We start from the raw sequence: 223581 nt of genomic DNA, 5'->3' as shown, positions 1-223581 counted from the left end.
CGTGCTCTCGGTCGATGCTTGCATCAGACTCTCCGATGGTTCGAGTGTGGAAACCCAAACCTATCGGAAAGAGCCCGCTCACCGCCCCATGGAATCTACGATTCCGAACTCGCGGAGAGAGCTCCCGCCCTGACGCCCTTCAGCGGTCAGTGCCGTAGCGTCGTAGGGTGGGCAAAGCGGCCGCCGTAGCTCGAAGAGCGAAGGCGGGAGCGTGCCCACGCATTCTTTGCGACGGAGAGAGGTGGTGGGCACGGCGCAAGAGCGCCTTTGCCCACCCTACGATTCCGAACTCGCGGAGAGAGCCCCTCACGTTCCCTTCAAGAGCTCGCTCGCCACCACCCAATCGTTGCCGTCGAACTGCAGCATGTAGCCGTCCTTGATCGGACGAAAATCCTGCGGCGTGGTGTTGAGGGTGATGCCGGGCATCAGCAGCGACAGCGGGACGTTCTTCAAATTCGCGGCCTGCGCCATGATGCTCTCGCGGGTCAGATTGTCCTTGCACTGCCTCAGCAGCATCACCAGCGCCTCGGCGACGGTGTAGCCGTAGAGGCCGGCGACGTTGTTGATGTCGGCGTTGGGCAGGCGCTTCTTCATCAAGTCGATATAGGCCGTCATCGCCGGGTCGTTTTTCGGCGCCTCGACGAACGGCTTGAGCGCGCCGAGCGACAGCACGCCCTTGCCGGCCTCGAGGCCCGCCGGCACCATCACGGTTGCCTTGTTGGCGCAGCCGGAGGCGAGGAAGCGCGTGGGCTGCCAGCCGACCTCATGCGCTTTCCGGATCGCCTGCGCGCATGCGCGCGGCGTCACCGAATAGATCATGAAGACGTCGGCCTTGGTGTTCGCCAGCGTCAGCACCTGGGAATCGACGGTGGGGTCGGCGACCTCGAAGCTCGAGGCCATCGCGATCGCCTTGTCGGCGTCGGGGCCGAGCGCCTCCTTGACGCCGCGTAAGTATTCCTTGCCGGCGTCGTCGTTCTGATAGAGCAGCGCGAAACGCGCATTCGGGTTCTTGGCGCGGGCATAGGCGACGTCGATCGCGGCCTCGCTGGTGTAGTTCGGCGCCCAGGGCAGCGCCATCGACCAGGGCATGTTGGCGGGATCGTTCCACTTGGAGGCCGAACTGATCAGGAAAAGCTGCGGCACCTTGTTGCTGTTGAGATATTTCGCGATCGCCGAGCTCGGCGCCGTGCCCATGGTCGCGAAGATGAAGGCGACGCCGTCGCCCTCGACCAGACGGCGCGCCGCCTCCATGGTCTTGGGCGGCGAGAACGCATCATCCAGCGAGATCAGGTTGAGCTTGCGGCCATTGACCCCGCCCTTCTCGTTGACCTCGTCGAAATAGGCCGCAATCACCCTGCCGGTGATGCTGAGCGGCGAGGCCGGGCCGCTATAGGGCATGGTGTTGCCGATCTTGATCTCGGTGTCGCTGACGCCAGGGCCGTAGGATTTTTGCGCGGCAGCTGATGTCGACAGACAGGCGGCAGCCAGTGCTGCGGCCAGGGCCAAAGCGGCTTTCATGGTTTCTCCCCAGGGATCATGACCGCGCGAGGTGGTCACGCGGCGTGCTGCTTTTTGTCAGCGCGTCAGATCAGCCGAGTTCCGCAAGATGGTCTTGCGTCGAGTTGCTGATGGCATGGCGTGCCCCACACCGCCGCTCCGACCGGAGCGCAGCGTCAGGCGTGCGACCGCTCCATCTCCAATTCGGCCTTGAGATTGTCGAGATCGCGATAAATTGAAGCGACCGCCAGCACGCGACCGCCCTTGCGGTACTTCAGCAGGCAGTCCTTTCCGGAGATACTGCCCTCGATCGCGATGTCATCGAAGGTCTCGGCGTGGCCGACATAGTTGATCGGCACGTCGTAGTGCTGGCTCCAGAAGAACGGCACCGCGTCGAAGCGCTCGCGCCTGCCGAGCATGTTGCGCGCCGCGGTTTGACCCTGCCGCTCCGCCACCACCCAATGCTCGACGCGGATGGTTTGCCGGGAATGCGGATCGGGCCAGCGCGCGATGTCGCCGGCCGCGAAGATGCCCGCGACGCTGGTCTCCAGATATTCGCTCACGCTGACGCCACGATCGGCGGCCAATCCAGCCTGCTCGGCGAGCGCGAGGCGCGGCCTGACGCCGATGCCGACGACGACCAGGTCAGCTTCGATGACCGCGCCGCTCTTCAGCGTCGCGCGCATGCCATCGAGCTTCTCCACCGTATCCTTCAAGTGGAAGATCACGCCGTTCTCTTCGTGCAATGACCGGACGAAGTCGCCCATCTCGGCGCCGAGCACCTTCTGCATCGGCCGCTCTTCCGGCGCGACCACGTGCACCTCGATCTTGCGCGCCCGCAAGGAGGCCGCGACCTCGAGGCCGATGAAGCTGGCGCCGATCACCAGCGAGCGCCTGGCACTCCCTGCGGCCTTGATGATGGCGCGGCTGTCGGCGACGGAGCGCAGGGTGTGAACATGCGGCTGGTCCGCGCCCGGGATCTGCAGCTTGACCGGCTCGGCGCCGGTCGCGAGCAGCAGCCGGTCGAATGGCAGCTTGTCGCCATTGCCCAGCGTCACACTGCGCGTCTTCGCATCGATGGCGGCGACGTCGGTGTTGAGCCTGAGATCGATGCCTGCATCCCGGTAGTAATCCTCACCGCGCAGCGGCAACCAGTCCTCCGGCGCGTTGCCTGCGAGGTAGTCCTTGGAGAGATTTGGCCGGTCGACCGGCATTGCGCCGTCATTGCTGAGCATGGTGATGGCGCCGGCAAAGCCCTCGCGCCGGAGCGTCTCGGCCGCGGAAAAGCCGGCGGCGCCGCCGCCGACGATGACGAATCTATCCGGCGTCGGCGCGCTGCGATGTGCGGCCGGCGGCGTCAGTGCCTCGCGCTTGCGCCGGACGATGATGTTGTCCCGATCGCGCGTGACCTCCCAGACCGCCAGCGCGTTCAACGCAGGCGGCCGCGTGGCTTCGCCCGTACGCAAGGAGAAGCAGGCATGATGCCAGGGGCAGCGGATGGTATCGCTCACCACCAGGCCCTCGGCGAGCGGGCCGTGATAATGGCTGCAGGCCGGCTCGATCGCAAAGACCTCGCTGCCGGCCTGCACCAGCAGGACGTCTTCCTCCCCGACGTGACCGAGCAATTTGCCGTCCTTGAACGCAGTCAGCGGCGCGCCTTTGCTCAGATCGGGTCCGCTCGGCTTTTTGTCCTCGGCCATGGCAACGCCTCCTTCATGCCTGTGCGGGTTAATCGCCCGAATTGGCGAGCCCCAGCAGTTCCTGGCGCGTCAGCGCGTTGTCGCGGAACACGCCTAGCATGCGGCTGGTGACGAGATCGGTGCCGGGCTTGTGCGCACCGCGCGTGGTCATGCAATGGTGCGTCGCCTTGATGATGACGCCGACGCCTTCGGGCTTGAGCACGTCGTTGATGGTGTTGGCGATCTGCGCGGTCATCTTTTCCTGGATCTGGAGCCGCTTCGCGTAGACGTCCACCACGCGCGCGAGCTTGGAGATGCCGACGACGCGCCCTTGCGGAATATAGGCGACCCAGGCGCGGCCGACGATCGGTGCCATGTGGTGCTCGCAATGGCTCTCGAAGCGAACGCCGCGCAGCACGATCATCTCGTCATAGCCTTCGATCTCCTCAAAGGTCTTTTGCAGGATTTCGGTCGGATCCTGCACGTATCCGGAAAAATACTCCTCGAAAGCGCGTGCAACGCGATCAGGTGTCTCGCGCAGACCGTCGCGCGCGGGATCATCGCCGGCCCAGCGGATGATGGTCCGGATCGCCTGCTCGACCTCCGCCCTGTCGGGCCGTTCGACCGGCGCCTGCGCCACCGCGACACGTTCGAGCTTACGCACCTGCGACTTCATCGAGATCCTCCCCTGCAACGAGCCGCATCCAGAAGCGGCCCCACAGCTTGGACGGCTGCAATCGGAAAAGGTTCCCGCAGATCAGGGAAATTTGGAGGGGGCGGAGCTTAGGCGGGCTGTGACGCAGCCGCCTTCCGGACGTCGATCACGGCTCGCGCCCATTCGGCCGGCCGCTCCTGCGGCAGATTATGACCGGCACCGGTGAAGACGCGGCGCTCGAACGCGCCCTCGAACTTGCGGGCATGATGGCCGGTGCCGGGATTGACGCCGTCGCTGTCGCCGTCGATCGCGATGGTCGGGACGCGGACCTGTGGCTGCGCGGCGAGCCTTGCCTCGATCGCGGCGTAGGCGGGGTCACCGTCAACCAGCGCATAGCGGTGGCGGTAGGAATGGATCACGACATCGACGAAATCGGGATTGTCGAACGCAATTGCACTGCGCTCGAACGTTGCATCGTCGAACGCCCATGTCGGCGACCACATCGACCAGAGCTGCCGCGCGAAGCCGCGGCGGTTGCGCTCCAGCGCCCGGCGGCCACGCTCGTTGTGGAACAGATATTGATACCAGAGCGCGGCCTCCTCCGGTGGCGAGGCCGGCTCCATGGCGCGGGCGATGTTCTGGATGTTGTAGGAATTGCCGGAGACGAGCCCGATCACGCGCTCCGGATAGAGCGCCGATACCACGCAGGCCGCGCGCCCGCCCCAATCATAGCCGCCGACGACCGCGCGCTCGATACGAAGCGCGTCCATGAAGGCCAAGAGATCGGCGCCGAGCGCCGCCTGCTCGCCGGAGCGCAAGGTCGACGCGAGGCGGAAACGCGTCGGCCCATAGCCGCGCAGCCAGGGCACCAGCACGCGTGCGCCCGCCTCTGCAATGATCGGCGCGGCCTCGGCGTAGGCGTTCACGTCATAGGGAAAGCCGTGCCCCAGGATGCAGGGCCAGCCATCCGGCGCGCCATATTCGCGATAGGCGATGTCGAGTGTGTCCGTGGCGACGGTGTTTTGTTGCATGGTTACTCACGGAATTGAGGTCGTAGCCCGGATGAGCGCAGCGACATCCGGGATTCCTACGACGCCTGCCCCGGATATCGCTGCGCTCATCCGGGCTACAAGAGCGCGGCCTATTTCTGCGGGCCGGACAGCGAGATGTCGCGCTCGGCGCGGAACACGTTGCTGTAGAGATTGGCAATCCATTGCCGGCCGATCTCGGTCTTGTTGAGATAGCCGATCTCGGTCTGGATGTGAGGAGCGACGCTGTTCCAGTAGAATTGTGGATAGCGGTTCACGATGTCGGCGGGCGAATCGTAGCCGAGCTGGCGATTCATGCCGACCTCTTCGAACTCGTAATAGAGCGCGTTGGCCTTGCGCAGATAGTTGGGATCGCCGAGCTGGCCGATGAAGTCGGCGGCGCGCAGGATCGAGCCTTCGGCGTCGTAGTCCTGGCCCTGCTGAGCGGGAAACCGCGTGCCCTCGATGGCGCGGGCGATGCGCTCCGGATCAAGTCCCGGAATATGCCGCAGCCGCCGCATCACGTATAATTTCGAGCGATCGACGTGATACATCATCAGGCTGGCATCCGACGCGCCCCGCGGCAGGGAGACCTTGGTGCCGGCCGCGTCGATCAGAAAGCCGTCCTCGTCATCCTCCTCGAACAGGCCTCTCACATAGCCGATATCGTGAGCGAGGCAGGCGATCAGGACGTGGACGTAATCCTCGGCCTCCAGATGCGTGTGGAGATATCGGCCGCTGAGAATGGAATGGCCCGCCAGGGTCACCAGCATCGTGTGCTCGATATTGTGATAGAGCGCATCGCTGTTGCCGATGCATTCCATCGTGGTGCGGGTCGCGCTCTCGATGATGTTCGCCGAAGCCTCGCCAAACCTGCGACGCATGAACGAGCCCAGCACCTTCTCCAGGGATTCAGCCGCCAGTCTCGGTAACGTCATCATGGATGCAGCCCCGCTTGTCGGTGGTGTCCCATGCCATCTCCCGACGTCTCATTCTTGTCCTCGACGCAAGGACCAGCATAGCCCATCTTGGGCCGGCTGACCAAATCCTTGGGAACGCGATGACGGAAATATGTTACCGTTGTGCTATGCGAGATCGCGGTTGCGGCAGCGGTCCGATACACCCTCGCGGCCGGCGACGGCGCGGCAGCCTGCTTCTACTCCACCAGCAGCACGTCGACGGCGACGCCGAGCTTCTGCTTGGGTGAGCCGACGATGATGCCGTCGACCGGCGAAACGTCGGAGAAATCGCGCCCGACCGCGAGCACGATATGGTCGTTGCCGATCAGCAGATCGTTGGTCGGATCGAAATCGACCCAGCCAAGCTCGGCCCCGCACCACAGCGACACCCAGGCATGGGTGGCATCGGCGCCTTGCAGGCGTGGCTGGCCCGGCGGCGGAATGGTGCGCAGATATCCGCTGACATAGGCCGCTGGCAGACCCAGCCCGCGCAGCCCCGCGATCATCACATGGGCAAAATCCTGGCAGACGCCGTGACGCTTGTCGAACACCTCGCCGAGCGGCGTCGAGATCACCGTCGCCTTGGGGTCGTAGCGAAACTCGGTGCGAATGCGACGCATGAGATCGACGGCGCAGGCGAGGATGCCCGCGCCGGGCGCAAAGCTCAAAGCCGCATAGGCGCTGACCGGACGCAGCACCGGCACCAGCGGACTCGCAAAGACGTAACCGACCGGCGAGGATGGCCCGAGGCTGGTCGCCTCGAAGGCGATATCGCGAACGCTTTCCCAGGGCGGACTGAGCGCATCGCGCGCCGGCGGCCGGCGCGACACCGACACACGCGAACGCGAGTTGATGCGCAGATTGCGATGCGCGGCTTCGATCACGACGCTCTCGGTCAGCGTGCCGAAGAAATCGCGCCGGACATTGCGCTCGGAAGGACGCGGCCGGATCTCGACATGATGCGAGATCAGCTCCTGGCCGGCGCCGCCTCGCGGCTCCAGCCGCAACGTGCAGCGGGCGAAGCTGACCGGGCTTTCATATTCGTAGGTGGTGACGTGACGGATGTCGTAGATCACGCCAGCCCCGTCAGCTTTTCCGGCCGGCTGGCATTGGGACCATGCGGGAAGTAGTGCTGCCCGATCGCCTCGGCGAGGCTGAGCAGATCCTGCTCCAGCGCGAACAGCGTCTTGACCTCGAGCTTCTCGGCCTCGGCGGTCGCGAGCATTGCCTGCGTCGCCACCGCGAGCCGCTGCGGCTTCTCGATCAGACCGTGCTCCTTCAGGCTCGGCAGCGCGGCGATGTGCTCGTTCAGCGTTGTCACCTGGAATGCCACCGAACGCGGATTGTAGGGATCGAGCACGGCAAGGTCGCGCACCGGCGCCAGGATCGGCGCCAGCAGATAACGTGAGCGGTAGGTGATCTGACAGTCCACCAGCGTCAGCAGGATGTCGAGATCCTCATCGCCGGCCTCGTCATAGGCGAATTGGCGCGTGAAGCGCGTGGTGTTGATGGCGCGCTCGGTGCGGCGGCCGATGTCGAGGAAACGCCAGCCGGCGGCGCGGTTCATGTTCTCCTGTGCGAGGCCGGCGAAGCTCGCAAGCTCCTGCAAGGTCAGCTCGGCCGCGCTCAGCACGCTGTCGTCGTCCTCGACTTCGTAAGCCAGCCGCTCGGCCATCTCGGTGATGACCTGCCAGGCATCGGGCGACAGCCGCTCGCGCAAGGAGGTCGCCGTGCGCTGCGCCGCGCGCACCAGCGACAGCGCCGAGCCGAAACGCGCTTCGCTCTGCAAGGCTTCGGCCACGATGCGACCCGCGGCCGCGCGCGAGGTTTGCGAGATCGCGCCCCAGGCCACCAGCAGGCGCTGGATCCGTTCGGCCGATTGCAGCGAGGCCGCGGTGCCCTTGTTGGGCCCGCTCGGCGACCCCAAAGCGCGCACCAGCCGCAGCGTCGCCTCGGCGCGTTCGAGATAGCGGCCGAGCCAGAACAGATTGTCGGCGGCGCGGCTCGGCAGCACGCCGGCGATACGGCGGATGCGCACCTTGTCGGTCGCCGGCAGCAGCGTCGCGGCGGTCGCAACCTGCTTGTCGGAGACCACCCAGACGTCGGCGGCACGGGCGCCGTCGCCCATCGACACCGCGCGGGCATCCGGCTGATCGGCGATGCGGCAGAAGCCGCCGGGCATGATGGCCCAGCCGTCGGGCGTCGCGGCGGCGAACACACGCAGCACGAAGGGGCGCGGTGTGATCTGGCCCTGCTCCCACACCGGCATGGTCGAAAGCCGCACCACCTCCTGGCCGACATAGTCCATGCCGCGCGTGGTGATGGCATCGACCAGGCGCTGGCGGTCGCTCGCATCGAGCTCGCTCGCGAGCACCGGGCCGTTCGAGTCGAAGCCGGGCACGCCGCGCCGGTAGGCGCCTTCGATCGCGACCTCATCGAGCCGCGACAGCACCTCCTCGCGCGCGACGCGCTGGCCGCACCACCAGGTCGCGATGTGCGGCATTTTCAGCTCTTCGCCGAGCAGGCGGCGGCTCAGCGCCGGCAGGAAGCCGAGCAGCGCCCGCGCCTCCAGGACGCCAGAACCCGGCATGTTGGCGACGACGACGCCGTCCTTGCGCAGCACGTCGATCAGGCCGGGGACACCGAGATGCGAGGAGGCATCGAGCTCGAGCGGATCGAGCGAGTTGGAATCGACACGGCGCAGCAGCACATCTAGCCGCTTCAGGCCGGCGACGGTGCGGATGTGGACGCGGTTGTCGCTGACGGCGAGATCGTCGCCCTCGACCAGGAGGAAGCCGAGATAGCGCGCCAGCGTCGCGTGCTCGAAATAGGTCTCGCTGAAGCTGCCGGGGGTCAGCACGCCGATGCGCGGCTCGTCGCGGTCGGCGCGCGCGCGAAGTGAGTCGCGGAAGGCCTCGAAGAACGGCGCGACGCGCGGCACGTTCATCGACTTGTAGAGATCGGAGAAGGCGCGCGAGAGCACCAGACGGTTCTCCAGCGCATAGCCCGCGCCTGACGGCGCCTGGGTGCGGTCGCCGAGCACCCACCAGCGGCCGTCGGGACCGCGGCCGACGTCGGCGGCATAGAGCGAGAGATAGCGCCCGCCCGGCGGCGGCACGCCGCAGACCGGGCGGAGATATTCGGGACTGCCGGCGATCGCGGCCGCCGGCAGCGCGCCTTCCGCAACCAGCCGACCCTCGCCATAGATGTCGGCCAGCACGCGCTCGAGCAGCTCGGCGCGCTGGGTGATGCCGGCGCACAACTGCTGCCAGTTGGCCTCGTCGATCAAGAGCGGCAGATGGCTGATCGACCAGGGCCGGTCGGCGCTGTCGCCGGGCGCGCGGTAGGTGACGCCGGCCTCGCGGAGATGGCGGTCGGCCATGCCGAATCGCCGCTCGATCTCGTCGGGCGCGAGCGCGCCGAAGGCATCGAAGAAGCGGCTCCAGACCGGGCGCGGGGCGCCGTCTGGCCCCAGGAACTCGTCGGGAATGCCGGGCAGGCGGCTATAGTCGCGGACCCACTGCGCGAGGCGGCGCTGGCCTTCACGCTGGCCTTGCGTTCTACCCGCCTTGTCGTCCTGTTCGGCCGCGCCCTCGCCCATGCGCCTCTCCCTGCCCCACCATCATACTCATTGCAGGAGCGGGGTCCGCAAGTCGAGGGTCAGCGGAAACTCATTTGTGCGTTCCTCGGGCGGCGGCTGGACCGGTCCCGGCGTATGGCCGTGGTCCTGGAAGCGCGCCAGCCGCCGCGCCTCGGCCTCATAGGTGTTGACCGGCTTGGTGTCGTAGCTGCGGCCGCCCGGATGGGCGACGTGATAGACGCAGCCGCCGAGCGAGCGGCCGTTCCAGCTGTCGATCAGGTCGAAGGTCAGCGGCGCGTGGACGGGAATGGTCGGGTGCAGGCCGGAGGCCGGCTGCCAGGCCTTGAAGCGGACGCCGGCCACGGCTTCAGTCGAGCGGCCGGTCGAGGTCATCGGCAGGCGGCGGCCATTGCAGGTGACGATATGGCGGCCCTCGACGAAGCCTTCGGCCTTGACCTGGAGCCGCTCGACCGATGAATCGACATAGCGAACGGTGCCGCCGGCCGAGCCCTCTTCGCCGAGCACATGCCAGGGCTCCAGCGCCTGGCGCAATTCCAGCGTCACGCCGCCATGATGGACCCGGCCGAACGCAGGGAAGCGGAATTCAAGCTGGGCCAGATACCATTCCGGCTCGAACGGGTAGCCGAACTGCTTCAGCTCGGTGAGCACCTCCAGAAAGTCTTCCCAGATGAAATGCGGCAGCATGTAGCGGTCGTGCAGCGCGGTGCCCCAGCGCACGAACTTGCCTTGTTGCGGCTCGCGCCACATCTTCGCGATCAGCGCGCGGATCAACAGCTGCTGGGCCAGCGACATGCGCGGATCCGGCGGCATTTCGAGCGCGCGGAACTCGACGAGGCCGAGCCGGCCGGTCGATCCCTCCGGCGAATACAGCTTGTCGATGCAGATCTCGGCGCGGTGGGTGTTGCCGGTGATGTCGACGAGCAGATGCCGGAACAGCCGGTCCACCAGCCACAGCGGGGTCTGGGTGCCCGGTGGCGGCACGTGCGAGAGCGCGATCTCGAGCTCGTAGATGCTGTCGTGGCGGGCTTCGTCGATGCGCGGCGCCTGGCTGGTCGGGCCGATGAACAACCCGGAGAAGAAATAGGACAGCGAGGGATGCCGCTGCCAGTATAGCACCAGGCTCCTGAGCAGATCGGGCCGGCGCAGGAACGGCGAGTCCTGCGGCGAGGAACCGCCGACCACGACGTGGTTGCCGCCGCCGGTGCCGGTGTGGCGGCCGTCGACCAGGAAGCGGTTGGCGCCGAGACGCACCTTGCCGGCATCCTCATAGAGGCCGGAGGTGATCTCGACCGCCTCGCGCCAGCTCCTGGCCGGCTGGATGTTGATCTCGATGACACCGGGGTCCGGCGTCACCTTGATGACTTCGATGCGCGGATCGAACGGCGGCGGATAGCCCTCGACATGGACGGGGAGCTGCATCTCCTCGGCGGTGGCTTCGAGCACGGCGACCAGTTCGAGATAATCCTCGATGCGCTCGACCGGCGGCATGAAGGCGCAGATGACGCCATCGCGGATCTCGATCGACATCGCGGTGCGCACCGGGACGGAGGTGTTGAGGTTTTCAGGCGCGGCCCGCGGCGGCGCTTCCGGACGCGCGGCGAGCGTGAACACCGGCAGCTTGTCCCGAGCCTCCATCGGGTCCTGTTCGACGATGTAGGGATATTGGTTGGGCGGGACGTAGCCGAGCGAGCCGATCGGCAAGCGCAAACCGAGCGGCGAATCGCCCGGCATCAGGAACAGATGATTGCGCCGGAGCTGCCAGCGCTCGCTGCGCCAGCGCGGCGGCGCGTTCCAGCGCTGCACCGGCAGCACGAAGCCGCGCGGCGTATTGAGGCCCTCGTCGAACACGCGCGCCATCCGCGCGCGGGCTTCCGGATCGGACAATTTGGAGTCGGAGGGATCGACGTTGACGGGAAGCTCGGCCTCCTTCTGGAGCCAGTACGCGGTGTCCTCATAGGCCGGCATGATGTAACCGGGATCGAGCCCGAGCCGGGCCGCCGTGCCTTCCATGAAGCTCTCGGCGTCCTTCACCCCGGCGCGGCGCGGATTTTCGATCTTCGCGATGAGGCCGGCGTTCTTCCAGATTGGCACGCCGTCCTTGCGCCAGTACAGGCCGAAGGCCCAGCGCGGCAGGCTCTCGCCCGGATACCATTTGCCCTGGCCGTAATGCAGCAGACCGCCGGGCGCGAAACGCGTGCGCAGGCGGCGGATCAGATCGTCGCCAAGCGCGCGCTTGGTCGGCCCGACGGCTTCCGTATTCCACTCCGCCGCTTCGAGATCGTCGACCGAGACGAAGGTGGGCTCGCCGCCCATGGTGAGCCGGACGTCCTGCGCGGCGAGATCGCCGTCGACCTGCTCGCCGAGATCGTTGAGGCGCGCCCAGGATTCATCTGAGAACGGTTTTGTGATGCGCGGCGCCTCGCGGATGCGGCGGACGCTCATGTCGAAGGCGAACTCGACCTCGGCAAAGCCGGCGCCGCCGGAGATCGGCGCGGCCGAGCGATAATGCGGCGTGGCGGCGACCGGGATATGCCCCTCGCCCGCGAGCATGCCGGAGGTCGCATCGAACCCGATCCACCCCGCGCCAGGCAGATAGACCTCGGCCCAGGCGTGCAAATCGGTGAAATCGTTCTCGACCTCAGGCGGCCCCTCGATCGGATCGATGTCGGGACGGATCTGGACCAGGTAGCCCGAGACGAAGCGCGCGGCGAGCCCAAGATGACGCAGCGTCTGGATCAGGAGCCAGGCGGAGTCGCGGCACGATCCGGCGCCGGAGGTGAGCGTCTCCTCCGGCGTCTGCACGCCGGGCTCCATGCGGATGATATAACGGACGTGCTTCTGGAGCTCGCGATTGAGATCGACCAGGAAATTGACGGTGTTCGGGGCTTCATGCGGGATCGTGTCGAGAAATTTCGCGAACAGGCGATCGGGCTTGATGGTCTCGAGATAAGGCGCGAGCTCCGTCTTCAGGTCTTTCGGGTATTCGAACGGAAAGCTGTCGGCGTAGGGCTCGACGAAGAAGTCGAACGGGTTGACCACCGTCATCTGCGCCGTGAAGTCGACCTCGATCTTCAATTCGGTCGTCTTCTCCGGGAAGACGTAGCGCGCCAGCCAGTTCCCTTGCGGATCCTGCTGCCAGTTCACGAAATGGTTGGATGGCGTGACCTTGAGCGAATAGCTCAGGACCGGCGTGCGCGTATGCGGCGCCGGCCGCAGCCGGATGGTCTGCGGTCCCAGGTCGATCGGACGGTCGTATTTGTAGTGCGTGACGTGATGCAATGCGACGTAGATCGACACGGTGTGCGGTGCTCCAGCAGCTTTTTTGAGCAGAACACCTGATGTGGGTGCGATCAAGCACTAACAACGGGCAGAGGTGCCTACGGCACGGGCGAGTGGTGAGTAACGAATGGCGAATGGCGTGACGGCGCCCTGTTCGCCACTCCCTACTCGCCATTCGCCTCTCTCACATCGTCGCGCCGAGCACCCAGGGCGCGAACTCGGCGCCGCCGAAATCGAAGCTCTCGCTCTTGGTCGGCTGCCCCGAGGCGGTCTTGAGGATGAGATCGAAGATGCGCTGGCCGCATTGCTCGACGCTCTCCTCGCCTTCGAGAATGGTGCCGCAATTGACGTCCATGTCCTCTTCCATACGCTTGTACATCGGCGTGTTGGTGGCGAGCTTGATCGAGGGCGCCGGCTTGCAGCCGAACACGCTGCCGCGGCCCGTGGTGAAGCAAACGAGATTGGCGCCGCCCGCCACCTGGCCAGTCGCAGCCACAGGGTCGTAGCCGGGCGTGTCCATGAAGACAAAACCCTTCTTGGTGATGGGCTCGGCGTAGCGCAGCACCTCGACGAGATTGGTGGTGCCGGCCTTCGCCATCGCGCCGAGCGACTTCTCCAGAATCGTGGTGAGACCGCCGGCTTTGTTGCCGGGGCTCGGATTGGCGTTCATCTCGGCGCCTTCACGCGTCGTGTATTCGTCCCACCAGCGCATCAGGTCGACCAGCTTCTCGCCGACCTCGCGGCTGACGGCACGGCGCGTCAACAGATGCTCGGCGCCGTAGGTCTCCGGCGTCTCCGACAGGATCACGGTGCCGCCGTGGCGCACGATGAGATCGCTGGCGGCGCCCAGCGCGGGATTGGCGGATACGCCGGAATAGCCGTCCGAACCGCCGCATTGCAGCGCCACGGTGAGCTCGCTCGCCGGCACCGTCTCGCGCTTGACCTTGTTGGCATCAGTCAGCGCCTCGCGCACGAAGGCGATGCCGGCTTCCACCGTCTTGCGGGTGCCGCCGACCTCCTGGATGTCCATCGCGCGCAGGCGGCCGGCGAGCTTCTGCTCTTCCATCAGGCCGCCGATCTGGTTCACCTCGCAGCCGAGGCCAAGCACGATGACGTGCGAGAAATTGACGTGCCGCGCATAGCCGCCGAGCGTGCGGCGGAGCAGCGCCAGCGGCTCGTTCTGCGTCATGCCGCAGCCGGTCTTGTGGGTCAGCGCGACGACGCCGTCGACATTGGGAAAGTCGGCCAGCGGATTGTCGCCGGTGAACGGATTCTTCTTGAAGACGTCGGCGACGAGGCTTGCGACATGCGCGCTGCAATTCACTGAGGTCAGGATGCCGATATAGTTGCGCGTGGCGACGCGGCCGTCCGGCCGGCGGATGCCTTCGAAGGTCGCCGGCAGGTCGAAATTCGGCGTCGGCTTGACGTCGGCGCAATAGGCGTAGTCCTTGGCGAAATCGCCCATGCCGCAATTCTGTACGTGCACGTGCTGGCCTGGCGCGATTGGCTGCGTGGCAAAGCCGATGATCTGGCCGTAGCGCTTGACCGGCTCGCCCAATGCGATCGGCTTGATCGCGACCTTGTGGCCGGAGGGAATGCGCTCGACCGTCGTCACGCCCTCGGCGACCACCGTCCCCGGCGGCAGGCTGGCGCGCGCGATCAGCACGCCATCATCAGGATGCAGGCGGATGACGGGGCTGATGGTCATGGCGGGTCTCCTTGGGTCTTGAAAGTATCGTGCCCCGGACGCTGCGCAGCGCGATAGCGGTGCGCTGCAGATCCGGGGCCCAGCTTGTTAGGTCATGCGCTTCGCTAGCTTCTCGGTCCCGGCTTTGCGAAGCAGCGCTACGCGCTGCATCGCGTCCGGGACAGGACAGGTTAGCTTACGCCTTCCCGCCCGAATCCTTGCGGGTCGCATTGACCTGCATCTTGGCGTAGGTCGTCATCAGGCCGACCTCGTTCGACAGCGTCACCAGCTTGAAGCCCATGTTGATGGCGCGCGCTGCGCCTTCGGCGCCGCTGCAATGGATGCCCGGGTTGAGGCCGCGCTTGCCGCACTCCTTGATGATCTTCTCGTAGATCGCGAGGATCTCGGGCTCGCTGCGGTCGAGCTTGGGTTCGAGGCCGTAGGAGAAGCCGAGATCGGACGGGCCGATATAGACGCCGTCGATGCCCTCGACGTCGAGGATCGCTTCCATGTTCTCGACTGCGGTCTTGGTCTCCATCATCGGCAGCAGGATGGTGTCGGCATTCGCGGTCTTCTGATAGGAGCCCGCGGTGCCGTACATGCCGGCGCGGATCGGGCCGTTGGAGCGCACGCCCTGCGGCGGATATTTCGAATAGGAGACCAGGTTCCTGGCTTCCTGCGGCGTGTTGACCATCGGGCAGATCACGCCATAGGCGCCGCCGTCGAGCACCTTGCCGATGATGCCGGGCTCGTTCCAGGGCACGCGGACCATCGGGGTGACCGGATGCTTGTCCATCGCCTGGAAGCACTGGACCATCGACAGATAATCCTGCACGCCGTGCTGCATGTCGACGGTGACGCTGTCGAAGCCGCATTGCGCGATCATCTCGGCCGAGAAGCCGGAGGGAATAGCGAGCCACGCGTTGACCACGGCCTTGCCCGACTTCCAGATCTCTTTAACTTTGTTCGCCACGTTGCCTTTCCTTCCCTGTTGCTCTCATTCGCCGCGGATCGGGTTGGGCCGCACTTTGAGCGAAAAAAACCGTGAATGTCCATGGCTCTCGGCCGCGCACCCGCGCATATCTGGGTTCACTCCTCGGCACTTGCCTCCTCGCCTGTACCCAGCCCTGCGAGACTCTGTTCGAGCGCACCTAACATGTCCTGCAATTCGGCGAGCTTGCGCGCGCCAAAGCGCCGCGTGATCTCGGCATAGATCGCCTCCGAATTCGGCGCCACCGAGGCCATCAGCTTCACCCCCTCTTTCGAGATCGAGACCATGCTGCGGCGCTGGTCCGCTTTCGCGATCCTGCGCTCGATCAGATTGCGCGCCTCGAGGTCGCGCAGGATGCGCGACAGGCTCGGCCCGAGCAGGAACGCGGTGCGCGCGAGTTCCGTGACCTCGACCGCTTCGATCGCCGCCAGCGCGCGCAGGATGCGCCATTGCTGCTCGGTCAAGCCGTGCTCGCGCAGCGAGGGACGGAACTGCCGCATCACCGCTTCCCGTGCCCGCAGCAGCGACATCGGCAGCGAGCGCGAGAAATCGCGCATCGGCACCTGTCTTGCTGCAGATCCTGCGGCAGGCGCGCCTCCGTTGGCGGGATCAGCAGATTTCTTCGTCATGACGCCCTTTCAAGCCGCAAAACGTTTGCAGTGCAGCAAGCCGAAATTGTGTTTGACGCATTCACTTAACTTGTTAAGTATTTCTTGGCACCCCAATTTGTAAGATCGCAAATGGCGCTTTCCAACGACGATATCCAAGCTTGCGCGAGGCGTCTGCACCAGGCGGAGAAGACCCGCACCCAGATTCGCCAGCTCTCGCAGGATTTCCCTGACATCACCATCGCCGATGCCTACGCGATTCAGAAGGCCTGGGTCGACGTCAAGATCGCCGAGGGGCGCATCGTCAAAGGCCACAAGATCGGCCTGACTTCGAAGGCGATGCAGAGTGCGCTCAATATCGATGAGCCGGATTCCGGCGTGCTGCTCGACGACATGTTCTTCGCCGATGGCGGGATCGTGCCGACCGAGCGCTTCATCGCGACGCGCGTCGAAGCCGAGCTCGCCTTCGTCATGAGCAAGCGCCTGTCAGGACCCAACTGCACGCTGTTCGACGTGCTCAACGCCACCGACTTCGTCGTGCCGGCGCTGGAGATTTTGGACACACGGATCGAACGCGTCGATCCCAGCACCAAGGCGACCCGGAAGATCTTCGACACCATCGCCGACAATGCAGCGAACGCCGGCATCGTGCTCGGCGGGCGGCCGATCCGACCGCTGGACGCCGATCTGCGCTGGATCGGCGCGCTCTGCTTCAGGAACGGCCAGCTTGAGGAGACCGGCCTTGCCGCCGGCGTGCTCAATCATCCCGCCACTGCCGTCGCCTGGCTTGCCAACAAGATCGCGCCACTTGGGCTAGCGCTGGAGCCCGGTCAGGTCGTGCTCGCGGGCTCCTTCATCCGCCCGATCGAGACCCGCAAGGGCGACACAATTCAGGCCGATTATGGCGCCTACGGCTCGGTCAGCTGCTACTTCGCTTAGGCGAACAAGAAGACAGGGAGTGAAACCGCGATGCCGCATTTCACGATCGAATATTCGGCCAATCTGGACGGTCGTCTCGATATGAAGCTGGTGTGCGAAGTCGTGCGCAAGGCGGCGATCGAAACCGACATCTTCCCGCTCGGCGGCATTCGCGTTCGCGCCATCCGCTGCGAGCATTATGCGATCGCGGACGCGCGGCAGGACTACGGTTTCCTCGACATGGTGCTGCGCATCGGCGAGGGCCGCGATCTCACGACGCGCCAGAAGGCCGGCGAGCATGTCTTCCAGGCACTTTCAAAGCATCTCGATCCCGTCTTCGCTGCCGGCAAGTTCGCTTTGTCGTTCGACATGCAGATCAACGACAAGGACACGAGCTGGAAGCGGAACAACATCCACGACGCTCTGAAAGCGGAAGCCGCAAATGGATAAGCCCACCCCGAAAGCCGATGTGTTCCAGGCCAATCGCGACCGCGTCGCGCCGCTCTTAAAGAAGCTGCGCATCGATGGCATCGGTCACATGATCGACGGCAAGACCGTTGCCTCGATCTCGAGCGAGACGTTCGAGACCAAGTCGCCTGTCGATGGCGCTGTGCTCGCCAGCGTCGCGCGCGGCACCGCCGAAGACATCGACCGCGCCGCAACGGCCGCTGCGCTTGCCTTTAAATCCTGGCGCGACATGGCCCCGGCGATGCGGAAGAAGCTGCTGCATCGCGTGGCCGACGCCATCGAGGACAATGCCGAGGACATCGCGGTGCTCGAATGCATCGACACCGGGCAGGCCTATCGCTTCATGGCCAAGGCCGCGATCCGTGCCGCCGAGAATTTCCGCTTCTTTGCCGACAAATGCGCGGAGGCCCGCGACGGCCTCAATACGCCGAGCGACGAGCACTGGAATATCTCGACGCGGGTGCCGATCGGCCCCGTCGGCGTGATCACGCCGTGGAACACGCCGTTCATGCTCTCGACCTGGAAGATCGCTCCCGCCCTCGCCGCCGGCTGCACCGTCGTGCACAAGCCGGCCGAATGGTCGCCGGTGACCGCGGATATCCTGTCGAAGCTGGCCAAGCAGGCCGGCATTCCCGACGGCGTGCTCAACACTGTCCACGGCTTCGGCGAGGAGGCCGGCAAGGCACTGACCGAGCATCCCGCGATCAAGGCAATCGGATTCGTCGGCGAGAGCGCGACCGGCTCGGCCATCATGAAACAGGGCGCGCCGACCTTGAAGCGCGTGCATTTCGAGCTCGGCGGCAAGAACCCGGTGATCGTGTTCGACGACGCCGATCTCGACCGCGCGCTCGATGCCGTCGTGTTCATGATCTACTCGCTCAACGGCGAGCGCTGCACATCATCGAGCCGCCTTTTGGTTCAGGCCAGCATTGCCGACAAGTTCACGGAGAAGCTCACCGCGCGCGTGAAGGCGCTCAGGATCGGCCATCCCCTCGATCCCGCCACCGAGATCGGGCCGTTGATCCACGAGCGGCATCTGGCGAAGGTCTGCTCCTATTTCGACGTCGCGCGCCAGGACGGCGCGACGATCGCGGTCGGCGGCAAGGCGCATGACGGCCCGGGCGGCGGACATTATGTCGAGCCCACGCTGGTCACCGGCGCGCACGGCAAGATGCGCATTGCGCAGGAGGAGGTGTTCGGCCCCTTCCTCACCGTGCTGCCGTTCAAGGACGAGGCCGATGCGATCGAGATCGCCAACGACATCCGCTATGGCCTGACCGGCTATGTCTGGACCAACGATGTCGGCCGCGCGCTGCGCGTTGCGGACGCGCTGGAGGCCGGCATGATCTGGCTGAACTCGGAGAACGTCCGCCATCTGCCGACGCCGTTCGGCGGCATGAAGGCGAGCGGCATCGGCCGCGATGGCGGCGATTATTCGTTCGACTTCTACATGGAAACCAAGCACGTCTCGCTGGCGCGGGGCACGAACAAGATTCAGAAGCTGGGAATCTGATCGTTTTTCCGGGGAAAACGCCAATGCCCGTACCGCAGCATATCTTCGAGCCGCCGTTCAACATCATCCGTTCCAGCCACGTCGTGCTCGACGTGACCGATTTGAAGCTGAGCCGCGAGTTCTACGAGACCATCGTCGGCCTGCATGTCGAGGATGCCGACGACAAGATCGTGTACTTGCGCGCCGCCGAGGAGCACCAGCATCACTCGCTGGTGCTGCGGAAAGCGGCCGCGCCGGCCTGCGCGCGGCTGGGCTTCAAGGTCGGCAACGACGGGGATCTCGACAAGGCCGCCGCGTTCCTCTCCGAGAACGGTCTCGCTTACGCCTTCGTCGATCAGCCGTTCCAGGGCCGCACCCTGCAATTCACCGACCCCTTCGGCTTCCAGATCGAGCTGTACGCATCGATGGATCGCCGGCCGCACCTGCTCCGCCGTTACGACCTCTATCGGGGCTGCCATCCGCAGCGGCTCGATCATTTCAACGTCTTCGCCGCCGAGGTGCAGGACACCGTGGAGTTCTACGCCCGACTCGGTTTTCGCCTCACCGAATATGCCGAGGAGGACGGACCGAACGGGCGCATCGCTGCCGCCTGGATGCATCGCAAGGGCAATGTCCACGACTTCGCGATCACCAATGGCAAGGGCCCGCGGCTGCACCATTTCGCCTATTGGACGCCGACGGCGATGAACATCATCCATCTCTGCGACGTCATGGCTTCGCAAGGCTTCGTCAAGAACATCGAGCGCGGCCCCGGACGCCACGGCATCTCGAATGCGTTCTTTCTCTATGTCCGCGACCCCGACGGACACCGGCTCGAACTCTACACCAGCGACTACTTCACCGGGGATCACGACCACGAGCCGCTGCGCTGGTCGCTGCGCGATCCGCGCCGCCAGACGCTGTGGGGTGCCCCTGCCCCGCGCTCCTGGTTCGAGCAGGGCTCGCCGTTCACCGGCCAAGCCGTGCGTGAGCCGAAGTTCGTGGCCGACGTGCTGGTGGCGGATTGAGCGATGAAGCTCCCTCGCCTCGCCACCTATGCCGTCAAGGGTGATGTCAGCTACGGCGCCGTCCTAGAGAGGGGCATCGTCGATCTCTCCAAGCGCTATGCGAAGGATTATCCAACGCTGCGGGAAGTGATCACAGCCGGCAAGCTCGTGAGCCTCGCGGAAGAAGCCGCCAGCCGCACGCCGGATCACGCGCTCAGTGACATCACCTGGCTGCCGCCGGTGCCGGCCCCGGAGAAGATCATCTGCATCGGCGTCAACTATCCCGACCGTAATGCCGAGTACAGGGATGGCCAGGACGCGCCGAAATATCCGAGCATGTTCATGCGCTCACCCCGCTCCTTCGTCGGCCACGACACGCCGCTGGTGCGCCCGCGTGCGTCAAGCCAGCTCGACTATGAGGGCGAGATCGTGCTGGTGATCGGCAAGCAGGGCCGGCACATTCCGGAGGGCGCAGCGCTCGATCACATCGCCGCGCTCACGCTCTGCAACGAAGGCTCGGTGCGCGATTGGCTGCGCCACGCCAAGTTCAACGTGACGCAGGGCAAGAACTTCGATTCCAGCGGCAGCCTCGGTCCATGGCTGGTGCCCTACATGCGGGAATCGCAGATCGCGGACGTCAGGCTCACCACGCATGTCAACGGCGAGCTCAGGCAGGACGATCGCACCAGCCGGTTGATGTTTCCGTTCCGCTATCTCATCAACTATATCTCCACCTTCGCAACCCTCGTCCCCGGCGATATCATCGTCACGGGCACGCCGACCGGCGCCGGTGCCAGGTTCGATCCGCCGCGTTACCTGAAGCCCGGCGACGTCGTCGAGGTCGAGGCCGAGGGCATTGGGCTCTTGCGCAACGGTGTCGTCGACGAAGCCTGACCAACAAGCGAAGTGGAATAGCCAAATGACCACCCTCACCGGCGGCGAAGCGATCGTAAGCGGCCTGGTCGCCCACGGGGTCGACACCGTGTTCGGCCTGCCCGGCGCGCAAGTCTATGGCCTGTTCGATGCCTTCCACCAGGCCCAGCTCAAGGTGATCGGCGCGCGGCACGAGCAGGCCTGCGGCTACATGGCGTTCGGCTATGCGCGCTCCAGCGGCAGGCCCGGCGTGTTCAGCGTGGTGCCCGGACCGGGCGTGCTCAATGCCAGCGCCGCGCTGCTCACCGCGTTCGGCTGCAACGAGCCGGTGCTGTGCGTCACCGGCCAGGTGCCGACGCCGTTTCTCGGCAAGGGCCGCGGCCATCTGCACGAGATGCCGGACCAGCTCGCGACCTTGCGCACCTATGTGAAATGGGCCGACCGGATCGAATATCCCGGCAACGCGCCGACGGTCGTGGCGCGCGCGTTCCAGGAGATGATGTCGGGCCGGCGCGGCCCCGCCTCGGTCGAGATGCCCTGGGACGTCTTCACCCAGCGCGCCGACACCGCCGCGGCGCAGGTGCTGGAGCGCTTGCCCGCGCCGCAACCCGATCCCGATCTCGTGAAGCAGGCGGCGGCGCTGATCAAGACCAGCAAGGCGCCGATGATCTTCGTCGGCAGTGGCGCGATCGAGGCCGGCGAGAAGATCCTCGAACTCGCCGAGATGATCGATGCGCCCGTGGTCGCCTTCCGCAGCGGCCGCGGCATCGTCTCCAACGCGCACGAGCTCGGCCTGACCATGGCCGCCGCCTACAAGCTGTGGCCGAACACCGATTTGATGATCGCCATCGGCACGCGCGCCGAGCTGCCCGCATCCGGCTTCCGCTGGCCCTATCAACCGAGCGGCCTGAAATCCATTCGCATCGACATCGATCCGGCCGAGATGCGCAGGGTCGTCGTCGATGCAGGCATCGTTGCGGATGCCAAGGCCGGAACGGCCGATCTCGTCGCGGCCGTGAAGAAGGCCGGCTATGCGAAGAGCCATGGCCGGCGCGGAGATATCCGCGAGGCCGCCGCGACGGCGCAAGCGGAGATCCAACGCATCCAGCCGCAGATGGCCTATCTCAACATCCTGCGCGAGGTGCTGCCGGCGAACGCCATCGTCACCGATGAATTGTCGCAGTTCGGCTTCGCCTCCTGGTACGGCTTTCCGATTTACCAACCGCGCACCTTCATCACCTCGGGCTACCAGGGTACGCTCGGCTCGGGCTTTCCAACCGCGCTCGGGGCCAAGGTCGCCAACCCTGATAAGCCCGTGGTGGCGATCACCGGCGACGGCGGCTTCATGTTCGGCGTGCAGGAGCTTGCTACCGCCGTGCAGTTCAACATCGGCGTGGTGACGCTGGTGTTCAACAACAACGCCTACGGCAACGTCCGGCGCGACCAGCGCGAACGCTTTGACGGCCGTGTCGTGGCGTCCGATCTCGTCAATCCTGATTTCGTCAAGCTCGCGGAATCGTTCGGGGTGGCTGCGGCGCGCGTGACCGCTCCGGACCAGTTCAAGGCGGCGATGGAAAAGGCGCTCGCGCATGGCGGGCCGTATCTGATCTCGGTCGAGGTGACCAGGGACTCGGAAGTAAGCCCGTGGGCGTTCATCCACCCGCCGAAGCCCTGACGTGAGCATCGCCCTGTAGCCGCGCCGCCGCGATCACCAGCAGGCCCGCACCTGCCACCGACCAGCAAGCGACCGGGGCCCAATGCAGCAGCGGTGCGTATTCGGGCATCTTCTGCAGACCGCCGGCGACCGCCGCCATGCGCGCGAAGGTGCCGAGCGCGAGTGCCGAGAAAACGAGGCCGGTGACCTTGCCTTCCGCGCCGGTCGAACCGATCGCGAGCGCAGCCGAGATCGCGCTCATCAGCATGCAGCCCCACGCGGCGCCGGCAAGAAACTGCGCCACGATCAGCGTGTTGAGGCTGCCGGCAAGCTCCGCCGCCGCGATCGCGACCGCGCCGAGCAATCCGGCGGCGCCCATGACGATCAGGCCGCCGCGATGCTTCACGACGAGGCTCGCCGGAAACATCGCGATGTTGAAGCCGATCCAGAACACCGGCATCAGCCATGGCAATTCATCGGGGCCGGCGAACCGCAAGTAGGATGGCGTGCTATTCATGGCAAAGTGCAACTGGTAGCCGAGTGCGAGCGCGACCATCGCGACGATGAAGGCGATCGGAACGAGACCGAGCGGTTTTGCCGGCTCGGCTGGCGGCGGCGAGGTCTCGCGCGCCTCGGCATGCTCGATCCGCGACAGGCCGAGCGCCGTCAGCAGCAGCACGACGCTGGAGATCACGAACGGCAAGCGCGCATCGTGCTCGCGCAGCACGACGCCGAGATAGGGCGAGACCGCGCCCGCGACGCCGTAGCCGAGCATCGCCAGCGCCGCGAGGAATGGCACCTGCGGCTTGGCGCGATACTTGCCGAGCAAGGTCAGCGGCGGCGCGCGCAGCGCGGAGGACGTGACCGACCAGACCACGATCAGTGCGATGAACCAGCCCTGCGCGGCCGCACCGGCTCCGGCGACGAAGGGCAGCGCCACGAACGCGGCGCAGGAGATCGCGGTGACGAACCCGACGTACAGGCCGAGCCTGCCGACATAAGGCGTGAGCTTGTCGGCGGCGATGCCCATTGCGGTGTCGGCAATGGTGAAGATCGCCTGATCCAGCATCAGGATGAGGATGACGGCTGATGGCGCGATGCCGACCTCGGCGGCGAGTTTCGGCAGGTAGATGACGTAGGTGGTCCAGCCCAGCGTGAACACCAGTTGCAGCACAGCGAGATAAAGGCCCGTGCGGTTGGCCGTCCTATTGTCGGCCGAGAGCTGTGTGGTCGTCATGTCGTCGCCTCCCCCGCCACGAGCTTAGACGAGCGCGGGCTGCGAGGAAACGCGTCAGCGCGTCCTGCGGAAGGTCAAATTGATCCGCTTCCGACCGAGCAGCGCGTGCTCGGCGTCGGCGAGCGGCGCGACGCCGTGATAGGCGAGCCGCGACGGGCCGCCCCAGACCACGACGTCGCCATGCACGAGCCGGAAACGCCGCGGCTTGTCGCTGCGGGCGAGGCCGCCGAACAGGAAGATCGCGGGCAGCCCGAGCGAGACGGAGACGATCGGCGCCGAATAATCCAGCTCGTCCTTGTCCTGATGCAGCGACAGGCGCGTGCCGGGCTCGTAGCGGTTGACGAGGCACGCATCGGGCGCGAACTCTTTGAAGCCGCCCTGCTCCGCCGCGCGGCGGGCGAGATCGCGCAGCACCAGCGGCATTTCGGGCCAGGGCGCGCCGGTGCGCGGATCGATGGGATCGTAGCGATAGCCGGTGTGATCGGTGATCCAGCCGCGCTCGCCGCAATTGGTCATCGCCACCGACATCAAATGGCCACCCGGCGTGGTCATGCGACGGAACGGCGATTGCGCCACGATTGCGCGCACCGCGTCGATCAGCTCGCTCTCGATCGGCTTGACGAATCCGCGCAGCAGCAACGCGCCGTCAGCGATCTCCTCGCGCGACGGCTGCGCCTCGGCGACGCTATCGAACAGGTCTGCCGTCAATCGCAGCGCTCATTTGGCATCATGGAAGATCACACCCAACGTGTGGCGCTGGCCGGACCTGATCCGGCTGACGCCATGGCGCAGATTAACGCGGTAGGTGCCGCGTGTCCCCTGCACCGGGCGATGATGCACAGCGAAGGCGACCGCATCGCCTTGCGCCAGCGGCACCACTTCGGCGCGCGACTGCATGCGCGGGCGCTGCTCGGTCAGCACGAACTCGCCGCCGGTGAAGTCGCGGCCGGGCTCGGAGAGCAGGATCGCGACCTGGAGCGGGAAGACGTGCTCGCCATAGAGGTCCTGATGCAGGCAATTGTAGTCGCCGGCTTCGTACTGCAACAGCAGCGGCGTTGGCCGTTCCTGCCCCGCCTCGTGACAGCGCTTCAGGAAGGCGGCATGCGCAATGGGATAGCGGATGTCGATGCCCATCGCCTCGTTCCAGCGGTTGGCGACGGCTTGCAGATGCGCATAGAGCGCCGGGCGCAGCTGCGCGATCAAGTCGGGCAACGGATAGGCGAAATATTTGTATTCGCCGCGGCCGAAGCCGTGACGGCCCATGACGATACGGCTGCGGAAGTTGGCGTCATCGGGATAGAGCGCGGCGACGGCGCGGCATTGGTCGGGCGTCAGCAGGCTCTTGAGGACGGCGCAGCCCTGGGTGTCGAGCTCGGCCGTGATCTGCGGCCAGTCGAGGGCGTCGACATGGGTTGCGAGGTCGGGAACGGAAGGTTGGGCTGATTTTCGTGCGGTCAGTGTCATAGCAATCACCCTCGCAGTCCGAGGTTCACTCCGCCACCCGATTTCCGATGACGCCTCCCCGTCATTGCGAGCGCAGCGAAGCAATCCAGAGTGCCACCGCGGAAACACCCCGGATTGCTTCGTCGCAAGGGCTCCTCGCAATGACGCGGAGAGATCTCGTAGGGTGGGCAAAGGCGCTCTTGCGCCGTGCCCACGTCTTCGCAAGAAGTGGGCACGCTTCCGCCGTCGCTCGTCGAGCTATGGCGGACAAGTCGCTTTGCCCACCCTACGGAACCGTCGCTTATGAACCAACTATCCCCCGGGGGCGTGGAAACACCTAGCCCCGCACCGGCAGCGTCACCACGTCGTAGCCGTGCCTGATCGTGCGCTTCAGCACGGGATCTTCCAGCTCGAACTCGAATCGGTCGGCGGGGCGGATGCCGCCTTTGGCGGCGAAGGTGCCGCCGAACATGGCGCAGCCGTCGGGCAGCTTTCCGCCCGGAAAGCCGCGCGCGATGAGGTCAGCAACCGGCAGCATCGCGTCGAGCGTGCCCTCCTGATAGAGCACGCGCTCGCCCTTGATGGTGGCGTAGGAGCGCAGGGTCATCTTGTCCCAATGGCCGATGACGTCTTCCAGCTCCCACAGCGTCGAGGCGATCGGCTTGTCGCACATCTGCTTGGACACGGTGACGCTATAGGCCTCGACCTTGCGGTCGGTGTGGTCGGAGCCGCAGCCGACGAAGACGCGGCCCTGCCAGCCGATCAGCACGAACTCGACCTCGCCGGAGGAATCACCACCAGTGCATTCGATGCTGTCTTCCTCGGTCAGCCGCCGCACCGAGGCGCGGTAGTAGATCGGCGTCGAGGCCGGCGGGGCAATGCCCATCTCCTGCAGCTCTTTGATGTGTTTGTCGCGCGCGACGGGATCGCGGCCGGTCCAGCCGGCGATGACCAACTGGTCGATCGGCAGCGTCAGCGGCGTGGTGGTCCCCTGGGCGTCGACGGTGAAAGTGAGGTCAAACACGAATGACGGCCTCCATGCCGGCAGCAAGTTCGAAGATACGGCGGTCCGATCCGCCCGCGCCCGCCAACATCAGGCCGACGGGAACGTCGCCCTGGCGATGCGCGGGCAGCGAGATGGCGCAGCCGTCGATCATGTTGATCAGGCTGCAATTGCGCAGTGCGCGGATGTTCTCGCGCGTGAATGCCTTGTCGTCGGCAAGGTCGGCGATCTTCGGCGGCGTGTTGGGCGTGGTCGGCAGCACCAGCGCGTCATAGGGCGCGATGCGCGCATTGACGCGGGCGATCAGCGAGCGGCGCTCGTTGAGGAGATCGATGTAATCGGCCGCGCTCTGCGCCTCGCCGCGCATGATCCGCACGGCAACGCGGGGATCGTAGACATCGCCCTTCGCGCTGATGAGATAGCGATGCCAGGCATAGCTCTCGGACGCCGCAAAGCCGCCCTTGGCATTCATCGGGCCGATGTCGTGGAATTCAGCCATCTCGATGCGCTCGATGATGGCGCCGTGATCGGCGAGCGATTTCAGCGCGCGCTCGAAGGTCTCAGCTACCTCTGCGTCGAGATCGTCGAGCGCGATCGTGGTCGGCACCGCCAGCCGCATGCCCCTCACGGGCCGCGGCTTGAGCGCCGTGACCGGCTCATTCGCGAGCACGGCATCGAGAATGGCACAGCAGCTGACCGATCGCGCCAAGGGCCCGATACTGTCGAGCGAGAATGACAGCGGCACCGAGCCGTCGAGCGGCACGCGCCGCTGGGTCGGCTTGTAGCCGACGATGCCGTTGAAAGCCGCCGGAATCCGGCAGGAGCCGCCGGTGTCGGTGCCGAGCGCGCCATGCGCCATGCCGTCGAGCACGGAGACCGCTGCGCCGGAGGAGGAGCCGCCGGGCACGTGGCCCTCGGCCCGGTTCCAGGCGCCCTTCGGCGTGCCGTAATGCGGATTGATGCCAATGCCGGAATAGGCGAACTCGGTCATGTTGGTGCGCCCGATCACGACGAAACCGGCCATGCGCAGCCGCGCAACCGCCGCCGCATCGTGCTCCGCCGGATCGGAATCGTCGAGCGCACGGGAGCCGGCGCGCGTGGTCTGCCCCTTGATGTCGAACAGATCCTTGATCGAGATCGGGATGCCGGCATAGCGCGACGGCGCGGCCTTGACCTTGCGCAGGGCATCCATGGCGTCGGCGGTCGTCAGTGCCGCATCCTTGTCGACATGGATGAAGGCGCGCTGGCCTTCGCCTGAGGGATCGGCGATCCTGGCGATACAGGCCTCGACCAGCTTGCGGGCGGTGGTGCGGCCGCTTTCGAGGTCCTCGGCGAGCTTCGCCAGTGTCGGAAATTCGGGCATGTCTGTCTCACGGAATATTGTCGCGGGCAATCTATAGCGCTGACTCAGTTCGACACAAGCATTGTACGCATGATGGCATGCATGCGTATTGCTGGACCGTTGACGCACCATGGTCGATTGTCGCATCAAGATCGAAACGGGCAGGCGTGAAGCCTGTCTCTGGGAGGAGCCGCCGAGATGGCCGAACCGCAGCGTGCGCGACCGAAACCGACGCCGGAGACCCAGCATTTCTGGGACGGCACGAAGGCCGGCGAACTACGCCTGCAGCGCTGCGACGCCTGCGCGCATGTCTACTTCCCGCCGCGCCCGTTCTGCCCGTCCTGCGCCTCGCGCAAGGTCAGCATCTTCAAGGCGAGCGGCAAGGGTTTTCTCTACAGCTACGTGATCAACCACCGCCCCGCCGCGCCCGGCTTCACGCCGCCTTATGCGATCGCGGTGGTCGAGCTCGACGAGGGGCCGCGCATGATGAGCAACATCATCGACTGCCCGCAGACGCCCGAGGCGCTCGAGCTCGACATGAAGCTCGAGGTCGCCTTCCAGGCGCTCGACGACAACATCACCCTTCCCGTCTTCCGTCCGGCGAAGAGGTAAGCCATGCGCAGCAATCAAATTGCCGTCGTCGGCGCGGCCGAGACCACCGAGCTCGGCGTCATTCCCAACGCCTCGCAGCTCCAGCTTCACGCCGATGCCGCGCTCAACGCCATCGCCGATGCCGGGCTGAAGCTGTCCGACATCGACGGCTTCGCCACTGCCGTCGAAACGCCGCAGCAGGTCTGCCACTATCTCGGCATCAAGCCGACCTGGGTGGACGGCACCTCGGTCGGCGGCTGCTCCTTCATGCTGCACGTCCGCCATGCGGCAGCCGCGATCGAGGCCGGCCTGTGCAAGACTGTGCTGATCACCCATGCCGAGAGCGGCAAGTCGATGATCGGCAAGCAGCCGCGCTCGACGCCGGCGGATAGCCTCAACGGCCAGTTCGAGGCGCCCTATGGCGTCTACGGTCCGCCCAGCATGTTTCCGATCCCCGTGCTGCGCTTCATGAAGACCTACGGCATCACGCACGAGCAGCTCGCTTCGGTGGCCGTCGTGCAGCGCGAATGGGCGGCGAAGAATCCGCGCGCGATGATGAAGGACCCGATCACGGTCGCCGACGTGCTCAACTCGCGCATGATCGCCTATCCGTTCCGCCTCTTGCAGTGCTGCCTCGTCACCGACGGCGGCGGCGCGCTGATCCTGACCTCGGCCGACCGCGCCAGGGACTTTCCACGCAAGCCCGTCTACATCATGGGCACCGGCGAGAGCGTGGAGACGCCGATGGTCAGCCAGATGGAGACGTTCAACTCCTCGCGCGCGTTCAAGACCGCCGGGCCGCTGGCCTTCAAGGAGGCCGGCATTGCGCACGGGGACGTCGATCACCTCATGATCTACGATGCGTTCGCGCATCTGCCGCTGTTCGGTCTCGGCGACCTCGGCTTCATGCCGTATGAGGAGACCGGACAATTCATCGCGGACGGCAACACGCGGCCTGGGGCTAAGCTGCCGCTCAACACCAATGGCGGCGGACTCTCCTACATGCATTCGGGCATGTACGGCATGTACGCGCTGCAGGAGAGCGTGCGCCAGATGCGCGGCATCGCGCCGGCGCAGGTGCCGAACGCCAAGATTTCGGTGTGCCACGGCGTCGGCGGCATGTTCGCCGCGAGCGGCACGATCGTGTTTACGAACGAGAGGTAATTCACATGAGCAAATCACTGCAAGACAAGGTCATCATCGTCACCGGCGCAGGCCGCGGCATCGGGCGGGAGATCGCGCTGCTCTGTGCGGCGGAAGGCGCCAAGGTCGTGGTCAACGATCCCGGCGGCGCCTCCGACGGCGCAGGCGCGAACGCTGCGCCGGCCGAGGAAGTGGTCGAGGAGATCAAGAAGCGCGGCGGCACCGCGGTCGCCAATTTCGAGTCGGTCGCCGAAGCGATCCCCGCCAGCAAGATCGTGAAGACCGCGACCGATCATTTCGGCCGGCTCGACGGCGTCGTCAACAATGCCGGCATCCTGCGCGACATGATCTTCCACAAGATGAGCGTGGAGGCGTTCGAGGCCGTCATCAAGGTGCACCTGATGGGCTCGTTCTACGTCAGCCACGCCGCCGCGCGCATCTTCCGCGAGCAGGAGAGTGGCTCCTTCGTGCACTTCACCTCGACCTCCGGCCTGATCGGCAATTTCGGCCAGGCCAACTACGCTGCCGCCAAGCTCGGCATCGTCGGGCTCTCCAAATCGATCGCGCTCGACATGGGCCGGTTCAACGTCCGCTCCAACTGCGTCTCGCCGTTCGCCTGGACCCGCATGATCGGGACCATCCCGACCGAGACGGAAGCCGAGAAGGCGCGCGTCGAGAAGATCAAGCAGATGGGGCCGGAGAAGATCGCCCCGCTCTGCGGCTATCTGCTCGGCGATTCCGCCAAGGACGTCACCGGGCAGATTTTCGGCGTGCGCATGAACGAGATCTTCCTGTTCAGCCAGAACCGCCCGATCCGCTCGGTGCAGCGGAGCGAGGGCTGGACGCCGGAGTCGATCGCGGAACACGGCATGCCGGCGCTGAAGGGCTCGTTCTACAAGCTCGACCGCTCGGCCGACATCTTCACCTGGGATCCCGTCTAAGCCGCATTTCCGGCATCCCTGCCCTGCGAACTCTGGTTGTCTCCGCCAGAGATCGCCCCGCTTTACGCCCGAATGCGGGCGAATGGTGGCCTCCCAACGAAACTTTGGGAGGAAACCATGACAAGAATACTGACCAACTCCGACGCCACGACTGCAAGCGAGCGTGACGGTCTCGGCCGCCGCACGCTCCTCAAGGGTGCGGCGACCGTCGCGGCATCGGCCCTGCTCGCCTCGCGAGCCGACGCCCGCGACTTCGGCGCCAATGCCGAGCCGCAGCGCTATCCCGACCCCGACATCCTCGTCATCGACCCCAAGCGCTTCAAGGCCAGGGTCGGCAACACTGCGATCAAGCGGCTCTACACCGGCTGCCTGTGGGCGGAAGGGCCGGCGTGGAATGCGCAGGGACAATATCTCGTCTGGAGCGACATCCCGGCCAATCGACAGCTTCGCTACCTCGACGATGACGGCCACATCTCCGAGCAATTCCACAAGCCGTCGAATGAGGCCAACGGCAACTCGTTCGACACCGAGGGACGCCAGCTCAGCGCCGAGCGCACGCGCCTTGTCCGCTACGAGCATGACGGCTCGATCACGACGCTGGCCGAGCAGGCCAATGGCAAGCCGCTCAACGGCCCGAACGACATGGTGGTGCATCCCAACGACAAGGCGATCTGGTTCACCGATCCCGGCTATGGCGCGATCAGCATCTACGAGGGCAAGCTCGCCAATACCGGCTCGCTGCAGCCGCACCAGAAGGAAGCGGTCTATCGCCTGGACACCCAGACCGGGCAGGTCGCGAAGGTCGCGGACGAGCCGTTCAAGCCCAATGGCATCGCCTTCAGCCACGACTACAAGAAGCTCTATGTCTGCGACACCGGCATCACGCATTATCCGCAGGCCGAGAACGTGGTGTGGTCCTATGACATCGACGGAGCCAAGCTGTCGAACCCGAAGAAGCTGATCGACATGAAGCTCGAGGGCAAGTCGGGCTTCCCCGACGGATTGCGCGTCGACACCGAGGGCAACATCTGGGTCGGCGCCGGCTGGGTCGGGCCCGGCTATGACGGCGTGCAGGTGTTCGCGCCGACCGACGGCGCGCGGATCGGGCAGATCCTGTTGCCCGAGACCTGCGCCAATGTGTGCTTCGGCGGCAAGAAGCGCAACCGCCTGTTCATGACCGCGAGCCAGTCGCTCTATGCGGTCTACGTGGAGACGCAAGGCGCGCATTTCTGTTGAGTGCGGTGAGTGGCGAATGGCGAGTAGGGTTCATTCGCCACTCGCTACTCGCCATTCGCCCCTACCCCGTATTCCGCAACCCCGCCGAAATCCCGTTGATCGTCAGCTGAATCCCGCGCAGCACCTGCTCGTCCGGGTTCTGGGCGCGGTGCTCCTTCAACAGCTCGACCTGCACGTGGTTGAGCGGATCGAGATAGGGGAAGCGGTGACGCACCGAGCGCTCCAGCAGCGGGTTGCCCTGCAGCAGCCGGTCCTGGCCCATGATGTCGAGCAGCGTCTCGATGCAGGAATGCCATTCGCGGCGGATGCGCCCGAAGATCTTTTCGCGCAGCGCTTCGTCGGGCACCAGCTCGGCATAGCGCGAGGCGATCGCGATCGAGCTTTTCGCCAGCACCATGTCCATGTTCGACAAGAGCATGCGGAAGAACGGCCATTCCTGGTAGAGCTCTTTCAGGAACGGCATGCCCTGTTGCGGATGCTCCGCGATCCACTGCTCGACCGCGCTGCCGAAACCGTACCAACCCGGCAGCATCAGGCGGCATTGCGCCCAGGAGAACACCCAGGGAATCGCGCGCAGATCCTCGATCGCGCGGGTCTTCTTGCGCGAGGCCGGCCGGCTGCCGATGTTCAGCGTCGCGATCTCGTTGATGACGGTCGATGACCAGAAATAATCGACGAAGCCGTCGGTCTCGTAGACGAGGCCGCGATAAGCCTTGAATGCGAGATTCGAAAGCTCGTCCATCGCGGTGAGGTATTCGCGGCGCGGCGCGCTCTGGCGCGGCTGCAACAGGCTCGCCTCCAACGTCGCAGCCGCGAGGATCTCCAGATTGTTGCGGCCGACTTCCGCGTTGGAATATTTCGACGAGATGATCTCGCCCTGCTCGGTGATGCGGATCTGCCCGTTCACCGCGCCGCCGGGCTGGGCGATGATGGCGTCATAGCTCGGCCCGCCGCCGCGCCCCACAGAGCCGCCGCGGCCGTGGAACAGGCGTAAGCGCACGCCGTGGCGCTCGAACACCTCGACGAGACCGATCTCGGCCTTGTAGAGCTCCCAGCCCGAGGTGACGAAGCCGCCATCCTTGTTCGAGTCGGAATAGCCGAGCATGACCTCCTGCACGCTGCCGCGGCTGTCGACCAGGCGGCGGTAATCGTGCAGCGACAGCATGCGGTCCATGATGCCGCTTGAGGCCTGCAGATCCTCGATGGTCTCGAACAGCGGCACGATGTTGATGGCGCTGCGCCCGGAGGGATGGACGAGACCGACCTCTTTCAGCAGCACCGCGACCTCGAGCATGTCGGACATGCCCTTGCACATCGAGATGATGCATTGGGGAATGGCGTCCGAGCCGAACTTCGCATGCGCTTCAGCCGCGGCATGGAACACGTTGAGCTCGCCCATGGTCTCGTCGCTGTATTTGACGAAGGGCGAGACCAGCGCGCGCGTCGAGCGCAATTCGTTGGTGAGCAGCGAGATGCGGGCGTCCTCGCCGAGCGCGAGATAGGACATGCCGGGATTGGCGGCATCCATCAGCTCGGCGATGGTGCGCTCGTGCACCGCCGAATTCTGGCGGATGTCGAGCCGGGCGAGGTGAAAGCCGAAACAGTCCACCGCACGCCGCAAGAGCCGCAGCCGGCCGCGGGCGATGACGCGGGCGTTGTTGGAGATCAGCGAGCGGTGCAACACGTCGAGATCGGCCTGCAGCTCCCTGACGCTCTCGTAGGGCTTGCCCTTGCCGACCGGCCGGCGCGTGATCTCGACCTCGAGCTTTTCGGCCGTCGCGGTCAGGCGCGCATAGATGCCTGAGACCGCGAGGCGATAGGGCTCGCCGCTCCGGTGCGGCGAGGTGTCCGGCGAGCGCTCCGCCAGGTTACGCAGCTCCTCGGAAACGTCGGCCAGATGCGCCGCGATCGACAATTCCGAGCCGAGCACGTGCAGCTCGTTCAGATAGAACTGCATGACGCGGCTCGACTGCAGCCGCAGCGTGCCGCGCATGACGTCGGCGGTGACGAAGGGATTGCCGTCGCGGTCGCCGCCGATCCAGCTGCCCATGCGCAGGAACGAGGCGAGCTCGGAGGCCGCCTGTTCGCCGCCCTCCTCTAGCCGGTCCTCCAGCGCGTTGACCAGGCGCGGCACCTCGCGCAGGAAGGTGTAATCGTAGAACGACAGGCCGTTGGAGACCTCGTCCAACACCGTCAGCTTGGTCCGGCGCAACAGGTTGGTCTGCCATAGCGTCAGCACCTCGCGGCGAAGCTGCTCGTCGCTGACCTCAGCCTCCTCCGGCGTGAGCGCGACGCGCTCGCGGCGGTCGAGCAGCGCGGCGACCTCCATTTCGCGGTCCATCGTGCTCTTGCGGCGGACCTCGGTCGGGTGCGCGGTCAGCACGGGGCTGACGAGAGCTTCCTTGAAGAACTTCCGCAGTTCCGCTGCGCTCACGCCCGCGCCCTTGGCATTCGCCAGCGTGCCCGCGAGCACCCCTGCCCCGCCGCTCCGCGAGGCGCTGCGCGCGCGCATCTGGCGGATGTTGTTGTGGTCCTCGGCGATGTTGGCAAGGTGGGAGAAATAGCTGAAGGCGCGCACGATCCGCAGGGTGTCCGGGATCGACATGCCGTCCAGGATCTGCTCGAGTTCGCGGCGGGCGAGCCGGTCCTCGTCGCGGTGGAACCGGATCGAGGTCTGCCGGATGCGCTCGACCAGGTCGAACACATCGGCGCCCTCCTGGTCGCGCACGGTGTCGCCGAGAATGCGCCCGAGCAGGCGGATGTCGTCCCGCAGCCGCGCCTCCGCTTCCGTGGCCTGAACGTCCTCGGGACGGTTGGGGCGCTGCTCAGCGGCCTCGGATGGTACAGTCTGGAGGGACATGGCTCGCTCCTTGGTTCGAGCTCGCTTGGATGCCCGGCACAACCGAGTGTGCGATATTTTTCTACCGCAGCGCAAGGTGAACTTGGGGGCGGTGCACACTGCCGCCGCTGTGTCCCGGACGCGCTGCAACGCCTCAAGCACTGCGCTGCGTCCGGGGCACGAGAGCTGCAATCTCATCGACAAACATGCCTTCGCGATCTCGCGGCGTGTTGCGCCCGAGCTTTGCTGTCCGTTTCGCCCTCATCAGGAAAAAGGGCGCAGGGAAGGCCGGGCGCCGGCTGGCACCCAAGGTCCGCACGCGACAAGACGCACGCGGGGTGACCACAGGTGTTGCCGGGCTCCCGGCCTTCCCTGCGCAATGGTTTTACGGCTTATGGCGTGCTCTCCCCGGGGAGCGATGCACTATTGCCCCCGTCGCCTTGCGGCTGATCGATGCGCGCGCCCGGTCGGGCCGCTTCACCACCGCAAGCCTTGACGCACAGACCCCGGGCGTCAGGACCACACGCTTTTGCCGTCCGCGGACGTTTCCCCCCGGACAGTCGGAAGCTCGCGCGTGCTCGCCCCCAATGCCGAAAAGAAACGCTGTGACCGCGCCGTGTCGTACCGCGGATCGCGACGACTCACGAGCCTCGCCCGCCCTGCCATCCCGTCACGCGCCGGCGCTGCCGCGTCCATCGCATCCCGGCCTACGTATCGTGACGATCGCGAAACGTCCCTTTGACGGGCCGGGATGGAATGCGGTTTACCCGAAACCTCAAATTCGGTCAATCAGAATATTTTGTAGCTCCGTCCCTTGACCTGCATCTGGCGTGTTTTGCCCGTCGGGTGACGCGAGGGATGGTGTGCGCAGCATCACCTGGCCGCGTCCCGCAGCACCGGAGATATGTTCATTGACCGCAATGAACAGGCTCCAGCCAGCAAGTGGAGCTTAGATGAAACCGGCCTCATCGAGTTTGGGGTCCGCTCCGCTCTGCTGAGCTGCGGCCAGAAAGCAAGATGACAACTTGCGGCAATGGTGGCAGAATGGTGACAGACGTGGTTTGAAAATTTGGCGACCAAGAACAACGAAGAGAATAGTTCGCCGCGATCACGTTGTCCAAGGGAGGAGATGGCTCATGAAACGCTTGTTTCTGGGGTTGATCGCCGTTGCCCTGATCGCTTCGGCGTTTTTCGGATCCACCACAACAGTCATGGCGCAGACGAAGGTGTTGAAGATGCAGGCCACATGGCCGGCGTCGCTCACGCTCTACGACAACTTCACCTATTTCGCCGACCGGGTGAACAAGCTGTCGGCCGGCGCGCTGAAGATCGAGGCGATGCCCGCCGGCCAGGTCGTGCCGGCGTTCGAGGTGCTGGACGCAACCCACAAGAAGGTGCTCGACGGAGCGCATGCGTGGGCCGGCTACTGGACCGGCAAGAGCAAGACCGCGATCCTGTTCACCGGCGGTCCCGGCGGTACTTTCGGCATGGACTTCATCGACGTGTTGGGTTGGCTCTATCACGGCGGCGGCCTCGAGCTTTACAACGAATTTTATCAGAAGGAGCTCAAGCTCAATCTCGTCGTGTTTCCAATCCTGCCTGCAGGGCCGCAGGCGTTCGGCTGGTTCAAGAAGCCGATTCAGACGGTCGAGGACATGAAGGGCATGAAATGCCGCCAGACCGGAATGGCCGGCGAAGTGTGGCAGGCGCTCGGCTTCACGGTGGTCAACATGCCCGGCGGAGAGATCATTCCCTCTGCGCAACGCGGCGTGATCGATTGCGCTGAATGGGTCGGCGGCATCGAGGATCTGCAACTCGGCTTCCACAACGTCTGGAAGTATCACTATTCCCCCGGCTTGCATGAGAACGTGACGGTCGGCGAAATCGTCATCAACGGCGATGTGTGGAAGGAGCTCAGCCCGCAACATCAGGAGATAATCAAGTCGGCGGCCAACGAGACATTCCTCGTCTGGTGGACCAAGTGGCAGCGCCAGAACGCCGATGCGCTGATTGAGATGCAGCAGAAGCACGGCGTACAGATCCTGCGCACGCCGACGGAGATCCTGCTGGCCTTCATCAAGAAGTGGGACGAGATCGCGGCGGCCGAGGGCGCCAGGAACCCGTTCTTCAAGAAGGTGCACGACTCGCAGAAGGCTTATGCCAGCGCTGTGGTGCCGTACAAGAGGTCCTATTTCCCGCCATACTCCTTCATGGCGAACTACTACTTCCCGCTCGAGAAATAAGACTTCCTCCGAGGGCGGCCGATGTGGCCGCCCTCGATGCGCACGCGGGCGGCCTGCTTTGCGCCGCACGAACGATCGGCGAAAGGGGCGAGGCATGGCCGAGATAACAGGCAGGCAGCCGCCGGCGCTACTGGCCATCATTAGGATGATCGACGGCTTTACGGACCGGACCGGCACGATCATCTCGTGGCTCTCGGTGCCGCTGGTTCTCGCCGTCGCCTACGAGGTTGGAGCGCGTTACCTGTTCAACGCGCCGACCATATGGGCCTACGACGCAACCTACATGCTGTACGGCTCGCTCTTCATGCTTGGCGCCGCTTACGCCCTGCACAAGGGTGCTCATATCCGTACCGACTTCTTCTGGGAGAAGTTCTCGATCCGTAGGAAGGGCTGGATCGATACGATCTCCTATGTCGTCTTCTTCTTCCCGAGCCTGATCATGCTGTTCCTGATCAGCTGGAACGAATTTTACTACGCCTGGCTGATCAACGAGACTTCGGACCAGACACCGTGGCGGCCCGTGCTGTGGCCGTTCAAATTCGTCGTTCCGTTCGCCTGCCTCCTGCTGCTGGTCCAGGGCGTGTCCGAGTTGATCAAGAGCATCTACATGGCACGCACCGGTGTCGAACTCGAGCACAAGGAGAAAGTCGAGATATGACTGCAGAAGCGCTCATCGGCCTCATCATGCTGCTGGTGCTGCTTGGCGCGATCTTCATCGGTGTGCCGATCTCGTTCACGTTGCTGTTTCTCGCCTTCTCGTTCGGATACTGGGGCATGGGCGGGACGGTCTTCGAGCTTGGTTACTTCCAGACCATCGGCATGATGAAGGAAGAACTCCTCGCCGCCGTACCGCTGTTCATCTTCATGGGCTTCATCACCGAGCAGGCCGGACTCATGGAGCGTCTTTTTACGGCGTTCCGCATGCTGCTTGCGCCGGTGCGCGGCGCACTCTTCCTCGTCGTCATCCTGACCTCGACCGTGTTCGCGATGGCGACAGGTATCGTTGGCGCAGCCGTCACCGTTCTTGGCATCATGGCCTCGCCGATCATGACGAAGGCGGGCTATGATGCCAAGCTTTCAGCGGGCACCATCACGGCGGGCGGCACGCTTGGTATTCTCATCCCCCCGTCGGTCATGCTGATCGTGATGGGGCCGGTGCTCGGGGTTTCGGTCGCCGATCTGTATGCTGCAGCCTTCGGACCGGGCTTTCTGCTGGCCGGCGTCTACATCGCCTATCTGATGGGCCGCTCCTTCCTTAATCCCAAGCTCGGGCCGCCGGTGCCAAAGGACGAGCGGATCCACTCCGCTGGACACATTGCGCGCGAGGTGGTCATCGGCACGCTGCCGCTGCTCGGGCTCATCACGGCGACGCTCGGCTCGATCATCGGGGGGCTTGCGACGCCGACGGAGGCCGCCGGCATCGGCAGCGTCGGCGCGCTGCTCCTCGCCATCGCATATGGCAGGTTCTCGTTCAGCGGACTGCAGCGCGCTATGACCTCGACGATGGCGACGTCGAGCATGGTCCTGCTGCTGGCCGTCACGTCGAACATCTTCGGTGCAGTGTTCGCCCGCCTCGGCTCGGCGAACTGGATCACCGAGACCATGCTCGGCCTCCAGTTGCCGCCGAGCCTCATGCTGATTGTCGTGCTCTTTCTCATTTTCCTGCTGGGGTGGCCGTTTGAGTGGCCGGCCATCATCCTGGTGTTTCTGCCGATCTTCTATCCCGTCGTGAAAGGCATGGGCATCGACCTCATATGGTTCGGAGCGTTGGTTGCGGTGGTGCTGCAGACTGCCTTCCTATCGCCGCCGGTCGCCATGTCAGCGTACTATCTCAAGCAGGTGGTCAAGGGCTGGAGTCTGGCGACGATCTACGCTGGCATGTTCCAGTTCATGATGCTGCAGGTGATCTGCGTTGGCCTGATGATTGCCTTCCCGGGCATTGCGACCTGGTTCCCACACACGCTGCACGAAGCATCTCGCAGCCAGGTGATCCCCGAGGAGTACAGAAAAATCCTGGAGCAGCAGAAACAAGCACCGTCCCTGGAAGACGAGGACTGGTTGACACCAAAAAAGAAGTAGCCCGCGCGATTGCGTGCGCTGCTCGATGCGAGCAATTCGCGCCCGCTAGAGCCCGGGAAGCAGACCTCAAGGCAGGCGACCCACCGCTTCGCCGATGGACCAACTACCTCGCAACGATCAAAGCGGACCTTGCTAATGCTTCGTCATGAAGGAGAGCACTGCGTCATCGGCGGACGGTTTGATGGGTTTCGCTGGCGCTCCACCCATCCTACGAGCTAAGCGATAAACAGGAGTAGTCTCGGCTTTATGGGCAGGCGGAATAAGCACGAATGTTTGCGGCGGTCGCGATCTTTGTTCTGCTGGTTGTCTTGTTGGCACCATCATGGGTGGTGCTTTATCTTCGTCGGATGACCTTTGGGAAAGCGCTGGAAGCAGCGTGGCGAGTTTGGATCGCGCAAGTGATTACATCTATCGCCCTCACCGTTCTTGCCGACCGACATGGTTTCCTGAATCCAGCTGGCTACACGCTTGGAATATGTCTCTCGGTTGGATTTGCAGGCGCCCTCTTCCTCCGATTGAAAATCGAATAGGCGACTCTCGCTTCGGGTCATCAGTGCGTAGGATGGGCCGAGCCCTTGCGAAAGCCATCACTTTGTCAGCAACGGGCACATTGACGAGTTTCGCTGGCGCTCTACCGTCCTATGAGCTGGCCGCAACCGCTGGTTATTCGCCTTTCGACCGGCGCGCCGGCTTCATGTCCGTCTTGGCAAAGTCGGCGCCCTTGTAGAGCAGCGGCTCACGATGGGCCTTCGCGCTGGCGTATATCAGACAATCTCCCAGATTGAGCCGCGCCGGATGCCCCCGTCCCTTGCCATATCGCGCAAACGCCGCCACGGCCTCACGCCCAATGGCATCGGTGATATCCACGACGCCGATGCCGCGCTCTTCAAGCAGACGATCGAATGCCGCGTCGACCTCGACCGGTGCGATATCGAGCCTGGTCGAGACGGTCATCACGGTTTCGAGGCGGGCGATGCCGCATGTGTAACAATGTCTGGCCGCCTCGATCGCATTCGAGAAATCACGCGCCTCCGGCTCGTTCGTCAGAATGGCCACGAAGACCGACGAATCGACGAACATCCTAATGTCCCCACATCTCGTCGATGTCGTCCTTGGTCATCTCGCGCGGGTTAGGACCGGCCTTGGCGGCGAGGTCCCCAGCAATCGCAGCATAGCGATCGGCCAGGCGAGCAGTGTCGCGCTCACGCTTCACCTCGTTCTCGAGGGCCGTAATGACCGCCTCCGTCATCGTGCTCCCCCTCAGCTTTGCGAGCTTCCGGGCAAGCTGAGCTGCGCGAGGATCGCGAACACTGAATGTTGACATGACTGGCGCCCAGAATAGTTGTATGGACAATATAATGCATCTGTATGGACAAGCAAGAGGTGATGGCCGGGCGGAGGGCGTTAGCGCGTAGGATGGGTTGAGCTCTTGCGAAACCCATCAATTTCGTGATCGGCGGAGAGAATGATGGGTTCGCTGCGCTCTACCCATCCTACGCCCTGTCAGGCTCGAACAGGTTGCCCGATTCCAAGCAGGTTGCCTTCGCTGTCGCGGAACCATGCGCCTCTCTCGCCGACGCCCTTGCTTGCATAATTCCCGGCGATGTCGGCGATCCCGTTCACGGTCTTCAGGCCCGGCAGGTCGTATTCCTCGAACTTGACTCCGCGCGCGCGAAGCTCCCGCACCGTTGCCTCGATGTCCTCGACTTCCCAGCCATCTGCGTATGCGTGCCGGATTGCACGCCGGCCGAGATGAAAATTGCAAACTCGCCATTCGCGCAGACGTAGCGCAGTCCACCCTCGCGCTGCTCGACCGGGTCGAGCCCGAGTTTCTCGGAATAGAACGTCCGCGCCCGGTCCAGATCCTTGGCTGGAAGACGGGTGGCCACCTTCGCTTTCCCTAGCATCCTTCTCTCCTTTTGAGGTCGATAAGGGTGGAGGACGTCGTGCCCTTCAGCGCGCGTAGGATGGGTTGAGCCTTTGCAAAAACCATCTGCTTCGTCAGTGGGGCTTTGATGGGTTTCGCTTCGCTCTACCCATCCTACGAACTAAGCCAGCAATTGTCCGTTCTCGCCTTGAATGCAGTCCCTTGCTCCGCGCTCAGCTGGGGCAGCTTCGGGCCGGGACCGGAAATGCTCCGCGTCTACTCAATGATGCGATCGGCCCGCGCCAAGACACTGTCCGGAATCGTAACGCCAAGCGCTGCGGCCGTTTTCAGATTGACGCCAAGCTCGAAAACCACCGGCTGTTCGACTGGGTAATCGGCCGGGTTGGCCCCTTTGAAGATCCGGTCGACGTACTGCGCCACCTTCACGTAGATCTCCTCGATCTTGGGATGGTAACTCGCCAGCGCGCCCAGAGGCATGAATGGGCCCGATTGGTAGACTGCCGGCAGTTTTATCTTCGCAGCCAAGCCTGGAATGGTTGGTCGCGTGACATCCCCGAGCACCAAGAGGGCCTCGCAGCTTTCCTGCTTCATTGTCTCAAAAGCCGCCTCAAGATCGTCGGGCGTCGGAGCAGCCACCTGAACCGCCGATAGTCCCAGAGTATTGGCGGCAATTTTGGCCAATTGGTACTGTTCAGGATGCGTCGGATTGTTGGAAGTCAACACGGCAATGCGCTTAGCCGATGGAACGATCGTGTGGAGGAGTTCGACGGCCTTGCCGACTGAATCACCCATCATGTTAGCCATGCCGGTAATATTTGCGCCCGGATGGGAGAAGCTCTTGATGAAGCCCGATCCAATGGGGTCCGTCGCTGGGGCCATGATAATCGGTATGGTCGCCGTTGCGCGTTGAGCTGCGGCAATGGCCGGAGTCGTGATGGCAACGATGACGTCGGGATTTAGACCAATCAACTCGGTCAAGAACGCAGGCAAACGTTCAAGCTTTCCCTCTGCGCTCCGATCGTCGATGACGAGATTCTGACCTTCGAGATAGCCAAGTCGCTTCATCTCCGCGCGAAAAACATCGAATACCGCATGATCAGCCGGGTTCGCGAGAGAGCCTGGATAGAGATAAGCGACACGCCAAATTTTTTTCTTGGTCTGGCCCGTTGCCAGAGCGGGCCAGATCAAAACCGTACTGCCCAACATTCGAATGAAGTTGCGCCGCAGCATATACCGGCTCCCCGAAGACGACGAAACGATCACGCAAGCTGCGCCAATCTTTGTCGCAAGAAATGGCCTTGTACAGAGGGCTCTTACGGGTTCGGACGATGGGCAGTGGCACCTGCACCTCCAAAGTCACCGCTGGGCCCCAAGCGCCAATTAGGATCAAGCGCATAGGCTGGTTGAGCCCTTGCGAAACCCATCTGCTTCGTCAGTGGGGCTTGATGGGTTTCGCTTCGCTCTACCCATCCTACGAACTACGAACGACGACTTCGAGCCTCAAGCCGGCACGATCACCTTGCCGATCGGCCAGAGCGCGATGCCCGCGAGCTTGAGATGCGCCCAGGCGAAGGGAAGGCCGATGATGGTCACGGCAAGCACCACCGCCGTCACGAGGTGGCCAAGCGCCAGCCACCAGCCGGCCAGCACGAACCAGATGATGTTGCCGATCAGCCCGAGCGGACCGGTGCCGATATCACTCATCCCCGTGACGTCGTAGCGGTTCACCGCCCGCGAGCCGAACGGCAGCAGCGTGTAGACGGCGATGTTGAACGCCGCCCGCGCCCAGGGCAGGCCGATGATGGTGACGGCCATGATGACCGCAGCAATCAGCCAGCCGAACGCCATCCAGGCGCCGCCGATGAGGATCCAGAGGATGTTGAGAATGATGGATACGGGAGCCATGGGATGATCCGGAAGTCAGTGACCCCGTTCATATAGGCACGAAATCTGTCTCTGCGAAGGCGGCTTAGGGTGGGCAAAGGCGCTTTGCGCCGTACCCACGATCTGTCTTCGTAAGCGAAATTTGGTGGGCACGCTTCGCTTTGCCCACCCTACGGCACTGTCAGATTTTGCGCCCGGCCTGCTCCCAATAGGGGTCGCGCAGACGGCGCTTGAAGGTCTTGCCGGAATCTTCTCGCGGCAACCCGCCGCGGATTTCGATGTGCTTGGGCACCTTGTAGTCGGCCAGATGCGCCTTGAGCGCGGCGCGGACGTCGGCGGCCTCGAGCGCGACGCCTGCTTGCGGCTCGACCACCGCCATCAGCGCCTCGCCGAACTCGGCGTCGGGGATGCCGAACACCGCGCAATCATGCACGCCGGGCAGCGCGTGCAGCACCGCTTCGATCTCGGCCGGATAGATGTTGACGCCGCCCGAGATCACCATGTCGCGCTTGCGGTCGCAGATGAAGACGTAGCCCTCCTCGTCGATATAACCGACATCGCCGGAGGTGATGAAGCCGTCGCGGTCGATCTCGGCGCGCTTCTCCGGCTTGTTGTGGTAGGTGAAATCGGCAAGCTCCGCCATGCGGGAATAGATCTCGCCGATCTCACCGGCCGGCAGCACGCGGCCATCTTCACTGAGGAAGCGCAGCTCGGCGCCGGGCGAAATCTTGCCGACGGTGCCCGGCTTTCTCAGCGCATCCTCCGAGGTCGCGAAGGTGACGGCGCTGGATTCGGTCGAGCCGTAGAATTCATAGATCACCGGCCCCCACCATTCGATCATGGCGCGCTTGACATCCGCAGGGCATGGCGCGGCGGCGTGGATGACGTGGCGGAGCGAGGAAACGTCATACTTCCTGCGCACCTCTTCCGGCAGCTTCATCAGGCGTATGAACATGGTCGGCACCATGAAGATGGTGTCGATTTTGTAGCGCTCGATCGCTTGCAGGAATTCTTCGGTCTCGAAGCGCGGCATCAGCACCAGCGCGCCGCCGAGCTTGCCGGCGCGGATGCCGAACGAGTTCGGCGCGGAATGATAGAGCGGGCCCGGCAATAGCGCGCGGGCGCCGGGCTTGAGCCCATAGATCATCGCGCGCATGCGCTCGCCGGCCGCCTGCTGCTCCGGCGTCGGCGCGTTGCGGCGGACGCCCTTGGGATGGCCTGTCGTCCCCGAGGTGTAGATCATGTTCATCGGCTGCGGCACGACCGGACCGTCATAGGGCTGGTGCTGCGCGAGCCAGGATTCGAAATCGATCGCGAAGTCTGGCGCCTTCAGATGATCGGGATCAATCCTGTAGTTGGACAGGATCTCCGGCGGCGTCGGCACGCTCAGCACGGTGACGCCTTCCGGAATCGCATCGCGCAGGGCGTGCAGCATGTCGGCGTGTCCGATCAGCACGGACGTGCCGGTATCCTCAAGGATGTAGCTGGTCTCCTCCGGCTTGAAATGCCAGTTGATGGGCACACCATAGGCACCGAGGCGCATTGCGGCGTAGGCCGCCTCCAGAAAGGCGATGTCGTTGCGCATCAGCATGCAGACGCAATCGCCCGGCTTGACGCCGAGCCTGGCGAGGCCGGAGGCGATGCGGTCGGCGCGGGCTGCGACCTCAGTGTGGATGCGGCGGCGGTCGCCGGAGACGATGCCGAGGAAGTCAGACGTTTCGCTCATTGTTGTTTTTCTTTTTGGTGGGGTTGACCCTCATGGTGAGGAGGCGCGAAGCGTCGTCTCGAACCATGAGAGCCCGTGGCCTATCCCTCGAGACGCCGCTACGCGGCTCCTCGGGATGAGGACCGTGTTAATCCACAAATTTCGCCGCGCGCTTTTCCAGATTGGCGCGCACAGCTTCGGTCTGATTGGCGCTACCGATCAGCTTCTGCTGCTCGACCGATTCCGCGAGCAGCGCCGGACCCGGATCGACCGAGAGATTGTTGAGCAGGCGTTTCGCCGCGCGGATCGCATCGGGGCTCTTGCCGGCGATCTCGCGCGCGACTTCCAGCGCCGCGGCACGCGGGTCGTCGCAGATGCGCGTGGCGAGGCCGTAACTCATCGCCTCCTGCGCGGAGAAGATGCGGCCGGTGTAAGTGAGATCACGCAAGATATCGTCGCGCACGAGCGAAGCCAGGATCGGCGTGCCCGCCATGTCAGGGACGAGGCCCCATTTGATCTCCATCACCGACATCCGCGCATCGGGAGAGAGAAACCGCATGTCGGCGCCGAGCGAGAGCTGGAAACCGCCGCCGAAGGCAACGCCGTGCACCGCCGCGATGACAGGCACCGGCAGCTGACGCCAGCCCCACACCGCCTGTTGCGGAAAATTGGCCTGGCCGTGCGTCCGCTTGGTGAGGTCGCGATTTTCGCCACCCGGAATTCCGTTGCCACCCTTCTCCTTCATGGCGGCAAAACGCCCCATGTCGAGCCCGGCGCAGAAGGCGCGCCCCTCGCCGGACAGCACGACGACGCGCACGCCTTTTTCCTTCGAAAGCCGGTCGGTTGCGGCGACAAGAGCCTCGAACATGGCCTGATCGAGCGCATTCATCTTGTCCGCACGCACCAGGCGCACGTCGGCGACGCCTTCCGAGATCGAGATCGAGACGCGCTCTTCCATGGACGAATTCTCCCCTAAGTTCTTGCCTGTTCTTGTTCAGTGCCGCTTTACAGGACGCCGGCGGCCGGATTTAGTCAATCGACCAATTAACTGACAATCCGTACGGGAGAAACAGCGATGTTCAAGGAAAATCTTCTGGCCGGACGGCGCATCCTGGTGACCGGCGGCGGCACCGGCCTCGGCAAATCGATGGCGGCGCGCTTCCTCCAGCTCGGCGCCGAAGTGCACATCTGCGGCCGCCGCAAGATCGTGTGCGACGAAACCGCGACCGAGCTGATGGCCGAGTATGGCGGCCGCGTCACCAGCCACGGCGTCGACATCCGCAACGCGCTCGCGGTCGAGGAGATGGTGGAGACCATCTTCCGCGACGCGCCGCTGACCGATCTCATCAACAACGCCGCCGGCAATTTCATCTCGCGCAGCGAGGAGCTGTCGCCGCGCGGCTTCGATGCCGTCGCCAACATCGTCATGCACGGCACGTTCTACGTGACCCAGGCGATCGGCAAGCGCTGGATCGCGCTGAAGCAGCCCGGCAACGTGGTGTCGATCACCACGACCTGGGTGCGCAACGGCTCGCCTTACGTCGTGCCGTCCGCGATGAGCAAGTCGGCGATCCACGCCATGACCATGTCGCTCGCGGCCGAATGGGGCCGCTACGGCATCCGCCTCAACACCATCGCGCCCGGCGAAATCCCGACCGAAGGCATGAGCAAGCGCATCAAGCCCGGCGACGAGGCCGGCGCACGCACCAAGGCGATGAACCCGATGGGCCGCGTCGGCACCATGGAGGAATTGCAGAACCTTGCGGTGTTCCTGATCTCCGGCGGCTGCGACTGGATCAGCGGCGAGACCATCGCGATGGACGGTGCGCAGGCCCTCGCCATGGGCGGCAATTTCTACCAGCTCCGCGACTGGAGCGACAACGACTGGAAGACCGCGCGCGAGAGCATCATGGCGCAGAACGAGAAGGACCGGGCGAAGCGGGGATAGCACTCTCTCGTGCCCCGGACGCTGCGCAGCGCGTCCGGAACACGAAACTGCGGCTGCCCTCCCCATCTTGTCTTCACCCGCGGATGACGCCACACTCCCAGGCATAAAAACAAGACGCCACGGGAGAAACATGTCCACACAGCCATTGGCAACTCTCGCCGAGATGGTGCGCGAGCGCGCGAAGAGCCGCGGCGATGCCATCGCGTATGAGTTCGAGGGCCGCCTTACCAGCTTTGCCCAATTCGACATCGAAACCAACAAGGTCGCCAATGAGCTTCTCGCAATGGGCGTGAAGAAAGGCGACCGCATCGCCTACCTCGGCAAGAACAGCGATATCTATTTCGAGCTGCTGATGGGCGCCATGAAGGCCGGCGTGGTGATGGCGCCGGTGAACTGGCGGCTGGCCGGGCCCGAGGTTGCGTTCATCGTGGAAGATTGCAAGGCGCCGGTGCTGTTTGTGGGACCGGAGTTCATCGCACAAGTCCGACAGATCAAGGCCCAGCTGCCAAGCCTGCGCACGATCATCACCACCGAGGGCGGCGCGCCGGAATGGCAGGATTTTTCGGCCTGGCGCGACGCGCAGAGCGGCGACGATCCGAAGGTGCCGATCGCTAGCCGCGACATCGCGATCCAGCTCTACACATCCGGCACCACGGGCAAGCCGAAGGGTGCGATGCTGTCGCATGCCAACTTCCTCAATTTGGTGCAGTCAGGCAATGCCGAGGACAAGCCGGAGTGGAACCGGTGGTCGACCGACGATGTGTCGCTGGTGGCCATGCCGGTCTTCCATATCGGCGGCTCGGGCTGGGGCGTGATCGGGCTCTATCACGGCGCCCGCGGCGTGATCGCCCGCGAGTTCGATCCGACCAAGGTGCTGGATTTCTTCGAGCAGTCGGGGATCACAAAGCTGTTCATGGTGCCGGCGGCGATGCAATTCGTGGTGCGGCAGCCGCGCGCGAAGACGGTCGATTTCTCGCGGCTGAAATACATGCTGTACGGCGCCTCGCCGATTCCGGCCGCGCTGCTGAAGGAGTGCATCGAAGTCTTCAAATGCGGCTTCGTGCAGCTCTACGGGATGACCGAGACCACCGGCACCATCGTCGCGCTGCCGCCGGAGGACCACGTCGAGGGGCTGGAGCGGATGCGCTCGGCGGGCAAAGCGCTGCCGGGCATCGAACTCGCGATTCTGGACGCCAACGGCAAGAAGCTGCCGCCGCGGCAGGTCGGCGAGATCGCGACGCGCTCGGGCTCCAACATGGCGGGCTACTGGAATTTGCCGGAGGCGACCGCCGCGACGCTGCGCAGCGACGGCTGGCTGCGCACCGGTGATGCCGGCTACATGGACGAGGACGGCTACCTCTACATCCACGACCGCATCAAGGACATGATCATCTCCGGCGGCGAGAACATCTACCCCGCCGAGGTCGAGAGCGCGCTGTGCGATCACCCTGATGTCGCGGAAGCTGCCGTGATCGGCGTGCCCGATGACAAATGGGGCGAGGCGGTGAAGGCCGTCGTGGTGATGAAGCCGGGCAAGGAAGCGAGCGCCACCGACATCATCAACTTCACCCGGACGCGCATCGCCGGCTACAAGACGCCGAAGAGCGTGGAGTTTTTGCCGGCGCTGCCGAGGAATCCGAGCGGCAAGATTTTGCGGCGGCAGCTGCGGGAGCCGTATTGGGTCGGGAAGGACCGACGGGTGAATTGATCCGCGGTGCCGTAGGGTGGGCAAAGGCGCTCTTGCGCCGTGCCCACGATCTCGTTCCGTATTCCAAAAGATCGTGGGCACGCTCCGCTTTGCCCACCCTACGATAGCGGTGCGAGCCTCAATGCTTTCCCGGCCCCATATAGCCGAACAGAAACCCCGCCACCTTGCGCATCTGAATCTCCTCACTGCCTTCGGTGATGCGGTAGCGGCGGTGGTGGCGATAGATGTGCTCGAACGGCTTGTGGCGTGAGTAGCCCATGCCGCCATGGACCTGCATGGCGCGGTCGGCGGATTCGCAGCACAGGCGGTTTGCCCAGTAATTGCACATCGAGACGCGGTCGGAGAGCGTGCGCTCGATCTGCTCCTCGGTGAGCTGGTCCATCTCCCAGGCGGTCTTGCGGATCAAGAGGCGCAGCATTTCGGCCTGCGTGGCGAGCTCGACCAGCGGGAACTGGATCGCCTGGTTCTCGGCAAGCGCCCTGCCGAACGGTTTTCGCTCGCGCGCGTACTTCACGCTCTCGTTGATGCAGTAGACGGCCGCGCCGAGCGAGCTCGCCGCCTGCCGGATGCGGTTCTGGTGCACGAAGCATTGCGCCAGCGACAGGCCGCGGCCGACCTCGCCGAACAGCGCATCCTCGGGCACGAACACGTCCGTGAAGCTCACGCGCGGATGGTCGGTCGGCATGTTGAAGGTCCACATGTATTCTTCGACCTTGACGCCGTGGCTCTTGGCCGGGACCAGGAAGCAGGTGATGCCGCGGGCATCGCCGTCATTGCCGCTCGTGCGGGCGAACAGCGCGCAATGGGTGGCGACATGCATGCCGGTGGTCCACATCTTCTCGCCGTTGATGATCCAGCCCTTGACGTTGTCTCTGACAGCGGGCACCGCGCGCGTCTCCATATGGGTCGCATCGGAGCCGTGATGCGGCTCGGTGAGGCCAAAGGTGATGCGGTACTTGCCCCTGATCGAGCCGTCGATCATCGCCTTCTGGTCGTCGCGGCCGTAGCGATCGAGCATGGTGACGACGGGGAAGTTGCCGACGATGGAGTGCTCGTTCTGGAGATCGTTGTGCAGGCCGAGACCCTTTGCGGCAAAGTGCTCGCGGATCACGGCCATCCAGAGGTTGGAGCCGTCCTTGCCGCCATATTGCTTCGGCACCGGGAAGCGCAGATGCCCGGCGGCATCGGCAAGATCCTTCGCCTTGCGCAGCAGCGCCTCCCATTCGTGCCGCGGCAGCCCGCCGTTCTCGAAATCGGTGCGCGCCCATTCGCGGCGATGATCGAAGAAGCGGATGTTGTCGTCGGCCTCTTCCAGCGGCTTGATCTCGCGTTCGATGAAACGGTCGAGCTCTCCGAGATAGGCGACGAGATCGGCAGGCAGTGAGAAATCCAAGGGTTCTCTCCCGGAATGATTTTGTTGTTTTGCGTTAAGGCGCTACGCGCACTTTTTCTTCGCATGATTAAGCGGAGAAGAGCGCATCCAAGTCAAGCAAGGCGAGACGTGCCAGCTACGCAAGGCGCGCCGGCGCAATTCGATGGTGCTCGAGCACTGAGGCGCGCTACTATGCCGCCAATATTCCTTCACGAGAAAATGCGGGAGCGCGCGATGGAGCTGAAATTTTCCAAGGTGGAACGCAAGGGGCCGATCACGATCGTGACGCTGTCGCGCCCCGAGGTCTACAACGCGTTGCACACCGATGCGCATTTCGAGCTGCAGAAGGTGTTTGACGATTTCTCCGCCGATCCTGAGCAATGGATCGCGATCGTCACCGGCAGCGGCGACAAGGCGTTCTGCGCCGGCAACGATCTGAAGTGGCAGGCGGCAGGCGGCAAGCGCGGCTGGGACAAGGGCGGCTTTGCCGGCCTCACCTCGCGATTCGACTGCGACAAGCCGATCATCGCCGCGGTGAACGGCGTCGCGATGGGCGGCGGCTTCGAGATCGCGCTCGCCTGCGACCTGATCATCGCCGCGGAGAATGCGACCTTCGCCCTGCCCGAGCCGCGCGTCGGCCTCGCCGCGCTCGCCGGCGGCCTGCACCGCCTGCCGCGGCAGATCGGCCTCAAGCGCGCCATGGGCATGATCCTCACGGCACGCCATGTCAGCGCCAAGGAAGGTCAAGAGCTCGGCTTCGTCAACGAGGTGGTGCCGCAGGGCGAGGCACTGACGGCTGCGCTGCGTTGGGCGGAGATGATCGCCAAGAATTCGCCGATGTCGATCCGGGCCTCGAAGCAGGCGATTCAGAAGGGACTTGGCGTCTCGCTGGAACAGGCGATCGCGGAGCAGCGCGACTATCCGGCGGTGCAGGCCATGGTCGCCTCGCAGGACTATATCGAGGGCCCGAAGGCGTTTTCGGAGAAGCGGCCGCCGAAATGGGTGGGGAAGTAAGAGAGTCTCAATGCCGTCATTGCGAGCGTAGCGAAGCAATCCAGACTGTCTCCGCGGAAATAGTCTGGATTGCTTCGTCGCAAGGGCTCCTCGCAATGACGTGGAGAGGCCTACGCGTCCCTCGACAGCTCCCGCTTGTAGGACGCGTAATTGGGCTGATCCACCGCCAGCTTGTCCATCGTGGTCGCCCACAGATGCTCGGCGAGGCCGGGCGTTGCCAGATCAACCTCGCCCTTGGCGATGCGCTCGGCGAGCGCGCGGTTGAGTTCGCTGACCGAGCCGTCGATGCCGAGCAGCGCACGCAGCCGCTCCACCTCCTTCGCATCACTCCCCTCCTCCCCCGTCAGCTGCCGCGTCACGAGGTCGAGGATGTTGATGGCGACGCGCAGCTTGAAGGCCTGGTGACCGGAGATCAGCGGCGTGATGTCGTTGCGGAGGAAGTCGGCGACTGATTTGGTCAGCTCGACCGGGGTCGGCTCGTCCTGCATGTGTCAACTCCCGCGCGGCGCCAACAGCCGCAACAGATCGATTTCGGTCTCGCTGGCGCGACGGCCGATCATGGCGCGCTCCATGGAATGGTCCGGGCCTTCGCGAAACCGCTGCATCATGCCGCCGCACATGATGCCCCAGCGCAACGTGCCCATCACTTCCCAGAATTTGACGCGCGCAGGATCGACCGTTCGGCCTGCCGCTTCGTAGCCTGCGAACAGCTCCTCACGCGAGCCAAAACCGCCGACGGGCTTGTCGATCTCGCCGAAGCGCCAGGAGTTGACGCAGACCCAGCCGAGATCCTCCATGGGGTCGCCGAGATGGGCGAGCTCCCAGTCGAGCACGGCGCGCACGCCGTCGGCGCCGATGATGAGATTGCCGTTGCGGAAATCGCCGTGCACCAGCGTGATCTCGGCCGAGGGACCGGGATCGTGATCGCGCAGCCAGCGCAACGCCAGCTCGAACACGGGCTTGGGCCAGTTCAGGCTGCGGTAGTCGCGCTCGAACTCGGCGATCTCCTGAGTGGCGCCGCGGCTGCGCAGCTCGGGCAGCTTGTCCTGCGGCAGTCGATGCAGGCCAGCCAGAATGCCACCAATCTGCCGCGCCAACAGCGGCCGCGCGGCAGCGAACACGTCATCGCGAAGAATCTTGCGCGCGATCGTCTCGCCCTCGACCCGCTGCATGATGAAGCCGGTGCCGAGGTCGTCCTCGGGCACCAGCACATGCATCACGCGCGGCGACGGCACGCCGGCCTCGAAGGCGAGCTGCATCAGTTGCGCTTCAGCAGCAAGTCCGGCCGCGCGCGTTGGCGCCGCGCCATAGCCTTTCGGCGAGCGGCGCAGGATCGCGCCGATCGGCCCATCGGGATGCACGATGTCGAAGCGCCAGGTTTCCTGGCTGGCGCCGCCGGACAGCTTTGCTGCCCCGGTGACGCCGGTCGCGCCCTTGCACCAGCGCTGGACGCTGCGTGAAAGCTCCGCCTCGATCATTTGCCTTTGAACTGCGCGGGCCGCTTCTCCAGGAACGCGCCGACGCCCTCGCGAAAATCTTCGGTGTCGCCGGCGCGAAGCTGGCACTGGAATTCGAGGTTGAGCTGATCCTCGAAGGAGTTTTCCGGGCTGTCCCAGTAGAGCTTGCGGATCGACGACAGCGCGACCGTCGGGCCGCTGGCGAGGTCGCGCGCCAGCTTCATCGCCTCTTCCATCAGCACGCCGTCGTCGTAGACGCGGTTGACGAGGCCCCATTCCAGCGCCTTCTCGGCCGGCAGCCGCTCGCCCATCAGCGACAATTCGATCGAGCGCGCCCGGCCGATGAGGCGCGGCAAGAGCCAGGTCGAGCCGCAATCCGGCACGAGACCGATGCGGCGGAAGGCCTGCAGGAAATAAGAGGAACGCGCGCACAAAATCATGTCGCCGAGCAGCGCGAAGCTCATGCCCGCGCCGGCGGCCGGCCCGTTGACCGCGGTCACGATGGGGCAGTGCAGATTGCGGATGCGGCGCAGGAAGGGATGAAAGCCGGTCTCCAGCGTCAGGCCGGCCTTGGTCTTCTTCGACTGGTTGTTGCGGCCTTGCAGATTCGCGCCGGTGCAGAACGCTCGCCCCGCGCCGGTCAGCACCACGCAGCGCACCTCGTCCTTTTTCTCCTCGATCGCATCGAGCGCTTCGGATAGCCCGCCCAGCATGTCCACGGAGACCGCGTTCATCACCTCCTGATGGTCGAGCTTGAGGATCGCGACCGCGCCATCGAAATCGAGCGTGACGTGTTTGAACTGCATGGTTTCCTCGTCGGTTGGTCCTAGCGATGTTTCGCAGACCGGAATTAGTTTTTGCCGGGGCGCATATTTGATTTTTGGCGCGGTCTTGTCCATGGTGATCAGAGCATAGCAAGCAATCTTGCGCGCAGCGGCTGATGCGCCGCATGCCGGAAAGCTTGCCAAGAACTTGCCAAGAACGGAAACGCGCCATGAACCTTTTCGACCTCTCCGGCCGTGTGGCCGTGATCACCGGCGGCAATGGCGGCATCGGGCTCGGCATCGCGCAGGCGCTCGCCACCCAGGGCTGCAATGTCTCGATCTGGGGCCGCAATGCTGACAAGAACAAGGCTGCTGCCGCGAGCATGGCCAGCCTTGCCGGCAAAGTCGAGACCCGCGTCTGCGACGTCACCGATCCCGCCTCTGTCAATGCCGCGATGAAGGCGACGCTCGATGCGTTCGGCCGGGTCGACGGCTGCTTCGCCAATGCCGGCATCGGCGGCGGCGGCCGGCGCTCCTTCATCGAGCGCACAGAGGAGGAATGGCGCACGATGTTTTCGACCAATCTCGACGGCGTGTTCCACGCGTTCCAAGCCGCCGCGCGCCATATGACCGATCGCGCCAATGCCGGCGATCCCTTCGGCCGGCTGGTGGCGACCTCGAGTCTCGCCTCGATCTTCGGCACCGCGCGCAACGAGCACTATGCCGCGACCAAGGCCGCGATCAATGCGCTGGTGCGAGCGCTCGGCGTCGAGCTCGCCCGTCACGGCGTCACCGCCAACGCGATCCTACCCGGCTGGATCAAGAGCGACATGACATCAGGTCTCATGGCGAACGACAAGTTCGTCGCCAACGTGATGCCGCGCATTCCGCAGCGCCGCTTCGGCGAGCCAAGCGATTTCGGCGGCATTGCCGTCTATCTGATGAGCAAGGCGTCGTCGTATCACACCGCCGACACGTTCGTCATCGACGGCGGCTATACCGCGTTTTGAGACTTCGTAGGGTGGGCAAAGCCGCACTTGCGGCGTGCCCACCATCAACATGTCCGATGTCGTGGTGGGCACGCTGCGCTTTGCCCACCCTACGGCTCCTCGTATTGTAAGCGCAGAAGGGAATGGGCAAATGTTCTCGCACGTCATGATCGGCACCAACGACCTCGACAAGGCCAAATCGTTCTACGACAGTCTGCTGAGCACGCTCGAGGTGCGGCCTGCCAGGGTCGATGGCCACCGCATCTTTTACATCACCAAGACCGGCGTGTTCTCGGTGTCGAAACCGATCAACGGCGAGCCGGCAACGTGCGCTAACGGCGGCACGATCGGCTTTGCCTGCAATTCGCCCGAGCAGGTCGATGCCTGGCACGCGGCTGGTGTCGCAGCCGGCGCAAAATCGATCGAGGATCCGCCCGGCGTGCGCCAGGGTCCAGGCGGCAAGCTCTATCTCGCCTATTTGCGCGATCTCGATGGCAACAAGATCTGTGCGATGCATCGGATGCCGAACTAGCCACATCCACCGCTGTCATTCCCCGCGAAAGCGGGGAATCCAGTACGCCGCGGCTTCTCGGCTCAATCACGACGGTCTCTGGAATACTGGATCGCCCGGTCTTTGCCGGGCGATGACAGCGGAGAGTGAGGCGCGCGCCTGCCGCCTCCCTACACCCCATTCAAACAACATTTCAAACGCCTTCGCGAAATTCCATCGCATGGCACGGCTCAGCGTAAAAAATGCGCGCTCGCACTTTGGCTGCGCTGCGACTATTCTTGCCCCAGAACGATCTCAGCGTCCCGGGAGGAACAATGACAAAACACATCTACATTCCCCGCACCACCAACTACACCCTCAATCCCGGCGACGAGCTCAACGACCTGCGCATGTCGGACCAGGTCCGGCCGCTCTATGATCACGTCAAGAAATTCATCCGCGACACCGTCGAGCCGATGTCGATCGAGTTTGCCAAGGCCGGCGAGACCAAGGAAGATCGCTGGAGCTTCACGCCGAAGCAGCTCGAGGTGCTGGAGAAGGCCAAGAACAAGGCCAAGCAGGAAGGCCTCTGGAATTTCTTCCTGCCGGACGACGAGACCGGCCAGGGCCTGAAGAATCTCGACTACGCCTATATCGCATCCGAGCTCGGCAAGAGCCCGCTGGCGTCCGAGACCATGAACTGCTCGGCGCCGGACACCGGCAACATGGAGGTGCTGGAGCGGGTCGGCACCAAGGAGCAGAAGGAGAAGTGGCTGAAGCCGCTGCTCAACGGCGAGATCCGCTCGGCCTATGTCATGACCGAGCCGAACGTCGCCTCCTCCGACGCCAAGAACATCTCGACCACGGCAAAGCTCGTCGGCGACGAGTGGGTGATCAACGGCGAGAAGTATTACATCTCAGGTCTCGGCGATCCCCGCTGCAAGATCCTGATCGTGATGGTGAAGACCAATCCGGACGCGGCGCCGAGCAAGCAGCAGTCGCAGATTCTGGTGCCGCGCGACACGCCCGGCGTCGAGGTGCTCGGGCCCATGTATGTATTCGGCCAGGACCACGCCCCGCGCGGCCACATGCACATGCGCTTCAACAATGTGCGGGTCCCGAAGGAGAACATGCTGTTAGGTGAAGGCCGCGGCTTCGAGATCTCGCAGCTCCGCCTTGGCCCGGGCCGCATCCATCACTGCATGCGCACGATCGGCAAGGCCGAGAAGGCGCTCGATCTGATGGTGCAGCGGGGTCTCACCCGCGAGGCCTTCGGCAAGAAGATCGCGCATCTCGGCGGCAACATGCAGATCATCGCGCAGGCGCGCTGCGAGATCGAAGCGATGCGGCTGATGGTGCTGAAGGCGGCCAAGGCGATGGACGTGCTCGGCAACAAGGAGGCCCGCGTCTGGGTCTCCATGGTCAAGGCCATGGTGCCGGAGCGTGCCTGCAAGATCATCGATCAGGCGATCCAGATGCACGGCGCCACCGGCATCTCGCACTGGACCCCGCTCGCCGAGATGTACCAGGACGTCCGCCATTTGCGCTTTGCCGACGGTCCGGACGAGGTACACTGGATGGTGGTCGGCCGCCACGAGCTGAGCATGGCGTGATCCACGAGATGCCGTAGGGTGGGCAAAGGCGCGCTCTTCGCGCGCCGTGCCCACCATCGCGGCCTCGCAAGAAATGGTGGGCACGCTTTCGCTTTGCCCACCCTACGAAGATCGTAGGGCGGATTAGCGAAGCGTAATCCGCCGAACGCCTGCGGCACGGAGAATGGCGGATTACGCCTTCGGCTAATCCGCCCTACGCATTTACGTCGCGGGCGCGAGCTTGTCCTGGGTCTTGGTCTCGAAATCGGATGCGTCGTGCCGCTCGTGGAGCTGGCTGGCGGGATCGCCGGAGACGCGGTTGACCATGCGGCCGCGCTTCACCGCCGGACGCTTGGCGATCTGATCGGTCCAGCGCTGCACGTTCTTGTAGTCCTGCACCGAAAGGAATTCGCCGGCGCCATAGACCAGCCCCTTGGATAGCGCGCCGTACCAGGGCCACACCGCCATGTCGGCAATCGTATATTCATGACCCGCGAGATATTCGTTGTCGGCAAGGCGCCGGTCGAGCACGTCGAGCTGGCGCTTGGTCTCCATCGCGAAGCGATCGATGGCGTATTCGATCTTGGTCGGCGCGTAGGCGTAGAAGTGGCCGAAGCCGCCGCCGAGATAGGGCGCGCTGCCCATCTGCCAGAACAGCCAGGACATCGCCTCGGTGCGGGTCTTGATTTCCTTCGGCAGGAAGGCGCCGAACTTCTCGGCGAGGTAGAACAGGATCGAGCCCGACTCGAACACGCGGATTGGCTCCGGACCGGAACGATCCAGCAGCGCGGGAATCTTGGAGTTCGGATTGATGTCGACGAAGCCGCTGCCGAACTGATCGCCATTACCGATCCTGATCAGCCAGGCGTCGTATTCGGCGCCCTTGTGGCCGAGCGCCAGCAGCTCCTCCAGCATCACCGTGACCTTCACCCCGTTCGGCGTCGCCAGCGAATAGAGCTGGAGCGGGTGCTTGCCGACCGGCAGCTCCTTGTCGTGGGTGGGGCCGGCGATGGGGCGGTTGATGCTGGCGAACTGCCCGCCGTTCTCCTTGTTCCAGGTCCAGACTTTGGGCGGCACGTAGGCGGGGGTGTCAGTCATGCGGGGGCTCCGGCGGAAAGATGCGTCTGCATTAATTAACCCGGGAATGGCCAATAACAAGGGCACCGCAATGCATTGTCGGGCGAGGCAACCTCACGTTTTGTCATGGCAAGCCCCTCCCCGTCATTCTTGGCGCGGACGCCGCGGCCTGCGGATGCGCGTGACGCCTACACACAAGATGCCCCGCCGAATCCGGCATGTCATCGATCGGCTCGCGTCGCTATGCTTCGCCACGACAACAACAGCAACGCGAAAGCCGCCGGGAGAGAGCCATGAAATCGCCGATCTGCGACATGCTGGGCATCGAGTTCCCGCTGCTGGCCTTCAGCCATTGCCGCGACGTCGTCGCCGCCGTCAGCCGCGCCGGCGGCTTCGGTGTGTTGGGTGCGACCGTGCACACGCCCGATACCCTCGAACGCGAGCTGACATGGATCGACGAGCACGTCGACGGAAAACCCTACGGCATCGACGTGCTGATCCCCGAGAACATCTCCACCGCCGGCGAAAAGGACGTCACCTGGAAGAGCCTGGAAACGCGCGTGCCGCAGGAGCACCGCACCTACACACGTGATCTCCTGAGGAATTACGACATCGAGCTGACGAGCACGGAGGTCGCAGCCGATCAGCCGCAGCCGTTCGACGGAAAGACCGCGCTGGAGCTGCTCGAGGTCTCCTTCAACCATCCGATCCGGCTGATCGCCAATGCGCTGGGCGTGCCGCCGAAGGCGATGATCGAGATGGGCAAGACACACGGCGTGCCGGTCGCCGCCCTCGTCGGCGCCAAGGAGCACGCGCTGCGCCAAGTCGCGGCCGGGATCGACATCCTCGTGGTGCAAGGCACCGAAGCCGGCGGCCATTGCGGCGAGGTCTCGACCATGGTGCTGGTGCCCGAGGTGATCAAGGCGATCGAGAAAATCCGCGACGTGCCAGTGCTGGCGGCCGGCGGCATCATGACCGGACGGCAGATGGCGGCCTGCATGGTCATGGGCGCAGCCGGCGCCTGGACCGGATCGGTGTGGCTGGCCACCGTCGAGTCCGAGACCAGCGAGATCTTCCGCGAGAAGATGATCGCGGCCTCCTCGCGCGATGCAGTCCGCTCCAAGGGCCGCACCGGCAAGCCGGCGCGGCAGCTCCGCTCGGTCTGGACCGATGCCTGGGACCGTGCGCCGGACAGCCCGGGCGCGCTGCCGATGCCGCTGCAGAGCATCATCAGCCGCGATGCCTTCAACGCGATCGACCGTGCCGCCGCGAGCGGCAACGCCAAGGCGCGCGATCTCGTCAGCTATTTCGTCGGTCAGGGCGTCGGCCTGATCGACAGCGTGAAGTCGGCCGGCGCCGTGGTGCAGGAGTTCAAGGAAGATTTTGCGGAGGCCGTCGAGCACATGAATGCGCTGGTGGCGGAGTAGGTGGTGTGTTTCCGGCGTGGTGTTCGCGGCCCATCCTTCGAGGCTCGCCCGACGGCGCGTTGCGCCGCCGACCTCGCACCTCAGGATGACGCTTTCCCCGTAGCCGTCATCCTGAGGTGCCGTAGCGTAGCGAAGGCCTCGAAGGGCGACGGCGTGCCTAAGATCCAAAGTGTAAAGCAAGAAATGGCCAATACCCCAGAAGACCGCATCCCCGTCATCGTCGGCATCGGCGAGATCGTCGACCGTCCGAAGGAGATCACCGAAGGCCTCGAGCCGCTCGATCTGCTGGAGCAGGCGCTGCGGCGCGCGGAGGCTGATGCCGGCGCAAAGCTGCTCGGCTCGGTGCAGTCGCTCGACGTCGTCAACTTCCTGAGCTGGCGCTATCGCGATCCGGAGCAGTTGCTGGCAAAGCGCCTCGGCATCACGCCCGCACATTGCTATTACGGCCCGGTCGGCGGCGAGAGTCCGATCCGCTACATCCACGAAGCGGCAAAGCGCATCGCGCGTGGCGAATGCACCGTGGCGGCAGTCTGCGGCGCCGAGGCGCAGTCGACTGCGACCAAGGCCGAACGCACCGGGGCAAAACTGCCATGGACGCCGTTCGCGCACGACGTCGAGGAGCCCAAGCGCGGCGCGGCGTTCCAGAAGCCGCTGGCGGTCAAGCTCGGCGTATTCCGCCCCGTCACCGTTTATCCGTTCTACGAGGCGGCCTCCTCGGCGCATTGGGGCCAGACGCCGCGCGAGGCGATGGCGGAATCCGGCACGCTGTGGTCGCGCTATTCGGAAGCCGCCGCACAAAATCCCCATGCCTGGCTGAAGCGGCGCTATGCGCCCGAGGAGATCACGACGTCGACCGCGGACAACCGCCTGATCGCATGGCCCTACAACAAGCTGATGGTCGCCAATCCCAGCGTCAACATGGGCGGCGCGCTGCTGCTGACCAGCCTCACCAAGGCGCGCGCGGCCGGCATCGCGGAAGACAAATTGGTCTATCCGCTCGGCGGCGCCTCGGCGGAAGAACCGCGCGATTATCTCTTGCGCGACCAGTTTTACGAGAGCCATCCGCAGAATGCGGTGCTTAAGGCTGTGATGGATCTCGCCGGCGGCGACGGCAAGAGGTTCGACGCGATCGAGCTCTACAGCTGTTTTCCCTGCGTACCCAAGATGGCGCGGCGGACGCTCGGTCTTGGCGCTGACGTGCAGCCGACGGTGACCGGCGGCCTCACCTTCTTCGGCGCGCCGCTCAACACCTACATGACGCATGCGGCCTGCGCGATGGTGCGCCGTGTGCGCGACGGCGCAAAGCTCGGCCTGCTCTACGGCCAGGGCGGTTTCGTCACCAAGCACCACGCGCTGGTGGTGTCGAAGGCGGCGCCGCGCGAGGCGCTGGCGCAGGAGACCAGCGTGCAAAGCGCGGCCGACCGCAACAAGCGCGCGGTGCCGGAATTCGCTAGCGAGGCCTCGGGCAAGAGCAAAGTGGAGAGCTTCACGGTGCTCTATGGCCGCGGCGGCGATGTCGAGCACGGCGTGGTGATGTTGCGGACTGAAGATGACCGGCGCACGTTGGCGCGGATCCCGGCAAGCGATAGCGTGACGTTGGCGCATCTCTTGAATATGGATAAGACGCCAATCGGCTCAATTGGTGAGATCACCATGGCAGCCGATGGTACTCCGGAGTGGCGGGTGGCGTAGCTCTCTTAGGGTGGGCAAAGCGACTTGTCCGCCATAGCTCGAAGAGCGACGGCGGAAGCGTGCCCACGATATCCGTCTCATCCGGAAAGATTGGTGGGCACGGCGCAAGAGCGCCTTTGCCCACCCTACGAGACCGGCGTCCGGGGCACGTGTTCGTAGGGTGGGTTAGCGCAAGCGTAACCCACCTCTTTTGCCCCCGCGGCGACGGACGTGGTGGGTTACGCCTTCGGCCAACCCACCCTACGGACCTCAGGCCGCGCGCACATTGGTCAGGAATTTGCTGACCTCGTTCTTCAGCCGGCCCGAGTCGTTCGACAGCATTTGCGCCGCCGACAGCACCTGCGAAGAGGCCGTGCCGGTCTCGGTCGCGCCGCGTTGCACGTCGGTGATGTTGGAGGAGACCTGCTGCGTGCCGTGCGCGGCCTGCTGCACGTTGCGGGCGATCTCCTGCGTCGCCGCGCCCTGCTCTTCCACGGCCGCTGCGATCGCCGACGAGATCTCCGAGAGACGCTCGATGGTCGAGGAGATCTCCTTGATGGCGCCCACCGAATCGTTGGTCGCCGCCTGGATGCCGGAGATCTGCTGGCCGATCTCGCCGGTCGCCTTCGCGGTCTGCTCGGCGAGCGCCTTGACCTCGGAGGCGACCACGGCGAAGCCGCGGCCGGCTTCACCGGCACGAGCGGCTTCGATGGTCGCGTTCAACGCAAGCAGGTTGGTCTGGCCGGCGATGGTGTTGATCAGCTCGACGACGTCGCCGATGCGGGATGCGGCCTTGGACAGCTCGCTGACTCGTTCGGTAGTAGCGCGCGCCTGGCCGACGGCATCGCCCGCCATCCGCGCCGATTCCTGCACCTGACGGCTGATCTCGCCGACCGACGAGGCCATCTCCTCGGTCGCCGAGGCCACCGACTGCACGTTGGTCGAGGCTTCTTCCGAAGCCCCTGCAACGGTGGTCGCCAGCCGCTGGGAGCGGTCGGCCGTCGACGTCAGCGTCGAGGCGGAGGCCTCCAGCTGGGTCGAAGCCGACGACACGGTCTGGACGATCTCGCCGATCATGGTTTCGAATTCGCGGGTGATGTTGTCGACGCGGCGGCCGCGCTCGATTTTGGCTTCGGCATCGGCCGCGGCGGCTTCGTCGGCGGCCTTCTTGGCGATCAACGCCTCCTTGAAGATCTGGAGCACGTCGGCCATGGCGCCGATCTCCGTCTTCTCGCCGCGATGCGGGACTTCGGCGGAAAGGTCGCCCTTGCCCAGCGCCTGCATCGGCTCGGTGATGGAATTGATGCCGTTCGAGACGTCGCGGACGAGATAGAAGCTGAGACCAATGCCGACCACGACCGCGACGCCGAGAATGATCGACACCAGCATGAAGGCGTAGGCGTAGCTGTCGGCGGCATCCAGCGCGGCCTGCTCGCCGCCCTTGGTGTTGAGCTCGATGTCCTTGTTCAGCACCTCATCGGCCTGAAGCCCGATCTTGTTGACCGTCTTGCTGTTGAGCTCCTGCGCCTCCTGCGGCACCTTGCCGGCTTCCTTGCGCGACAGCGCCATGACCTCCTCGGTGCCCTTCTTGTAGTCCTCCCAGAGCTTGGACCATTGGCTGTAGAGCGCCCGCTCTTCCGCAGAGGTGATCATCGGTTCGTACTTGGTACGCACCTTGGCGAGTGCCTCGATCACGGTGGCGGCGGTCTTCTCCGACGCGAGCTTGTCCTCCAGCGTCGGGGCCAGCATGTGCTGGCGCACCACGTTACGGTAGGTGATGACGCTGGCGCGCAGATCCCCGATCACCCGCACGCTCGGCATCCAGTTGGTGGTGATGTCGACGGTGTTGGCATTCATCGACCGCATCTTCACGACGGCGAGCAGGCCCATGCCGGTCATCGCGACCAGCAGGAACGCCACGACACTGATGATCTTGGCGCGGATCGAAAGCTTGGCAAACATAATCGGGGTCTCTTTGCGTTGGCGCGGCGGCGCGCCCTGAAGTTTTACGAATCAACCAAAGGGAGCAGCATCGACATCCAACACCAGGGCACCTGCGCAGATGTTAACTACGACTCCGTACGAGTACGGAAGCCCGAAACAAATGAACAGGCGGCTAAGAATGCCCCGCGTTCAGCGCATGAGCCCAAGCGCATCCGTGAAAAACGCCGCTCCGCCGAAATTTCCCGACTTCAGCGCAAGCAACATCTCGCCCGCCTTCGCGCCGACCGCGCGCAACACCGGGACGCCCGCCGCGATTTCCACTCCTACGAGAAATCCGGGGATCTTCAACCGGTCGACCACGGCGCCCGACGTTTCACCGCCGGCAACGATCAGGCGCCGGACGCCGGCCTGCACCAGGCCTTCGGCGATGTCGGCCATGGCCTGCTCGATGGCGTGCCCGGCCGCATCGCGGCCGTGGCGTGCCTGAACGGCGGCAACGGCTTCCGGTGTCGCGCTCGAGGCGATCAGAACAGGACCATCCGCCAGACGCGGCCGGGCCCAGGCGAGCGCGCGCTGCGCTTCGCTTCCGCCTGAGACAATCTGCTCCGGATCGAGATGTAACACCGGCATGACACGTTCGGCATTGGCGATCTGCTGAAGCGTCGCCTGCGAACAGCTTCCGGCAAGGCAGGCCGCCGGTCCGCTGACCGCCGCACCTGCATCGCTACTCGCAGCAGCCGATTTGACCTTGCCGGTCGACACCAGCGCACGCGCAAGCCCGAGGCCGATGCCGGAGGCACCGACCGACAAGCGATGTTCGGCGGCGACGAGGCCGATGGTCTCGAGGTCCCGGTCGAACACGGCGTCGATGATGGCGGCGCCGATGCCCTTGCCCGCGAGCTCGGCCAGCCGCACCCGCACGGCATCCGCGCCGCGTGCGACGGTGGCGAGGTCGACGAGGCCGATCCGCGTCCTGCTCTGGCGCGCCAGCACGCGCACCAGATTGGAATCATGCATCGGGTTGAGCGGATGGTCCTTCAGCGGACTTTCGTTGAGCGGCACGGCACCGACGAAGAGGTTGCCCTGATAGACGGTGCGACCGGTCTCCGGGAACGCCGGCGTCACCAGAACGGCAGCTTCGCCGCAGTCGGCGCGCAGCGCGTCCATCACCGGGCCGATATTGCCAGCGTCGGTGGAATCGAATGTCGAGCAGATCTTGAACAGCACATGGCCCGCGCCGCGGCCGCGCAGCCATTTGTCCGCCGCGCGCGAGCGCGACACGGCAAGGCTGGCCTCGATCGAGCGGCTCTTCAGCGACACCACGACGGCATCGACCTCGGGCAGCGCCAGATCGTCCGAGGGCACGCCGATGGTCTGCACGGTGCGCAGGCCCGCACGCGTCAGCGTGTTGGCGAGATCGGAGGCGCCGGTGTAGTCGTCGGCGATGCAGCCAAGAGAAATTTTCGCTGCGAGGGTCACGGCTTCACTCCAGCGTAAGGCTTGAACCAGGCGAGGCCGTCCGTGGTCTTGCCGCGCGGATTGTATTCGCAGCCGACGAAGCCGGCATAGCCCAGGCGGTCGAGCTCTTCGAACAGGAACGGATAGTTCAGCTCCTCGCCGTCGGGCTCGTTGCGTGAGGGGATGCTGGCGATCTGGACGTGGCCGATGATCGGCATCATCTCGCGCAGGCGCATGGTGACGTCGCCGTGAATGATCCCGCAATGATAGATGTCGAACTGGAGCTTCAGGTTCGCAAGCCTCAACTCCTGGATCAGGTCGCGTGCGAAACCGAAATCGTTGAGGAAGTAGCCGGGCACGTTGCGCGCATTGATCGGCTCGATCACGATGTCGATGCCATGGGGGCCGAAGAATTCGGCGGCCCATGCCACCGATTTGTAGAACGCCTCGATCGCGACGCGCTCGCCGCGGTTGGCGATGCCGGCCATCAAGTGCAGGCGCTTGACGCCGGTCGCCTTGGCATAGGGCAGCGCCGTCTCCAGGCTTGCCTTCAGATCATTGAACCGCGCCGGCAGCGCCGCAAAACCCTTCTCGCCGGCATTCCAGTCGCCCGGCGGCAGGTTGAACAGCGCCTGGGTCAGGCCGTTGCGCTTGAGGCGCTCGCCGACCGCCTCGGCCGGATGATCGTAGGGAAAGAGAAACTCGACCGCGGTGAAGCCGGCTTGCGCAGCGGCATCGAAGCGATCGAGGAACGGCACCTCGGTGAACATCATCGTGAGATTGGCGGCAAAACGCGGCATCGAAAAATCCCCTTACTTACTTGTCGCCGGGCAGCTTGACGCCGGTGACCTGCGCATACATCCGCGCCACCGACGCATCGTCATCGCGGCTCATGCCGGCGGCTGATGTCATCAGGAACATCTGGAGCGCGGCGGCGGAGACCGGCACGGGGAATCGAGCACTGCGCGCCATGTCCTGGATGATGCCGAGATCCTTCACGAAAATCTCGACTGCGCTGCGCGGGGTATAATCGCCGTCGAGCACGTGCGGCATGCGGTTCTCGAACATCCAGGAATTGCCGGCGGAGGCCGTGATCACCTCATAGACCTTGCGGATGTCGAGACCCTGCTTGGCCGCGAACGCCATCGCTTCGCTGGCGGCGGCGATGTGCACGCCGGCGAGCAACTGATTGATCATCTTGAACGCAGCGCCCTGCCCTGCGGCATCGCCGAGCTCGTAGAGCTTGGCGGCCATGGCATCGAGCGCGGGCCGGGCCTTGGCAAACGCGGCGGGACTGCCGGAGGCCAGGATCGTCAGCTCGCCCTGCGCGGCGCGCTGCGCGCCGCCGGAGATCGGCGCATCCAGATAATGCCGGCCCGTTGCCTCGAGCTGCTTGGCAAGGCGCCGCGCCACGTCGGGATCCATGGTCGCCGAGGATATGAAGACGCTGTCCTTCGGCATGGTCTCGGCGGCGCCGTCCTTGCCGAACAGGATCGCCTCGGTCTGCGCCGCATTGACGACGACGCTGACGACGATGTCGGCCTCCTTGGCCGCCTCAGCCGGCGTCTTGGCGCCCGCGCCGCCATCCTTCACGAAACGCGAGACGGCATCGGCCGAAACGTCGCAGCCGGTCACGGCATGGCCGGCGCGCTTCAGCGAGGTCGCCATGCCGTATCCCATCGAGCCGAGGCCGACGACGGCGATGTGCTGATTTTGTGACGTGGAGGCGGACATATGCAACTGATCCTTGCGAACGTTTCCCGGACGGCCAGCCTTTGCGGCGGCTCGGCGAACCGATATCACGGCTTGGCCGCGCTGCCAAAGCGTGAGACAAGCGGGCATGACGGCCATAAAGACTGAGAACAGCAACGAGACAAGGCTGCGCGAGGATATCTGCCGCTTCGGACGCTCGCTGTTCGAGCGCGGGCTGACGCCGGGCTCCTCCGGCAATATCAGCGTCAAGCTGGACGGCGGCGGCTGGCTGGTGACGCCGACCAACGCCTCGCTCGGCTTCCTCGATCCGGCAAAGCTGTCGCGGCTGGACGATCAGGGTCGGCTGGTCTCGGGCGATGCGCCGACCAAGGAAGTTCCGCTGCACAATGCGCTCTACGACACGCGCGGCAGCGCGAAGGCGATCGTGCATCTGCATTCCACCCATTCGGTCGCGCTGTCGATGCTGCCCGAAATCGACCCGCGCGCCGCGCTGCCGGCGATGACGGCCTATTATTTGATGAAATGCGGCGCCACAGCACTCGTGCCCTATTACCGCCCCGGCGATCCCGCCGTCGCGGACGCGATCAAGGGACTGGCGGGGAAATATTCATCGGTGCTCCTCGCCAATCACGGCCCTGTCGTCGCCGGCGACACGCTGGAAGCGGCGGTGTTCGCGACGGAGGAGCTGGAGGAGACGGCGAAGCTGTACCTGCTGCTGCGGGGGATGAATCCGCGGTATCTGTCACCGGAGCAGGTGCAGGATCTGGTGAAGGTATTCGGGGTGACGTTGCCGGAACATGGGCACGAGTAGAAGCTCACGATGTCGCAGAAGGTAGAATATGTCCGAGTTACCAGCGAGTACGGCTTAGTCGTCCGTCTTGCCTCGTTGACCGAGCGAGGGCTCGCTTTGGAAAACTTGCTTGCAGCGATCGGGGTCTCTTCCCCATACGATAGCAACGACGAAATAGCGTCCTTCGGGCCCCATTTCGGCAGAGAGGCGCTCGACGCTATCGTCCGACGCTTGTCCGATCTCGGTCTGACGTATTTCGACGACTTCTTTGAGTTTGCAGGAGACTTCCCGGCGTGGTGCGCTTTTCGCGTTTCCGTGGCACGGACATAGCCAAATCGTCATTGCGAGCGGAGCAATGACGGAGGATGTGGCGACGACTGTAGCGACAATGCCGTAGGGTGGGCAAAGGCGCGCCAGCGCCGTGCCCACGTCTTTGGAAGGCGTGGGCACGCTTCGCTTTGCCCACCCTACGAAGCTTCTCTGCCGCTACAGCCCCAGATACGCCTTGCGCACGTCCGGATTGCCCTTGATCTCGCTCGCTGCGCCTTGCATCAGCACGCGGCCGGTTTGCAGGATGTAGGCGCGGTCGGCGATCTCCAGGCACTCGGCCATGCGCTGCTCGACGATCAGGACGGTCATGCCGGCGTCGCGGATGCGCTTCACCGCCTGGAAGATCTCATCGACCAGCTTTGGCATGATGCCCTGCGACGGCTCGTCCAACATCAGCAGCCGCGGGCGCGTCATCAGCGCGCGGCCGATCGCGAGCATCTGCTGCTCGCCGCCTGAGAGGGTTTCGGCGCGTTGCTCCAGACGTTCCGACAGGCGCGGAAACAGCTGGAAGACGAGATCGAGCGGCCCTTCGCGGTCCGCCTCGCCGCGATAGAGATAGCTGCCGAGGCGAAGATTGTCGCGCACCGACAGGCGCGGAAACAGCCGGCGGTTCTCCGGGACATAGGCGATGCCGGTGGCGGTGATGTGGTGCTGCGCCATGCCGTCGAGGCGCTTGCCGTCGAACGTCACGCTACCCGAACGCGGGCGCTCGGCACCGGCGATGGATTTGAGCAGCGTCGACTTGCCCGCGCCGTTGGCGCCGGCGACGCAGACGATCTCGCCCTTCTGGACCTCGATCGAGACCGCGGAGATCGCGACCAGCCCCTGATAGGCCGTCGTGACTTCACGCACGCTGAGCATGGCGATCTCCCAGATATGCGCTGATCACCTTGGGATCGCGGACGACGTCGGCGGGCTTGCCCTCGACCAGGACCTTGCCGAGGTCGAGCACGATGGCGCGGTCGACCAGCGGCATCACGATCTCCATGACATGCTCGACCATCAGCACCGTGATGCCGGCATCGCGCACCTTGCGCACCAGCGCGACACCGGTCTGTGCCTCGGTCGGCGTCAGGCCGGTGAGGACTTCGTCGAGCAGCAACAGCTTCGGCTCGGTCGCGAGCGCACGGGCGACTTCGAGGCGGCGCTTCTCGGCCGGCACGAGGTCACTCGCCAGCACGTCGGCGCGCGCGGCAAGGCCGGTGAACTCCAGCACCTCATGCGCCTTGCGGCGCGCCTCGCGCATCACGGTGTTGCGCACGAGGGCGCCGACGATGACGTTGTCGATCACAGTCATGGTCTCGAAACTCTTGACCACCTGGAAGGTGCGCCCGATCCCGCGCTGGCAGCGCTCGGCCGCCGGCATGCGGGTGACGTCCTCGCCGTCGAATAGGATCGAGCCTTGCGTCGGCGGCAGCACGCCGGCGATCAGATTGAACAGCGTCGACTTTCCGGCGCCATTGGGGCCGATCAGGCCGACGATCTCGCCGCGGCCGACCGAGATCGAGACGTCGCTGTTGGCGACGAGGCCGCCGAAGCGTTGCCAGACGCCACGGGTTTCGAGAAGCGCGGTCATCGGGCAGCCCCCGTCTTCTTCGGGCGTGAAAACAGGCTGAGCAGTCCTCGCGGCAAGGCCAGCGAGATCAGGACGATCAGCGTGCCGTAGACAATGAGGTCGACACCGCGGCCGGAGCCGCCCAACTTGAAGCGCGTCAGCTCGGTCAGCGGGATCAGAATGGCGGCCCCAAGCACCGGCCCCCACAGGGTGCCGATGCCGCCGAGCACGGCGGGCAGCGCCATCAGCAGCGAGAATTGGAAGCCCATGACGCTCTCAGGGTCGATGTAGGACACGAACTGCGCATAGAAGCTGCCGCCGACGGCAACCAGGAAGGCGGAGACGGCGGCCGCGCCCATCTTGGAATTGAACACATCCACGCCGAGGCTCTCCGCCGCGTCCGGATTGTCCTTCACCGCGCGCCACCAGAATCCCCATTTGGAATTTTCCAGCCACCAGGTGACGAACCAGGCGAGGCAGCACAGCGCCAGCGCGAAATAGAAATAGGGCAGCTTGGTGCGCAGGAACTGGAATTTCAGCCAACTGTCGCCGCGGATCGGAATGGTGATGCCCATCGCCGCGCCGGCCCATTCCCAGTTGTGGAACAGCAGCAACCCGATCTCGGCGATGACGATGGTGGCAATCACGAAGTAGTGGCCACGCAGGCGAAAGAAGGGATAACCGAGCCCCATCGCGATCAGCGCCGACACCACGCCGCCCGCTAGCATGCCGAACCAGGGCAGCACGCCGAACTTGGTGAACAGCAGCTCGGTGGTGTAGGCACCCAGGCCGAAATACAGCGCGTGCCCGAGCGAGATCTGCCCGCAATAGCCGGACAGGATGTTCCAGCTCTGCGACAGTCCCGCATACATCAGCGTCAGGATCAGGATGTTCTGGACGACGACATCCTTCACGAACAATGGCGTGAGCGCGGCGATCGCGGCAAGCACCGCGGCGATGATGAGATCGCGGCGGCGCCGCGCTGCAAAATCCTTGTCCATCAGATCGATCCGAACAGGCCGCGCGGCCGGATGAAGACGACCAGCAGATAGACCGCGTAGATGCCGACCGATTTCAGCGAGGGCGGCAACACCAGGGCGGTGGTGGCTTCGACGAGGCCGACGATGATGCCGCCGGCGAAGGCGCCGAACACGCTGCCGAAGCCGCCGAGCGCCACGGTGACGTAGGCGATCAGGGCAAAGGACGCGCCGACGTCGGGATAGATGTAGAAAAAGCTCGCCATGATCGCGCCGGCGAGGCCGACCAGCGCGGCGCCAAGGCCCCAGCCGAATGCGAACACGCGGTTCTTGTCGATGCCGACCAGCGCGACCGCGCCGGGATCTTCGCGCGTGGCTTCGATTGCGCGGCCGAAATCGGTGCGGTGGATGAAGACGTAGAGACCGGCAAAGGCCGCGATCGACACCAGCGCGCCAACCAGCTGCGGCTCCGGTAGGAAGATGCCGGCGATCGAGATGGTTTTACCGCCGAGCCAGGATTGCGGAATGCTGCGATAGTCCGGCGTGAAGAAGAACTGCGCGAGGCCGCGCATGACGATGGCAAGGCCAAAGGTCGTGAAGATCTGCACCATGCCGGCATTGGCCTTGGCCCGCATGGCGAAGCGTACAATCAAGAGATAGATCACCGCTCCGAACACGAACAGTGCCGCGGCGACCAGCGGCGCCGACAGCAAGGGGTCGATGGCGAAGAACGCGAACAGGAAGAAGGACAGATACATCGCGATCATCAGGAACTCGCCATGGGCGAAGTTCGTGACGTCCATCAGGCCGAAGATCAGCGCGAGGCCGACCGCGATCAGTCCGTAGAGCAGGCCCATGAGCAGGCCGCTTGCGAGACTCTGGATAATGGCTTGGGCTGTCAAAAGTCGTCCCCCGTTCGAAGCGTCATCATTTGCTCCGTCATTGCGAGCGAAGCGAAGCAATCCAGAAATGTCTCCAAGGAAGCAGTCTGGATTGCTTCGTCGCCAGCGCAAATTGCTTCGCAATTTGTCGCGGGCTCCTCGCAATGACGGTGTGGGAGCTGCCTGCTTCCCACAACGCCTGGCCCCGCCCCCGTAGTGCTTACTTCATCGGCCAGATCGCCTCGGCGATCGCGGCCTGCGGCGGGAAGATGGTGACGAACTTGCCGCCGACATATTGCAGCAGCACCGGGTCGGCGTCGTTGTTCTGGCCCATCTCGTCGAACTTGACGCGCTTCCAGGGCATGATGGTCTGCTCGCCCGGGATGTCGGTCGCGGCAAGCGCATCGCGGATCTTCTCGCCGTCGGTCGACTTGGCGCGGCTGATGGCGTCGGCGAGGATGATCAGGCCCATGAACTGGCGCGAGGTGAGGTCGTTGAAATCCTTGCCAGAGCGCGTCTTGAACATCTCGTTGATCTTGCCGACCATCGGGCGCTTCTGTGCGAGGTCGAGCGAGAAGGTACCGCGCGAGATCACGCCTTCGAGCTTGTCGCCGACGGCATCATAGAGCGCCTTCTCGGAGAAGCCGGCGTCCTGCGCCACGATCGCGTTGGGCTTGTAGCCGAGCTCGGCCATGGTCTTGACCAGCAGGATGCCGTCGGTGGTGTAGCTCGAGGGCATCAGCACGTCGGCGTTCGCAGACTTGAGCTGCTGCACCTCGGCCGAGAGCGAGGGCGAGTTGGCGCGGTACTTGATGTCGGTGACGATCTTGTAGGCGCGTTCGCCGGCGATCTTGGCCTGGGCGTTGCCGGAATCGGTGCCGAAGATGGTGTCCTCGTGGAACAGCGACAGCGTCTCGATCTTGGTGCCCTTCTTCTTCATGGCATCGAAGAAGTCGAACATCGCGGCCGAGTACATCTCGTCATGCGGCGCGGCGCGGAAGTAATATTTCAGACCGCGGCGATGCAGGCTCGGCGAGGAATTGTCGGCGGAAACGAACGGGACCTGATAGCGCTCGCAGATCTGGCTGACGGTGACGGCGACCGCGCTCTGATAGGTGCCGATGATGGCGCAGACCTTCTCCTGCGTGATCAGGCGCTCGGCCTCGGCGCGGCCCTTCTGCGGATCGGCCTGGTGATCGGCGAACACGAGGCGGATCTTCGCACCACCAAGACCCGGCAGGCCTTCGCCCTTGGCGAGCGGCAGGTCGAAATCAGTGTCCTTGTTGATGACCTCGAGCGCGGTCTCATAGGCCTTCTGCGCGTCGACGCCCTGCTGCGCGCTGCCGCCGGAGAACGGATAGATCACGCCGATCACGACTTCCGACGTCTGTGCGCGTGCAGCGAGCGGCACCAGCGCAGCGGTGGCGGTGGCACCTAACAACACGTCGCGGCGAGTGATTGTCATGGCAGAGTCCCCTATATCTGAATTTCGGCTGATCGAATGAAGCGATTGACGGATGCGGTAAAGCTCGAAGAAGCAGCAATCGCTGCCTACTTAAATCACGGCCATGGTCCTGTTCTTGAGATCCGTCACCAGCATCAGGCCCGGCGAATGCGTGATGGCGAACGGCAGCCTGGCGGCGTTGATGACTGATTGCGGCGTCACGCCACAAGCCCAGAACACCGGGATCTCGTCGTCGGCAACGGGCACCGGATCGCCGTAATCAGGCTTGGCGATATCCTTGATGCCGATCAGATGCGGATGTCCGAGATGCACGGGCGCACCGTGCACGGCCGGATAGCGCGAGGTGATCTGCACCGCGCGGATCGCGTCAGCGGGCTTGAACGGGCGCATCGACACGACCATGGGACCGACGAACGGCCTGGCCTCGCCGCAGGCGATGTTGGTGCGATACATCGGCACACGCACGTTCTGCTCGATATGGCGGATCGGCATGCCCTCGTCGAGCAGCGCCTCCTCGAACGAGAAGGAGCAACCGAGCACGAAGGTGACGAGATCGTCGCGCCAGTACTTCTTCACGTCGGTCGGCTCGTCCACGACCTCGCCGTCGCGCCAGACGCGGTAGCGCGGCACGTCGGTGCGGATGTCGAGATCGGCGCCGAGCGAGGGGATATGCGGGCTGCCAACATCGGACATGCCGATGATCGGGCATGGCTTTGGATTGAGCTGGCAGAAGCGGTGAAAGGCGCCGGCATATTCCGCGGGCAGGATCGCCAGATTGCCCTGGACGAAACCGGGGGCGGCGCCGGCGGTGGAGGCGACCAGCCCCTCGCGATAGGCGAGCCGGGCCTTGCGGCTCGGAAGGACGTCGGGCGTTTCAGTTTGCTGCGCTGCCACCAAAACAGTCATGTGATCGACCTGCCTATAAACTCGACAAGGACAAGCCAACACCAAGCGTGCTATAAAGTCTAATCGTCGTTTCTAATCAATCTCGATAAATCTATTTTATCGATTGGGAAAATCCTTCCAATGCTGGACTTTAGGTCGATCGAGACATTCCTCTGGGTTGTGAAGCTCGGCAGCTTCCGCGGCGCCGCGCAACGGCTCAACACCACTCAGCCGGCGATCTCCCAGCGCATCGCCCAGCTCGAGCGCGAGATGGGCGTGAAGCTCCTCAACCGCGATCATCGCGTCGCCTCGCCGACCCCGAGCGGCCGGCAGATGATGGTTTATGCGGAGAAGCTGATCGGCCTGCGGGCTCAGATGATGGCGGAGATCAGCGATGCATCCGCGATGCGCGGGGTGATGCGGCTCGGCGTCGCGGAGACCATCGTGCACACCTGGCTGCCGCGGCTCGTGAAGAGTGTGAACCAGATCTATCCGAACCTGTCGCTGGAGATCGAAGTCGACATCACGCCGAACCTCACCGCCCGCCTGCTCGCACAGGAGATCGAGCTTGCCTTCGTCGTCGGACCGCTGTCCGCCTCCGGCGTGCACAATCGCGTCCTCGCCGATTATCCGATCGGATTTCTTGCAAGCCCCTCGCTCGGTCTCGACAAGGGCCCGGTGACGCCGGCGGAGCTCGCGCGGTTTCCGATCATCACCTTCCCGCGCAAAACCAAGCCTTACGAGGTCGTGCGCGAGGTATTCGACCGCCCCGAGCTGCCGCCGATCCGGCTGCACGCCTCGGCCTCGCTCGCGACCGTGATCCACATGGCGGTGGAAGGGCTCGGTGTCGCCGTGATCCCGTCCGCCATCGTCGAGAACGAGCTCGCCGACGGGCGGCTGCAGCTGCTCGACACCGATCTTGCCATCGCGCCTCTCACCTTCACCGCGAGCTGGCTCGCCTCGCCCGACGTCGTCGCCGTGGAGCGCGTCGCTGAGCTGGCTCGGCAGATTGCGCAGAGCAGCCTCGCGGTTGACGCGCCCGCGCTGGCGGGTCATTGAAACAGGCGCCGGACAATCGAGAGAACGAACGCATGAGCCGAGCCGCCACCAACCTGCAAATCGATTCCGCCCGCCTCTGGGGCTCAATCCACGAGACCGCACAATTCGGTGCGACGGCCAAGGGCGGCGTGCGGCGGCTGACACTGAGCAACGACGACAAGCAGGTGCGCGACTGGTTCCGCAAGGCTTGCGAGGCCGCCGGACTGGAAGTCCACGTCGACGCGCTTGGATCGCAGTTCGGCCTGCGCAAGGGCCGCGACATGTCGAAGCTGCCCGTCGGCATCGGCTCACATCTCGACACCCAGCCGACCGGCGGCAAGTATGACGGCATTTTGGGGACGCTCGGCGCGCTGGAGGTGATCCGCACGCTGAACGATGCCGACATCGAAACCGAAGCGCCGATCTGCGTGGTCAACTGGACCAACGAGGAAGGCTCGCGCTTCGCACCTGCAATGATGGCCTCCGCGGCTTACGTCGGCGACTTTACCACTGACGACATTTTGTCGCGCAGGGACGCCGAGGGCATCACCGTCGGCCAGGCGCTCGACAGCATCGGCTATCGCGGCGACAAGCCGGTCGGCTTCCAGAAGCTCGGCTGCTTCGTCGAGCTGCACATCGAGCAGGGCCCGATCCTGGAGGCCGAAGCCAAGACCATCGGCGTGGTCGATTCCGGCCAGGGCGTGCTCTGGTACGACGGCAAGATTTCGGGTTTCGAGAGCCATGCCGGATCGACGCCGATGCCGCTGCGCCGTGATGCGCTGGCCACGCTGTCGGAGATCGTGCTGGCGATGGAGTCCATTGCCAAGAAGCATGGGCCCAACGCGGTCGGCACCATCGGCGAGGCCGTGATCGCAAACCCCTCACGCAACGTCATTCCCGGCGAGATCGCCTTCACCATGGATTGCCGCAGCGCCGACGGCGCGATCATGGACGCGCTCGATCGCGATTTGCGCACCGCCATTGCCGAGATCGCCGCACGCCGCAAGGTCGAGGTGAAGATCGACCTGGTCTGGCGCAAGCCACCGACGCATTTCGACCCCAAGCTGATCGCCGCGGTCGAGAACGCCGCAAAGACGCTCGGTTACTCCTCGCGCCGCATCACCTCCGGCGCCGGCCACGACGCCTGCAATCTCAACACCGTCATGCCTGCCGCGATGGTGTTCGTGCCTTGCAAGGACGGCATCAGCCACAACGAGCTGGAAGACGCCACGCAGCCCGATTGCGCCGCGGGCACCAACGTTCTCATGCATACCGTGCTGGCGATCGCCGGCGTCGCGTCCTGACCGGAGAAAACCATGCGCGGAGTATTCGTCGACGCCAATGAAACCTTGGCCGTGATCATGGAGCGGCTAACGAGGCCCGGCGATCCCAAGGTGCGGATTCACCGGGACCCCGACATCAAGCCCGAGCAATACCCTGAGATCCTCGATGGAGTCGAGATCGCGATCGTCGACCACACCGCGCTGCCGACCGAGGTGGCGAAGAAGTGTACCGGGCTGAAGCACGTCGTTTTCCTCGGCACCGGCGCGCGCAGCTATATGAACCCGGAGGAGCTAGCCGAACTCGGCATCTCCGTGCATCTGATCAAGGGTTACGGTGACACCGCGGTCGCCGAATCCGCGATCGCGCTGATGTGGGCCTCGGCCCGCGTCATCGCGATGATGGACCGCGAGATGCGCGGCGGCAATTGGCTGCGCGAGGACGGCATGCAGCTCACCGGCAAGACTCTCGGCCTGATCGGCTTCGGCGGCATCGCCGCCGAGGTTGCGCGCATTGCGTCGGGCAGCGGCATGAAGGTGATCGCCTGGAACCGCTCCCCGAAGAGCCATCCCGGCGTGGAGTTCACCGATCTCGACACGCTGCTGGCCAGGAGCGACGTCGTGTCGCTGCATCTTCTGCTCAACGACGAGACGCGCGGCATGATCACGCGCGAGAAGATCTTTGCGATGAAGCGTGGGGTCATTCTCGTCAACACCGCGCGCGCCGCGATCGTGGACGAAGCCGCGATGATCGAGGCGCTGAAGTCGGGCCATATCCGCCATGCCGGCCTCGACGTCTTCAACACCGAGCCGCTGCCCGGCGATCATCCGCTGACGAAGATTCCGAACGTGACCCTGTCGGCGCATTCCGCCTTCCGCACGCCGGAAGCCAGCGAGAACCTGATTGGCGCGGCGTGGGAGCACTGCCGCCGGATCGTGAATTCGTAGGGTGGGTTAGCTCTGCAGAGGCGCGAAGCGCATCTGCAGAGCGTAACCCACCATTGTCTATTTCCGCGGGACTGCAGAGGTGGATTCCGGCTTCGCCTAACCCACCCTACGCTCCCCGCCATATCCTGAAGGGATAAGAGCAACAACAATGGCCGACTATCGCACCATCCAGGCAGAGCCGCTCACCAAAGCCATCCACGCCATCGTCAAGGCCGGCGGCTCCTCGGACCGCGAGGCCGAGCTCGTGTCCACCAACTTGGTCGAGGCCAATCTCAAAGGCCACGACTCCCACGGCGTCGGCATGATCCCTCGCTATGTCCAGAGCGTCACCAATGGCGGCCTCGCCGTGAACCAGCACGTCAAGATCGTGCTCGACACCGGCCCGCTTCTCACCCTCGACGGCCTCACCGGCTACGGCCAGGTGATCGGCCATGAGGCGATGGAGCTCGCGGCCGAGCGCGCCAAGAAGAACGGCGTCTGCCTCGTCGGCCTCTCCAACTCGCACCATATCGGCCGCATCGGCCATTGGGCCGAGCAGTGCATCGACCACGGGCTGGTCTCGATCCACTTCGTCAACGTGATCTCGCGCCCGATCGTGGCACCCTGGGGCGGCAGCGACGCGCGCCACGGCACCAACCCGTTCTGCGTCGGCATCCCGCGCAGGGGCAAGGACCCGATCGTGCTCGACTTCGCCACCAGCAGGATCGCGCAGGGCAAGACCCGCGTTGCCCACAACAAGGGCGTCGCGCTCGAGAGCGGCACCATCATCGACAATGAGGGCAAGCCCACGGTCAATCCGCGCTACACCGTGATCCCGCCGTACGGCGCCATCCTCCCCTTCGGCGAGCACAAGGGTTCGGGGCTCGCGCTGGTCTGCGAAATCCTCGGCGGCGCGCTCTCCGGCGGGCAGGCGGTCAAGGGCCCGTCCGACGGCAAGTACAACGTCCTCAACGGCATGCTCTCGATCGTCATCGACCCGAACAAGCTCGGCACCGGCGAGAACCTCGCGCGCGAGGCCGAGAGCTTCGTTGCCTGGCACACCGGCTCGCCGCCCGCACCCGGCGTCGACAAGGTCAAGATCGCAGGAGATCCAGAGCGCGAGACCAAGACGAAGCGCCTCGCCGAAGGCATTCCGGTCGATCCAACCACCTGGCAGGAGATTCTGGAGGCCGGGAAGAAGTTTGGGCTCGATCAGGCGGCGATCGAGAAGATCGTGGGCTAGCGATCAGCTGTGTCAATTGAAACAGAAATCGTAGGGTGGGTTAGCCGCAGGCGTAACCCACCGCCTTCTTCGCTGGGACGAAAGAGGTGGGTTACGCTGCGCTAACCCACCCTACCGTTTCTGCGTCAATCCACCATATCCGCGACGGCCTTGCCGCAGGCGGAGGTGTCGGCATTGCCGCCGAGATCCTTGGTGCGCAGCGTGCGTTCGGCCAGCGTCCGCTCGATTGCCTCGACGATCGACTTGCCGGCTTCCTTCTCGCCGAGATGCTCGAGCATCATGGCGCCCGACCAGATCGCGCCGATCGGGTTGGCGATGCCCTGCCCTGCGATATCGGGCGCCGAGCCGTGCACCGGCTCGAACACCGAGGGGAAATCGCCCTCGGGGTTGATGTTGCCCGACGGCGCGATGCCGATGGTGCCGGTGCAGGCCGGGCCGAGGTCCGAGAGGATGTCGCCGAACAGGTTCGAGCCGACCACGACGTCGAACCAGTCGGGGTGCAGCACGAAGTTCGCAGTCAGAATATCGATGTGGTACTTGTCCCACTTCACGCCGGGAAACTTCTTGGCCATCGCCTCCACGCGCTCGTCCCAATAGGGCATGGTGATGGAGATGCCGTTGGACTTGGTCGCCGAGGTCAGATGCTTCTTCGGCCGCGACTGCGCGAGCTCGAAGGCGAACTTCAGGATGCGGTCGACGCCGGTACGGGTCATCACCGTCTGCTGCGTCACGAACTCGCGGTCAGTGTCCGGGAACATGCGGCCGCCGACCGAGGAATATTCGCCCTCGGTGTTTTCGCGCACCACCCAGAAATCGATGTCGCCGGGCTTGCGGCCCGCCAGCGGCGACGGCACGCCGGGCATCAGCCGCACCGGGCGCAGGTTCACATATTGGTCGAACTCGCGGCGAAACTTGATCAGCGAGCCCCACAGCGAGACGTGGTCCGGAATCTTGGCCGGCCAGCCGACCGCGCCGAAATAGATCGCATCGTGCTTGCCGATCTTGTCCTTCCAGTCATCCGGCATCATCTGGCCGTGCTTCTCGTAATAGTCCCAGGACGAGAAGTCGAAATGGTCGAAATGCACGGCGACCCCATGCTTCTTTGCCGCCGCCTCCAGGACGCGCAGGCCCTCCGGCATGACTTCCTTGCCGATGCCGTCGCCGGGAATGACCGCGATCCGGTATTGTTTCTTGCTCATCGAGAACGTCCTTGGTTGGTCCGGCAGCCGCCGCCTTTTGACCGCACTGCAATGGACCAAACGCGTCGGCAGTGCAACGCTGCACTGCAATGTTGACCATGGCGCGGCCGGGCGCCTACTGATTTGATCCTGTTCCTATCCTGCGAGTACCACTCATGGATCTGCATCTGCGTGGCAAGCGTGTCCTGATCACGGGCGCGTCCAAGGGCATTGGCGCGGCCGCCACCGAGGCGTTTGCCGAGGAAGGCGCGCACCTCCTGCTCGCCGCCCGCAGCGGCGATCAGCTCAAGGCGCTGGCCGACCGATTGCGTTCCGCGCATCAGATCGATGTTGCAACGAGCATCGTCGATCTGCGCAAGGCCGAGGACGTGACGCGACTCGCCAGGGAGGCCGCCGATATCGACGTGCTCGTCAACAATGCCGGCGACATCCCCGGCGGCTCGATCGACAAGATCGACGAGGCGACCTGGCGCCACGCCTGGGAGTTGAAAGTCTTCGGCTACATCAATCTCACGCGGCAGATTTACGCGCAGATGAAAGCAAAGGGCGGCGGCGTCATCGTCAACGACATCGGGGCTGCCGGCGAAAAGTTCGATGCCAATTACATCTGCGGCAGTGCCGGCAATGCCGCGCTGATGGCCTTCACCCGTGCGCTCGGGGGAAAAAGCCTCGCCGACAACATCCGTGTGGTCGGCATCAATCCCGGCCCTGTCGGCACCGATCGCCATGTCACGCTGCTGAAGACGCGGGCCAAGCAACAGTTCGGCGACGAGAGCCGCTACAAAGAGTTCCAGAAGAGCCTGCCGCTCGGCCGTCCCGCGCATGCACGAGAGATCGGTGACCTCATGGCGTTCCTGGCGTCGGACCGCGCCGGGTATACCTCGGGTGTGATCTACACCGTGGACGGCGGCATCAGCGCCGGGTGGGGTTAACTGGCACGTGGTGTTTGGGAACGTCGTTCCGGGGCGATGCAAAGCATCGAACCCGGAACCTCGAGATTCTCAGGTGCGCAATTGCGCACCATAGTTCGCCCTCCGGGCGCCCCGGAATGACAATCTAGAGGTAGGAGTAAGCTAATTGTCTCAAGAGCTGATCCGCGAAACCGCATGCGCCGTCGTCGACAAATTGCGTTCCGGCGATGTCTCGCCGCTCGAACTGCTGGATGTGTTGGAGAAGCGCATCGGTGAGGTCGACGGCAAGGTCAATGCGCTGCCGATACTCTGTTTCGATCGCGCCCGGGACAGCGCCAAGGCCTTGATGCGGAAACCCGCCGGCGCGCGGGGGCTGCTCGCGGGTCTGCCGGTGCCGATCAAGGATCTGACCGACGTTGCGGGTGTGCTGAACACCCAGGGCTCTCCTATCTTCAAAGACAGCATCCCCGCCAAGTCCGACCTCATGGTCGAGAATCTCGAAGCCAATGGCGCGGTCGTCTACGCAAAATCCAACACGCCGGAATTCGGCGCCGGCGCCAACACCTTCAACGAGGTGTTCGGTGCGACGCTCAATCCCTGGGATATTTCGAAATCCGCGGCGGGCTCATCCGGCGGCGCGGCAGTGGCGCTCGCCACCGGCATGGCCTGGCTGGCGCAGGGCTCCGACATGGGCGGGTCCTTGCGCAGCCCGGCGGCTTTCTGCGGCGTCGTCGGCATGCGGCCGAGCATCGGCCGCGTCGCGCACACGCCGAAAGCGGGCATCGATCGCAATCTCGGCGTGCAGGGCCCGATGGCACGCAACGTCGAGGATCTCGCGCTGCTGCTCGATGCCATGAGCGGCGACTACGCGGACGATCCGCTGTCGCTGCCGGCGCCCGCGACCTCGTTCCTGTCGGCGGCTCAGGCGGGCAAGAAGCCGAAGCGCATCGCCTATTCGCCCGATCTCGGAATCACGCCGGTTGATCCCGATGTGAAGGCGATCACACGCAAGGCGGCGGAACGCTTTGCCGAGGCCGGCGCCATCGTCGAGGAAGCGCATCCGGACTGGCGCGAGGCGCATGAGTGCTTCCACGTGCTCCGCGCCTTCGATTTCGCGATCACCAAGGCGCAACTGCTGCGCACCAAGCGCGATCTGCTCAAGCCCGAGGTGATCTGGAACATCGAGGAAGGCCTCAAGCTCACGGTGGAGCAGCTCGCGCGCGCCGAGGCCCAGCGCGTCGGCATGACCGCGCGGGCGGTCGAGTTCTTCAAGAGCTACGATTTGCTGCTGACGCCGACTACGATCGTGCCGCCCTTCCCGATCGAGCACCGCTATGTCGCCGAATGCGCCGGCAAGCGTTTCGAGAACTACGTCGAATGGCTCGGCATCGTCTATGCCATCACGCTGGCCTGCTGCCCCTCGCTGTCGCTGCCGTGCGGCTTCACGGCGTCCGGCCTGCCGGTCGGCGTGCAGGTCGTCGGCGCCCCGCGAAGCGACGCCGACGTGCTCGCAGGCGCGAAGGTGCTGGAGGATATTTTGGGCCTGCGCGGAACGACGCCGGTTGATCCGAAGGTGAGGCAGTAACCTCGTGCTCCTGCCCCGGACGCGGCGCAGCGCCCCTTCGGCGGTGCGCTGCAGAGCCGGGGCCCATGCATCTGCAACCTACCGTGCCTCCCCTGGATCCCGGCTCTGCGGCACAGCGCTGTTGCGCTGCTCCTTGTCCGGGACACGAGAGCCTCACCTTCGCGTCGCCTCCAGGCCGCGGCTGTAGCGCGACATCGCGAAGCAGAAGACGAAATAGATCGCGGCGACGAAGATGTAGACCTCGACCGAGAACTGTTGCCAGGCGGGATCGATGATCGCGGTCTTCGCCGTCGTCAGCAGGTCGAAGATGCCGATGATGAGGACGAGGCTGGTGTCCTTGAAGAAGGCAATGAAGGTGTTGACCAGCGGCGGGATGACATGGCGGATCGCCTGCGGCAGGATGATCAGCCGGTTCTTGCGCCAGTAGGACAGCCCGAGCGCATCGGCGGCCTCGTATTGCCCGCGCGGCACCGCCTGAAGCCCGCCGCGGATGACTTCGGCGAGGTAGGCGCCGGCGAACAGGATGATCGCGATCTGTGCGCGCAAGAGCTTGTCGATGTTGAATCCGGCGGGCATGAACAGCGGAAACATCACGCTCGCCATGAACAACAGGCTCACCAGCGGCACGCCGCGGATCAGCTCGACATAGAGCACGCTGAGCGAGCGGATCGCCGGCAGCTTTGAGCGCCGGCCAAGCGCAACGAGGATGCCGAGCGGAAAGCCGAAAGCCAATCCAAACGTCGCCAGGATCAGGGTCACGGGCAAACCGCCCCAGCGATCCTGCGAGACGAAGGAGAGCCCGAACACGCCGCCCCACATCAACACGCTGATCAGCGCAAGCGCACCGATCCAGAGATAGACCAGTTCGCGCCGCCACAGGGCGCGACGGGTCGAGAGATAGTACAGTGCGATGAACAGCAGCACCGCCAGCGCCGGCCGCCACTGCTCGTCGAACGGGTAGGTGCCGAACAGGATGAAGCGGTACTTTTCGGGAATGATCGCCCAGCAGGCGCCGACGCCACGCGCCGCGCGGCAGGCGCTGGAATCGTTCGCCGGGGTCAGCCACACGGCATTGGCGATGCCCCATTGGGCGAAGCTGAAGATGCCCTTGGCGAGAATTGCCAGCAGCACGACTGAGAGGATGCCATTCGGGATCGACGAGAACAGATTGGTGCGCAGCCATCGCAATGCGGGGTTGCCGGCTTGCGGCCGGCGAGCGGCGCGAGGTGCATCGGGAGTGTCGGCGATCACAGTCATGATCAGCGCTCCACCAGCGCAATGCGCGCATTGTACCAGTTCATGAAGAAGCTGATGGAAAGGCTGATGGTCAGGAACACCGCCATGATCAGCGCGATGGCCTCGATCGCCTGCCCGGTCTGGTTCAGCGTGGTATTGGCAATCGAAACCACGTCCTGATAGCCGATCGCCACCGCGAGCGAGGAATTCTTGGTCAGGTTGAGATATTGGCTCGTCATCGGCGGCACGATGACGCGGAGCGCCTGCGGCAGGATGATCTGCCGCAGCATGAAGCTGCGGCGCAGGCCAAGCGCATTGGCGGCGTCCCACTGTCCGCGCGGCACCGACTGGATGCCGCTGCGCACGATCTCGGCGATGAAAGCCGAGGTGTAAGTCACGAGAGCGATCAGCAGCGCGAAATATTCCGGCGCAAGCGTCAGCCCGCCGACGAAATTGAAGCCGCGCAGCTGCGGCCATTCGATTGTCCAGGGCACGCCGAGCACCAGTGACACGGCTGCCGGCAGCGCGACAATGAGGCCGAGCGCAAACGGCCAGGCCGGCCGCGGCTTGCCGTCGCGCATCTGCTGCGCGATCAGCCGCCTCCTGACGAGATAGAAAGCGACGAGCCCGAGCACAGCGGTGCCGAGCACCCAAAGCTGCAGCGAGCCAATCGGAATTGCCGGCAGGATCAGGCCGCGGTTGGACAGGAACACGCCTTCGACCGGGCGCCATGCAGCGCGCGCGGCCGGCAGCGCCTGCATCAGCACATACCAGAACAGGAGTTGAAGCAGCAGCGGGATGTCGCGGAGCGTTTCGACATAGACGGCGGCAAGTCGTGACAGCAGCCAGTTGGCCGACAATCGCGAAATGCCGATCAGCGTGCCCAGGATGGTCGCGAGCACGATCCCGATCACGGCGACGCGCAGCGTGTTGCCGACACCGACGACGAAGGCCCAGAGATATGTGTCTCTCGGATTATACGCGAACAAGCTGTCGGCAATGGGCATGCCGGCCTCGCGGCCGAGGAAGGCAAAGCCGGTCGTGATGCGGCGCGCCGAGAGGTTGGTGACGGTGTTGGACCAGAGGAAGCCAATGACTGCGAGCGCAATCCCGACCACCAGCACCTGCCAGAACAGGCCCTTCAATTCGTTGCGCCCGAGCGCGAAGAAGCGGCGGCGCGGCGGCGGTCTCCGAGCTTCCGTGGTCACAGCACAAAAACCCTTCCCCAATAGCGACGATTTCCGGCAGCGCACGTCAACTGTTGCACCGATCTCGAATTCATGCAACAAATGTTTCATGGCCGAGCCCGTGAAATCCTCGCCGCTGAGCGAACTGCGCATTGCATTGCCGTCGCTCCCGATGCGGCTGCAGGAGGTCGGACGCTTCGTCGCCGCCAACGATTACGACGCCACCACCCGTTCGATGCGCGACCTCGCCGCGGAAGCCGGCGCCGATCCTGCCGCGTTCACGCGCCTCGCCAAGGCGATCGGCTATTCGGGCTGGGACGAATTGCGCGCGGCGCTGACCGAGGCGCGGCGGCCGGCGCAAACCGCGCCCTTCTCCGGCCGCGCAAAAGGCCGTCGCCAAGGGCCGAACGCCGACGTCGCGCTCGTCACCGACAAGCTCGAGGCCGAGGCCGCCGGCCTTCCGCGAATCCCAGCCCAGCCGATTGCGGAGGCCGCTCGCGCGCTGCACGAGGCCAAGCGGATCTGGATCGCCGGCTATCGCAGCTGCCGCAGCGTCGCGGAACTGCTGAACTACGAGCTGCGGCTGTTCCGCCCCGAACAGGTGCAGCTCGTCGGCACTTCCGGGCCCGACGACCTCGATCTCGGCGCCTTCCGGCCCGGCGAGGCCGTCATCGTCGTCGGCTTCCTGCCCTACACACACGCCAGCGTTCGCGCCGCACAGGCGGCCTATCGCGCCGGGGCAACGTTGATCGCGATCGCGGATAGCGTCTCGGCCCCGATGGCCGAGGGCGCCGATCACGCGCTGCTGTTCGAGGCGGCCTCCTCTCCCGGCTTCTTCCCGAGCCTCACCGGCGCGGTCGCGATCGCGCAGTCGCTCGCGGCGGTGACGTTCTCGCTCGGCGGCGTCGCCGCGAAAAAGCGCCTGGAAAATACCGAGGCGCGGCTTGCCGCGGCCTCCATCTACGTCTCGGAGAAAGGTTGACCCATGGCCGCTCGCCCCAGCCGCGTGCTGCACCGCTCATTGCGCGAGACGCCGCCGAAGGCGATCGGCGGCGAAGGCGTCTATCTCTTCGCCGCGGACGGACGGCACATCATCGACGCCTCCGGCGGCGCGGCCGTCTCCTGCCTCGGTCATCAGCATCCCCGCGTGATCGCGGCGATGGCGAAGCAGGCCTCGACGCTGGCTTATGCGCACACCGCCTTCTTCTCGTCCGAGCCGGCAGAGGCTCTCGCCGAGACGCTCGTTGGTCACGAGCCCGGCGGTCTCGCCTACGCTTATTTCGTGAGCGGCGGATCGGAGGCGATCGAGGCCAGCATCAAGCTGGCGCGACAATATTTCATCGAGCGCGGCGAACCACAGCGGCAGCATTTCATCGCGCGCCGGCAGAGCTACCACGGCAACACACTTGGTGCGCTCGCAGCCGGCGGCAACGCCTGGCGACGCGCGCCCTATGCACCTTTGCTCTCGGCCGCTTTCAGCCATGTGACTCCAGCCTTTGCTTACCATGAGAAGCACGACGGTGAATCCGATGCGCAATTCGTGGCACGGCTGGCCGCCGAGCTCGAAGCCGAGTTTCAGCGGCTAGGCCCCGATACCGTGGCGGCGTTCCTCGCCGAGCCGGTGGTCGGCGCCACCGCCGGTGCCGTGACCGCGCCCGACGGCTACTTCAGGGCGGTGCGCGAGATCTGCGACCGGCACGGCGCGCTGCTCATCCTCGACGAGGTCATGTCTGGCATGGGCCGCACCGGCACCACGCACGCCTGGGAGCAGGAAGGCATCGCGCCTGATATCCAGGCCATCGCAAAGGGGCTCGGCGGCGGCTATCAGCCGATCGGCGCGATGTTAGCGAGCGGCAAGCTCATCGACACCATCCGCGCTGGCTCCGGCGCCTTTCAGCACGGCCATACTTATCTCGCACATCCCCTCGCCTGCGCGGCCGCGCTCGCGGTGCAGGATGTGATCCGCGAGGATCGCCTGCTCGACCGCGTCAAGGAGCGCGGCCGGCAGCTCGAACAGCGGCTGACCGAGCGCTTCGGCAATCACCGCCATGTCGGCGACATCAGGGGCCGTGGCCTGTTCTGGGCGATCGAGCTGGTCGCCGATCGCGCCAGCCGCACCTCGTTCGATCCCGCACTCAAGCTCAATCAGAAGATCAAGGCGGAGGCCTTCGCCAATGGGCTCGGCTGCTATCCGGGCGGCGGCACAGTGGACGGCGTGCGCGGCGACCATGTGCTGCTGGCGCCGCCCTACATCGCGTCCGCCGATGAGATCGACCTGATCGTCGACAAGCTCGGCACGGCCGTCGACAACGTGTTGCGTAGTGTCAATCACTGAGGGGAGAGTAGCATGATGAGGAAAGTGGTTATCGCGGCGAGCATGCTCGCGGCATCGACGGTCGTCGGGTCGACGGCAACGCTCGACACGGTGAAGAGCCGTGGCACACTGGTGTGCGGCGTCAGCGCCGGCTTTGCCGGCTTCTCGGCGCCGGACTCGCAAGGCAACTACAAAGGTCTCGACGTCGACTATTGCCGTGCGCTCGCCGCCGGCGTGCTGGGTGATGCCAGCAAGGTGCGCTACGTCTCGCTGACCGCGCAGAACCGCTTCACCGCCCTGCAATCGGGCGAGATCGACGTGCTCTACCGCAACTCCACGCAGACGTACTTGCGCGGTGTGACGCTGGGCTTGCGGCAGGGCCCGATCAATTTCTACGACGGCCAGGGCTTTGTCGTGAAGAAGGAACTGGGCGTCAAGGAGATCAAGGACCTCAAGGGCGCCACCGTCTGCGTGGCTCAGGGTACCACGCACGAAGTCACGCTCGGCGATTACGGCCGCGCCAACGGCATCGATTGGAAGCCACTGGTGTTCGACCGCGTCGACACCATGTACCAGACCTTCTTCGGCGGCCGCTGCGATGCGATGACCCAGGACGCCTCCGCGCTCGCCGGCGCCGTGACCACCGCGGCACCGAACCCGGCCGATTACGTCGTGCTGCCGCAGACCATCAGCAAGGAGCCGCTCGGCCCCTTCACCCGCAACGGCGACGAGGTCTGGAGCGACATCACCACCTGGCTGCATTACGGCCTGATCGAGGCCGAAGAGCTCGGCGTCACGCAAGGCAATGTCGACGAGATGGCGAAATCGCAGACACCGGCGATCCAGCGCCTGTTAGGGGCCTCCGGCGATCTCGGCTCCCGGCTCGGGCTCGACAACAAATGGCTCGTGACCGCGATCAAGGCCACCGGCAATTACGGCGAGATCTACGAGCGCAATGTCGGCAAGGCGAGCCCACTCAAGCTCGACCGCGGCCTCAACGGCCTCTGGAGCAAGGGCGGCTTGATGTACGCGGTGCCGTTCAAGTAGCGTCTCGCGTGTCCCGGACGCGCTGCAGCGTCCCCGGCGATGCGAAGCATCGTCCGGTGCGCTGCTGCGCAGAGCCGGGATCCAGCGGCCACAATGCGCCCCGGCTCTCCAGCGCAATACTTCGCATTGCGCTGCGTCCGGGCACGAGACCCAAATAGTCACGCTCAATGACGTCGCCCATGCGCATCGCCCTGATCCATGCCCTCAAGCACTCGATCGCCCCGATCGAAGCGGCGTTCGCGGCCGCGTGGCCGGAGGCGCGGCTGATGAACCTGCTCGACGACAGCCTGTCGGCGGATCTGGCCCGCGACGGCGTGCTCGACGATACCATGACCGAGCGTTTCCTGGCGCTCGGCGACTATGCGGCTGCAACCGGCGCGAACGGGATCCTGTTCACCTGCTCGGCCTTCGGTCCCTGCATCGAGGCGGTCGCGCGCGCGCATGCACCGATGCCGGTGCTGAAGCCGAACGAGGCCATGATCGAGCGGGCGGCGACCATGGGGCAACGTATCGGCCTACTCTCCACCTTCCCGCCGACCCTGGCCTCGATGCCGCCGGAGTTTCCGACCACCGTCCAGGTCGTTCCGAAACTTGCCGAGGGCGCGCTCGCGGCGCTCGACCGCGGCGACCGCGCCACGCACGACCGGCTGATCGCTGAGGCCTCGCGCGACCTGCGCGATTGCGACGTCATCGCGCTGGCGCAGTTCAGCATCGCCGCAACTGCGCCGTTGGTAGCAGAAGCCACCGGCCGCCCGGTCGTGACCACGCCGGACAGCGCGGTCGACAAGTTGATGAGATTGCTGAAGGCGAAGGCCTAGGCGCCGTTCTTCTTTCGGCGCCGCGCATCCTTGATCGCTGCCGCAAGCGCCGCCTTCGTCTCATTGACGAAATCCTCGACCAGTTCCTCGCGCGTGGCATGGGCGGCCTCGCCGGTGAACAAGCCCTGCTCGGCCAGCATCACCACGCCATGCAACGCCGCCCAGATCTTGAGCGCTTGCCGTTCGCGCAAATAGCCGACGGCGGGCGCTTCCAGAGCTTCGATCACAAGCGAAAAGGTCTCACGCGTGGCCTCGTGCAGCTCGCTGCCCTTGGCCGCGCATGAGACGGTGCGCGACGCGAACATCAGGCGGTAGATGCCGTTGCGGCGCAGACCGAAATCAAGGGTCACCTGCGCCAGCCGCGACAGCTTTGATTGCTTCGACGTCCCAGCCATCGCCTCGCGCAGGATCGCGCTGAGCTGCCGGAACGCTTCTGCGGTCACCGCCGCGAGCAGCGCCTCGCGATCGGCAAAGTGCCGATACGGCGCCGGCTGGGAGACGCCGAGCTGCTTGGCCAGCGCCTTGATGCTGATCGCCTCGGCACCGCCCTGCTCCGCCTCGCGCAGCGCGGCCTTGATCAGGGCGTCGCGGAGATCGCCATGGTGGTAGGTGTTCTCGGGCTTGCGAGCGAGTTGTGAGCGCATGTTGTGGTCAAGCCTATAAGTTTGCGCTTGACAGGGAAAGCTTGTCGCGAATGTAATAGTATATAACTTATAACAAGCGGCGAATGCCGCGACAATGTCGACAAGAGGAACGCGCCGCCTTCGAGCCGCGCGCATACGACCGAGGAAGCCGCCATGACAGAGCGACTGAGGGTTCACGTCGATCCCGACAAATGCCAGGGCCACGCCCGCTGCAAGGCTCTCGCGCCCGAGCTGTTCGAACTCGACGAATATGGCAACGCACACGAAGCCGGCGACGGCATTGTTCCGCCGGGCCTTGAAGACAAGGCCTGGCTTGCCAAATCCAATTGTCCCGAAATCGCAATCGACGTGACCGAGGAGTAGCGCGGCCTCCGCCGCTTGCGTCCTATCAGCGAACACGAGCCAAGGGATTCTCGACATGTCCGACGTCAGCCAGCCTGTCGCCCACCCGCCCGTCAACGACTGGGTCCATGATTTCGACCACACCGATCCGCAATGGACCGAGGATCCCTTCCCGATCTGGGACGAGCTGCGCGCCGCAAGCCCGGTCGTGCACACAAAACGCTTTCTCGGCTGCTACATGCCGACGACCTATGAGGCCGTGCGCGAGATCGCCAACGACACCGAGCATTTCTCCTCACGCCGCATCATCGTCCGCGACGTGCGGCCGGAGGTCGCCAGGAACGCCGCCCCGCCGATTACCTCGGACCCGCCCGTGCACAAGCCGGCCAAGCAGCTCCTGCTGCCGCCGTTCACGCCGGATGCGATGAAGAAGCTGGAACCGCGGATGCGCGCGATCTGCAACGAGCTGATCGACGGCTTCATCGCCGACGGCAAGGTCGACGCCGCAGCGCGCTACAGCAAATACATCCCGGTTCGAGCGATTGCGCATATGCTGGGCATCCCCGAGAGCGACAGCGATCTCTTCATCAACTGGATCCACATGATCCTGGAGCTCGGCATCAAGGACGAAAGCAAGCTGCTGGAGGCCGTGCATGAGATGAGCGCCTATTTCAGCGCGCATATCGAGCAGCGCAAGACCAGGCCGACCGACGATCTCATCTCCTACCTGATGAACGCCAAGGACAAGGAAGGCAACCCGCTCGAAGACTCCCACGTCCTCGGCTCGCTGCGCCTGCTTCTGATCGCCGGCATCGACACCACCTGGAGTGCGATCGGCTCCTCGCTCTGGCACCTTGCGAAGACACCGGCTGACCGCGAGCGCCTGACCGCCGAGCCAGGGCTGATCCCGACCGCGGTGGAGGAGCTGCTGCGCGCCTATTCGCCGGTGACGATGGCCCGCGAGGTGGTCAAGGAGACGACGATCTCGGGCTGCCCGGTCAAGGCGGGCAACATGGTGCTGCTGTCCTTCCCAGCCGCAAACCGCGATCCCAAGATGTTTCCGGATGCTGACAAAGTCGTGATCGACCGCCGCGAAAATCGGCACGCTGCGTTCGGCCTCGGCATCCATCGCTGCGTCGGTTCCAACCTGGCACGCATGGAAATGCAGGTTGCGCTGGAGGAATGGCTAAAGCGCATTCCAGATTTCGCCCTTGATCCCGCAGGCACGGTGACCTGGTCGCAGGGCACGGTGCGAGGCCCGCGCCAGTTGCCATTTTTGCTCGGAAAGGCGATGTAGGCTTTTCCAGACAATGGAGAGGCCGAAACGTGACTGAGCAAGCAACCCTACCGGCCTCCGAGCATTTTGACGCCGCCGATGCCCAGCGGCGGATCAAGGCGATCTTCATCGGTTCGATCGGCAATCTCGTCGAGTGGTACGATTTCTACGCCTACACGGCGTTCGCGCTTTATTTCGCCCCGGCCTTCTTCCCCGGCAACGACCCCGTCGTCCAGCAATTGAACGTCGCCGTCGTTTTCGCGGCGACCTTCCTGATGCGGCCCTTGGGCGGATGGTTCTTCGGCTATCTCGCCGATCATTTCGGACGGCGCATCTCGCTGACGCTGTCGGTCGTCTTCATGTGCTTTGGTTCACTGATCATCGCGCTGACGCCGACTTATGCCACGATCGGGTTCGCTGCGCCTGTTATCCTCGCGCTTGCCCGCGTCATCGAGGGCCTGAGCCTCGGCGGCGAATATGGCGCCAGCGCCACTTACTTGAGCGAGGTCGCCGATCCCATGCACCGCGGCTTCTATTCGAGCTTTCAATACGTCACTCTGATCGGCGGCCAGCTCACCGCGATCATCGTGCTGCTGCTCCTGCAAAAAGTCTTCCTCACGCCTGAGGAGCTGAAAGACTGGGGGTGGCGTATCCCGTTCGCGATCGGCGCGGCGCTCGCGGTCTTTGCCGCGGTGATGCGGCGCGGCCTGCACGAAACGGAGGCATTCGAGGAAGCCAAGAAGGTGGTGAAGCCGACCGGTTCGATCACCAATTTGCTGCGTTATCCGCGCGAGCTCTTGCTGGTCGTCGGCCTCACCGCCGGCGGTACCGCCGCGTTCTACACCTTCACCACCTACATGCAGACCTTCGTCAAGCTTTCGGTCGGGCTGACCGAGGACCAGACCACTTTCGTGATCTTCGGCACGCTGATTTTCGCGACCATCCTGCAACCGATCTACGGTGCCATTTCTGACAAGATCGGACGCAAGCCACTGCTGATCTTCTTCGGTGTCGCCGGCACACTCGCGACCGTGCCGCTGCTGATGACGCTGAAAGAGACCAAGTCGCCCTTCGTGGCGTTCATCCTGATCTGCTGTGCCTGGCTGTTCGTCGCGGGGTACACCTCGATCAACGCCGTGGTGAAGGCCGAGCTATTCCCGACCAATGTCCGCGCGCTCGGCGTCGGCCTGCCCTATGCCATTACGGTGTCGATCTTCGGCGGCACCGCGCCTGCGATCGCGCTCTCCTTCAAGAGCATCGGGCACGAGGAATGGTTCTATTTCTATCTTGCCGGCATCATCTGCCTGTCGCTGATCATCTATTCCACGATGCGCGACACCAAGCATGCCTCCGCGATGCATCGGCACGAGTAAGCCATGACCGACGAGACGCCATCCGACAGCAAACTGACGCGCACCAAGGAGAAATGGGCGCGCGAGGGCCGCTTCCTCACAGGGAAGATCACCCGTCCGGAAGAGCAGCGGCTGCCGCCCGGCCAGCATCTCACCAAGGATTGGCCTGTGCTCGATCTCGGGGTCCTGCCGCCGGTGTCGCGCGAACGCTGGCGGCTCGACGTTTACGGTGCGGTCGAGGTCCCCGTGTTCTGGACCTTCGCGGAGTTCGCTGCGCAGAAGCAGGCCCGGTTCATCTCCGACATCCATTGCGTCACCACCTGGTCGCGCTACGACAATGACTGGGAAGGGCTCGCCACGCGTGAGCTGCTCGCAATCTGCCAACCGCGCGAGGATGCACGCTTCGTGGTGCTGCATTCCTATGACGGCTACACCACCAACCTCGCGCTGGAAGACTTCGCCGCCGAGGATGCGCTGCTCGCCCATGGCTGGACCGGCCAGCCGCTGACGGAGGAGCACGGCGGCCCGGTACGGCTGGTCGTGCCGCATCTGTATTTCTGGAAGAGCGCGAAATGGCTCCAGGCCATCGAATTCCGGACCGAGGATGCGCCGGGCTTTTGGGAAGTCCGCGGCTATCATAATCGCGGCGATCCCTGGGCCGAGCAGCGCTATTCAGACGATTAGACCTCAAGCAGGAACGGGGGGAAGCCCATGCCGACGGAACGCTTTCAATTCACGGGCGAGGGCGGTCACCAGCTTGCCGCCGCGCTGGAGTTGCCGGACGGCGAGCCCGCGGCCTACGCGCTGTTTGCGCACTGCTTCACCTGCGGCAAGGACACGCTGGCGGCCAAGCGCATCGCGGTCGCGCTCGCAGCCAAGGGCGTCGCGGTGCTGCGCTTCGACTTCACCGGGCTCGGCTCGAGCGAAGGCGATTTCGCCAATTCGACGTTCTCGTCCAACGTCACCGATCTCGTCCGCGCCGCCGATCATCTGCGCAGCGTGCGCAAGGCGCCATCGATCCTGATCGGCCACAGCCTGGGCGGCGCCGCGATCCTCGCGGCGGCGGGACAAATTCCGGAAGCCAAAGCCGTCGCGACCATCGCGGCCCCATCCGACCCGGCGCACGTGACCGGCCTGTTCAAGGAGCATCTCGACAACATCCGCGCGCAGGGTGAGGTGGAGGTCTCGCTCGCGGGACGGCCGTTCCGGATCAAGCGCGAGTTTCTCGACGACATCGCCGAGCACGAGCTGATGAAGGACATTACCGGCCTGCACAAGGCGCTGCTGGTGATGCACTCGCCGGTCGACGACACCGTCGGCATCGACAATGCGACGAAGATTTTTGTCGCGGCGAAGCACTCCAAGAGCTTCGTTTCGCTCGACCATGCCGATCATCTGCTGACGAAACCGGGCGATGCGCTCTATGCGGCCGACGTGATCGCGGCGTGGGCGAGCCGCTACATCGACACCGCAAAGCCCGCAAAGGTGATGGATCTGCCCGAGGCACCGCGTCAGGTCGTGGTCCAGGAGACCCGCAAGAGCAAGTTCAACCAGATCATCACGATCGGACCACATCAGCTTGTGGCGGACGAGCCGGTCGCCGCCGGTGGCGAGGATGCCGGCCCGGGGCCCTACGATTTCCTGCTCGCTGGCTTGGGAGCCTGCACCTCCATGACCATGCGGCTCTATGCCGACCGCAAGTTGCTGCCGCTCGACCGCGTCACCGTCACGCTGAAGCACTCCAAGATCTACGCCAAGGACTGCGCGGAGTGCGACACCCGCGAGGGCATGCTCGACCAGATCGAGCGCGACATCGCGATCGACGGCGCGCTCGACGCCGAGCAGCGCAAGAAGCTGATGGAGATCGCCGACAAATGCCCGGTGCATCGGACATTGACGTCGGAGATCCGCATCGTGACGAAGGCGGTGGATTAGGCCGCTAGCGCTAGAAGCACGATGCCATCGTCCGCACGGCCGCACTGATCTCGCTCTCGCGCCAGGCCGCAAAGCCGAGCAGCAGGCCGTGATCACGGGGCCGGCCAAGCGCGAGGCTGGACAGGGCGCGCGTCTCGACCCCCGCCGCAACCAGCCGCTTCACTGCCGCTTGATCAGCGCGACCGCGCTTGAAGCGGGCGACGAGCTGGATGCCGCCCGGGGGTACTTCGACCGAGAGCTTCGCGCCCAGTTGCCGCTCCAATTCCTCGACGAGGTGATCGCGGCGCGCGCGATAGAGGCGGCGGGTGCGGCGCAGATGCGCGAGGAAGTGGCCGTCGGCGATAAATTCGGCCAGAGCCTCCTGGACATGGCTGGCGGCGATGAGCCCGATATGGCGCTGCGCGATCTCTAGGGTGCTGACCAGCGCCGGCGGCGCGACGAGATAACCAACGCGGATATCCGACGTCATCACCTTCGAGAAAGTGCCGACATAGAACACGCAGCCATGGGCATCGAGCCCCTGCAAGGCCGGCACCGGCCGGCTGTCATAATGGAATTCGCCGTCATAGTCGTCCTCCACGATCCAGGTCTTGCCGGGCCTGCTCAGGCCGAGAAATTCGGTGCGGCGAGCGAGCGACATCAGCCGCCCGGTCGGATGCTGATGCGAGGGCGTCATGAAGATCAGCTTTGGCGCGGCAAGGCCGGGCATCCGTTGCATGCCCTGCTCGTCCAGTCTGATGCCGGTCACACGCGCGCCCGAAGCCCGGAAGGCAGCCACAGCACCGGGATAGCCGGGATCCTCGATCCAGACCTCGTCATCGGCCGCAACGATGGTTGCTGCAATCAAGGTCAATGCGGCCTGCGCGCTCGGCAGGATCATGATCTGGTCCGCGCTGGCGCGGACGCCCCGACTGGTGGCGAGATAGTGCGCCAGCGCCTCGCGCAGGCGCGCTCGGTTCACCGGTCCGAGCCCACGCTTGGCCGCACCTACGGCGTTACGGCGCAGACAGCGCGCCCAGACCTCGTTCGGAAACTCCCTGAAATCGCCGTGCCCAGGGCGCAACGGCTTGAGCTGTCCCTGATAGGACATCGGCCAGTCGGTCTGCTCGAGCCTCGAAGCCCAGGGTGAGAGCCGCGGCCTTGCGGAGCGCATGCTCGGTTCCACGGCGCCCGACCGTCCGATACGCTCATGGCCGTCGACCGCGACGACCGGTCGGCGGCCATGCGAGGCCTCGAGATATCCCTCGGCAGCAAGCTGCTCGAACGCATAAGTGACGGTGTTCCGGGAGACGCCGAGATCGCGCGCGAGCTGACGGCTCGAGGGCAGCGGGCGGCCTTTGCCGAGGCGGCCGCTCGCGATCAGCCCTCTCAGCTGGCTCGTCAATTGTGCCACCAGCCCCTCGTCGTCCGCCCGTTTCAAGTCGATCAGAGCGGAAATCACGTCTTGCGAAACTGGCACTTTGTTCTTCTCCAATCTGGCACTTTTTCAAGAGCCAGACGAGATGCTATCCGCCGAACCGGATTGCTTCAAGGAGCTCGAGATGAAGGCCCTGTCACCTCGCGCCGCCATCGGCCTGTTTCTCATCGTCGTGTTGGCCTGGGGCGTGAACTGGTCGGTGACGAAGCAACTGGTGCAGCTCGTCCCGCCACTGTGGAGCTCGGCGATCCGGAGCTGGATCGCGCTGATCGGCCTCGCCGTGATCCTCGGGCTGAGCAACAATCTGGTGATCCCGCAACGACGCGACGTGCCGGTCATCCTCAGCGTCGCGCTGCTGCACATGACGCTGTTCTCGATCCTCGTCGCCACGGGCCTGCGCTTCCTGCCCGCGAGCAAGGGAATCGTGCTCGGCTACACCACGCCGCTCTGGGCCGCGATTGCGGCGCCTCTGCTCGGGAAGGACACGCTGACCGCGCCGAAGCTTGCCGGTGCCCTGCTCGGGCTGATCGGGCTTGCCGTCATCCTGAATCCGTCCTCGATCGACTGGACCAATGCGGGAATCCTGCTCGGCGCCGGCATGGTCATCCTCGCCGCAATCTCCTGGGCCGCGAACATCATCTATATCCGCGCGCATCGCTGGATCGCCTCCCCGCTCCAGCTCCTGCTCTGGCAGGTGCTGGTGGCCACGGCGGTGCTCTCGACCCTGGCGATCACCATCGACGGGCCGCCGCAGGTCGAGTGGTCATGGAGACTTGTGTCGCTCTTTTTGTATTCGGGCCTGATCGGGACGGCGCTGGCTTATTGGGCGATGTCGATGGTCAACAAGAGCATTTCGGCGCTGACGACGTCGCTTGGCACCACCGGGGCGCCGCTCGTCGGCATCGCCAGTGCCGCGATCCTGCTGGGTGAGCCCATCGACATCAGCCTGGCCGTCGCGGCCGGGCTGATCGTCACTGGCATCGGGCTTGCGACACTCGGCGACCGGCTGTTGCGCGGTCAGGCTACCGCGAGGGGTTGAACCCGCAAGCTTCCGCGCAGCCCTGCCGTGGTGCCGAGCAGGATGCCGGCGACTGCGACGAACGAGCCGAGTGCGAGTGTCGACATGCCGGTGAGCCCCTGCCCGATCGAACAGCCGAACGCCATCACACCGCCAATCCCCATCAGCGCGGCGCCGCCGCCCGAGCGCAGCATATGGCGCGGCGACGAATAGCCTTCAAGCTTGAAGCGGCCCGTGGCCAGCGCCGTCGCGAGGCTGCCGGCGAAGACGCCGGCCACTGTCGCAATGCCGAAGTTCAGCGTCAGGCCGGTCGAGAGCATGGCGTATTGCAGGGCGTCCGCGATCGGCGCGATGAATGTAAGGGAGGTCACCGCGACGGGATTGAAGTCGTCCGCACCGAGATAGCCGGTGACGAACCAGCCGGCCGCAACGAGGAGACCGACGATGACACCCGCCGCAACCTGGCCCGGCGCGCGGCGGAATCCCGGATGCGCCAAGGCAAACAGCACCAGCGCGACGATGATGACAGCTGCAGCCAGCGCGCGAGAGAGCGGTTCGGCAAGACCGAGCGTCGCCAGCAAGGACGGCAGCGAGTTCGCGTTGACGGTCGTTTGCGAGGCCTGAACCAGCGCGATGCGGGCTGGCGCAATCAGCCCCTTGAGCGTCATCTGCGCGGCGATGGCAAGCACGATCACGACGACGAAGGAGCGGAGATTTCCGCGCCCGAGCAGCACCAGCGCGCGCGAGCCGCAGCCGTTCGACAGCACCATGCCGTAACCGAACAGCAGGCCGCCGAGGAATAGCGCCGGTACCGAGAAAGTCTGTTGCAGGTAGATCGTCTTGCCGAGATCGACCATGCCGTTGCCGGCGAGCAATTGGCTTGCGGCGATCGCAACCGCGATTGCCAGCGCATAGGTCCGCACCAGCCGCCCGTCTCCCTCGGCCAGCCAGCCGCGCATGCTGCTCATCAGGCAGAAGCCGCTGAGCAGGCCGACGGCGCCGTAGACGAGACCGATGGCGAGACCGGCGAGGATGACGAGTTGTGCGGACGCTTCCATGATCACGGCTTCAAAATCACCCGATCCCGCGAGGAGCCGGCGACGGCGATATAGGCCTCCTTGGCGCGCTCGAGCGGATAGACGGCGCGCGGCATGATCGGGAAAGGTTTCAGCTGGCCGCCGGCAAAGCCAGGGCCGAGATCACGCAGCACCGCGCCAGTTGCCGCCGAGGACAGGCCGAGCGTGTCGATGCCGACATAGGTGTGCTGCCCCCGGTAGAATTCGAGGATGTTGAACTGCACGATGCGGTCGATCGCGGCAATCAGGATCTGGCGACCGCGCAAGGCGAGCGACTTGTGCGCCGCCTGGAAATAAGGATCGCCCACCGTGTTGAAGACGATGTCGGCACCCTTGCCGCCGGTCATTTCGCGCACGCGCGCGGCAACGTCCGTCGCGGAAGCGTCGATCACCTCGATCGGCGCGTTGGCGTGGCCTTCGTAAGCTTCCGCCTTGCGCACCACGCCGACGACGCGGGCGCCCTGCCAGGTCGCGATCTGCACCGCGGCCTGGCCGACCTTGCCGTTGACGCCGAACACCAACACGGTCTCGCCACGCTTCGGCACGCCAGCGCGACGAAAGCCTTCCATCGCCGTGACGAAGGGAACGCCGATGCCGGCGGCTTCCTCCCAGGACACAGTCTGCGGCTTCTCCACCACCGCATCGGCCTCGACCACGAGATGGCTGGCATGGGTGCCGTCGCGGCGGATGCCGAGATCGCCGGAGGAGCCGAACACCTCGCGGCCAACGGTGCCGGCCGGCCCGTCGATGACCACGCCGGAATAGTCACGGCCCGGGGTACGCGGGAACACGGCATAGGGCATCAGCCCGGTCGCGGCCTTGACGTCGGAGGGGTTGACGGCGGCAGCCTTCACCTCGACCAGGAGATCGTTCGGACCGCGCGCGAGCGTCCGAGGCTCAATCATCAGCGCGAGTGCAGCGGCGTTTTCGGCCTTGGCGTTCAGGCGCACGCAGCGCGCTTCGACCGTTTTGGCATCGGCTGGCAACATCGAGAGCCCCGTGATTTCTCGCGGGCCTTGTCGCCTTTGGCGCCGGTCAAGTCAATCCGCCAAGTCAATCCGCCAAGTCAATACGTCAAGTCAATACGTCAGGTCAGTCTTTAGGCCGCTTGTCGTAGAGGCGTTTGGCCTTGCCGAGCGAGCGTTCCAGCGTGGCCGGCGCGACCACCTTCACCCTCGAGCTGACTCCGATCGTGTTCTTGATGTGGGTCGAGATTCGATCGGCGTGGTCGACGAGCCCCCGGCCATCCCAGCTTTCCGGCCTCGCCTCGGCGATGATGGTCAACTCGTCCATGCGGCCTTCGCGGGTCAGCTCCAGAATGAAATGGCCGCCGCACCAATCGGTCGCGAGCAACACCTCCTCGATCTGGGTCGGGAACAAATTGACCCCGCGCAGGATGATCATGTCGTCCGAGCGACCCGTCACCTTCTCCATGCGCCGCATGCCCGGGCGTGCCGTGCCGGGCAGAAGCCGCGTCAGGTCGCGGGTGCGATAGCGGATCACCGGGAACGCTTCCTTGGTGAGCGAGGTGAACACCAGCTCGCCCTTCTCGCCATCCGGCAGCACCGCGCCGGTCTCGGGATCGATCACTTCGGGGTAGAAATGATCCTCCCAGATATGGAGTCCGTCCTTGGTCTCGATGCATTCCTGCGCAACGCCGGGGCCGATCACCTCGGAGAGGCCATAGATGTCGGTCGCGTCCATGTCGAAGGCGTCCTCGATCTCGCCGCGCATCGCATTGGTCCAGGGCTCGGCGCCGAAGATGCCGATCTTGAGCGAGCACTGGCGCGGATCCAGCTTCTGGCGCTTGAACTCGTCGAGGATCGCCAGCATGTAGCTCGGCGTGACCGTGATGATATCAGGACGGAAATCGTTGATGAGCTGCACCTGCCGTTCGGTCATGCCGCCGGAGATCGGCACCACGGTGCAACCGAGCTTCTCGGCGCCGTAGTGGACCCCGAGCCCGCCGGTGAAAAGACCGTAGCCATAGGCATTGTGGATGATCATGCCGGTGCGGCCACCGGCGGCGCGGATCGAGCGCGCCATCACGGCGGACCAGGTATCGATATCGGCTTGCGTATAACCGACGACGATCGGCTTGCCCGTGGTGCCCGACGAGGCGTGCACGCGCACCAGCTTTTCGCGCGGCACGGCGAACATGTTGAAGGGATAATTGTCGCGCAAATCCGTCTTGACTGTGAACGGAAATTTCGCGAGATCCGCGAGCTCGCGAAAGTCGGACGGATGCACGCCCGCCTGGTCGAAGGCCTTGCGGTAATGCGCGACATTGTCGTAGGTGTGCTTCAGCGACCAGGCCAACCGCTGCCTCTGCAGCGCCATGATCTCGTCGCGCGAGGCGCGCTCATGCGCATCCGTCTCGGCGCTATGGGCGCTGCCACCTTCCTTGCGTCTCGTCAGAGCCATCCTCGTTTCCCACATTGGTTCGTTCTTCTTATTGATCCTGCGTCGGCAACCACGTGCCCGGAATGACACGCGAGTGCCCGCGGAATTCCGCAATAACGGTGTCGCCCGCGGTGACGCGCACGTCATAGATGCCGGAACGTCCCCCGCGTGTGACCTCACGCGCCTTCGCAACGAGGCGATCGCCGAGCTTGCCCGGCTTGATGAAGGTGATCTGTCCCTGCGCGGCAACGATGCGGTCATTGCGCGAATTGCACGCGAAGGCGAAGGCGGAATCGGCGAGCGTGAAGATGAAGCCGCCATGGGCGATGCGCTGGCCGTTGACCATGTCCGGGCGCACATTCATGGCCAGCGTGGCAAAGCCTGGACCGATCTCGACGATCTCCATGCCGAGTCCCTTGGAGGCATCGTCCTCCGCCCACATCGCCTCGGCGCAGGCGCGGGCAATATCCTCAGGCGATAAAGCGGCTTTCACGTCCACGCGCTTCTCCCGGCAAGATGTCTAGCCATGATGCTCTGCCGCTGAGCCAATCCTGTCAAACATGATCGTAGTCGACCACGACCCGCTCGGATGAAGGCTTGGCCTGACAGGTCAGGACGAAGCCTGCCTTCAGCTCCCACGACTCCAGTGAATAATTGATGTCCATCGGCGCCTCGCCCTCGACCAGCTTGGCCCGGCAGGTCGAGCACATGCCGCCCTTGCAGGCGAAGGGCAAATCGACGCCAGCGCGCAGCGCGGCATCGAGGATGGCCTCGTCCTCGGCGACCGGCACGTCGCGGCGCTTGCCGTCGATGATCAGCGAGGCGATCGCTTTCGGCGGCGCGTCGGGGGCTACCACCTTTTTCGGCCGCGGCTTGCCGCCGAATTCGGAGACGAAGCGCTCGACGTGGATGCGTTCCTGCACGATGCCGAGCTCACGGCAGGTTGCCTCGATGTCCTCGCTCATGCCAAGGGGCCCGCAAATATAGACATGATCGACACTTCCCGCCGGCACCAGCGAGCGCAACAGCACCCTCACCTTGTGGCCGTCGAGCCGGCCATGCAGGATCGGGATGTCCTGCTCCTCGCCGGAGATGACGTGGAAGATCGAGAGGCGATCGATGAAGCGGTCCTTCAGCTCTTCGAGCGCCTCGAGGAACATGATGTTGTCAGTGGTGCGGTTACCGTAGAACAGGAAGAAGCGGCTGTCCGGCTCGCGCGAGAGCACGCCCTTCACGATCGACAGGATCGGGGTGATGCCGGAGCCCGCCGCAAAGCCGACATGGATGCGCGCAGTGTCCGCGTGGGGAATCGCACCGAAGCGGCCCGTCGGCGTCATCACATCGAGCTCGTCGCCGCATTTCAGATCTTCGGCGGCCCAGTTGGAAAACGCGCCGCCGTCGACCTTCTTCACGGCGATGCGGATCTCGCCATCGTCAGGGCCGGAACAGATCGAATAAGACCGGCGCACCTCCTCGCCGTCCAGCGTGGTGCGGAGCGTGAGGTATTGGCCGGGCGTGAAGGCGTAATCGCGTGCGAGTTCGCCGGGAATGGCGAAGGTCATCGAGACGGCGTCAGCCGCCTCGCGGCGGAGATCTCTGACGGCCAGGCGATGGAAGCGTGGTGCGGCGGCTGACATCAGAAATACTCTGGTTTGGTCTCACCACCGTCATTGCGAGCGAAGCGAAGCAATCCAGAGTCTTTCCTCGGAAGCAGTCTGGATTGCTTCGTCGCAAGAGCTCCTCGCAATGACGGTGGGGTTGGCATCGAGCGCCTCAATGACATTTGAAATAATCGAAAGGTTCGCGGCAGGCCTTGCAGCGCCACAGCGCCTTGCAGGAGGTCGAGCCGAATTCGGACAGCAGCTCGGTGTTTTCCGAGCCACATTGCGGGCACGCCACGGCCTGCGCGCCGAACAGCGCGCGGCGCGAGTTTGACGCCCGCGGCGGCGCGATGCCGTAGGCATGCAGCTTTTGGCGACCCTCCTCGCTCATCCAGTCGGTGGTCCAGGCCGGCGACAGCACGGTACGGACCTTGGGGCGGCGGAAGCCGGCGCGCTCCAGCGCCAGCTCGATTTCCAGCGCGATCATATTCATGGCCGGACAGCCGGAATAAGTCGGCGTGATCGCGACCTCGACATGATCGCCAGCCAAGGCGACGTCCCGGAGCACACCGAGATCAGCGATGGTCAGGACCGGGATCTCCGGGTCGACCACGCTCGCCGCGGCATCCCAGGCGCGCCGGCGCAGATCGCTGTCGCGCTCCAGCACCGTCACCATGTCTGCCCCGGAAAGGTGCGCTGCATCGATTGCAGCTCGGACAGGAGGTGGCCGAGGTGTTCGCTGTGCCGACCCACGCGGCCGCCCTGCTGCATCCAGCCGTTCTGCGGCAGCTCGAGTGTCGCCTCGCTGGCGATATCAGACAACGTCGTCAACCAACGACCGCGCAGGCTCGCCGGATCAACGGCGACACCGGCATGGATCAGGCCGCGCTCGCCTTCGTCCACCTCAAACATCTCGCCGGTGAAGGCCCAGAGGTGATCGATCGCCGCTTGCGCGCGGGCATGGCTCTCATCGGTGCCGTCGCCGAGCCGGATGATCCACTCCGAGGCATGACGCAGGTGATAGGCGCTCTCCTTCTCCGACTTGGCGGCAATCGCGGCCAGCGTCGTGTCGCGCGAGGCCATCATCGCGCGCCAGTAGAGATCAGCGAAGGCGGAATAGAAGAACTGCCGCACCAGCGTCTGGGCGAAATCGCCGTTGGGCTGCTCGACCAGCAGCAGATTGCGGTACTGCCGTACGTCGCGCAAGTAAGCGAGCTTGTCCTCGTCGTTGTCCTTGCCTTCGGCCTTGGCGGCGTAGCTGTAGAGCTCGCGCGCCTGGCCTATGAGATCGAGCGCGATGTTGGAGAGCGCCATGTCCTCTTCCAGCATCGGCGCATGCCCGCACCATTCCGACAGCCGGTGGCCGAGGACCAACGCATCGTCGGCGCGGCGCAGCGCGTAGAGCACCAGCGGCGTTTCGGAGACCTGGATATTGGCGCTGGGCATCACATGTGCCCCACTTCCTCGGGGACCTCGTAGAACGTCGGATGCCGGTAGATCTTCGTTTCGGCAGGCTCGAACATCATGCCCTTGTCGGCGGGATCGCTCGCCGTGATCGCGGTCGACGGCACGACCCAGATCGACAGGCCCTCGCCGCGGCGGGTGTAGATGTCGCGGGCGGCTTGCAGGGCCATGGTGGCATCGCTGGCATGCAGCGATCCCACATGCTTGTGCGCGAGCCCGTTGCGGCTGCGAATGAAGACTTCCCACAGCGGCGTGTTCGGCGTGGTCATATCGATCTCCTATTCCGCGGCTTGCGCGGTCTGACGCTGCGCACGCTTTGCCGCGTAAGCGGCTGCCGCCTCGCGCACCCAGGCGCCCTCGTCATGTGCCTTGCGGCGCGCCGCCATACGGTCGCGATTGCAGGGACCGTTGCCGGCGAGCACCTGCTTGAACTCGGTCCAGTCGATCTCGCTGTAGCGCCAATGTCCGTCGGCGTCCTGTGTCATGCCGGGATCGGGAATGGTGAGGCCGAGATATTGCGCCTGCGGCACGGTGGCATCGACGAATTTCTGGCGCAACTCGTCATTGGAGAAGCGCTTGATCTTCCATCTCGTCGAGGTGTCGCTGTGCTGGCTCGTCGCATCGGGCGGACCGAACATCATCAGCACCGGCCACCACCAGCGGTTCAAGGCGTCCTGCGCCATCGCCTTCTGCTCGTCCGAGCCGCGGCACAGCGTCAGCATGATCTCGTAGCCCTGGCGCTGGTGGAACGACTCCTCCTTGCAGACCCTGATCATCGCGCGCGCATAGGGGCCATAGGAACAGCGGCACAGCGGGATCTGGTTCATGATCGCAGCGCCGTCGACCAGCCAGCCGATGGTGCCGATGTCGGCCCAGGTCAGCGTCGGATAGTTGAAGATCGAAGAATATTTGGCCTTGCCCGCGAGCATGGCATCGACCAGCTCTTCGCGCGAGGTGCCGAGCGTCTCGGCGGCGGCGTAGAGATAGAGGCCGTGGCCGCACTCGTCCTGCACCTTGGCGAGCAGCGCGGCCTTGCGGCGCAAAGTCGGCGCGCGCGTGATCCAGTTGCCTTCCGGCAGCATGCCGACGATTTCGGAATGGGCGTGCTGGGATATCTGGCGGGTGAGAGTCTTGCGATAGGCCGCCGGCATCCAGTCGTTCGGCTCGATGCGTTCCTCGGCATCGATGCGGGCCTGGAACTGAGCGGCTTTGCCAGCGTCCTCCAGACCGTGATCGCCGGTCTCGGCCGTGTTCAGCGCCTGGGTATACATGCGCATCCTCCCGATTTATTGGGAGGCAATATATAACAGAAATTAGATCATGCAAGATATTTCTGTAACATAAAGCTCAAGCGCCAAACCTGCGTTCCAAGAGCTTCCGCGCCGCCGGCAACGGCCCCTTCTCGTTGGTTCCACGTCCATCAAGCCATTGTTCGGAGGGGATAATCAGAGCGCGATAAATTTCGCCGCAAAGCTCGCGCGCAGCCCTGCCCGGCCAGTCCCCCGGCAGCAGGCTTTCCGGCAGCAGCGGATCGCGCAGCACGACGCGGCGGTAATAGTGGATCAAGAGGATACGCGCGGTGAAGGCGTCTGCCTCGGACAGATCCGTGCCGCGCCCGATCGCGGCGCGGAGCGGCTCGAACGTCTTCATGAATTTCAGATAGGCATCCGCCGTGCGGTCCAGCGGCCAGCTCGCGCTGAGCAGACGACGGCCGCTGTCGTCTTCCGCCGAGACCTCGAGACGGATCGCGCCCGAGGCTTCATCCGGCACCGGCACGCCCGACGGAGCGACCCAGACGCCTGGCAGCGGACTGCCGAAACCGGCGTTGCGGAGCGCGTCGCGCGAGGCGTCGCGGTCCTCCCCATTGCCGATTAGCAGCAGCTCGAAGCGCCCGGTCCAGTCGGACGGCGGCGGATCATAGATGTGGCGCGTCGCAGCCTCGAATGTCTGCCGACCCTTGTCGGCCAGGCGATAAAAACTGTTGCGGCCGACCTTCTCGCGCGTCAGCCAGCCATCGGCGGCAAGGCGCGACATCGCGGTGCGGACGACGCCGCTGTCGATATCCAGGCTTTCGAAAAATTCCAGCAGCGTGCCCAGCCACACGGAGCCGCCGCGCGGCACGATGGCATCGCCGAACACGGTGATGACGATGGAGCCGGTGCGCGACGGCTCGCGCTTGAGCTGGTCGATGATGCGGGAGAGCGGATGCGCCATGCGCGAGGCATAGCGCGTTTGATGTAGCTGCGACAATGGACGGCTGCGACGCCGCCTCTTCTCCCTGTCCCCGCATACGGGGCGAGGTGAAGACGCGAGCTACCTATGCGGATCGGGATACACCACGCTGCGCCAGCCGCTGCGGTCGAACGGACGCCACTGGCCTTCCTTCTGCGCGAGCCGGTCGGCCACCGCATAGACCACCGCCGGATGATGGCCCATGCCGCAATGGCTGCTCTCGACCTCGATGCTTTCGGTCTGTGCGCCGGTCTTCTCCATGCAGCCCTGCCAGGCGCAGACGCCGTCAGTCCGGCTGAAGATAGCGGTGGTCGGCACCGGTGGCGGGGCGGCGAGTTCGCCGCCGAATCGCGGATCGACCTCATCGGACTTGCGCCCGCTCGCCCACTCGTAGACGCGCCAGGCGTTGGTCGAACGCGGATCGCCGGCGAAGGGGCTACCGAGCGTGATCACCTGGCGCACGCGCTCGGGCATCATCTTGGCAAGCTGACGCGCGTAGAGGCCACCGAGACTCCAGCCAACCAGGCTGATCTTGCGGCCATGCGTGTCGCTGAGCTCCCGAACCAGGTCCACCATCGCATGCTGCACGCCCTCGCGCAGACCGTAATTGCGGCCCTGGCGCCAGCCGCTCACGGCATAGCCCTTGCTGGTCAGAAACGCGCGCAGCGCGCGCGTGGACATGTCGGACGCCACGAGGCCCGGCAGCACCAGCACCGGATGCCCATCGCCACGCGGCGCGAGGCTCAGCAGCGGCAGCGCGCCGAGGAATGCGCCGAACTCATGAATCGCGCGCCCTTCCAGGAACATCAGAGTTCTGGACGGCGGACGCAGCGTCTGGGCAGTAGCGGTCATCAATGTTTCCCCTGAGAAGACGCCGGCTGCCATGGCCGGCAAATGGGCATGAATTCCAATACGCCGGCTTCTTGATCGTTCCGCAGCGCAACATGAATCAGCTAGGCGGCCGGTTCCCGACATTCAAGCGGGAGAGATGCGGCGCGACAATAGGCCCGCGCGTTAATGCTAACGGCCGTGACGCAAAAGTCACAGCAATCGGAGCAGGACTTCCACGGAGTAGAGCGCGAGCCCGGCGAGGCCGCCGATCAGCGAACCGTTGAAGCGGATGTATTGCAGGTCGCGCCCGATGTTGATTTCGATCAGCGAAATCAGCTGCGCCATGTCCCACGCCTTGACCTGGTCGGAGATGAAGATGGAGACGCCGCTCTTCTGATCGGCGACAAAGCTGCGCAGCACTGTCACCAGGCCCTGGTTGATCTCAGCGCGCAGCTCGGCATCGCTCGCGAGCGCCTCGCCTGCCGCGACGAACATGCCGGCGAGATGATGCTGCAGCACCTGCGTCTCGCCGCTCGCGCTGCGTTCGATGAAGGAACGCGTGTTGGCCCACACCGTGCGGGCGAGATCGGCAAGCTCGGGCCGCGCCAATAGATCGCGCTTCAAGCCCGCGATGCGGTCGATATAGGCCTGATCGCTGCCGAGCCGGTCGACGAAGCTCAGCACCATGCGGTCGAACTCGCCGCGGAACGGATGCTTGGGATCGCTGCGCACCTCATTGAAGAACGCGGTGGCGGACGCCACGATCTTGTTCACCAGAAACTTGTCGGCACGGTAGAGCCTGAGCAAGGTCGGCAATTCCGCGCGCACTTTCTCGCGGATCATCGCCATCGTCTCTTGCTGGTTCAGCGTCTCGTGCATCACGCGCAGGAGATCGTCGAACAGGATCTGGTGCCGTCCCTCTGCGACGAAGCCGCGCAGCGTACCGGCGGCGAGCGGTGCAAGGTCGATCGCCTGAAGCTGCGAGGACATGCGGCGGATGATGAAGGTCATCAGGCCCGAGCTTTCCGTCGCGGAGACGGCCTCCGGCAGCAGGCGCAGCGCAAAGCGCGCCAGATCATCGCTGCGCTTGCGGTCGCGCAGCCAGTCGGCGACGAAAGAGCCGAAATCGATCTCCTTCAGCTTGGCCTCGACCGGGCCGGCCTCGAGGAAATGCACCTGGATGAATTCGCCGAGCTTGTCGGCGATGCGGGCCTGATTGCTCTGGATGATCGCGGTGTGCGGAATCGGCAGGCCGAGCGGCCGCTTGAACAGGGCAACCACGGCGTACCAGTCGGCGAGGCCTCCGATGGTCGCGGCTTCCGCGAAAGCGGCGATGAAGCCGAACACGGGATGCACGTTCAGAAGGATCTTCGCGGCGATGAAGAGCGCAAGCGTGGACGCCAGCACCAGCGTCGCCAGCGCTTTGACGCGGCGCAGCTCGGCCGCGCGCTCGGCGTCGCCGGGGGTGTCGAAGGCGAAGGTGGCAGACGAGTCCATGACTGCATCACAGTACTCGTCATTGCGAGCGAAGCGAAGCAATCCAGAATCTTTCCGCGGAAAGACTCTGGATTGCTTCGTCGCATCAGCGCAAAATTGCTACGCAATTTTGTCGCGAGCTCCTCGCAATGACGGCGGCGCAAAAAACAAAGGCCCGCCGAAGCGGGCCTCAAATTCAGTTTCTCAACTCAACGCACAGATCAGGCGGTCTTGTTGTAGACCTTGGCAAAATTGTCCTGAGCGGACTTCGCGCCGTTGGCGGCGAGCTTGCCGAAATAGTCGGCGGTCGCCTTGGCACGCGAGACGAACACTTCGCCGCGCGAGCGGAGCAGGCCCGACTGGATCTCGACGGCCTCGCTGAACGACTTGGCGGAAGCGAGCTTGTCGATGCTCGAGAAGAACGCCTCGGCGTCCTCGTAGATCGCCTGCTGGATGTTGCGGCTGATCTTGCCGGCCTCAGTGACGGACTCGGTCACCGCGTTCTCGACGGCGGCGGTCACGCGCTCGGAACCGGCGAACACCTCGGCAGCACGGTCCTTGGCGGTGTTGGCGGTCTTCTTGACGAACTCGCGGGCGGCCTCGGGAACTTCCAGATTCTGGATGTTCTTGAAAGCGTCCTTGAAGCCTTCGAACGCGGTGTTGGTTTCAGTGGTCATGGGGTTCTCTCCATCCTCATTGGTTGAGCTATGGGCTCACCCCGTCCGCATTGGCCCGGGGCCCGATCTATATGGCACGGTTAATTGTGCGATGCAATATTCATGTTGCAGCGCGATATCACGAAATCGTGAAGAAAGTTAACGGCAGGCAGCCTGCTGCCCTTTTGCCCCACTGCCTACTGTGCATGGGGTTGAATTCCATTTTCTTGAAATACGCGGGGCGCCTCTAGTGCTGCACCGCCCCCGGCAGCCCGTAGGCCTCCATCTGGGCCTGGACCTGCGCGACGTTATGGCCGAGGACGACAATATCGTGGGTCTTGCCGTCGACGTCCCGGACGTGATCCCGCAGCAGCGCTTCGGCCTTGAAGCCGAGGCTCTCGAACAGGGCGATCGCCGCCTGCTGGTCGACGGTCATCTGCACCGAGAGTTTTTCCAGGCCCGCGCCCAGCGCGAGCGCAAAGGTCTCCTGCGACAGCGCCCGCCCCACCCCCTTCCCGCGCACATCGAGCGAGACCACCATGCGGATCTCGCCGACATGGGGCGACCAGGAATGGGGATCGCGCACCAGCGTGCCACAGCCGACGACCTTGCCGTCCCTGACCGCAAGCAGGCTCGTGATCGCGCCGCGCTCGATCTCCTTGACCCAGGCCGACAGCACTTTCGGCTCGCTGATGTTGCGCGGCAGAAACAACAAATCGTGGGTCGGAAGGCCCTTGCCGAAGGCGAGCACCGCGGCCTCATCCGCAGGCGCCATCAGGCGGATCTCGATATCGCCGGCGTCGGTCTTGACGTGACGCGGATAGGAACGCTGTTCGCTCATGTCGATCTCTTTCCCAGCCAGGAATCCAGTTTTGGCCATAGCCGCTTCACGGCGTTGGCGCCCGCGACGAGCGAGACGTGACCGCCTTTCAGCATCACCTCTTCCTTGTCGGCAGATCCAATCTTCGCGATCAGGTGCTTGGCGGCCTCATACGGCACGATGTGATCGTGCTCGGCGACCGCATGCAGCATCGGCACCTTGATGTTTTCGAGCTTAGCCGCGCGACCGCCGACCGACATGGTGTCGTTGAACAGCTTATTGTCCCACATCAGGTCCTTGGTGATGGTGCGGAAATATTCGCCCGCCAGCGGCAGCGTGTCGGTCGCCCAGCGGTCGAACATGCGGTACGACTTGACGAACTCGTCGTTCCAGATGTTCTCCCAGAGCTGGATCTGGCTCACCGTGCGCGAGGCCGGGCGCAGCATTTCGAACGAGGACAGGATCATCTCCGGCGGCACGTTGCCGATGCTATCGACGAGATGGTCGACATCGAAATAGCGGCGGTCCGAGAAATTCGAGAACAGCTTCATCTCGCGGAAGTCGATCGGCGTGGTGAAGCAGATCAGATTCTTCATCGGCCCGTCCTGGTGGATCGAGCCGTACAGCAGCGACAGCACGCCGCCGAAGCAATAGCCGATGACGGAAACGTCCTGCTCGCCGGAATCGGCTTGCACCCGGCGGACGCAGTCCGGAATGAAGTCGAGGACATAGTCCTCCATCCGCAGGCTCTTCTCCTCCGGCCGCGGCGCGCTCCAGTCGAGCATGTAGACGTCGTAACCGCGCTTGAGCAGGAACTCGATGAAGCTCTGCCCAGGGACGAGGTCGAGAATGTAGCCACGGTTGGTGGTGGCCATCACGATCAGCACCGGCACGCGGTAAATCTCGTCCGAGATCGGCCGATAGTGATAAAGGCTCATCGTGCCGCGCGAATGCAGCACGTCCTTTGGCGTCGAGCCGAGCGTCGGGCCGGAGGTCGAGAAATACTCGACGCCCTTGATGCTGCGCTGGATTGCACGCTGCACCTCGGACTGGATGCGCTCCGGGATGGATGCGAGATCGAGTCCCGTCGGCGCGTTCATGTCTGCTCTCCGCCTTCGGAGGGCGGACGCTTCGTCCGTGGCGGCCGCGGCGTGCCGTCGAAGCCTTGCGAGATCCCCGAACTCGCCGCCATCTGGCTCAGCATCGACTTCATCTCGCCGATCTGGGCTTCGATCGACTGGAGCCGTTCCGCAAGGCCCGTGACCTGCTCCCGGCTCGGCAGGTTCATCGCGAGGAGATATTTCTCCATGAGCTCGCCGAGCTGCCTCTGAGCACCTGCAGCAGCTCCGCCCGCACGGTTCATCGCCTGCGAAAATTCCGGCGAAGACATGGCTTGATTGGCGAAAGAGTTGAACCCCTTCTCCATCTCGCCGACCATCTTCTGCCACATGGCAACGGGGTCGTTGGTCTTGTCGGTCATCGGCGTCCTCCTGATATCGAGAGCTGCGATGCCCTTCTTTTTGCGCCATACCACACCGTTGCGCGGTGCCGGTCAACCGGCAAGCCCACCCGCCGCCCGGCACGCCGCTTCTTTGCGGCGGCAAACCGTGCGATACAGCATCGATCAGCAGGAGGGACCCGTGACCACCCATCAGCCGCCCCAGACCGTCCGCGCCAATGGCATCGACATCTGCTACGAAATCTTCGGCAACGACAATGCCGAACCGTTGCTGCTGATCATGGGTCTCGGGGCGCAGATGATCCATTGGGACGATGCATTCTGCGAGCAGCTTGCCGCGCGCGGCTTCCGCGTGATCCGCTTCGACAACCGCGACATCGGCAAGTCGAGCCATCTGACGGGCGGCAAGCGATTGACGCCGCTCGAACTGCTGAAGCTGCGCTTCCTCAGGATTCCCGTGGCCGCGACCTACAGACTGATCGACATGGCCAGGGACACGGTCGGGCTGATGGATGCGCTCGGCATCCAGTCGGCGCACCTGGTCGGGGCGTCCATGGGCGGCATGATCGCGCAGGAGGTGACGCTGTCGTTTCCGCATCGCGTCCGTTCGTTGACATCGATCATGTCGACGACAGGCAATCCGCGCGTCCCGCCCCCCTCGCGCGAAGCCGCCGCGATGCTGATGGCACCGCCGCCGCGCAGCAAGGAAGAGTTCATGGTCCGTTACGGCCAGACCTGGAAAGTGCTCCGCGCCGGGCATTTTCCGGAGGAGGAAGCGCTCGACCCCGGTCGTGCCGAGCGCGTGTTCGCGCGCGGGCTCAATCCGGCCGGCGTCGGCCGGCAACTCCGCGCCGTGCTTGCATCGGGCAGCCGCAAGGAGCGGCTGCATGCCGTCAAGACGCCGACGCTGGTGATCCACGGCACCGTCGATCCCCTGGTCCGTCCCGAAGGCGGCAAGGACACGGCAGAGTCGATTCCGGGCGCCAGACTGCTGATGATCGAGGGCATGGGCCACGCGCTGCCGATGCGGTTCTGGCTGGAGATCATCGGCGCGATCGACAAGCACGCGCATGGCGCTGCGGCGCAGGCAGCCTAGACCGCAGGTCTCCTTGCGGTGACCATGTGAGCAGCCGGTTACTTCTTAACGAAAGCCGGCACGGAAGCTATACAGGCCTTCCTCAATCGCAAAGAGGCTGCGGCCTCGCGGAGCTCACATGCATTCCATCGTCCGGCCGGGCGCCATGATCGTTGCTGCCATCCTCATGCTCTCGCTGGCCAATGGCCCCGCGATGGCCGGTAGCGCGCAAGAAGAAGCCCATCGCAAGACCGTGCTCGACTTCTATGAGAAAGGCCTCAATCTGAAGGACGCTGATGCGGCTCTCGCCCATGTCGGCGATCGCTATGTCCAGCACAATCCGAACGCAGCCGATGGCGCCGAGGGTTTTCGAAAATTCATCGGCTTCCTGCGCGAAAAGTTTCCGAACTCGCGCAGCGAGATCAAGCGCAGCTTCGTGGACGGCGATTACGTCATCCTGCACGTTCACGCGGTTCGTGAGCCTGGCACCCGAGGCAATGCGATTGTCGACATCTTCAAACTGGAGAACGGCAAGATCGTCGAGCATTGGGACGTCGTGCAGCCGATCCCGGAAAGCCCTGCGAACAACAACACAATGTTCTAGCTCCGTAGGGTGGGCAAAGGCGCGCTCTTCGCGCGCCGTGCCCACACAACCGATAGAGATGGTGGGCACGCTGCGCTTTGCCCACCCTACGATTCTGGAGAAGGACGGCTACCCCTTCCGAGCGATCCAGATCACGTGGCGCGCGCCGCCGCCTCTTCCGGTGGCGCGGACGTTGACCTCGTTGACGTCGAAACCGGCGCTGCGGAGGCGCTTGGTGAACGCCGGATTAGGCCCCGACGACCACACAGCGAGCACGCCACCCGGCCGCAGCGCCGCCTTCGCCGCCGAGATCCCGCTCGCGCTATAGAGCGCATCATTGCCCTTGCGGGTCAGCCCTTCCGGCCCGTTGTCGACGTCGAGGAGAATGGCGTCGAAGGCCGATCGCTGCGCCCGGATGATTTCGCCGACATCGGTTTCCCGGATGCTCACCCTGACATCATCGAGGCTGTTGCCGAAGACCTCAGCCATCGGACCTTTCGCCCAGGACACCACCGCGGGCACGAGTTCGGACACCACGATCTTCGCCTTGCTTCCGAGCACGGCGAGCGCCGCACGCAGCGTAAAGCCCATGCCGAGGCCGCCGATCAGGACGACGGGTTTTGCGACCTTCTCGATCTGCTTCGCCGCGAGCGTTGCGAGCGCGGCTTCCGAGCCCGACAGGCGGTTGTTCATCAGCTCGTTGGTGCCGAGCTTGATGGAAAACTCCTTGCCCCGTCGCATCAGGCGGAGCTCTTCGTCGGAGCCGGGGATCTTGGCGGTATCGATCTTTTCCCAGGGAATCATGGGGGACGTTTAACACGATCGGACGAACAATCATCCTCCCGCCCAAACGTCGAGCACATAGCGGTTCTTGGTCCCCATCTCCTCGATCCAGCGAGCGCTCAACGCCGCGTCGCTGCCGCTCTTCTCGCGGTGGATCGCGACCAGCGCCGCCTTCACGTCGGGCTCCATCTTGCCGCCGTCGCCGCAGACATAGATGATCGCGCCCTGCTCGATCAGCGGCCAGACCTTGTCCTTCTGGGCTGCCAACACATGCTGCACATAGGTCTTCGGCCCGTCGCCGCGCGAGAACGCCGTGAACAGCTCGGTGATGCCGCCTTCCGCCAGCGCCTTCAGCTCGTCCGCATAGAGAAAATCCTGATCGGGATGGCGGCAGCCGAAGAACAGCATGGATGGCCCGAGCGCCGCGCCCTTCGCCTTGCGCGCGGCGCGTTCCTGAAGAAAGCCGCGGAACGGCGCGAGGCCCGTGCCGGGGCCGATCATGATGATCGGCAACGTGGGATCGTCCGGGAGCCGGAAGCCGGCCTTGGTCTCGCGTACGGTGGCGTAGATCGCATCACCTGCGCGCCGATTGGCGAGGTAGTTCGAGCAGATGCCCTTGTAGGCGCCACGCCCGGACGCGGCCGGCCCTTCGACCACGCCGACCGTGATGCTGCATCGCGCCGGGTCGACCGACGGTGAGGACGAGATCGAGTAATAACGCGGCGCCAGCAGCGAAAGCATTTCCAGATAGACATGGAACGGCAATTCGCAGGCGGGATATTCGAGCAGCAGGTCGAACATCGATTTGCGCTTGGTCAGGATCTCGGCGCGATACCGCTCGAGCGGCTCCATCTCCTCGCCGACGAAGGCCAGCAGCTTCGGCTTTGTGACGGGACAGCGGGTGTGCTCGGCCATGACCTGGATCTGCTTCCGCGTCGCGACCTGCTGCAGCTCGACGAACTCGCTGAGCAGACGGCCGACCGACACGGCATCCCCCACCGGCAATTGCGCGCGGCGGCCTTCTGCGACCTGAAGCCTGATCTGGTCGGCCGGCAGGAAACCGAAGCGGCGGGCCACCGAATCCACCAGCGTCGGATCGTTGCGCGGGACGACGCTGAGATGATCGCCGACGCGGTAGCTGACGTTGGACGGCAGCTGCACCTCGATATGACGCGTCGAGCGCTCCGACGGATTTGAGCCGTTCTTGTTCTGAAGCTCGTCGTTGACCAGCACCTTCATCGCCACGGCGCCGCCCTGGGCCACGATGGTGTTGACGGCGGTCACCGCGACCGGCTCGATCGCGTAGAGCGGGTCGTCCTCCGCGGTGCGAGTGAAATTCCAGTCGATGCCGAATTCCTTGGTCGCGACCTGGGCGGCCGCGGGAAACCATTTCTGGAACTGGCCGTCGAGGTCGCTGCGCGCATCGCCCTCGCCGCGCGGATACACCGCGCGCGCACCGTGCGCCGACAATTGTTCGTCGATCAAGCGCGGCACCGATTGATAGGTCGCGGCCCAGTCACTGTTGCCGCAACCGAACACGGCGTAGCGAACACCGGCAAAGGCATCCTTCGGCAGATCACTGCCGAGCCATTTGACGAACTGTGTCGCGTTGTCAGGCGGCGCGCCGTTATAGGAGGCGCAGATGATCAGCAGGCCGCCCTCCTGCGGCAGCTTGCCGACGTAATCGTCGAGCGGGCCGAGATGCACCGCAAAGCCGTTGATCTCGGCAAGATCGGCCATGCGCGTTGCGAGCTCCTCGGCGGTGCCGAGATTGGAGCCGTACAGCACCAGCATCGGCGTGTTGTGGCCGGGCCGCGTGGTAGGCTTGCGCTGCGCCTTGGGCGCCGAGGACGCAGCCGCGACGGGCCCGCCATAAGCGCCGCGCTCGCGATCGGCACGCGGGCGCACCTTGATCTTGAAGCCTTCCGGCTTCATCGTCAGCGTTTCCTTCAGATGCATCTGGTAGCGCTGATGGTCGATCAGCTTGAAGCGCTGCAGGATCATGCCGAGTGCCAGCGCGGCCTCGTGCATGGCAAAGCCGCGGCCGATACAGGCGCGCTGGCCGTTGCCGAACGGCTTCCAGGCATTGATCGGCCGTTTGGCCTCCGCCTCACGGCTGAAATTCTCGGGATCGAAGGCATCGGGATTCGGCCCCCAGACGGAGGGGTCGCGATGCAGCGCGGTCACCAGGATGGTGGTGAAGGTGCCCTTCCGGAGCTTGTATTTGCCGCCGCCGATAGTCTCGTCGTTCAGCGGCGAGATGCCATAGGCCGGCGCCGGCGGCCACAGCCGCAGCGCCTCTTTGAGGATCTGTGTGATGTAGGTGAGCTGCGTCACCTGCTGGTAGGTCGGCTTGGCGTTGACGTCGGGGCCGAAGACGCGATCGACCTCGTCATAGGCCTTCTTGAGGATCTCCGGGTGCTTGAGCAGCGCATAGAGCGTGTAGGACAAGAGGCCACTGGTGGTCTCGTGGCCCGCGATCAGGAACGTATTGATCTGGTAGCGGATGTTGACGTCGTCGAGCTGCTCGCCGGTCGAACGGTCGACGCCGGTCATCATCGCGGCCAGCATGTCCTTCTTGTCGTCGATCCCCTCCGCGCTCTTGCGCCGCTCGGCGATGATCTCGTCAACCATCTTGTTCATGAAGGCGACGTCTTCAGCGAGCGTCTTGCGCCGCTTCTGCATCCAGAGCTGCTCGAGCGGCAGGCCGCGCGTCATCATGATGGTTTCGAGCGAGCGCACCAGCGACTCGACGAAAGGATGGTAGTCGCGCCGGTAGAACGAATTGAAGCGGTACTCGAAACCGCACAGTCCGATCGTATCAAGCGTCAGCGCGGTCATGTCGTGGACGACGTCGATTTCATCGTCGGCGTTGAGCCGCTCCCATTTCTGGACGAGCTGCTCGGCAATGTCGACCATGCTCGGGTGGTAGGACTGCATTGCGCGGTTGCCGAAGGGCTGCAGCAGGATGTTGTGGGCCTTGCTCCAGTTCGGCTCCTTGGTATCGGCGGTGAACAGCCCGTCGCCGCCGACCGCACGCACCCGCCGCAGCGCGCCGCGCACCGTCTTGTCGAACCGCTTCTCGTCGGAGAGCTCGTCGACGAGATCGTGGCCGGAGACGACGACGATCGGCGAGCCCATCATGTCGAGCCAGAAGATCGGACCGAGCTCCTTGGCGAGCCGCGTCAGGTGTTGCACGGGGGCGGCCGAGTCCAGCGACAGCATGTTGCCGACCACCGGCTTGGTCGGCGGATGCGGGATCGGATCCAGACGGTTCTTGGATGACATTTAACTGCGCTTCCCCCTTACAACCTCGTCATTGCGAGGAGCCCTTGCGACGAAGCAATCCAGACTGCCGCAGCAGGAAGATTTCTGGATTGCTTCGCTTCGCTCGCAATGACGATTACCCAAACCGCCTTCTACGCCATTCGATCAGCTTGGCGCTGACCTCTTCCGGCTTCTCCTGCTGCGTCCAATGGCCGCTGTCGCGGACCAGATATTTTTCGAGATCGGGGATCAGCTTGTCCATGCCATCGGCGGAAGACGGCGGCAACACCGCGTCGTTCTCGGCCATGATCATCAGCGACGGCACGCGCACCGTATGATCGAGCCCTTCGGACCGCATCCAGTTGCGTGACATGTTGCGGTACCAGTTGATGCCGCCGGTAAAGCCGGTCCTGGTGAAATTGTCGACGAACACCTTCTTTTCTTCCGGCGACAGGATCGGCGTACGCGGATCGTGCTTCGCGTCATAGGCCGCAATCATCTGCGGAAACGCCAGATTGACCCGCGGCGAAGCGCCGACGCCGGCAACCACTTCCTCCGCCGGCGCGTCGGGCGGGCGCGGCGCCGGCTTGCGCATGAATGCATCGAATGTCTGCTCGACACGACCGCCAAAGATCCTGTCGGGTTCACGCGCCGGATCCTGGAATTGCACGATGTACATCTTGTCGCCGAAGCGGGCGCGTAGGAGCTCGATCGGATCGGCCCAGGCACGGTTGGTATGAGGCGTGTTGATGCCGACCACCCCCGCAACCCGGTCGACGTGTCGCAGCGGCATCTGCCAGACGATGAAGCCGCCCCAATCGTGACCGACGAAGATCGCCTTGTCGATCTGGAGGTGATCGAGGAGCCCGACGAGGTCGCCGGTCAGATGCTCGATGTCGTAGGCCTCAACCGGCTCCGGTCGGTCGGTCGCGCCATAGCCGCGCTGGTCTGGTGCGATCACGCGGATGCCGGCTTCGCTCAGCGCCTTGATCTGGTGACGCCAGGAGAAGGCGAGCTCGGGCCAGCCGTGGCACAGCACGATCGGCGGCTTGTCGTCGGCCGGGCCCGCCTCGTAATAGCCCATGCGGATTCCGTTCGTCGTCGCGAACTGGAGCGGCGGCATTTCAATCATCACAAAGCTCCTATTCCGCAGCGCCCTTGATGTCCGCCGCCGGTGGCGCATAGGCCGCCTCCAGGGCGGCAAACTCCTCCGGCAGCATGTCGCACATCACCTGCACATGGGGAATGATGTTGGCACCGACGATGAAGCCGAAATCGAGCTGGTCGCGATAGCTCTGCACGGTGATGTTGAGCGCCTGCCCGTGCGTCGAGATCGACACCGGGAAGATGTGCAGAAGCTCGGCGCCCGCCGCATAGAGCGTCTGCCGTGGTCCCGGCACGTTGGACACGGTGATGTTGGCCGCCGGCGGCAGCACATCCGACAGGTTCGAGCGGCTGTAGAGCAGCGCCAGGATCTGCACCATGATCGGCGCGCCCAGCATCGAGATGTTGGAGACCTGCGGCATCAATGCGCGCAGCGGATGAGACATCTCTTTGGACTTGGTCGACTGCGCGATGATGGCTTCCAGCCGTGCCTTGGGGTTCTCGATGTTGGTCGCAATCGCGCAGATCATGCCGAACACCTGGTTGTTGGCCTCGGTGTTGCCCTCCTCGCGCAGCGAGATCGGCACGGCGGCGGTCAGGGATTTGGCCGGCAGCGTGCCATATTGCAGGAGATAGCGCCGAACCACGCCGGAGGCGAGCGCCAGCACGACGTCGTTGAGCTTGCCGCCGGCCTGTTTGGCCAGCGCCTTGGCCCGTGACAGCGAGATCGATACACCGGCAAAGCTGCGTTCGGACGAGATCGTCTTGTTGAGCATGGTCGGCGGCGACACCATGCTGGCAAGGCTCTCGCGCGATTTGGGATCGGCGACCTTGCCGAGCACGTCGGACACGCTCTTGAGCACGGTCGGAATGTTGCCGGCGAAGCGCACCGCGCTCTCGATCTGGTACATCGCATTGTCGAACAGGATCGAGCCGATGTCGCTCTTGCCGGTGCGCGGCAGTTGCAGGTTCTTCGCGGCGGCCGAGGCATCGAGCGGCTGGGTGAAGAGCTGCTGATAGGAATCGAGCAGGTTCGCGGCGATGTCGCGCGGCTCCTGTCCGGGCTTGGCTCCAGCCGCCGGCGGATCGACCTTCCGCGGGATCGGGGAGATATCGTAGATCATGTTGGTCAGCGCCGCACCGGCGCCGCCGTCGATGGCGGCATGGTGCATCTTGGAATAAAGCCCGACTTCGTTGTCCTTCATGCCCTCGAACACGTAGAACTCCCAGAGCGGGCGGGCCCGGTTCAGCAGCTTGGCGTGCATCCAGCCGACGATGCGCTCGAGCGTGGCCCGGTCGCGCGGCTGGGGCAGGCTGGCGCGGAAGATGTGGCGGTCGATGTCGAACTGATCGTCCTCCACCCAGGACGGATGATCGATGTCGAGCGGCGCCTTCTCCAGCCGCGCCTTCAGGATCGGCGCGATGTGCAGGCGCGAGACGATCATCGCCTTGAAGTCTTCGAAGAAGTCGCCCTTGTAGTCGTCCGGCAGGCGAAAGATCGCCATGCTCCCGACATGCATCGGCATTTCCGGCGTTTCCAGATAGAGAAACGACGCGTCCAGCGACGACAGCTTCTTACCGTCAGCCATAGTTCCCTCCCGCAAGATTTGACGGGCGCCTTGTCAGCGCTTCTCGTCAGGCCGATACTGCCTGTTCCGGCGGGGCATATGCAATGGCAAACGGCCCTGCCCGGTCAAATGGCGAGAATTCCCCCTCCGGCTGGGCCAGACGGTCGGCCACGGCCCACAGCGCCGCTGGGTTCACCCCGAGCCCGATATGGCTCGCCAGGTGCACCTCGATGTTCTCGGCACGGTCGGACGGACGGAGCAAGCAGGTTCGCCAGTTCACCACACCGTCGGCGCGCGAATAGACCGAGGTTGTCGGCACCGGCAGATCGCCGGCGATCGCCTCGCGCGCTGCCGCAAAATCCTCGACCCGCTCGCCGGACAGCGCTTCGTAGAGCCGCGTGGCGTTGGTCGCCCGCACGTCGTTGGCAAAAGGGCTGCCGAGCGTGATGACATAGCGAACCTTGTCGGGTGCCCACAGCGCGAGATCGCGGGCATAGACGCCGCCGAGACTCCACCCGACCAGGCTGACCTTGCGCCCCGTGGCGGCATGGATTTCGACGAGACGGCTGCGCAGCGAATCCCGCATCCGCCCCAGCCCACCAAGGTTGCGGCCCATTCGCCAGGCATGTGCCTCATAGCCGAGCTCGCTGAGATAGCGCCGCATCGGCATCATCGAGAGGTCGCTGGCGAGAAAGCCCGGCAGCGCCAGCACCGGATGGCCGTCGCCCCTGGGCGCGCGCATCAGAAGCGGCGACAGCAGCAGGCTGGCGTTGAATTCGAACAGGCCGCGAGCCTCGGCAAGCAGCAGGCCGAGGCCCGGCGGACGAAGCCGGTCTGACTCCAGCGCCCCGTCCGGCCCGGGCGACACTATTTCTTCTTGTCGCCGCTGCGCGGGCTGCCGAGACCGGCCATGGTGACGAACATGTCCTGAAACCGCTCCGCGATCTTCGGATCGAAGGTGAACCAGCTCTGGATCAGCGATTCCGGAGAGACCTTGTCGATGTTGCTGAGCACCTGCTGCTGCAGCTTGTCCATCACCGCGGTCTGCATCGGGGACACGTCGGGCAGGCCGAAGAACTGGCGGGCCTCGAGGGGGGTGCAGTCGATTTCGATGTTAACTTTCATGTCCCCTCCGGATTGAGATTCGAGCGGCTCGGCGGAGTATCGCCGCGAGTTGTGGTGCGACGCAAGCGACCTGATGCAGGCGCGACATGCCCCGTCCCGCAATTGGCCGATATGGTCAACCAAAGTCGAAAGATGCGGTCCTCCATGCCAGGCGGCACGGTCAGCATTGCTGCACAGCGGCGCAACTTGGCGCGTTCCTTGCTGGAATGGCGCTTGCACCAGTCGAGAACTCTGGGCAACATGGATTAATCGGCCGGCCGAACAAGCAAAAACCACCGGCACGGCGGTGTGGAGAGGGTCAAGAATGTCAGTATGTCGAAGCCTGTTTGCGGCGACGCTCGCCGGTACGTTTGCGTTGACGGTCTCGCCTGCGACCAGCCAGACGCTGCGTTATGCCAACCAGGGCGATCTGAAGTCGCTCGATCCCTATACCCTCAACGAAAGCACCACCCACGCCCATCTCGGTCACGTCTATCAAGGCCTCACCGCGCGCGACAAGGACCTCAAGATCATTCCGGCGCTGGCGGAGAGCTGGGAAACTCCGGAACCGACCCGCTGGCGCTTCCATTTGCGCAAGGGCGTGAAATTCCACAACGGCGATCCCTTCACCGCCGACGACGTCGTGTTCTCTGCCGATCGCGTCCGCAAGAAAGGGTCCAACATGCAGACCCGCCTTGCGCCCGACGTCAAGGTCGTCAAGGTCGACGACTACACCGTCGACTTCGTCCTGCCCTCGCCCAATCCCATCCTGCATAATGCGTGGGATGTCTGGTACATCATGGACAAGAAATGGGCCGAGGAGAACAACGTCGTCGATCCGACGCCGGTGGCGGCGACCACGCCGAGCTACGCCTCGCTCCACGAGAACGGCACCGGCCCCTTCATCATCGAAAGCCATCAGCCCGGCGTGAAGACGGTGTTCAAGGCCAACCCCAATTACTGGGGCAAGGTCGAAGGTAATTTGAAGGAGATCGTCTTCACCCCGATCGCTTCCGATGCCACGCGCGTCGCTGCGCTACTTTCCGGCGAAGTCGACGTCATCGAGCCGGTGCCGATCCAGGACATCTCCCGCGTCGATTCCAGCCCGAACGCCCAGGTGCTGAAGGGACCGGAGCTGCGCACCATCTTCATCGGCTTCGATCAGATGCGCGATGAGCTGCTCTATTCCAACATCAAGGGCAAGAATCCGTTCAAGGACGTCCGCGTCCGCGAGGCCTTCTACAAGGCGATCGACATCGAGCTGATCAAGACGCGCGTGATGCGCGGATTGTCGACGCCGTCGGCGCTGATGATCGCGCCGGAGCTGTTCATCCTGTCGAAGGAGTTCACGCGGCCGAAATTCGATCCTGACGGCGCCAAGAAGCTTCTGACAGAGGCCGGCTATCCTGATGGCTTCGAGGTCACGATGGATTGTCCGAACGACCGTTACGTCAACGACGCCGCGATCTGCCAGGCCGTCGTCGGCATGCTTGCCCGCATCGGCGTCAAGATCAATCTCTTGGCGCAGCCGAAGGCGCAATACTTCGCCAAGGTGCTCAAGCAGGGCGGCTACCAGACCTCGTTCTACCTCCTGGGCTGGACGCCGAGCACGATGGACTCGCACAACGTGCTCTACGACATCATGGGCTGCCGCGACGATGCGAAGTCCTCGCGTGGCGAGGCCAATCTCGGCGGCTACTGCAACAAGGAGTTCGACGCCATCACCGACAAGGTGCTGGTGGAAACCGACACCGCCAAGCGCAACCAGCTGATCAAGCAGGCCTACGAAATCGGCAACAAGGACTGGTCCTACATCCCGCTGCACCAGCAGGCGCTGGCCTGGGGCGTATCGAAAAAGGTCAACCTGCCGCAGCGCGCCGACAATTTGGTCATGTTCCACTGGGCGACCAAGAAGGAATAGCGTCAGTTGAACACGAGGTCCCGGAGGCGTCAGGCATCCGGGACCTTTCCTTTTCCGGCTGACAAAGACGTCGGCCGCACGCACACCCAAGGATAGTGGAAGGCATGCTCGCTTTCACTCTTCGCCGCGCCGTTCAGGCCATCGGCGTCATGTTCGCCGTCGGCATCATCGCCTTCTCGATGTTCCGTTTCGCCGGCGACCCCGTCAACCAGATCGTCTCAATCGACACGTCGGCGGCCGAACGCGAAGTCGTGCGCAAGTCGCTCGGCCTCGACGATCCCGTGCCGGTGCAGTTCGTGCGCTATTTCGCCGATGCTGCGCAGTTCAAGTTCGGCGTCTCCTACCAGTTCCGCCAGCCGGTCTCGACACTGTTGATGGAGCGTATGCCGGCCACCCTGGAACTTGCGGTCTGCGCGACCGTGTTTGCCATGGTGTTCGGCATCCTGATGGGCGTCTATTCGGCGCTCAAGCGCGACACCGTGCTCGCCAAGCTATTCCAGGCGGTTTCGCTTGTAGGCATCTCGTTGCCGACGTTCCTGATCGGCATTCTGCTGATCTATCTGTTCGCGGTGACATTGGGCTGGTTGCCCTCGTTCGGCCGCGGCGAGGTGGTCAAGCTCGGCTGGTGGAGCACGGGCCTGCTCACCCTGTCGGGACTGAAGGCATTGATCATGCCCTCGATCACGCTCGGCCTGTTCCAGATGACCCTGATCATGCGGCTGGTGCGCGCGGAGATGCTGGAAGTGCTGCGGACCGACTATATCCGCTTCGCCCGCGCCAGGGGCCTGACCACCCGCGCCATCCATTTCGGCCACGCGCTGAAGAACACACTCATTCCCGTGATCACGGTGGCCGGCCTTCAGTTTGGCTCGGTTATTGCATTTTCGATCATCACCGAAACCGTGTTCCAATGGCCGGGCATGGGACTTCTGTTCGTGCAGGCCGTGCAAAATGTCGACATCCCGATCATGGCCGCCTATCTGCTGATGGTTTCGCTGATCTTCGTCACCATCAATCTGGTGGTCGACATCCTCTACACCGTGGTCGATCCGCGCCTGCGCGCGACCGTCGGCCGCGCCACATAAGGCAGCCCTGCATGTCCGACGCAGTCGCCTCCAATTCCGACAAGCAGAGCGCACCGCAAACGCATGCTGGCCGCAGCTGGTTCAGCCGCGCCCTCGACAGTGACATCTTTTACTCGTTCCGCCGTTCCAAGCTGACCATGGTGGCGGCGGCCATCACCGTGGTGTTCTTCCTGCTCGCGATCTTTGCGTCCGCGCTCGCAGTGCAAAACCCGTTCGATCCGGCGCAGCTCCAGTTGATGAACTCGCGCATCTCGCCGCTCTGGACCGCCGACGGCCAGAGCCCTTTCCTGCTTGGCACCGACGAGCAGGGCCGCGACGTATTCTCTGCCATCCTCTACGGCATGCGCATCTCGCTCGCCGTCGGCGTTGCCGGCGTGATCTTCGCCGGCGCGCTCGGCATCGCGCTCGGCCTGATCGCCGGCTATTTCGGCGGCGCGGTCGATGGCGTGATCATGCGGATCGCCGATGTGCAGCTCACCTTTCCCGCCATTCTGATCGCGCTGCTGGTCAACGGCATCGCGAAATCGATCTTCGGCAACCGGCTGGATGCCAACAGCATGCTGGTGGTGCTGGTGATCTCGATCGGCCTGAGTTTCTGGGTGGGGTATGCCCGGACGGTGCGCGGCTCGGTGATGGTCGAGAAGAACAAGGACTACGTGGCCGCTGCGCAGCTGATCGGCCTGCCCGCACCGAAGATCATGTTGCGGCACGTTCTGCCCAACACGATGGGTCCGATCCTGGTCATCGCCACCATCAACCTCGCGCTGGCCATCATCACCGAGGCGACGCTGTCCTTTCTCGGCGTCGGCCTGCCCGACACCATGCCCTCGCTCGGCACGCTGATCCGCATCGGCAACAATTACCTGTTCGCCGGCGAATGGTGGATCGTCGCCTTTCCCGGCCTGGCGCTGGCCGGACTGATCCTGTCGATCAACCTGCTCGGCGACTGGCTGCGCGACGCGCTCAACCCGAAACTTCGATGAGCAAACCTTTGATAAGAGCGCCTCGCCCATGACCGAGCCCGTTCTCTCCGTGCGTGATCTTCGCGTCGAGTTCGCCTCCCGCCGCGGCACGCTGCGCGCCATCGACGGCGTCTCCTTCGACATTGCCAAAGGCGAGGTGCTGGGCGTGGTCGGAGAATCCGGCGCCGGCAAATCCGTCACCGGCCTCTCGGTGATCGGCCTGATCGACCCGCCCGGCCGCATCGCCGGCGGCGAGATCCGCCTCGCCGGCCTGCGCATCGACAATCTGCCGCCGGAGGAGATGCGCCGCATCCGTGGAAAACGGATCGGCATGATCTTCCAGGATCCCCTCACCTCGCTCAATCCGCTCTACCGGGTCGGCGACCAGATCATCGAGACAATCAGGACCCATCTGAATCTGTCCGAGACGGCCGCCCGCCGCCGCGCCATCGACCTGCTCGCAGAGGTCGGTATTCCCGCGCCGGAAAGGCGCATCGACGGCTATCCGCACGAATTCTCCGGCGGCATGCGCCAGCGTGTCGTGATTGCGCTCGCGATCTGCGCCGAGCCGGAGCTGATCATCGCCGACGAGCCGACCACCGCGCTCGACGTTTCCGTGCAGGCGCAGATCATCTCGTTGATCAAGCGGCTCGGCCGCGACCACGGCACCGCCGTGATGCTGGTGACTCACGACATGGGCGTGATCGCGGAGACCTCCGACCGCGTCGCGGTGATGTATGCCGGCCGTGTCGCCGAGATCGGTCCGGTCCAGGATGTCGTCAGAAATCCGCTGCACCCTTACGCCAAGGGCCTGATGGGCGCGATCCCGACGCTGGCCGGCGACGACAAGCGTCTCATGCAGATTCCCGGCTCCATGCCGCGCCTCTCCGCGATCCCGCGCGGCTGCTCGTTCAATCCGCGCTGCGCCTTCGCGTTCGACCGCTGTCGTGTTGATCGGCCGGAGCCGCTGCCACGCGGCGCGCAATCGGTCGCCTGCCATCTCTACGACGATGTGCCGACGGAGAGCGCGGCATGAGCGCCCCCTTCGTCCAGGCCAGGGATCTGCGTCGCGTCTTCGACGTCTCGAAACCCTGGCTCAACCGCGTGCTCGAAGGCGGTCACCTCGAATATCTCAAGGCTGTCGATCACGTCGCATTCGATATCAGGAAGGGCGAGACGTTTGCGCTGGTCGGCGAGTCCGGCTCGGGCAAGACCACGGTGGCACGGATGGTCGTCGGCCTGTTGCCGCCGAGTGCCGGCGATGTCCTGATCGATGGCGTCTCGATGACGGATCCGCGGCAGGCGCCGGCACGCCGAAAGCTGCGCCGCCGCATCCAGATGATCTTCCAGGACCCCTATGCGAGCCTGAACCCGCGCTTCCGCGTGGATGCCATCATCTCCGAGCCGATCCGCGCCTTCGATTTGATCCAGGGCGAGCGCGACATCCAGGCCCGCGTCGGCGAGCTGCTCAGCCTCGTCGGCCTGCATCCGGACGACCGGCTCAAGTTTCCGCACGAATTCTCGGGCGGCCAACGCCAGCGCATCGCGATCGCGCGGGCGCTCGCCTCCGACGCCGAGTTCATCGTCTGCGACGAGCCGACCTCGGCGCTCGACGTCTCCGTGCAGGCGCAGATTCTCAATCTGATGCGCGACCTCCAGGACAAGTTCGGCCTGACCTACATGTTCATCAGCCACAACCTCGCCGTGGTCCGCCACATGGCGAGCCGCGTCGGCGTGATGTATCTCGGCCGCATCGTCGAGATTGCGGAGGGGCGCGAGCTGTTCGCCAATCCGCGCATGCCCTACACCAAGATGTTGCTGGGCGCCGTGCCTGATCTCGCCATGAGCGGCCGCCAGCGCATTCCGGTAAAAGGCGAGATCCCGAACCCGATCAATCCGCCCTCCGGCTGCGCCTTCAATCCGCGCTGCCCGCTGGCATTCGATCTCTGCCGCAGGGAAACGCCGGAGCTGATCAACGGCGTGGCCTGCCATGCGGTGAACACCGCGCCGGTCCCGGCGTGACGCGCGCGTGCCATGCAGTCTGCGCATTTGGCGGCGGCTTGCCTCTGTGATCAATTGCGCGCGCCGCAAATGAGGTAGCCCATGGCCAGCAACGTCAATCCCGATCCGTTCACGACACGCCCCGAGATCGAGGGCACGTTCGGAGTCGTCGCCACCACGCACTGGATCGCGACTGCCGTCGGAATGGCCATCCTGGAGAAGGGCGGCAACGCCTTCGACGCCGGCGTTGCCACCGCCTTTACGCTCCAGGTGGTCGAGCCGCATCTGAACGGACCCGGCGGCGACGTGCCCGTCATCGTGCACGACGTGAAGCGCGGCCGGACCGAGGTGATCTGCGGTCAGGGCCCGGCACCGGCACGGGCCACCATCGCGCATTACAGAAGCGAGGGCCTCGACATGGTGCCAGGCACCGGCTTACTGGCCGCGTGCGTCCCCGGCACGTTCGAATCCTGGATGATGCTCTTGCGCGATTACGGCACGATGCGCGTGCGCGACGTGCTGGAGCCGGCGATTTCCTACGCACGTGACGGCTATCCGCTGGTCGAGCGCGCCTGCGCCACGATCCAGACCGTCGAGCAATTGTTCCGCAAGCACTGGCCGACCTCGGCCGCGGTCTATCTTCCGAATGGCGAGGTGCCAAAGCCCGGGACGCTGTTCACCAACAAGACGCTGGCCGCGACCTACGCCCGCATTCTCAGCGAGGCTGAAAGCGGCGCCGGCGGCCGCGACGCCGAGATCGAGCGCGCGCGGAAGGCCTGGTCGCAAGGTTTCGTTGCGGAAGCCATCGACAGATTCTGCCGGACGCAGGAGGTGATGGACGTCAGCGGCTCGCCGCATCGCGGCGTGCTCTCGGCCGACGACATTGCGCGCTGGCAGCCGACCGTCGAGGCGCCGCTCACTTACGATTATGGCCGCTACACCGTCTGCAAGGCTGGCGTCTGGAGCCAGGGCCCCGTGACGCTGCAACAGCTCGCGCTGCTGAAGGGCTTTGCGCTCGACGGGCTCGATCCCACCGGACCGGAGTTCATCCATCTCCAGATCGAATGTGCAAAGCTCGCCTTCGCCGACCGCGAGAAATTCTACGGCGATCCAAAATTCAGCGAGATCCCGATCGCGACGCTGCTGTCGGACGCTTACAATGACGAACGTCGCAAGTTGATTACGGAGAAAGCTTCGCTCGATCTCCGGCCCGGCTTGGTCGAGGGCTTCGGCGGCGTGGTCAAGCTGCGCCGCGCGGAAGGACAGCGCGAGGCCGTTGGCGCGCTCGGTGCCGGCGAGCCGACCGTGGGGCGCTTCGGCGAGGTGCGCGGCGACACCGTGCATTTCGACATCATCGACAAAGCCGGCAACATGGTGTCCTCGACGCCGTCGGGAGGCTGGCTGCAATCCTCGCCTGTCATTCCCGAGCTGGGTTTCTGCCTCGGCAGCCGCGCACAAATGTTCGATTTGGAGGAGAACCAACCGAGTTCGCTCGCGCCGGGCAAGCGCCCACGCACGACGCTGTCGCCGACCATGGCGCTACGCGACGGCGAGCCGTATCTCGCCTGGGGATCGCCCGGCGGCGACCAGCAGGATCAGTGGATCACGCAGTTCTTCCTGCGCCACGTTCATTGCAATCTCAATCTCCAGGAAGCCATCGACGCGCCCGCCTGGCACTCCGAGCATTTCCCGATCTCGTTTTGGCCGCGCACGGCGCGTCCCGGCGTGCTCGTGGTCGAGAACCGCGTGCCCAAGGCGACGATCGAGAATCTGCGCGAGCGCGGGCACATCGTGGAGGTCGGCCCCGACTGGTCGGAAGGCCGCCTCACCGCTGCCTCTCGCGTCGGCGTCCGCCGGCGCGCCGCTGCCAATCCGCGCGGCATGCAAGGGTACGCGGCGGGGCGCTGAAGGCAACACATGACCTGGTCGATCATCGCGCGCGATCCTGCCACTGGCCAGTTCGGCATCGCGGTCGCGACCCGCTTCTTCGCGGTCGGCGCGCGCGTGCCCTATATCGCCGCCGGCCTCGGCGCCATCGCGACACAGGCCTTCGTCAATCCCTATTACGGCATCGACGGGGTGAAGCTCCTCCGAGAGGGCCTCAACGCGCACGACGTGCTCGCCACCCTGCTCGCGGCGGACGACGGCCGCGAGAGCCGGCAGGTCCACATCATGGATGCGAGCGGTGCGATCGCCGCGCATACCGGCCGCGACTGCGTCGACTGGTGCGGCCACATCGCAGGCAACGGCTATTCGATCGCCGGCAACATGCTTGCGGGCGCCGACGTGCTCGCCGAGACGGCAAAGACCTATATCGCCAACGACAGCCTGCCCTTCCCGCGCCGCCTGCTCGCCGCGATGCGCGCCGGGGAAGCCGCCGGCGGCGACAAGCGCGGCAAGCAGTCCGCCGCGCTCTTGATCCACGGCGAGGAGGAATGGCCGGCGCTGGACATTCGCGCCGACGACCATCCCGACCCGCTCGGCGAGCTCGAACGGCTCGAGCGGGTCAGCCACGAGCTGTGGGTGCACTTCCGCGCCTCCATGCCGACGCGGCAGAACCCGGCCGGCAACACCGATCGCAGCGTCATCGACGCCAGCATCGCAGCAGCGCGCGCAAGACGATCATGAGCGCGAGCCCCCTCATCGAGATCAGGGATCTGCGCATCCGCTTCCACGGTGACGACGGCCGCATCACCCATGCGGTCGACAGCGTCGATCTCAGCGTCGCCAACGGCGCGACCCTCGGCCTTGTCGGCGAATCCGGCTGCGGCAAGAGCGTGACGTCGCTGGCGATCATGGGTCTCTTGCCGAAACAAAGCGTGGAGATATCGGGCGCGATCCGCTTCGACGGCATCGACCTCTTGCAGACGCCGGACCAGACCCTGCGCGATCTGCGCGGCAACCGGCTCGCGATGATCTTCCAGGAGCCGATGACCTCACTCAACCCGAGCTTCACCATCGGCGACCAGATCATCGAGACCATATTGCGCCACCGTGGCGGCTCGCGCAAAAGCGCGCGCGAGCGGGCGGTCGAGCTGCTGCGCCGTGTCCACATCCCCTCGCCCGAACGTCGCATCGACGAATATCCGCACAAGCTCTCGGGCGGCATGCGCCAGCGCGTGATGATCGCGATGGCGCTCGCCTGCGACCCGCGCCTCTTGATCGCGGACGAGCCGACGACGGCCCTCGACGTCACCCTACAGGCGCAAATCCTGGAACTGATGCGGGAGCTGAAGGCGGCAAGCGGCGCCGCCATCATCCTGATCACCCACGATCTCGGCGTCGTCGCGGAAGTCTGCGACGAGGTCGCGGTGATGTATGCCGGCGAGATCGTCGAGCGTGCGCCGGTCGACGACTTGTTCTCGGCGCCGCAGCATCCCTACACCGTCGGCCTGCTCGGCTCGATCCCGCGGCTCGACCATCGCGCCGAACAGCTTGCCACGATCGAAGGCATGGTGCCGAACATGGCGCAGCTTCCCGCCGGTTGCCGCTTCGCCGCGCGCTGCCCATTCGTGCTGGACGCCTGCACCAAGGCGCCGCCGCCATTGATCGAGGTCAGTCCCGGCCACCTCTCGCGCTGCATCCGCGCGCCGCTCGAACGTCTGGTGTCGTGATGGCGCTGCTCGAGGTCACTGGCCTGGTCAAGCATTTCGTCGCCCAGCGTTCGCTGTTCGGCCGGGCGCTGGCGCACGTGAAAGCCGTTGATGGCGTGTCCTTTTCGCTCGAGGCCGGCAAGACGCTGGCGCTGGTCGGCGAATCCGGATGCGGCAAGTCCACCGTCAGCCGCCTGGTGCTGCGGCTGATCGAGCCGGATGCGGGCACAGTGCGCTTCAATGGTCGCGATCTGCTCGCGCTGGATGCCGATAGCTTGCGAAAATTCCGCCGCGAGGCGCAGATCATCTTCCAGGATCCCTACGCCTCGCTCAATCCGCGCATGACGGTCGGTCAGATCCTGACCGAACCGCTGGCGCTGCACGATCTGGTGGCGCCGGCACAGCGGCGCGCGCGGGTCGCGGAACTGCTGCGGCTGGTCGGTCTGGAGCCGAGGCTGGCGCGGCGCTATCCGCACGAATTCTCCGGCGGCCAGCGCCAGCGTATCGCCATCGCCCGCGCACTCGCGGTCGAGCCAAAGCTGATCATCTGCGACGAGCCGGTTTCGGCGCTCGACGTCTCGATCCGCGCGCAGATCCTCAACCTCCTGCGCGAGCTGCAGGACCGGCTCGGCCTCGCCTACATCTTCGTCTCGCATGACCTTGCCGTGGTCAAGCACATCGCGGACCACGTGGCGGTGATGAATCTCGGCCAGATCGTCGAGACGGCGGAGGCCGACGCACTGTTCGCATCGCCCCGCCACCCCTATAGCCGCGCGCTGCTGTCCGCGATCCCGCTGCCTCAGCCGAAGGCGAAGCGAACGACCGTCCTGCTGGAAGGTGAGATCCCGAGCGCGCTCAATCCACCCGCGGGCTGCCGCTTCCACACCCGCTGCCCCTTCGTGATCGAGCGCTGCCGCAGCGAGGCACCTCCGCTATTGGCCGACAGCACCGGCCACGCCACCGCCTGTCACCGCACGGCGGAGCTGCCGCCTGCCGACGCCATTCTGCCGGCGGCAGGCGGGTTTTCGCCGGCGCTTGCAAAATTGGTCGCGGCCTTCAGCCAAAAGACGGAAGGCGCAAGCCCAGCCGGGGTTGGTATACAAGGCACCGCGTCCGCAACGACCGAAGCAATGGGGACTGTCCGATGAAAATGTTTCGCCTGGCCGCAACGGCCGCCGCCGCTGTCCTATTGTCGATCGGAGCCGTGCAGGCCCAGACCAGCTTGCGCATCGGCCTTGCCGAGGACCCCGATATCCTCGATCCCACGATGGCGCGCACCTATGTCGGCCGCATCGTGTTCTCCGCCTTCTGCGACAAGCTGTTCGACATCGACGAGAAGCTCAACATCGTGCCGCAGCTCGCGCTGTCGAGCGAGACCGCCGATGACGGCAAGGGCCTCGTCATCAAGCTTCGCCCTGGCGTCAAATTCCACGACGGCGAGCCGTTCGATGCGGAGGCTGCAAAGTTCTCGCTGGAGCGGCATCTGACGTTCCCCGGCTCGTTCCGCAAGCCCGAGCTCGCCTCGGTCGATCACATCGAGGTCGTCGATCCTCTCACCGTCAAGCTGGTGCTGAAGTCGCCATTCTCACCGTTGCTCGCCCAGCTCACCGACCGCGCCGGGATGATGGTGTCGCCGAAGGCGGCGAAAGAGGCCGGAGACAAGTTCGGTCTGCGCCCGGTCTGCGCCGGACCCTACAAGTTCGTCGAGCGCGTGCAGCAGGACCGCATCGTGTTCGAGAAGTTTTCCGACTATTGGAACAAGGACAACGTCTTCATCGACAAGATCGTATTCCAGCCGATCGTCGATGCCACCGTGCGGCTCGCTAACCTGAAATCCGGCGGCCTCGACCTGATCGAGCGCGTGCTCGCCACTGATTTGAAGGAAGTGCGCGCCGACTCACGGCTGAAGGTCGCGACCGCCATTGAGCTCGGCTATCAGGGCGTCACGCTCAACATCGGCAAGGACAAGGCCAAGGGACCGCTCAGCCAGTCCGCCAAAGTGCGCCAGGCGCTCGACCTTGCCATCGATCGCGAAGCGATCAACCAGGTCGTGTTCAACGGCGAGTTTCAGGTCGGCAATCAATGGGTCAATCCTGATCACCCCTATTATCAGAAATCGCTTCCGGTCCGTCCCCGCAACGTCGAGAAGGCCAAGGCGCTGCTGAAGGAAGCCGGCGTGACGCCGCCGGTCAGCGTCGACTTCCTGGTGCCAAAGGGCGCGGAGACCGAGACGCCGGCGCAGGTGATTCAGTCGATGGCGGCCGAAGCCGGCTTCGACATGAAGATCCGCGTCACCGAATTCGCAACCGGGCTCAAGCAAGCTGAAGCCGGCGATTACCAGGCCTACATGCTGGCCTGGAGCGGCCGCGTCGATCCCGACGGCAACACCTTCGTGTTCCTGCACAATGGCGCGCCGCAGAATTACGGCGGGTGGAACAACCCGCAGGCCGACAAGGCGCTGGAGGATGCCCGGCTGGTAACCGACCCCGCCAAGCGCAAGGCGAGCTATGAGACCCTGGCCAAGCTGGTTCAGGAGGAGGAGCCGCTCCTCTACCTCTACCATCGCCGCATCATCATCGCGCACACGACCAAGCTGGAAGGCTACAAGCAGATGCCCGATGGCCTCGTCCGCGTGGTCGGCCTCAAGCTAAAGTGACGATGAGAGAATGCTGAACTTCCTCGCCCGCCGCCTCGTGCAGATCTTGCCGACGCTGTTCTTCGTGTCGGTGCTGATCTTCTCGCTGCAGCAACTGCTGCCGGGCGATCCCGCGCTGGTGATGGCGGGCGAAGAGCGCGATCCCGCGGTAATCGAGCAGATCCGCCGCCAGTACCGGCTCGATCAGCCCGTCCCGGTGCAGTACGCCTACTGGATCAAGGGCGTACTCTCCGGCGATTTCGGCGAGTCGCTGCGCAACAAGATGCCGGTGCGCGAGCTGATCGCACAGAAGCTGCCGGTGACGCTGCAGCTCGGCTCGATGGCGATCGTGATCGCGTTCTTGATCGGCATTCCCGCCGGCATTATCGCGGCCGTGAAGAAAGGCTCGGCCTGGGACTACGGCGCGAACCTGTTTGCGCTATGGGGCATTTCGACGCCGAATTTCTGGCTCGGGATCATGCTGATCTTCCTGTTCTCGATCGAGCTCGGCTGGCTGCCGGCGTCCGGCTACGTGCCGCTCACCGAGAACTGGCGCGCCAGTCTAGCGGCCACCATCATGCCCGCCTTCGTGCTCGGCAACGCAATCGCCGCAGTCCTGATGCGGCATACGCGCAGTGCCATGCTTCAAGTGCTGGAAAGCGACTACGTCCGCACTGCGCGTGCCAAGGGACTGTTGGAGCGCTCGGTGATCCTCAAGCATGCCATGCGCAATGCGCTGACGCCGGTCATCACCCTCGGCGCACTCGAGCTCGGCACGTTGTTGTCCGGCGCCGTCCTGACCGAGCAGATCTTCTCCATCCCCGGCTTCGGCAAGCTGATCGTGGATGCGGTCTTCAACCGCGACTATGCCGTGGTGCAGGGCGTGGTGCTGGTGACGGCCACGGTCTACATCATGCTGAATCTCGTTGCCGACATCGCCTACATCCTCGTCAATCCGCGGCTGCGAGGCTAGATCCATGACCGACGCCGCGCTGCCGGGCCCTCTCACGCAAGCCGACGAGCTGGACAGTCCGGCCCGCCGCGCACGTCGGCGGCTGTTCAAGCGCAAGGCGGCGGTGTTCGGGCTCATCGTGCTCACGATGTTCATCGCGCTTGCAGTGCTGGCCCCGCTCATCGTGCCCTACGATCCCATTGCGACGAGCTGGGGCCTGGTGCGCAAGCCGCCGACCGCGGCGCACTGGTTCGGCACCGACGAGCTCGGCCGCGACATTCTCAGCCGCGTCGTCTACGGCGCGCGCGCCTCGCTGCTCGCAGGTCTCATCTCGGTTGCGATCGCGCTCGGCATCGGCGTGCCGCTCGGTCTCCTCGCCGGTTATCGCGGCGGCTTCCTCGACGCGCTGATCAGCCGGATCACGGATGCGATGCTGGCCTGCCCTTTCCTGATCCTGGCAATCGCGCTGGCGGCATTCCTCGGTCCGAGCCTCGGCAATGCCATGATCGCGATCGGCATCTCGGCGACCCCGATCTTCATCCGCCTGACCCGCGGTCAGGTGCTCGTCGTCAAGGCCGAGGACTATGTCGAGGCCGCGCGCGCACTCGGCAATCCACCGTGGCGGATCGCGCTTTCGCATATCCTTCCGAACATCCTGCCCGCGCTGCTGGTGCAGGCGACGCTCTCGATTGCCGCCGCCATCATCGCCGAGGCTGCGCTGTCGTTCCTTGGCCTCGGCCAGCAACCGCCGGCGCCGTCCTGGGGCAGCATGCTCAACGCCGCGCAACGCTTCCTGACGCAGGCGCCGTGGATGGCGATCTGGCCGGGGCTTGCTATCTTCCTGGTCGTGCTGTCGCTGAACCTGCTCGGCGACGGCCTGCGCGACGCGCTGGATCCGCGGCAGCGGTGAGCCAACAACAATAGCCGACGGTAAGGCTTGTTCACCTCTCCCTATGGGAGGGGTGAAGTTCGACCGTCGACGGTTCAAATCATCACCTCCCGCATCACGCGGCGACAATCCATCTCGTATTCGAGATCGACTACCGGCGGCCGGGCAAAATGCCAGGTCAGGCCGGAGCGCAGCGCGCCGCGGCGCACCAGTTCGTCGACCAGCGCGTGATGGAAGTCGTGCACGGAATAGGCCTGCACGCCGGTCGTATCCTTCCAGCCGAAGCCGAAGGCCGTCATCCGGTTCTCCATCTGCGACGTGGTCGTGAAGCGCACCTTCTCCCGCAGCCCCTCCGGGCTGAGATCGCGGTAGCGCACGGTGCGCTCGACATAGGTGCCGCTCCCCTCGCGCGCCTCGGCGCCACCCGCGATCACGAAGCTCGGCGCCGTCGAGCGGCTCGGGCGCGTGAAGGAGAACGCGTAGAACGACGGCTCGGACGGCGGATCGATCTCGGGACAGACATTGCTGCGCGCCACCGGATTGGTGGTGCCGTCGAAGATACCCCATTCGGACAGCGTCTTCACATAGTGCAGGTTGAACGCGCGAAAGCCCTCTTCGCTGAAGGCCGCGGGTGAACGCAGCTCGCAGGCACAGAACGCCGTCAGCGGACGTCCTGCCTCCTGAATGAATTTTGCAGCCAGTGCAAACCCTTCCGCAAGCGGCACCAGGCGGTCGAAGCGGACGCGCTCGATCTCGTAGCCGTCATCCGCAGCGGCACCCGCTGAATACTGAAACACGGACGGAATGAAGCGGTAATTGCCGGCAGAGAACTCACGAAGCATGACGCACCCCTATTCCAGTTGCATGCGAACGCCCTTGGCGCCGTTGAGCAGGCGCTTCAGGTGAAAGCCGGCCAGGGAATCGTCGGCGTGCATGCCGACCAGCGCGGCAAAAGCCGGCATGGCCGCGGCATCACCGGCCTCCAACTTGGCGAAAGCCTCCGAATACAGCGCCGTTTCCGGGGCTTCGAATTTGGCCGGCGGCAGCGGCTCGAACGCGCGCAACGGCTCGCTGCGCCCGCGCAGCATCAGCTCGCCCACGGGGCGGCCTTGAAAATTCTCAGCCGTCTCGGCGACGCTGCCGCTGACGCAAATGCGGGTGCCCAGATGCTTATTGGCGGCCTCCAGCCGCGCCGCGATGTTGATGGAATCCCCATACGCGGTGTAGTCGAAGAAGCGGTTGCCGCCGAAATTGCCGACCAGCGCCGGGCCGGCGTGAATGCCGATGCGGGTGGTGCCGAAGGTGACGCCCATGGCGCTCTGGCGCGCGCGAAAGTCCTGTGACCAGGCATCGAGCTCATGCGCGCAGGCGACCGCACGCGTGGCATAATCCGGCTGATCGCCGGGCGCATTGAAGAGCACCTGGATTGCATCGCCAATGATCTTTGCGACTGTGCCCTCATGTTCAAAGACGATCTCGGTCATGCCGCCGACATACTCATTGAGCAGCTTGCCCAATGTCTCGGGCGGCGCGCTTTCCACCAGCGAAGTGAAGCCGGTAATATCGGTGAAGATGGTGGCGACATCGCGCCACTGCACTTCGATCCCCTCGCCGTCGCCGCTGGCCGCCAGACGCTTGGCAAGCTCGGGCGAGAAATGACGCGATAGCGCCGCATGGGCGCGCTCGGCTTCCATCTGGCGCCGCCGCACATCGCGCAGCATCTCCACATGGCGGATGGTCTTCTCGATCGTGGCTTCCAGATCGGCGAAGTCGATCGGCTTGGTCAGGAAGTCGAACGCGCCGCGATTCATGGCGGTTCGGATGTTGCTCATGTCGCCATAGGCGGAGACAATGATGGTCGACTTCTTGTCCTCGGCTTCCTGGAGCTTCGCGAGCAGCGACAGGCCGTCCATCCTGGGCATGTTGATATCGGAGACCACCATGTCGACATGCGGATTCTGCTCGAGCGAGGCCAGTGCATCGAGGCCGTCGCGGGCGAACATGATGACGATCTGTCCGTCGCGAATCTGCCTGCGGAATTTTTGCAGGATCAATGCCTCGAGATCCGGCTCATCGTCGACGAAGAGAATGGTCGCAGTCATGCGGCTTGCTCGAGCCTCGTATCGATCTCCTGCCGCAGCAGCGCAAAGTCAATCGGCTTGGTGAGGAGCCCAACGGCGCCGCGCTCGATCGCCTTGCGCCGCGTCTCGGCGTCGCCATAGGCCGTGATCATGATGACGGGAACGTCGGGATGCGCGGCACGCACCTTTGGCAGCATGTCGAGCCCGCTCATGCCGGGCATGTTGATGTCGGACAGGATCAGGATCAACGAGGGGTCGCGAACCTCGGCGGCGCGCTTGAGTGCATCGGGCGCAGAGGAGGCGAACTCCATCTGGAAGCGGCCGGCGCGCAGCTCGCGCCGGAACTGCTGCCGAAACAGCGCCTCGACGTCAGGCTCGTCGTCGACGACCAGGATGTAAACGTTCAAGACTTGCCTCCGGAAGTGCCGCCTGCCGCCATCGTGCGCGGCAGGGTGATGATGAATTCGGTAAATACACCGGGCTCGGTGTTCACGTCGATGGTGCCGCCGTGCTGTTTCACGACGATATCATGGCTCATCGACAGGCCTAGGCCGGTGCCCTCGCCGGCAGGCTTGGTGGTGAAGAAGGGGTTGAACATCTTCTGCATCACCTCGGGTGGAATGCCGGTGCCGTTGTCGCGGATCCGGATTTCGACCCTGTCGCCGAGGTTTTTCGTGGTCGCGCTCAAGGCTGGCTCGAAGACGTCTCCGCCGCTCTCCTTGCGCTTGGCCGCGGCGTAAAAGCCGTTGGAAATCAGGTTGAGGAGAACGCGCGTGATCTCCTGCGGATAGATGTCGACCGTGCCGGCTGCGGGATCCAACTCACGCCGGAGCGTGACGTTGAAGGACGGCCGTTCGGCGCGCGCGCCGTGATAGGCGAGGTTGAGGCTCTCCTCCACGACCGCATTGATGTCGACGGCGCGATGCTCGCCTGAGCCCTCGCGCGAATGCAGCAGCATATTCCTGACGATGGAATCGGCACGCTTGCCGTGCTGCACCACCTTCTCGAGGTTGCCCTTGAGCATGTGGGTGAGCTCGTCGACCTCTTCCTTGGTCTTACCGTCGAGGCTTGCCGCCTCGAGCACCTCATTGAGCTCGTCGATCAGCTCGGTCGAGACCGCGGAGAAATTATTGACGAAGTTGAGCGGGTTCTTGATCTCGTGGGCGATGCCGGCGGTGAGCTGGCCGAGGGAAGCGAGTTTTTCAGTCTGGACAAGACGGTCCTGGGCGGCGCGCAGATCGTCAAGCGACTGCGACAGCTCCCTGGTGCGTTCCTGGACCTCCTCGAACAACCGGACATTCTCGATCGCGATAAGGGCCTGGTCTGCAAAGGTGGCGGCGAGTTCGATTTGCTTTGCACTGAACGGCCGCACCTCGTGTCGCGTCAGGACGAACACCCCGATCGGCGCTCCCTCTCGCAGCAGGGGCACGCCCAGCATAGTGCGTACGTTGGAGCGCCTTCGAGCGGACGAGGGCGCAAATTCCGGGTCGGCCTGCACATCCGGGACATGAACCGTCTTGGCATCGAGCAGCGTACGGCCGACCACGCTTCCCCGTTCAGGTACAGACGCGAATGTCCGAAGCTTGTTTTCCTGCTCCGCGTCGAGCCCACAGCTTGCCGCCAAATAGAAAACACCGTCCCTGGGCCGGAAAATCGTCCCCTCATCCGCGTCGCACAAGCGGGCTGCCGAGCCAACAAGCGTGTTCAGCACGGTTTGCAGGTCGAACGCCGAACGGCTGATGACTTTCAGCACATCGGCCGTCGCAGTTTGCTGCTGCAAGGACTCGCTCAATTCCGCGGTTCGACGCTCGACCTTGTTTTCCAGGTCGGCATAGGATTCCTGCAAGCGCGTGCCCATGTCGTTGAACTGGTCGGCAAGCCCTTCGAGCTCATCGCCGGTCCGGATCGAAATACGCTGCGAGAAATCGCCGCCGCCCATCCTCTCGGCGCCACTGCGCAGCGCTTGAATCGGCCCGACCATGCGGCGCGCAAGGAATATCCCCGCAAGAACCGCGAAGATCGACGCCGCGAGCAGCACGATCGCGAGCCGCTGCAGCGAGGCGTAGAGCGATGCATAGGCCTCCTCGACCGGCAACTCGACGAACATGGTCCAGTGCAGCGGCTCGATTGGAGCCGATGCCGTCAAGACCTTTTGGCCCTGGATGTTGTGCGCTTCCTCGAGCGCATCGGCCATCGTGCCGCCGCCAGCCTGCGCGGCGCGCACTTGGGCGAGGCCCGACATGTCGGTGTTGCGCAGGACCAGACTGATGTCGGGATGCGCGATCAGGCGCCCCTCCGGCCCGACCACGTAGGCGTGGCCATGCTCGCCGACCTTGATCTGGGAAACGACGTCCCAGATCAGCTTGAGATTGACCTCGGCGATGCTGACCCCTGCGTCCTTGCGTGCGCCGGCCAGTGCCAGCGTCATGTAGGGCTCGGACTCCCGGCGGAAATAGACCGGCCCGTAATAGACCTTGTGCGCAACGGCCTCGGTGAACTTCGGATCACTGGACAGGTCGATCCCGCTCTCGATTGCGTCCATCGCCAGCCGCGAGACGCGCAACCGTTCCTTGCCGGTCGAATCGACCTGGGCGAGCTCGGTGATCCCCGGTACTTGGCGCAACAGCCGCAGCGCGTCGAACCGGCGCTGCTCGATCGAGCCTGCCGACCACGGCAATTGCGTGGTCCAACCGAGCTGGCTCTCGATCTCCTTGACGAATTGACCGATCTTGGCCGCAGCCGCCTCGGCCTGCTCATGCTGGACCCGGATCAGCGAAGCCTTGTGCTCGCGATAATAGAAGAAGACCTCGAACAGGCCGTTGGCCAGCAGCGCGATGGCGACGACGGCCACGAACAGCGCAACATATTTGGTGAACAGCCGGGTCCTGATCCCCCGTCCCGCCGCGGCGCCAGAGGCAGCGCCATCCGGCACCGCACTCGGCAGCGTCCTGGCTTGCGGGGTGTCGGGATGGAGGGAAAGGCTCATCCCGCGGAACCTAGCAAGAAGACGGGGCCTTGTCTCTCGCAAGCGCGGGAAGGCCCCGCCCACGGCCGTGGCGCCGAATTGCCGATGGGGTGGCAGAACGAAAAAGGGCGGCAACGGTTTGGCCGCTGCCGCCCTCGTGGTTCGCTTGCGTGGGGCTTCAGGTCGGCCGCAGCGCCTTGGCGCCGAGATCGAGCTCGTTGACCTGCTTGTTCCGCTCGGAATCGGCGGCCGCGCGGTGGTCGGTCGCCAGCACCACATAGACCGCCGGCAGCACGAACAGCGTGAACAGGGTGCCGATCGACATGCCGGCGACGACGACCAGACCGATCGAGAAGCGGCTGGCCGCGCCCGCACCGGTCGCAGTCAGGAGCGGGATCAGACCGGTCACCATCGCAGCCGTCGTCATCAGGATCGGCCGCAGACGGATGCGAGCCGACATTTCGATGGCCGAGCGGCGGTCGAGCCGCTCATTGACCTGGAGCTCATTGGCGAACTCCACCATCAGGATGCCGTGCTTGGTGATCAGGCCGACCAATGTGAGCAGACCGACCTGGGTGTAGATGTTCATGGTCGCAGCGCCAAAGAACAGCGGGATCAGCGCGCCGACGATCGCCATCGGCACCGAGATCATGATCACCAGCGGATCGCGCAAGCTCTCGAACTGCGCTGCCAGCACCAGGAAGATGATGATCAGCGCGAAGCCGAAGGTGATCGCGAGCTGGTTGCCTTCCTGTACGTACTGACGGCTGTCAGCCAGATAGTCGTGGCTGAAGCCTTGCGGCAATTTCTTGGCCTCGCTTTCGAGGAAGTCGACCGCCGCGCCGACGGTCACGCCGGGCATCGGCACGGCCGAGAACGTCGCCGAATTGAGCTGATTGTAGTGCGTCAGCGAGTTCGGGTCGGTCTTGGTCTGGATCGATACCACCGTCGACAGCGGAAGCTGCTGGCCGGTGTTGGTCGTCACGTAGAAGCCGCCGAGCGATTCCGGCGAGAGCCGCTTGCCGCGCGGCACCTGCGGAATCACCTGGTAGGACCGGCCCTCCAGATTGAAGCGGTTGATGTAATTGCCGCCAAGCAGCACCGCGAGCGTTGCGCCGAGGTTCTGCATGTTGACGCCAAGGTCCTGCGCCTTGCTGCGGTCGATCGTCACCTTCACGTTGGGCTGGTTGTAGTTGAGATCGCTGTCGGAAACGATGAACATGCCGCTCTTGCGCGCGGCGTCCTTCAGCTTCTCCATCTGCTCATAGACCGTCTGGAAGCCGGCGGTGGAGTTGATCACCATCTGCACCGGCAGGCCGCCCGGCCCGCCCGGCAGCGGCGGCAGGTTGAAGGCGAAGGCCTGCACGCCCTCGATCTTGGAGAGTTCGGCCTGCACCAGCGGCTTCAGCTGGATCGACGAGCGCTTGCGCTCGTCCCAGGGCTTGAGCAGCATGCCGGCGATGCCGCCCTGCGGGCCGTTGATGCCGTTCAGCACGAAGCGCAGATCGGTCTCGGGGAACTGCTGGAATTTCTCGTCGAGTTTCTCGCCATAGAAATCGACATAATCGATGTTGGCGTATTTCGGCGCCTTGGTCACCGCGAACACGATGCCCTGGTCTTCCTCAGGTGCCAGCTCCTTCGACGTGTGCATGTAGAGGAAGCCGACGAGCCCGAGGATGGTCACCGCGAACAGGCCCGTGATGGCCTTGTAATCGAGCGAGCGGTCGAGCCTCCGGCCATACCAGCGCGTCAGTGCGCCGAACACCCTGTTGACGAGCTTGGCGAACCGGCCCTCTTCGGTGTTCTTCAGCAGCACCGAGCACATCATCGGCGACAGTGTCAGCGCGATCACGCCCGACACGATCACCGAACCGGCGAGCGTGAAGGCGAATTCGCGGAACAGCGATCCGGTGAGGCCGCCAAGGAAGCCGATCGGCGCGTACACCGCGGCGAGCGTGATGGTCATCGAGATGACGGGACCTACGATTTCACGCGCGCCTTGCAGCGACGCCTGGACCGGCGACTTGCCCTCCTCCAGATGGCGATGGATGTTCTCCACCACGACGATGGCGTCGTCGACCACGAGACCGATCGCCAGCACCATCGCGAGCAGTGTCAAAAGATTGAAGCTGAATCCCAGTGCCAGCATCAGCGTGCAGACGCCGATCATCGACAGCGGGATGGTGACGACCGGGATGATGACCGAGCGGAGCGAAGCCAGGAACAGGAAGATGACCACGATCACGATGATCACGGCTTCGCCCAGCGTCTTCTCCACCTCGTCGATCGAGGACTGGATGAACTTGGTCGAGTCGTAGGCGACCTTCATCTTCATCGACGGCGGCAGATTGCGCTCGAGTTCGGGGAACAGTGCGCGCACGCCCTTGACCAGCGTCAGCGGGTTGCCCTGTGGCGTCGCCTGCACGCCGATGAAGATCGCGTGCTCACCGTTGAAGGCGACGCTCGCATCCGTGCTTTGGGCGGCAAGTTCGACGGTGGCGATGTCCTCCATCCGCACGAAGCCGCCGTCCTTGGCCTTGACGATCATCTTCTTGAACTGGTTGACGTCGGTCAGGCCGGTGTTCGTCGAGACGTTCGAGACGATCAGATAGCCCTTGGTCTGGCCCGCCGCCGACTGGAAGTTGTTGGCGGTGATCGCCGCAGCGACGTCGCCCGGCGATACGTTGCGGCCGGCCATCTTCTCCGGATCGAGCCAAAGCCTCATCGCGAAGGTCTGCCCGCCCAAAATGTCGGCGGAAGCCACGCCATCGACGGTCGACAGCACCGGCTGCACCACACGCGTCAGATAATCCGAGATCGCCGAACCCGAGAGCTCCTCGGACGAGAAGCCGAGATACATCACGGCCGTGGTCTGGCCCGTGGTCTTGGTGACGATCGGGTCGTTGGACTCCTTCGGGATCAGGTATTTGACCGAATTCGTCTTCGCCAGCACCTCGGTGAGCGCCTGGTTCGGATCGAAGTTCAGCTTGATGTAGACCTGGATCGTCGAGGTACCGAGCACCGAGGACGAGGTGATGTAGTCGACGCCTTCGGCGGACGCGACCGCCTGCTCGATCGGCGTCGTGATGAAGCCCTGGATCAGGTCCGCGGACGCGCCCGGATAGACGGTCGTGATGTTGATGACCGTGTTCGACAGTTTGGGATATTGCCGGATCGGCAGCACCGTCGCCGCGCGCAGGCCGATCAGTAGGATCAGCAGGCTGACGACGACCGACAGGACCGGTCGCTTGATGAAAATATCGGTAAGGGCCATCGCGGCGATCTCGATTTCTTTGTCTCAAGAGAGGCGATCCGGCCAGGCCGGATCACTCGAATGTCATGGGATCAGTAGCGCGGCGGCTGCGCCGGGATCTGCGGAACCGGGTCGGCAGAAATCGACACCGCCGCGCCCGATTGCAGCTTGAGCTGGCCGACGGCGACGACCTTGTCGCCCGCCTTCAGACCCTTGATGATTTCGACGCGACCTTCGACCCGGTTGCCGGTCTGCACGAAGGTGCGCACCGCGGAGAGACTGGTCTTGCCGTCCTCTTCCTTCTTGTCGGTGATCACGAACACCGAGTCGCCGTACAGCGTGTAGTCGACTGCCGTCTCTGGAACGGTGATCACGGCCGGCTTGTTCGGCAGCACCACCGTGGTGGTCACGAACATGCCGGGCTTCAGGATCTTGTCGGGATTGGCGACCGTCGCCTGCACGCGGATATTCCGGGTGTCGCTCGCGATCTGCGGCTCGATCGTGGTGATCTTGCCCTCGAAGGTGCGGCCCGGATAGGCATCGACCTTGAGCCGGACGGTCTGGCCGACCTTGAGGCTGCCGGAATCCTTCTCGGTCACGGTGAAGTTGGCCCACAGCTCCGACAGATCGGTCAGCGACACGATTGCCGTACCTGCCGTCAGATACTGGCCGACTTCGACCTTGCGGACGCCGAGATCGCCGGCGAACGGTGCGCGCACCAGCTTCTGCGAGATCAGCGCCTCGGTCTTGGCGATGCCGGCCTGCGCCTGGTCATAGGCGGCCTGCGCGGTATCGACGGTCGCCTGCGGACCGAACTGGCGCGCGGCGAGCTGCTTGGCGCGATCGAGCGACAATTGCGCCACGGTCGCCTGGGCCTTGTAGTTGGCAAGGTCGCCCTGCTCCGGCGCGTCGAACAGCTGCACCAGCGGCGTGCCGGCCTCGACACGCGTGCCCGGCTCGAACTTGATCTCGGTGACGCGGCCGTTGACGTCGGCGCTGACGTCGACCTGATGCACGGCGACGAGGCCGCCGACTGCGGTGAGCAGGTTCGGCACCACCTCGGACTTCGCCTCCGCCGCGCTGACCGCGGTCGGCGGCGGCTTGTTGTTGGCAAAGAACTGCTTGATCATCTGGCCGCGGAAATAATTGAACCAGACGAGGCCACCGACGAGCACGGCCAGCAGCGTGCCGACGATGACGAACCAGAGCACCGGCCGGACCGGACGCTTGGGAGCCTTGTTGTCGATCGGTTCGCCCGAAATCTTGTGTTCGGTTACGATGTTCATGTCATGCACTCTCTGCAATCGCCGTCCTGCCGGCATCCGCGGCCTGATTGTGGCCCAGATGCGAAGCAATTGCGGCGTCGTTAAGTCCGATACCCCTGAGGAGAAACTCACAGAGCTGCCGCTCGAGGTCTTCAGCCTTGCCGTAGACGAGGCAAGGCGTGGCCGGCAGCCTGGTCAGCGCTGCGGTCATCACCGTGTGATGTGCAAACCAGAATAGGTTGAGCGGTTCGCCGCTGCATGGCCGCGCGTCACCGCCGGCAACGGCACGTTCGAGCGAGGCGACGAAGACCGCCCCGATCAGCGTCTCGATCTTGGCATACAGCAAACGGGCGAATTCGCCATCATCCAAATGGCTGGTGGCCATCAGCCGCAGGCGCTGCGCCTCTTCCTGATCGGGACCGTCAGCGATGTGCATGAAATGCTGGACCATGCCGCGGATCAGCTCGACCAGCGTGGCGGTCGACGGCTCGCGCTCGAGCAGCTCCATGAAGGCCGGATCGGCCTCGCATTCGTCGCTGAGAATTTCGGCGTAGAGCGCCGCCTTGGATGGGAAATGCTTGAACAGCAGCGCCTCGGAAATGGCAGCGGCGGCCGCCACGCTCTTCGTCGTGGTGCCGGTATAGCCATGTCGGGCAAAGCAGCGCTTTGCGGCGCCGAGGATCAATTGACGCCTCAGGTCGCTCGTCATACGCAATGAGCTCATGCTGGGTGAGTAAGCACTCACCCACGCAGAAGTCAAGCACTATGTTGCATCGCAACCTAAGTACGTTGTAGATTCAGTGGAAATTGGGCCAGCCCGCACGGGCTGCGTGCAGGACGTGGGCGCCGCGGGAATGGACAGGCCCGCCCTAGATCGGCTGGAAGCCGAGTTCTCCGCGGATCCGGTTGAGGATGTAAGTCCCATCCCGGCTTGGCAAAATGCGCTCCAGGCCGGCGCTGTCGATCTTCACATTGGCAAAGCGCGGCCCGGCCGAGACATCGTGGACGGCTTTGGCAAAGGCTTCGACCTCGGCCATGGTCGTCACGGCCCGGCTGTCCTCGATGCCGCAGGACTTGGCGACGCCGACGAGATCGGCGGCGGCCGAGGTGTGGCTGGTCTGGCCGCCTGTCTCGCCATAGGCCTCATTGTCGAGCACCGCGATCGAGAGGTTGGCCGGTTTCTGCAGGCCGATGGTGGCAAGGCTGCCCATGCCCATCAGCATTTCGCCGTCGCCGGTGATGACCAATACCGGCAGCTTCGGCTGTGCCAACGCCAGCCCAAGCCCGATCATCGCGGCGCCGCCCATGCCGCCCCAGAGATAGAAGTTGCGGGCGTGGTCGCCGGCCGCGCACATGTCGTTGGTCGAGGCACCAAGGCCGCCGATCGCAACGACGTCCTTGCGGTTCGCGAGCAGCGTGGAGACCACCTGCCGGCGGTCGAGGAGATTGGCCTTGCTCATTTGGTGAAAACCTTGGCGCCGATCAGACGCTGCGACAGCAGAACAGCGGTGGGGGTGAGCGCGTTGTAGGCCTGCGCCGCAGCGGCCTCCAGCACGGCCGGCACCTCGGCTGCGGTCGAGGCGCGCAGCACCTTGACGCCGGAGAGCTCGAACACGCCCTGCGTGGTCGACCCCATCGGCACCTGCCACGGATTGAACTCGCCCCACTCGCCGCGCATGGTCACGAGGGTGAGGAACGGAAAGCGCAGGATCGGTATCAGCGACAGCATGTTGATGCAGTTGCCGACGCCACTCGACTGCATCAGCAGCACGCCGCGCTGCCCGCCGGTCCAGGCGCCGGCGAGGAGCGCCACGCCCTCCTCCTCGGTCGTGAGAGGAATGCCGCGCATGGTGGAGCAATCCAGCACCCGCTGGATCAGCTTCGAATGGCCGGCATCGGGCACATAAGGCACCTGCCGGACGTCGAAGCGCTGCAATGTCGCAAAGATGTCGTCGGGCCAATTCGGGGCCGTGTCGGGAGCGTCAGCGCGCGCGTGCATTTTTCTGTCCGGTCGGCTAGCAGTGTCTAAAGACTGTAGACGCAGGCACGCGTCGCCCAGAACAACAAAAACGGCATAACGGCTTTAACCGGCGAGTATAACGGGATGAACGCAGATGCGAAGGAGCTGGCCGCAAGCTTCGACCTCGAGAAGCTGACGCCGGAGTTCTACGACAACCCCTACCCGACCTATCGTGCACTGCGGGAGAACGAGCCGGTCAAGCGCCTGCGCAGCGGCACGGTGTTCCTGACCCGCTACGACGACCTCGTCACCACCTACAAGAACACAAGATCGTTCAGCTCGGACAAGAAGCGCGAATTCGCGCCGAAATACGGCGACACCCTGCTCTACGAGCATCACACCACGAGCCTCGTCTTCAACGATCCGCCCGCGCATACCCGCGTCCGCCGCCTGATCATGGGCGCGCTGTCGCCGCGTGCGATCGCAGGGATGGAGCCTGATATCATCAAGCTGGTCGACGGCCTGCTCGACGCCATCGCCGCCAAGGGCGCTTGCGAGCTGATCGAGGATTTCGCCGCGTCCATTCCCATCGAGGTGATCGGCAATCTGCTCGACGTGCCCCACGAGGAACGCGGGCCGCTGCGAGACTGGTCTCTGGCGATCCTGGGCGCGCTCGAACCCGTGGTGTCGCCCGAAGCGGCCGCGCGCGGCAACAAGGCGGTGCGGGACTTCCTCGCCTACCTCGAAACGCTGGTCGCACGGCGGCGCCAAAAGCCCGGCAATCCCGAGCGCGACGTGCTGACGCGGCTGATCCAGGGCGAGGAGAACGGCGAACGGTTAACCGAGAAGGAGCTGCTGCACAATTGTATCTTCCTGCTCAATGCCGGGCATGAGACCACCACCAACCTGATCGGCAACGGCCTCGTCGCGCTGGACAGGAATCCGGACCAGAAGCAGCGCCTGATCGAAAACCCCGACATGATCAAGACCGCCGTCGAGGAGATGCTGCGCTACGAGAGCTCCAACCAGCTCGGCAACCGCATGACCACCGAACGCGTCGAGCTCGGCGGCGTCATGCTCGATGCCGGCACGTCGGTGACGCTGTGCATTGGCGCTGCCAATCGCGATCCCGCGCAGTTTCCCGACCCCGAACGCTTCGACATCGCGCGCACGCCGAACCGGCATCTCGCCTTCGCTACCGGCGCGCATCAATGCGCCGGCATGGCGCTGGCGCGGCTGGAGGGCGCGATCGCGATCTCGCGCTTCCTGGCGCGCTTCCCGAACTATGCCGTCAGCGGCAAGCCGGTGCGGGGCGGACGGGTGCGGTTTCGGGGCTTTTTGAGCGTGCCTTGCGCGATCGGTTGAGGCCTCCAAAACAAAATTGCGAAAACAACCCCATGCACAGTAGAGACCGGGCCGGCGCACGATGCCGTGTGGTTCCGCAGAACCATCTGACATTGCAGGCAAATCAGGCCTCGGCCCGCAATCGGGCGGGTGAAGGCTTCCAAGGCGGCAGACCGATACCCAAATCAAGTTGAGAGCCCGGTGCGCGCAGCCATGGAGCGACGACAGATGAGTTCATCCGTCATTGATTTCGTCGCAACAGAAGCGCGCTTTGGCGCCCATAATTACGAGCCGATCGGGGTCGTCCTGTCCCGCGGCGAAGGTGTCTGGGTCTGGGATACCGATGGTAACCGTTATCTCGATTGCCTCTCGGCCTATTCGGCGGTCAGCCAGGGCCACTGCCATCCCAAGATCCTGGCGGCGATGGTCGAACAGGCACAAAGGCTGACGCTCACCTCGCGCGCCTTCCACAACGATCAGCTCGCCTTGTTCTACGAGGAGATCGCGGCGCTCACCGGTTCCCATAAGGTGCTGCCGATGAACAGCGGCGCCGAGGCGGTCGAAAGCGCGATCAAGTCGGTGCGCAAATGGGGCTATGAGGTGAAGGGCGTGCCGGACGGCCAGGCTGAGATCATCGTCTGCGCCAACAATTTCCACGGACGCACGCTGGGCATCGTCGGCTTTTCGACCGACCCCGAGACGCGCGCGCACTTCGGGCCGTTCGCGCCGGGCTTCAGGATCATCCCGTTCGGCGACGCCGCGGCGCTGGAAGACGCAATCACGCCAAACACCGTCGCCTTTCTGGTCGAGCCGATCCAGGGCGAAGCCGGTGTCATCATTCCTCCGGCCGGCTATTTCACTGAGGTGCGAAAGCTCTGCACCGCCAACAACGTGATGCTGGTGCTCGACGAGATCCAGACCGGGCTCGGCCGCACCGGCAAGCTGCTCGCTGAACAGCATGAAGGCATCGAGGCGGACGTGACGCTGCTCGGCAAGGCCCTGTCCGGCGGCTTTTATCCGGTGTCGGCCGTGCTCTCGAACAACGACGTGCTCGGGACATTGAGACCCGGGCAGCATGGTTCGACCTTTGGCGGCAACCCGCTTGCCTGCGCGGTGGCGCGCGCGGCGATCCGCGTGCTGGTCGAGGAAGGCATGATCGAGAACGCGGCGAGGCAAGGCGCCCGCTTTCTGGAAGGCTTGAATGACATCCGTTCCAATACGATCCGCGAGGTGCGCGGACGCGGCTTGATGCTGGCGGTCGAGCTGGATCCCGAGGCCGGCCGCGCTCGCCGTTACTGCGAGGCGCTCCAGGCCAAGGGCATCCTCGCCAAGGATACCCATGAGCATACGATCCGCATCGCCCCGCCGCTGGTGATCACCAGCGACCAGGTCGACTGGGCGCTGGAGCAGCTCACCACCACCCTGACGCAGAACTTCTCTTGAGGCAGCCCTGCGTCGGAAGATCGCACGCCGGCCGCGGCCAACAACGAACGATTCCGCCGGCTGTGCGTTGACATTCGTGGGCGATTACGAGCTGGGAGCTGTGATCATGCTTCCGCGTGGCGTTTGCCTTACGACTGTTTTCGTTGGTGTCTCGATGCTGGCGGTCAGCGTCGGCGCGTTCGCCCAAGGGCCCGGCCAGGGACATGGAAGGGGCGGACCACCAGGGCCAGCCGCAGCCCCGGCAGCGCGGCCAGCAGCACCACCGGCTATGGCCCGCCCGGCAGCGCCGCCAGCCATGGCCCGTCCGGCAGCGCCTCCTGCCATGGCCCGTCCGGCGGCGCCTCCTGCCATGGCACGTCCCGCCGCCCCGGCCTTCCATCCACCTTCCATGCCGCAGCGGCCGGCCATGGCTCCACGTCCGGCGCCCCACATCGCCTCACCGCCGCCCCGTCCGTCCCCACATTTCAGCGCCCCGCGAGCCGCCCCGCAGGTGGCGGCGCCAAGGCGCGAATTCCATCGGGCGCCGGAACGTCCGGCCATGGCACCGCGGCCGACACCGCATATCGCTTCCCCTTCTCGCCCGAGTGCACCACCGGCCGTGAGCGAGCGATCGGGACCGCCGCGCGAGATGCTTTCGCGCCAATCCGCGGAACGCCAAGACCGCATCGACCGCTTGCAGCGACGCGTGCAGCAATTGCAATCGCAGAAGCCGGAAGGCGCAAGGGCGCAACACCAGCAGCAACGGTTGCTGCAGTCGCAGAGCCGCCTTCTTGAGCGCGAGCAACGCGTCCAACAGCGCTCGCAGCACGTCGAGCAGCGGCAGCGCGAGATGCTGTCGCGTCAGACCACGGAGCGCCAGACCCGCATCGAACGCCTGCAGCAGCGCGTGCAGCAACTCCAGGCGCAGAAACCGGAAGGCGCGCGGGCGTTGCGCGCGCAGCAACGGACGCTCCAGACGCAGAACCGCTTGCTTGAGCGCGAACAGCGCGCGCAACAAAGCGATGTGGCGCGTCAACAGCGGCTTGGACTACAAGCTCCGGCCGGGCGGGCGCCGGCGATTGCGGCCGCTGCGCAGGCTGCCCAGCGCGGGCGGTTTGCAGAGCGCTTCCGCGAGCAGGCTCCTGCGCAAGCCCAGGCTGCACTCACCACGCGCCAGAGCGGCTGGGCTCCGCGGCAGGCGTGGCGTCACCGCCATCCCGCGGTGTTCGTGGCGTGGCTTGGGCCGGTGTTCTGGCCTTACGCCTATTCCGACATTTTTGACTACACGTTCTGGTCCTATGCTTACGAGCCCGGCTATTGGGCGTACGCCTATGACGACTTCGTCGACACCGTGTTCTGGGGTGGTGACGGCCCCTACTCCGCCTATGCCAGCATCAACCCCTCCGACTATCCGCAAGCCGGCGGCAGTTACCGCGCGCGTTCGCGCGCCGGCGTCAGCCCGCAAACGCTACAGCAATTGTGCGGTACACCGGACCAAGGCGTCACCGCCTGGCCGCTTGCCGATATCGCGCGAGCCGTACAGCCGGCGCCGGAGCAACGCGCACTGCTCGATGAGTTGAAGAATGCGGCGGTCAACGCTGCCGCCGTGTTCAAGGACTCCTGCGCGGAGACCTATGCACTGACTCCGCCTGGCCGCCTGCGCGCCATGATGAACCGCATCAGCGCGACGCTGGAGGCCGTCAAGATCGTGCGACCGGCACTGGAGAATTTCTACAACTCGCTCAGTGACGAACAGCAGGCCCGCTTCAACGCGCTCGGCCCCAAAGTCGGCGAGCGCTCGCCGCAGCAGCAGGAGGCGGGTAGCGAGGGCTGCGGCGATCCCAAGTCCAGCCTGACGCAGTTGCCGATCCAGAGGATCGAGGCTGTGCTCCACCCCGCCGGCAGGCAGAAGGAGGCACTCGACCGCCTCAGCGAAGCAACGGAGAAGGGCGTTGAGGGCCTGCAGGCGGCCTGTCCGAATGATGTGCCTCTGACGCCGGTCGGGCGGCTGGAAGCGATGCAGCACCGGCTCGAGGCCATGCTGACGGCCGCCAAGCTGGTCGAACCCGCCCTGGACGAGTTCTATGCCACGCTGAGCAGCGAGCAGAAGGCGCGCTTCAACACGCTGCAACAGGTCGCAGGCCAGTGACCGCCGCCGGGCGACATCGGCTGAAGGCCCTATCTCGCGAGCATTGCGAACCGGATTCTGAATGAGCCCGCCAGCGCTTTGTGAGGTGCATCATCCCGGCTATGGCGCTGCCCGTCACCACCGCCACAGCTTATAGGGCGCCGGCGGACAACCGCCAGAACCAAAACTTTGTTCAATCTCGTCCATCAGCGGGTCAGAACGGCCGTTGGCACGCAATTTCTGGAAATCCTGCAAGACTCCGTCTCGCCAGGTAACGTCTCCCTCAACCTCCAATTTTTCTGCGCAATGTTGCAGATATTCCTTACGAGCAAGGTCCGTCTGGCCCAGGAACATGAACGCGTGCGCGCGATTGACCCTTATCCAAAGTTTCGAGGGGTCAAAATCAATGCCGAGCTGGGCGGCATCCAATGCAATTCGAGCGTCGCCGCCCTTCTTCAGGACATCGTCAGAGAAATTGCCAAATCTCTCCGAAAGCTTCGAATCCAAACGCTGCTTTCCGGCCTCCCAATCGCGCCAGAACTCTGTGTTGTAGGGATACTTCCCTTGCTTGATACACCAAGTCGGAGGCCTGGGCGTCAACTCCAAGTCGATGCGTTCTTGGAGCGTGAGACAACGCGGCACGACCCGCCTCCCGACCTCGACAAGTACCTGCGAGGCCGCTGTATCGTCCGGCGTGTCAACCTCCGCGTACGGCCCCACGACCTTCCAAATTCTCGCCGTGTTGTCTGCTGATACCGTAACGATCGCACGACCGTCAGGCGTGATGGCCAGGCTTCGGACATCACCATTGTGACCTCTCAATCGAATGAACTCGGGACTCTTCGTCACGAGAATGGGGGCCGCCTCCTTGCGTGGAGCCACGGCCCATACGCTCACGGAATCATTATCTGTTCCAACCACGATCGCGTTCGTTCGATTTACGTTCGGTGCCCACGCAACGCTGAGCGGGGTGGCGCCGAGCTCGATACGTTGCAACTCCTCGCCTGACTCGCTGTCCCACAATCGAACCGTACGGTCCGCAGACCACGTTATGATCCGGGTCTCATCCGGTGACACGGCCACCCCTGAAACCGAGCGCAAGTGCCCCTGAAGCTTGACCAATTCGCTGCCCGTCCTTGCATCCCAAACCCTGGCCGTCCTATCAGCCTGACCCGTGACAAGTTTCCCGCCGCCGGGCGCCACGGCCACGCCGAGAATCGCGTTGGTTTGCTTCTCCAGTTCGAGCAGCTGCTTGCCACTATCGACATCGTAGACGCGCGCGATGCCGTCGTCTGACCCGGACACAATGCGGGTGCCATCTTGTGCCAGCGCGACAGAAAAGACGCGACTGCCGTGACCATCGAGCGTGTACGACGTTCCCTGCAGACTGGCGGGCCAGACTCTCACTGCTCCATTTGCAAGCCTTGCCACGATACGCTGTCCATCGGACGAAGCCGCAACGCTCAGGACTGCATCTTCAACCTCGACACGCGCAAGCTCGTCGCCTGTGCCGGATTCCCAGAGTCGCACGGTGCGGTCGTCAGAGCCGGTGATGATGCGCTTGCCGTCCGCCACGACGACCACGCTGTTGACGGCCTCGCTATGACCATCGAAGATCAGGACTTCGCGCAGACTTCTGATCGAGCTGGCAAGCAGTTGCTGCATTTTCTGAATTCGCGGCCGTCCCGCCACGTCCGCGTCCGAGCTCTTCTGGTCCGGCAGACTTTCCAACGCCAACAGAATCTTCCTGGACTGATTGGTTGGATCTTGCGCCGCCAACAAGGCAAGCCGACTTGATTTCGAGCGCTCCGATTGCACAAGCGTGCGCCGGGAGATTTCGCGACTCGCGTCCGCATCGACCGACGCCTGACGAGCCATCCAGCCAAAATAGCCGGCAGCGGCAGCAAGCAAGGACATGCCAAGGGCTGTCGCCTGCGTGATCCGGAGCGCACGTTGCTGACGCCGTTTCTGTTCGGCCGCTTTGGCCCTGCTCTTATCCAGAAAAGCCATCGCCCCGACGAAGCCGGGATGATAGCGTTCGGCCCACGTCGCATTGGGTCTGTTCTGCTTGCGCCAATCGAGCGCGACCTGAAGCTGAGGATCGGTGTAGAGGCTTGTCTCCCCTCGACCGTACTCCTGCGCCGCTTCGGCGAGCCGTCGATACACGCGAACCGACTGCGCCTCCTCGCTCGCCCAGCTATTCAATTGTTCCCACACCCGCATCAGGCTTTCATGGGAGATGTCGACAACCGAATCGGCGCGCAGCTTTTCCTTGATCGACGGCATCAGGAAGGACCGGCTTTTCTCGCGGAACACGTCCACCACGCTGGTGATCTCGTCCATGCTCCCATCAGTCAGGGCGCACAGAGTTGCGGCCGTGGTCGGACGACGGACGCCACGCGGATCGCTCGCCTTGTCCGTGAGCGCCTTGAACATCTTCTCGCAGATCTGCCTCTGCCGGTCGTTCGCCAGATCGCGCAACGCCTCGTCGGCGTGCTGGTTGAGCGCCTTGGCCATCGTACCGATCGCCGCGTAGTGTTCGAGTTCCAGCGGACCCTGGCCGCCCTGCTTTCGCCAATAGGCCCAGGTGCGGTTCAGCGCATGCTGGAGAATCGACAACTGGTCCGGATTATCGCCGACGTCGTTGACGAGTTGCGTCAGCAGCACGGGCGAGAGCTGGGCACCACGCACCTGGACCGGTCCCTCGATCGCGTCGCGGCGCTCGTCCCGCGTCAGACGCGGGACCAGATATTGTCCGGCATTGATCGCCTCGGCGAGCCCGGGAAATTGGGTGCAATCCCCGAGGAAATCGGAACGCATGGTCAGAACGACGAAAATCCGCGCCGGTGCACGCTCCCTGACTTCCAGCAGCAGGTTCACGAAGGCCGTCACCTCTTCCGCGGCGCGTCCTTCGTCCGGGCTCGCGATGACGAGTTGCCGATAGCGGAACAGCTCCTCGAACTGGTCGACCACGAGCAGAAGATTGACGTCCGCGCCGAGCCCCGCCTGCTCGAAGACATCGATCAGCCCAAGCTTGCTCATGCGCAAGGTGGTCTCGACGAGCTGTGGAAGCGGGAGAACGTCGTCGTCGTCATCATCGGAAGACAACGCATCGTTCTCGGCGAGCGCACGCGCCATTGCGCGGATTGGTTCATTGCCCGGCCGGAACTGCGCCATGCGCCATGACGTTCCGGCGCCAGCCATGAGACCCCGGCGCAGCGCCGGCCGCAATCCACAATTGACGAGGGAGGATTTGCCGCTGCCGGACGTGCCGACCACAGTGAGGAAATGGGTTGCGGCCAGCTTGTCGACCATGGTGTCGACCTGATTCTCGCGCCCGAAGAACAAATGCTCCTCTTCCTCCTGGAAAGACCGCAACCCTGGGAATGGATTTTCCAGCGCGTCTTGAGCCAGCTCTCTCATGACAGATCCCTCATAGGGGCACGCCACGGTTTTTGAAGGCGTTCTTCACCGAGTTCGCCAACGCCGCATCCGTCACGCCTTCCAGAGCGACAATCAGTCCGTCGTCTTCCGTCTCGACGATCTCCTGCTTGTCCGGCGTGCTTTCCCCGGCCACGCAGGTGTATCGCGCCGGCAGCGCCTTGCCGCGCCGATAGCCGCCGACCTTCCTGAGTTCGCTCTCCATCGCGCGCTTCCACGCGGGATCGCCGGCGCCGTAGAACAGGATGATCGCGTCGCATGCTCCAAGTAGATCCCTATGCGCCTTGCGGACGCTCGCCGCATCGCCCTCGAATACGGGCGTCTCGACCCTGAAGCCGAGCTGCCGGCACACCTTTCGCAACGGATTCGCGATCTTGCGCTCACGATCCTTCTGGTCGCAGATGAGATAGATCAGCCCGTTGTCCTGCTCCGCCACCTCCGCCTCCACCTGGCTGACGCGCACCGGTGCGGGCCGTTCGATCGCTTCCAGCGTGGCGCGAATCGACGCCTTCAATTCTTCGACGTCGCCAGCAATGAGATCGGCTCCGTATTGCACCTCGGCATCCTCGCGGAGCGCCTTGACGAAAGCCTGCTGGGCCGGTTGCTCCGGGTGGGTCGTTGCCGGCAGGCTGATCAGGCGCTTGAGCCCGCCACTCCTGGCGCGCGCCACGGCGCGCTCGTTCTGGTGGATCGTGACCGATTTGCCGGAGGGACCGTCCGGCACGGCGCCATAACCGGCGCCGACCAGGTGGACCGACAACGCGCAACGTGACAGCATCTCGTCCACGACTGCGATGCATTCGTCTTCGTCGGGAGGCAGGCGACGATCCGGTAAGACCGTGTATCCGAGCCTCAACAACTCCCCGCCGATCATCTCCCTGTCACGCTTGCGGTCGTGGCTGCATTCGGCGAGGTAGACGACCGGCTTCTGCGACACGGGCAAGCCGTTACCGCGCAGGGCGTTGAGCGTCTCCTTGAGACGGAAGGCAAGCTGAATCACCTGCTTGAGGAAATCCTGGCCATACTTTTCGCCGTAAGCCTCGTCGAATTCGATGGGTACACCGTCTTCCAACGTAAAGAAGTCGCGGACCCAAACGTCCTTCATGATGGGCGGAAGCGGGCCGTCGACCGGTGTCTTGACGATTGGGACCAGGCGCTGCGTGCTGCCGACCGCCAGCCCGCCGCTCCGCCGGGCATGCTCGCAGAATTCGTGCATCTCCCGCGTGCACCATTCCGATTTGAGATAGCGTGGCGAAATCACCGAGAGCATTACCGCCGACTGCTGCAACTGGGTGATGATCTCGTCTTGCAGCACATGGCCGTCGGCAAGCCTGGTGTCTCGCCAGATCTTCGCGTCCGCGCCGAGGTGCTTGCTCAGAAATCTCGCCAGCACCTTGTGAAAGCGGGTGATCCAGCCGTCGAACCGGTCGCTAATCCGCTCGTTGTCGATATGGCTAAAACTGATGAAGACGTCATTCTTGAAATCCATTCGCGCCATCCAAACGACATGCGACGCGCTTCACCGCCAGCGTCGCGAAAGGCAAAGGGACATGCAAGAGAACGGGACAGGCAAAAAGCCTGTCTGCCGTAGCTGACAAAACTGCAACAACCTCAGGTGATTTTATGTGAAATGGGCCACTTGTGGAAGATCACAAATTCGGCATCGATGGCTACACCACCGTCTTATGCCGCGAGATGCAGGTGCGCAGCACCTCGTCCATCGGCTTGCCCCACCAATCGTTGGAGAAGATCTCGATCTCGGAATAGCCGGCGAAGCCCTGCGCTTCGACCGCGTTGCGCACCGATTTGATGTCGATGACGCCGTCGCCCATCATGCCGCGGTCGTTGAGGATGTCCCTGGTCGGCACCAGCCAGTCGCAGACATGGAAGGCGAGCAGGCGATCTTGGCCGGCACGCGCGATCTGGCCCATCAGCTCCGGATCCCACCAGATGTGATAGACGTCGAGCGCGACGCCGAGCATGCCGCTACGATCAGGATCGAGCCGGTCGCAGATGTCGAGCGCCTGCTTGGTCGTGTTCACGCAGGCGCGTTCGGCGGCATAGGCCGGATGCAGGGGCTCGATCGCCAGCGGCAGCTTGGCCTGTTTGGCATAGTCGAGCATGTCGGCGAGGGCCTCCTCGACCTGCCCCCGTGCCGCCAAGATGTCCTTCGACGCCGCGCTGCCCGGCCGCGAATATTGCGGCAGGCCGCCGACGACGAGGACGATGCAGGGCGCGCCCAGCGCCCTGGCTTCATCGACGCAGCGCTTGTTATCGTCGCGCACCTCGCCCCGGCGCGAGGTGTCCGAGGTGAACATCCCACCGCGGCAATAGCCTGACAGATCGAGGCCGGCATCGCGGACCGCGCGCGCGGCGCGCTCGAGACCGACGGTTGCGACCTGGTCGCGCCAGGGATCGATGGCGCGAATGCCGTGCTTGGCACAGGCATCGACGATCTCGACGAGGTCACCCTGCTTGCGGACGGTCGCCGTATTCAGCGACAGCCAGCGGTGGTCGGACGAGAAATCGCGCATCAGGATTCGATACCGTGGGTGGCGAGCACGGTCTTCATCCGCTGCGTCGCGAGTTCAGGATTGGCGAGCAGGCCGGCCTTGTCGGCGAGACGGAACAGCTCAGCCAGATGCAGCGTGGAGCGCGTGCTCTCCTGGCCCCCGACCATGGTGAAGTGATCCTGGTGGCCGTTGAGATAGGCCATGAACACAACGCCGGTCTTGTAGAAGCGCGTCGGCGCCTTGAAGATGTGGCGCGACAGCGGCACGGTCGGGCCCAGCACGTCGTGGAATCCCGCTTCGTCACCCGCCGCGAGCCGCGACAGCGCGTAGGACGCCGCCGGCGCGATCGCATCGAAGATGCCGAGCAGCGCGTGCGAAAAGCCCTGTTCGTCGCCGGCGATCAACTCCGCATAGTTGAAGTCGTCGCCCGTATACATCTTGATGCGCTGGTCGAGACGCCTGCGCATGTCGATCTCGCGCTGCTTGTCGAGCAGCGAAACCTTGACGCCGTCGACCTTGGCGGCGTTGCCATTGATGATGGCGACAGCCGTGTCCATCGCCTTGTCGAGATCCTTGGTGCCCCAATAGCCCGTCAGCGCCGGATCGAACATGTCGCCGAGCCAGTGGATGATCACGGGCTCGCGGACCTGCGACAGCACGCGGTCATAGACTTTTGCGTAGTCGTCAGCGTTGCGGCCGAGTTTCGCAAGCGCGCGCGACGCCATCAGGATGATGCGGCCGCCGACCTTCTCGACCGCCGAGACCTGTTCTTCGTAGGCCCGGATCACGTCGTCGAGGCCCCTGGCATCCTCAACCGCGAGATGGTCCGTGCCAGCGCCGGAGAACACCAGCGCGTTGCGCCGCTTGGCGGCGCCGACCGAGCGCGTGATCAGCTCCAGCGAGGTCGGCCAGTCCAGCCCCATGCCGCGCTGCGCGGTGTCCATGGCTTCGGCAACGCCGAGGCCGAGGTCCCAGACGTGCTCGCGAAACGCGATGGTCTTGTCCCAGTCGACGGCGACCGACAGCCAGGGGTCGTTATCGGCGAAGGGATCGGCCACCGTGTGCACGGCCGAGAAGGCGATGCGGTTGAGCGGCCCCTCGAGCTTTGCGGGGAACGTACGGGAGGCCGCGAGCCGGTAAGTCTCGATCGAGCGATCGGCCTTCGGCAGCTTGAGCGACAATGACGACATCGGCTGGACGGGCTTGTTCATGCGTCCCTCCTCAGGCCTTGATCGGGGCGACGTCGATCCAGCGCCGCTCCTTCCAGCTCTTCAGCGCGCATTCGGCGAGCTGCACGCCCTTGACGCCTTCGAGCAGCGTGTACTTGTAGGGCGCATCCTCATAGACGTGGCGGATGAACATCTCCCACTGCTCCTTGAAGCCGTTGTCGTAGCTGACGTTGTCGGGAAGCTTCTGCCAGTCGCCGTAGAAATCATGCAGCCGCTTCTCGTCGGGATTCCAGACCGGCCTCGGGGTGGCCTGCCGCGCCTGGATCATGCAGTCGGTGAGGCCTGCGACTGCCGAGCCGTGCGTGCCATCAACCTGGAAAGTGACGAGATCGTCGCGATAGACGCGCGTGACCCAGGACATGTTGATGTGGGCAATGACGCCGCCCTCGAGCTGGAACGTCGCATATGCGGAATCGTCCGCGGTCGCCTTGTACTTCTTGCCCTGCTCGTCAAAACGCTCGGGGATGTCGGTGTTGCCGATGCAGCTCACGCTCTGGACGTTGCCGAAGAGATTGTCGAGCACGTAGCGCCAGTGGCAGACCATGTCCAGGATGATGCCGCCGCCGTCCTCGTCGCGATAGTTCCAGGACGGGCGCTGCGCCTCCTGCCAGCCGCCTTCGAACACCCAATAGCCGAACTCGCCGCGCACCGAGAGGATGCGGCCGAAGAAGCCCGAATCGCGCAGGAACGCGATTTTCTTCAGGCCCGGCAGGAACAGCTTGTCCTGCACCGTGCCGTGCTTGACGCCCTTGGCATTGGCGAGCTTGACGACCTCGAGCGCGTCCTCGAAATTCGTCGCGATCGGCTTCTCGCAATAGACGTGCTTGCCGGCATTGATGGCCTGGGTCAGAAGACCAGGGCGCGCCTGCGTGGTTGCGGCGTCGAAGAACATGGTGTCGTTGTTGTCGGCGAGCGCCGCATCGAGGTCAGTGCTCCAGCGGGTGATGTTGTAGCGCTTGGCGAGCGCCTCGATCTTCTCCGCGCTGCGGCCGATCAGGATCGGGTCGGGCATCACGCGGTCGCCGTTCTTCAGGCGCACGCCGCCCTGGTCGCGGATCGCGACGATCGAGCGGATCAGATGCTGGTTGAGCCCCATGCGGCCGGTGACGCCGTTCATGATGAGGCCGAGGCGTTGGGTGGTCATGCCAATTGCTCCTGAAGTGATCTTGGCTGTTCGAGCGGGCGCAGCGCCGACCAGTCCGGATGGACCGAGGTCGCAAAGCCCGTTGTGTGAAGCGATCCCGTCAGGAGATCGCCGTCGTGGATGGAGAGCCGGATGCCTTGCCCGGCATCGGCATAGAGATCGGGATGCGCGGCCGCGAAGGCCTGCACTTCGGCAGCGGGCGCCTCGCCAAAACCTTCGACATAGTGGTGGCCGTTGCGCTCGGCATGGGTGACGCCGATCAGGGCACCGAGCGCGAGATCCTGCTGCACCGCAAGGCCGGCCTGACAGGTGAGGTCCTCGCCGGTCACGAAGAACCTTTCGCCGCCCGCGCTCCATTTCGCCGCACGCGTCGCGTTGACGATGGACTTGTAGAGCCCCTTGCAGGACTTCGAGGAAATGCCGCAATAGCCCAGCGCCCGCGCCGCCGGGAATGCATCGTAGGAATCGTCGGCCTCGTCGATGATGAAGCCATGCGAAGCCAGCGGGCCGAGCGGCGATTGCCGCGTGATGTCGCGCGGCATCGGCTGTTCGACATAGAGCAAGCGCGAGGTGATCGGCCGCAATGCGGGATCATGATCGAGCCGGTCCATCAGCGCGCCCAGCACGGCAAGATCGGCGTACTGCTCGTTGGCGTCGAGCGTCACCTTGGTGCCGCGCCCAAGCGTATCCAGCTCCTTGCCGATCCGCACCAGCCGCGCCGCATCGGCGGTGGGATCGCCCGACAGCTTCAGCTTGAAGTAATTCGCCCCGGCGTTTTCGCGGGCATCGGCAACACCGCCCTCGCCATCAACGACATCATCGAGGCCGACCGTATGCCTGATGGCAACACGCTCCAGCGGCACCCGGCTGGAGAGAAATGTCCTGATGTCCCTCTCGCTCAGGTCAGGGGAAAGCCGCGCATCGATGCCCGCGATATTGCCGGTCATTCCGTCGAAAAAGTTGGTTTCAACACCGCGCAGCAGCGCATCGAGGATCGCCTTGTCGATTTCCGCCGAACCATAGGCCGCCGCAAGCGCCGGAATGTTCTTTTTTGCACAGGTCGCGACCTGGGCACCGATGCACGAGGCGTGGAGGTCAAACGCCGTCAGAAATCCGGTCCGTGCAAGATAAAGCCCGCGCGCGATTTCCAGCGAGCGACGCAAGCCATCGATCGTCTGCGCCGGCGACAACTCCGGCCGCTTGTCGAACCATTTTGGCACCAGCAGCTCGGCGCTGGCCCCGACCGCGCTCCCCCTGCCCTCGACCTCGATCTCGACCCGCACGAACAGCTGCGGCGTGGCGTTGATGGTCACCGCGCCAAAGCGGAACGGTCGCGCGAACTGCACGGGACGTTCGAAGAAGGCGATGTCTCGCAGCTTCAGGCGCAGTGCCATGGTTTAGTCCAGCGAACCTTGCGAGAAGAAGTGCTTGCGGATGCGTTGCACTAGCTCCGTAAACACCGGGTCGGCCATCACGTCGAGCGAGCGCGGACGCGGCAGCGGCACGTCGTAGATCGCGGCGATCGCGCCGGGGCGCTCGGTCATGACCAGCACGCGGTCGGCAAGGAACACGGCCTCGGGGATCGAATGCGTGATCAGCAGCACCGTCTTCTTCGTCTCGCGCTGGATCCGCATCAATTCGACATTCATGCGCTCGCGCGTCAGCGCATCGAGCGCACCGAACGGCTCGTCCATCAGCATGATCTTGGGATCGTGCACCAGCGCACGGCAGATCGAGGCGCGCTGCTGCATGCCGCCGGAGAGCTGCCAGGGCAGCTTCTTCTCGAAGCCATCGAGCCCGACCAGCTTCAACAGCGCCTTGGCGCGATCGAGATATTTTTGCCGCGGCAGCCGCTTCATGTCGATCGGCAGCATCACGTTGTTGAGGACGTTGCGCCAGGGCAAGAGCAGGGCGTTCTGGAACACGATGCCGACATTGCCGTGCGGCGTCGTCACCTTCTCGCCCTCGACCAGGATCTCGCCCGTGGTCGGCGGCAGCAGGCCCGAGATCAGCTTGAGCAGCGTGGACTTGCCGCAGCCGGACGGGCCGACCACGACGAAGAACTCGCCGTCATTGATGTGGAAGTCGAGCGGCCGCAGCGATGGCACATCGCCATCGCGCGTCCGGTAGGTTTTCGACACGCCCGACAGCTTGATGCCCGACGCATCGCCGGCCCGGTCGCTCACCAGTCTCAGATGCGCGGCCGGCTGCGCGGCTTCATTCATGACGGTCGCAGGTTTCACGAGCCACTCTTCGGCAGGTAATCGTTGGTGTAGAAGGCCTTCGGGTTCTCCTTGGCCTTGGCGTCGAGGCCGCCATATTCGACCAGCAGATTGACGGTGTCGGTCATGTTCTGGTCGGTGACCTGGAACGGCCGCTTGCTCTTGGTCTCCGCGGTCCGGTAGAGCGGGATGGTCAGCTCGAAGCCCTGTGTCAGCGTGTCGATCTTGCCGCCCTTGGGGTTGGCATCGAGGATCGATTGCGCCGCGGCCTTCGGCTCCTTCTCGGCGGCTTCGATGGCCTTGGTCGTCGCCGACATGAAGCGGCGGACGATGTCGGCATTGGCCTTCACATAGTCGGCGTTGGCGATGATGCCGGAGGACACCATGTTGATGCCGTAGTCGGCAAACTTGATCGGATAGACGTCCTTGCCGGTGGCGTCCTTGATCTTCATCGACTGGTCCATGACGTAGCCGAGCAGGAGGTCGGCCTGGCCGTTGATCACCGCGTTGAGCTTGGTCTGGCCGTCTCCGGCAACGGTCTTGAAGTCGCTTTCCTTCAGGCCGGTTTTCTTCAGGAACAGCGGCCAGATCTGGGTCATGGAATCGGCCGGCGTGATCGCGACCGTCTTGCCCTTGATGTCCTCGGGCTTCCTAATGTTCTTGTCGGCGAAGCCCATCGCGGACATCGGTGAGGTCTGCAGCAGCACGCCGGTCGCAACCACCGGCGCGCCCTTGATCGCGGCGCGCATCATGGTGGGGACGTCGACATAGCCGAAATCGGCGGTCTTGGCGGCCACGGCCTGCGTGGTCGCGGCCGAACCGCGGCCTTCCTGGATCTCGAGGTCGATGCCTTCGGCGGCGTAGATGCCCTTGGCCTTGCCGTAATAGAACGGCGCGTGCTCGCCATAGACGTACCAGTTCAGCATCAGCACGACCTTGTCGGCCGCCTGCGCCGGCGCAACTGTAAACGCCATCAGCGCCACGGATGCAGCCCCAATCCATCGCTTCATCGTCACTCTCCCTTGCCGTTATATTCCGGCCGTTGGTGGCCGTTGCTTAAGTTTAAGAGGCGAAAATCACGTCCTCACGCTGGCTGACATGCCAGGGAATGACCAGCTTCTCGATCCGGTCGACGACCCAGAACAGGACCACGCCGAGCAGCGCGAGAATGACAAGGGCCGCGAACATCGTCGGCAGATCGAACGTGCCGATCGAGCGCTGCATGACGTAGCCGATGCCGGAATTGGAGCCGACGAACTCGCCGACGACGGCACCGACCACGGCGAGCGTCACCGACACCTTGAGGCCGGAGAAGATCGCCGGCAGCGCATGCGGCAGGTTCACCGCGCGGAACACCTGGAAGCGGCTCCCCTGCATGGCGCGGGCGAGATCGACCATATCGGGGTCAACCGACTTGAATCCCTGCACGGCGGAGACCACTACGGGGAAAAAGCCGAGCAGGAACGCCGAAATGACTTTGGGAATGATGCCGAAGCCGAACCAGACTACAAACAGCGGCGCGATCGCGATCTTCGGCACGGATTGCGAGAACACCAGCAGCGGATAGACGTAGCTCTCCACCGTCTTGGAGCCCGCGATCAGCATCGCGACGGGGATGCCGAATAGAGCGGACAGCGCGAAACCGCAGACGGTCGCATAGGTCGTCGGCCAGGACTGGCGCAGCAGCTCCGGCCATTCCGTGCGCAGCACGGCAATCACATCGCCCGGCGACGGGATCTGATAGGCGGGAATTTTGAACAGCCGGATCGAAAGATCCCAGGCGACGACGATGAAGACGAGGAACAAAAACGGCCGAACCCAGGCGGCATTCAGCACCTTGGACACTGCACCTTGCTGCTTAAGCTCGGCCAATTTTCACTCCCGGCATTCTTCTTCGTTGTCGGAAGAAATTAACCCGTTGGATAAATACTGTCCAGAGCTTTCCCTGTGACGTTTTGCGGCGGGTTCCGCGGTTTCGTACCCGGATGGGGCGAAAGCGCAATCCGGGTTGGCGCCAGGAGCGACAGGGGTCCCGGATTGCGCTTCGCTCCATCCGGGCTACGGACCTTGTAGGCAATGACAGCGGAGAGCTGGGCTAGGCTGTCTGCGCCACCGCCGCGCGCGACTTCGGTGCCTTGGCGATCTCGAACAGCGCGACCGACTGTCCCGTCAGCGCAGCGAGTACCAACCCGACCATGTGTGCCAACCGCTCATCCTTGGCCTTTTTATCCAGGAGATCGCGGCCGAAGATCACGCTGAGCGTCGCCGAATTCGAGAGATAGAAAAAGCACAGCCCTGCGATGGAGATGTAGAGTTGCACCGGATCGACCGCGACCTGGAAGTCGCCGCTGTCGACGCCGCGGCGCACCACGGTGCGGATCATCTCGACGAAGGGCGAGTGCATCGACTTGACCTTGGTCGACTTCTTCAGGTGCTTTGCGCGCGCGAGGTTTTCAGTCTGCAGCAGCGACAGGAATTCGGGATTGCGCAGGAAGTAATTCCAGGTGAACTCGATCAGGCGCCTGATCGCCTCGGGCGGATCGAGATGTTCGAGATCGAGCCCCCGCTCTTCGCTGCGGATCTTGTCATAGGCGCCCTCGAGCACCGCGAGATAGAGCTCGTCCTTGTTGCCGACGTGATAGTACAGCATGCGCTTGTTGGCGCCGGCCTTGGCCGCGATGCGGTCGACCCGCGCGCCGGCAAGGCCATGGGCGGAAAACTCCTGCTTGGCGGCTTCGAGAATGCGCAGCCGCATCCCCTCGGGGTCGCGCTGCCATTTCAGAGTTCGCTTTGCCTTCGCCAAACTGGATGCTCGCTGGGGTGGTGGTCTATCGCATGTATCATGCGCGCAGCCCGCCGCATAGGAGAGAGGCAGGCACCTGCTTCAACACCGTCATTGCGAGCGCAGCGAAGCAATCCAGACTGCCACCCTGGAGACAGCCTGGATTGCTTCGTCGCAAAAGGCTCCTCGCAATGACGGGTGGAGAGAATTTCGGAACCTTCGTAGGGTGGGCAAAGGCGCACTTGCGCCGTGCCCACGTCTCCGCATCAATTGGGCCAAGACGTGGGCACGCTACGCTTTGCCCACCCTACGAAGGGCTCGAATGGAGGGCGCGGCGCCCTACTCCACCGGCTTCGGCGAGCGTTCCAAGAGCACCGTCTGTATCCCGCAGGTGCCGCTCCGCACCGTCATGATGCGCGTGCCCGGCTTGCGGCCGTTGCGCACTTCGCTGACGTCGAGACCGGCCGCGATCAGGCGGACGCGGGTGGCGTCGATGTCGGCGACCCGCCAGCTCAAGCCCCACAGACGGTCACGCGTGAGGTCACCGCCGGCAACGGGCCGGCGCACCACCTCGACGATGAGGTCGCCGCAGCGGAAGAACATCAGCTGGCCCCAATCCTGGTGCGAGCGGTCGAGCGCGAGGTCGAGCCCGAGCCGGGCGCCGTAGAGCGCGGCGGCGCGTTCGGAATCCTCGGTGGTGATCACGACATGGTCGAGGCCGTCGATCGGCGCGACGTCGGTCGCGACCGACTTGGGACGCTCGTCGGCCAATTCGAGGAAGAACATGCGCACGCCGCGCGTGAGCTCCGTGGCGGCACGCGTTCGCCTCCAGTGCAGGACGTTGCCCGATTCAGCGTCGCTGCTTTCGACCTCGGCGACCGGCTCCGGGCTCAAGGCCACCCGTTCCAGCCGGCGATGCATCCTGCCGATGTCTGCGACACGAAAGCACAGGCTGGCGAGCACACCTTCCTGGTCGCCGAGCAGTGTCCGCATGCGGTCGGCCGTCACGCTGAAGCCGCTCGGCGCCATCAGCTCGATCGTCATGTTGTCGAGGGTGAACAGCACCCTGTCGGCGCCCTCGCCGGAATTCTGCCAGGCCGGCGCGCGGCCGAGCAGCGTCTGGTAGGCCGCCTTGGCCGCACCGATATCGCTCACCAGAACGACGATGTGATCGAGCCCGGTGATCATCCTCCACCCATTTGGTCGCCGCTTTCATTGCCTTGGAACCCACGGACCGAAAGACGGCGTTTGTCCGGGCTTGGCATTGGCCTGACATGGTCGTATTCCGGCAACATGCTGACCTCAAGCGCTTCGGGCGGCAGTTTTGCGAATAATTTCGGCGTCCCTCCGGAGCGGAACCGGTGCTAGAGTAATCCCGCCGGCCGGGACCACAAGCGCATCACGGACAAGCAATGCAGGCTCTCTTCATCGGACAGACCTATATCGACGTCGTCTTCATCACCGACCACATGCCGACCGGCGACGAGAAGCACGTGGCCTCGGACTACGCGGTCTCCTTCGGCGGCAACGCGGTGACGGCAGCGTTCTGCTGCGCCAAGCTCGGCATCGTGCCCGATCTGATCGCGACGGCGGCCAATGACTGGCTGGGGCGCATGTTCCAGGACATGTGCGCGAAATACGCAATCTCGCTGCACGGACGGAAGGTGAACCAGTCCTCGCTCTCCTTCATCATGCCCAAGGACGGCAAGCGCGCCATCGTCCGCTGCCGCGACGACGAGCACATCCATCCGTTCCCGATGCTCAATCTCGGCGGCTGCCGCGCGCTGCATGTCGACGGCCACCAGCCGGATGCGGCGATCCACTATGCCAAGGTCTGCCGCGAGGCCGGCATTCTGACCTCGCTCGACGGCGGCGGCCTGCGCACCAACACGCATGAGCTCCTGGAGTTCATCGACGTCGCCATCGTCGCCGAGCGCCTGTGCGAGCAGATGGACCTGACGCCCGAGAAGATGCTGGATTATCTCAAGAGCCGCGGCTGCAAGATCGGCGGCATCACCATGGGCGAGAAGGGTTTGCTCTGGTACGACGAAACCGGGACGGTGCAGGTGATGCCGGCGATGCCGATCCCGCGCGAGCGGGTGATCGACACCAACGGCGCCGGCGACGTCTTCCACGGCGCCTATGTCTATTCCTACCTCGCCCATCCCGGCAAAAGCTGGCGCGAGCATTTTGATTTTGCCCGTGCCGCCTCGACCTACAAGATCCAGCGCCTCGGCAACGAGGCCGGCCTGCCGACGCTGGTCGACATCGCCAAGGTCAGGCACGAATTCGAGGTCAGGGTCTAGATCGAGATGGGGCGCGTCTTCGTCGCCGGCAGCATCAACATGGACGTGGTGGCGACAGCCGATCGCCATCCACGCGTCGGCGAGACCGTTGCGGGCAAGCAGGTCCTGTATTTTCCGGGCGGCAAGGGTGCGAACCAGGCGGTGGCGGCGTCACGACTTGGCACCGGGACCACACTGATTGGGCGGCTGGGCAAGGATTCCTTTGGCACCGAGCTGAGAACGTTCCTGGGTGCTCAAGGTATCGATCTCGGCTACGTTCAGGAGACGGCAGAGGCCCATACCGGCACCGCAATCATCACGGTGGCGGAGGCCGACAACACCATCGTCGTCATCCCCGGGGCGAACGGGCTGGTCGGCACTGATGACGTGGAGGTCGTGCCGCTGCTGCAGGGCGACGTCGCGGTCAGCCAGTTCGAGATTCCGCTGCCGACGATCGCCGCGTTCTTCCGCCGCGCACGCGAGGCTGGCGTCGTCACCGTGCTCAACCCGGCGCCGGCGCGAGATATGTCCGGCGAACTGCTCGCACTGGTCGACATCCTCGTGCTGAACGAGACCGAGCTCGGTTTCCTCGCCGGCGTCGACCTGTCCGACAGCGACGAGGCCGCACGGATCTTCGCCGTGGCGCGGCAGCTTCAGGCGCGCGAGGATCAGACCATCTGCGTCACGCTCGGCAAGCGCGGCGTGCTCGCACTGGCCGGGCGCGAAGAGCTTGCGGTGCCCGGCCGCGCCGTGAAGGCGGTCGATACCACCGGCGCCGGCGATTGCTTCGTCGGCGCGCTCGCCGCGCAACTGGCCGGCGGCGCGCCCTTGCGCACCGCCCTCACCTTCGCCAACGCCGCCGCCTCGATCAGCGTGCAGCGGATGGGCGCGGGGCCGTCGATGCCGACGGCGAAGGAAGTGGCGGCGGTGATCGCCGCAAGCTGATCACGCCAGCGCGCTCTTCAGGTCAAAGCTTTCATCCGCAGCCTGCTCCGGCGTGATCGAGCGGTCCATGCCCTGCAGGCGGCGGCCGAACATGTGGTCGCCGGCGCGGTTGATGGATTCGATGCCGAGCAGCTTGTCGCCCTTGTAGCAGAACGCGGAGAACGCCTTCTTGGCGGGATTGCCGCGCAGCACGACGCGGTCGTAGCCCGTGGTCAGCCCGGCGATCTGGAGCTTGTCCTCGCCCTGGTCGCTCCAGAACCAGGGATGGCTGTCGTAAGGTTTCTTGTCGCCGGTCAGCCGGGCCGCGAGGCAGCGGGCGTGGTCGGTGGCGTTCTGCACCGATTCCAGCCGCAGCGATCCGCCGAAGCGCGGGCTTGCGAACAGCGCGCAATCGCCGATCGCGGAGATATCAGGGTCGGCCGTCGCAAGATGTTCGTCGACGATGATGCCGGCAGCGACCGGCAATCCGGCCTCGGCCGCCAGCTCGATGTTCGGCAGCACGCCGACACCGACCACGACGAGGTCGGCCGGCAGATGCCGTCCGTCGCTCAAGGAGACGCCGGTGACCTTACCGTCTTGAGCTTCGATCGATGTGGCCTGCACGCCGAGATGGATGCGGATGCCGGCCTCGCGATGGCGTTCTTGAAAATACTCCGAAACCTCCGCCGTTACCGCCCGCGCCATCACGCGCGGCGCGAGCTCGAGCACGTCGACCTCGAGGCCCTTGATCCGCGCGGTCGCGGCGAATTCGAGGCCGATGAAGCCGGCACCGATGATCACTGCGCGTGTCTTCGACGGCATGATCTGCCGGAGCGACTCGCTCTCGTCGAGAATGCGCAAATATTTCACGTCGGGCAGATTGGCATTCGGCAGATCAAGCAGCCGGTTGCGCGCGCCCGTCGCCAGCACGAGGTGCCCATAGGAAAGCGTCTCGCCCGAGGCGAGCAGGACCTTGCGGCGCGCACGGTCGATCGACACCGCGCGGCCCGCGATCAGCTCGATGTTCTGGTCCTGGTAGAATTTTTCGGGGCGGAACATCAGGCTCTCTGGCCCAGCCGAGCCCTTGATATAGGCCTTCGACAGCGGCGGCCGCTGATAGGGCAGATGCGCCTCGTCGTTGATCAGGCAGATGCGCTCGGAAAAGCCCGCCTGGCGCAGGGATGCCGCGGCCTGATAGCCGCCATGGCCGGCACCGACGATGATCACCGGACCGTCGGTCATTGGAGCAGCCTACTTCCGGAGACACGAGCGTGACCCATGTCGTCTCCTCTTTCGCTGATTTTGATTTGCTGGCCTTACGAGGAGCCGGCGCTCGTGTCCGTTCCTTGGCGAAGGCGGGCCTATTTGAGCCCATCGTTTGGCCCAGCGCAAGAGCGACCGGGGATTGTCTCCCCCTGTCTTCTGCGATTTAGTTGCAGCAATGACCTCCTGCCGGGGATTTCAAGATGACAGCTCCCGCCTCCCAACCCGATGATCCCGCCCTGCTGCGGATCGACGGCCCGATCGCGACCATCACGCTGAACCGTCCCGCCGCGTTCAACTCCATCAACCTTGCGATCGCGCAGAAGCTCGAACAGCTCGCGGCCGCCATCGAAGGCGACGACAACATCCGCGTCGTCGTGCTCGAAGGCGAAGGCCGCGCCTTCTCGGCCGGCGGCGATCTGCAGACAATCGGAGCGGCCGCCGAAGCGGGCACGGTGACGCCGGTCGTCGGCGAGCTCCTGAAGCACTATCACGCCTTCATCGAGATCATCAGGCGCATGCCGAAGATCTCGCTGTCGAGCGTGCACGGCTCCGCCGCCGGTGCCGGCATGGGCCTCGCCTTCGTCACCGATCTCTGCATCGCCGCTGATGATGCCAAGTTCACGCCGGCCTATGCCAAGATCGGAGTGTCGCCGGACGGCGGCTCCACGGTCGGCATCGTCGGGACGGTAGGCTCCCGCCGCGCACTGCAGATCTTCCTCGCCGAGGACAATTTCACAGCGCAGCAGGCCCATGAATGGGGCCTCGTTGCGAAAGTCGTTCCCGCCGCGGAATTGAAGGCGGCGACGCGAAAACTCGCCGAGCGTCTGGCGCAGAACCCGCCGGCCGCCATCGCCGGCACCAAGCAGCTGGTCTACCAGGCCGCCACCACGCCGGTGAAGCAGCAGCTCGATGCCGAAGAGCACAAGATCATCATGGCGATGAACACGGATGAATTCCGCACCGCCGTGAAGAAATTCACGAGCAAGTCGAAGTGACGCCCGCGCGCTCATTCTACGGCCTTCGTCACGGCGCGACTGACTGGAATCGCGAGGGACGATTCCAGGGGCGGACCGACAATCCGCTGAACGAGGACGGCCTGCGGCAGGCGCATGAGGCCGTGGCCATGCTGCGCGACGCCGGCATCAGCCGCATCGTCGCAAGCCCGCTGCTGCGCGCGGCGCGGACGGCCGAGATCATCGCGGCCGCGATCGCGGTGCCGGTCGATATCGACGAAGGCATCATCGAGTTCGATTTCGGAAGCTTCGAGGGCCTGCCCGTCCGCGATCTCATGATCAAGCATGGCGTCACATCAGCGACGGGCCTCGTGTCGATCCTTCCGACCGACGGCGAGAGCTGGGACGCCATGACCGACCGGTCGCTGCGTTGCGTCTCGGCCTGGCTCGCGCGTCATCCCGACGACGATTTCGTCTTCGTCTGCCACGACGCGGTGATGCAGGGCATGGCGAATGCGCTGTGCGGCAGCTATTTCAAGAACAGCCACGGCACGCCGTTCCGCTACGTGCACGACAACAAGCAATGGCGCATCGAGCAGGTCGCTATTGCGGACAGATATAGCCAGTCCCCGCCGGCGACTTGAAGCAGCCGACCGACTCCGGCGGTCGCGCTTGTGCGGTCTGGGCGCTCGCCGCTCGGTCAGCTTGTCGCGGTCTTCTTCCCAGTCCTCTGCATGAAGTCGAAATCGCAGCCCTCATCGGCCTGCATGATGGTCTCGTTGAACAGCCAGGCGTAGCCGCGCCGTGCTTCTTCGGGCGCTGCGGCCGGCTGCAACGTGGCACGGCGCCGCTCCAGCTCGGCGGGATCGACCAACAGCTCGATGCTGCGCTTGGCCACATCCAAGTTGATCATGTCGCCGTTCTTCACCAGTGCCAGCGGCCCGCCCACGGCGGATTCCGGCGTGATGTGCAACACGATGGTGCCGAACGCGGTGCCGCTCATGCGCGCATCTGAGATGCGCACCATGTCCTTAGTGCCGCCACGCGCGAGCTTCTTCGGGATCGGCAGATAGCCCGCCTCGGGCATGCCCGGCGCACCCTTCGGACCGGCATTGCGCAGCACCAGCACGTCATCGGCGGTCACGTCGAGATCGGGGTCGTCGACCCGCAAGGTCATGTCCTCGACCGATTCGAATACCACCGCGCGTCCCGTATGTTTCAGCAGCTTCGGGCTCGCAGCCGACTGCTTGATCACAGCGCCGCGCGGCGCGAGGTTGCCGTGCAGGACGGCGAGGCCGCCCTCTTTCTTGATCGGATTGTCGCGTGATCGGATCGCGTCCTGGCCGGGCACGTCCTCCGCATTGGCGGCGACGTCACGCAGCGTCTGGTCGCTGATGGTCCTGGCATCGAGATCGACGAGATCGCCGAGTTGCGCCAGCAGCTTCGGCACGCCGCCGGCGTGGTGGAAATGCTCCATGTAATGTTCGCCGGACGGCTTGAGATCGACCAGCACCGGCACCTCGCGACCGATCTGGTCAAACACTTCAAGATCCAGCCGGTGCGGCGAGCGATGCGCCATCGCGGTCAGGTGGATCAGGCCGTTGGTCGAGCCGCCGATCGCCTGCAGCACCACTTGCGCATTCTTGAAAGACGCCGGCGTCAAGAGTTCGCTCGGCTTCGGCCCCTTCGCCTTCGCCATCTCGGCGGCCACCTTGCCGCTCGCCTCGGCCAGACGGAAGCGCTCGGCATGCGGCGCGGGAATCGTCGCGCTCATCGGCAGCGACAGGCCCATGGCTTCGATCATGCAGGCCATGGTCGAGGCCGTGCCCATCACCATGCAGGTGCCGACTGATGGCGCGAGGCGTCCGTTCACCGCCTCGATCTCGACATCGTCCATCTCGCCGGCGCGGTATTTGGCCCAGAGCCGGCGGCAGTCGGTGCAGGCGCCCAGCACCTCGCCCTTGTGATGGCCGACGACCATGGGGCCGACCGGAATGACCACGGTCGGCAAATCGGCGCTGATTGCCGCCATGACCTGCGCCGGCAACGTCTTGTCGCAACCGCCGATCACGATCACCGAATCCATGGGCTGCGCGCGGATCATCTCCTCGGTGTCCATCGCCATCAGATTGCGCAGATACATCGAGGTCGGATGCGCAAAGCTCTCGGCGATCGAGATGGTCGGGAACACGAACGGCATCGCGCCCGACAGCATCACGCCGCGCTTTGCGGCTTCGATGATCTGCGGGACGTTGCCGTGGCAGGGATTGTAATCGCTATAGGTGTTGGTGATGCCGACGATCGGGCGCTCCAGCGCGTCGTCGGAATAGCCCATCGCCTTGATGAAAGCCTTGCGCAGGAACAGCGAGAAGCCGGCATCGCCATAGCTCGTCAGACCCTTGCGCAAACCACTCGTCATCATGCCACTCCTTCTAGCTTACCATCGTGGTACAACGTGCCCCTGGATTGTCAATAAGATCGGCACACGACGTTTATTTTCCGGCTCAAAGGGCCATTTGCGACACGAATTATTGACAATCCATCCCTTCCCTGCTCCACAAGGCGGACCGGCTGAAGCCGAAGGCTGAGGACATGTCCGAGATTCGCACCGCAGACGCCATGGCTATCAGGCTCGACGACCCGGACGATGTCGTCGCGCGGCTGGAAGAGGACATCATCTTCGGCCGCCTCGCGCCCGGGGCGCGCCTCACCGAAGACGCGCTGATGTCGCGCTACGGCACCTCCCGCCATTTCGTGCGCCAGGCGCTGGTGGATGCAGAGCGGCGCGGCATCGTCCGCCGCGGGAAGAACGTCGGTGCCACCGTGCGGTTCTACTCGGCCGAGGAGGTCCGGCAAATCTACGAGGTGCGGGAGATGCTGACCCGGCAGGCCGCACTGATGATCCCGCTGCCCGCGCCACAAGGCCTGATCGACGAGCTCTCTGCGCTGCAACGGCAATATTGCGCGAGGGCCGACGCACGGGATCTGCGCGGCATTCATGAAGCCAACGACGCTTTTCATCTCGCGCTGTTCTCGGCCTGCGGCAATCCCTATCTGGTGCGCTCGCTGCAGGACTACATGAACCTGACGCTGCCGATGCGCGCCAAGAACCTCGCCGACCGCGAAGGCCTGGCGCAGTCACGGCGCCAGCATGAGATGATGATCGAACTCTTGAGGGGCCGCGACAGCTGGGCGCTGGCGCAGCTGTGTGTGGATCACATGCAGTTCAGCAAGAGGGATTATCTGGCGAGGATTGGGGGCAGCGAAAGCTAACGCAGCGCTATCGAGGGAGCGACGCTCCTTCGGATTGCATCGAAGATGCGATCCGGCTGAGAAGGTCTCCGCTGTCGATGTGCTGACTGGCAGGTGCGCTCCTTCAACGCGTCATTGCGAGGAGCTCTTGCGACGAAGCAATCCAGGCTGTCTCCGCCGAGAGATTCTGGATTGCTTCGCTGCGCTCGCAATGACGTGGCGAGTGGCGGCGAGCCCAACTCTCACCGTCGTGCAGAGGCCGCCCCTCACCCCAATCCTCTCAGCGCGAGCGAAGCTCGTCGCGGCCCCGTAAGAACGGGGCAAGGGAGCGCACCATTCGCGTCGAACGCTACCGCTTGTTCCAATCAATGATCCGACTCGGGTCGGCGTCGAACTCCATGCTGCAGAACGCGCCGCCCTGGAAATAATCGCCGACCGGATCCGGCTTCAGCTTGGCCTGCTCGGCCATCGCGTGCTCGCGGAAATCCTCGGCGCGGCCGGTGGGGCGATAGCCGAACTCATAAGCGCGGTGGTTGTCCCACCAGGCGCGCTCGTTGAGGGAGGCGCCGTAGAAGATTTCGAAGTGGATGTCGGGATGTTCGAGCCCGATGCGGCAGAGCTGCACGAGGTCGTCGGGCTTGAGCCAGATCGACAGCCGTCGCTGATCGAGCGGCATGTCGCCGAAATTGCCAATGCGCAGGCAAGTCACTTTCAGGCCGTGCTTGTCGGCGTAGAGCGCACCGACCGCTTCGCCGAACACCTTGCTGACGCCATAGCGCCCGTCGGGACGCGGAGTGACGTCGGTGCCGATCTTGTGGTGGCGCGGATAGAAGCCGACGGCGTGGTTCGACGAGGCGAACACCACGCGCTTGACGCCCTTGCGGTAGGCGGCCTCGAACAGATTGTAGCCGCCGATGATGTTGGCCTGGAGGATCTGGTCCCAGGTGCCCTCGACCGAATAGCCGCCGAAATGGATGATGCCGTCGACGCCCTCGCAGATCGCCTCGCATTGCGCGAGATCGGCGAGGTCCGCCGCCTTGAACTTTTCGTTCGCGCCGAGATCGGCGGGCGGTTTGATGTCGGACAGCAGGAGATCCGGATAGATCGGCGGCAGCAATTTTCGCAGGCTCGTGCCGATTCCGCCCGAAGCTCCCGTCATCAAAATACGCGGCATGTCTTCCCTCGCCGTTAGTGACCAATTTGCGGTCACGTGTCTCTAATGCTAGCAGGTTTGTCCAGAGGGAACGAAACGAGAGAACCGACATGAATGAGGCATCGTCCCACTCCTGGGATGGCCGTCACGGCTGGCGGCCGGCGACCTATTACCCCGACCCCGCGATAAAAGCATTCGATCCCCGCTTCGAAAAATACTGGCTGAAACTGTCGGCGGTGGAGCGGCTGGCAACCGGCCTGCGCTGGGCCGAGGGGCCGGTCTGGTTCGGCGACGGGCGCTATCTCCTGTGCAGCGACATCCCGAACCAGCGCATCATCAAATGGGAGGAGGAGACCGGCGCCATCAGCGTGTTCCGCAAGCCCTCCAATTTCGCCAACGGCAACACCCGCGACCGGCAAGGCCGGCTGATCACCTGCGAGCATGGCGGGCGACGCGTGGTGCGCACCGAATATGACGGCAGCATCACCGTGCTGATGGATCAATTCAACGGCAAGCGGTTGAACTCGCCGAACGATGTCGTTGTTAAATCGGACGGCTCGATCTGGTTCACCGATCCGACCTTCGGCCTGCTCGGCAATTACGAGGGCTACAAGGCCGAGCCCGAGATCGAGCCGAACGTCTACCGGTTCGATCCCGCGACGCGCGACGCGACCATCGTCGCCGAAGGCGTGCTCGGTCCGAACGGGCTGTGCTTCTCGCCGGACGAGAAGATCCTCTACGTCGTGGAATCGCGTGGGCAGCCGAACCGCAAGATCCTCGCCTATGATGTCTCGGCGGACGGCACCACGATTTCGAACAAGCGCGTCCACATCGACGCCGGTCCGGGCACGCCGGACGGCATGCGCTGCGACATCGACGGCAATCTCTGGTGCGGCTGGGGCATGGGCGATCCCGAGCTCGACGGCGTCGTGGTGTTCGCGCCCGACGGCGTCATGATCGGCCGCATCGCGCTGCCCGAGCGCTGCGCCAATCTCTGCTTCGGCGGCGTCAAGCGCAACCGGCTGTTCATGGCGGCGAGCCAATCGATCTACGCGCTGTATGTGAACACGCAAGGCGCGGCGGGGGGATAGTCGCACCACAATGACGGTCTCGTAGGGTGGGCAAAGGCGCGCTTGCGCCGTGCCCACCATCTCTCTCCGCAATCAAACAAAATGCGTGGGCACGTCGCGCGAAGAGCGCGCCTTTGCCCACCCTACGCGATTTCTCCTCGCAATGACGGAAACAAAAACGCCGGAGCGGTTGCCCGCCCCGGCGTGATGTTCGTTCAGGCGCTAGAACTTACGCCGCGTTGAAGCCGGCCACCGCCTTCACTTCGAGGAAGTCCTCGAGGCCGTACTTGCCCCACTCGCGGCCGTTGCCCGACTGCTTGTAGCCGCCGAACGGCGCGGTGCGGTCGTTGGGCACGCCCTGAAGATTGACGTTGCCGGCGCGGATCTGGCGACCGACGCGCTTGGCGTCCTCGACCGAAGCGCCCGTGACGTAGCCCGCGAGGCCATACGGCGTGTCGTTGGCGATGTGCACGGCTTCGGCTTCGTCCTTGGCGCCGATGATGGTCAGCACCGGCCCGAAGATCTCTTCGCGGGCGATCGTCATGTCGGGGGTGACGTCGGCAAAGATGGTCGGACGAACGTAGAAGCCCTTGTTGACGCCTTCGGGCAGGCCCGGGCCGCCGGCGACCAGGGTCGCGCCCTCGTCGATGCCCTTCTTGATCAGCCCCTGGATCTTGTCCCACTGACCACGGTTGACGACCGGGCCGATCGTGGTGCCTTCGGCGCGGGGATCGCCAGCCTTGGTCTTGTCGGCGACGGCCTTCGCGATCGCGGCGACTTCCTTCATCTTCGAGGCCGGCACGATCATGCGCGAGGGCGCGTTGCAGGACTGGCCGGAGTTGTTGAACATGTGCATCACGCCGCCGGTCACCGCCTTCGCGAGGTCGGCACCTTCGAGGATCACGTTCGGCGACTTGCCGCCGAGCTCCTGGCTGACGCGCTTCACGGTCGGCGCCGCGCGCTTGGCGACGTCGATGCCGGCGCGGGTCGAGCCGGTGAAGGAGATCATGTCGATGTCGGGGTGCTCGCTCATGGCGGCGCCGACTTCGGGGCCGAGGCCGTTGACGAGGTTGAACACGCCCTTCGGCACGCCGGCTTCATGAAGGATTTCCGCGAAGATCAGCGCCGAGGTCGGCGTGAACTCGCTGGGCTTCAGGACCATGGTGCAGCCGGCGGCGAGCGCGGGCGCGACCTTGCAGGCGATCTGGTTGAGCGGCCAGTTCCAGGGCGTGATCATGCCGACCACGCCGATCGGCTCGCGCAGCACCATGGCGGTGCCGATCGGCTCCTCGAAATGATAGTTCTTGAGCACGTCGAGCGTGGTCATGAGGTGACCGAGGCCGGCGCCGGCCTGCAGCTTCTCAGCCATCGGCAGCGGTGCGCCCATCTCGTCGGAGACGGCGGCGCCGATCTCCTTGAGGCGGCCCTTGTAGATCTCGATGACTTTCGAAAGCAGCGCGACGCGCTCATCGCGGCTGGTCTGGGAGAAAGTCACAAAGGCGCGCTTGGCGGCGGCAACCGCCTTGTCCACGTCGGCCTTGGAGCCCAGCGCAACCTCGTACATCGCCTCTTCCGTCGCAGGGTTGACCACGGCGGTGGACTTTTTGACGGCGGGATCGACCCAGGCGCCGTCGATGTAGAATTGCATGCGATTGACCATCGTAAACCTCTTCTTGGGGGCATGTGGGGGCGTTTCGGCAGGCATCCTTGCACGAAAGCGCCGGCAATTGAACCCGCCATATGCGGGGCCAGCGTTGCGGCGAGCGGAGGTTATATGAGCCGATGGCGGGAACGTGGCAAGGCTCCCTCGGATGTCATTCCGGGACGCGCCTTTTTGGCGCGGGCCCGGAATCCATACTCCCAATCGTGGTTATGGATTCCGGGCTCGACGCTGCGCGTCGCCCCGGATGAGGAGGCAGTTACCTCCACTACACCGCCATCTTCCGATGCAGCACCGGGGCGCCGGTGGTGAGGCTTTCGGCCGCATCGATGATCGCATTCGCATCGATCCCGTAGTGCCGATAAAGGTCCGCGATGCTGCCGGTCTGGCCGAACTGCTCGACGCCGAGCGTCTCGACGCGATGGCCGCGGACGCTGCCGAGCCAGCCGAGCGCGGAGGGATGGCCGTCGATCACGGTCACGATGCCGCAGTCGCGCGCCAGCGGCGCCAGCAGTTTTTCGATGTGGCTGAGGTGCTGCACCCCGCGACGATCCCGCCGCAATTTTCGCGCGGCGGTCCACCCCGAATGGAGCCGGTCCGCCGAGGTGATCGCGAGCAGGCCAATATCGCGGCGGCTCTCGCCGATGAAGCCGGTCGCCTCGATCGCCTCCGGCGCGACCGCGCCGGTATAGGCGATCACGACCTCCGCATTCGGCCCCGGCTTGCGCAGCCAATAGGCGCCGTCGGTGATGCCCTGCGCGAGCTCCGGTGTCATGATCCGCTGCGCCTGCTCGATGCTGCGCGTCGAAAGCCGCAAATAGACCGAGCCGCCCTCGCCCGGATCGCGCTGCATGTGCTGGAAACCCCACCCCATGATCACGGCGAGCTCATCCACAAAGGCCGGCTCGAACGAGGCGAGTCCGTCCTGCGCCATGCCGATCAGGGGCGTTGCGATCGACTGATGCGCGCCGCCTTCCGGCGCCAGCGTGATGCCCGACGGCGTTGCCGCCACCATGAAGCGCGCATCCTGGTAGCAGGCATAGTTCAGCGCATCGAGGCCGCGCTCGATGAAGGGATCGTAGAGCGTGCCGACGGGTAAGAGCCGCTCGCCGTTGATCTGATGCGACAGGCCGAGCGCCGAGAGCATGATGAACAGGTTCATCTCGGCAATGCCGAGCTCGAGATGCTGGCCTTTCGGCGAGGCATCCCAATTGTAGGTCGAGGGAATTTTCTCGCTACGGAATAAATCCGCCTTCTCGGCCCGCGCGAACAGCCCGCGGCGGTTCACCCACGGCCCCAGATTGGTCGAGACGGTGACGTCGGGCGAGGTCGTGACGATGCGCTTTGCCAATTCGCTGTCGCCGCGGGCGATCTCGTTCAGCACGAGGCCAAAGCCCTGCTGCGTCGACATCTGCGGCGACGGCTTGAAGCTGAGCTGCGGGGGCACCTCGATCACGGGTGCGCTCAGCCTGCGGCCGTCCTGGTTGAACGGCACGCTCGCGAGAAACGCGTCAAGCTCGGCAGCGGATTGCGCGAGGCCTTCGTACTTGTCCCATTCATGGCCGGGCCGGATGTTCTGGCTGTCGCGATATTTCTCCATCTGCGCGACCGTCATCAGGCCGGCGTGGTTGTCCTTGTGGCCCTGGAACGGCAGACCGACGCCCTTGATGGTGTAGGCGATGAAGCACACCGGGCGATCATGATCGATGGACTCGAACGCCTCCAGCATGCTCGCCATGTCGTGGCCGCCAAGGTTCGACATCAGCGCCAGCAATTCGTCGTCGCTGCGCTTGTCGATCAGTTCAGTGATCGGGCCCTGGTCGCCGATCTCGTCATGCAGATGTTTGCGGAACGCAGCGCCGCCCTGGAAGCACAGCGCGGCGTAGAGCGCGTTCGGACAATTGTCGATCCAGCGCTTCAGCGCCTCGCCGCCGGGCTCGGCGAAGGCCTCGCGCATCAGGCGGCCGTATTTCACGATGACCACGTCCCAGCCGAAATTGCGGAACATGGTCTCAAATTTTTCCCAGAGGCCTTCGCGCACGACGGCGTCGAGTGACTGCCTGTTATAGTCGACCACCCACCAGGTGTTGCGCAGGCCATGCTTCCAGCCCTCCGCCAAGGCTTCGAAGATGTTGCCCTCATCCATCTCGGCGTCACCGACCAGCGCGATCATTCGCCCCTCACGGCGGTCCTTCATCCAGCCATGCGCCTTGACGTAATCCTGCACCACCGAGGCGAACAGCGTCTGCGCGACGCCGAGGCCGACCGAGCCGGTCGAGAAATCGACGTCGTCGACGTCCTTGGTGCGCGAGGGATAGGACTGCGCACCCTTGAAGCCTCGGAAATTTTCCAGCTTCTCGCGAGTCTGCCGGCCGAACAGATATTGGATGGCGTGGAACACCGGGCTCGCATGCGGCTTCACCGCGACACGATCCTCGGGGCGCAGAACATGGAAGTACAGCGCCGACATGACGGTCGCGAGCGAGGCAGACGAGGCTTGATGGCCGCCGACCTTGAGTCCATCAGCATTCGGGCGAATGTGGTTGGCATGATGGATGGTCCAGGACGACAGCCAGAGCGCCTTGCGGGCCAACGCGTTCAGGGTGTCGAGGCGGGTGGTATCAACGGGCATGGCAATGCTCCCGGCAACAGGTGCCCCGATGATACGCCCGCGGGCGGCGCCAAACTTCTCAATTTTTCGCGCCATACCCGGCTATATTGGGATATTTTACCAACTGAACGCCAAAAGGATAGGTTTCAACCCAATGTCAGAGCTCGACACCATCGACCGCAAAATCCTCGCGCTGCTCCAGGCCGACAGCCGCATGACGATGCAGGAGCTCGCCGACAAGGTCGGGCTGTCGGTCTCGCCCTGCCATCGCCGGGTCAAGCTGCTGGAGGAGCGCGGCGTCATCTCGCGCTATGTCGCGACGGTGGACCAGAAGGCCCTCGGCCTGCATGTCAGCGTCTTCATCTCGATCAAGCTGGCGCGGCAGAAGGAGGAGGATCTCAACCGCTTCGCGCGCGCGATCTCGAAATGGGACGAGGTGCTCGAGTGCTATCTGATGACCGGCAACCGCGACTATCTGCTGCGCGTGGTGGCCGCCGACCTCGCCTCCTACGAGACCTTCCTGAAGACCAAGCTGACCCGGCTCGACGGCATCGCCTCGATCGAGTCCAGCTTTGCGCTGAGCCAGGTGAAATATTCGATCGCGCTACCGGTATGACCTGCTTTGGCGGGATTGGAGGGCCGTCACATGGGCGCAACAAACCCCGCCGATGGTCGTTGTGACTGGTATCCAAGCCGAGAGAAAGCCCATGACTGCATCCGACCGCACCTCCCAAATCGCCAAGCGCGAGCGCATCATCCAGGAAATGGCTGACGATCTCGACGAAGAGCTGGAGATGGAACTCGATGATGCCCGTCTCGACGAGTTGCTGGACGAGACCGGCACGCTGCGCCCGACCGTCGATCGCAAGCTTTATTTCCGGGAGCTGCTCCGCCTCCAGGGCGAGCTGGTCAAGCTCCAGGACTGGGTGCAGAGCGAAAAGAAGAAGGTCGTTGTGTTGTTCGAGGGCCGCGATTCCGCCGGCAAGGGCGGCGTCATCAAGCGCATCACCCAGCGTCTCAATCCCCGCATCTGCCGCGTCGCGGCGCTTCCCGCCCCGAGCGAGCGCGAGCGCACGCAATGGTATTTCCAGCGCTACGTGTCGCACCTGCCGGCTGGCGGCGAGATCGTGCTGTTCGACCGCAGCTGGTACAACCGCGCCGGCGTCGAGCGCGTGATGGGCTTCTGCACCGAAGAACAGTACCAGGAATTCTTCCAGACCGTGCCGGAGTTCGAGCGGATGCTGATCCGATCCGGCATCATCCTGGTCAAATATTGGTTCTCGATCACCGACGACGAGCAGCAGTTCCGCTTCACCATGCGCATCAAGGATCCGCTCAAGCAATGGAAGCTGAGCCCGATGGACGTCGAGGCGCGCAGCCGCTGGGAGGCGTATACCAAGGCCAAGGAGGCGATGCTTGAGTACACGCATCTGCCGGATTCGCCGTGGTGGATCGTCGATGCCGTCGACAAGAAGCGCGCCCGGCTCAACTGCATTGCGCATCTGCTGAGCCAGATCCCGTACCAGGAGGTCGCTCGCGCGCCGGTGATGCTGCCGCCGCGCGTCCGCCACCCCGACTATCAGCGCGGTCCGGTTCCGCCGGAGATGTACGTGCCGGCGAAGTACTGAGGGAGGTCTCGTCTACCCACCTCTTCCGCCGCCGCGGTAAGAGAAGTGGTGGGTTACGCCGTGCGGACTGCGCTGCGCGCAGCCGCAGAGCTAACCCACCCTACGCAGTCAGCGTCATCGCCACGGCTGCACGATGATCTTGGTGTGGGCTTCAGGATTGGCGAGGTCGGCGAAGGCCTTTGCGACGCCGTCGATACCGACCTCGGCAGTCACCATCGCCGCCGCATCCACCTGCCCTTCCGCGATCAGCCGCAGCGAGCTTGCGAACTCCTCCGGCGTATAGCCGAGCACGTATTGAACGTTGAGCTCCTTCATGATGCCGAGCATCGGCTCGCTTCTGTCGCTTTCCATGCAGACGCCGACCACGACGATGCGCGCGTCACGCGGCGCGCCCTCGAACACCTGCTGCAGCAGGCCAGGCACGCCGACGCATTCGAAGATGATGGCAGGCTTCAGTGCCGGCAGCATGGCCTGGAACGGCGGCCGCGCGGCCTTCTCGGCGTCGGACATCTGTGCGTGCTCGGCCCAGGTCGCATAGGGCTGCGACACCCTGGGATCGACGACGATGTCGGCGCCAAGCTTGGCCGCGAGCGCGCGCCGTGCCGGCGAATAGTCGGCGGCAATAATCGGATGCAGGCCCTTGATCCTCAGCGCTGCAATCACCGCAAGCCCGACCGGACCGCAGCCGATCACCAGCGGCACCTCGCCGCCACGGATATTGGCTTTCGCCACGGCGTGGACCCCGACCGCGAGCGGCTCCGTCAGCGCGGCGTGCTCCGGCGCGAGACCATTGGGCACTTCGAGCAGCAGCGCTTCGCTGAGCAGCATCGCCTCGGCATAGCCGCCAATATTGTCGTTGGAGTAGCCGATGCCTTCGATGCCCGCAGGCGTCACCAGGGCCGGCAGCGAGCAGACGCGCGTGCCCGGCTTGAGCTTGCGCGCGGTGCCGGCTCCATAGTCGACGATCTCGCAGCAGAACTCATGGCCGAACACGACGTCACGGTTGAGATCCATCGGCTTACGCCCGGTCTTCCGCGCCATCTCCACCATGCGGTGAGCGTGCTGGCGCGCGTGCAGGTCGGAACCGCAGATGCCGCAGGCGAGCGTCTTGACCAGCACCTGGCCCGGACCCGGCGTCGGCTCGGCGATCTGGCCGACGACAATCTCACCGTTCCTGAAAATCGCGGCGCGCATCCGGCTCCTCCCGTATTGGTTGGAGCATTGATACCACGAAGCGGAGCGCGCGAACTTGCGTCAGGCGTTCGGCGAACGCTCTTCCAGCACCAGCAGCTGGGCGCGGCGGACGCGCTCGCGATGGGCGATGTAGAGACCGCTGGCGACGATGAAGGCGGCGCCGACAATCGTCCAGATGCTCGGAATCTCGCCGAAGATGAAGAAGCCGAGAATGCTGACCCACAGCAATTGCGAGTAGGAAAATGGCGCCAGCACCGAGGCATCGCCGTAGCGATAGGCCAGCACGACGATCCACTGGCCGGCGGTCGAGGCGACGCCGATGAAGATGCCCAGCGCGATCGCGGTCCAGGACGGCGTGACCCAGACGAACGGCACGATTGCGGTGAGGATCGCAAGGCCCGTCAGCGAGGAATAGGCCATGGTGGTGACGACGGCTTCGCGGCCGCTCATCATGCGCGTCAGGATCAACGTACCAGCCCAGCACGCCGCCGAGACGACGGGGAAGAACGCCGCCGGATGAAACGCGCTGGTGCCCGGGCGCAGAATGATCAGCACGCCGATAAGGCCAAGCGCGGTCGCAAACCAGCGGCGCATGCCGACCTTCTCGCCGAGGAACACGATCGAGAGCGCCGTGACGAACAGCGGCGCGACGAAGCCGGTGGCGGACGCCTCCGCGATCGGGAGGAAGCCGAGGCCCGTGATGAAGAACAGCGAGGAGCCGAGCAGTGCCGCACCGCGCATCACGTGAAGGCCGGGACGCTTGGTGCGCATCGCATAGAGCGGCGACGCGGGCAGCATCACCGGCGTGAAGATCAGCGCAAAGGTGAGGAAGCGGATCCAGGTGATCTCGATCGAGGGCAGGCTGGTCGAAAGATATTTCGCGGCGGTGTCGGAGCAGCCGAGAAAAATCGTCGAGAGCAGGATCAGTGCGATGCCCTTGAAGGGATGATCGACGCGTGCAGGCGCACGGCGAGCCTCCTTCTTCTCCGGTACGGGCATGGTGATACTGTCGAGCCTTGCGGCTGCGGCGGGCGGCGGTGTCACGGCTGGAACCCGGGCAAAATGCGAATCGAGAACGGTTGTAAAAAACGACAAATGCGCCGCGTTCACAACTTCCGAAAACAGGATGCCGATATGCGCGGGCCGCCGCGCGCGTCAGTGCTCCGTTAATAATGAGCGTTTGTGCGTTACAGCATCGGCAGGCTGCGCGGCTTCGGACCGCGCGGAAAGGCCGCATCGAGCGCAGAAATCTCTTCCTTCGTCAGCACGAGATCGCCGGCCGCCGCGTTCTCGGCGGCATGTTCCGCCGACGACGCCTTCGGGATCGCGAACACCGTAGTCGCACGGGTGAGAAAGCTCAGCGCGACCTGGCGCGGCGTCACGCGACGCGCCTCCGCAATGTTCGCCAGCACAGCACCGCCCTTGCTGCGCGCATCCGGGAAATCGTCATGCCCGAACGGGGAATAGGCGACCACAGCGACGCCGTGACGCTCGCACCAGGGGATCACCGCGTGCTCGATCGCGCGTTCCTTCAGATGATAGAGCACCTGGTTGCAGGCGATGCGGCCCTCGCCGGCGACCTTGCGAATCTCGTCGAGATCGTCGGCGTCGAAATTGGAAACGCCCCAGGCTTTGATCTTGCCAGCCTTCACCAGCTCATCGAACGCGGCGACGGTGTCCTCCAGCGGATAGGAACCGCGCCAGTGCAGGAGGTAGCAGTCGAGACGGTCGGTCTTCAGCCGCTTCAGCGAGCGCTCGCAGGCAGTAATGGTTCCGCGGCGCGAGGCATTGCTCGGCAGCACTTTCGAGACGAGGAACACCTCGTCGCGCCGACCCACGATGGCATCGGCAATGACGAGCTCAGCGTCGCCGTACATCTCGGCGGTGTCGATGTGGCTCATGCCGAGATCGAGCCCACGCTGAAGCGCGGCGATCGCGCGCTTGCGGTCGCCATGGTCGAGATACCAGGTGCCCTGCCCGATGACGGAGACGTTGGCGCCGGTTTTACCGAAAGGGTTTGTGTTCATGTTGGAGCTCACAGTCCGCTGATATCCGCCACCAGCACGCTGCCGGTCGACGACTCCGTGATATAGAGACGATCCCTGCTTCCGCCACCGATGGCGACATTGGTGCAGTTCGGCCCCGCGCACGACTTGATCCGCGCAATCAGTTCGCCGTTGGGGGCGAACACGAAAACGTGGCCGAGCGAGGCGTGCCCGACGAACAGGCGCCCCTTGGCGTCCATGGTCAGGCCGTCGGGGCCGCTGGTGCCGAACAGCGAGCAGAAGCGGCCGACCTTCGAGACGCTGCCGTCCTTCATGAACGGCAACCGCCACACCGCGTTGTCGCGTGTCATGGCGACGAACAGGACGGTCTCGGTCGGGTCGAGCACGAGCCCGTTCGGGCTGATGCCGGTATCGATCAGGCAGTCGAGCCGGCCATTTGACGCCAGCCGATAGACCCGGCCACTCGGATCGTGCAACCCGGTCTGCCCCTGGTCAGTGAAATAGATGTCGCCGTTGGAGGCAAGATGCAGATCGTTGCAGCCGCGGAACGATTCCGAATTACGCGCGGTCAGCACCGGCGTGACGCGGCCGGCCTTGGCATCGAATTCCATGATGCCGTGCATGTAGTCCGCGATGAGGATACGGCCGTCGGGCGCGATCTTCAGTCCGTTCGGCCATCCCTCATATTCGGCAACCTGCGACCACTCGCCATCAGGCGCGATGCGGAAGATGCGGCCGAAGGGAATGTCGACGATGTAGAGATTGCCATCTTTGTCGAATGAAGGACCTTCGATGAAGCTATCCGTGGCAATGCCCGGCCGGTTGGCGTCGGCCCACTCCGTCCGCACGCCCTTACGGCGGAATTTTTCGGGCATAGCGGAGAAGAGCCTTGTTTCAATCAGGCGCGGCGGCGTTTCCAGGTACATCATTGTTGTTGTGGTTGGTGGCTGGCGGGATGCGCGGCAGCATAGGGCACAATCGAGGGCGCGTCGATTGGCGGAGCGTATGGCGATCGCGTGAGTGCTGCGCAGGGTGGGGTTAGCCGAAGGCGTAACCCACCTCTTTCATCTCCGCGGTAGCAGAAGCGGTGGGTTACGCTGCGCTAACCCACCCTACGAGACCTATCCCACCGCGCTCGCGACCTTCGCCTGCTTCACCGGCACTTCCGTGGTCGCGATCAGGCGCTTCAGCTCGGGGATGCAGGAGCCGCAATTGGTGCCGGCCTTGAGCTTGGCGCCGATCTCGGCGGCCGTGCGCGCGCCGGTGACGATGCTGTCGCAGATGGTATCGCGGCCGACACCGAAGCAGGCGCAGACGATCGGCCCGCTAGATGCGGCGCCCTCGCCGGACCTGCCCGACAGCAGGATGCGCCGCTGCTCGTCGGTGACGTGATCGGCCACGAACAGGCTCTTCACCACCTCCCAGTCGCCCGCATCATGCGCGGGGCCGACGAACAGGCAGGTCTCGATGCGATCGCCGGCGAACGACGCCGCGCGATAAACGCCGCCGCCGAAGTCGCGATAGTCGGCGATGTCCTCGCCGGCGACGTCTTCGAGCCAGGTCGGCCAGCGCGACAGGTCCGCATTGTCGGCAAAGAGATAGCCGAAGCCGCCGGCGACCATGACGCGGGTCCATAACAGGTTCGGCGGCAGATCGAGCTGTTTCCGCGACAGCGCAAATCCGCGGAAGACGAATTCGTAAGGCGCAATCGCAGCCGGCGTCGCCTTCGATTCCGGCTGCCCGGAGAATGGATCGGTGAAGGACTGCACCAGCGCGCCGACGCGGCCATGCGAGGCGTTCATCGCGCTCCAGTGGATCGGAACGAACAGCGTGCCGCGCTGCTGCCGTTCGCTGACCACCGCCTTCAGGATGCACAGGCCGTAATCGGTGGTGATCCGGGCATAGCCGTCATGGACGATGCCGTATTTGCTGGCGTCGTCGGGATGAACCTCGACGAAGGGCTCGGGCAGATGGGCGCCCAGCCGCTGGCTGAGACCGGTGCGCGTCATGGTGTGCCACTGGTCGCGGATGCGTCCGGTGTTGAGCCTGAGGGGACGCGAGGCACCGGTCTCGCTGCGCAGCGAGGGCACCTCCGGCGCAACGAAACGGCCCTTGCCGTCATTGGTGAAGAAGCCGCCATTGGCGAAGAAGCGCGCGCCGGGTGCGCCCCCTTCCCGCACCGGCCACTGCACCGGCTTCAAGGCGTCGAACGCTTCCTCGGACAGCGAGGTCAACGCACCGATGTCGAAATCACGGCTGCCGTCGTTCTCGAAGGCCGAGAGCGCGGCATGCTCGCGGAAAATGTCCGCCGCGGATTTGTAATTGAAGCTGTCGCCGAAACCGAGACGTTTGGCGGTCTCGCTCAGGATCCACCAATCGGGACGCGCCTCTCCCGGCGCGGGAAGGAACGAACGCTGGCGCGAGATGCGGCGCTCGGAATTGGTCACGGTGCCCGACTTCTCGCCCCAGGCAAGGGCCGGCAGCAGCACATGCGGACCGGCCTCGACCGTGTCATTGGAGAGCACGTTCTCGGAGACCACGAACAGCTCGAGCTTCTTCAACGCCTCGCGCACAAAGTCCGCGTCGGGCAGCGACACCGCCGGATTGGTGCCCATCACCCAGAGCGCCTTGACCTCGCCGCGGTTGATGGCCTCGAATAGCTGCACCGCCTTCAACCCCTCATGGGTGGCGATGTGCGGTGCCTTCCAGAACCGCCTGACACGATCGATGTCGGGCGGCGTGAAGCCCATATGGGCTGCCAGCATATTGGCGAGGCCGCCGACCTCACGGCCGCCCATTGCGTTGGGCTGGCCGGTGAGCGAGAACGGCGAGGCGCCAGGCTTGCCGATGCGTCCCGTCGCGAGATGGCAGTTCAGGATCGCATTGACCTTGTCGGTGCCCTGCGCCGACTGGTTGACGCCCTGCGAGTAGAGCGTGACGACGCGCTCAGTGTCGCGGAACATCTTGAAGAAGGTCGCAACGTCCTGCTCGGAGAGGCCCGTGGCGAGCGCGGTGGCGGTGACGCTGCCGGCAATGCTCCGCGCGCGTGCCAGCGCATCGTCGAAGCCCGACGTGTTGTTCGCGATATAGTCCTGATCCAGCGCGCCGTTGTCTGCGAGATGGACGAACAGGCCGGAGAACAGCGCGGTGTCTGTGCCGGGCTTGAGGCCGAGGAACAACTCGACGTCCTCGGCGGTGTCGGTGCGACGCGGATCGATCACGATCATACGCGCGCCGCGTTCCTGCCGGTTCTTCAGCATGCGCTGGAACAACACCGGATGGCACCAGGCCGCGTTCGAGCCGACGAAGACCAGCAGATCGGCCTGGTCGAGATCCTCATAGCAGCCGGGCACGGTATCGGCACCGAAGGCGCGGCGATGGCCGGCGACCGAGGACGACATGCAAAGCCGCGAATTGGTGTCGACATTGGCGGTGCCGACAAAACCCTTCATCAGCTTGTTGGCGACGTAATAATCCTCGGTCAGCAACTGGCCCGAGAGATAGAACGCGACTGCGTCGGCGCCGTCACGCGCCACGATGTGCTGCATGCGATGGGCGACATGATCGAGCGCATCGCTCCAGGCGACGCGCTCCAGCACGCCCTTGCAGCGGATCATCGGGTAGAGCAGACGGCTCTCCAGCCCGACGGTCTCGCCGAGCGCGGAGCCCTTGGAGCACAGCCGACCGAAATTGGCGGGGTGATCAGGGTCGCCGGCGATCGCGGCGCCGCCCTTGCCATCGGGCGTTGCCAGCACGCCGCAGCCGACGCCGCAATAGGGACAGGTCGTCTTGGTGGCGCGGAGCGTGGGATCGATCGCCGTCATATCAGGCTGCTTTCGAAGGCAGCGCGAGCGCGCGGCCGAACATCATGTCGGTGCGGATCGCGGCGACCTTGTCGCGATTGCGGATCAGCTCGAGGTACCAGAGCGCATCGACGGTATCGCCGATCAGCACGGCGCCGGTGAGCCGACCGTCGGCAATGACGAGCTTCTTGTAGGTGCCGCGCCTGCGATCGGTCAGCACGAGGCTCTCGCTGCCCTCTCCGCCCAAGAAATCGCCGGCCGAGAACACGCTGACGCCGGAGACCTTCAGATTCGTGGAGACCACGCTGCCCTGATAGGCGGCGGGGCGACCGGCCAGATGTCGCGCCAGCACGCGCGCCTGCTCGTAGGCCGGCTCGACCAGACCATAGCAGGTGCCGCGATGCTCGGCGCATTCGCCGAGCGCGAAGATGTCGGGTGAGGACGTCTGCATGACGTCGTTGACCACGATGCCGCGATTGACCGCGATCCCCGCCTCTTTCGCCAGCGCCGCACTCGGCTTGATGCCGGCCGCGAAGATGACGGCGTCGGCCTCGATGCGGCTGCCGTCGGCAAGCTCGACGGCTTCGACATGACCGTCGCCGTGGATGCGTGCGGTGGAGGCGTTGAGCAGGATGCGGATGCCCTTGCGCTCGACCAGCGTCTTGAGCAGGTCGGCGGCCGGCCCATCGAGCTGGCGCTCCATCAGCCGGTCCATCAGGTGCAACAGCGTCACCGGCGCGCCGGCCTTGGCGAGGCCGTAGGCTGCTTCAAGTCCGAGCAGGCCACCGCCGACCACGACGACGCGCTTCTTGGCTGCCGCCAGCGTCAGCAGCAGATCGACATCGCGGGTGTCGCGAAAGGTATGCACGCCGGCGAGATCGGCGCCGGACACATTCAGCCGCAGCGGCGTCGATCCCGTGGCAAGCACGAGCTTGGAATATTCCATGCTCTCTTCGCCTTCGATCTTGAGCTCGCGGCGGCCGACATCGATTTCGGTGACGCGATAGCCGTAGCGCACCGTGACGCCGCGATGGCGCCACCAGTCGGCCGGCCGGAGCTCGATCTCGTGCGAGCCGGTCTCGCCGGCCAGTACGGAGGAGAGCAGCACGCGATTGTAAGCGAGCCGCGGTTCCTCACCGATCACGGCGACCGCGTAGCGGCCGAGCGCGGTCTTGGCGAGCTCGTCGACCAGACGCGCGGCCGCCATACCGTTACCGACGATGACCAGCGGTTCACTCACGAGGCATCTCCTATTCAGCGGCCTGCGGCTGTGCGCCGTAGGCTTCGGACATCATGTAGCCGGACAGAACGCCATAGACGTCGGTCCACGCCTTTGCGAGTTCGGGTGTCCAGTCCTCGCCGAGCCCCTTCTCCAGGGTCCACAGCAAGGTCGCGCCGACCACGGGGTAGTGTTCGGCCTTGGTGCCATAGGCGACGTGGCGCTTGGCAAGCGCAGAGGCTGCCGGAAGAATCGAGTCGAGGTTCGACAGGCCACCGACGACGGCGGCGAGCATGCCCATCAGCTTCTTGCGCTGCTCGGTCATGTCCTCGGGAAACATCGCGCGCACGGACGGCGCCACCTCGAACAGACGATCGTAGAACAGCACCGCAGCCTGCGCTGAAATCGGTGCGACCTTGGAAAAGCTCTGCTGGACGAGGGCGATTTGTTCTGGCGTCATGATGTTCTCCTGTCTGTTTCGGTCTGCCTTCGTCCGCGCCGTTGCGGAAAAAGTTCATGGGTCAAACGTCATCAGAGGGACTTCTCCCCGCGTACGGGGAGAAGCGAGATTCGTACCAAGTGCCTAAACGCGAGCCTCAGCGAGGCTTCCTGCGCCCTCGCCCTGCGGGCTGCGACGCAGGTAGAACCACCAGGTCAGAGCGAGGCAGGTGGCGTAGAAGGCCAGATAGATCACGAGCGCGAGCTGCGGCCCGCCGGTCATGGCGATCGACTTGCCGAAACCGGTCGGGATCAGATAGCCACCGACCGCGCCGATGGCGCCGATGAAGCCGACCGCTGCACCGCTCTCGATGCTCGCCGTCTTGAGCGCCACCGTGCGCGCCGCATCGCCCTTGCCCCGCATCTTGAACAGGTTCTCCTCGCGGAAGATCGAGGGGATCATGCGATAGGTCGAGCCGTTGCCGATGCCCGTCGTCACGAACAGGATCAGGAACATCGACAGGAAGCCGATGAAATCCTTCTGCCCAACGAAATAGAGCACGCCGACCGTGGCGCCCGCCATCACGATGAAGTTCCAGAAGGTGATGATCGAGCCGCCGATCTTGTCCGCAAGCCAGCCGCCGAGCGGACGCGACAGCGAGCCGACCAGCGGCCCCAGGAAGGCGATCGCAATCGTGATCTGCGGGAACTGGGTCTTGATCAGCAGCGGAAACGCGGCGGAGTAGCCGATGAAGGATCCGAACGTGCCGATATAGAGATACGCCATGATCCAGGTGTGCTTGCGCTTGACGATCGCGAGCTGGTTCTTCACCGACGATTTCGCCGTGGTGAGGTTGTTCATGAAGAACACGGCGCCGAACACCGCGATCGCGATCGGCAGCACCCACATCAGCCCGGCGTTCTGCAGGAAGATGCCGTCGACCGGCGTTGCCTGGAACAGGTTGAAGACGGCGAGCGTCATCAGGATCGGGGTCAGCAGCTGCACGCTGGAGACACCGATATTGCCACCGGCCGCGTTCAGGCCGAGCGCCCATCCCTTCATCCGGTCGGGGAAGAAGAAGGAGATGTTGGTCATGCTGGAGGCGAAATTGCCGCCGCCGAGACCCGCGGTCGAGGCGATCAGCAGCATCAGCCAGAACGGCGTATCGGGCTGGCTCACGAAATAGGCAAGCGACAGCGTCGGAATGAACAAGATCGCCGCACTGAAGATGGTCCAGTTGCGACCGCCGAACGCCGTCACTGCGAATGTGTAGGGAAAGCGCATCAATGCGCCGATCAGGCCCGGCACCGCGACGAGCTGGAACAGCTGGTCGGTGGTGTAGTGGAAGCCCGCCTGCGGCAGCTTGGTGGTGACGATGCTCCAGATCAGCCAGACCGAGAAGCCGATATGCTCGGCCACGATCGACCAGATCAGGTTGCGTCGCGCGATAGTCCTGCCAGTCGCATTCCAGAACGCCTCATCTTCGGGGCGCCAGTCTGAAATCCAAGTAGGATTCTTCGTCATTGAGTATCCCTTCTAGGCTCACCGCTGCGTCGTTGCAGGCTCTGCCCCACATGGAGGCGCGCTCCGAGGCTTCACCCCGGTGGCGAGTTCACGATGCTGATTGATGATGTTGAGGGACGTCGTCGTTGGCGTCGCGCAAAGACGTTTCAATTTCCGTGCCAATTGCGCGCACGCTGGAAATACAGGGATTTCAGGACGTTATTCGTATCGCCCGAATTTGTTCCGGGGCTTTTCCGCACGCTTAATTTGCGATTCGCTCAATCCTTGTGCGGCGCACAAGGATTGAGCGGAATGTCGATTAATTAGGCGAGCGCAGGTCTCGCGTTAACATTTGATTTACGCGGCCTCGACGAAGCGATGACGCTCGTAGAGGAATTCGAGCACGCGCTGCCGGCACTTCAGATACGTGGCGTTGGTCGCGAGCTCGAGCCTTTTGCGCGGACGCGCCAGCGGCACCTCCAGCACCTCGCCGATGCGCGCGCTCGGCCCGTTCGTCATCATCACGATGCGGTCGGACAACAGCACGGCCTCGTCGACGTCGTGGGTGATCATCAAAATGGTGTTGCCGAGCTTCTGATGCAGCGCCATCACGGAGTCCTGCAAATGGGCGCGGGTCAGTGCGTCGAGCGCGCCGAATGGCTCGTCCAGCAGCAGCACCTTCGGCTCCATGGCAAGCGCCCGCGCAATGCCGACGCGCTGCTTCATGCCGCCGGAGATCTCCGAGGGCCGCTTGTCCCTGGCATGGGCCATCTGCACGAGGTTGAGATTGTGCATCACCCAGGCGTCGCGCTCGGCGCGGGACTTGGTCTTGGCGAAGACCTTGTCGACGCCGAGCCTGACGTTCTCGTAGACCGTGAGCCACGGCAACAGGCTATGGTTCTGGAACACCACCGCGCGATCGGGCCCCGGCGAGTTGACCTCGCGGTTTTCCAGCAGCACGCCGCCGGTCGAGGCACCGGTCAGCCCTGCGATGATGTTGAGCAGGGTCGACTTGCCGCAGCCGGAATGGCCGATGATCGAGACGTATTCGCCCTTCTCGATCGTGAGGTTGATGTCCTTGAGCACCTCCGTGGAGGCGGCGCCGCGGGTGAAGATCTTGTCGATGTGGTCGAGCTTCAGATAGGCGGTCATGTGCCCCTCTCCTCTCAGTTCTGCGCGGTGCCGCGAGTGACGAACTTGCCGAGCCCCGCGATCAGGCGGTCCAGCACGAAGCCGACGATGCCGACATAGAACAGCGCCAGGATGATCTCGCTGATATGCGAGGAGTTCCAGGCGTCCCAGATGAAGAAGCCGATGCCGACGCCGCCGATCAGCATTTCAGCCGCGACGATTGCGAGCCATGACAGGCCGATGCCGATGCGCAGGCCTGTGAAGATGTAGGGCGCGGCCGCCGGGATCATGATTTTGGCGAAGAACTCGAGCGGATTGAGCTGCACGACGGCTGCGACGTTGCGATAGTCCTGCGGGATGTTACGGATGCCGACCGCGGTGTTGATGATGATCGGCCAAATCGAGGTGATGAAGATGACGAAGATCGCCGACGGTTGGCCGTCGCGGAACGCCGCCAGCGAGAGCGGCAGCCAGGCGAGCGGTGGAATGGTGCGCAGCACCTGGAACAGCGGATCAAGCCCGCGCATCGCCCAGACCGACTGTCCGACCAGCACGCCGAGCGCGATGCCGGCGATCGCCGAGAGCGAATAGCCGAAGGCGACGCGCTGCAGACTCGCCGAGAGATGCCAGAACAGGCCCTTGTCGATGCCGCCATGGTCGAAGAACGGATCGAGGATCAGCTCCTTGGTGTCCTTGAACACTTTTGACGGCGGCGGCAGTGCCGAACCGGCTCTCCGGCAGACCAGCTCCCACACCAGCGTCAGCAGCGCGATCACGACCAAGGGCGGGATCACGCGCACGGCCGTCTCCCGCGCCATGCGCGCGTAAGCTTCACTGCGCGGGGGGCGCTTCGGCGTCATCGCGACGACCGGGGCGGCACTGGCCGCGGTCGTCGCAGCTTCAATCTCAATCTTGGTGGCAGTCATGTTCATCGCAATCTCTCCGGCTGCAAAAAGACGATGCGGCCGCCCAGGGGCGGCCGCTGGCTCCATCAGACTTCGACGCGTTTGATCGCGAGCGACTTCAGATAAGCAGCCGGATTTTCCGGATCGAACACCTTGCCGTCGAAGAAAGTCTCCTTGCCGCGCGAAGTAGAGGTCGGGATCTCGGCGGCCGCGACGCCGAGCGTCTTGGCCGCGTCGCGCCACATGTCCTCGCGATTGACCTTGGCGATCAGCGCCTTGCTGTCGAAGCCGGGCTCGTATTTGCCCCAGCGGATGTCCTCCGTCATGAACCAGAGATCATGGCTCTGGAACGGATAGGAGGCATGGTCGCGCCAGTACTTCATGATGTGCGGCGAGTTCTCGACCACCTTGCCGGGGATGCCGTAGTCGAACTTGCCGGCGGTGCGATCGAGCACATCCTCGACAGGACAATTCATCCACTGCCGCTTGCCCATGATGGCCGCGAGCTCGGCCTTGTTCTCGGCCTTGTCGGCCCATTGCTGGGCTTCCATCACCGCCATCAGCAGCGCCTTGGCGGCCTTGGGGTATTTATCGACGAAGGCGGCGCGCATGCCGAAGGACTTTTCCGGATGCTTGTTCCAGAGCTCGCCGGTGTTGACCGCGGTGTAGCCGATCTTCTGATGGATCAGCTGCAGATTCCAGGGCTCGCCGACGCAGAAGCAATCCATGGTCCCGACCTTCATATTGGCCACCATTTGCGGCGGCGGCACCACGATGGTCTCGATGTCCTTGTCGGGATCGATGCCACCGGCGGCGAGCCAGTAGCGAATCCAGAGGTCGTGCGTGCCGCCGGGGAAGGTCATCGCGGCTTTCACCGCCTTGCCGGAGGCCTTCTTCTTCTCCAGGGCCGCTTTGAAGGGTGATGCGTCGACGCCGAGCTTGAGGTCGGCATATTCATTGGCGACCGAAATGCACTGGCTGTCGAGGTTGAGCCGCGCCAAAATGTACATCGGCGTCGGCTGGTTGTTCTGCGTCACCTTGCCGGCCGAGATCAGGTACGGCATCGGGGTGAGGATGTGCGCGCCGTCGATGCCGTTGCCTTCCGAACCGAGCACAAGATTGTCGCGCGTGGTGCCCCAGGAGGCCTGCTTCTGCACGTCGGTGTCGGGCATGCCGTATTTGGCGAACAGGCCCTTGTCCTTAGCGACGAAGAGCGGGCCGGCATCGGAGAGCGCGATGAAGCCGAGCTTGGCGCCCTTGACCTCGGGGCCTGCGTCCTGCGCGAAGGCGCCGGCGGGGAAATTCAGTTTAGCGGCGGCGAGAAGTGCGGCGGTCGAGCTTACGGCCTTCAACAATTGGCGGCGGCTGAGCCCATTGTCCGAGGGCCGGCGGGTGCGCTTAGTCATGAGTGGTGTCGTCCTTTGCGTCGTTGCATAATTGATGGCGTCTGTGCACACGAGCAGCCCGTCCGTCCGGCGGCGCCGTCTTTGGCGCATGCGAACGCACGACGGGGGAGACCCCCGCCTGATGGCGTCGGCAAGTCGGATGAGAAGTCTCGCGGGACGGCTTCAATGGCGTCGGCTTGGAACCATTCAAGCTTCATGCCAAGCCCGACGCCTAAAAAGCGGAAGAATAATCAATATGTTATTTGGTTTGCGGCAGACGGTCGCATGGCCGTCGCGCATGTGAAACTTGCGACCTGCTCAATTCTTGTGCGTCGCACAAACCTTGTGCAGTCGATTAAGCAAGAAGCCGACCAGCGTTGCACCGGCCGACCGCGCCGAGATCCACGTCATTGATATTGCTACATTTTTCCAAAACCGCGACACGGCACGCAATTTGCTTATCTAGGGACGTCAACGACGACTGCGGTTAGCCGCATTGTTGCAGCCTCTGGCGGCTGCTTCCGGAAGCTCAACTGCTTCGCGGCCCTTACCCGGCTCAGTCCTCGTGACGCGATTCCCAAAGCTTCCAGACATTCCATAGCCCTCGTGCGCGGCAGAGCCGTCCGCACGGCCAAAACGTTCAGCCGCGTCCTCTGAGGGGGCGTGTCGATCTCACTTACGAAGCAAAAGGAACCATTGATGTCGTATCTCGCGCCTTCGGAATTCGTCACCAAGATGGTGGATGCCGGCGAGTCCAAAATCTTCATGTCCACCCGGGATACCATCATCCGCGCTTACATGGCCGGCGCCATCCTGGCGCTCGCGGCCTGGTTCGCCGTCACGATCAACGTGAACACGGGCCAGCCGCTGGTCGGCGCCCTCTTGTTTCCGGTCGGCTTCGTCATGCTGTACCTGCTGGGATTCGATCTCCTGACCGGCGTGTTCGTGCTCTCGCCGCTTGCCCTGATCGACAAGCGTCCCGGCGTCACGCTCGGTGGCGTGCTGCGCAATTGGGGCTTGGTATTCGTCGGCAATTTTGCCGGCGCCTTTACCGTTGCCTTCATGATGGCCTTCGTCACCACCTTCGGGTTCTCGCAGCCGCCGGACAAGGTCGGCACCGCGATCGGACTCATCGGCGAAGGCCGGACGCTCGGCTACGCCGCGCATGGTGCGGCCGGCATGGCGACGCTGTTCATGCGTGGCATGCTCTGCAACTGGATGGTCTCGACCGGTGTCGTCGGCGCCATGATCTCGACCTCGGTCTCCGGCAAGGTCATCGCCATGTGGATGCCGATCCTGGTGTTCTTCTACATGGTGTTCGAGCATTCCGTCGTGAACATGTTCCTGTTCCCGTCCGGCCTGCTGCTCGGCGCAAAGTTCTCTATCCTGGACTACCTGATCTGGAACGAGATCCCGACCGTGCTCGGCAACCTCGTCGGCGGCCTCGCCTTCACCGGCATGACCCTCTACGCTACGCACGTCATGACGCTGCCCAAGCGCCAGGCCGACAAGGCTGCGAAGCCCCGCGTCGCGGCCTGATCGAATACGTCTCGACAAGGGAGCCTCGCCCAAGCAGGGTGAGGCCCCCTTCCCCTGGTGATGGCGATGTCCCGCGGACTCCTGATCTCGGTTGGCCAGCACTCCGACAGGGGCCGCAAGCCCGTCAACCAGGACTTTCACGGCGTCCTGATTCCAGAGGAGCCGCTGCTCAGCCTGAAGGGCATCTCGGCCGTCCTCGCCGACGGCATCTCCTCCAGCACGGTGAGCCAGATCGCCAGCGAGTCGGCGGTCAAGAGCTTCCTCATGGACTATTACTGCACATCGGAATCCTGGACGGTGAAGACGTCCGCGCGCCGCGTGCTGGATGCCACCAATTCCTGGCTGCACGCGCAGACGCGCAAGAGCCAGTACGCCTATGACCGCGACAAGGGTTATGTCTGCACCCTCAGCGCCATGGTCATCAAGGCGACCACCGCGCACATCTTCCATGTCGGCGACTGCCGCGTCTACCGCGTCGCCGGCAAGACGCTCGAGCAGCTGACCGACGATCACCGCATCATCGTGTCCTCGGAGCAAACCTATCTCGGCCGCGCGCTCGGCATCAATCCGCAGCTCGAGATCGATTATCAGGCGTTCGAGGTCGAGGCCGGCGACATTTTCCTGCTGGCGACCGACGGTGCCTACGAATTCGTCGACGCGCGCTTCGTCACGAGCGCACTGAACGAGCATGCAGGCGAGCTCGACGGGGCGGCCAAGGCGATCGTCGAGGAAGCCTACCGGCGCGGCAGCGACGACAACATCACGGTCCAGATCCTGCGCATCGACGCGGTGCCCCAGCGCGAGCCGGCCGGCATCTTCAGTCAGACCTCACAATTGCCGCTGCCGCCGTTGCCGGAGCCACGCGCGGTCTTCGATGGCTACCGGATCGTCAGGGAAATCCACGGCAGCAGCCGCAGCCACATCTACCTCGCAGTCGAGGTGGAAACCGAGGAACCGGTCGCGCTCAAGCTGCCGTCGGTCGACCTGCGCGACAATGCGGCCTATCTCAAGCGCTTCCTGATGGAGGAGTGGATCGCGCGCCGGATCGACAGTCCGCACGTGCTGAAGCCGCTGTCGCAGTCGAAGCGGCGCAGCTATCTCTACGTTGCGACCGAATTCGTCGAAGGACAGACCTTGAAGCAGTGGATGACCGACAATCCACGTCCCGATCTCGAAACCGTCCGTGGCCTCATCGAGCAGATCGCCGCCGGCTTACGCGCCTTCCACCGTATGGAGATGCTGCATCAGGACCTCAGGCCCGACAACATCCTGATCGACAAGACGGGCACCGCGAAGATCATCGACTTCGGATCGGTCAGGGTGGCCGGCGTCGCGGAAGCGGCGCCGCCGGACGAGGTCGACGAAATCCTGGGCACGGTCCAGTATACGGCGCCGGAGTATTTCCTTGGGCAGGGCGGCACGCCGCGCTCCGACATGTTTTCGCTGGCGGTGATCTGCTACCAGATGCTGACCGGAAAGCTGCCCTACGGCACCCAGGTCGCCAGGATCCGCCGCAAGGCGGACGTGCGGAAGCTTCAGTATCGCCCGGCCGACGACGACCGCAACGTGCCGGCCTGGGTCGACGGCGCGCTCCGGCGCGCGCTACATCCCGACCCGTACAAGCGGCACGAGGATCTCTCGGAATTCGTCTTCGAGCTTCGCACGCCCAATCCGGCCTATCTCGACACGCGGATCACGCCGCTCCTGGAGCGCAGCCCCCTGATGTTCTGGAAGCTGACCTCCGCTGCGCTCGCCTGCGCGGTGATCGTGCTGCTGGCGCTGCTGCACGCACGCTGAGTGAAACTGCATCGCTCACCATATGATCAAGAGCAGCGATGCAGCCATGAGTCCTCAGCGAGCCCTCAGACGGAGGCGGTGATCTCGGCGACGAAGTCGCGATAGGACCGTAAGGGGCGACCCAGGATACCGGTCAGACGCTCGATGTCGCCGGCCTCGGGGATCATTCCTTCCGTGAGAAAACGTTCGCTCATCAGCCGCATGTCGAAGGCCATCCAGTTCGGCATGAACTGTCGGAGGTTCTTCTCGAAGCCGGCGGTGTCGTCGCCGGGATAAGCGATGGTGCGCCCCAGCACCTCGGACCAGATGGCGGCTGCCTTCGGACCGGTCAGCGCATCGGGACCAACGAGATTGATGCGTGCGAGCGGAAGCGGCGTTGCAGCCTGCTCGCGACGGACGAGCTCGATCGCGGCGATCTCGCCGATATCGCGTGCGTCGATCATGGCGAGGCCCTTGCTGCCGATCGGCATCGGATAGACGCCATGACCAAGCACGACGTCCTTGATCGTGAGATCGTTGTTCATGAAGTAAGCGGGGCGCAGAATGGTGGCGTTGAAGCCCATTTGCTCGATCATGCGCTCGACACCGAACTTGCCGGCGAAGTGCGGCACGTTGACGTAGCGATCGCTGTGGATCACCGAGAGGTAGACGACCCGCTCGACGCCAGCCTCGCGGGCCACGTTGAGCGCGATCAAAGCTTGCGTAAATTCATCTGCGACCACCGCGTTGAGCAGGAACAGGGTCGAGACGCCATCAAGCGCGCCGCGCAGCGAGTCGACGTCGAGCAAATCGCCCTGCACGACTGTGACGCCTGCCGGCAAGTTTGCCTTTGCGGGATCGCGGACGAGCGCGCGCACATCGGCGCCACGCTTGACGAGTTGCTCGACGACTTGGCTGCCGATCGTTCCGGTTGCGCCGGTAACAAGGATAGTCATGGGATCACTCCGGTTTCGTTGTTAAGACACTCGGAATTAGTGATCCACATGCGGGCCGATAGACGCTATATCTGGACAGACCGTTTCACTGGTGGAACAGATGGATTTGCTTGCCCTCGCCGACTTCAATCTCGTCGCCCGCCATGGAGGGTTCGGAAGGGCCGCGCGCGCGGCGGGACGGCCGAAAGCGACCTTGTCCCGCCGCGTGTCCGAGCTCGAGAGCAGCCTCGACTTGCGTCTGTTCGAGCGCGGCGGGCGCGCTCTCAAATTGACCCAGGAAGGACGAGCACTCTACGAGCGGACCGGCGCACTCCTCACCGAGCTCGACGAGACGGCGGCAGCGATCGCTGCGGGTGGGGACAAGCCGAAGGGCAGATTGCGGATCAGCGCTCCCGTGCTTTTTTCCCAAACCGCCATGGGCCGGCTCGCGGCGGGCTTTGCCCTCAGGCATCCGCAAGTCCGGCTCGAGGTCTCGACGGATGACCGGTACGTCGACATGATCGAGGAAGGTTTCGACCTCGCGATCCGGGTCAATCCCGATGCGGATGAAAGCCTGGTCGGCCGCATCTTCTTGCACGACCGCCTGGTGGTCGTGGCCAGCCCCGCGCTGAAGCGGCCGAAGGGACATCTCGCCGTTCCGGTCGTCCTGCGCGGAACGGGCGACGAGGCTGCGGCCTGGGACATCAAGCGGCCAAGCGGCACATCGCGTATCGCCATCGATCCCGTGCTTCGCCTGTCTTCGCTGATAATGGTTCGCGACGCAGTTCGAGCCGGCGTCGGCGCTGCACGTCTGCCGCTGTCGCTCGTCAGCCACGATCTCGCCGCTGGCACGCTGGTGCGCTGGGGGGATGTCGAGAGATCCGACATCGCCCTATGGACGCTCTATCCCTCGCGGCGATTGCTCAGTGCGCGCGTCTCCGCCTTCCTCGACTATCTGAAGGAGGCCTTTCCGAGGGGAACGCCGGACGAATTGGCAGCCTACATCGGGGGATGACGGAAATGCCGAGCCCTCACGCCACCTCTCCCGCCTTCACCCCCAGCGGCTTTGGCGCCATGCCGCCGCCGGGCTTGAGGTGGAATTCGTAGGTCATCAGGTGCCACTTCCCGTTCGCCTTGGCGCCATCAGGCATCTCAAGGTCGTTACGCGGCTCGACCTTGGCGACGAGGTCGTCCTTGACCCCGAACACCACGTCGGAATCCAGATATTTGTCACCATCCATGAAGACGTGGGTGACCAGCGGCTCATAGCCCTGCGCATTGACCAGGAAATGCACATGCGCCGGGCGCATCGGGTGACGCTTGGTCTGCATGATCATCTCGCCGACCGGGCCATCGGTCGGGATCGGGTAGCTGCACGGCAGGATGGTGCGGAAGAAGAAACGGCCGTCGCTATCGGTGATGAAGCGCGCCCGCGCGGAGGCACCGACCTCGTCATAGTTCGGCTTCTGGGAATCGTACAAGCCGTCGTCGTCGGCATGCCAGACGTCGACGGGCACGGCGGCAAGCGGCTTGCCTTTGAGGTCGGTGACGCGGCTCTGCACGAACATCTTCTCGCCGGTCTGGTTGTTCGGCGAGATGTCGGTGCCGTGTGCGGTCACCTTGTGCTCGCCGACATAAAACGGTCCGAGCACCGTGGTCTGGGTGGCGCCGTCGCGGTCGCGATGGTTGACGGCATCGACCAGCATGGAGACGCCGAGCACGTCGGACAAAAGAATGAATTCCTGGCGGGTGTCGGTGCACCTCTGCCCGGTGCGGGTCAGGAAATCGATGGCGTAGTCCCACTCCTCGAAGGTGAGGCCAGTCTTGCTCACGTAATCGTGCAACGACTTCACCAATTCCTGCAGCAGGAATTTCGCGCGCGGATTGGGCGTGCTGTCGAAGCTCCTAACGACGGCGTCGGTGAGATCAGTCTCGTTGAACTGGGTCATGATGGCTTGCCCTGTGTTTTTTTTCGTTCGCCCCGGGGCCTCCTTGGAGGCGTTCCAGGGGCAGTCTACACCCGCCGGCCCCCCTGCGTTAAGCGCGAGCGGCTTGGAATGGGGCCGTCATTTGGCTATCAACGAACCGACAAAACTGCTCGGAGGAACCGATGCTCGCGCCCACCCCCGCCTCGCCCGAATCCGTCGGCATGTCCAAGGCCGTACTCGACCGCATCGATGCGCATCTGAAGAGCCGCTACATCGATGCCGGCCGCTTCCCGGGCACGCATCTTCTGGTCTACCGCCGCGGCAAGGTCGCGCACAGCTCGGTCCAGGGCCTTGCCGATGTCGAGCGCAAGCTGCCGGTCAAGGACGACACCATCTACCGCATCTATTCCATGACCAAGCCGCTCACCAGCGTCGCCTTCATGATGCTGGTCGAGCAAGGCCTCGTCGCCATCGACGAGCCCGTCGCCAAGTACATTCCGGAATGGAAGGATCTCGGCGTGTTCGTCGCCGGCACTTACCCCGCCTTCCTGACCCGGCCGCCGTCGCGGCCGATGCTGATCGTCGACCTCCTGCGCCATACCTCCGGCCTCACCTACGGCTTCCAGCAGCGCTCCAATGTCGATGCCGCCTATCGCGCCGAGAAGATCGGCGAGGTCGAGAAGTCGGGCACGCTCCAGACCATGATCGAGGCGCTGGCAAAAATCCCGCTGGAGTTCTCGCCGGGCGAGGCCTGGAACTACTCGGTCGCGACCGACGTGCTCGGCTATCTCATCGGCAAGATCTCCGGCATGCCGTTCGAGCAGTTCCTTAAATCACGCATCCTCGATCCGCTCGGCATGACCGACACCGACTTCCACGTCCCGGCCTCCAAGGCGCATCGGTTCGCGGCCTGCTATTCCGCCGATCCCGGTGGCGGCATGACCTTCCATGCCGGCCAGCGCCGCGAGGGCCTGACGCTCCAGGACGATCCGGCCGGGAGCTCGTTCCTCGTCCCGCCCTCCTTCATCTCCGGCGGCGGCGGCCTGTGCTCGACGGTCGCAGACTATCTCACCTTCTGCCGCGCGCTGCTCAACGGCGGCGAGCTCGGCGGCATCAGGCTGATCGGGCCGAAGACACTGGCGCTGATGACCAGCAACCACATTCCGGGCGGACGCGCGCTGCCGGAGGTGTCCCGCTCGCTGTTCTCCGAAGCCGCCTACAACGGCATCGGCTTCGGCCTCGGCTTTGCCGTGACGATGCGCCCTGCAGAAACGCTGATCGCCGGCAGCCCCGGCGAATACAATTGGGGCGGCGCGGCCACGACCTCGTTCTGGATCGATCCGGCCGAAGAGCTGATCGCGATGTTCATGACCCAGGTGCTGCCGTCGAGCGCCTACCCGATCCGGCGCGAGCTGCGCAGCATGGTCTACGCCGCGATCACCGAGAGCAACCTGTAACCGATGATGCGATCCCGCGGCTGACGCCGTGGGATCGCACGCTCATTTGAGCATTTCCGGCACGATCAGCCGCGGCAGGAACAGCGACACGCTTGGCCAGACGATGACGGCCGCGAGCACGAGCAGCATCGGGATCAGCATGATCACCGTGTCCTTCAGAGCATAGCGCAGCCGCACGCCGGCGATCGAACAGGCGATCATCAGACAGAGGCCATAGGGTGGCGTCACCAGTCCGAACGCCAGCGATACGATGGAAATGATCGCGAACTGGACTGGATGGAGATCGACGGACTTGGCGAGTGGCTCCAGCACGGTGCCGACGATGATGATGGCCGGGATGGCGTCGAGGAAGCAACCCACCACCAGAAAGCAGAAGGAGATGAAGAAGCCGGCCGCAACAGCGCCCATGCCCCATGTCGAGACGTTGGCCAGCAGCTCTTGCGGGATCTTGTAGTAGGCAAGCAGCCAGCCGAACGCACTGGCGGTACCGACGCAGAACAGCGCCACGCCGGCAAGCCGCCCAGTGTCGAGCAACGCCTTGTACAATTCGCGCAGGCCCGTCTCGCGATAGAAGAACGCTGAGAGTGCGACGGAATAGAGCACCGCGACGCAGGCGGACTCGGTCGCGGTGAACCAGCCGAGCAGAATGCCGCCAACGATGATGAAGGGCGTCATCAGCGCCGGTATCGACCTCCAAATGGCCCATCGCATCTCGACCCAGCTTGCCTTCGGATAGGTCGGGTAACCGCGGCGCACCGCGTAAATGTGCACCGTCGCCATCTGCGCGCCCGCGATCAGCAGGCCCGGCACGATGCCGGCCAGATACATCGCCGCAATCGAGGTCGAGATCAGCCCGCCCCACACGATCATGAGGATCGACGGCGGGATGATGACCGCCAGAACCGCCGACACCGCCGTGATGGCAATGGAGAACGAGAGATCGTATCCCTCCTTGGTCTGCGCATCGATGAAGATCTTTGACTGGCTCGCCGCATCAGCGGTCGACGAGCCCGAGATACCAGCAAAGAACACTGACAGCACGACATTGATCTGCGCCAGCGATCCCGGCCAGTGCCCGACCATCGAGCGCGACAGCGCCACCAGGCGATCGGTGATGCCGCCGATGCTCATCAGGTTCGCCGTCAACAGGAAGAACGGCACCGCCAGCAGGATGAACGAATTGTAGGCGTTGAAGGTCTCCTGCGCGAGCGTCATCAGCGACAGGCGCGGCTCGATCAGCAGGATCGGCACGCAGGCAAGCCCAAGCGCGAAAGCGACCGGCACGCGCACGATGAGCAAGCCGACGAAAACCCCGAACAGCACCATCGCGGCCTGTCCGGCGGAGAGTACGTTGCCGCTCATCGCCCCACCCCAAACAGAACGCGCATTTCATCGATGATCTGTTCACCGGCGAAGACGATCCACGTTACGCCGGTGACGGGCCAGGCGACGTGAATCAGCCAAAGCGGCAGATCGGCCAGCTCCGACGTCCTGTTCCAGGCAAAGCGGGTGAACTCGAGGCCGGCCGTTACGAACACCAGCGCCAGCGCCAGCACGCCGAGCCGCGCGAGGATCCGCACCGCAGCCTCCGACCGCCGCGACAGGTCTGGCCACACGTCGACCTCGAAATGCTGCGCTTCGCGCACGCCGACCATGGCACCGATCATGATCGTCCAGATGAACATGAAGCGCGCCATTTCCTCCGTCCAGATGTAGGACGGAATGAAGGGTGTGTAGCGTGAGATGATCTGCAGCGTGACCGGAATGATCAGGACTCCGACACAGGCGGCGAGCAAGAATTCCAGCAATTTCGCATAGGCCGCCGATACGCGACGCCACAGCGACGGTGTGGACGGGACGGGCATTTCAGACATTGGGACTCCCGTGCGGCAATCATCCGCCATGCCCGGGCAGGAAGCGGGGCCTGCCCGGCATGCTGTCGGCGGACGAAAAGACCTCAGACGACGTTGATCTTCTCGAAAATGCCTTCCGCACCGATTTCCTTGGCGTAGGTGGCCATCACGGGGTCGGCGAGCTTCTTCATGGCATCCCGCTCCTCGAAGGGAACGCGCTTGAGCTTGCCGGCCTTCTCGAGCGTGTCGAGCTTGACGACCTCTTCGCTGGATTCGAGCTGACGGCCGTAGTCGCCGGCCTCCTTGCCGGCCTTCATGATCGCGTCCTGCAAATCCTTCGGCAAAGTCTTCAGCGTCTTCACCGAGAAGCAGATCGGCCGGATCGACACGGCGTGCTGGGTCAGGTTGAGGTGCGGGGCCACTTCGTAGAACTTCATCGCCTCGACGCCGGCTGCCTCGTTTTCGCCGGCCGATATCACGCCGTTCTGGATCGCGTTGTAGATTTCGTTGTAGGCGATCACCGTCGGGCTCATGCCGACGGCCGCAAAGGTCTTCGACCAGATCGGCGCGCCTTGCACGCGGACCTTGAGCCCCTTGAGATCGGCAAGATTCTTGAGCGGCTTGTTAGCGAAGATGTTGCGGATGCCGCCGCCGGCATAACCGATCAGAACCACCTCGGCCTTCGCCGCGACCTCATCGGCGACCGGCGCCAGGATGTTGGCCTCGACGACCTTGTTCATGTGCTCGATACCCTTGAACACGAAAGGCGCATCGATGAACGGGGCCGCCTTGGCGAAGGTCGACATGTGGGCCGGCGAGACGATGCCGTAATCGACCGCCTTGCCCTGCGACATGTACTCGAAATATTGCTTCTCGAGGCCGAGCGAGGAGTTTCTGTGCAGGGTGAAGTTGACGGGCTTGCCGTAATACTTCTTCACCAGTTCCTCGAACCGGAGCAGCGCCCGGTTGAAGGCGTGGTCGTCGTTGAACTGGACCGCACCGTTCAGGGTGATCGGCGCTTGCGCCCTGAGGATCGACGGCATGCCAATCGCAGCCGCCGCAGTGGTCGCGCCTATACCAGCGAGAAATGACCTTCGCTTCATCGTCTCCCCTCCCTTTGATGCTCCGCCCCTGTCGCCGGGGCGTGAGCGCAGCCGGTATGCGGCTTGCGAGAGAGGAAGCGTATGAAAATCCTCGGCGGGACGGAAGTCATTTCGCGCGCGCCGAGCGCATTCTTCGTCGCAGGCTGCTCCTGCACCACCTGCTGCACTGCAACTTGCGCTCCTACCGGCAGGCGGGCAGCCCGATGGCCTTCCCCTCCTGTGGAAGCGGAAGACTTGCGGACCTGTGCGCTGCACGCAAGGCCCGCTCGCCTCCCTCGACAGGCCTAGTGCATATGACCAATCAGATAGATGCCGCCGCCGATCACAATGATCGTGGGCACGGCCCAAAGAATAAATACAGGCATGGCATTCTCCCTAATTGGACGTGCAGACCTTGACGGTCTTCATGCCGCTCTCAGCCTCCGTGCGCGTCTTGTAGATCGTGCCCGAGGGGCTGACGACGGTCATCGACGTGTCCGTCGGCTTCTTGTCGACGATGGTGCACTTCTTGGTCTTGACGTCCTGGACGACATAGAACTCGTCGGCCGCGAATGCCGGCAGGGACAACGCAGCAACCATCAGCGCTGCACTCGCAATTTTCAGCATCATCTTCTTCTCCTCCAATTTCCGGGCTCCCGGTCAATTCAGAAACGGGAAAAAATGGCAATTTGTTCCTATGCGGAGGAACGCCACGGAAGGTGAGATGTTGTTGCGGCGCGTAGTGAGGAGGACAAGATGAAAAAGCTGTTCCTGCTGTCGGCTGCGGCCGTCCTGATTTCAACCGGCGCTTTCGCGCAGTCCACCGTGGTGACCACCACCGGGACCGGTCACGCGGCGGTTCAGATCGAGCCGCAATACCGGACCAAGATCAAATCCTACGTCACCGAGCACCGCGTTCGCCCGGTCACGACGAAGGAAAAGATCGTCGTCGGCGCGACGGTGCCGAGCGAGGTCGAGCTCGAGGCCATTCCGGCCGATTGGGGTCCGTCGCTGACGAAGTATCGCTACGTCTATTCCGGGGAGCGCGTGATGCTGGTGGATCCCGGCTCACGCATTGTCGTGCAGGAAATAGATTGATCATGACGAGACGGACGGCCGTCCCGGCGACGGCCGCCCTCTGCGCAAGCGTCCCGACTGCGCTGCAAAATCCGTCTGCGGACTGCTGGCGGGCCGCGAAAATCGTGGCACAACGCAACCCCTGACCGTATGGTCTCCCAAAACGATAATCCGGCGCCGCTGCGCCGGAACCGGGACGCCTGCGTTTGTCAAAACTCACCCTGCCGGTCCGGCTCGCTCTTCTGGTCACGGGAACGATGTTGCCGCTGATCGTTTTCGCCGTCGGACTTGCCGTCTACAATTACAAGCAAGACCGCAGCGACGCGACTCGCCGCGTGCTGGAGACCGTGCGCAGCATGCGCCTCGTGCTGGACTCCGAAGTGCAGCGGATGACGGGCGGCTTGCAGGTCCTGGCGCTGACGAATTCGCTGCGCAACGGCGACTTCCAGAACTTCCGCCGCATCTCGCTCGGCTTCCTCGATCAATATGGCAAGGGCGGCCTCGTGTTGATCTCCGACCGCAAGGGCCGGCTGCTGTTCTCCTCGACGACGGAGGACACCGCGAGCCTGCCGCCGCGCGGCAATCTGGAGATCATCGAAAAGGTATTTGCGACCAAATCGCCGCAATATTCCGACCTGTTTACCGGCGCGATCAATCGGCGGCAGGTGCTGACAGTCGAGGTCCCGGTATTGCGCGACGGCGAGGTGATCTACGACCTCTGCTTCAGCCCGCCGCTTGGCATCTTTCAGGAGCTGGTGGAAAAGCAGCGACCCGATCGGCTTTGGACGGTGTCCCTGCTCGACACCAAGGGCTTCGTATTCGCACGCGCCCCGAACCCGAGCGAGACGTTCGGCAAGCAGGCGTCGGGCGCACTCTACGATGCGATGTCCCGCACGCCGGAGGCCGCGCTTTCGACCGTTTCGCTCGACGGTGTCGCGCTGTCCTCCGCCTTTACCAGATCGCAGCTGACCGGCTGGACGATCGTGGCGGGCGTCGCCGAGAGCTCGTTGATCGCGCCGCTCTGGCGCAACATCGCGATCACCAGCCTGATTGGCGGGATCCTGCTGCTGGTTGGCCTCACCTTCGCAGTGCGGATGGCGACTACGATCGCACGCGGAGAGATGCTGCACAATCTCCTGATCGAGGAGCTCAACCATCGCGTCAAGAACACGCTGGCTTTGATGCAGGCGATCGCAGTGCAGACCTTCCGCAGCGCCAGCCGGGACGAGCGGACCAAGTTCGAGGGCCGGCTCGGCGCGCTGGCCGAAGCGCATAACCTTCTGAGCCAAGAGAAATGGGCGGGCTCCGAGCTCCAGGACGTGATCGCCCGTGCCCTTCAGCCTTTCCTGCTGAATGGTCCCGACCGCATCCGCATGGCCGGTCCCTCGGTGCCGCTGTCGCCGCGGCTCGCCGTGGTGCTGACGATGATCGTGCACGAGATCGCCACCAACGCCGCGAAATACGGCGCGCTGTCCAACGAGACCGGCCGGGTGACACTGGACTGGGAGGTCATCACTGAAGCGCCGAAGCCGCGGCTGCGGCTGATCTGGACCGAGATCGGTGGACCGCCGGTGACGGCGCCGGTGCAACGCGGCTTCGGCTCGCGCCTGATCGAGCGCAGCGCGCGCGACCAGCTCGGCGGCGAGGCAACCGTCGACTTCCTGCCGCGCGGCGTCGTCTGCACGGTGACTTGCACGCTTGACGAGGCGCAGTGAAGGGGGAACGCCCTACCCGATCGTCTGCAGCGCCGGAAACGTCTCGAGCAGCCAGATGCTCACATTCGAAACCGCACCGGTGAGAAAGCCGACGCCGGTGATCACCATCAACACGCCCATGGCGCGCTCGACGGTGACGAGATGGCCCTTCATGCGCGCGAATAGCGCGGAGAACTGTTCGATCATCAGCGCGGCGATCAGGAAGGGAATGCCGAGGCCGGCGGAATAGACCGCGAGCAGGCCGGCGCCCTTAGTCACCGTGGCTTCAGCCGCGGCGATCGAGAGGATCGCGGCGAGGATCGGACCGATGCAGGGCGTCCAGCCGAAGGCGAAGGCGAGGCCCATGATGTAGGCGCCCCAGAGGCCGACGGGCTTGGGGATCGGCAGCCGGCCCTCGCGCATCAGCAGGCCGATGCGCGTCAAGCCAAGGAAGTGCAGGCCCATGATGATGATGACGATGCCGGCGAGGATCGACAGCTCCGCCGACCAGGCACGGATCAACCCGCCGATCAGCGAGGCGCTGGCGCCGAGCGCGACGAACACCGTGGAGAAGCCGAGCACGAACAGGAGCGCCGACATCATGATCGCACGCTTGGAGGCCGAGGCCGGCTCTTCGCTCTCGACATGCTCGATCGTGGCGCCCGTGAGATAGATCAGATACGGCGGAACCAGCGGCAGGACGCAAGGCGAGAGGAAGCTGACGAGGCCGGCAATCAGCGCCGCCGGGATCGAAACATTTTGCATGATGCCGTCTGAGCCATCTCAGGTGCCGGTACGGCGCGCGGGGAATGCGTCCGGCCCGGATCCGAACCGGCTCTGGTGTAGCCGATGCCGGGGAATGCGCAACTGAGGCCCACGAAACCAGGGCTCCTCCCGATGCCGTCTGCGATCACAGGTGCGGCATCGGGACACGCACGAATCTCGCCAAAAAGCGAGATTCGGCGGCGCGGCTACTTCACCACGCGGAGCAGCGGACGCCGGGGCTGGTCCTGCGTCTGCCTGGAAGGGGACGGCGGCTCGCTCGCAGCGCTCCGCAGCATTTCGTCGCACAATGCCTTGAGATCGGCACTGTCGATTCCTTTGAGTTTCATCCTGACGTCGAGGATGACGATGGACAGCAGCTCGGCCGACTCACGGCTGTCGCACTCGTTGAGCACCCTGCGGCACTCCTCAAGCGTTTCCAGGACCGACTGCAACTGTTCGTCTGAATGCGACACGGCGTTCTTTCCGTTAATTCGGCCTGCGAGACGTGGTTGTGACGACCCCTTCGGCCCCCATGGAATACGGAGGATAGCATGAGGCCGCTGCGCCTCCGAACCTGATTTCAGTCGGTTTCAGCCCTGGAACCGCGATTTCGGCCAACGTCGCCGCGCTGCGCGGTTGGCCATTGTCGAAGCAGTCCGGGAGGAAACGCCTGGCGCGCTGTGATTGATCCGTCGAGGTTGATGACGCCGGCTCTCGCGCAAAGTCATTCTTTGCGGACAGCGCCTGCAATCCCGCAGCCATTCGAAGGCTCACAACGGAACTCACGCCACACCCCTCATCCGGGCAAATAATCCGCCCGCTTCCCCAGCCCTTGGCAGCACTCAGATACCACCCCACGCGGTAGTAAGGATGACGTTCAAAACTTTACGTCCCCCAACCCGCAGTGGTTGTGGTTTGCGCCAGATTCTGCCAGTTTAGCCATCCGAAGGGAATTGTATGCACTCCTTAGCGGAAAGGGGCGTTCATCTGGCGGAACGCCCAAAGACAAATCTCAGCGGCCTCTCTGATTGGGATACGGCCCGCATATTTCTAGAAGTCGTCCGATGCGGAAGTTTCCGGTCGGCGGCCGAGCGCTTGTCGCTGTCGATCAATGCCGTGCGCCGGCGAATCGACGATTTCGAACGCCAGACCGGCACGACGCTGTTCACCCGCGACGTCCATGGCACCCATCTCACCGATGAAGGCGCGCTGGTGGTCTCCGCCGTCGAGCGCATGGAGGCCGCTACCTTCGACGTGCTGCGGGCCAGCGATTCGATGGCCAATGCCCTGTCCGGCGAGGTTCGGGTCGCCGTCACCGAGGGGCTCGGCACGTTCTGGCTCGCCCCGCGCCTGGTTGAATTCCAGCAGGCTTATCCGAAGATCCTGGTCGACCTGCATTGCGCGATGCGTTCGGCCGACGTCTCGCGTCACGAGGCCGACGTCGCCATCCATCTGTCGCGTCCCTCGGCGCTCGACATCAAGCTGGTGCGGCTCGGCCGCATGCACCTGATGTTCTGGGCCTCCGAGAAATACATCGAAAAGCATGGCGCGCCGCGTTCAGCGGCGGAATTGATCAAGCATCGCCTGGTGCTGCAATTCGCCGACCAGCTTGCCGCCAAGGAATCCTTCGAGAGCTTCTTCCCGGGCGTTTCGGAACGTGACCTCCTGGTCATGAAGACCAACGTCTCGAGCGCCAACTATTGGGCGGTCGCGAATGGCGCCGGCATCGGCGTCTTCCCCAGCTACGCCATCGCGCTTGGCGGGAAATTGATTCTACTGGAGGTCGAGCTGAACCGACCGCTGGATATCTGGTTGTCCTACCATCCCGGTAGCGGCCGTATTCCGCGCGTGCGGCACATGATCGACTGGCTGATCGAAGCTTTCAGTCCGGCTCGCTTCCCGTGGTTTAAGGAAGAGTTCGTGCACCCGCATGAATTCAAGGACTCGTATATGGGCGAACCCCTGACCCAGCTCTTCGGGGGATTTTCAACCGAAGAACAAAGGTGAGAACAGAGATGAAAGCAGCGGCGAAAAGAATGAAGCAGCGCAGTGCCGGCAAGCCGGACATTGAGCTTGGCAAGCGGATCCGCCTGCGGCGCGTCGAGATGAAGATCTCGCAGGCCGAGCTGGGCGAGAAGCTTGGCGTCAGCTTCCAGCAGGTCCAGAAATACGAGAAGGGCGTCAATCGTGTCGGCGCGGCTCGGCTTCAGCAGATCGCCACCGCCCTCGATGTGCCCGTGACCTTCTTCTACGACGGCGACAACAAGGCCCGCGAAGTCGAGAGCCTGCTGTTCCTCGACAGCGCCTTCAGCCTTCGCTTGCTGCGCGCGTACAGCAAGATCAAGGACCAGACGGTGCAGCGTCAGCTCGTCTCGCTGATGGAATCGATCGCGGCGAACGAGAGCTGAGATCGATCGACGGTCTGCTTTTCCGGCCCATCTTCAATCCGCCGCGCCACGGGGGCGCGGCCGGATTGAACGGGACCCGGATCGCATGTCCTTGCGTCCGTCTTGGCCCGCGCGCGTCCCGCGCGCGGCCTTTGCTTGTCGGGGGCGGTCTGACCGCCCCTTTTTATTGCCCGATTGCCTGGCATTCACCCCCGCTTGCGAACACGGGGCGCCCCGCCATGCAATAGCGGCACAGGCGAATGCCAATCGCCTCGTTTGCCGCCGTTGACCCCGGCAACGCCTCCGCAGCACATTGCACCTCGTCAACGACCAGCGAGCGCGCGATGCCCGACATTTTCAGCACGATCGAAACGCCTTACGCGGACGGCAAGATCCTCAAGCACGCAGCCGATGGCGTCGGTGTGATCACCTTCAACAATCCCGACAAGCGCAACGCGATGTCGCTGGAGATGTGGGAGGGATTTGGCGAGGCGCTGACGGCCTTGCGCGACGACGAGACGGTGCGCGTCGTGATCCTGCGCGGAGCCGGCGGCAAGGCGTTCGTATCAGGAGCCGATATCAGCCAGTTCGAGAAGACGCGCCATAACGCGGCCGCGTCCGAGGAATATGCCAAGCGTAGCGCGGCGCAGCGTGCGCTGCTCGCCGACTATCCCAAACCGACGATTGCCTGCATCGAGGGCTTCTGCCTCGGCGGCGGCATGCAGGTCGCGATGCTCGCCGACATCCGCATCGCCGCACACGGCAGCCAGTTCGGCATTCCCGCGGCCAGGCTCGGCATCGCCTATGGTTATGACGGCTTGAAGCATCTGGTGTCGCTGGTCGGCCCGTCCTGGGCGCGCCTCTTGATGTACACGGGCATGCGGATCGATTCCGCCGAGGCGTTGCGCATCGGTCTCGTCGAGCGCGTGTTCCCGGAGGGCGCGCTCTGGGGCGAGACCATGACGATCGCACAGACCATCTCCGAGAATGCCCCGCTCGCGATCAAGGCCGCCAAGATCACCATCGCGCAGGTGCTGAAGGACGAAAGCCAGCGCGATATGGAGGCGATCAAGGCAGTCGGCCATGCCTGCATGGACAGCGCGGATTTCCGCGAGGGTCGGCAAGCTTTCATGGAGAAGCGCCGACCCAAGTTCCAGGGACGCTGAATCTGAACCTTCATTCAGGAAGATTAAATCCGCGCGCTGCAGCACCCCGATAGCAACCGGTTGATCTGTCGAAAGTTCTCTCGCCACCTACGAGGGAGATTGCGATGAAACTCAAGTTTGCTGTTCTTGGTCTGGCTGCCTTGGGCGGTGTAGCGCTCGCTTCGGGCTCGGCGTTCGCGGCAATGCCGAACGGCATTCCGCAGGCGGATCGAATCGCGAGCGGACTGGCCGCTGACGTCGATCAGGTGCGCTGGGTCTGCAACCCCTGGGGCCGTTGCTTCTGGCGTCCGAACTATTATGGCGCCTACGGCTATTATGGCGGCCCGCGACGCTTCTATGGTCCGCGTCCGTGGGGCTGGGGTCACCGCCATCACCACTGGCGCCGCTGGTAAACGACAAAGGGGCCTGCGGGCCCCTTTTCCTTTGACTACAGCGCCGCCAGCACCGCCTTGGTAATATCCGCCGTCCCGTTGCCGCCGCCGAACTCCATCGGCTTGATGCCGCCGGCATAGACCTGATCCACCGCACGCTCGATCGTCTCGCCAGCCTCCGCCGCGCTCTCGATGCCGTGCTTGTCGGCGAGCCAGTCGAGCATCATCGCCGCCGACAGGATCATGCCGGTGGGATTGGCCTTGCCCTGCCCCATGATATCGGGGGCGGTGCCGTGACAGGGCTGGAACACAGCGTATTTGTCGCCGATATCGGCCGACGGCGCCATGCCGAGGCCGCCGATCAGGCTCGCGGTGATGTCGGAGACGATGTCGCCGAACATATTCTCCATCACCATCACGTCGAAATCCCAGGGCCGCTTGACCAGCATCGCCGAACAGGCATCGACATAGAGCCGGTCGGTCTTCACATCAGGATGCTTCTTCTCGATCTCGTCGAAGATCCCGCGAAAGAACGCAAACGCCTTGAACACATTCGCCTTGTCGACGCAGGTGAGCATTCCCGGTTTGCCGCGCGCCTTGCGCCGCTCGGCCAGGCGAAACGAGAACTCGAACAGGCGTTCCGACGTCTTGCGCGTGATCACCATGGTCTCGCGCGCGTCCTCATGGGTGACGACACCCTTGCCCATCGAGGCGAACAGGCCCTCGGTGGATTCGCGGATCACGACGAGATCGATGCCACGCTGGTCGGCACCGACGATCGGGCTCGGCACACCGGGAATGAGGCGTGCGGGCCGCACGCCGGCATAGAGATCGAAGATGAAACGCAGCTCGATCTGCGGCGCGATCTCGGTATTGTCGGGGTAGCGCACCGACGGCAGACCGCAGGCCCCGAGCAGGATCGCGTCCGCCTGCTCGCAGAGCTTGATGGTCGAGTCGGGCATCGACTTGCCGGTGGCGAGATAATTGTTGGCGCCGGCGGGTGCCTCGGTGAAGCGGAAGCTCAAGCCCGACTTCTTTTCGGTCTTGCGTAGCACCTCGATGGCCGGCGCCATGACTTCGGGACCGATGCCGTCACCGGCGAGCACGGCAATGTGGAAGGCGTTGTTTGCGGACATGGGAAGGCCTCGAGAAAGGAGTTAGCCAAGTCGTCATTGCGAGCGAAGCGAGGCAATCCAGAATCTTTCCGCGGAGACAGTCTGGATTGCTTCGTCGCTTCGCTCCTCGCAATGACGAGGGAGAGAGCTGCGCTTACGGCGTCAACACCGTGCGCCCGACCACCGCGCCCTGCTGCAATTGCAGCAGCGCGTCGTTGGCCTTGGCGAGCGGTGCCGTCGTCACCGGGATCGGCGGCACCTTCTTGGTGCGCACGAGGTCGAGCAATTCCTGCGTTTCGCGCAAGTTTCCGACATAGCTGCCCTGGATCGTCACCGCCTTGATCGGAATCAGCGGCAGCGCCCAGGTCGCGCCGCCGCCGAACAGGCCGACGATGACCAGCTTGCCGCCCTTGGTGAGGCAATCGAAGCCGAGCTGCGTCGTTGCGGCATTGCCGACGAGGTCGATCACGGCACGGATCGGCCCGCCCACCTTCTTCGCAAGCTGCTCCAGCGCATCTGGTGCCTTGGGATCGACGGTGGCGAGCGCGCCGGCCCTCTCCGCCGCCTCGCGCTTTCTGGCGTCGATATCGACCACGATCGCGCCCTTGCCGCCCATCGCCTTCAGGAGCGACAGCGCCATCAGGCCGAGGCCGCCGGCACCGAACATCACGATTGGCGTGTCGAAATGCTGCTCGACTTTCTTCAGCGCGCTGTAGGTGGTGACGCCGGAGCACGCATAGGGCGCGGTCGTCGCGGGATCGAGCCCTCTAAGGTTGAGCAAATAGCGCGGATGGGGCACCAGCATGTGATCGGAATAGCCGCCGTCGCAATAGACGCCGAGCGAACGCGGCGTCAGGCACATGTTCTCGTCACCCGCCAGACACGTCGCGCATTTGCCGCAGCCGATCCAGGGATAGACGAGGCCGACATCGCCAAGCCTAAGATCGCCCTGATCGGTCGGCTTCACGTCGGGGCCGAAGGCGAGGATTTCGCCGACGGTCTCGTGCCCCATGGTCAGCGGCAGATTGATGCCGCGATCCTTCAGCGACAGCGGCTTGCGGCCATGGCCGAGATCGTAACCGCCTTCCCAGATGTGGAGATCGCTGTGGCAGACGCCGGCCGCCTTCACCTTGATCAGTACCTGCGTGCCGGACGGCTGCGGCGTCGCCTCGTCGAACTCCTGCAGCGGCGCCTTGAACTCGGCAACCTTGAAACTCTTCATCGGCGTCCTCCCGGCATGCTTATCGTTGTCGCCACCATGCCATGGGTGGCGTGACGAGACAAACCAGGGTCTGTCTAGTTGACGCTAGCCGATGATGACAAGCCGACGGAACGCAAGGCCGCATTGCTTGCCGCACGACACTCGGCCTTCAGTGTGTCGCCGCCGCCGTTTTGCCAGTCGGAATTGGCGCATCATCGGCGAGGCCGATCTCGTCGCGCAGTGCATCCGTATGCTCGCCGAGCACTGCTATCGTCTTGGCCGGCGTAGTGTCGGCGCCCGACATCCGGAATGGCAGGTTGAGCACCTGAAAGGAGCCACCCTCGTCGCGCACCTCGGAGAGCGCTTGCCGGTGCGCGAGCTGCGGATCGGTCAGCGCCTCGGACACGGTGCGATAGGCCGAAGCCGGCACGCCGGCCGCGCCCAGCGCTGCGAGACACGCATCGGTTGTGAGCCGCCGTGACCAGGTTTCGACGCCGTCCATCATCTCGACCCAGTTCTCGCGGCGCGCGGCATAGGTCGAGAAGCGCGGATCGGAGATCCATTCCGGCCGGCCGATCACGCCCATCAAGCCCTGAAACGTCTTCTCGCTGGCGACCGTGATCATGACATAGCCGCTTGCCGTCTCGGTCGGCCCGAACATGGGACGCGACGTCGGCTTCACCGTGAATTGCGAGGTCTGCAGCTCGGTCAGCGTCAGCGAAAGCATCGTTTCCATCATGGAGACGTCGATGTGCTGGCCTAGTCCTGTCACGGTGCGCTGATAGAGCGCGGACGCGATCGCGCCGAAGCCGTAGGTGCCGCTGACGACGTCGGCGTGGTAGATGCCGCAATAATCGGGGCGGTTGCGGCCGGGCTGGTAAGACAGATGCGCCATGTCGTAGCCGGAGGCCGCGTGAATCACCGGCGCATAGGCCGGCAACTCGGCCGAGGGGCCGGTCTGCCCGTAGCCCGAGATCGAGCAGTAGATCAGCTTCGGGTTGATCTGACGCAGGCTATCGTAGTCGAGCCGCAGCCGCTGCATCACGCCGGGGCGAAAATTCTCGACCAGAATGTCCGATGTAGCCGCCAGCCGGCACACCGCCTCCTTGCCGTCTTCGGACTTGAGATCGAGCACCAGGCTCTTCTTGCCGACATTGAGCTGGCCGAACGCGGTGCTGCAGCCCTGGCGCAGCGGCGGTCGGGTCCGCATCGTCTCACCGCCCTCGGTCTCGATCTTGATGACCTCGGCGCCCATATCGGCGAGCATGCGCGCGCAGTGGGGACCGGCGATGGTGGTCGAAAAATCCAGGACCCGCAGGCCTGCGAAGGCCTTTGTCGTCGTCCCCTCATGCTTATCTGCTAGCTGCATGCCTGCTTACGTCCTTGGGTCTCTTAGGAACTCTCGAAGTTCTCTGTTGTTGACGCGACGACCCTAGAGGGCGGCGGCTGAGTAGGAAAGTCTTTACCGAACCGACGCGTCTTATAGGCGGGCTTGGGAATTCCGGGACAACTGGACCCGTTCTTGCATAGCAGCAAACGGGATCGACAGAGGGCAGCTGTTCTTGAGGGTCTTGTTCGTCACCACAGAGATGGACGACTTCGTTCGCGTCGGCGGACTTGGCGCCGTTTCGGCCGCCCTCCCCCGCGCCCTCCGCTCCTTTGCCGATATCCGGATCATGCTGCCCGGCTATCGCGACATCATCGAGCAACTCACGCATATTCAGATCGTTGGCCGCTGCCCCGCGTTCGCGGAAATGCCGGCCTGCTCGCTCGGCCGGGCCGCGACCAAGGACGGAATGCCGGTCTACGTGCTGCTCTGCTCACAACTCTACGATCGGCCCGGCAACCCCTACGGCGACGAGTCCGGGCGCGACTGGCCGGACAACGACATCCGCTTCGCGCGTCTCGCCTCGGCGGCCGCTGAGCTGGCCATGGGCAAGCTGGACAAGAATTGGGCAGCAGACCTGATCCATGCCAATGACTGGCAGGCCTCGCTCGTGCCGGCCTATCTCGCCTGGCGCGGCTCCAAGCTGCCGTCGATTCTGACCATTCATAACCTCGCCTATCAGGGCCTCTTCCCGAAGGATTCGCTGCGGCGGATCGGCGCACCGGAAAGCTCGTTCCATATCGACGGCGTCGAATTCTACGACCAGATCTCCTTCCTCAAGGCTGGCCTCGTTTACGCCTCGCACCTCACCACCGTCAGCGGCACCTATGCGCGGGAGATCACGACGGCCGAGTTCGGCTGCGGTCTGGAGGGCCTGCTCCGCCTGCGCTCGGACGCCGCCGAGCTCACCGGCATCCTCAACGGCATCGACGAGAGCTGGGACCCGCGCTCCTGCGCCCAGCTCGCCCAGCAATTCGGCGCCGGTGATTGGATCGGCAAGAGGGCCAATGCGGATTATGTCCGCAAGCAGTTCGGGCTTGCGGTCTCGCGTGGCCCGATGTTCGGGATCGTCGCCCGCCTCGTGCACCAGAAGGGCATCGACCTCGTGCTGTCGGCGGCCGACGAGATCGTCGATGCCGGCGGCCAGATCGTGGTCACCGGCTCCGGTGAGCCGGCGCTCGAGCAGGCTTTGATCGACGCGCATCGCCGCCGCCCCGACGCCATCGGCGTGGTGATCGGCTTCAACGAGGCCCAGGCGCGCCGCATCTTTGCAGGCAGCGATTTCACCCTGATGCCATCGCGCTTCGAGCCGTGCGGGCTTAGCCAGATGTACGCCCAGCGCTTCGGCTCGCTGCCGATCGGGCACCAGACCGGCGGCCTCGCCGAGACCATCACCGACGGCGAGACCGGCTTCCTGTTCGCAAAACCCTCGCGCGATTCCTTCCTCGGCGGCGTGCGCCGGGCCTTCTCGGCCTTCGTGGCACAAGACCAGCTCGACACCATGCGCCGCAGCGCCATGGGACGCTCGTTCTCCTGGAGCGTCTCGGCGGGAAGTTACAGCGCGCTGTACAGGAAGCTGGCGTCGGTGTGAGGCTGAGGCTCGTACTCCGTCATTGCGAGCACAGCGAAGCAATCCAGATCGTCTCCGCGGTGACAGTCTGGATTGCTTCGTCGCAAGGGCTCCTCGCAATGACGGTGTTGGAAGAGTGCCCGCCTCACTCTCCGCTCGTGCCCCGGACGCAGCGCAGCGTCTCTTCGACGGTGCGCTGCTGAGCCGGGGCCCATGCCGCCGCGTTTACGTTGTCCGCAACGCTTATGCGTTGCAGCTTGTCCGGGACACGCTGGGAGCGTTCAGCGACGCACATCCATCTGCGGCCGTCCGATCCAGGCCCGATTGAGGCAGCGGGTCATCCAGTCGGGCTGCGGCTCGCCCCGCAGGCGCGCCTGCGCCTCCTGGTAGGGGCCGACATAGCGCAGCCTATTGGGCAATCTTGGATAGACGCGCCTGATCCATCTCAGCGCATGGTCAGCGGATCTGGTGTCCCGCGCATCGAGCTCGAACCCGAAGCCGATGCGCAGGCGTTCCGGCAACATCCTCGCCGTCAGTGCACGATACCAGCGCGGCGGCCGTAACCATGGACGCGGGCCGCCAAGAATCTGCGTGGCGATCTCGCGTGCCGCCGGGCTGACGGTCAGTGTCTCCGACTGCGCCATCGCCGCGGTGTAGGCGCTAAAGCCCGACCAGTCCGCCGGCAGATCATCCGCCGTCAACCCGAACAAGGCACCGAACAGCCGGCTCTCGGTCCAGTAACGCTCGCGCTCCTCCGCCGAGAGAGCTGGCAGGACCAGGTCGTGCGCCATCAGCGCGGACTCCACCAGCGTCGCATGAACCCAACGCAGCGACGGGATGTCGTTGGCACAATAGCGCGAACCTGCCGCAAAGTGGCCGATAGTCTCGGGCATCGCTCCGACGATCATGCTGTGACGCCGGTGCAGCTGGCGCGACGACAGCAATGCCCGGTCGAGCGAGCCGAACACCATGGCAAAGACGATATCGAAGGTGCGATGGAAGCGGCCGATCGGATCGGCAAAGGTGCGGGAATGCTCGGCGATGGCGGCCGCGACCCACGGATGGGCCAGTTGCAGCAACAATGCGCGGCCGGCGCCGAGGAAGATGACGGCCTCCCGGTCGATCCGCCAGGTCAGCGTATCAGGACCGAACACGCCAGCAACCGGTCCTGCCGCATCGGCGCGAACCTGGTCGAGGGTCGATTCCAGATCTTTTTCGGCAACCAATGGCAAGCCTCACGACGAAGATGCCGCGACAATAGCCCAGAATGCGCGCTCGTGACATCGTCACCGCGCAAGACAATCATGCACAAGGCCCTCACTCCGCCGCAATCGGCAGCACGTCCATATGCTCGTGCAGCACCACGCCGGCGAGCGGATCGAATTCGCCGATCCACGGTTTTCGTTCGAGCACAGACCGCGTGTGCGCATAACCGGCGTCCCAGCGCCGCATGATGCCGGACGGGCTGAAATCGATGTCCTTGGTATGGGTCTCGCGGTCGAGCTGCGGCGCCAGCAACCGCACGACATGCATCCGGGTCGGACAGCCGTAGCTGGTCAATTCCCTCACCGCGGGGTCGCGGCGTTCGCTCTCGGACAGGCGCGCGGCGAGCTGGTTGATGACGTGGCGCAGGCGGTGGGCCTGTTGCTGGCGGGCAATCTGGCTCGCGATGCGGCTTGAGTATTGCACGTCCTTGTGCCGGTTCAGCACCTCAGCCATCGTCGTCGGCTCCGCGCCTATCGGATTCCACAGATGCACGGCGAAGATCAGCGAGTTCTTGCGCGGATTATCGTCGAACACAGCCTCCGTCGGCGTGTTGGACAGGATGCCGCCATCCCAATAGAGCTCGCCGTCGATGCGCACCGCCGGAAACGCCGGCGGCAACGCGCCCGAGGCCATGACGTGCTTCACGGTCAGTTCGCCGTCGCGGCTGTCGAAATAGCGCATCTGGCTGCTGCGGACATGTGCCGCGCCGACCGTCAACCGCGGCGAGCAGCGATTGACCAGGCTGAAATCGACCAGCTCGAGCAGCGTCTTCTCCAACGGCGCGGTCGAATAGAAGCCGGCGCGATCGGCACCCAGCGGATACGAATCGCCGGCATGCGCCAACGGATTGGGGCGAAAGAAGCCGGGAATGCCGTTGGTGACGGTCGACCAATAAGCCAGTTTCTCATTGAAACCGGGAAACGCGGTACGCAGATTCCAGACCGGATTCTGCTCCATCCGCTTCCAGAATTCCTTCAAATGCGCCAGCCGCTGGCCGGGCTCGTTGCCCGCGATCAAGCTCGCATTGATGGCGCCGATCGAGGTGCCGATGATCCAGTCCGGCTCGATCCCGGCCTCATGCAGCGCCTGATACACGCCGGCCTGGTAGGACCCGAGCGCGCCGCCGCCCTGGAGCACCAGCACGACCTGACCTGGCAAATTCGTCACCTTGCTCTGCGTGTTGTCCTGCATGCCGTTCATGTCTCGCTCCTGGTGAGCTTGCACCGATCGGATATTGGCGGGTCGCTGCGGCTTGTTGCGCCGACCCATCTCAATGCGCGGTCCAGCCGCCATCAACCGGCAACGCGATGCCGGTGATCGAAGCGGCTGCGTCCGTCGTCAGGAACACCGTCAGCGCGCCGAGATCCTCGACCGTGGCAAAGCGCTTGTTCGGCTGCTGCGCCAGCAGCACGTCGCGGATCACTTGATCGCGGGAAATGCCGTGCGCCTTTGCCTGTCCGTCGATCTGCGCCTCGACCAGCGGCGTGGAAACGTAGCCGGGACAGACTGCGTTGCAGGTGATGCCCTCCTCCGCGGTCTCCAGCGCTGTGACCTTCGTCAGACCGACGATGCCGTGCTTTGCGGCGACATAGGCTGCCTTGAACGGCGACCCGACCAGGCCGTGCGCTGAGGCAATGTTGATGATCCGGCCAAAACCGTTCTGACGCATTGCCGGCAGCGCGAGCCGCGTCGTGTGAAAGGCCGAGGTCAGGTTGATCGCGAGGATCTGGTCCCATTTCTCGACTGGAAACTGATCGAGCGGCGCGACGTGTTGGATACCGGCGTTGTTGACGAGAATGTCGAGCCGGCCCGATTGGGCGATGGTGGCCGCGATCATCTCCGCGATCGATCTCGGCTTGGTCATGTCGGCTGGAGAGTAGCTCGCCTTGACGCCGAACTCGGCAGCGATCTGCTCGCGTGTCCGGCCGATCTCGCCGGCGACGCCAAGGCCGTTCAGTACGATATCGGCGCCGGCTGCGGCCAGGGCACGCGCGATGCCAAGACCGATGCCGCTGGTCGAACCCGTGACAAGCGCGACCTTGCCGGCGAGCGCGCGTGCAGGCTGAGACGTCTGCGGCTTCAGCGGTATGTTCATGGCACGATCTCCGTTGGCGATGGCTGGGCTGCCAGCCTTCGCAGAACCCTGGACGATCGTCGGCCCAAACGGAAATACCGGCTGGCTTCCGAATCCATAGGCGCGCGCTATTGCGGCCGGGATGTCATTCGCCGGCCCGATCGGATAAGGTCCACCATCTTTGCTGGGAGCCGATCCATGGAAATGCACCAGGTCCGCTATTTCCTCGCGGTGGCGCAGTTGCTCAATTTCACGCGCGCGGCGGAGGAGTGCAACGTCACGCAGCCCTCGCTGACGCGCGCGATCAAGCAGCTCGAGGCCGAGCTTGGCGGCGACCTGTTCCGCCGCGAACGGCCGGCGGCGCAACTGACCGAGCTCGGCCAGCGCATGCATCCGCTCCTGAAGCAGTGTTTTGACGCCGCCGCCGGCGCGCGCTCGCTCGCCTCCTCGTTCCGAAGCGGCGAGGTCGGCGCACTGCGCATTGCCTTGACCCATTCGATCGACCTCGCGCTGCTCATCCCGCATCTCAACGAGATCAGGCGGCAGTTCAATCGGCTCGAATTCCGTTTCCTGCGCGGCTCGAACCGGGAGGTCGGCGAGTTCCTCAAGAAGGGAGAAGCCGAGCTCGGCATCGCCGCCGAAATCGACGAGGCCTGGGACCGGCTCGATGTCTGGCCGCTGTTCACCGAGAGCTTCGAGCTCGTCGTCAGCGACGGTCACCGGCTGGCCGGCCGCACCAGCATCGAACTGGACGATTTGCGCTCGGAGCAACTGCTGAGCCGGACTTTCTGCGAGCACGCGCGCCGCATCTCCGCGAGCCTGCGCGAGCACGGCATCGAGCATGGCCACGAGATTTCGAGCGAGCGCGACCTGATCGAGCTCGTCGAGGCCGACATCGGCGTCGCCATGGTGCCGCACACTTCGCCCCTGCCGGAGAAGCTGACGCGCGCTGCCGTCGCCGGGCTGGACGCCCGCCGCACCGTCAGCCTTTACGGCGTGGCCGGCCGGCAGCGTACGGCGGTGGCCAATGCGGTGATGCGGATGCTGCGCGGCGCCGACTGGCGCGAGATCGCAGGGTAGCGGGGACCGACCTCCTCCCTTCTCCCCCTCTTGAGAGAAGGCTGCGACTCAGCTCTCCCGGCTCACGCTCTCCAGCGCCGCGAGCAGGTCATCGATCTCCATGCGCTTGCGGAAATCGGGATCGACGAAGCGGGCTTTGACGATCCCGTCGCGACCGATCACAAACACGGCCGGGATCGGCAGTATCCAGCCGTCATTGCCGTGGAATTTCGCCATGTCCTGATAGGACAACAGGCGCTGGATTTCGGCGCCGAGCCAGATCGCGAGATTGAGCGACAGCGCATAGCCGTTGTCGAGGTCGGTCAGAATTGGAAACGGCGCGCCGGATTCGACCTTGAGCCGCCCAGTGTATTCCTGCGTCTCCGGCATGATTGCGACGACCTGCGCCCCCATGGCCTTGATGCGATCTTGCGCCTGAACCACGGCACGGACATTGAGTCGGCAATAGGGACACCAATGGCCGCGGAAGAACATCACGGCGAGCGGACCACGCTCCAGCAGCGAAGGCAACGTGACGAGGCGGCCGCCCTCGTCCGGCAGCATGAATGGCGGCATCGCATCGCCCGGGCGCGGCGCGGCCTCGCCACCGCCGTTCCCGCCCAGCCTCGCCACCAGGCGATCGACTGCCTCGCCATAGGCCGGAAAGACTGCACGGCTGGCATCGGCGTAGGCGCGGAGCTGTTCGTTCAGGGTGCCGTCCATGTCGCGGCAGCGCTGGAAGGCAAGCCTGAGCTGTTCGGCATCGGCTAGCGTGAGAGATGTCATCTTCTGCTCCGGCATGTCCTGAGGCGAATATTAGTTTCCCGGTTTGGCCGCCCGCAAGGGGCGGCCGCGACGCCAGGCCGGATCAGTTCACGTAGAAATTGCCGGCGATCAAGGTCTTGGACAATTTCGGCATGGGTGCTCCTCCGGATTGACGTGAACGCCCGCCAATCGAGCGCCCTGCCATCGGACGCCGAATGCCGCCAAAGCGGAAATGCCGTTGCCCAATCGGATCGATAGCCGCCGCGCATCAACATAGCGCGGCGCTATCGCATCGAGAGCAAGCCGGCATTTCAGAAGGAAGGCGATCTCGATGAAGCTCCCGTCATAGCCGGCGACCAGCGGGGTTGCGGCCAACACAGGAGACCTCCCCATGTCCAAGTGCCATGCCTTGTCGCGTCTGATCTGGCCAGGCCTTGCCATCGTCGGCGCGCTCACGTTCTCGGCGCAGCCGGTCGTTGCCGGCGAATGCCCGGCCGGCAAGACCAAGCCGAACGCCCAGCAGATGGTCGACCACAAACCCGTCGGCGTTACCGACGTCACGCTCGGAGCGATCGATCTCGGCAAGCAGCCGGCGCATATCGAGGGCCGCGAGCTGCGCTTCCGCAAGCTGACCATCGAGCCCGGCGGCATCGTGCCCTGGCACAGCCATGACGACCGTCCCGCTTTGATCTTCGTGCAACAGGGCGAGATCGTCGAATACGCCTCCAACTGCGTCGATCCGATCGTGCACAAGGCCGGCGACATCCGCCCCGAGGTCTACGGCACTTCGCATTGGTGGAAGAACCTCGGCAAGGAAACCGTCATTCTCTATGTCGGCGACGTCCGCAAGGATCCCAACGACCACCACATGTGATTCGCTGCGGCCATCCTTCGAGACGCCCGCTTTGAGCGGGCTCCTTGGACGAGGCGCGCGCTCGGGCTGACAAAGCGCCAAGTGCGATAGCCCAATGTCATTCCGGGTCGCGAAGCCGCACCCGGAATGACATGAGGCATGAGGGAGCGCAACGACATGACAGACCTTTCTGCGCCAATCAAACCCGCGACGACGATAGAGGCGCACTCGCAGGGTCTCTGGCTGCGATCGCTCGTGATCGGCCTCACCGCGTTCCTGACCGTCGTCGACCTCTTCGCGACGCAGGCGATCCTGCCCTCGCTGACGCGTCATTACGACGTCACACCCGCGGCGATGGGCTTTGCCGTCAATGCCAGCACCTTCGGCATGGCCACGGCCAGCCTCGTCGTCGGCTTTTTCAGCCCGCACATCGACCGCCGGACAGGCATCCTGCTTAGCCTCACGCTGCTCGCAATCCCGACGAGCCTGCTGGCAATCGCGCCAAATCTCGCTGTCTTCACCGCCCTGCGGGTCGCGCAAGGCCTGTGCATGGCATCCGCCTTCGCGCTCACCCTCGCCTATCTCGGCGAGCAATGCAGCGCGATGGACGCCGGCGGCGCCTTCGCCGCCTACATCACCGGAAACGTTGCCAGCAACCTCGTCGGCCGGCTGATCTCGGCGGCTGTCGCCGACGGCCTCGGCCTGGCCTGGAATTTCTATTTCTTCGCGGCCCTCAACCTGGCGGGCGCGGTGCTGGTTTACTTCACGATCAAGCACGTGCCGCCGATGCATGCGATAGCACCGGCGGGATCTCCGCTGGCCGCCACGATCGCGCATTGGCGCAACCCGCGATTGCGCGCGGCCTACGGCATCGGCTTCTGCATTCTATTCGCCTTCATCGGCACCTTCACTTTCGTCAATTTCGTTCTGGTGCGGTCGCCGCTGTCGCTCGGCATGATGGATATCGGCCTCGTCTATCTCGTGTTCCTGCCATCGGTCGTCACGACACTTCTGGCCGGCAAGGTGGCGGCGCGGCTCGGAACGCGGCCCACGATCTGGGGCTCGCTCGCTGTTGCCGGGCTGGGCCTGCCATTAATGCTGACGCCGCATCTGGGCGAGGTGCTCACCGGCATGGTTCTGATCGGCATCGGCACCTTCTTCGCGCAGGCCGCAGCGACGGGCTTCGTCGGACAGGCGGCGGCTGACAACCGCGGCATCGCCAGCGGGACGTATCTCGCCTGTTACTTCTGCGGCGGGCTGGTCGGTACGGCCGTGCTGGGGCGCCTGTTCGACGCCTTTGGATGGCACGCCTGCGTGCTCGGCGTCGGCGTGGCCCTCGGCGTCGCCGCCCTGCTCACCTTCGCCCTGAAGCGCTAGCGTTTGACTGGGGCTTCCTGCGGCGACTCATCGTCGGCGATGGCGCGCAAGGCGGCGCCGTCGAGATCGTCGTATTGGCCGCTCCTTAGCGACCACAGGAAGGCGACGAGACCGGCACCGCCGAGCATCAGCGCCAGTGGAACCAGGATGACCAGGATTTCCATCACACGATCTCCCGCGAGGCGGTGCGCGCGCGCAGCGAATTCAGCATGACCAGGATCGAGGATCCGCTCATGGCCGCAGCCGCGATCAGGGGTGTCACCACGCCGCTGATCGCAACCGGTACGGCGAGAACGTTGTAGCCGATCGCGAGCCAGAGGTTCTGCCGCATCAAATGCAGCGCCTTGCGGGAGGCGTCGATGGCAGCAACCACCGGCGCGAGCGGCCGGCCGAGGAAGACGAGATCGGCCGTGGCCTGGCTGAGATGCGCAGCCGAGATCGGCGACATCGAGACATGGGCTGCCGCGAGCGAGGGCGCGTCGTTCATGCCGTCGCCGACCATCAGCACTTTTGCGCCGCGCCGCTTCAATTCCTCGATCCGCGCGATCTTGTCAGCCGGCGTGACGCCGGCGCGCCATTCGGGAATGTCGAGCGCATGGGCCGCCGCCATCACGGCCGGCTCGCGATCGCCGGAGAGAATCTCGATGCCGATATTGCGCGCCTTCAGTGCCGCGATCACAGTCTGCGCATCCGGACGCAGGCCCTGGCGGACCGAGAGGATGAAGCTTTCGCTGCCCTTGCTGAAAGCGACGATGGAGGCTTCGGGATCGACCAGGGCGCGGCCGACCAGTGCCTCCGCGCCGCAGAAAGAAGGTCGGCCAAGACGAAGCTCGACGCCGTCCACGGTCGCGCGGACGCCCTGCCCGGGCTCTTCGACCGCACCGACAACAGGGGACCTGGCGCCGGCCGCTTGTGCGATGGCGGCGGCGACCGGATGATGGCTCGAGAGCGCGAGCCGGCTG

At 64.5% G+C, this 223581-nt stretch carries 198 protein-coding genes; 78 read left to right on the top strand and 120 right to left on the bottom strand.

Annotated elements, in window-relative coordinates; translation table 11 throughout:
• Positions 1 to 306: 306 nt before the first annotated feature.
• The 11 genes from IVA79_RS36635 to hpaR form a co-directional block, all read right to left on the bottom strand.
• A complete protein-coding gene (locus IVA79_RS36635; protein WP_247562159.1) occupies positions 307 to 1518 on the bottom strand; it encodes an ABC transporter substrate-binding protein in 1212 nt (403 codons plus the stop codon).
• A 155-nt stretch (positions 1519 to 1673) separates the two neighbouring features.
• On the bottom strand, positions 1674 to 3197 hold the full coding sequence (locus tag IVA79_RS36630) for an FAD-dependent oxidoreductase (RefSeq protein ID WP_247562158.1): 1524 nt from the start codon (positions 3195 to 3197) through the stop codon (positions 1674 to 1676).
• A gap of 28 nt (positions 3198 to 3225) precedes the next feature.
• Positions 3226 to 3852: a GTP cyclohydrolase I FolE gene (folE, locus tag IVA79_RS36625; RefSeq protein ID WP_247562156.1), complete on the bottom strand. Its 627-nt coding sequence runs from the start codon at positions 3850 to 3852 to the stop codon at positions 3226 to 3228.
• Positions 3853 to 3959: 107 nt separating this feature from the next.
• Positions 3960 to 4862 (bottom strand): alpha/beta hydrolase, encoded by a 903-nt coding sequence (locus IVA79_RS36620; RefSeq protein WP_247562152.1) that lies wholly within the window; start codon positions 4860 to 4862, stop codon positions 3960 to 3962.
• 110 nt (positions 4863 to 4972) lie between these two features.
• Positions 4973 to 5800, bottom strand: a complete 828-nt coding sequence (locus IVA79_RS36615) for a metal-dependent phosphohydrolase (protein WP_247562151.1) — start codon at positions 5798 to 5800, stop codon at positions 4973 to 4975.
• Between the two features lie 215 nt (positions 5801 to 6015).
• Entirely contained in the window at positions 6016 to 6894 is an 879-nt protein-coding gene (locus tag IVA79_RS36610) for a transglutaminase family protein (protein WP_247562150.1), read from the bottom strand.
• Positions 6891 to 9419, bottom strand: a complete 2529-nt coding sequence (locus IVA79_RS36605) for a circularly permuted type 2 ATP-grasp protein (RefSeq protein WP_247562148.1) — start codon at positions 9417 to 9419, stop codon at positions 6891 to 6893. The genes IVA79_RS36610 and IVA79_RS36605 overlap by 4 nt, the downstream gene beginning before the upstream one ends.
• 27 nt (positions 9420 to 9446) lie before the next feature.
• Positions 9447 to 12716 (bottom strand): transglutaminase family protein, encoded by a 3270-nt coding sequence (locus IVA79_RS36600; protein WP_247562147.1) that lies wholly within the window; start codon positions 12714 to 12716, stop codon positions 9447 to 9449.
• Positions 12717 to 12882: 166 nt separating this feature from the next.
• Positions 12883 to 14406, bottom strand: coding sequence for an altronate dehydratase family protein (locus IVA79_RS36595; RefSeq protein ID WP_247562146.1), 1524 nt, complete (start codon positions 14404 to 14406; stop codon positions 12883 to 12885).
• Positions 14407 to 14581: 175 nt separating this feature from the next.
• Positions 14582 to 15358, bottom strand: a complete 777-nt coding sequence (locus IVA79_RS36590; RefSeq protein WP_008549964.1) for an aldolase/citrate lyase family protein — start codon at positions 15356 to 15358, stop codon at positions 14582 to 14584.
• Positions 15359 to 15474: 116 nt separating this feature from the next.
• Positions 15475 to 16005 (bottom strand): homoprotocatechuate degradation operon regulator HpaR, encoded by a 531-nt coding sequence (gene hpaR, locus IVA79_RS36585; protein WP_247562145.1) that lies wholly within the window; start codon positions 16003 to 16005, stop codon positions 15475 to 15477.
• A gap of 111 nt (positions 16006 to 16116) precedes the next feature.
• On the opposite strand from hpaR, the gene hpaH reads away from it, so the two are divergent.
• Genes hpaH through IVA79_RS36555 form a run of 6 tightly spaced genes read left to right on the top strand, consistent with a single transcriptional unit; the run spans position 16117 to position 22417 of the window.
• Complete coding sequence (hpaH, locus tag IVA79_RS36580) at positions 16117 to 16923, top strand: 2-oxo-hept-4-ene-1,7-dioate hydratase (RefSeq protein WP_247562143.1); 807 nt, start codon at positions 16117 to 16119, stop codon at positions 16921 to 16923.
• Positions 16924 to 16953: 30 nt separating this feature from the next.
• A complete protein-coding gene (locus tag IVA79_RS36575; protein WP_247562142.1) occupies positions 16954 to 17352 on the top strand; it encodes a 5-carboxymethyl-2-hydroxymuconate Delta-isomerase in 399 nt (132 codons plus the stop codon).
• The gene (gene hpaE / locus IVA79_RS36570) at positions 17345 to 18883 is read left to right on the top strand and encodes a 5-carboxymethyl-2-hydroxymuconate semialdehyde dehydrogenase (protein WP_247562141.1); all 1539 of its coding nucleotides are present in this window, start codon (positions 17345 to 17347) and stop codon (positions 18881 to 18883) included. The genes IVA79_RS36575 and hpaE overlap by 8 nt, the downstream gene beginning before the upstream one ends.
• Before the next feature lie 23 nt (positions 18884 to 18906).
• Positions 18907 to 19890, top strand: a complete 984-nt coding sequence (gene hpaD, locus IVA79_RS36565) for a 3,4-dihydroxyphenylacetate 2,3-dioxygenase (protein ID WP_247562139.1) — start codon at positions 18907 to 18909, stop codon at positions 19888 to 19890.
• Positions 19891 to 19893: 3 nt separating this feature from the next.
• Positions 19894 to 20763, top strand: coding sequence for a fumarylacetoacetate hydrolase family protein (locus IVA79_RS36560; protein ID WP_247562138.1), 870 nt, complete (start codon positions 19894 to 19896; stop codon positions 20761 to 20763).
• A 25-nt stretch (positions 20764 to 20788) separates the two neighbouring features.
• Positions 20789 to 22417: a thiamine pyrophosphate-dependent enzyme gene (locus IVA79_RS36555; RefSeq protein ID WP_247562136.1), complete on the top strand. Its 1629-nt coding sequence runs from the start codon at positions 20789 to 20791 to the stop codon at positions 22415 to 22417.
• Here the strand turns inward: IVA79_RS36555 and IVA79_RS36550 are convergent.
• The 5 genes from IVA79_RS36550 to IVA79_RS36530 form a co-directional block, all read right to left on the bottom strand.
• Positions 22395 to 23633 carry an MFS transporter gene (locus IVA79_RS36550; protein WP_247562135.1) on the bottom strand — a complete coding sequence of 413 codons (1239 nt, stop codon included), beginning with the start codon at positions 23631 to 23633 and terminating at the stop codon, positions 22395 to 22397. The genes IVA79_RS36555 and IVA79_RS36550 overlap by 23 nt on opposite strands.
• 54 nt (positions 23634 to 23687) lie before the next feature.
• Entirely contained in the window at positions 23688 to 24341 is a 654-nt protein-coding gene (alkB, locus tag IVA79_RS36545) for a DNA oxidative demethylase AlkB (RefSeq protein WP_247562134.1), read from the bottom strand.
• 9 nt (positions 24342 to 24350) lie between these two features.
• Complete coding sequence (locus tag IVA79_RS36540; protein ID WP_247562133.1) at positions 24351 to 25097, bottom strand: 2OG-Fe(II) oxygenase; 747 nt, start codon at positions 25095 to 25097, stop codon at positions 24351 to 24353.
• A gap of 316 nt (positions 25098 to 25413) precedes the next feature.
• Entirely contained in the window at positions 25414 to 26100 is a 687-nt protein-coding gene (locus IVA79_RS36535; protein WP_247562132.1) for a DUF2848 domain-containing protein, read from the bottom strand.
• A complete protein-coding gene (locus IVA79_RS36530) occupies positions 26093 to 27442 on the bottom strand; it encodes an amidase (RefSeq protein ID WP_247562131.1) in 1350 nt (449 codons plus the stop codon). Before IVA79_RS36530 ends, IVA79_RS36535 begins: the two co-directional genes overlap by 8 nt.
• A 177-nt stretch (positions 27443 to 27619) precedes the next feature.
• On the opposite strand from IVA79_RS36530, the gene IVA79_RS36525 reads away from it, so the two are divergent.
• The 4 genes from IVA79_RS36525 to IVA79_RS36510 all read left to right on the top strand — a co-directional run bounded on the left by IVA79_RS36525 (position 27620) and on the right by IVA79_RS36510 (position 31332).
• Complete coding sequence (locus IVA79_RS36525; protein WP_247562129.1) at positions 27620 to 28033, top strand: Zn-ribbon domain-containing OB-fold protein; 414 nt, start codon at positions 27620 to 27622, stop codon at positions 28031 to 28033.
• Between the two features lie 3 nt (positions 28034 to 28036).
• Positions 28037 to 29176 (top strand): thiolase, encoded by a 1140-nt coding sequence (locus tag IVA79_RS36520; protein ID WP_247562128.1) that lies wholly within the window; start codon positions 28037 to 28039, stop codon positions 29174 to 29176.
• A gap of 5 nt (positions 29177 to 29181) precedes the next feature.
• Entirely contained in the window at positions 29182 to 30096 is a 915-nt protein-coding gene (locus IVA79_RS36515; protein ID WP_247562127.1) for an SDR family NAD(P)-dependent oxidoreductase, read from the top strand.
• A 117-nt stretch (positions 30097 to 30213) separates the two neighbouring features.
• Entirely contained in the window at positions 30214 to 31332 is a 1119-nt protein-coding gene (locus IVA79_RS36510) for an SMP-30/gluconolactonase/LRE family protein (protein ID WP_247562125.1), read from the top strand.
• A 61-nt stretch (positions 31333 to 31393) separates the two neighbouring features.
• Here IVA79_RS36510 and ppc read toward each other — a convergent pair whose 3' ends face one another.
• Positions 31394 to 34192 (bottom strand): phosphoenolpyruvate carboxylase, encoded by a 2799-nt coding sequence (gene ppc, locus IVA79_RS36505; protein WP_247562124.1) that lies wholly within the window; start codon positions 34190 to 34192, stop codon positions 31394 to 31396.
• A 1115-nt stretch (positions 34193 to 35307) separates the two neighbouring features.
• Between ppc and IVA79_RS36500 the strand changes: the two genes are divergently transcribed.
• From IVA79_RS36500 to IVA79_RS36485, 4 genes are all read left to right on the top strand, one after another.
• Complete coding sequence (locus IVA79_RS36500) at positions 35308 to 36414, top strand: TRAP transporter substrate-binding protein (protein ID WP_247562123.1); 1107 nt, start codon at positions 35308 to 35310, stop codon at positions 36412 to 36414.
• Between the two features lie 94 nt (positions 36415 to 36508).
• Positions 36509 to 37072 carry a TRAP transporter small permease subunit gene (locus IVA79_RS36495; protein WP_157329025.1) on the top strand — a complete coding sequence of 188 codons (564 nt, stop codon included), beginning with the start codon at positions 36509 to 36511 and terminating at the stop codon, positions 37070 to 37072.
• A gap of 26 nt (positions 37073 to 37098) precedes the next feature.
• Complete coding sequence (locus IVA79_RS36490; RefSeq protein ID WP_247562122.1) at positions 37099 to 38493, top strand: TRAP transporter large permease subunit; 1395 nt, start codon at positions 37099 to 37101, stop codon at positions 38491 to 38493.
• Positions 38494 to 38762: 269 nt separating this feature from the next.
• Positions 38763 to 39023, top strand: a complete 261-nt coding sequence (locus IVA79_RS36485; protein ID WP_247562121.1) for a hypothetical protein — start codon at positions 38763 to 38765, stop codon at positions 39021 to 39023.
• Between the two features lie 133 nt (positions 39024 to 39156).
• Here the strand turns inward: IVA79_RS36485 and IVA79_RS36480 are convergent, their stop codons facing one another.
• The 7 genes from IVA79_RS36480 to IVA79_RS36450 all read right to left on the bottom strand — a co-directional run bounded on the left by IVA79_RS36480 (position 39157) and on the right by IVA79_RS36450 (position 44928).
• Positions 39157 to 39573, bottom strand: a complete 417-nt coding sequence (locus tag IVA79_RS36480) for a type II toxin-antitoxin system VapC family toxin (protein ID WP_247562120.1) — start codon at positions 39571 to 39573, stop codon at positions 39157 to 39159.
• A 1-nt stretch (position 39574) separates the two neighbouring features.
• Positions 39575 to 39817 (bottom strand): type II toxin-antitoxin system VapB family antitoxin, encoded by a 243-nt coding sequence (locus IVA79_RS36475; protein WP_247562119.1) that lies wholly within the window; start codon positions 39815 to 39817, stop codon positions 39575 to 39577.
• 179 nt (positions 39818 to 39996) lie between these two features.
• Entirely contained in the window at positions 39997 to 40179 is a 183-nt protein-coding gene (locus IVA79_RS36470; RefSeq protein ID WP_247562117.1) for a hypothetical protein, read from the bottom strand.
• 457 nt (positions 40180 to 40636) lie between these two features.
• Positions 40637 to 41611, bottom strand: a complete 975-nt coding sequence (locus tag IVA79_RS36465; RefSeq protein ID WP_247562116.1) for an ABC transporter substrate-binding protein — start codon at positions 41609 to 41611, stop codon at positions 40637 to 40639.
• A gap of 270 nt (positions 41612 to 41881) precedes the next feature.
• The gene (locus IVA79_RS36460; protein WP_247562115.1) at positions 41882 to 42286 is read right to left on the bottom strand and encodes a YccF domain-containing protein; all 405 of its coding nucleotides are present in this window, start codon (positions 42284 to 42286) and stop codon (positions 41882 to 41884) included.
• A 160-nt stretch (positions 42287 to 42446) separates the two neighbouring features.
• Complete coding sequence (locus tag IVA79_RS36455; protein WP_247562114.1) at positions 42447 to 43991, bottom strand: acyl-CoA synthetase; 1545 nt, start codon at positions 43989 to 43991, stop codon at positions 42447 to 42449.
• A 127-nt stretch (positions 43992 to 44118) separates the two neighbouring features.
• Positions 44119 to 44928, bottom strand: a complete 810-nt coding sequence (locus IVA79_RS36450) for a crotonase/enoyl-CoA hydratase family protein (RefSeq protein WP_247562113.1) — start codon at positions 44926 to 44928, stop codon at positions 44119 to 44121.
• A 117-nt stretch (positions 44929 to 45045) separates the two neighbouring features.
• On the opposite strand from IVA79_RS36450, the gene IVA79_RS36445 reads away from it, so the two are divergent.
• Positions 45046 to 45918 carry an SDR family oxidoreductase gene (locus IVA79_RS36445; RefSeq protein ID WP_247562111.1) on the top strand — a complete coding sequence of 291 codons (873 nt, stop codon included), beginning with the start codon at positions 45046 to 45048 and terminating at the stop codon, positions 45916 to 45918.
• A gap of 130 nt (positions 45919 to 46048) precedes the next feature.
• On the top strand, positions 46049 to 47626 hold the full coding sequence (locus IVA79_RS36440) for a fatty acid--CoA ligase (protein ID WP_247562110.1): 1578 nt from the start codon (positions 46049 to 46051) through the stop codon (positions 47624 to 47626).
• A 118-nt stretch (positions 47627 to 47744) separates the two neighbouring features.
• On the opposite strand, the gene IVA79_RS36435 is transcribed toward IVA79_RS36440, so the two are convergent.
• Positions 47745 to 49019, bottom strand: coding sequence for an acyl-CoA dehydrogenase family protein (locus IVA79_RS36435; RefSeq protein ID WP_247562109.1), 1275 nt, complete (start codon positions 49017 to 49019; stop codon positions 47745 to 47747).
• A gap of 213 nt (positions 49020 to 49232) precedes the next feature.
• Between IVA79_RS36435 and IVA79_RS36430 the strand changes: the two genes are divergently transcribed.
• Positions 49233 to 50012 carry an enoyl-CoA hydratase-related protein gene (locus IVA79_RS36430; protein ID WP_247562108.1) on the top strand — a complete coding sequence of 260 codons (780 nt, stop codon included), beginning with the start codon at positions 49233 to 49235 and terminating at the stop codon, positions 50010 to 50012.
• Positions 50013 to 50122: 110 nt separating this feature from the next.
• Here the strand turns inward: IVA79_RS36430 and IVA79_RS36425 are convergent, their stop codons facing one another.
• From IVA79_RS36425 to IVA79_RS36415, 3 genes are read right to left on the bottom strand one after another with little or no spacing between them, the layout of a single operon-like run.
• A complete protein-coding gene (locus tag IVA79_RS36425) occupies positions 50123 to 50500 on the bottom strand; it encodes a DUF6285 domain-containing protein (RefSeq protein ID WP_247562107.1) in 378 nt (125 codons plus the stop codon).
• A gap of 3 nt (positions 50501 to 50503) precedes the next feature.
• Positions 50504 to 51490 (bottom strand): phosphotransferase family protein, encoded by a 987-nt coding sequence (locus IVA79_RS36420; RefSeq protein WP_247562106.1) that lies wholly within the window; start codon positions 51488 to 51490, stop codon positions 50504 to 50506.
• Positions 51487 to 52275, bottom strand: a complete 789-nt coding sequence (locus IVA79_RS36415; protein ID WP_247562105.1) for an enoyl-CoA hydratase/isomerase — start codon at positions 52273 to 52275, stop codon at positions 51487 to 51489. Before IVA79_RS36415 ends, IVA79_RS36420 begins: the two co-directional genes overlap by 4 nt.
• A 188-nt stretch (positions 52276 to 52463) precedes the next feature.
• Here IVA79_RS36415 and IVA79_RS36410 point away from each other — a divergent pair, with 188 nt between their 5' ends.
• The 3 genes from IVA79_RS36410 (at position 52464) to IVA79_RS36400 (ending at position 55325) form a co-directional block, all read left to right on the top strand.
• Positions 52464 to 53243: an SDR family oxidoreductase gene (locus IVA79_RS36410; RefSeq protein ID WP_247562104.1), complete on the top strand. Its 780-nt coding sequence runs from the start codon at positions 52464 to 52466 to the stop codon at positions 53241 to 53243.
• Between the two features lie 130 nt (positions 53244 to 53373).
• Entirely contained in the window at positions 53374 to 53754 is a 381-nt protein-coding gene (locus IVA79_RS36405; RefSeq protein WP_247562103.1) for a VOC family protein, read from the top strand.
• A gap of 293 nt (positions 53755 to 54047) precedes the next feature.
• Positions 54048 to 55325, top strand: coding sequence for an acyl-CoA dehydrogenase family protein (locus IVA79_RS36400; protein WP_247562102.1), 1278 nt, complete (start codon positions 54048 to 54050; stop codon positions 55323 to 55325).
• 201 nt (positions 55326 to 55526) lie between these two features.
• On the opposite strand, the gene yghU is transcribed toward IVA79_RS36400, so the two are convergent.
• The gene (gene yghU, locus IVA79_RS36395) at positions 55527 to 56402 is read right to left on the bottom strand and encodes a glutathione-dependent disulfide-bond oxidoreductase (protein ID WP_247562101.1); all 876 of its coding nucleotides are present in this window, start codon (positions 56400 to 56402) and stop codon (positions 55527 to 55529) included.
• Between the two features lie 272 nt (positions 56403 to 56674).
• On the opposite strand from yghU, the gene IVA79_RS36390 reads away from it, so the two are divergent.
• Positions 56675 to 57808, top strand: a complete 1134-nt coding sequence (locus tag IVA79_RS36390) for a nitronate monooxygenase (RefSeq protein ID WP_247562100.1) — start codon at positions 56675 to 56677, stop codon at positions 57806 to 57808.
• Positions 57809 to 57991: 183 nt separating this feature from the next.
• Positions 57992 to 59500, top strand: a complete 1509-nt coding sequence (locus tag IVA79_RS36385) for an acetyl-CoA acetyltransferase (protein WP_247562099.1) — start codon at positions 57992 to 57994, stop codon at positions 59498 to 59500.
• Positions 59501 to 59749: 249 nt separating this feature from the next.
• Here IVA79_RS36385 and IVA79_RS36380 read toward each other — a convergent pair whose 3' ends face one another.
• The 4 genes from IVA79_RS36380 to ltnD form a co-directional block, all read right to left on the bottom strand.
• Complete coding sequence (locus IVA79_RS36380) at positions 59750 to 61441, bottom strand: methyl-accepting chemotaxis protein (RefSeq protein ID WP_247562098.1); 1692 nt, start codon at positions 61439 to 61441, stop codon at positions 59750 to 59752.
• A gap of 171 nt (positions 61442 to 61612) precedes the next feature.
• Positions 61613 to 62902 carry a 3-oxo-tetronate kinase gene (otnK, locus tag IVA79_RS36375; RefSeq protein ID WP_247562097.1) on the bottom strand — a complete coding sequence of 430 codons (1290 nt, stop codon included), beginning with the start codon at positions 62900 to 62902 and terminating at the stop codon, positions 61613 to 61615.
• The gene (otnI, locus tag IVA79_RS36370; protein ID WP_247562096.1) at positions 62899 to 63681 is read right to left on the bottom strand and encodes a 2-oxo-tetronate isomerase; all 783 of its coding nucleotides are present in this window, start codon (positions 63679 to 63681) and stop codon (positions 62899 to 62901) included. The genes otnK and otnI overlap by 4 nt, the downstream gene beginning before the upstream one ends.
• Before the next feature lie 16 nt (positions 63682 to 63697).
• Positions 63698 to 64723 carry an L-threonate dehydrogenase gene (ltnD, locus tag IVA79_RS36365; protein WP_256465689.1) on the bottom strand — a complete coding sequence of 342 codons (1026 nt, stop codon included), beginning with the start codon at positions 64721 to 64723 and terminating at the stop codon, positions 63698 to 63700.
• On the opposite strand from ltnD, the gene IVA79_RS36360 reads away from it, so the two are divergent.
• On the top strand, positions 64722 to 65405 hold the full coding sequence (locus IVA79_RS36360; RefSeq protein ID WP_247562094.1) for an aldolase: 684 nt from the start codon (positions 64722 to 64724) through the stop codon (positions 65403 to 65405). The genes ltnD and IVA79_RS36360 overlap by 2 nt on opposite strands.
• Before the next feature lie 465 nt (positions 65406 to 65870).
• On the opposite strand, the gene IVA79_RS36355 is transcribed toward IVA79_RS36360, so the two are convergent.
• The 6 genes from IVA79_RS36355 to IVA79_RS36330 all read right to left on the bottom strand — a co-directional run bounded on the left by IVA79_RS36355 (position 65871) and on the right by IVA79_RS36330 (position 71498).
• Positions 65871 to 66575: an ABC transporter ATP-binding protein gene (locus IVA79_RS36355; protein ID WP_247562092.1), complete on the bottom strand. Its 705-nt coding sequence runs from the start codon at positions 66573 to 66575 to the stop codon at positions 65871 to 65873.
• Positions 66559 to 67290: an ABC transporter ATP-binding protein gene (locus IVA79_RS36350; RefSeq protein WP_247562091.1), complete on the bottom strand. Its 732-nt coding sequence runs from the start codon at positions 67288 to 67290 to the stop codon at positions 66559 to 66561. Before IVA79_RS36350 ends, IVA79_RS36355 begins: the two co-directional genes overlap by 17 nt.
• Positions 67287 to 68270, bottom strand: coding sequence for a branched-chain amino acid ABC transporter permease (locus tag IVA79_RS36345; protein ID WP_247562090.1), 984 nt, complete (start codon positions 68268 to 68270; stop codon positions 67287 to 67289). Before IVA79_RS36345 ends, IVA79_RS36350 begins: the two co-directional genes overlap by 4 nt.
• Positions 68270 to 69148, bottom strand: coding sequence for a branched-chain amino acid ABC transporter permease (locus tag IVA79_RS36340; RefSeq protein ID WP_256465687.1), 879 nt, complete (start codon positions 69146 to 69148; stop codon positions 68270 to 68272). The genes IVA79_RS36345 and IVA79_RS36340 overlap by 1 nt, the downstream gene beginning before the upstream one ends.
• A gap of 199 nt (positions 69149 to 69347) precedes the next feature.
• The gene (locus IVA79_RS36335; RefSeq protein WP_247562089.1) at positions 69348 to 70592 is read right to left on the bottom strand and encodes an ABC transporter substrate-binding protein; all 1245 of its coding nucleotides are present in this window, start codon (positions 70590 to 70592) and stop codon (positions 69348 to 69350) included.
• A 90-nt stretch (positions 70593 to 70682) separates the two neighbouring features.
• Entirely contained in the window at positions 70683 to 71498 is an 816-nt protein-coding gene (locus IVA79_RS36330; RefSeq protein WP_247562088.1) for a putative hydro-lyase, read from the bottom strand.
• Positions 71499 to 71618: 120 nt separating this feature from the next.
• Here IVA79_RS36330 and IVA79_RS36325 point away from each other — a divergent pair, with 120 nt between their 5' ends.
• The 4 genes from IVA79_RS36325 to IVA79_RS36310 all read left to right on the top strand — a co-directional run bounded on the left by IVA79_RS36325 (position 71619) and on the right by IVA79_RS36310 (position 75965).
• Positions 71619 to 72536: a LysR family transcriptional regulator gene (locus IVA79_RS36325; protein ID WP_247562086.1), complete on the top strand. Its 918-nt coding sequence runs from the start codon at positions 71619 to 71621 to the stop codon at positions 72534 to 72536.
• A gap of 32 nt (positions 72537 to 72568) precedes the next feature.
• Positions 72569 to 73819, top strand: a complete 1251-nt coding sequence (locus IVA79_RS36320; protein ID WP_247562085.1) for a Zn-dependent hydrolase — start codon at positions 72569 to 72571, stop codon at positions 73817 to 73819.
• Positions 73820 to 73831: 12 nt separating this feature from the next.
• The gene (locus IVA79_RS36315) at positions 73832 to 74743 is read left to right on the top strand and encodes an NAD(P)-dependent oxidoreductase (protein WP_247562084.1); all 912 of its coding nucleotides are present in this window, start codon (positions 73832 to 73834) and stop codon (positions 74741 to 74743) included.
• A gap of 148 nt (positions 74744 to 74891) precedes the next feature.
• The gene (locus tag IVA79_RS36310; RefSeq protein WP_247562083.1) at positions 74892 to 75965 is read left to right on the top strand and encodes a malate/lactate/ureidoglycolate dehydrogenase; all 1074 of its coding nucleotides are present in this window, start codon (positions 74892 to 74894) and stop codon (positions 75963 to 75965) included.
• A gap of 125 nt (positions 75966 to 76090) precedes the next feature.
• Here IVA79_RS36310 and IVA79_RS36305 read toward each other — a convergent pair whose 3' ends face one another.
• Entirely contained in the window at positions 76091 to 77164 is a 1074-nt protein-coding gene (locus IVA79_RS36305; protein ID WP_247562082.1) for a tartrate dehydrogenase, read from the bottom strand.
• A gap of 155 nt (positions 77165 to 77319) precedes the next feature.
• Between IVA79_RS36305 and IVA79_RS36300 the strand changes: the two genes are divergently transcribed.
• Both IVA79_RS36300 and IVA79_RS36295 read left to right on the top strand, forming a co-directional pair.
• Complete coding sequence (locus IVA79_RS36300) at positions 77320 to 78096, top strand: SDR family oxidoreductase (RefSeq protein WP_247562081.1); 777 nt, start codon at positions 77320 to 77322, stop codon at positions 78094 to 78096.
• Between the two features lie 145 nt (positions 78097 to 78241).
• Positions 78242 to 79660 carry an amidase family protein gene (locus IVA79_RS36295; protein ID WP_247562080.1) on the top strand — a complete coding sequence of 473 codons (1419 nt, stop codon included), beginning with the start codon at positions 78242 to 78244 and terminating at the stop codon, positions 79658 to 79660.
• Positions 79661 to 79813: 153 nt separating this feature from the next.
• Here IVA79_RS36295 and IVA79_RS36290 read toward each other — a convergent pair whose 3' ends face one another.
• Both IVA79_RS36290 and IVA79_RS36285 read right to left on the bottom strand, forming a co-directional pair.
• Positions 79814 to 80917, bottom strand: a complete 1104-nt coding sequence (locus IVA79_RS36290; RefSeq protein WP_247562079.1) for an amino acid ABC transporter permease — start codon at positions 80915 to 80917, stop codon at positions 79814 to 79816.
• 2 nt (positions 80918 to 80919) lie between these two features.
• Complete coding sequence (locus IVA79_RS36285) at positions 80920 to 82104, bottom strand: ABC transporter permease subunit (protein WP_247562078.1); 1185 nt, start codon at positions 82102 to 82104, stop codon at positions 80920 to 80922.
• An 88-nt stretch (positions 82105 to 82192) separates the two neighbouring features.
• Here IVA79_RS36285 and IVA79_RS36280 point away from each other — a divergent pair, with 88 nt between their 5' ends.
• The 4 genes from IVA79_RS36280 (at position 82193) to IVA79_RS36265 (ending at position 86262) form a co-directional block, all read left to right on the top strand.
• Positions 82193 to 83065 carry an SIS domain-containing protein gene (locus IVA79_RS36280; protein WP_247562077.1) on the top strand — a complete coding sequence of 291 codons (873 nt, stop codon included), beginning with the start codon at positions 82193 to 82195 and terminating at the stop codon, positions 83063 to 83065.
• Positions 83066 to 83068: 3 nt separating this feature from the next.
• On the top strand, positions 83069 to 84418 hold the full coding sequence (locus IVA79_RS36275) for an aspartate aminotransferase family protein (protein WP_247562076.1): 1350 nt from the start codon (positions 83069 to 83071) through the stop codon (positions 84416 to 84418).
• A gap of 12 nt (positions 84419 to 84430) precedes the next feature.
• Positions 84431 to 85444: an amino acid ABC transporter substrate-binding protein gene (locus IVA79_RS36270; RefSeq protein WP_247562075.1), complete on the top strand. Its 1014-nt coding sequence runs from the start codon at positions 84431 to 84433 to the stop codon at positions 85442 to 85444.
• A gap of 167 nt (positions 85445 to 85611) precedes the next feature.
• Complete coding sequence (locus IVA79_RS36265) at positions 85612 to 86262, top strand: aspartate/glutamate racemase family protein (protein WP_247562074.1); 651 nt, start codon at positions 85612 to 85614, stop codon at positions 86260 to 86262.
• On the opposite strand, the gene IVA79_RS36260 is transcribed toward IVA79_RS36265, so the two are convergent.
• Positions 86259 to 86906, bottom strand: coding sequence for a TetR/AcrR family transcriptional regulator (locus IVA79_RS36260; protein WP_247562073.1), 648 nt, complete (start codon positions 86904 to 86906; stop codon positions 86259 to 86261). The genes IVA79_RS36265 and IVA79_RS36260 overlap by 4 nt on opposite strands.
• A gap of 153 nt (positions 86907 to 87059) precedes the next feature.
• Here IVA79_RS36260 and IVA79_RS36255 point away from each other — a divergent pair, with 153 nt between their 5' ends.
• From IVA79_RS36255 to IVA79_RS36235, 5 genes are read left to right on the top strand one after another with little or no spacing between them, the layout of a single operon-like run.
• A complete protein-coding gene (locus tag IVA79_RS36255; RefSeq protein ID WP_212081176.1) occupies positions 87060 to 87269 on the top strand; it encodes a ferredoxin in 210 nt (69 codons plus the stop codon).
• A gap of 55 nt (positions 87270 to 87324) precedes the next feature.
• Positions 87325 to 88545, top strand: coding sequence for a cytochrome P450 (locus IVA79_RS36250; protein WP_247562072.1), 1221 nt, complete (start codon positions 87325 to 87327; stop codon positions 88543 to 88545).
• Positions 88546 to 88574: 29 nt separating this feature from the next.
• Positions 88575 to 89897 carry an MFS transporter gene (locus IVA79_RS36245; protein ID WP_247562069.1) on the top strand — a complete coding sequence of 441 codons (1323 nt, stop codon included), beginning with the start codon at positions 88575 to 88577 and terminating at the stop codon, positions 89895 to 89897.
• Positions 89898 to 89900: 3 nt separating this feature from the next.
• A complete protein-coding gene (locus IVA79_RS36240; RefSeq protein ID WP_247562068.1) occupies positions 89901 to 90560 on the top strand; it encodes a sulfite oxidase-like oxidoreductase in 660 nt (219 codons plus the stop codon).
• Positions 90561 to 90587: 27 nt separating this feature from the next.
• Entirely contained in the window at positions 90588 to 91811 is a 1224-nt protein-coding gene (locus tag IVA79_RS36235) for a bifunctional alpha/beta hydrolase/OsmC family protein (RefSeq protein WP_247562067.1), read from the top strand.
• A gap of 10 nt (positions 91812 to 91821) precedes the next feature.
• Here the strand turns inward: IVA79_RS36235 and IVA79_RS36230 are convergent, their stop codons facing one another.
• The gene (locus IVA79_RS36230) at positions 91822 to 93270 is read right to left on the bottom strand and encodes a PLP-dependent aminotransferase family protein (RefSeq protein WP_247562066.1); all 1449 of its coding nucleotides are present in this window, start codon (positions 93268 to 93270) and stop codon (positions 91822 to 91824) included.
• Between the two features lie 82 nt (positions 93271 to 93352).
• Here IVA79_RS36230 and IVA79_RS36225 point away from each other — a divergent pair, with 82 nt between their 5' ends.
• On the top strand, positions 93353 to 94267 hold the full coding sequence (locus tag IVA79_RS36225) for a DMT family transporter (RefSeq protein ID WP_346658227.1): 915 nt from the start codon (positions 93353 to 93355) through the stop codon (positions 94265 to 94267).
• On the opposite strand, the gene IVA79_RS36220 is transcribed toward IVA79_RS36225, so the two are convergent.
• The 16 genes from IVA79_RS36220 to IVA79_RS36145 all read right to left on the bottom strand — a co-directional run bounded on the left by IVA79_RS36220 (position 94246) and on the right by IVA79_RS36145 (position 108285).
• Positions 94246 to 95304 carry a YeeE/YedE family protein gene (locus IVA79_RS36220; protein WP_247562063.1) on the bottom strand — a complete coding sequence of 353 codons (1059 nt, stop codon included), beginning with the start codon at positions 95302 to 95304 and terminating at the stop codon, positions 94246 to 94248. The two genes, IVA79_RS36225 and IVA79_RS36220, sit on opposite strands and share 22 nt — an antisense overlap.
• Positions 95305 to 95306: 2 nt before the next feature.
• Positions 95307 to 96311: a zinc-binding alcohol dehydrogenase family protein gene (locus IVA79_RS36215; RefSeq protein ID WP_247562061.1), complete on the bottom strand. Its 1005-nt coding sequence runs from the start codon at positions 96309 to 96311 to the stop codon at positions 95307 to 95309.
• Positions 96312 to 96414: 103 nt separating this feature from the next.
• Positions 96415 to 97746, bottom strand: coding sequence for a phenylacetate--CoA ligase PaaK (gene paaK / locus IVA79_RS36210; protein ID WP_247562060.1), 1332 nt, complete (start codon positions 97744 to 97746; stop codon positions 96415 to 96417).
• A gap of 28 nt (positions 97747 to 97774) precedes the next feature.
• A complete protein-coding gene (gene paaI, locus IVA79_RS36205; protein ID WP_247562059.1) occupies positions 97775 to 98224 on the bottom strand; it encodes a hydroxyphenylacetyl-CoA thioesterase PaaI in 450 nt (149 codons plus the stop codon).
• Positions 98225 to 98279: 55 nt separating this feature from the next.
• Positions 98280 to 99362: a 1,2-phenylacetyl-CoA epoxidase subunit PaaE gene (gene paaE, locus IVA79_RS36200; protein WP_247562056.1), complete on the bottom strand. Its 1083-nt coding sequence runs from the start codon at positions 99360 to 99362 to the stop codon at positions 98280 to 98282.
• A gap of 136 nt (positions 99363 to 99498) precedes the next feature.
• Positions 99499 to 100002, bottom strand: coding sequence for a 1,2-phenylacetyl-CoA epoxidase subunit PaaD (gene paaD, locus IVA79_RS36195; protein ID WP_247562055.1), 504 nt, complete (start codon positions 100000 to 100002; stop codon positions 99499 to 99501).
• The gene (paaC, locus tag IVA79_RS36190) at positions 99996 to 100772 is read right to left on the bottom strand and encodes a 1,2-phenylacetyl-CoA epoxidase subunit PaaC (RefSeq protein WP_247562053.1); all 777 of its coding nucleotides are present in this window, start codon (positions 100770 to 100772) and stop codon (positions 99996 to 99998) included. Before paaC ends, paaD begins: the two co-directional genes overlap by 7 nt.
• Positions 100772 to 101059: a 1,2-phenylacetyl-CoA epoxidase subunit PaaB gene (gene paaB / locus IVA79_RS36185; protein ID WP_247562052.1), complete on the bottom strand. Its 288-nt coding sequence runs from the start codon at positions 101057 to 101059 to the stop codon at positions 100772 to 100774. The genes paaC and paaB overlap by 1 nt, the downstream gene beginning before the upstream one ends.
• Before the next feature lie 9 nt (positions 101060 to 101068).
• Positions 101069 to 102061, bottom strand: coding sequence for a 1,2-phenylacetyl-CoA epoxidase subunit PaaA (paaA, locus tag IVA79_RS36180; RefSeq protein ID WP_247562051.1), 993 nt, complete (start codon positions 102059 to 102061; stop codon positions 101069 to 101071).
• Between the two features lie 76 nt (positions 102062 to 102137).
• The gene (gene paaX / locus IVA79_RS36175) at positions 102138 to 103004 is read right to left on the bottom strand and encodes a phenylacetic acid degradation operon negative regulatory protein PaaX (protein WP_247562169.1); all 867 of its coding nucleotides are present in this window, start codon (positions 103002 to 103004) and stop codon (positions 102138 to 102140) included.
• Between the two features lie 99 nt (positions 103005 to 103103).
• Positions 103104 to 103874 (bottom strand): alpha/beta hydrolase, encoded by a 771-nt coding sequence (locus IVA79_RS36170; RefSeq protein WP_247562050.1) that lies wholly within the window; start codon positions 103872 to 103874, stop codon positions 103104 to 103106.
• Positions 103875 to 104063: 189 nt separating this feature from the next.
• Positions 104064 to 105350: a DUF445 domain-containing protein gene (locus IVA79_RS36165; protein WP_247562049.1), complete on the bottom strand. Its 1287-nt coding sequence runs from the start codon at positions 105348 to 105350 to the stop codon at positions 104064 to 104066.
• Positions 105351 to 105550: 200 nt separating this feature from the next.
• Positions 105551 to 106006 carry a phasin gene (locus IVA79_RS36160; RefSeq protein ID WP_212081160.1) on the bottom strand — a complete coding sequence of 152 codons (456 nt, stop codon included), beginning with the start codon at positions 106004 to 106006 and terminating at the stop codon, positions 105551 to 105553.
• 226 nt (positions 106007 to 106232) lie between these two features.
• On the bottom strand, positions 106233 to 106826 hold the full coding sequence (locus tag IVA79_RS36155) for a GNAT family N-acetyltransferase (RefSeq protein ID WP_247562048.1): 594 nt from the start codon (positions 106824 to 106826) through the stop codon (positions 106233 to 106235).
• The gene (locus IVA79_RS36150; protein ID WP_247562047.1) at positions 106823 to 107905 is read right to left on the bottom strand and encodes an alpha/beta fold hydrolase; all 1083 of its coding nucleotides are present in this window, start codon (positions 107903 to 107905) and stop codon (positions 106823 to 106825) included. Before IVA79_RS36150 ends, IVA79_RS36155 begins: the two co-directional genes overlap by 4 nt.
• Positions 107902 to 108285: a hypothetical protein gene (locus IVA79_RS36145; RefSeq protein WP_247562046.1), complete on the bottom strand. Its 384-nt coding sequence runs from the start codon at positions 108283 to 108285 to the stop codon at positions 107902 to 107904. The genes IVA79_RS36150 and IVA79_RS36145 overlap by 4 nt, the downstream gene beginning before the upstream one ends.
• A gap of 160 nt (positions 108286 to 108445) precedes the next feature.
• On the opposite strand from IVA79_RS36145, the gene IVA79_RS36140 reads away from it, so the two are divergent.
• A complete protein-coding gene (locus IVA79_RS36140; protein WP_247562045.1) occupies positions 108446 to 109360 on the top strand; it encodes an alpha/beta hydrolase in 915 nt (304 codons plus the stop codon).
• 118 nt (positions 109361 to 109478) lie between these two features.
• Entirely contained in the window at positions 109479 to 109943 is a 465-nt protein-coding gene (locus IVA79_RS36135) for a nuclear transport factor 2 family protein (protein ID WP_247562044.1), read from the top strand.
• Positions 109944 to 110051: 108 nt separating this feature from the next.
• Here the strand turns inward: IVA79_RS36135 and IVA79_RS36130 are convergent, their stop codons facing one another.
• The 6 genes from IVA79_RS36130 to IVA79_RS36105 form a co-directional block, all read right to left on the bottom strand.
• Positions 110052 to 110726 carry a spermidine synthase gene (locus tag IVA79_RS36130; RefSeq protein ID WP_247562043.1) on the bottom strand — a complete coding sequence of 225 codons (675 nt, stop codon included), beginning with the start codon at positions 110724 to 110726 and terminating at the stop codon, positions 110052 to 110054.
• Between the two features lie 30 nt (positions 110727 to 110756).
• A complete protein-coding gene (locus IVA79_RS36125; protein WP_247562042.1) occupies positions 110757 to 113993 on the bottom strand; it encodes a cytochrome P450 in 3237 nt (1078 codons plus the stop codon).
• Positions 113994 to 114108: 115 nt separating this feature from the next.
• A complete protein-coding gene (locus IVA79_RS36120) occupies positions 114109 to 115104 on the bottom strand; it encodes an alpha/beta hydrolase (protein ID WP_247562041.1) in 996 nt (331 codons plus the stop codon).
• Positions 115105 to 115114: 10 nt separating this feature from the next.
• Positions 115115 to 116665 (bottom strand): wax ester/triacylglycerol synthase family O-acyltransferase, encoded by a 1551-nt coding sequence (locus IVA79_RS36115; protein ID WP_247562039.1) that lies wholly within the window; start codon positions 116663 to 116665, stop codon positions 115115 to 115117.
• A gap of 46 nt (positions 116666 to 116711) precedes the next feature.
• Entirely contained in the window at positions 116712 to 117512 is an 801-nt protein-coding gene (locus IVA79_RS36110; RefSeq protein ID WP_247562037.1) for an alpha/beta hydrolase, read from the bottom strand.
• On the bottom strand, positions 117512 to 117769 hold the full coding sequence (locus IVA79_RS36105; RefSeq protein ID WP_247562036.1) for a DUF6489 family protein: 258 nt from the start codon (positions 117767 to 117769) through the stop codon (positions 117512 to 117514). Before IVA79_RS36105 ends, IVA79_RS36110 begins: the two co-directional genes overlap by 1 nt.
• Positions 117770 to 118073: 304 nt before the next feature.
• Between IVA79_RS36105 and IVA79_RS36100 the strand changes: the two genes are divergently transcribed.
• The 12 genes from IVA79_RS36100 (at position 118074) to IVA79_RS36045 (ending at position 131807) form a co-directional block, all read left to right on the top strand.
• On the top strand, positions 118074 to 119669 hold the full coding sequence (locus IVA79_RS36100) for an ABC transporter substrate-binding protein (RefSeq protein WP_247562035.1): 1596 nt from the start codon (positions 118074 to 118076) through the stop codon (positions 119667 to 119669).
• A 104-nt stretch (positions 119670 to 119773) separates the two neighbouring features.
• Positions 119774 to 120754: an ABC transporter permease gene (locus IVA79_RS36095; protein ID WP_247562034.1), complete on the top strand. Its 981-nt coding sequence runs from the start codon at positions 119774 to 119776 to the stop codon at positions 120752 to 120754.
• A gap of 11 nt (positions 120755 to 120765) precedes the next feature.
• Positions 120766 to 121737, top strand: a complete 972-nt coding sequence (locus IVA79_RS36090; protein ID WP_247562033.1) for an ABC transporter permease — start codon at positions 120766 to 120768, stop codon at positions 121735 to 121737.
• A gap of 28 nt (positions 121738 to 121765) precedes the next feature.
• Complete coding sequence (locus IVA79_RS36085) at positions 121766 to 122752, top strand: ABC transporter ATP-binding protein (RefSeq protein WP_247562032.1); 987 nt, start codon at positions 121766 to 121768, stop codon at positions 122750 to 122752.
• The gene (locus IVA79_RS36080) at positions 122749 to 123738 is read left to right on the top strand and encodes an oligopeptide/dipeptide ABC transporter ATP-binding protein (protein WP_247562031.1); all 990 of its coding nucleotides are present in this window, start codon (positions 122749 to 122751) and stop codon (positions 123736 to 123738) included. Before IVA79_RS36085 ends, IVA79_RS36080 begins: the two co-directional genes overlap by 4 nt.
• A gap of 81 nt (positions 123739 to 123819) precedes the next feature.
• Positions 123820 to 125625 (top strand): gamma-glutamyltransferase family protein, encoded by a 1806-nt coding sequence (locus IVA79_RS36075; protein ID WP_247562030.1) that lies wholly within the window; start codon positions 123820 to 123822, stop codon positions 125623 to 125625.
• A 9-nt stretch (positions 125626 to 125634) separates the two neighbouring features.
• Positions 125635 to 126345, top strand: a complete 711-nt coding sequence (locus tag IVA79_RS36070; RefSeq protein WP_247562029.1) for a DUF1028 domain-containing protein — start codon at positions 125635 to 125637, stop codon at positions 126343 to 126345.
• Complete coding sequence (locus IVA79_RS36065; protein ID WP_247562028.1) at positions 126342 to 127331, top strand: ABC transporter ATP-binding protein; 990 nt, start codon at positions 126342 to 126344, stop codon at positions 127329 to 127331. Before IVA79_RS36070 ends, IVA79_RS36065 begins: the two co-directional genes overlap by 4 nt.
• Positions 127331 to 128458, top strand: a complete 1128-nt coding sequence (locus IVA79_RS36060) for a dipeptide ABC transporter ATP-binding protein (protein WP_247562027.1) — start codon at positions 127331 to 127333, stop codon at positions 128456 to 128458. The genes IVA79_RS36065 and IVA79_RS36060 overlap by 1 nt, the downstream gene beginning before the upstream one ends.
• Before the next feature lie 2 nt (positions 128459 to 128460).
• Positions 128461 to 129966 carry an ABC transporter substrate-binding protein gene (locus IVA79_RS36055; protein ID WP_247562168.1) on the top strand — a complete coding sequence of 502 codons (1506 nt, stop codon included), beginning with the start codon at positions 128461 to 128463 and terminating at the stop codon, positions 129964 to 129966.
• A gap of 10 nt (positions 129967 to 129976) precedes the next feature.
• A complete protein-coding gene (locus IVA79_RS36050; RefSeq protein ID WP_247562026.1) occupies positions 129977 to 130918 on the top strand; it encodes an ABC transporter permease in 942 nt (313 codons plus the stop codon).
• Between the two features lie 4 nt (positions 130919 to 130922).
• A complete protein-coding gene (locus IVA79_RS36045; RefSeq protein ID WP_247562021.1) occupies positions 130923 to 131807 on the top strand; it encodes an ABC transporter permease in 885 nt (294 codons plus the stop codon).
• A 74-nt stretch (positions 131808 to 131881) separates the two neighbouring features.
• Here the strand turns inward: IVA79_RS36045 and IVA79_RS36040 are convergent, their stop codons facing one another.
• The 9 genes from IVA79_RS36040 to IVA79_RS36000 form a co-directional block, all read right to left on the bottom strand.
• Positions 131882 to 132628: a hypothetical protein gene (locus IVA79_RS36040; RefSeq protein ID WP_247562019.1), complete on the bottom strand. Its 747-nt coding sequence runs from the start codon at positions 132626 to 132628 to the stop codon at positions 131882 to 131884.
• A 9-nt stretch (positions 132629 to 132637) separates the two neighbouring features.
• Positions 132638 to 133888, bottom strand: a complete 1251-nt coding sequence (locus tag IVA79_RS36035; RefSeq protein WP_247562017.1) for an adenylate/guanylate cyclase domain-containing protein — start codon at positions 133886 to 133888, stop codon at positions 132638 to 132640.
• Positions 133885 to 134274 carry a response regulator gene (locus IVA79_RS36030; RefSeq protein ID WP_018315558.1) on the bottom strand — a complete coding sequence of 130 codons (390 nt, stop codon included), beginning with the start codon at positions 134272 to 134274 and terminating at the stop codon, positions 133885 to 133887. Before IVA79_RS36030 ends, IVA79_RS36035 begins: the two co-directional genes overlap by 4 nt.
• Positions 134271 to 136853, bottom strand: a complete 2583-nt coding sequence (locus tag IVA79_RS36025; protein ID WP_247562015.1) for an ATP-binding protein — start codon at positions 136851 to 136853, stop codon at positions 134271 to 134273. The genes IVA79_RS36030 and IVA79_RS36025 overlap by 4 nt, the downstream gene beginning before the upstream one ends.
• A gap of 157 nt (positions 136854 to 137010) precedes the next feature.
• Positions 137011 to 140106 (bottom strand): MexW/MexI family multidrug efflux RND transporter permease subunit, encoded by a 3096-nt coding sequence (locus tag IVA79_RS36020; protein WP_247562013.1) that lies wholly within the window; start codon positions 140104 to 140106, stop codon positions 137011 to 137013.
• A gap of 71 nt (positions 140107 to 140177) precedes the next feature.
• Entirely contained in the window at positions 140178 to 141371 is a 1194-nt protein-coding gene (locus IVA79_RS36015) for an efflux RND transporter periplasmic adaptor subunit (RefSeq protein ID WP_247562011.1), read from the bottom strand.
• Between the two features lies 1 nt (position 141372).
• Entirely contained in the window at positions 141373 to 142059 is a 687-nt protein-coding gene (locus tag IVA79_RS36010; RefSeq protein WP_247562009.1) for a TetR/AcrR family transcriptional regulator, read from the bottom strand.
• A gap of 160 nt (positions 142060 to 142219) precedes the next feature.
• A complete protein-coding gene (locus IVA79_RS36005) occupies positions 142220 to 142810 on the bottom strand; it encodes a thiamine pyrophosphate-dependent enzyme (protein WP_247562007.1) in 591 nt (196 codons plus the stop codon).
• On the bottom strand, positions 142807 to 143349 hold the full coding sequence (locus IVA79_RS36000; RefSeq protein WP_247561998.1) for a phosphonopyruvate decarboxylase: 543 nt from the start codon (positions 143347 to 143349) through the stop codon (positions 142807 to 142809). Before IVA79_RS36000 ends, IVA79_RS36005 begins: the two co-directional genes overlap by 4 nt.
• Positions 143350 to 143454: 105 nt before the next feature.
• On the opposite strand from IVA79_RS36000, the gene IVA79_RS35995 reads away from it, so the two are divergent.
• Positions 143455 to 144675 carry a cytochrome P450 gene (locus tag IVA79_RS35995; protein WP_247561996.1) on the top strand — a complete coding sequence of 407 codons (1221 nt, stop codon included), beginning with the start codon at positions 143455 to 143457 and terminating at the stop codon, positions 144673 to 144675.
• 207 nt (positions 144676 to 144882) lie between these two features.
• The gene (rocD, locus tag IVA79_RS35990) at positions 144883 to 146097 is read left to right on the top strand and encodes an ornithine--oxo-acid transaminase (RefSeq protein WP_247561995.1); all 1215 of its coding nucleotides are present in this window, start codon (positions 144883 to 144885) and stop codon (positions 146095 to 146097) included.
• A gap of 436 nt (positions 146098 to 146533) precedes the next feature.
• On the opposite strand, the gene IVA79_RS35985 is transcribed toward rocD, so the two are convergent.
• Complete coding sequence (locus tag IVA79_RS35985) at positions 146534 to 147112, bottom strand: hypothetical protein (protein WP_247562172.1); 579 nt, start codon at positions 147110 to 147112, stop codon at positions 146534 to 146536.
• Between IVA79_RS35985 and IVA79_RS35980 the strand changes: the two genes are divergently transcribed.
• Complete coding sequence (locus tag IVA79_RS35980) at positions 147101 to 148225, top strand: Spy/CpxP family protein refolding chaperone (RefSeq protein WP_247562167.1); 1125 nt, start codon at positions 147101 to 147103, stop codon at positions 148223 to 148225. The two genes, IVA79_RS35985 and IVA79_RS35980, sit on opposite strands and share 12 nt — an antisense overlap.
• Before the next feature lie 114 nt (positions 148226 to 148339).
• On the opposite strand, the gene IVA79_RS35975 is transcribed toward IVA79_RS35980, so the two are convergent.
• The 11 genes from IVA79_RS35975 to IVA79_RS35925 form a co-directional block, all read right to left on the bottom strand.
• On the bottom strand, positions 148340 to 151627 hold the full coding sequence (locus IVA79_RS35975; RefSeq protein ID WP_247561993.1) for a WD40 repeat domain-containing protein: 3288 nt from the start codon (positions 151625 to 151627) through the stop codon (positions 148340 to 148342).
• A 10-nt stretch (positions 151628 to 151637) separates the two neighbouring features.
• Positions 151638 to 153134 (bottom strand): TIR domain-containing protein, encoded by a 1497-nt coding sequence (locus IVA79_RS35970; RefSeq protein WP_247561992.1) that lies wholly within the window; start codon positions 153132 to 153134, stop codon positions 151638 to 151640.
• A gap of 181 nt (positions 153135 to 153315) precedes the next feature.
• A complete protein-coding gene (locus IVA79_RS35965; protein WP_247561990.1) occupies positions 153316 to 154179 on the bottom strand; it encodes a sugar phosphate isomerase/epimerase family protein in 864 nt (287 codons plus the stop codon).
• On the bottom strand, positions 154179 to 155369 hold the full coding sequence (locus tag IVA79_RS35960) for a dihydrodipicolinate synthase family protein (RefSeq protein WP_247561988.1): 1191 nt from the start codon (positions 155367 to 155369) through the stop codon (positions 154179 to 154181). Before IVA79_RS35960 ends, IVA79_RS35965 begins: the two co-directional genes overlap by 1 nt.
• A gap of 10 nt (positions 155370 to 155379) precedes the next feature.
• Positions 155380 to 156531 (bottom strand): Gfo/Idh/MocA family oxidoreductase, encoded by a 1152-nt coding sequence (locus IVA79_RS35955; RefSeq protein WP_247561987.1) that lies wholly within the window; start codon positions 156529 to 156531, stop codon positions 155380 to 155382.
• Positions 156528 to 157925 carry a hypothetical protein gene (locus IVA79_RS35950; protein ID WP_247561985.1) on the bottom strand — a complete coding sequence of 466 codons (1398 nt, stop codon included), beginning with the start codon at positions 157923 to 157925 and terminating at the stop codon, positions 156528 to 156530. Before IVA79_RS35950 ends, IVA79_RS35955 begins: the two co-directional genes overlap by 4 nt.
• 3 nt (positions 157926 to 157928) lie before the next feature.
• A complete protein-coding gene (locus tag IVA79_RS35945) occupies positions 157929 to 158756 on the bottom strand; it encodes an ABC transporter ATP-binding protein (RefSeq protein ID WP_247562166.1) in 828 nt (275 codons plus the stop codon).
• Positions 158757 to 158770: 14 nt separating this feature from the next.
• A complete protein-coding gene (locus tag IVA79_RS35940; RefSeq protein ID WP_247561983.1) occupies positions 158771 to 159763 on the bottom strand; it encodes an ABC transporter substrate-binding protein in 993 nt (330 codons plus the stop codon).
• Positions 159764 to 159815: 52 nt separating this feature from the next.
• Entirely contained in the window at positions 159816 to 160625 is an 810-nt protein-coding gene (locus tag IVA79_RS35935; RefSeq protein WP_247561981.1) for an ABC transporter permease, read from the bottom strand.
• Between the two features lie 223 nt (positions 160626 to 160848).
• Entirely contained in the window at positions 160849 to 161556 is a 708-nt protein-coding gene (locus IVA79_RS35930) for a TetR/AcrR family transcriptional regulator (RefSeq protein ID WP_247561980.1), read from the bottom strand.
• A 318-nt stretch (positions 161557 to 161874) separates the two neighbouring features.
• Entirely contained in the window at positions 161875 to 162723 is an 849-nt protein-coding gene (locus tag IVA79_RS35925; RefSeq protein ID WP_247561978.1) for a VOC family protein, read from the bottom strand.
• Positions 162724 to 162947: 224 nt separating this feature from the next.
• Here IVA79_RS35925 and IVA79_RS35920 point away from each other — a divergent pair, with 224 nt between their 5' ends.
• Positions 162948 to 163841, top strand: a complete 894-nt coding sequence (locus tag IVA79_RS35920; protein WP_246924573.1) for a sugar kinase — start codon at positions 162948 to 162950, stop codon at positions 163839 to 163841.
• A 6-nt stretch (positions 163842 to 163847) separates the two neighbouring features.
• A complete protein-coding gene (gene rbsK, locus IVA79_RS35915) occupies positions 163848 to 164765 on the top strand; it encodes a ribokinase (RefSeq protein ID WP_247561976.1) in 918 nt (305 codons plus the stop codon).
• Here rbsK and IVA79_RS35910 read toward each other — a convergent pair whose 3' ends face one another.
• Positions 164766 to 165986 carry an FAD-dependent oxidoreductase gene (locus IVA79_RS35910; RefSeq protein WP_247561974.1) on the bottom strand — a complete coding sequence of 407 codons (1221 nt, stop codon included), beginning with the start codon at positions 165984 to 165986 and terminating at the stop codon, positions 164766 to 164768.
• 224 nt (positions 165987 to 166210) lie between these two features.
• Here IVA79_RS35910 and IVA79_RS35905 point away from each other — a divergent pair, with 224 nt between their 5' ends.
• On the top strand, positions 166211 to 167005 hold the full coding sequence (locus IVA79_RS35905) for an enoyl-CoA hydratase-related protein (protein ID WP_247561972.1): 795 nt from the start codon (positions 166211 to 166213) through the stop codon (positions 167003 to 167005).
• Entirely contained in the window at positions 167002 to 167607 is a 606-nt protein-coding gene (locus IVA79_RS35900) for a histidine phosphatase family protein (protein ID WP_247561970.1), read from the top strand. The genes IVA79_RS35905 and IVA79_RS35900 overlap by 4 nt, the downstream gene beginning before the upstream one ends.
• A 56-nt stretch (positions 167608 to 167663) precedes the next feature.
• Here IVA79_RS35900 and IVA79_RS35895 read toward each other — a convergent pair whose 3' ends face one another.
• Positions 167664 to 169382, bottom strand: a complete 1719-nt coding sequence (locus IVA79_RS35895) for an IlvD/Edd family dehydratase (protein WP_247562165.1) — start codon at positions 169380 to 169382, stop codon at positions 167664 to 167666.
• A 173-nt stretch (positions 169383 to 169555) separates the two neighbouring features.
• Between IVA79_RS35895 and IVA79_RS35890 the strand changes: the two genes are divergently transcribed.
• Positions 169556 to 170236, top strand: coding sequence for a GntR family transcriptional regulator (locus tag IVA79_RS35890; RefSeq protein WP_247561968.1), 681 nt, complete (start codon positions 169556 to 169558; stop codon positions 170234 to 170236).
• Positions 170237 to 170564: 328 nt separating this feature from the next.
• On the opposite strand, the gene IVA79_RS35885 is transcribed toward IVA79_RS35890, so the two are convergent.
• Entirely contained in the window at positions 170565 to 171389 is an 825-nt protein-coding gene (locus IVA79_RS35885; protein ID WP_247561966.1) for an NAD(P)-dependent oxidoreductase, read from the bottom strand.
• Between the two features lie 89 nt (positions 171390 to 171478).
• On the opposite strand from IVA79_RS35885, the gene IVA79_RS35880 reads away from it, so the two are divergent.
• Positions 171479 to 172459: an SMP-30/gluconolactonase/LRE family protein gene (locus IVA79_RS35880; RefSeq protein WP_247561965.1), complete on the top strand. Its 981-nt coding sequence runs from the start codon at positions 171479 to 171481 to the stop codon at positions 172457 to 172459.
• A gap of 208 nt (positions 172460 to 172667) precedes the next feature.
• On the opposite strand, the gene IVA79_RS35875 is transcribed toward IVA79_RS35880, so the two are convergent.
• Complete coding sequence (locus tag IVA79_RS35875) at positions 172668 to 174098, bottom strand: aldehyde dehydrogenase family protein (RefSeq protein ID WP_247561963.1); 1431 nt, start codon at positions 174096 to 174098, stop codon at positions 172668 to 172670.
• Between the two features lie 268 nt (positions 174099 to 174366).
• On the bottom strand, positions 174367 to 176730 hold the full coding sequence (locus IVA79_RS35870) for a transketolase (RefSeq protein ID WP_247561962.1): 2364 nt from the start codon (positions 176728 to 176730) through the stop codon (positions 174367 to 174369).
• 133 nt (positions 176731 to 176863) lie between these two features.
• Here IVA79_RS35870 and IVA79_RS35865 point away from each other — a divergent pair, with 133 nt between their 5' ends.
• A complete protein-coding gene (locus IVA79_RS35865) occupies positions 176864 to 177325 on the top strand; it encodes an Lrp/AsnC family transcriptional regulator (RefSeq protein ID WP_247561959.1) in 462 nt (153 codons plus the stop codon).
• A gap of 91 nt (positions 177326 to 177416) precedes the next feature.
• Positions 177417 to 178337, top strand: a complete 921-nt coding sequence (gene ppk2 / locus IVA79_RS35860) for a polyphosphate kinase 2 (RefSeq protein WP_247561957.1) — start codon at positions 177417 to 177419, stop codon at positions 178335 to 178337.
• A gap of 114 nt (positions 178338 to 178451) precedes the next feature.
• Here the strand turns inward: ppk2 and IVA79_RS35855 are convergent, their stop codons facing one another.
• The 11 genes from IVA79_RS35855 to IVA79_RS35805 all read right to left on the bottom strand — a co-directional run bounded on the left by IVA79_RS35855 (position 178452) and on the right by IVA79_RS35805 (position 191943).
• Positions 178452 to 179531, bottom strand: a complete 1080-nt coding sequence (locus IVA79_RS35855) for a zinc-binding dehydrogenase (protein WP_247561955.1) — start codon at positions 179529 to 179531, stop codon at positions 178452 to 178454.
• Between the two features lie 60 nt (positions 179532 to 179591).
• Positions 179592 to 180530, bottom strand: coding sequence for a DMT family transporter (locus IVA79_RS35850; protein WP_247562164.1), 939 nt, complete (start codon positions 180528 to 180530; stop codon positions 179592 to 179594).
• Positions 180531 to 180718: 188 nt separating this feature from the next.
• Complete coding sequence (locus IVA79_RS35845) at positions 180719 to 181558, bottom strand: aldo/keto reductase (RefSeq protein ID WP_247561945.1); 840 nt, start codon at positions 181556 to 181558, stop codon at positions 180719 to 180721.
• Positions 181559 to 181566: 8 nt separating this feature from the next.
• The gene (locus IVA79_RS35840) at positions 181567 to 182463 is read right to left on the bottom strand and encodes an SMP-30/gluconolactonase/LRE family protein (protein WP_247562163.1); all 897 of its coding nucleotides are present in this window, start codon (positions 182461 to 182463) and stop codon (positions 181567 to 181569) included.
• A gap of 195 nt (positions 182464 to 182658) precedes the next feature.
• Positions 182659 to 185361 carry a nitrate reductase gene (locus IVA79_RS35835; protein ID WP_247561944.1) on the bottom strand — a complete coding sequence of 901 codons (2703 nt, stop codon included), beginning with the start codon at positions 185359 to 185361 and terminating at the stop codon, positions 182659 to 182661.
• Between the two features lies 1 nt (position 185362).
• The gene (locus tag IVA79_RS35830; RefSeq protein WP_346658226.1) at positions 185363 to 186580 is read right to left on the bottom strand and encodes an FAD-dependent oxidoreductase; all 1218 of its coding nucleotides are present in this window, start codon (positions 186578 to 186580) and stop codon (positions 185363 to 185365) included.
• A 10-nt stretch (positions 186581 to 186590) separates the two neighbouring features.
• On the bottom strand, positions 186591 to 187019 hold the full coding sequence (locus IVA79_RS35825) for a globin family protein (RefSeq protein ID WP_247561942.1): 429 nt from the start codon (positions 187017 to 187019) through the stop codon (positions 186591 to 186593).
• 123 nt (positions 187020 to 187142) lie between these two features.
• Positions 187143 to 188522, bottom strand: a complete 1380-nt coding sequence (locus IVA79_RS35820) for an MFS transporter (protein ID WP_247561940.1) — start codon at positions 188520 to 188522, stop codon at positions 187143 to 187145.
• 336 nt (positions 188523 to 188858) lie between these two features.
• Complete coding sequence (locus tag IVA79_RS35815) at positions 188859 to 189653, bottom strand: ABC transporter ATP-binding protein (RefSeq protein WP_247561938.1); 795 nt, start codon at positions 189651 to 189653, stop codon at positions 188859 to 188861.
• Between the two features lie 14 nt (positions 189654 to 189667).
• Positions 189668 to 190564 (bottom strand): nitrate ABC transporter permease, encoded by an 897-nt coding sequence (ntrB, locus tag IVA79_RS35810; RefSeq protein ID WP_247561937.1) that lies wholly within the window; start codon positions 190562 to 190564, stop codon positions 189668 to 189670.
• A 59-nt stretch (positions 190565 to 190623) separates the two neighbouring features.
• A complete protein-coding gene (locus tag IVA79_RS35805; RefSeq protein WP_247561935.1) occupies positions 190624 to 191943 on the bottom strand; it encodes a CmpA/NrtA family ABC transporter substrate-binding protein in 1320 nt (439 codons plus the stop codon).
• Between the two features lie 678 nt (positions 191944 to 192621).
• Between IVA79_RS35805 and IVA79_RS35800 the strand changes: the two genes are divergently transcribed.
• Together IVA79_RS35800 and IVA79_RS35795 are read left to right on the top strand one after the other, a co-directional pair.
• A complete protein-coding gene (locus tag IVA79_RS35800) occupies positions 192622 to 193461 on the top strand; it encodes a formate/nitrite transporter family protein (RefSeq protein ID WP_247561933.1) in 840 nt (279 codons plus the stop codon).
• Positions 193462 to 193521: 60 nt separating this feature from the next.
• Entirely contained in the window at positions 193522 to 195258 is a 1737-nt protein-coding gene (locus IVA79_RS35795; protein ID WP_247562161.1) for a bifunctional protein-serine/threonine kinase/phosphatase, read from the top strand.
• 65 nt (positions 195259 to 195323) lie between these two features.
• Here IVA79_RS35795 and IVA79_RS35790 read toward each other — a convergent pair whose 3' ends face one another.
• A complete protein-coding gene (locus IVA79_RS35790; RefSeq protein ID WP_247561932.1) occupies positions 195324 to 196193 on the bottom strand; it encodes an NmrA/HSCARG family protein in 870 nt (289 codons plus the stop codon).
• Positions 196194 to 196293: 100 nt separating this feature from the next.
• Here IVA79_RS35790 and IVA79_RS35785 point away from each other — a divergent pair, with 100 nt between their 5' ends.
• Positions 196294 to 197187 (top strand): LysR family transcriptional regulator, encoded by an 894-nt coding sequence (locus IVA79_RS35785; protein WP_247561930.1) that lies wholly within the window; start codon positions 196294 to 196296, stop codon positions 197185 to 197187.
• 16 nt (positions 197188 to 197203) lie between these two features.
• Here the strand turns inward: IVA79_RS35785 and IVA79_RS35780 are convergent, their stop codons facing one another.
• Entirely contained in the window at positions 197204 to 198121 is a 918-nt protein-coding gene (locus IVA79_RS35780) for an intradiol ring-cleavage dioxygenase (protein WP_247561929.1), read from the bottom strand.
• 161 nt (positions 198122 to 198282) lie between these two features.
• On the opposite strand from IVA79_RS35780, the gene IVA79_RS35775 reads away from it, so the two are divergent.
• Complete coding sequence (locus IVA79_RS35775) at positions 198283 to 199557, top strand: serine hydrolase domain-containing protein (RefSeq protein WP_247561927.1); 1275 nt, start codon at positions 198283 to 198285, stop codon at positions 199555 to 199557.
• A gap of 42 nt (positions 199558 to 199599) precedes the next feature.
• On the opposite strand, the gene IVA79_RS35770 is transcribed toward IVA79_RS35775, so the two are convergent.
• The 4 genes from IVA79_RS35770 to IVA79_RS35755 form a co-directional block, all read right to left on the bottom strand.
• Positions 199600 to 200919 carry a TRAP transporter large permease gene (locus tag IVA79_RS35770; protein WP_247561925.1) on the bottom strand — a complete coding sequence of 440 codons (1320 nt, stop codon included), beginning with the start codon at positions 200917 to 200919 and terminating at the stop codon, positions 199600 to 199602.
• Positions 200916 to 201431, bottom strand: a complete 516-nt coding sequence (locus IVA79_RS35765) for a TRAP transporter small permease (protein ID WP_247561924.1) — start codon at positions 201429 to 201431, stop codon at positions 200916 to 200918. Before IVA79_RS35765 ends, IVA79_RS35770 begins: the two co-directional genes overlap by 4 nt.
• Before the next feature lie 83 nt (positions 201432 to 201514).
• Positions 201515 to 202513, bottom strand: a complete 999-nt coding sequence (locus IVA79_RS35760; protein WP_247561923.1) for a TRAP transporter substrate-binding protein — start codon at positions 202511 to 202513, stop codon at positions 201515 to 201517.
• 375 nt (positions 202514 to 202888) lie between these two features.
• A complete protein-coding gene (locus IVA79_RS35755) occupies positions 202889 to 203122 on the bottom strand; it encodes a hypothetical protein (protein ID WP_247561921.1) in 234 nt (77 codons plus the stop codon).
• A 126-nt stretch (positions 203123 to 203248) separates the two neighbouring features.
• Between IVA79_RS35755 and IVA79_RS35750 the strand changes: the two genes are divergently transcribed.
• Both IVA79_RS35750 and IVA79_RS35745 read left to right on the top strand, forming a co-directional pair.
• Positions 203249 to 203590, top strand: a complete 342-nt coding sequence (locus IVA79_RS35750; protein WP_247561919.1) for a DUF1236 domain-containing protein — start codon at positions 203249 to 203251, stop codon at positions 203588 to 203590.
• Between the two features lie 236 nt (positions 203591 to 203826).
• Entirely contained in the window at positions 203827 to 205284 is a 1458-nt protein-coding gene (locus tag IVA79_RS35745; protein WP_247562160.1) for a sensor histidine kinase, read from the top strand.
• 12 nt (positions 205285 to 205296) lie between these two features.
• On the opposite strand, the gene IVA79_RS35740 is transcribed toward IVA79_RS35745, so the two are convergent.
• Together IVA79_RS35740 and IVA79_RS35735 are read right to left on the bottom strand one after the other, a co-directional pair.
• Entirely contained in the window at positions 205297 to 206028 is a 732-nt protein-coding gene (locus IVA79_RS35740) for a cytochrome c biogenesis protein CcdA (RefSeq protein ID WP_247561917.1), read from the bottom strand.
• A 206-nt stretch (positions 206029 to 206234) separates the two neighbouring features.
• Positions 206235 to 206501 (bottom strand): hypothetical protein, encoded by a 267-nt coding sequence (locus tag IVA79_RS35735; RefSeq protein ID WP_247561915.1) that lies wholly within the window; start codon positions 206499 to 206501, stop codon positions 206235 to 206237.
• Between the two features lie 484 nt (positions 206502 to 206985).
• Between IVA79_RS35735 and IVA79_RS35730 the strand changes: the two genes are divergently transcribed.
• The 4 genes from IVA79_RS35730 to IVA79_RS35715 all read left to right on the top strand — a co-directional run bounded on the left by IVA79_RS35730 (position 206986) and on the right by IVA79_RS35715 (position 209973).
• Positions 206986 to 208035: a LysR family transcriptional regulator gene (locus IVA79_RS35730; protein WP_247561913.1), complete on the top strand. Its 1050-nt coding sequence runs from the start codon at positions 206986 to 206988 to the stop codon at positions 208033 to 208035.
• 29 nt (positions 208036 to 208064) lie between these two features.
• Positions 208065 to 208436, top strand: coding sequence for a helix-turn-helix transcriptional regulator (locus IVA79_RS35725; RefSeq protein WP_028179980.1), 372 nt, complete (start codon positions 208065 to 208067; stop codon positions 208434 to 208436).
• Between the two features lie 323 nt (positions 208437 to 208759).
• Entirely contained in the window at positions 208760 to 209581 is an 822-nt protein-coding gene (locus IVA79_RS35720) for an enoyl-CoA hydratase (protein ID WP_247561912.1), read from the top strand.
• 104 nt (positions 209582 to 209685) lie between these two features.
• Complete coding sequence (locus IVA79_RS35715; RefSeq protein ID WP_247561896.1) at positions 209686 to 209973, top strand: hypothetical protein; 288 nt, start codon at positions 209686 to 209688, stop codon at positions 209971 to 209973.
• A gap of 35 nt (positions 209974 to 210008) precedes the next feature.
• Here IVA79_RS35715 and IVA79_RS35710 read toward each other — a convergent pair whose 3' ends face one another.
• The 3 genes from IVA79_RS35710 to IVA79_RS35700 form a co-directional block, all read right to left on the bottom strand.
• Entirely contained in the window at positions 210009 to 211088 is a 1080-nt protein-coding gene (locus IVA79_RS35710; RefSeq protein ID WP_247561890.1) for an isocitrate/isopropylmalate dehydrogenase family protein, read from the bottom strand.
• A 133-nt stretch (positions 211089 to 211221) separates the two neighbouring features.
• Positions 211222 to 212289 (bottom strand): alcohol dehydrogenase, encoded by a 1068-nt coding sequence (locus tag IVA79_RS35705; protein ID WP_247561889.1) that lies wholly within the window; start codon positions 212287 to 212289, stop codon positions 211222 to 211224.
• Positions 212290 to 212437: 148 nt separating this feature from the next.
• A complete protein-coding gene (locus tag IVA79_RS35700; RefSeq protein ID WP_247561887.1) occupies positions 212438 to 213637 on the bottom strand; it encodes a CoA transferase in 1200 nt (399 codons plus the stop codon).
• 193 nt (positions 213638 to 213830) lie between these two features.
• Here IVA79_RS35700 and glgA point away from each other — a divergent pair, with 193 nt between their 5' ends.
• Complete coding sequence (gene glgA, locus IVA79_RS35695; RefSeq protein ID WP_247561886.1) at positions 213831 to 215246, top strand: glycogen synthase GlgA; 1416 nt, start codon at positions 213831 to 213833, stop codon at positions 215244 to 215246.
• A 260-nt stretch (positions 215247 to 215506) separates the two neighbouring features.
• On the opposite strand, the gene IVA79_RS35690 is transcribed toward glgA, so the two are convergent.
• From IVA79_RS35690 to IVA79_RS35680, 3 genes are all read right to left on the bottom strand, one after another.
• Entirely contained in the window at positions 215507 to 216451 is a 945-nt protein-coding gene (locus IVA79_RS35690) for an oxygenase MpaB family protein (RefSeq protein WP_247561884.1), read from the bottom strand.
• Positions 216452 to 216542: 91 nt separating this feature from the next.
• Entirely contained in the window at positions 216543 to 217691 is a 1149-nt protein-coding gene (locus IVA79_RS35685) for a patatin-like phospholipase family protein (protein ID WP_247561883.1), read from the bottom strand.
• 70 nt (positions 217692 to 217761) lie between these two features.
• Positions 217762 to 218586, bottom strand: a complete 825-nt coding sequence (locus IVA79_RS35680; protein WP_247561881.1) for a 3-hydroxybutyrate dehydrogenase — start codon at positions 218584 to 218586, stop codon at positions 217762 to 217764.
• A gap of 177 nt (positions 218587 to 218763) precedes the next feature.
• On the opposite strand from IVA79_RS35680, the gene IVA79_RS35675 reads away from it, so the two are divergent.
• Complete coding sequence (locus IVA79_RS35675) at positions 218764 to 219645, top strand: LysR family transcriptional regulator (protein ID WP_247561880.1); 882 nt, start codon at positions 218764 to 218766, stop codon at positions 219643 to 219645.
• A 48-nt stretch (positions 219646 to 219693) separates the two neighbouring features.
• Here the strand turns inward: IVA79_RS35675 and IVA79_RS35670 are convergent, their stop codons facing one another.
• Positions 219694 to 220410, bottom strand: coding sequence for a peroxiredoxin-like family protein (locus tag IVA79_RS35670; RefSeq protein WP_247561878.1), 717 nt, complete (start codon positions 220408 to 220410; stop codon positions 219694 to 219696).
• A gap of 370 nt (positions 220411 to 220780) precedes the next feature.
• On the opposite strand from IVA79_RS35670, the gene IVA79_RS35665 reads away from it, so the two are divergent.
• Both IVA79_RS35665 and IVA79_RS35660 read left to right on the top strand, forming a co-directional pair.
• Entirely contained in the window at positions 220781 to 221263 is a 483-nt protein-coding gene (locus tag IVA79_RS35665; protein ID WP_247561877.1) for a cupin domain-containing protein, read from the top strand.
• A gap of 156 nt (positions 221264 to 221419) precedes the next feature.
• Entirely contained in the window at positions 221420 to 222619 is a 1200-nt protein-coding gene (locus IVA79_RS35660) for an MFS transporter (RefSeq protein WP_247561876.1), read from the top strand.
• Here IVA79_RS35660 and ccoS read toward each other — a convergent pair.
• The gene (ccoS, locus tag IVA79_RS35655; RefSeq protein ID WP_247561875.1) at positions 222616 to 222783 is read right to left on the bottom strand and encodes a cbb3-type cytochrome oxidase assembly protein CcoS; all 168 of its coding nucleotides are present in this window, start codon (positions 222781 to 222783) and stop codon (positions 222616 to 222618) included. The genes IVA79_RS35660 and ccoS overlap by 4 nt on opposite strands.
• Positions 222783 to 223581, bottom strand: a 799-nt coding sequence (locus IVA79_RS35650) for an HAD-IC family P-type ATPase (protein WP_247561874.1), incomplete at its 5' end; no start/stop codon positions are given. The genes ccoS and IVA79_RS35650, both read right to left, overlap by 1 nt.

Source organism: Bradyrhizobium sp. 138, assembly GCF_023074075.1.
Classification (GTDB): Bacteria; Pseudomonadota; Alphaproteobacteria; order Rhizobiales; family Xanthobacteraceae; genus Bradyrhizobium.
Note: the sequence above shows the minus strand (reverse complement) of the source record. Positions and strands in the feature narration are given on the sequence as shown.

Coding starts and splice junctions, on each gene's coding strand:
- IVA79_RS35875 (WP_247561963.1), bottom strand. CDS start 174,098: ATGGTCAATCGCATGCAATTCTACATCGACGGCGCCTGGGTCGATCCC.
- IVA79_RS36105 (WP_247562036.1), bottom strand. CDS start 117,769: ATGAAAGTTAACATCGAAATCGACTGCACCCCCCTCGAGGCCCGCCAG.
- IVA79_RS35680 (WP_247561881.1), bottom strand. CDS start 218,586: ATGAACATACCGCTGAAGCCGCAGACGTCTCAGCCTGCACGCGCGCTC.
- IVA79_RS35745 (WP_247562160.1), top strand. CDS start 203,827: ATGTTGCCGCTGATCGTTTTCGCCGTCGGACTTGCCGTCTACAATTAC.
- IVA79_RS36120 (WP_247562041.1), bottom strand. CDS start 115,104: ATGATTGAAATGCCGCCGCTCCAGTTCGCGACGACGAACGGAATCCGC.
- IVA79_RS35700 (WP_247561887.1), bottom strand. CDS start 213,637: ATGCAGCTAGCAGATAAGCATGAGGGGACGACGACAAAGGCCTTCGCA.
- IVA79_RS36530 (WP_247562131.1), bottom strand. CDS start 27,442: ATGCCCGAATTTCCGACACTGGCGAAGCTCGCCGAGGACCTCGAAAGC.
- IVA79_RS36060 (WP_247562027.1), top strand. CDS start 127,331: ATGGCGCTGCTCGAGGTCACTGGCCTGGTCAAGCATTTCGTCGCCCAG.
- IVA79_RS36620 (WP_247562152.1), bottom strand. CDS start 4,862: ATGCAACAAAACACCGTCGCCACGGACACACTCGACATCGCCTATCGC.
- folE (WP_247562156.1), bottom strand. CDS start 3,852: ATGAAGTCGCAGGTGCGTAAGCTCGAACGTGTCGCGGTGGCGCAGGCG.
- IVA79_RS36595 (WP_247562146.1), bottom strand. CDS start 14,406: ATGACCATCAGCCCCGTCATCCGCCTGCATCCTGATGATGGCGTGCTG.
- IVA79_RS36095 (WP_247562034.1), top strand. CDS start 119,774: ATGCTCGCTTTCACTCTTCGCCGCGCCGTTCAGGCCATCGGCGTCATG.
- IVA79_RS36000 (WP_247561998.1), bottom strand. CDS start 143,349: ATGCACGCGCGCGCTGACGCTCCCGACACGGCCCCGAATTGGCCCGAC.
- IVA79_RS36515 (WP_247562127.1), top strand. CDS start 29,182: ATGAGCAAATCACTGCAAGACAAGGTCATCATCGTCACCGGCGCAGGC.
- IVA79_RS36360 (WP_247562094.1), top strand. CDS start 64,722: ATGACGGCCATAAAGACTGAGAACAGCAACGAGACAAGGCTGCGCGAG.
- IVA79_RS35665 (WP_247561877.1), top strand. CDS start 220,781: ATGTCCAAGTGCCATGCCTTGTCGCGTCTGATCTGGCCAGGCCTTGCC.
- IVA79_RS36605 (WP_247562148.1), bottom strand. CDS start 9,419: ATGGGCGAGGGCGCGGCCGAACAGGACGACAAGGCGGGTAGAACGCAA.
- IVA79_RS35945 (WP_247562166.1), bottom strand. CDS start 158,756: ATGAATGAAGCCGCGCAGCCGGCCGCGCATCTGAGACTGGTGAGCGAC.
- IVA79_RS36310 (WP_247562083.1), top strand. CDS start 74,892: ATGGCCGACTATCGCACCATCCAGGCAGAGCCGCTCACCAAAGCCATC.
- IVA79_RS36055 (WP_247562168.1), top strand. CDS start 128,461: ATGTTTCGCCTGGCCGCAACGGCCGCCGCCGCTGTCCTATTGTCGATC.
- IVA79_RS36135 (WP_247562044.1), top strand. CDS start 109,479: ATGCATTCCATCGTCCGGCCGGGCGCCATGATCGTTGCTGCCATCCTC.
- IVA79_RS35955 (WP_247561987.1), bottom strand. CDS start 156,531: ATGACCACCCAACGCCTCGGCCTCATCATGAACGGCGTCACCGGCCGC.
- IVA79_RS36495 (WP_157329025.1), top strand. CDS start 36,509: ATGGCCGAGATAACAGGCAGGCAGCCGCCGGCGCTACTGGCCATCATT.
- ppc (WP_247562124.1), bottom strand. CDS start 34,192: ATGTCCCTCCAGACTGTACCATCCGAGGCCGCTGAGCAGCGCCCCAAC.
- IVA79_RS36290 (WP_247562079.1), bottom strand. CDS start 80,917: ATGACTGTGATCGCCGACACTCCCGATGCACCTCGCGCCGCTCGCCGG.
- IVA79_RS36350 (WP_247562091.1), bottom strand. CDS start 67,290: ATGACCGCGCTTCTCGAAACCCGTGGCGTCTGGCAACGCTTCGGCGGC.
- rbsK (WP_247561976.1), top strand. CDS start 163,848: ATGGGGCGCGTCTTCGTCGCCGGCAGCATCAACATGGACGTGGTGGCG.
- IVA79_RS35740 (WP_247561917.1), bottom strand. CDS start 206,028: ATGCAAAATGTTTCGATCCCGGCGGCGCTGATTGCCGGCCTCGTCAGC.
- otnI (WP_247562096.1), bottom strand. CDS start 63,681: ATGCCGCGTTTTGCCGCCAATCTCACGATGATGTTCACCGAGGTGCCG.
- IVA79_RS36145 (WP_247562046.1), bottom strand. CDS start 108,285: ATGACCGACAAGACCAACGACCCCGTTGCCATGTGGCAGAAGATGGTC.
- IVA79_RS36380 (WP_247562098.1), bottom strand. CDS start 61,441: ATGTTTGCCAAGCTTTCGATCCGCGCCAAGATCATCAGTGTCGTGGCG.
- IVA79_RS36220 (WP_247562063.1), bottom strand. CDS start 95,304: ATGGAAGCGTCCGCACAACTCGTCATCCTCGCCGGTCTCGCCATCGGT.
- IVA79_RS36240 (WP_247562068.1), top strand. CDS start 89,901: ATGACCGACGAGACGCCATCCGACAGCAAACTGACGCGCACCAAGGAG.
- paaC (WP_247562053.1), bottom strand. CDS start 100,772: ATGCCCAGCGCCAATATCCAGGTCTCCGAAACGCCGCTGGTGCTCTAC.
- ltnD (WP_256465689.1), bottom strand. CDS start 64,723: ATGCCCGCTTGTCTCACGCTTTGGCAGCGCGGCCAAGCCGTGATATCG.
- IVA79_RS36275 (WP_247562076.1), top strand. CDS start 83,069: ATGGCCGCTCGCCCCAGCCGCGTGCTGCACCGCTCATTGCGCGAGACG.
- IVA79_RS35885 (WP_247561966.1), bottom strand. CDS start 171,389: ATGCCGCGTATTTTGATGACGGGAGCTTCGGGCGGAATCGGCACGAGC.
- IVA79_RS36415 (WP_247562105.1), bottom strand. CDS start 52,275: ATGCAGTTCAAACACGTCACGCTCGATTTCGATGGCGCGGTCGCGATC.
- IVA79_RS36480 (WP_247562120.1), bottom strand. CDS start 39,573: ATGTTCGTCGATTCGTCGGTCTTCGTGGCCATTCTGACGAACGAGCCG.
- IVA79_RS35995 (WP_247561996.1), top strand. CDS start 143,455: ATGAACGCAGATGCGAAGGAGCTGGCCGCAAGCTTCGACCTCGAGAAG.
- IVA79_RS35815 (WP_247561938.1), bottom strand. CDS start 189,653: ATGACCGCCTATCTGAAGCTCGACCACATCGACAAGATCTTCACCCGC.
- IVA79_RS35970 (WP_247561992.1), bottom strand. CDS start 153,134: ATGGATTTCAAGAATGACGTCTTCATCAGTTTTAGCCATATCGACAAC.
- IVA79_RS35710 (WP_247561890.1), bottom strand. CDS start 211,088: ATGTCCGCAAACAACGCCTTCCACATTGCCGTGCTCGCCGGTGACGGC.
- IVA79_RS35770 (WP_247561925.1), bottom strand. CDS start 200,919: ATGAGCGGCAACGTACTCTCCGCCGGACAGGCCGCGATGGTGCTGTTC.
- IVA79_RS36070 (WP_247562029.1), top strand. CDS start 125,635: ATGACCTGGTCGATCATCGCGCGCGATCCTGCCACTGGCCAGTTCGGC.
- IVA79_RS36635 (WP_247562159.1), bottom strand. CDS start 1,518: ATGAAAGCCGCTTTGGCCCTGGCCGCAGCACTGGCTGCCGCCTGTCTG.
- IVA79_RS35965 (WP_247561990.1), bottom strand. CDS start 154,179: ATGCGCGATTTCTCGTCCGACCACCGCTGGCTGTCGCTGAATACGGCG.
- IVA79_RS36400 (WP_247562102.1), top strand. CDS start 54,048: ATGACAAAACACATCTACATTCCCCGCACCACCAACTACACCCTCAAT.
- IVA79_RS36315 (WP_247562084.1), top strand. CDS start 73,832: ATGCGCGGAGTATTCGTCGACGCCAATGAAACCTTGGCCGTGATCATG.
- IVA79_RS35685 (WP_247561883.1), bottom strand. CDS start 217,691: ATGAACGGCATGCAGGACAACACGCAGAGCAAGGTGACGAATTTGCCA.
- IVA79_RS36005 (WP_247562007.1), bottom strand. CDS start 142,810: ATGAGCAAGGCCAATCTCCTCGACCGCCGGCAGGTGGTCTCCACGCTG.
- IVA79_RS36130 (WP_247562043.1), bottom strand. CDS start 110,726: ATGATTCCCTGGGAAAAGATCGATACCGCCAAGATCCCCGGCTCCGAC.
- IVA79_RS35920 (WP_246924573.1), top strand. CDS start 162,948: ATGCAGGCTCTCTTCATCGGACAGACCTATATCGACGTCGTCTTCATC.
- IVA79_RS35675 (WP_247561880.1), top strand. CDS start 218,764: ATGGAAATGCACCAGGTCCGCTATTTCCTCGCGGTGGCGCAGTTGCTC.
- IVA79_RS36035 (WP_247562017.1), bottom strand. CDS start 133,888: ATGACTGCGACCATTCTCTTCGTCGACGATGAGCCGGATCTCGAGGCA.
- IVA79_RS36335 (WP_247562089.1), bottom strand. CDS start 70,592: ATGACAATCACTCGCCGCGACGTGTTGTTAGGTGCCACCGCCACCGCT.
- IVA79_RS36170 (WP_247562050.1), bottom strand. CDS start 103,874: ATGACCGCTACTGCCCAGACGCTGCGTCCGCCGTCCAGAACTCTGATG.
- IVA79_RS35715 (WP_247561896.1), top strand. CDS start 209,686: ATGAAACTCAAGTTTGCTGTTCTTGGTCTGGCTGCCTTGGGCGGTGTA.
- IVA79_RS36165 (WP_247562049.1), bottom strand. CDS start 105,350: ATGGACTCGTCTGCCACCTTCGCCTTCGACACCCCCGGCGACGCCGAG.
- yghU (WP_247562101.1), bottom strand. CDS start 56,402: ATGACTGACACCCCCGCCTACGTGCCGCCCAAAGTCTGGACCTGGAAC.
- IVA79_RS36260 (WP_247562073.1), bottom strand. CDS start 86,906: ATGCGCTCACAACTCGCTCGCAAGCCCGAGAACACCTACCACCATGGC.
- IVA79_RS36160 (WP_212081160.1), bottom strand. CDS start 106,006: ATGACCACTGAAACCAACACCGCGTTCGAAGGCTTCAAGGACGCTTTC.
- IVA79_RS35950 (WP_247561985.1), bottom strand. CDS start 157,925: ATGGCACTGCGCCTGAAGCTGCGAGACATCGCCTTCTTCGAACGTCCC.
- IVA79_RS35755 (WP_247561921.1), bottom strand. CDS start 203,122: ATGATGCTGAAAATTGCGAGTGCAGCGCTGATGGTTGCTGCGTTGTCC.
- IVA79_RS35835 (WP_247561944.1), bottom strand. CDS start 185,361: ATGACGGCGATCGATCCCACGCTCCGCGCCACCAAGACGACCTGTCCC.
- IVA79_RS36040 (WP_247562019.1), bottom strand. CDS start 132,628: ATGCTTCGTGAGTTCTCTGCCGGCAATTACCGCTTCATTCCGTCCGTG.
- paaX (WP_247562169.1), bottom strand. CDS start 103,004: ATGGCGCATCCGCTCTCCCGCATCATCGACCAGCTCAAGCGCGAGCCG.
- paaB (WP_247562052.1), bottom strand. CDS start 101,059: ATGACCACGCCGAACACGCCGCTGTGGGAAGTCTTCATTCGCAGCCGC.
- IVA79_RS36270 (WP_247562075.1), top strand. CDS start 84,431: ATGATGAGGAAAGTGGTTATCGCGGCGAGCATGCTCGCGGCATCGACG.
- IVA79_RS36560 (WP_247562138.1), top strand. CDS start 19,894: ATGAAGCTCCCTCGCCTCGCCACCTATGCCGTCAAGGGTGATGTCAGC.
- IVA79_RS35870 (WP_247561962.1), bottom strand. CDS start 176,730: ATGCCCGTTGATACCACCCGCCTCGACACCCTGAACGCGTTGGCCCGC.
- IVA79_RS36050 (WP_247562026.1), top strand. CDS start 129,977: ATGCTGAACTTCCTCGCCCGCCGCCTCGTGCAGATCTTGCCGACGCTG.
- hpaD (WP_247562139.1), top strand. CDS start 18,907: ATGCCCGTACCGCAGCATATCTTCGAGCCGCCGTTCAACATCATCCGT.
- IVA79_RS35780 (WP_247561929.1), bottom strand. CDS start 198,121: ATGACCCAGTTCAACGAGACTGATCTCACCGACGCCGTCGTTAGGAGC.
- paaE (WP_247562056.1), bottom strand. CDS start 99,362: ATGTCAGCCGCCGCACCACGCTTCCATCGCCTGGCCGTCAGAGATCTC.
- IVA79_RS35890 (WP_247561968.1), top strand. CDS start 169,556: ATGTCCGAGATTCGCACCGCAGACGCCATGGCTATCAGGCTCGACGAC.
- IVA79_RS36510 (WP_247562125.1), top strand. CDS start 30,214: ATGACAAGAATACTGACCAACTCCGACGCCACGACTGCAAGCGAGCGT.
- ppk2 (WP_247561957.1), top strand. CDS start 177,417: ATGACTGCATCCGACCGCACCTCCCAAATCGCCAAGCGCGAGCGCATC.
- paaK (WP_247562060.1), bottom strand. CDS start 97,746: ATGGCTCTGACGAGACGCAAGGAAGGTGGCAGCGCCCATAGCGCCGAG.
- IVA79_RS35785 (WP_247561930.1), top strand. CDS start 196,294: ATGGATTTGCTTGCCCTCGCCGACTTCAATCTCGTCGCCCGCCATGGA.
- IVA79_RS36555 (WP_247562136.1), top strand. CDS start 20,789: ATGACCACCCTCACCGGCGGCGAAGCGATCGTAAGCGGCCTGGTCGCC.
- IVA79_RS35910 (WP_247561974.1), bottom strand. CDS start 165,986: ATGACCGACGGTCCGGTGATCATCGTCGGTGCCGGCCATGGCGGCTAT.
- IVA79_RS36425 (WP_247562107.1), bottom strand. CDS start 50,500: ATGCAGGACGAGCCGACCCCGGTCGAGCTGACCAAATCAGTCGCCGAC.
- IVA79_RS35880 (WP_247561965.1), top strand. CDS start 171,479: ATGAATGAGGCATCGTCCCACTCCTGGGATGGCCGTCACGGCTGGCGG.
- IVA79_RS36125 (WP_247562042.1), bottom strand. CDS start 113,993: ATGTCATCCAAGAACCGTCTGGATCCGATCCCGCATCCGCCGACCAAG.
- rocD (WP_247561995.1), top strand. CDS start 144,883: ATGAGTTCATCCGTCATTGATTTCGTCGCAACAGAAGCGCGCTTTGGC.
- IVA79_RS36500 (WP_247562123.1), top strand. CDS start 35,308: ATGAAACGCTTGTTTCTGGGGTTGATCGCCGTTGCCCTGATCGCTTCG.
- IVA79_RS35660 (WP_247561876.1), top strand. CDS start 221,420: ATGACAGACCTTTCTGCGCCAATCAAACCCGCGACGACGATAGAGGCG.
- IVA79_RS36420 (WP_247562106.1), bottom strand. CDS start 51,490: ATGATCGAGGCGGAGCTTTCACGCAGCGTCCAGCGCTGGTGCAAGGGC.
- IVA79_RS35820 (WP_247561940.1), bottom strand. CDS start 188,522: ATGACGAAGAATCCTACTTGGATTTCAGACTGGCGCCCCGAAGATGAG.
- IVA79_RS35790 (WP_247561932.1), bottom strand. CDS start 196,193: ATGACTATCCTTGTTACCGGCGCAACCGGAACGATCGGCAGCCAAGTC.
- IVA79_RS35795 (WP_247562161.1), top strand. CDS start 193,522: ATGGCGATGTCCCGCGGACTCCTGATCTCGGTTGGCCAGCACTCCGAC.
- paaA (WP_247562051.1), bottom strand. CDS start 102,061: ATGTATACCCAGGCGCTGAACACGGCCGAGACCGGCGATCACGGTCTG.
- IVA79_RS35895 (WP_247562165.1), bottom strand. CDS start 169,382: ATGACGAGTGGTTTGCGCAAGGGTCTGACGAGCTATGGCGATGCCGGC.
- IVA79_RS35805 (WP_247561935.1), bottom strand. CDS start 191,943: ATGACTAAGCGCACCCGCCGGCCCTCGGACAATGGGCTCAGCCGCCGC.
- IVA79_RS36575 (WP_247562142.1), top strand. CDS start 16,954: ATGCCGCATTTCACGATCGAATATTCGGCCAATCTGGACGGTCGTCTC.
- IVA79_RS36020 (WP_247562013.1), bottom strand. CDS start 140,106: ATGGCCCTTACCGATATTTTCATCAAGCGACCGGTCCTGTCGGTCGTC.
- IVA79_RS36015 (WP_247562011.1), bottom strand. CDS start 141,371: ATGAACATCGTAACCGAACACAAGATTTCGGGCGAACCGATCGACAAC.
- IVA79_RS36330 (WP_247562088.1), bottom strand. CDS start 71,498: ATGACTGTTTTGGTGGCAGCGCAGCAAACTGAAACGCCCGACGTCCTT.
- IVA79_RS36045 (WP_247562021.1), top strand. CDS start 130,923: ATGACCGACGCCGCGCTGCCGGGCCCTCTCACGCAAGCCGACGAGCTG.
- IVA79_RS36390 (WP_247562100.1), top strand. CDS start 56,675: ATGAAATCGCCGATCTGCGACATGCTGGGCATCGAGTTCCCGCTGCTG.
- IVA79_RS35855 (WP_247561955.1), bottom strand. CDS start 179,531: ATGCGCGCCGCGATTTTCAGGAACGGTGAGATTGTCGTCGGCCAGATC.
- IVA79_RS36300 (WP_247562081.1), top strand. CDS start 77,320: ATGGATCTGCATCTGCGTGGCAAGCGTGTCCTGATCACGGGCGCGTCC.
- IVA79_RS36090 (WP_247562033.1), top strand. CDS start 120,766: ATGTCCGACGCAGTCGCCTCCAATTCCGACAAGCAGAGCGCACCGCAA.
- IVA79_RS36475 (WP_247562119.1), bottom strand. CDS start 39,817: ATGTCAACATTCAGTGTTCGCGATCCTCGCGCAGCTCAGCTTGCCCGG.
- IVA79_RS36320 (WP_247562085.1), top strand. CDS start 72,569: ATGAGCCGAGCCGCCACCAACCTGCAAATCGATTCCGCCCGCCTCTGG.
- IVA79_RS36615 (WP_247562151.1), bottom strand. CDS start 5,800: ATGATGACGTTACCGAGACTGGCGGCTGAATCCCTGGAGAAGGTGCTG.
- IVA79_RS35960 (WP_247561988.1), bottom strand. CDS start 155,369: ATGAACAAGCCCGTCCAGCCGATGTCGTCATTGTCGCTCAAGCTGCCG.
- IVA79_RS36075 (WP_247562030.1), top strand. CDS start 123,820: ATGGCCAGCAACGTCAATCCCGATCCGTTCACGACACGCCCCGAGATC.
- IVA79_RS35905 (WP_247561972.1), top strand. CDS start 166,211: ATGACAGCTCCCGCCTCCCAACCCGATGATCCCGCCCTGCTGCGGATC.
- IVA79_RS36385 (WP_247562099.1), top strand. CDS start 57,992: ATGGCCAATACCCCAGAAGACCGCATCCCCGTCATCGTCGGCATCGGC.
- IVA79_RS36440 (WP_247562110.1), top strand. CDS start 46,049: ATGTCCACACAGCCATTGGCAACTCTCGCCGAGATGGTGCGCGAGCGC.
- hpaE (WP_247562141.1), top strand. CDS start 17,345: ATGGATAAGCCCACCCCGAAAGCCGATGTGTTCCAGGCCAATCGCGAC.
- IVA79_RS36465 (WP_247562116.1), bottom strand. CDS start 41,611: ATGCTGCGGCGCAACTTCATTCGAATGTTGGGCAGTACGGTTTTGATC.
- IVA79_RS35775 (WP_247561927.1), top strand. CDS start 198,283: ATGCTCGCGCCCACCCCCGCCTCGCCCGAATCCGTCGGCATGTCCAAG.
- IVA79_RS35825 (WP_247561942.1), bottom strand. CDS start 187,019: ATGACGCCAGAACAAATCGCCCTCGTCCAGCAGAGCTTTTCCAAGGTC.
- IVA79_RS36305 (WP_247562082.1), bottom strand. CDS start 77,164: ATGAGCAAGAAACAATACCGGATCGCGGTCATTCCCGGCGACGGCATC.
- IVA79_RS36445 (WP_247562111.1), top strand. CDS start 45,046: ATGTTCAAGGAAAATCTTCTGGCCGGACGGCGCATCCTGGTGACCGGC.
- IVA79_RS35845 (WP_247561945.1), bottom strand. CDS start 181,558: ATGAACACAAACCCTTTCGGTAAAACCGGCGCCAACGTCTCCGTCATC.
- IVA79_RS36250 (WP_247562072.1), top strand. CDS start 87,325: ATGTCCGACGTCAGCCAGCCTGTCGCCCACCCGCCCGTCAACGACTGG.
- IVA79_RS35840 (WP_247562163.1), bottom strand. CDS start 182,463: ATGTACCTGGAAACGCCGCCGCGCCTGATTGAAACAAGGCTCTTCTCC.
- IVA79_RS35725 (WP_028179980.1), top strand. CDS start 208,065: ATGAAGCAGCGCAGTGCCGGCAAGCCGGACATTGAGCTTGGCAAGCGG.
- IVA79_RS36155 (WP_247562048.1), bottom strand. CDS start 106,826: ATGAGCGAACAGCGTTCCTATCCGCGTCACGTCAAGACCGACGCCGGC.
- IVA79_RS36115 (WP_247562039.1), bottom strand. CDS start 116,665: ATGGCTGACGGTAAGAAGCTGTCGTCGCTGGACGCGTCGTTTCTCTAT.
- IVA79_RS36485 (WP_247562121.1), top strand. CDS start 38,763: ATGTTTGCGGCGGTCGCGATCTTTGTTCTGCTGGTTGTCTTGTTGGCA.
- IVA79_RS36085 (WP_247562032.1), top strand. CDS start 121,766: ATGACCGAGCCCGTTCTCTCCGTGCGTGATCTTCGCGTCGAGTTCGCC.
- IVA79_RS36100 (WP_247562035.1), top strand. CDS start 118,074: ATGTCAGTATGTCGAAGCCTGTTTGCGGCGACGCTCGCCGGTACGTTT.
- IVA79_RS36150 (WP_247562047.1), bottom strand. CDS start 107,905: ATGAACGCGCCGACGGGACTCGATCTCGCATCCATCCCGGAGCGCATC.
- IVA79_RS35670 (WP_247561878.1), bottom strand. CDS start 220,410: ATGACATCTCTCACGCTAGCCGATGCCGAACAGCTCAGGCTTGCCTTC.
- IVA79_RS36280 (WP_247562077.1), top strand. CDS start 82,193: ATGGCCGAGCCCGTGAAATCCTCGCCGCTGAGCGAACTGCGCATTGCA.
- IVA79_RS36630 (WP_247562158.1), bottom strand. CDS start 3,197: ATGGCCGAGGACAAAAAGCCGAGCGGACCCGATCTGAGCAAAGGCGCG.
- IVA79_RS36345 (WP_247562090.1), bottom strand. CDS start 68,270: ATGGACAAGGATTTTGCAGCGCGGCGCCGCCGCGATCTCATCATCGCC.
- IVA79_RS35760 (WP_247561923.1), bottom strand. CDS start 202,513: ATGAAGCGAAGGTCATTTCTCGCTGGTATAGGCGCGACCACTGCGGCG.
- IVA79_RS35730 (WP_247561913.1), top strand. CDS start 206,986: ATGCACTCCTTAGCGGAAAGGGGCGTTCATCTGGCGGAACGCCCAAAG.
- IVA79_RS35720 (WP_247561912.1), top strand. CDS start 208,760: ATGCCCGACATTTTCAGCACGATCGAAACGCCTTACGCGGACGGCAAG.
- IVA79_RS36080 (WP_247562031.1), top strand. CDS start 122,749: ATGAGCGCCCCCTTCGTCCAGGCCAGGGATCTGCGTCGCGTCTTCGAC.
- IVA79_RS36010 (WP_247562009.1), bottom strand. CDS start 142,059: ATGACGAGCGACCTGAGGCGTCAATTGATCCTCGGCGCCGCAAAGCGC.
- IVA79_RS36520 (WP_247562128.1), top strand. CDS start 28,037: ATGCGCAGCAATCAAATTGCCGTCGTCGGCGCGGCCGAGACCACCGAG.
- IVA79_RS35850 (WP_247562164.1), bottom strand. CDS start 180,530: ATGCCCGTACCGGAGAAGAAGGAGGCTCGCCGTGCGCCTGCACGCGTC.
- IVA79_RS35750 (WP_247561919.1), top strand. CDS start 203,249: ATGAAAAAGCTGTTCCTGCTGTCGGCTGCGGCCGTCCTGATTTCAACC.
- IVA79_RS36225 (WP_346658227.1), top strand. CDS start 93,353: ATGAAGGCCCTGTCACCTCGCGCCGCCATCGGCCTGTTTCTCATCGTC.
- IVA79_RS36410 (WP_247562104.1), top strand. CDS start 52,464: ATGAACCTTTTCGACCTCTCCGGCCGTGTGGCCGTGATCACCGGCGGC.
- hpaR (WP_247562145.1), bottom strand. CDS start 16,005: ATGACGAAGAAATCTGCTGATCCCGCCAACGGAGGCGCGCCTGCCGCA.
- IVA79_RS36550 (WP_247562135.1), bottom strand. CDS start 23,633: ATGACGACCACACAGCTCTCGGCCGACAATAGGACGGCCAACCGCACG.
- IVA79_RS35865 (WP_247561959.1), top strand. CDS start 176,864: ATGTCAGAGCTCGACACCATCGACCGCAAAATCCTCGCGCTGCTCCAG.
- IVA79_RS36525 (WP_247562129.1), top strand. CDS start 27,620: ATGGCCGAACCGCAGCGTGCGCGACCGAAACCGACGCCGGAGACCCAG.
- IVA79_RS36450 (WP_247562113.1), bottom strand. CDS start 44,928: ATGGAAGAGCGCGTCTCGATCTCGATCTCGGAAGGCGTCGCCGACGTG.
- IVA79_RS36065 (WP_247562028.1), top strand. CDS start 126,342: ATGAGCGCGAGCCCCCTCATCGAGATCAGGGATCTGCGCATCCGCTTC.
- ccoS (WP_247561875.1), bottom strand. CDS start 222,783: ATGGAAATCCTGGTCATCCTGGTTCCACTGGCGCTGATGCTCGGCGGT.
- IVA79_RS35975 (WP_247561993.1), bottom strand. CDS start 151,627: ATGAGAGAGCTGGCTCAAGACGCGCTGGAAAATCCATTCCCAGGGTTG.
- IVA79_RS36490 (WP_247562122.1), top strand. CDS start 37,099: ATGCTGCTGGTGCTGCTTGGCGCGATCTTCATCGGTGTGCCGATCTCG.
- IVA79_RS36325 (WP_247562086.1), top strand. CDS start 71,619: ATGCTGGACTTTAGGTCGATCGAGACATTCCTCTGGGTTGTGAAGCTC.
- IVA79_RS35925 (WP_247561978.1), bottom strand. CDS start 162,723: ATGATCACCGGGCTCGATCACATCGTCGTTCTGGTGAGCGATATCGGT.
- ntrB (WP_247561937.1), bottom strand. CDS start 190,564: ATGAACATGACTGCCACCAAGATTGAGATTGAAGCTGCGACGACCGCG.
- IVA79_RS36430 (WP_247562108.1), top strand. CDS start 49,233: ATGGAGCTGAAATTTTCCAAGGTGGAACGCAAGGGGCCGATCACGATC.
- IVA79_RS35705 (WP_247561889.1), bottom strand. CDS start 212,289: ATGAAGAGTTTCAAGGTTGCCGAGTTCAAGGCGCCGCTGCAGGAGTTC.
- IVA79_RS36025 (WP_247562015.1), bottom strand. CDS start 136,853: ATGAGCCTTTCCCTCCATCCCGACACCCCGCAAGCCAGGACGCTGCCG.
- IVA79_RS35765 (WP_247561924.1), bottom strand. CDS start 201,431: ATGTCTGAAATGCCCGTCCCGTCCACACCGTCGCTGTGGCGTCGCGTA.
- IVA79_RS36255 (WP_212081176.1), top strand. CDS start 87,060: ATGACAGAGCGACTGAGGGTTCACGTCGATCCCGACAAATGCCAGGGC.
- IVA79_RS35800 (WP_247561933.1), top strand. CDS start 192,622: ATGTCGTATCTCGCGCCTTCGGAATTCGTCACCAAGATGGTGGATGCC.
- IVA79_RS35940 (WP_247561983.1), bottom strand. CDS start 159,763: ATGAAGCGATGGATTGGGGCTGCATCCGTGGCGCTGATGGCGTTTACA.
- IVA79_RS36540 (WP_247562133.1), bottom strand. CDS start 25,097: ATGACACTGACCGCACGAAAATCAGCCCAACCTTCCGTTCCCGACCTC.
- paaD (WP_247562055.1), bottom strand. CDS start 100,002: ATGGTGACGGTGCTGGAGCGCGACAGCGATCTGCGCCGGCGCGCCTGG.
- IVA79_RS36235 (WP_247562067.1), top strand. CDS start 90,588: ATGCCGACGGAACGCTTTCAATTCACGGGCGAGGGCGGTCACCAGCTT.
- IVA79_RS36455 (WP_247562114.1), bottom strand. CDS start 43,991: ATGAGCGAAACGTCTGACTTCCTCGGCATCGTCTCCGGCGACCGCCGC.
- IVA79_RS36355 (WP_247562092.1), bottom strand. CDS start 66,575: ATGCTCAGCGTGCGTGAAGTCACGACGGCCTATCAGGGGCTGGTCGCG.
- IVA79_RS36405 (WP_247562103.1), top strand. CDS start 53,374: ATGTTCTCGCACGTCATGATCGGCACCAACGACCTCGACAAGGCCAAA.
- hpaH (WP_247562143.1), top strand. CDS start 16,117: ATGGCGCTTTCCAACGACGATATCCAAGCTTGCGCGAGGCGTCTGCAC.
- IVA79_RS36460 (WP_247562115.1), bottom strand. CDS start 42,286: ATGGCTCCCGTATCCATCATTCTCAACATCCTCTGGATCCTCATCGGC.
- IVA79_RS36215 (WP_247562061.1), bottom strand. CDS start 96,311: ATGTTGCCAGCCGATGCCAAAACGGTCGAAGCGCGCTGCGTGCGCCTG.
- IVA79_RS36265 (WP_247562074.1), top strand. CDS start 85,612: ATGACGTCGCCCATGCGCATCGCCCTGATCCATGCCCTCAAGCACTCG.